Genomic DNA, 229048 nt, shown 5'->3' with positions numbered 1-229048 from the left:
GACGAGATGGAGTCCCTCTTCCGCACCCGTGGCTCCGGTGTCAGCTCGGACGTGGAGAACACCATCGTCCCGCAGCTGCTCGCCGAGATCGACGGTGTGGAGGGCCTGCAGAACGTGGTCGTGATCGGCGCCTCCAACCGTGAGGACATGATCGACCCCGCCATCCTGCGGCCCGGCCGGCTCGACGTGAAGATCAAGATCGAGCGTCCGGACGCCGAGGCGGCCAAGGACATCTTCGGCAAGTACCTCACCGAGCGCCTGCCGCTGCACGCCGAGGACCTGCGGGAGCACGGCGGCGACAAGGGCGCGTGCGTCCAGGCCATGATCCAGACGGCCGTGGAACAGATGTACGCCGAATCCGAGGAGAACCGCTTCCTGGAGGTCACCTACGCAAACGGCGACAAGGAAGTTCTCTATTTCAAGGACTTCAATTCCGGCGCCATGATCGAGAACATCGTCGGCCGCGCCAAGAAGATGGCGATCAAGGACTTCCTCGAGAAGAACCAGAAGGGCCTCAGGGTCTCCCACCTGCTCCAGGCTTGCGTGGACGAGTTCAAGGAGAACGAGGACCTGCCGAACACCACCAACCCGGACGACTGGGCCCGTATCTCCGGAAAGAAGGGCGAGCGGATCGTGTACATCCGTACGCTCATCACCGGAAAGCAGGGTGCGGACACCGGACGCTCCATCGACACGGTGGCGAACACCGGTCAGTACCTGTAAAAGGCAGGGCGGCTGCGGGTGCCCTCAGCGGGTACCCGCAGCCGACTGTTTTTCGGGGCCACGGCTGGAGCACAGCAATGACGCAAATGATCTCCCCACCAGCGCAAAGGCGTTCTAGGCTCTTGCGTACCGCCGAGTCGCGCAGTGCGGGGACGGGCACCGCACACGCAACCGAGCGCCAGCGGTATCTGAGCGGCGCCCACGACCGAGGGCGCCGCCGGGCAAGGAGGGCCGCATGACCGTACGGCGAGTAATGGGCATCGAGACGGAGTACGGCATCTCCGTTCCCGGCCACCCCAACGCCAATGCCATGCTCACCTCGTCCCAGATCGTCAACGCCTACGCGGCGGCGATGCACCGGGCCCGCCGGGCCCGCTGGGACTTCGAGGAGGAGAATCCGCTGCGCGACGCGCGGGGCTTCGACCTCGCCCGCGAAGCCGCCGACGCCAGCCAGCTCACCGACGAGGACATCGGCCTGGCCAACGTGATCCTCACCAACGGTGCACGGCTCTACGTCGACCACGCCCACCCCGAGTACAGCGCCCCCGAGGTCACCAACCCCAGGGACGCCGTCCTGTGGGACAAGGCGGGCGAGCGGATCATGGCCGAGGCCGCGGAGCGGGCCGCCCAGCTGCCCGGTGCCCAGCCGATCCACCTGTACAAGAACAACACCGACAACAAGGGCGCGTCCTACGGCACGCACGAGAACTACCTGATGAAGCGGGAGACCCCCTTCTCGGACATCGTGCGCCACCTGACGCCGTTCTTCGTCTCCCGCCAGGTCTTCGCCGGCGCGGGCCGCGTCGGCATCGGCCAGGACGGGCACGAGCACGGCTTCCAGCTCAGTCAGCGCGCGGACTACTTCGAGGTCGAGGTCGGCCTGGAGACGACGCTGAAGCGCCCGATCATCAACACCCGCGACGAGCCGCACGCGGACGCCGAGAAGTACCGCAGGCTCCACGTGATCATCGGCGACGCGAACCTGTCGGAGATCTCGACGTACCTCAAGCTGGGCACGACCGCCCTGGTGCTGTCGATGATCGAGGACGGTTTCATCGCCGTCGACCTGGCCGTCGACCAGCCCGTCCGCACCCTCCACCAGGTCTCCCACGATCCGTCGCTCCAGCGCCTGGTCACGCTGCGCAGCGGGCGGACCCTGACGGCCGTCCAGCTCCAGATGGAGTACTACGAGCTGGCGCGCAAGTACGTGGAGGAGCGGTTCGGCGCGGACGCCGACGAGCAGACCAAGGACGTCCTGTCCCGCTGGGAGGACACCCTCACCCGCCTGGAGAACGACCCGATGAGCCTGGCCGGCGAGCTGGACTGGGTCGCCAAGCGGGAGCTCATGGAGGGCTACCGGCGCCGCGACAACCTCGACTGGGACGCCGCGCGGCTGCACCTCGTCGACCTCCAGTACGCCGACGTACGCCCCGAGAAGGGCCTGTACAACCGTCTGGTGGCCCGCGGGCGCATGAAGCGGCTGCTGGACGAGGCGGACGTCGAGCGGGCCCGTACGACCCCGCCGGAGGACACGCGCGCCTACTTCCGCGGGCGCTGCCTGGAGCAGTACGCGGACGACGTCGCGGCGGCCTCGTGGGACTCGGTGATCTTCGACCTGCCGGGCCGGGACTCCCTGCAGCGCGTTCCAACCCTGGAACCGCTTCGCGGAACGCGTAATCACGTCAAGGAGCTCCTGGACCGCTGCCGCACGGCGGAAGACCTGGTCAGGGTCCTGTCCGGGGGCTGATCGGCTCCAGGCGGGTACTCGGGCGGAGCCGGCCGGACAGGGTGGAAAACCCGGGGTCCGGGAATCATCGAGGTGGTCCCCGTACGTTGGAGAAACTGCGGGGGCATTGTCGGACCCGGCTTGTAGGGTCTGATCTTGACCGAGCAACTGTGTCGGGCGAACCGAGCGGGGTGAGGGTGATGGCGACCAAGGACACCGGCGGCGGACAGCAGAAGGCGACCCGGTCCACCGAGGAGGTCGAGGAGCAGGCGCCGGAGGCGCAGGCATCGGAGGACCTCAAGGAGCGGCACGAGAAGCTGAACGACGACGTGGACTCCGTCCTCGACGAGATCGACGACGTCCTGGAAGAGAACGCCGAGGATTTCGTGAGGTCGTTCGTTCAGAAGGGTGGCCAGTAAGCCCGCCTTTCCTTCGAAACGAAGGTCTGCGACGCGGGGCCGTGACGGACGAGCCGCGGTGGGGTACTGCGCGCGGCGTGCTGCGAGCACGCCGCGCGCAGTCTTCCCCCCGGCACACCGTGTGATCTGCTGAAAGTCCCCGGCCGCGCAGGTGGATCACTCCCGCAACGGGGGTAGGGTCCGTGGCGTACTGTGCTGCAACTGCAATTTCGGCGTCGGCCTGTTGAGGGGCGGTCCCTGAAGCCGCGAGCCGAGCTGCCGACTACTTGGAAGGAAACGCGTGGAAGCCAACACTCGTAGCACCGGGCGTCTACCAGCTGCCTTCCTGACGCCAGGGTCTTCCTCCTTCATGGACTTCCTGTCCGAGCACCAGCCGGAACTGCTGCCCGGCAACCGGCAACTGCCCCCCGTCCAGGGCGTGATCGAGGCGCCGCACGGCACGACCATCGTCGCCGTCACGTTCCCCGGCGGCGTCGTGCTGGCCGGTGACCGGCGGGCCACCATGGGCAACGTCATCGCGCAGCGGGACATCGAGAAGGTCTTCCCGGCCGACGAGTACTCAGCGGTGGGCATCGCCGGCACGGCGGGCCTGGCCGTGGAGATGGTGAAGCTGTTCCAGCTGGAGCTCGAGCACTTCGAGAAGGTGGAGGGTGCGCAGCTGTCGCTGGAGGGCAAGGCGAACCGGCTGTCGACCATGATCCGGTCCAACCTCGGCATGGCGATGCAGGGCCTGGCCGTGGTCCCGCTCTTCGCGGGCTACGACATCGACCGGGAAAAGGGCCGGATCTTCTCCTACGACGTGACGGGCGGACGCTCCGAGGAGCAGGGGTACGCGGCCACCGGCTCCGGTTCCATCTTCGCCCGCGGCGCCATGAAGAAGCTCTTCCGCGACGACCTGAGCGAGGCCGAGGCCACCACTCTCGTGGTCCAGGCCCTCTACGACGCGGCAGACGACGACTCGGCGACCGGTGGTCCCGATGTCGCCCGCCGGATCTACCCCATCGTCACCGTGATCACCGAGGACGGCTTCCGCCGGCTCACCGAGGACGAGGCGGCCCAGATCGCGCGCTCGGTCCTCGAGCGGCGGCTGGAGCAGCCCGACGGTCCGCGGGCCGCGCTGCTGTAGCCGGCGGCGCTCTGTTGTCAGGTGATCCAGTGACTTCCACAGAAAGGGACGGATAACCGGTGTCGACGCCGTTCTATGTCTCACCCCAGCAGGCCATGGCCGACCGGGCGGAGTACGCCCGCAAGGGCATCGCCCGTGGTCGCAGCCTGGTCGTGCTGCAGTACGCCGACGGCATCGTGTTCGTCGGCGAGAACCCGTCCCGCGCGCTGCACAAGTTCAGCGAGATCTACGACCGGATCGGCTTCGCGGCCGCCGGCAAGTACAACGAGTACGAGAACCTGCGGATCGGCGGCGTGCGCTACGCCGACCTGCGGGGGTACACGTACGACCGCGACGATGTCACCGCTCGGGGCCTGGCCAACGTGTACGCCCAGACGCTGGGCACGATCTTCTCGAGCGCGGCGGAGAAGCCGTACGAGGTGGAGCTGGTCGTCGCCGAGGTCGGGGTGACGCCGGACGGCGACCAGATCTACCGGCTGCCGCACGACGGGTCCATCGTCGACGAGCACGGCTCCGTGGCCGTGGGCGGCAACGCGGAGCAGATCAGCAGCTACCTGGACCAGCGCCACCGGGACGGCATGACGCTGGCCGAGGCGCTCAAGCTGGCCGTGCAGGCACTCTCCCGCGACACGAACGGCAGTGAGCGGGAGATCCCCGCGGAGCGGCTGGAGGTCGCGGTGCTGGACCGTACGCGTCCCCAGAAGCGCAAGTTCAAGCGCATCACCGGGCGTCAGCTGTCCCGGCTGCTGGAGGCGGCCGGTGCGTCGACGGCCGACGAGGCGGAGTCCTCCTCGGACGGCGAGTAGTCCCGCTCCCACCGCCACGCGTCGCAGCGCCCCGACCGGTCACCGGCCGGGGCGCGCGGCGTTGTGCCTGCGGGGGTGGCCGGCCCGTGACGCCCGCGGCGCGAGCGCCTTCTAGCGCGGCGCTGCCGTGGAGCCCCGGACGACCAGCTGCACCGGGATGTCGCCGGCTTCCGGTGTCCGGCCCTCCAGGACCGCCAGCAGCGCCCGCATGCCGCGTTCGCCGAACAGCTCCGCGTCCAGCCGTACCGTCGTCAGCTCGGGGTCGATGGCGGTGGCCAGGGCCAGATCGTCCAGGCCCGTGACGGAGACGTCGTCGGGGACGCGCAGGCCCAGGCGGCGGATCGCCTTGTACGCGCCGGCCGCGAGCTGGTCGTCGTCGCAGACCAGGGCGGTCGGCCGGGGCCCGGGAGCCGAGAGGGCGGCCTCCGAGACCGTGACGGCGCCCGCGATGGAGATGGGGGACCGGACGGTGCGGACCGAGGTCCCCGGCACGGTGCCGAGCCGTGCGGCCAGCTCCCGGGCGCGTACCTCGAAGGTCCACGACGGCACGTCCGCCGCCAGGTGCAGGAAGCGGCGGTGGCCCAGGGCCAGCAGATGCTCGGCGACCTGGCGCATACCGTCGGCGATGTCCAGGTTGACCGTCGCGGCGCCCATGCTGCCCTCCGGGTCGCTGTCCAGCATCACCAGCGGCAGCTGGTCGCCCCGGATCGCGGTGAGCGCGTCGGCGGCCATGGACGAGGCGATGACACCGTCCAGGGCGGCCTGGGCGGAGGCGAAGGGGTCCCGGGCCGGGCCGATGCCCTCGGGGGAGGGGTAGAGCACCACGCCGAAGCCGTGCTCGGCAGCCACCCGGGTGGCGCCGGTGTAGACGCCCGCGAAGAACTCCGTCGTCAGGGCGGGGACGACGAGCAGGACGGTGCGGGTGCGGCCCAGGCGCAGGTTGCGGGCCGCCAGGTTCGGGCGGTAGCCCAGGTCACGGGCGGCGTCGCGGACGCGCTCCGCCGTGGCCTGCGAGACGCGGCCGCGCCACTTGTCGCCGAGCACCAGGGAGACCGCGGCCTGGGAGACGCCGGCGGCCTGGGCGACGTCCCGGCTCGTGGGGCGGGTGCTGCCTCGTGCCACCGTCGGCCTGCTCCTTCGCGACTCGTGCATCGTATGGACTCCCGAACAGCGGCCATGGTACGTATGGGAGGAGACGTTATACGTAAAACCCTGGGCGGCCCGGTGGGCGTCGCGGGTGAGCGAAGGGTGGGACATGGCCACGGGATACCTGGAGATACTCCGGGCGCGGCACGCCGCCCGGCTGCTTGTCGGCACGCTGGTGGGCCGGCTGCCCAACGCGACGGCGGCCCTCGCGATCGTGCTGTTCGTGCGGGCCGAGGGCGGTTCGTACAGTCTCGCGGGCGCCCTCGCGGCCGTGTACGGCGTCGCCAACGCCGTGGGGCAGCCGGTGCTGGGTCGGCTGGTGGATCTGCACGGGCAGCCCCGGGTGCAGCTGCCCGCGGCCCTCGGAGCGGGCCTGGCCATGGCCGTCTTCGCCTTCGTGGGCATCGGCGCGCTGCCGGTCGCCTACGCCGCCGTGGCCGCCGCAGGGCTGTTCACACCGCCCCTGGAGGGCGGTCTGCGGGCCCTGTGGCCCTCCGTGCTGCGCCGGGAGGACCAGGTGCACACGGCGTACGCCATGGACGCGGTGGCCCAGGAGGTGATGTTCACCGTCGGGCCGCTGCTCGTGACGCTGTGCGTGTCGCTCTGGTCGGCCCAGGCCGCGCTGCTCGTGCTGAACGTCATCGGTGTGCTGGGCGCGCTGTCCGTGGTGATCTCGCCGCCCTCGCGCGCGTGGCGGTCGTCGCCGCGTGAGGCGCACTGGCTGGGCGCCCTGCGTTCGGCGGGGATGCTGGCGCTGCTCGGCGCGTTCCTGTTCATCGGGATCGCGCTCGGGTCCATCACCGTCGCGGCGGTGCCGTACGCGGACGAGCACGGCGGCGACGTCGTGTACGGGTGGCTGATGGCCGCCCTCGGGCTCGGTGCGCTCATCGGCGGCTCCGTGTACGGGGCCCGGCAGTGGGCCGGCGAGGCCGCGCGGCGACTGCAGGTGCTGGTGGCCCTTCTGGCGGTGTGTTATCTGCCGCTGATGCTGATGCCCGGCGCGGTCGCCATGGTGGCGCTCACCGTGCTCGCCGGAGTCTTTTTGGCGCCGTCCATCGCCTGCGCGTTCGTCCTGGTCGACCGGCACGCGCCGCGCGGCACGGTCACCGAGGCGTTCTCCTGGCTGGTGACGATGTTCACGGTGGGTCACTCCGTCGGCACGGGTGTCGCGGGCCCGGTGGTCGAGGCCGGCGGCGCCCGGTGGGGATTCGCCGTGCCGTGGGTCGCGGGAACCGTGTCCCTGTTGGTTTTGGTCGCCACGGGACGGGTACTCGCAGCTACCGCCCGGACAGCGGTGGTTGCCGCCAGTTCGGAAAATGATCCGAACCGTGCCGTCGAACCCCGTTTCAGCTCAGGGGATCGGGCGTAATGTTCACTCATGGACCGCCGCATTTTCGGGCTGGAGAACGAGTACGGCGTCACGTGCACGTTCAGGGGACAGCGCCGCCTGTCGCCTGACGAGGTGGCGCGGTACCTCTTCCGCCGTGTCGTGTCATGGGGCCGCAGCAGCAATGTCTTTCTGCGTAACGGCGCCCGCCTCTATCTCGACGTGGGGTCACATCCGGAATACGCCACACCCGAATGTGACAACGTGATCGAACTGGTCACCCACGACAAGGCCGGCGAGCGCATTCTGGAAGGACTCCTGGTAGACGCGGAACGACGCCTGCACGAGGAGGGAATCGCGGGCGACGTCTACCTCTTCAAGAACAACACCGATTCGGCGGGCAACTCCTACGGCTGCCACGAGAACTATCTGGTGGCCCGGCACGGGGAGTTCTCCCGGCTCGCGGACATCCTCATTCCGTTCCTGGTGACGAGGCAGTTGCTGTGCGGTGCCGGCAAGGTGCTGCAGACGCCGCGCGGCGCCGTGTACTGCGTCAGCCAGCGGGCCGAGCACATCTGGGAGGGCGTCTCCTCGGCGACGACCCGCTCCCGGCCGATCATCAACACCCGCGACGAGCCGCACGCGGACGCCGAGCGCTACCGCCGTCTGCACGTCATCGTGGGCGACTCGAACATGTCCGAGACGACCATGCTGCTGAAGGTCGGCGCCACCGACCTGGTGCTCCGCATGATCGAGGCGGGCACGGTGATGCGCGACCTCACCCTGGAGAACCCGATCCGGGCGATCCGCGAGGTCAGCCACGACATCACCGGCCGCCGCAAGGTCCGCCTCGCAAGCGGCCGCGAGGCCTCCGCCCTGGAGGTGCAGCGCGAGTACTACGAGAAGGCCCTGGACTTCTGCGAGCGCCGCGGTATCCGCACCGGCACGGTGGAGCAGGTCCTGGAGCTGTGGGGCCGCACGCTGGACGCGATCGAGTCCGAGGACCTCGACCGCATCGATACCGAGATCGACTGGGTCATGAAGTACAAGCTCATCGAGCGGTACCGGGCCAAGCACAACATGACCATGTCGCACCCGCGGGTCGCCCAGATAGACCTCGCCTACCACGACATCCACCGCCGTCGTGGCCTGTACTACCTGCTCGAGAAGAAGGGTCAAGCAGCCCGGATCTGCAACGACTTGAAGATCTTCGAAGGCAAGTCCGTTCCGCCGCAGACCACTCGTGCCCGGCTGCGCGGCGACTTCATCCGGCGGGCCCAGGAACAGCGCCGGGACTTCACCGTGGACTGGGTCCACCTCAAGCTCAACGACCAGGCCCAGCGCACGGTGTTGTGCAAGGACCCGTTCCGTTCCGTGGACGACCGCGTGGAGAAGCTGATCGCCGGCATGTGAGTCGGCCGGCTGTCCGGGGAGGACCAGGACGCCCGATGCCCGAGGCGGCGACGCCCGCGGGTGTCGGGCGTTCGTATGACGGCGTGTCTCGTGGGAACCCGGGCGCGCGGCGCGCACGTCGTAGAGTGGCTGGCATTGCCCTCGCCACCGACCCCCAGTTGGACTGATGAACTACAACACGAAACGCCGCGTCGCGGCGCTGCTGGCCGTTCCCGCCCTGCTGTTCACCGCCGCCTGCGGCTCGGAGGACGACAAGGGCGGCGAATCGGCGGAAGGCGTCGCTCAGATCCAGGGGAAGTTCGGGGCCAAGCCCGAGATCTCCGCACCCAAGGACGCGGAGCCGTCCGACAAGACCGTGGTCAAGACGGTCTCGGCGGGCAAGGGGCCCGAGATCAAGGCTTCCGATTTCGTCCGGCTGGACTGGACCGTCGAGAAGTGGGGCGGCGGCCAGCCGCTGGGCGGCACCTGGGCCACCGCCTCCCCGGACGCCAAGACGCCCCGGCGGCAGTCCGTCGAGCAGGTCGGCAAGCAGAGCCAGCAGCTGCCCGCCAAGGTCCTGGACGCCGTGAAGGGCAAGAAGGCCGGCAGCAGGATCCTGGTGCAGGGCACCGCGGGCGACCTGATCGGGCAGGGGCTGAACACCGCCTCCGGCATCACCGAGAAGGACGTGCTGGTCTGGGTGCTCGACGCGGTCGGCGACACCAGCGTGGACACCAAGGCCGAGGCCAAGGGCGAGCAGGCGGCCTCCGAGGAGGGCATGCCGGAGGTCGAGGCCCCCTCGCAGAAGGCCGCGACCATCACGATCCCCAAGGGCACCAAGGCACCCAAGAAGCTCGAGGAGCAGGTGCTGATCAAGGGCGACGGCAAGAAGGTCGAGGCCGGTCAGGGGCTCATCGCCCAGTACACCGGGGTCAAGTGGGAGGACGGCAAGAAGTTCGACTCCTCCTGGGACCACGGCGGCGCCACCGCCTTCCAGATCGGCACCGGCTCAGTGGTGGCCGGCTGGGACCAGGGGCTGGTCGGCAAGAACGTCGGCGACCGCGTGCTGCTGGTGATCCCGCCGTCCCTCGGCTACGGCGCCAGCCCCGGCAGCGAGCTGGCCAAGAACACCCTGGTCTTCGTGGTGGATATCCTCGGCACCGTCTGATCGAAGCGTCTGTGAGACTGTCCTGACGCAGGTCACGCAACAAGGAGAGATTGAGTGAGCATCGAGAAGCCCGAGATCGACTTCCCGGGCGGCGAGCCCCCGGCGGACCTCGAGATCAAGGACATCTGGGAAGGCGACGGCCCGGTCGCGCAGGCGGGTCAGACCGTCACCGTCCACTACGTGGGCGTCGCCTTCAGCACGGGCGAGGAGTTCGACGCAAGCTGGAACCGGGGCACCCCGTTCCGCTTCCCCCTGGGCGGCGGCCGGGTCATCAAGGGCTGGGACCTCGGCGTGCAGGGCATGAAGGTCGGTGGCCGCCGCCAGCTGACCATCCCCGCGCACCTCGCCTACGGCAACCAGAGCCCGACCCCGGCGATCAAGCCCGGCGAGACCCTGATCTTCGTGGTCGACCTGCTCGGCGTCTGATCGGCGGTCGACCGACGGCCGCGCGGCGTGTGATCGACGGCGATCCGGAGCGATCGCCGACGGATCACCGACTGATCGAGCCGGAGAAGGACCACTGATCGATCCGGAGAGAACGGTCCGATCATCGGACGGTGTTCGTACGGAATCCGACCGGAGCCGATCACCTGGGGCCCATGCCTGTCCGGGCATGGGCCCTCGGCTTTTGCGGCGCCACCGGTGAGCGGTACGGTCATCGTTCGTAAGCACCATAGGGAGGCGAAGGGCGTCGATGGCCATTGCCAAGGCCGAGCGGCTGATGAACCTGGCGCTGTGTCTGCTCGGGACGCGGCGGCCGCTCAGCAAGCGCGAGCTGCGCGAGTCCATCGAGGCCTATCTCGAAGCCGGGAGCGACGACTCCTTCAACCGGATGTTCGAGCGCGACAAGGACGACCTGCGCGAACTCGGACTCGTGATCGAGACCGTCGAGAGCCTCGACGGCGAGGTCGGCTACCTGGCCCGCCGCGACAGCAACCGCCTTCCGCCGATCACCCTCGACGCTGAGGAAGCCGCCGCGCTGGGGCTCGCCGCCAAGGTCTGGCAGCAGGCCCGGCTCGCCGGCGCGGCCAGCGGCGCCCTGCAGAAGCTGCGCGCGGCCGGGCTGCCCGAGAACGTCGACCCGTACGAGGCGCACGGTGCGCTGGAACCGCGCATCCCCGTGCACGAGGCCGCGTTCGAGCCGCTGATGCTGGCCTGCCGCGACCGCCGCCCCGTTGTCTTCGACTACCGCAAGGCCAACGCCGCCCAGCCCGAGCAGAGGCATGTCGAGCCGTGGGCGCTGGAGTGCTGGCGCGGCCACTGGTACCTGGCGGGCTGGGACCGGGACCGGGGCGCCGAGCGGGTCTTCCGGCTGTCCCGGATCACGGGGAAGGTGCGTTCGCGGAGCGGCAGGTTCATCGCGCCCGTGCCCGACGTCGTCACCGTCCGGGAGACGGTCGCGAGCTGGGCGGGGGAGACCGCTGACCGTTCCGCGCGCATCCGGCTGCGCTCGGGTGCGGGGTACCCCCTGCGCGCGAAGGCCACCTCGGTGCGGGAACTCGGCGACGGCTGGGACGAGTTGGAGATTCCGTACGGGCACGGCCTGGACGCCTGGCTGGTGGAGTTCGGGCCCGACGTGGTCGTCCTGGAGCCGGCAGAACTGCGGGCCGACGTGGTGGACCGGCTGCGTGCCGTGGCCAAGGGCTGAGGGGGACGGAGCAACACTGTGGCAGGCAAACCGGTCAGGCCCGTGAACGCCATCGACCAGACCCGGCGGATGCTCTCCCTGGTCACCTATCTGCGGGAGCGTCCCGGGGCCAGGGTCGCCGACGTGGCACGCGCCTTCGGGATCACCGAGGACGAGCTGGTCTCCGACCTCGACGTGCTGCCGATGTGCGGCACCAGCTTCCGCGGCGGCGACCTGCTCGACATCGACACCGACGGCGAACGCATCTGGTGGCACAACCCCGCCGCCCTCGGGGCGGAGGCGGCCGAGCCGCTGCGGCTCGCCGCCGACGAGGCCACCGCCCTGCTGGTCGCCGCCCGCGCCGTGGCGACGCTGCCCGGACTGCGCGAGGGTGACCGGCAGGCGCTGCTGCGGGCGACCGCGAAGGTGGAGGCCGCGGCCGGCGAGGCGGCGGGCGCCAGTTCCCGGCTGTCGGTGACCTTCGAGTCCGAGGGCGGCGTCTTCGCGGACGTCGACCGGGCCATCGCCGAGCGCCGCCGCCTGTGGATCCGCTACTACTCGCCCGCCCGCGACGAGGTCACCGAGCGCGAGATCGACCCGATCCGCCTGGTCAGCGTCGGCCACACATACGTGGAGGCCTGGTGCCGCCGCTCCGAGGCGCGCCGCACCTTCCGCCTCGACCGGGTCGCCGAGATCAAGATCCTGGACGAGCCGTCCGCGCCGCCGGAGATCGAGCTGCGCGACCTGTCGGAGGGGCTGGTGCAGCCCGCGGCCGAGGACCCCGAGGTCGTGGTGGAGGTCGGCCCGGGCGGACGCTGGGTGGCCGAGTACTACCCGCACGACAGCGCCGATGAGCTCCCCGACGGCGGACTGCGTATCAGCCTGCGGACCCCGGACCCGGCGTCGCTCAGGCGCCTGGCGCTGCGGCTCGGGCGCGACGGCCGGATCGTCTCGCCGCCCGAGCTGGCCGACAGCGCCCGGCAGGCGGCCCGCGAGGCGCTCGCGGCCTACGACGGTGTCGACGCGGTCGAGGCACGCGAACCGTTCGCGGCGCACGGGGGCCGGTTCGGGCAGGGGGGACAGGTCGGGCAGGACGGCAGACAGGAGCGAGGGCTTTGAGTAAGTCGGCGATGTCTGGTGTGGGGGGTGTGACGGTGGCGTCCGCGTTCGCCGGGATGACGAGTGTGTCCCCCGTGGTGTTCCGGGCCGGCTGCCCGGACTGCCGGGGGCGCTTCGAGCTCGCCGCGAGCGCGCTGCGCCTGGCCATCGGCGCCACGAGCCGCACCACGTTCTACTCGTTCACCTGCCCCGAGTGCGGCGCCTCCGTCCGCAAGCCGGCGGGGGAGCGGATCGTCGAGCTGCTGACCGGCGGTGGCGTGCGCACCCTGCGACTGCACTCCACGGTGTAGTCCGTTCCTGGACGCCCTCCGGGAGCGTCTAGGCTCGGCGTCATGTTCTGGCCGATGTTCGCGGTTGCTGTGGGTTTCCTGGGTCTCGCGGTGCTCGGGGTGTTCGCCGTACAAGTCTTCGTGGAGGCGCGGCGCCTCGGCAGGCAGGTCACGGACTCCGCGCGCCGCATCAACCGGGCCGCCGAGGATCTGGAGCGGGCGGCACAGAGCGCGGCCCGTTCCGCGGACGCCCTGTGAGTCGCGCCCCCGGCGTGACGTGTGAGTCCGGCGTGAGAGGCGCTTTGAGCCGCTTCGCCCTGTCACCTTGCGGGTTCCGCCAGGTACGCTGCTGGTCGCGGCCCGAGAACGAGGCCCGGACCGCGGACGGGAGCACGCACAGGGTATGCACGGGGATTGCCTCACGTTTACCCCCGAGCGTTACGATCGCTGCCAGCACGATCGTTCGGACACTTGTCCGACCGGTCGGACAGCACCCCACCCCAGCCGCCTCGGTGAGAAGGTAAAGACTTATGTTCGGAAGGCTCGGAGCCCCCGAGATCATTCTCATCCTCGTCGTCATCATCCTGCTGTTCGGCGCGAAGAAGCTTCCGGACATGGCGCGCTCGCTCGGCAAGTCCGCTCGCATCCTCAAGAGCGAGGCGAAGGCGATGAAGGAGGAGGGCAAGACCTCCACCACCCCGGCCGGCCCGCCCAACGAGGAGCCCCCGGCGCAGCGCACCATCCAGGCCGCCCCCGGCGACGTCACCAGCTCCCGCCCGGTCGCGGAGCCGACGGACACCACCAAGCGCTGACGCAGGGCCGGTGACCTCCGGCCCGCCGCACGAGATGGGAACGTGGGTTGCTGAAGCCTGCCCGCAAGAAGGAGAAGGATCCCGAGGGGCGGATGCCCCTCGCGGAGCACCTTCGTGAGCTCCGCAACCGGCTCGCGAAGGGCCTTCTGGCCATTGTCGTCGTCACCGTGGTGGCCGCCTTCTTCTACAACGACATCATCAACTTCTTCACCAAGCCGATCCTGAGCGAGATCGGTTGCTCGCAGAGCTTCGAGGAACTGGCACGGTCGCAGCCGGACGACAACCCGTGCGCCCGCATCACGATCAACGGTCTGCTCACGCCGTTCACCCTGGCGCTGAAGGTGTCCCTGATGGCCGGTGTCGTGCTGGCCTCGCCGGTCTGGCTGTACCAGCTGTGGGCGTTCGTCGCGCCCGGTCTGCACAAGCACGAGAAGAAGTACGCCTACGCGTTCGTCGGCACGGGCTTCCCGCTCTTCCTCGGCGGTGCCTTCTTCGCTTACAAGGTGCTGCCCACCACGGCGAAGGTGCTCATCGAGTTCACGCCGTTCGGCGTCGACAACCTGCTGCCGCTTGACGACCTGCTCGACCTCGTCACGCGCATGGTGGTCGTCTTCGGCCTCTCCTTCGAGCTGCCCCTGCTCCTGGTCATGCTCAACTTCACCGGAGCCATCTCGGGTAAGCGCATGCTCGGCTGGTGGCGTGGCATGATCATGGGCATCACCGTCTTCGCCGCAGTCGCCACGCCCAGTACCGACCCGCTGACCATGCTGGCCCTCGCCGGACCGATCTGGGTCCTGTACTTCGGTGCCGTGCTCGTCGCGCTGGCCAACGACCGCCGCAGGCGCCGCCGCGAGGCCCTGGGCCCCGCCGACGACGAGGCCTCCGACCTAGACCTCACCCCCGAGGACATCGGGGAGATCGAGGCCGTGAGCGCGAGCCGGGCCCTGCCGGAGCAGGCGAGCAGGGACCGGGTCAACGGTTATGACGACGTGACCTGAAGATCGGGACGCAGCTCGTAGGGTCACTCCGTGACCAGCGAGATCACCCTCTTCGTCAACCCCACCGCGGGCCGCGGCCGGGGCGCCCGGGCGGCGCAGCCGGCCGCTTCGGCGTTGCGAGCGGCCGGCTTCTGCGTGCGCACGGTCGTCGGGGAGCACCCCGAGGACGCCCTCACGCGCGCGCGTGCCGCCGTCGCGGACGGTACGGGCGCGGTGATCGCCGTCGGCGGGGACGGCATGGTCAACCTCGCGCTGCGGGCCGTCGCCGGCACGCCCACTCCGCTCGGCGTGGTCGCCGTCGGCACCGGCAACGACTTCGCCCGCGTCCTCGGGCTGCCCGTGCGCCGGCCGGCCGCCGCCGGCCGCATGATCGCCGACGCCCTCAAGTGCGGCTGGCTGCGCGACATCGACCTCGGGTGGGCCGGGGACCGCTGGTTCGGCACGGTCCTCGCCTCCGGGTTCGACTCCCGCGTCAACGACCGCGGCAACCGCATGCGGTGGCCCGCCGGGCGCCTCAAGTACGACCTGGCGATGCTCGCCGAGCTCGCCGCGTTCCGGCCGTTCCCGTACTTGATCCGGCTGGACGGCGGCGACGTCCGGGAAATCGAGGCCACGCTCGTCGCCGTTGGGAACGGTTCGTCGTACGGAGGCGGCATGCGGATCTGCCCCGGCGCCGATCCGGCGGACGGGCTGTTCGACGTCACGGTGGTCGGGGACTGCGGCCGCGGGACGCTGCTGCGGGTGTTCCCGACGGTGTACCGGGGGACGCACGTCGACCATCCCAAGGTGAGCGTGTTCCGGGCGGCCGAGGTCGAGATCGCCGCCGAGGGGATCACCGGCTACGCCGACGGCGAACCGCTCGGGCCGCTGCCCCTGACCGTGCGCTGCATACCGGCGGCCGTGCGGGTCCTGGGCCCCTGAGCTGCGCGTACCCGAGGTTTCGCGAGGGCGTATCCGGATAATGATCGTCCTGTTGTCAGTGCGGCCCGGTACGCTCGAAAGCACGATGACAGAGGACCTCTCACCGGCCGAGCGGTACGCGGCAGCACGCAGGCGCGCTGTCGAGCAGGCCACCGCCCTCGCCTCCTTCCGCGAGATGTACGACTTCGGCCTCGACCCCTTCCAGATCGAGGCCTGCCAGGCGCTCGAGGCGGGGAAGGGCGTGCTGGTCGCCGCGCCCACCGGCTCCGGCAAGACGATCGTCGGCGAGTTCGCCGTCCATCTCGCCCTCCAGCAGGGCAAGAAGTGCTTCTACACGACACCGATCAAGGCGCTGTCGAACCAGAAGTACGCCGACCTGTGCCGCCGCTACGGCACGGGCAAGGTGGGCCTGCTCACCGGCGACAACAGCGTCAACTCCGACGCCCCGGTGGTCGTGATGACCACCGAGGTGCTGCGGAACATGCTCTACGCGGGCTCGCAGACGCTGCTCGGCCTCGGCTACGTGGTCATGGACGAGGTGCACTACCTCTCCGACCGGTTCCGCGGCGCCGTCTGGGAGGAAGTGATCATCCACCTCCCCGAGTCCGTGACCCTCGTGTCGCTGTCCGCGACCGTATCGAACGCCGAGGAGTTCGGCGACTGGCTCGACACCGTCCGCGGCGACACCGAGGTGATCGTCTCCGAGCACCGGCCCGTGCCGCTGTTCCAGCACGTGCTGGCCGGGCGTCGGATGTACGACCTGTTCGAGGAGGGCGAGGGCCACAAGAAGGCCGTCAACCCCGACCTCACGCGGATGGCGCGCATGGAGGCGAGCCGTCCGTCGTACATGGACCGGCGGCGCGGCAGGTCCCTGCGCGAGGCGGACCGGGAGCGCGAGCGCCGACAGCGGTCCCGGGTGTGGACGCCGAGCCGGCCCGAGGTCATCGAACGGCTCGACGCCGAGGGCCTGCTGCCCGCGATCACGTTCATCTTCAGCCGGGCGGCCTGCGAGGCCGCCGTCCAGCAGTGCCTGTACGCGGGCCTGCGGCTGAACGACGAGGAGGCCCGGGAGAGGGTGCGCACGCTCGTCGAGGAGCGCACGGCCTCCATCCCGTCCGAGGACCTGCACGTCCTCGGCTACTACGAATGGCTGGAGGGCCTGGAGCGCGGTATCGCCGCCCACCACGCGGGCATGCTGCCGACCTTCAAGGAGGTCGTCGAGGAGCTCTTCGTCCGCGGCCTGGTCAAGGCCGTCTTCGCCACCGAGACCCTCGCGCTCGGCATCAACATGCCGGCCCGCTCGGTGGTGTTGGAGAAGCTCGTCAAGTGGAACGGCGAACAGCACGCCGACATCACCCCCGGCGAGTACACGCAGCTGACGGGGCGCGCGGGCCGGCGCGGCATCGACGTCGAGGGCCATGCCGTCGTGCTGTGGCAGCGCGGCATGAACCCCGAGCACCTCGCGGGACTGGCCGGCACACGCACGTACCCGCTGCGGTCCAGCTTCAAGCCGTCGTACAACATGGCGGTCAATCTGGTCGAGCAGTTCGGCCGGCACCGCTCGAGGGAGCTGCTGGAGACGTCGTTCGCCCAGTTCCAGGCCGACAAGTCGGTCGTCGGCATCTCCCGGCAGGTGCAGCGCAACGAGGAGGGACTGGAGGGCTACAAGGCCTCCATGACCTGCCACCTCGGCGACTTCGAGGAGTACGCGCGGCTGCGCCGGGAACTGAAGGACCGCGAGACGGAGCTGGCCCGGCAGGGCGCCGCACAGCGCCGTGCGGAGGCCGCCGTCGCGCTGGAGAAGCTGAAGCCGGGTGACATCATCCACGTCCCGACCGGCAAGTACGCGGGGCTGGCGCTGGTGCTGGACCCCGGTCTGCCGGCCGGCCGGTCCAACGGCCACCGAGGGCTGGAGCACCACGACGGGCCGCGCCCGCTGGTCCTGACCTCCGAGCGGCAGGTCAAGCGGCTGGCCTCCATCGACTTCCCGGTGCCCGTGGAGCCGTTGGAGCGGATGCGGATCCCGAAGTCCTTCAACCCGCGCTCGCCGCAGTCCCGTCGGGACCTCGCGTCGGCGCTGCGCAGCAAGGCCGGGCACATCGAGCCCGAGCGGCACCGCAAGCGCCGGTCCGTCGCCGCGGACGACCGGGAGATCGCGCGACTGCGCAAGGCACTGCGCGCGCACCCCTGCCACGGGTGCGCCGACCGGGAGGACCACGCCCGTTGGGCCGAGCGCTACTACCGGCTGCTGCGCGACACCTCGCAGCTGGAGCGGCGCATCGAGGGCCGTACCAACACGATCGCCCGGACGTTCGACCGTATCGTCGCGCTGCTGACCGAGCTGGACTACCTGCGTGGTGACGAGGTCACCGAGCACGGCAAGCGGCTGGCGCGGCTGTACGGGGAGCTCGACCTGCTCGCCAGCGAGTGCCTGCGTGCGGGCGTCTGGGAAGGACTGGCCCCGGCGGAACTGGCCGCGTGCGTCTCGGCGTTGGTGTACGAGGCGCGGGTCGGGGACGACGCGTTGGCGCCGAAGCTCCCGTCCGGCAAGGCCAAGGCCGCGCTGGGTGAGACGGTGCGGATCTGGGGGCGCCTTGACGCCCTGGAGGAAGAGTTCCGGATCAGCCAGACCGAGGGCGTCGGGCAGCGTGAGCCCGACCTCGGGTTCGCCTGGGCCGCGTACATGTGGGCCTCCGGCAAGGGGCTGGACGAGGTGCTGCGTGAGGCGGAGATGCCCGCGGGTGACTTCGTGCGGTGGTGCAAGCAGGTGATCGACGTCCTGGGGCAGATCCAGGCGGCGGCGCCTCCGGAGGGGTCGAGCGTGCCGAAGGCGGCACGCAAGGCGGTCGACGGGTTGCTGCGCGGGGTCGTCGCCTACTCGTCGGTGGGGTGACGGGCGTCCCTTCGGGGACGCTCGGGAGACGACGCACGCCAACAGCCGTGCGCCGCGGCACTGTCCTTGGCGTCCGGCGTCTCGATCGTGTCGGGGGGTCGGCCCGTCGGGCGGGCCCCCACCACCGCCGGCCGTGTTTCCGGCTGGAGCAGGGGCGCGACGACCCAGCCCGTCGTCCATGAGCCTGACGCCGACGGCAGTCGATCGCGCCGCGGCTCCGCACTGCGGGCGCCAGCCGAAGAGTGAGCTGCACCCGCGGGCGTCCGAGGCGGGCGCCCGCATGGTGGGTGGTCCCCGTGGGCAGGATCCGTGCGGATCCGTCGCAGGGGTACCTCGTTCACCCGTGACGGTGAGTGGTCTTCGTACGCCCGTACGCTATCACGCTCCGTGTGCGAACGGCTCCCGAATGTGCAAATGGGCATGAGCGTACTCCCGCCCCATGCCCCATTTCAGTCACTCGCTGAATATGACATGGCGATGATCTGGTCGGACTAAGCTCGCCCGCAGCGCGCCGAGTTGGGATGAATTCGCGCGCTTGTTCCCGTATGCGCGGAAGATCCGGACAAGCTCCATGACACACCCCCCTCCCAGCGCACCCGACCCCCAGCCGATTCTTTGCAGAAGGCCTACATGGTGAGTGTTCAATCCCCATCCGGTCGCCGTGAACTTCCCTACGCGCGCGTGCTGTTGCTGCCGGCCATAGCAATGGCCGCGGTGACCGGAGCCGCCGTCGCCCTGGTGACGGAGCCGGCCAAAGCCGCCGTCGGCTGGTGCGGTGGCATCGCCACCCTCCTGGTCATCGCGACGGCGGCCCAGGCGGTACGCCGCGGCCGTGCCCTGCGCGACGCACGGGCCGAGCACGCCCGTCACAGCGCGTATCTGGACAGGCGGATCGCCGACCACGAGCAGGACACGCTCCGCTTCGCGCGGGAGATCGTCCCGGCCGCGGTCAGCCTGATGCACCGCACGGGTTCCCACAGCGAGGCGGTCCGCCAGCTCGGCGACCTCGACCCGTCCTACCGCAACCTCTGCGAGCCGCAGATCGAGCTGCTGAAGCTGCTGCTCAGGACCATCGACCACGAAGTGACCCTGCGCGACTCCAACTCGCGCTCCTTCGTCAGTGTCGCCCGCCGCGTCCAGGCGATCGTCCACCAGCAGGCCAAGGAACTCCGGGAGATGGAGGAGGACCACGGCCGCAACCCCGAGGTCTTCGACGACCTGCTGCGCATCGACCACGGCAACGCGCTGATCGGCCGGCTCGCCGACTCCATCTCCGTCCTCGGCGGAGGCCGGCCCGGCCGCCAGTGGCCCGAGCCCGTGGCCCTCTACAGCGTGCTGCGCGGCGCCATGTCGCGGATCCTGGAGTACCGCCGGATCTCGCTGGACAACATCGCCAAGGTCAACATCAAGGGCATTTACGTCGAGCCGGTCATCCACGCCGCCGCCGAACTCCTCGACAACGCCACGCGCTACTCGCCGCCGCAGAGCAAGGTCCACGTCATCGCCAGCGAGGTGCAGACCGGCGTCGCCATCGAGATCGAGGACGCCGGCGTCAGCCTCAACGAGGAGTCCCGCGCCAAGATCGAGGGCATGCTGGAGCGCGCCAAGGCCGGCGCCGCCCTGGACGACCTCGGCGAGCACCCGCGTCTCGGCCTGGCCGTCGTCGGCCGGCTCTGCACGGCGTTCAACATGCAGGTCGCGCTGCGCTCCTCCGCGTACGGCGGAGTGCGCGCCGTGCTCATCGTGCCCAGCGAGATGATGACCGACGAGCCCGGCGTCGGACTCGCCCACGGCATCGGCGCCACCGGCGTCCACAAGCCGGTCGGCGGGGTCGAGGGCCCTAAGCGCACGCCCAAGAAGCGCCGCCCCACCAGCCCGAAGATCCCTGACACCATCCCTCTGCAGGACGACGACGTTCCCGTGGTCACCGAGTGGACCGCGGGCGGACTGCCGCAGCGCCGCAGCAAGATGAAGATCCCGCTCAGCCAGCGGCTCGCCGAGCAGGCCGCCTTCGAGAAGGCCGAACGCGAGGCCGCCGAACGGGCGAAGCAGTCCCGGCCCGCCTGGTCGCCGCCCGAGCCGGAACCCGAGCCCGTCCCGCTGATCGACATCGAGATGATGACCGGCGACCGCGCCCCCGGAAAGGGCCTGGAGGCCTTCTGGGAGGGGCTGAAGGAGGGCCTCGAACCGGGCGTGCACCCCACCGACTTCACCCGCAACCCCACCAAGTACCTGTACCTCATCAACGACGATCCGGCCCCAAGCCAGGCCGAGGACGAGGGGGACCTCAAGTGATCCAGCAGCGAGGCAACTTCGACTGGATTCTCAAGCAACTCGCCGACGGCGTACCGGGCGTCGAGATGATCGTGGTGCTCTCGGCCGACGGCCTGCGCCTGGCCCGCTACGGCGGCGAGCCGGACGCCGCCGACCGCCTCGCCGCGGCCTGCGCCGGCGTGCAGAGCCTCGCGAGCGCCGTCGCCGTGGAACTGCCGTACGGCGAGGGCGAGATGAAGCTGGTCATGGTCGAGTTCGACGGCGGCTACTTCTACCTCATGCAGGCCGGCGCCAACGCCTACCTCGCGGTCCTGTCCGACGTGCGGTGCGAACCCGGCCGGATGAGCGCCATGATGCGCGACCTCATCGTCCGTATCGGCTCCCATCTGACCAGCCCGCCCCGGCGGAACGGGCAGACCGTATGACTCCTCCGCAACGCCAGAGGCGCTACCCCCAGCCGGATCCCGCTCCGCAGCCTCCCCAGGAGGGCGAGCGAAAGAATCCGGAAAGGCTGTACGTGGTCGCCGGCGCGGACGGTGAGCGCGCGGCCATCGACCTGGTGACCTTGATCGTCGCGCGCGTCGAGGACCCCCCGCCCTCCGCCACGCCCGAGCAGGCGGCACTGCTGCGCCTCTGCTCCGCCCCCCTGTCCGTGGCCGAGCTCTCGGCCTATCTGAACCTGCCGTTCAGCGCGGTGACCGTGCTGCTCACCGACATGCTGACGGCGGAACTGGTGAAGGCGCGCGCCCCGATCGTCCGCCAGGCGCTCCCCGACCGTTCCCTTCTCGAAGCGGTGATGCATGGACTTCAAAGGCTCTGACACCCTCCCGGGCCCCCGGACCGAGGACAAGCTGCCGCACACGGCACAGGCAGCGGCGAAGATCGTCATCGTGGGCGGCTTCGGGGTCGGCAAGACGACGATGGTCGGGTCGGTCAGCGAGATCAAACCGCTGACCACCGAGGAGACCATGACCCAGGCCGGTATCGGTGTCGACGACAACTTCGGCTCCGACACCAAGACGGCCACCACCGTGGCGATGGACTTCGGTCGCATCAGCATCACCGACCAGGTCGTGCTGTACCTGTTCGGCACGCCCGGCCAGCAGCGCTTCTGGTTCCTGTGGAACGGCCTGTTCGAGGGCGCGCTAGGCGCCGTGGTGCTCGTCGACACCCGCCGCCTGGAGGTCAGCTTCGAGGTCATGGGGCGGCTGGAGGAACGCGGCGTCCCCTTCGTGGTCGCCGTCAACACCTTCCCGGACGCGCCCCGTTACCCCCTCGACGAACTGCGCACCGCCCTCGATCTGTCCCCCGAGATCCCGATCATGGAGTGCGACGCGCGGCGCCGGGCCTCCAGCCGTGACGTCCTGCTGACGCTGATGCGCTTCCTGAAGTCGCTCGCCATGCGGGGCGTCCTCACCTGATCCCGTGTCCCGAAACCCTTCCGATCTCCCTTTTTCTGCTTCGGAGCGACCACTGTGACGCCTGACTCCCATTCCCCGACCGACACGGACGCCTCCCGGGTCGGTCCGCCGCCCGGCTGCCCCGCGCACGGCGTCGGGCCCGGGGGGCTGCACCGGCTGCACGAGGCGGCGGACCTGCGGGAGCTGTACGAGGACCTGCGGGCCGAGCACGGTCCCGTGGCGCCCGCGCTGCTCCACGACGACGTGCCGATCTGGGTGGTCCTCGGCCACGCCGAGAACCTGCACATGGTGCGCACCCCCCACCAGTTCTGCCGGGACAGCCGTATCTGGACCCCGCTCAGGGACGGCCTGGTCAAGCCCGACCACCCCCTGATGCCGCACATCGCCTGGCAGCCGATCTGCTCCCACGCCGAGGGCGACGAGCACAAGCGGCTGCGCGGCGCGGTCATGGGCGCCATGTCGACCATCGACTTCCGCAACCTGCGCCGCTACATCAACCGCAGCACCCAGGTCATCGTCAACCGGTTTTGCGAGGTGGGCGAGGCCGATCTGGTGGGCCAGTTCGCCGAGCACCTGCCGATGGCCGTGCTGTGCCAGATCTTCGGCATGCCCGACGAGTACAACGACCGCCTCGTCGAGGCCGCCCGCGACGCGCTCAAGGGCACCCAGACCGCGATCGCCAGCCATTCCTACGTCATGGACACCCTCAGCCGGCTCACCGCCCGCCGCCGCGTCGAGCCGGCCGAGGACTTCGCCACCCACCTCATCAGCCACCCGGCGCGGCTGACCGACGACGAGGTCAGGGAGCACCTGCGCCTGGTGCTCTTCGCCGCGTACGAGGCCACCGCCAACCTGCTGTCCAACGTGCTGCGCACGGTGCTGACCGACCCGCGGTTCCGCGCCCAGCTCAGCGGCGGCAACATGACGGTGCCGGAGGCCGTCGAGCAGTCGCTGTGGGACGAGCCGCCGTTCAGTACCGTCCTCGGCTACTTCGCCAAGCAGGACACGGAGCTGGGCGGCCAGCGCATCCGCCAGGGCGACGGCCTGCTGTTCGCCCCGGCCCCGGCCAACGTCGACCCGCGGGTGCGCCCCGACCTGACCGCCAACATGATGGGCAACCGCTCGCACCTCGCCTTCGGCGGCGGCGCCCACGAGTGCCCCGGCCAGGACATCGGCCGCTCCATCGCCGACGTCGGCGTCGACGCGCTGCTCCTGCGGCTGCCGGACGTGGAACTCGCCTGCGACGAGGACGAGTTGCGCTGGACGGAGTCGATCGCCTCACGGCACCTGACGTCGATGCCCGTCCATTTCGCCCCCCAGCCTCCGCAGGACATCACGGAGGATCCGCACCACACGCCGGTGCCGCCCCCGCGCACCGCCTGGCACATCGGCACCGTGCCGTCGACGTCCCTGCCCACGGCGTCCCTGCCCACGGCCCTCCAGCACCAGCCGGGCGCGCCGGAGCCACAGCCGTTCGCCCGGGAGCCACAGCCGTTGGCGCAGCCGCCGTTGACGCCGGGGCCACAGCCGTTCGCGCAGCAGCCGGCGCCCGTGCAGACGCAAGTGCCCGGGCCCGGGACGGACCGCCCGAAGGGCGCCTGGCAGCGCTTCCTGCTCTGGTGGCGCGGCTACTGACCGGCGGCCCACCGGTCGTACGACGCCCAGGCCGCGAGCACCCGGGAGCTGCGGAACCGGTGCGCCACGCCGGTGACCGGGTCGGTGAACGCCAGTGACCGCGCCAGCAGTTGGAGCGGGCGCCGGAAGTCACCGGCCGGCGCCGGAGCGGTCACCTCGGGGTAGAGCGGGTCGCCGAGGATCGGCACGCCGAGAGCGTTCATGTGCACGCGGAGCTGATGCGTCTGCCCGGTGCCGGGGACCAGCCGGTAGCGGGCCGGCCCGGCGTCCGGTCCGGGGCGGTGCTCGATCAGCTCGATCCGGCTGACCGCGTTCGGCTCGCCCTCGACCTCCCGCGCGGTCAGCACCCCGCGCTCCTTGACGATCCGGCTGCGGACGGTCCGGGGCAGGACGAGCCCGGGATCGTAGGGGGCGACCGCCTCGTACTCCTTGCGCACCCGCCGGTCGCGGAACAGCGTCTGGTACGCCCCGCGCTCCTCGGGCCGCACGGTGAACAGCACCAGCCCGGCGGTGAGCCGGTCGAGGCGGTGTGCCGGGCTGAGCTCGGGGATGCCGAGCTCCCGGCGCAGCCGGGCCAGCGCGGTCTCGGCGACATGGCTGCCGCGCGGGGTGGTGGCCAGGAAGTGCGGCTTGTCGGCGACCACGATGTGCTCGTCCCGGTGGACGACCTCCACCGGGAACGGCACGGGCACCTCTTGGGGCAGCTCCCGGTGGAACCAGACGCACATGCCCGGGACGTACGGCGCGTCCGGCGGTACGGCCCGCCCGTCCTGTCCGATGATCAGCCCCGCGACGAACATCCCGTCGACGACTCCGGCCCCCGCGCCCGACAGCCGCTCCACGAGATGGTCGCGCACCGTGGCCCACGATCCCGTGGCGGGTAGCCGCACCCGTACCGGGTCCACCCCGTGGCGCTGGGGGAGAGGGGCAGGCGGTGGCGGGGTACGGCGTCTCATCGCAAGCCAGCGTACGAGCGCGTCACGCGGACGTCACACCTGGTCGGCCGGGGCACCGCGGACCTGGTCGGTCGTGCACCGGCAAAAGGGAGCCGCCGACCGGCGCTCCGCCGGGCTACTCCTGCGGGCCGGGGCGCCTCGCGGCCTCCCGTACCTCCGCCTCGACCTCGTTGCGCCGTCTTCCCTCGGCCTTCGCGTACTCCGCCACCGCGCTCTGGACGTCACGGGCGAGATCCCGCCAGGCGCGCAGCGCGGTCTCGTAGGTGGCGGTGTGGGCCTGTGCCCACCGGGAGTGAGCGGGCGGCCCGTACCGGTCCCGCAGCTCCTCCACCCGGTTGTACGCCTGCTCTGCCGCGCGCTGCATCGCGACCAGTTCCTCGAAGGTGTGTGCCACGCGTTTGGATGCTGGAGGAGGAACCACCGCCGGGCGACTCGCCACGCCGCCGGGCCGGTGTGCGGGCCGCGGTTCACCCGCCCGGAGTCACCGCGGGCCGGCCGCTGACGCCACCACGGCGGACGCCAGGCGCGTGCACCCGCCTGCCGGCCGGGCCACCCGGGGTCAGGACGCCGCGGCCGCCGGGCTCGCGCCCTCCTGCTCCGCCTCGATCCGTGCGTTCCACTCCCGCTTGGAGGCCTGCCAGCCGTCCTCGTTGTGGCCGAGCCGCCAGTAGCCGGAGATCGACAGGTCCTGGCGCGGCACGTGGCGCTCGACGCGCAGCAGGCGGCGCAGCTCCTTCACGAAGTGCGCCTCGCCGTGCACGAAGGCGTGTACGCGGCCCTCCGGGAAGTCCAGGCCCCGTACCGCCTCGACCAGTGCCTCGCCGATGCGGCGGCCCCCGCGGTGCAGCCAGACGACCTCCGCGTCGGAGTCGATCTTCTGCTCCTCCTCGCGGCCGGCGACCTCGACGAAGGCGTGCACCCGGGCGGCGCGCGGCAGGGCCTCCAGGGAGCGGGCGATCGCGGGCAGCGCGCTCTCGTCGCCGACCAGCAGATGCCAGTCCGCGCTCGGGTCGGGCGCGTAGGCGCCGCCGGGACCCATGAACCACACCTTCTCTCCCGGCTGGGCCCGCATCGCCCACGGACCGGCCAGGCCCTCGTCGCCGTGCAGTACGAAGTCCAGCGTCAGCTCACGGTGTTCCACGTCCCACTGGCGCACCGTGTACGTCCGGGTCACCGGCCATCGCTCGCGCGGCAGCTCCTCGCGGGCGCGCAGGGGGTCGAAGGGCTCCGGGAACGGCACACCGTCCGGCGGGAACAGCAGCTTCACGTAGTGGTCCGTGCAGGTGTCCGCCGCGAAGTCGGCGAGGCCCTCGCCGCCCAGCACCACGCGCTGCATGTGCGGGGTCAGCCGCTCGGTACGGACGACCTGCGCGACATGCGGCTTGCGCGGCTGGCGTCCCGGTCGCTCTGCCATGAGGACCTCCCTGTCCCGTGGTTAGGTAAGCCTAAGTTACCATCCCACTCCCAGCAAGCACCCGTCGAACGAGAGGTGTCTGCGGTTCACGCCGTGAGCGTCGCCAGCAGACGCTGCAGTGACCCTCCCAGGCCCCAGCGGGCCGCCAGCTCCTCCAGCGCCACCGGATCGCGCGGCGTGCGCGGCAGCGTCGTGTCGACGTCCGGGAGCGGAACGTCGTCCGCGACCCTGACCACCCTCGGAGCGACCGCGAGATACGGCCGCGCCTCGTCCAGCCGCTTGCGCTGCGACGGCGTCAGCCGCGCCCGCGGGTCGTCGACCGCGGCCAGGATCCCGGCCAGGTCGCCGAACTCCGCGAGCAGCTTGGCCGCCGTCTTCTCACCGATGCCCGGCACGCCCGGCAGGCCGTCGCTCGGGTCGCCCCGCAGGAGCGCCAGATCCGCGTACCCGCTGCCGCCGACCCCATACTTCCCACGCAGCACCGCCTCATCGGTGAGCTGCAGCGTGCCCACGCCCTTCAGCGGATACAGCACCCGCACCCCGCGCGCGTCGTCCACCAACTGGTACAGGTCGCGGTCGCCGGTGACGATGTCCACCGGCCCCGTTGCCCGCGCCGTGTACGTGCCGATCACGTCGTCCGCCTCGTACCCCGCCACGCCCACGCGCGCGATGCCCAGCGCGTCCAGGACGGCCTCGATGACCGGCACCTGCGGCGACAGCGTGTCGGGCACCTCCTCCTCGTCCGGACCCGCCGCGTGCTCCTCGGCGACGCGGTGCGCCTTGTACGAGGGGATCAGCTCCACCCGCCAGTGCGGGCGCCAGTCGGCGTCCATGCACGCCACCAGATGGCCCGGCCGGTGGTCCTTGACCAGGCGGTCGATGAAGTCGAGCAGCCCGCGCACCGCGTTCACCGGCGTGCCGTCCGGGGCCTTGACCGAGTCGGGTACGCCGAAGTAGGCGCGGAAGTACAGGGAGGCGGTGTCGAGGAGCATCAGTCGTCCGGTCACGCGTCGCATCATGCCGTACCGCACCGACAGTCCCCTCCACCGCGCAACGCCTCGCGACCGAGCGGCGGCTGTGAACCGTTCCACGTGCGGGTGCCCCAGGGAAGGTGGGGAGGCGCGGCCCCGGTGCGACGCCGGCCGCGCACGCCACGACGGCACCACCACCGCCGCCGTCCTCGACGCCTCCTTCACCGTGGAACCCGGCCAGATCTTCGTCGTCATGAGCCTGTCCCGCTCCGGCACGTCCACGCTGCTGCTCATGCTCAAGTGGGCGGGTGGCCGAGTCCGCGGAGAAGAGCTCGGCCTGACCCGCGGTGCGCTGTGACGGGCCCCGGCGTCTGCCGGGGCCCGTGCTGTCACCGATCACGGCCACGACAACGATCCGGACAACCACAGAGCGCGACGGACCGGGCCACGGCGCCGCCGCCCCGCGCCGCACCTCTCCGGCCCTCCCGCCCCCGTCACCCGCGCGGGAACACGGCAGACCGTGTGCGCATTGAACAGAGGGAGCGCGGTCGCGCGCTGACCGAGGAGCGACCGCGGCGCCGGCCGGACCGTTGGTCCCGGCGGAGGAATCCGCGCCGGGCAGATCAGGAGAGCTGATCCACTGGCGCGAACTGTGAGGTCGTACCCCACGCCCTGTGTCGTCGATGTGACGGGCGCATGAAACGGTTTGCCGAACATGCGTAGGGTGCAGACAACCCAACAGGACATGCGGAACGACACGCGAGGGAGGGAGCCGGAGCGATGGGCGACCACAAAGAGCAGCCCCTGCGGGTGGGCGCGGCCGTGCGGCGGCGCCGCCGGGCGCTTGACCTCACCCTCGCCGTCGTGGCCGAACGCAGCGGCCTGTCGGTGCCCTTCCTCAGCCAGATCGAGAACGAGCGGGCCCGCCCCAGCCGGAGCTCCCTGGAGAAGGTCGCCGACGCCCTGCGCACCACCGCCGTCGAACTGCTCGCCGCCGCCGACCCGGCCTGCAGCGTGGACGTCGTGCGCGCCGAGGACACCGGGCTGGAGCCGCTCCACGAGCCCCGCGCACGTTCCCTGGTGCGCGGGCACCACCAGATGCACGCCTCGGAGTTCACCGGCGACCATGACGCGGGCCGTGAATTCCAGTACCGCAACGACCAGTTGATGTACGTCGCCGACGGGGTCGTGGAGATCGAGGCCGAGGGCCGCGCCTACCGCCTGGGCCGTGGCGACACGCTGTACCTCACCGGCGGTGTCCGGCACCGCTGGCGGGCGACGGAGTCGGACACCCGCGTGATCGTCGTCGCCGTCGCCGAGCACATCGAGGCCGTCCGCGACAAGGACGGGCCACGCCCATGACCGTCCGGCCCGGGCCCGGCGAGGACCCGGCGGGTGTCCGGCGCCGGCCCGGCAACGCCCCGGTGAGGCTCCCGTGAGGCCCCGATGAGGGTCGTCTCGCTCGTGCCGTCCCTGACGGAGGCCGTCGCCCGCACCGTCCCCGGTGCCCTGGCCGGCGCCACCGACTGGTGCACGCACCCGCCCGGCCTCGACGTGGTCCGCGTCGGCGGCACGAAGAACCCCAGGGTCGACCGCATCGTCTCCCTCGCCCCCGACCTGGTGATCGCCAACGAGGAGGAGAACCGCGCACCCGACCTCGCGGCCCTGCGCGAGGCGGGCGTCGAGGTCCTGGTGACGGAGGTCCGCGACGTCCCCCAGGCCTTCCGGGAGCTGGCGCGCGTGCTGGACGCCTGCGGAGCGGGCGCCCGTCCGCGCTGGCTGGAGCAGGCCGAGCGGACCTGGGCGCACCTGCCGGTCGCCGACGGCCCCCGCACCACCGCCGTCGTACCGATCTGGCGCCGCCCGTGGATGGTCCTGGGCCGCGACACCTTCGCCGGTGACGTCCTCGCGCGGCTGGGCGTCCGCCACCTCTACGCGACGCACCCCGACCGCTACCCGAAGATCGCCCTGGAGGAGCTGCGCGCCGCGGCCCCGGACGTCGTCGTGCTCCCGGACGAGCCGTACCCGTTCACCCCCGACGACGGCCCCGAGGCCTTCCCCGGACTGTCCTGCGCGCTCGTCAGCGGACGGCACCTGACCTGGTACGGTCCGTCGCTGGCCGAGGCGCCGCGGGTGCTGGGCGAGGCCCTGCGAGCAGCGCTCCGCTGAGCAGCCCGCGCACCGTGCCCCCGGCGGCCGCGACCCAGGCGGCGACGAGGAGGCCGTACAGACCCGTCGCCAGCCAGCCGTAGGCGGCCAGTCCGGTGTGCCGGGCCAGCGCCTCGGCGCCGGTGACGCACGTACCGACCGGGAACGTGAACGCCCACCACGTCATCGCGAACCGCATCCCGCGCCGCCGGGCACGCACGGCATGCGCGGTCGCCAGAGAGAGCCACAGCAGCGCGAAACCCGTCACCGGCACGCCGTACAACACGGCGAACAGCGCGAACCCCTGCTCGTGCGGCGGCGGTACGACGCCCGGAGCCACGTCCGCGAAGGCGCCGACCGCGGTGGTGGACTGGCCGAGCGGACCCAGCACCAGGAACAGTGTCGGGGTCAGCGCGAGCGGCAGCGGACCGCCGGTGACCAGCCGGGCGAAGACCACCGGCAGCATCAGCAGGGTCGCCAGCAGGCTCAGCCCGAACAGCGCGAGACAGGTGAGCAGCAGGGCCGCCCGGGGCTGCCCGGCGGGCAGGTGCGGCACGAGCGAAGGCCCGAGCGCGGCCGACACCATCGGCGCGACCAGCGGCAGCAGCCAGACGGGCGTGGCCTGCCCGGGCTCGGCCCGGCGTACGGTCAGCAGGTACGGCACCGCGACGGCGGCCGCGAGTCCCACGGCGGTACCGGCGCCGAAGAGCACGGCGTCGACGGCGACGGCGGCCCGTAGCCCGACCCAGTCCCGGCCGACGGTGAGCGCACCGCCTCCCACGGCCAGCAGGGCCATCGCCAGGCAGCCGTAGAAGGGAGCCGTCGCCGGGTCGAGGAGGTGGGCGCGGGCCTGGTCGCGGTGGCGGGCCCAGTGCACGGCCCGGGCGGCGAGCAGAACCACCAGCAGGACCAGGGACAGCGCCCAGACGGCCGCCAGAGCGGAGCGCAGGCCCGGGACGTGGCGGGCGAGCCCTGCTCCGGGGACGTGCGGGGTGAGTCCGGCTCCGGCGGTCGCGACGACGGCGGTGCCCATGACGGCGGCGTACCAGTGGGGCCCGAGGTGGCGGACCGACCGGGCGCGCGGGGAACGTGCGGTGGCACGGGAAAAGGGCTGGGCTGCGGTGACCATGCCTTCCACGGTCGTGCGGGCGGACGCCCACCACCAGGGAGTTCGCCTCTATGGCGGCATAAGCTGTGTTTATGAGCAGGACGGATGGCCATGAGGAGCGCGCCGAGGTCCGGCCCGCGGGCGCGGGGACGCTCGCGCACCGCGTGCCCGATCTCGGCGCGCTGGAACTGCTGCTGGCGGTGGCGAGGCTGGGCAGCCTCGGCGGGGCGGCGCGGGAACTGGGCATCACGCAGCCCGCCGCGAGCAGCCGGATCCGGTCGATGGAGCGACAGTTGGGCGTGGCGCTGGTGGACCGTTCGCCGCGCGGTTCCCGGCTCACCGACGCCGGGGCGCTGGTGACGGACTGGGCGCGGCGGATCGTCGAGGCGGCGGAGGCGTTCGACGCGGGTGCGCAGGCGCTGCGCGACCGCCGGGACTCCCGGCTGCGGGTGGCGGCGAGCATGACGATCGCCGAGTACCTGCTGCCGGGCTGGCTGCTCGCGCTGCGCGCGCAGCGGCCGGACACCGCGGTGTCGCTGCTCGCGGGCAACTCGGCGGCGGTGGCGGAGCGGCTGCTGTCGGACGAGGCGGACCTGGGGTTCGTGGAGGGGCTGACGGTGCCGCCGGGCCTCGACTCGACGGTCATCGCCCACGACCGCCTCATCGTGGTGACGGCCCCGGCGCATCCCTGGGCCCGCCGCCGACGGCCCCTCGCGGGGGAGGAACTGGCGTCCACCCCGCTGATCCTGCGGGAGAAGGGCTCCGGCACCCGCCAGGTCCTGGACGTGGCGCTCGGCGGCCTGGCCCGCCCCCTGATCGAACTGTCGTCCACGACGGCGGTCAAGGCCGCGGCGGTCAGCGGGGCCGGCCCCGCGGTCCTCAGCGAACTGGCGGTGGGCGAGGAACTGGCCATGCGGCGCCTGGTGCGGGTCCCGGTGGACGGCGTGGTCCTGGCCCGCGACCTGCGAGCGGTCTGGCCCACGGGCCACCGCCCGACGGGCCCGGCCCGCGACCTGCTGTCCTTGACACGGGGATAGGCACTGGCCGGGCGCCGCCCTCCTGCCCGGGGCCCTCGGGACGGGACATCCGCGGCGCCCGGGAAAACCCTCGGCGTCCACCGCCGTCCCACCCGCACCAAGCCGTACAGGCCGAGCTCGCCGAACCGGCCACCCCCTGGCCGGAGGCAGCCGCCGGTGACGCCCTCGCCCACGGCGACCTGCGCGCCGACACCATGCTGCTCACCGCCGAGGACCCGGTCGTCTTCGTCGACTGGCCGCACGCCGCGCGCACCGGGCCCTGGTTCGACCTGCTGGTGATGCTGCCGTGCGTGCGGGCGCAGGGCGGCCCGGACCGGAAAAGGTCCTCACCGGCCACCCCCTGGGCCGGCGGGCCGACCCGGAGGCGGTCACCGCCACCCTGGCCGCCCTCGCCGGCTATTTCCTGCGCCACTGCCTCCGGCCCGCCCCGCCCGGCATCCCCGCCCTCCGCGCGTTCCAGCGCGCCCAGGGCGACGCCGCCCTGGACTGGCTCAGGAGGCGGCTCGGACCAGGGCCCCCATGACCCGTAGGTCCTCGCCCATCTCGGGGTGCCACTGCACTCCCAGCACCCAGGCCGGGGACGGCAGTTCCACGGCCTCCACCGTCCCGTCCTCCGCGTGCGCCGACACGACCAGGCCCGTGCCGAGCCGGTCGACGGCCTGGTGGTGGTACGTCGGCACCAACGTCTCCTCCGGCACGACCTCGGCGTACAACGTGCCCGGCACGGGCTTGACCGGGTGGCGTCCGAAGACACCTGGCCTCTCGGCGTGCCCGTCGACGTGCTGCACGAGCGTGCCGCCGAGCGCGACGTTCAGCAGCTGCATGCCCCGGCAGATGCCCAGCAGCGGCACCCGAGCCTCCAGCGCCGCCGCGATGAGCGCGAGCTCCCAGGCGTCCCGTTCCCGCGCGGGCGGGCCGGTGCGCGGGTCGGGTTCGGCACCGTAGCGGACCGGCTCGACGTCCGGACCGCCCGCGATCACCAGCCCGTCGAGCCGGGCCACCGTGGCGGCGGCGTGCTCGGGGGCGTCCGGCGGGAGCATCGCGGCCAGCCCGCCGGCCCGCTGTACCAGCCGCGGATACCCGGCCGGCAGCAGGGCGGCCTCCAGCTCCCACACGCCCCAGCGCGCCCCGGACTCCAGATACGTGCTGATGCCGATCAGCGGCCTGGCCACCATGTGCCCCGTGCTCCTTCCTTCGTGACGCGAGTCAGTCCCTCGCCAACTCTGCCTCGGCCGCCGCCAGCGCCGCGAACTCCTCCTCCGGCGCCTTCGCCACCAGGTGCTTGCGGCTGTACAGCCCGAAGTAGGCCACGGCCACGATGTACACGCCCAGGGCCATGAACGCCGCCGTCACGTCCACCAGGAACGTCGCCACCAGCGCCGCGCAGGCCAGCACCAGGGCGACCGAGGAGGTCAGCACCCCGCCCGGCGTACGGTACGGCCGCGGCAGCTCCGGCTCGCGGCGGCGCAGCACGATGTGGGAGAGCGACATCAGCGCGTAGCTGATCGTGGCGCCGAAGACGGCGACGTTCAGCATGCGGGCGCCGTCACCCGTGCCGGCGGCCAGGGCGAAGCCGATCGCGCCGGGCACCAGCAGGCCGAGGTAGGGGGCCTTGCGGCTGCTGGTCAGGGACAGGAACTTCGGCAGGTAACCCGCGCGGGAGAGCGCGAACAGCTGGCGTGAGCCCGCGTAGATCAGCGAGAAGAACGACGCCACCAGGCCCGCGAGCCCCGCGTAGTTCACGATCCGGCTGAGCGCGGTCGCCTCGCCGTCCGGCTGGAGCGCCTCCACCAGCGGGTTGCCCGCGTCCTGGATGGCGGCCGAGCCGCGCGCCCCGGCCGCCGCGACGAAGGTGACCACGGCCAGGACCACCAGGATGCCCATCGACCAGCGGATCGCCCGGGGCAGCGTACGCGCCGGGTCCCGGGTCTCCTCGGCGGCCAGCGGCACGCCCTCCACCCCCAGGAAGAACCACATGCCGAACGGGAAGGCCGCCCAGATGCCCAGCAGCCCCATGGGCAGCCAGGAGCTCGCGCCGGCGGCGGAGGTGTCCACCGGGATGTCGTCGAGCGAGGAGAGGTCGAACGAGGGCAGCGCGCCCAGCGCGAACACGATGAGCGCCGCCACCGCGATGCCCGTCACGACGAAGCTGAAGCGCAGTGCCTCGCCGACGCCCCACAGGTGGATGCCGATGAAGATCACGAAGCAGGCCAGGTAGACGGGCCAGCCGGACTCCAGCCCGAACAGGCCGAGCGACTCCACGTAGTCGCCGATGAAGATGGCGATCGCGGCGGGTGCGAGCACGTACTCGATGAGGATCGCGGTCCCGGTCAGGAACCCGCCCCACGGACCGAGCGCCCGGCGGGCGAAGCCATAGCCGCCGCCGGCCGTGGGCAGGATCGAGGACAGCTCGGCGAGGGCGAACACCATGCAGGTGTACATGGCGCCCATCAGCACCATGGCGATCGCCAGACCGCCGAAGCCGCCCTCGGCCAGGCCGAAGTTCCAGCCCGAGTAGTCGCCGGAGACGACGTACGCGACGCCGAGGCCGGTCAGCAGCAGCCAGCCGGCGCTGCCGCGGCGCAGCTTCCGGCGCTCCAGATAGTCGTCCGCCTCGTCGGCGGAGCGGTGGGTTGCGGATTCCGAGGATTCCAGGGACATGGGGCGACTCCCCAGCAGGCGGCGGACACGGAGGTCTTCATCGGGACAGCGCGGTGGTGTCGACCGGCCACCCTGGACCGACCACCGGCTCAATGGATCGAGCCCATACCTTTGTGGGCCGGGCGGTGAGAAAGCAAGACCCGTGCGTTAACCCGTCGTAAACCGTGCGCGCCAAGCCCCTAGGCCAGGAAGCCGCGCAGCAGCGCCGCCGTCCCCGCGCAGTGCTCCCGCATCATCTCCCGCGCCCCGTCGGCGTCCCCGTCGAGCACCGCTTCGACCAGCGCGGTGTGCTGGCGCTGCGAGTGCTCCAGATTGCGGACGAGCAGCGGGATGCAGTCGAGGAGGTCGTTCACCGTCGCCCGCACCGCCGCGTACTGCGCGGTGAGCGTCGGCGACCCGCACAGCTCGGCGAGCGTCAGGTGCAGCATCGTGTCCTGGCGCCGGTAGTCGGTCAGCGGCGCGTCGTGCGTACGGGTCAGCGCCTCGCGCAGCCGCGCCGCCTGCTCGTCCGTCAGGCCGTGCATGGCGCACAGCCCGGCCGCGCCGACCTCCAGCACCTCCCGGAAGCGCAGCACGTCCTCGATGTCGACCTCGGCGACCCGGCGCCGCAGCTCGTCCTGGGCGCCCGCGTCCGGCGTGCGGGGCGGCCGCGGCCGTACGAACGTTCCGCCGTACCGGCCGCGCCGCGACTCGACCAGCCCCTGGTCCTGCAGCACCTTCAGCACCTCGCGCAGCGTCACCCGGCTGATCCCCAGCCGTTCCGCCAGCTCCCGCTCGGCTGGCAGCCGCTCACCCCCCGGCACCAGTCCCAGCCGGACGACCTGCAGGATCTGCTCCAGCGCCTCCTCGAAGCCGTTGCCCGCCCGCACCGGCCGCAGCACCGGCGCGAGCCGGTCCTCCACCGACCCGCCAGCCTCGTCCGGCATGTGGCCGCGCCCCCTTCCCAAGCAATGGTTCTCGGCAATACCTTATGGCTCCCGGCGGTACCGAAGAAGCCGAAGGAGGCTCTGCCGTGGCAGACCGCACACCCCCGCTCAGCGTCGAGGAACTGCACGCCCTCGTCGCGGGCGGTGAGATCGACACCGTCGTCCTGGCCTTCCCGGACATGCAGGGACGGCTCCAGGGCAAGCGGTTCGCCGCGCGCTTCTTCCTCGACGAGGTGCTCCATCACGGCACCGAGGGCTGCAACTACCTGCTCGCCGTCGACGCCGAGATGAACACCGTCGACGGCTACGCGATGTCCTCCTGGGACCGCGGCTACGGCGACTTCGCCATGCACCCGGACCTCACCACCCTGCGCCGTGTGCCCTGGAACGAGGGCACCGCCATGGTCCACGCCGACCTCGCCTGGAACGACGGCTCCCCGGTCGTCGCCGCCCCGCGCCAGATCCTGCGCCGCCAGCTGGAGCGCCTGGCCGACCTCGGCTACACCGCCCAGGTCGGCACCGAGCTGGAGTTCATCGTCTTCAAGGACACCTACGAGCAGGCCTGGGACGCCCACTACCGGGACCTGACCCCGGCCAACCAGTACAACATCGACTACTCGGTCCTCGGCACCGGCCGTATCGAGCCCCTGCTGCGCCGCATCCGCAACGAGATGGCCGGCGCCGGCCTCACCGTCGAGTCCGCCAAGGGCGAGTGCAACCCCGGCCAGCACGAGATCGCCTTCCGCTACGACGAGGCCCTGGTCACCTGCGACCAGCACGCCGTCTACAAGACCGGAGCCAAGGAGATCGCCGCCCAGGAGGGCATGTCGCTCACCTTCATGGCCAAGTACAACGAGCGCGAGGGCAACTCCTGCCACATCCACCTCTCGCTCGCCGACGAGGACGGCGGCAACGCCATGGCCGGCGACGGCCCCGACGGCATGTCCGAGGTCATGCGCCACTTCCTCGCCGGGCAGCTCGCCGCACTGCGCGACTTCTCCCTGCTCTACGCCCCCCACATCAACTCCTACAAGCGGTTCCAGCCGGGCTCCTTCGCCCCTACCGCCGTCGCCTGGGGCCACGACAACCGCACCTGCGCGCTCCGCGTGGTCGGCCACGGCCGCTCCCTGCGCTTCGAGAACCGGCTGCCCGGCGGTGACGTCAACCCGTACCTGGCGGTGGCGGGCATGGTGGCGGCCGGCCTGTACGGCGTGGAGCACAAACTCGAACTGCCCGAGGCCTGCCCCGGCAACGCCTACACCGCCGGCTTCGCCCACGTCCCGACGACCCTGCGCGAGGCCGCCGACCTGTGGGCGGACAGCGCGATCGCCCGGGCGGCCTTCGGCGACGAGGTCGTCGCGCACTACCGCAACATGGCCCGCGTCGAACTGGACGCCTTCGACGCCGCGGTCACCGACTGGGAGCTGCGCCGCTCCTTCGAACGCATGTGAGGCCCTTCTTGTCCCACGAGTACGAGCTCGAAGTACTGAACCCGGCCACCGAAGAGGTCGTCGCCACCGTCCCGGCCGCCACCGCGGCCGACGTGGACACCGCCGTCGCCCGGGCCGCGAAGGCCCAGTCCGGGTGGGCGGCGCTGGCGCCCGGTGAGCGCGCCCGGCTGCTGCGCCGCTTCGCCGTCGCCGTCGACGAACACCTCGAAGAGCTCGCCCGGCTGGAGGTCCGCGAGGCCGGACACACCCTCGGCAACGCCCGCTGGGAGGCCGGCAACGTCCGCGACCTGCTCGACTACGCGGCGGGGGGAGTGGAACGGCTGACCGGCCGTCAGATCCCGGTCCCGGGCGGCCTGAACGTCACGATCCTCGAACCGCTCGGTGTCGTCGGCGTCATCGCTCCCTGGAACTTCCCCATGCCGATCGCCGCCTGGGGCACGGCCCCGGCCCTCGCGGCGGGCAACGCGGTCCTCCTCAAGCCCGCCGAGACCACCCCGCTCACCGCCCTGCGCCTGGCCGAACTCGCGCTGGAAGCCGGCCTTCCGGAGGGCCTGTTCCAGGTGCTGCCCGGCCACGGACCCGTCGCGGGCAACGCCCTCGTCGAACACCCGGGCGTCGCGAAGATCGTCTTCACCGGGTCGACGGTCGTGGGCAAACACGTGCTGGCAAGGGGGTCGGCGCAGCTCAAGCGCGTCACCCTCGAACTCGGCGGCAAGAGCCCCAACATCGTCTTCGCCGACGCCGACCTCGAAGCCGCCGCGGCCGCCGCCCCCATGTCCTTCCTCGACAACTCCGGCCAGGACTGCTGCGCCCGCACCCGCATCCTCGTCCAGCGTTCCGCCTACGACCGCTTCCTCGACCTCCTCGCCCCCGCCATCGAGTCGGTCCGGGTCGGCGACCCGGCCGACGAGCAGACGCAGATGGGTCCGCTGATCTCCAGGGCCCAGCTGGAGCGGGTGCGTTCGTACGTCGACGCGGACGCCGAGGGCATTCGCGGCAAGGCCCCCGAGGGCCCCGGCTTCTGGTTCCCGCCCACGGTCCTCACCGGCGTCGGCCCGCACGCGCGCGTGGCGGTCGAGGAGGTCTTCGGGCCGGTCGCCGTCGTCCTCCCCTTCGAGGACGAGGCCGAGGCCGTGGCCCTCGCCAACGCCACCGACTACGGCCTCTCCGGGTCGATCTGGACCCGCGACGTGGGCCGCGCCCTGCGCGTCTCCCAGGCCGTGCGGGCCGGCAACCTGTCCGTCAACTCCCACTCCAGCGTCCGCTACTGGACCCCCTTCGGCGGCTTCAAGCAGTCCGGCATCGGCCGCGAACTCGGCCCGGACGCCCTCGTCGCCTTCACCGAAACCAAGAACGTCTTCATCAGCACGGAGGGCCCCGCACAGTGACCGAAGCAACCCAGGAAGTCGTCTGCCGGCGCCTCGTCGGCCGTACCGCCGTCGTCACCGGAGCCGGCAGCGGCATCGGTCTGGCCAGCGCCCGCCGCCTCGCCTCCGAAGGCGCCCACGTCGTCTGCGGCGACGTCGACGAGGCACGCGGCAAGGCGGCCGCCGAGGAGACCGGCGGGATCTTCGTCAGGGTCGACGTCACCGACCCCGAGCAGGTCGAGGCCCTCTTCCGGACGGCTTACGACACCTACGGCAGCGTCGACATCGCCTTCAACAACGCCGGTATCTCGCCGCCCGACGACGACTCCATCCTGGAGACGGGCCTGGAGGCCTGGAAGCGCGTCCAGGAGGTCAACCTCACCTCCGTCTACCTGTGCTGCAAGGCCGCCATCCCGTACATGCGGCGCCAGGGCAGGGGCTCGATCATCAACACAGCCTCCTTCGTGGCGCGGATGGGCGCGGCGACCTCGCAGATCTCGTACACCGCCTCCAAGGGCGGCGTCCTCGCGATGTCCCGGGAACTGGGCGTGCAGTTCGCGCGGGACGGCATCCGCGTGAACGCCCTGTGCCCCGGCCCGGTCAACACCCCGCTCCTGCAGGAACTGTTCGCCAAGGACCCGGAGCGCGCCGCGCGCCGCCTGGTGCACATCCCGCTGGGCCGGTTCGCCGAGGCCGAGGAGATCGCCGCCGCCGTCGCGTTCCTGGCCAGCGACGACTCCTCCTTCGTGAACGCCACCGACTTCCTGGTCGACGGCGGGATCGCGGGGGCGTACGTCACGCCCCTGTAAGGGCCGCCCTGTACTCCCGGCATCTCGTCACTGCCGTGCTGGGACGAGCATGACGCCCGTAGCCCGCCCCCGGCCCCTCACCCGGAACGCTGGCGGGACGGCACGGCCCAGCCCGGCCCGGGCGGGGCACCGGCGCGCGCCCGGGCTCCCCGGCCCAGCCGGTGCCCCGCCCCCGGGCGGCGCCGGCCGCGCCGGGGCCGTCGCCCTCACCTCCGCCGGGCCGTCCTCGTGACCGCGATGGGCGGCAGCACCAACCACACCCGCCGGCCTACAGGAACGTGTGGCCCTCGCCGCGGTACGTCGGCACGGTCGCCGTCACCGCGTCCCCCTCGACCAGGTGCAGCGCGTCGAACCGTTCGCACAGCTCACCGGCCTTGGCGTGCCGGAACCACACCTTGTCCCCGACCAGCAGGTCGTCGGCGGGCGGGCCGAGCAGCGGCGTCTGCACCTCGCCCGCCCCCTCCTGGGGGTCGTACCGCAGCCCCTCCGGCAGGTACGGCACCGGCAGCCGGTCCCGCCCCGCCGCCCCCGAGGCCGGATAGCCGCCACCGAGGACGGTCACCACGCCCACCCCCGGCCGCCGTACGACGGGCTGGGCGAAGAGCGCGGCCGGACGCCCCCGGAACGACGTGTAGTTGTCGAACAGCCGCGGCACGTACAGCCCCGACCCGGCCGCGATCTCGGTCACGGCGTCCTCGGCGGCGGTGTGCTGCACGCTCCCGGTGCCCCCGCCGTTGACGAACTTCAGATCCGGTACGACGGCCCGCACCGCACGCACCACCTCGCCGCGCCGCTCGGCCAGTTCACGCTTGGCCGCGGCCTGCACGAGCCGCACGGCCCGGGACCGCAGCGGCCGGCCGGCGATCGCGTCGCCGACCCCGGCGACGTGCCCCTCGTACGCCATGATCCCGGCCACCTCGAACCCGGGCCGCCGGGTCACCGCCCGCGCCAGGTCGGCGACCTGCGCGGGGGAGTGCAGCGGCGAGCGACGGGCCCCGACCCGCACCCGCCCGCCGAGCAGCCTGAGGGACGTGTCCAACTCCAGGCAGACCCGCACGACTTCGCGCCCGCCGTTGCGCGAGGCGTCGATCAGGTCGAGCTGGGCCACGTCGTCGACCATGACGGTGACGGCGGAGGCGAGCTTGGGATCGGCGGCGAGTTCCGCGAACCGGGCCCGGTCGGCGGACGGATAGGCGAGCAGCACGTCGTCGAACCCGGACCGGGCCAGCCACAACGACTCCGCCAGGGTGAAGGACATGATCCCCGCGAACCCGTCCCGGGCCAGGACCCGTTCGAGCAGCGCCCGGCAGCGTACGGACTTGCTGGCGACCCGGACCGGCTTGCCTCCGGCGCGGCGGACGAGGTCGTCGGCGTTGGCGTCGAAGGCCTCCAGGTCCACGATCGCGAGGGGGGCGTCGAGGTGGGCGGTGGCCCGGTCGTAACGGGCCCGGTCGGCGGCGCGCGCAGTCATGAACGCAGCCTGCCAGAACGGATTACCGCAGGGTAGGGGGACGTTCCGGGCAGATGCCCCGGCGGCGTGGACTGGTTCCCGTTCGCCCGGGGACAAGCCGTAGAGTGACGCGCACGCATGGCGGAACGACGCCGGCCGGGAGGCCCGCGCCGGATGCCGGTTCCCTCGTGCGGGTATGTGTGCCCGGGACGGCGTCCGTGCCGGGCACAGGGCAGGAGAACACCGGCCCGCGCACGACGAGACGGCCCGGGCACGAGGAAACGGGGGGTGCATGAGCACGGAAGCGCGGCGTGCCCCCATCCCGCCACGCCCCACCACACCACCACGGACGGCCCCCACGAACACGGACGACCGAGCCGCGGAAGATACGGTTCCGGGCCGGGGCGAGGACCAGGGTCAGGGCCAGGGCGCTGTGTCTGCCCCTGCCTCTGCGCCTGCATCCGGCAGGGACACGTCGTCACCCGCGGCGGCTCAGGAGTGGCCCCCGGCCGGCAGGCGCATGACGCCCACGGCAGACACACCGACTGCCTCGGCACCAGCCCGCACCACGTCGCCGCACGAGCACCCCGCGCCCGCGGACCGGCCTACGACCTCTGCCAACGCCCCCTCGGGCACGCGCTTTTGGGACGACGCGGTCGGCGACCCCCGGGTCCCGCGGCGGTCGGACGTTCCTCAGCCCCGGGACGGCTCCGACAACGGTGCCGCGATCCGTCCTGCCCGTGACACCGCCGACTCGGAGCCGGACAACTCCACGGCCTCGGAGTCCGGCTCGCGCTTCCCGAGCCCCGGAACCCCGGCGCGCGAAGGGACGTCCACCCCGCCTCCGCCGCGAGCCAGCGCCCGCTTCCCCGACGCGCCGCCCACGGCGGGCCGCGAGGCGGGGCGTGCACCCCAGGAACCGGCCCGGCCGTTCCCGGGCGACGCGCCGACGGCACGCCCCGTGCCGGGCGAGACCCGCTGGACGACCGGGACGGGGGCCATACCTCCCCGGCCGGTGCACCGTCCTGCCGTGCGCCCCCCGGACGCCGCCCCTGCCGAGACCCCCGCCGAGACCCCCTCGGAGACCACCGCACGTCTGCGCCCCGTCCCCGCGGACCCCTCGCACGAGTCGGCGCCCCGGCCCGGCACGGCACCCGCCGCATCGTCCGGCCGCCCCGGCGAGGCAGCGCGGACCGTGGGCCGCGACGCGCTGCGGCAGGGCGGCGGTACGTCCGACGGCCCGTCCGGGGAGACCCGCTCGGGCCGGGCATCCGGCGACCTCGGTCGACACACGGGGCCGGTCCCCGGCTCGCACCCCGCCGGCGGATCAGTTCCTGGGGCGGGGCCTGTCCCTGCGTCCGGCCCGGGCCCCATGCCTGCCTCCGCGCCCGGTCCCGGCTCGCCTGCCGGTGGATCAGCTCCCGGCTCGATGCCTGCCCCAGGTTCCGGCGCTTCCTTCCGCCGCCCCACCGGGAGGGGCACCGGGACGGGCCGGTCCACCGGGACGGGCGACTCCACCGGGGCGGGCGACTCCACCGGGGCGGGTCACTCCGCCGGGACGGGCCACCCCACCGGGGCAGGCCGCCCCGCGGCGGTCAGCCATCCCACCGGACCCGGTCACCCCACTGCGCCCAGCAATTCCACGGCCCGGCCGCATCACCCCGGCACTCCCCATCACCCCACCGCCCCCCATCCCACCGGACCCGGTCACCCCACTGCATCCAGCCGGTCCACCGGCCGGAGCGGCCCCGGCCACCCCGCCACCCCCACTGGGCCGACGGTTCCCGGCGCCCGCCACAGCTCGTCGCCCACCCCGTCGGCCCCCGCCCCGGACACCGGCCGCTCCTTTCCCGACCCCGCCTTCTCATGGAGCACCCCGATGGCGCCCGGTGGGACGCCCGGGGCCGGGCGGCCCGTCGTGTCGTTCGGGCAGCCCGAGGGGTACGACGAGCACGCGCGGCCGTTGCCGCTCGGGCGGCGGGGACGGTCCCAGGCCCTCGCCGCCGCCGTCTGTCTCGTGCTCGGGATGGGCCTCATCAGCGGTGCCGTGACGGGGAGTTGGCTCGTCGGCGACTCCGGCGCGGCCGAGTCGGGCAGCGGCTTCTCCGCCGCCGGGAGCCTGTGGCACAACGTCCCCGTCGACCAGCTGTTCCCGCCCACCGTGGCAGGGCAGGGCGCCGGCCCCGGCGGCGCCGACCGCACCTGGACCCGTATCGCCGTCGCCCCGGACAGCGGCTGCGAGGGCGCCTTCGACCCCCTGCTGCGCAAGGCCCTCGCCCCCGTCGGCTGCCAGCGCCTGCTGCGCGCCACCTACACCGACGCCACCCAGAGCTACGTCACCACGGTCGGCCTGCTCTTCACCAAGGCCGACGCCACCGCCATGACCTCCCTCGCGAGCCGTTTCCGCAAGGAACGGCTGGACCGCCGCACCGACCTGATGCCCCTGCCGTACGCCGCGAAGGACACGGCCGCCGCCCGCTTCGGCGCCCGGCAGCGCGCCTCCTGGGTCATCTCCGTCCTCACCGACGCCCCGGTCGTCGTCTACGCCGTCTCCGGGTGGGCCGACGGCCGGACCGTCGACGACCCGCAGGCGGCCGAGGACGCCATGGCCTCCGACGCCACCACAGCCCCCGCCCAGGCAGGCCTCGGCCACGAGGCCCAGGGCCTGGCCGACCGCATCGAGCGCGGCCTGCGCAAAAACGTCCGCTCGGCCACGGAGCAGCCGTCGTGAAAGCCGTACCGCACACCGTCGCGAGGGCCGCCCCGCAGGCCGTGGTCGATGTCGTAGTCAGGGTCCTCCCGCTCACTGCCGTGAAAGCCGTCCCGCGCGCCGTCAGGAACGCCGTCCCCACCCGCCGCTCCGCCGTCCTCAGCGTCCTCCTCGCCGCCGCCGTCGCCCTCCTGCCGTCCACCACCGCCTACGCCGACGGCATACGCGCCAAGCAGTGGGCGCTGGACGCCATGCACACCCAGCAGGCCTGGCGTACGACGAAGGGCGCGGGCGTCACCGTCGCCGTCCTGGACACCGGCGTCGACGCCGGCCACCCCGACCTCGTCGGCAACGTCCTCACCGGCGAGGACCTGGTCGGCTTCGGAGCCGAGCGCGGCGACCGGTCCTGGGCCCGCCACGGCACCGCCATGGCCGGCATCATCGCCGGGCACGGACACGGCCCGGGCGACGCCGACGGAGTCATGGGCGTCGCACCCGAGGCGAAGATCCTGCCCGTCCGCGTGATCCTGGAGGACGGCGACCCGTCCCGCGCCAAGGCCCGCAGCACCCGCGGCAACGCCCTCGCCGAGGGCATCCGCTGGGCCGCCGACCACGGCGCCGACGTCATCAACCTCTCCCTCGGCGACGACTCCGCCTCCGCGCACCCCGAACCCACCGAGGACCAGGCCATCCAGTACGCCCTGAAGAAGGGCGTGGTCGTCGTCGCATCGGCCGGCAACGGCGGCGAGAAGGGCGACCACATCTCCTACCCGGCCGCCTACCCGGGCGTGATCGCCGCGACCGCCGTCGACCGCTACGGCACCCGCGCCTCCTTCTCGACCCGCCGCTGGTACGCCACCGTCAGCGCCCCCGGCGTCGACGTCGTGATCGCCGACCCCGACCGCAAGTACTACGAGGGCTGGGGCACCAGCGCCGCCGCCGCCTTCGTCTCCGGCGCCGTCGCCCTGGTGAAGGCCGCCCACCCGGACCTGACCCCGGCGCAGATCAAGACGCTCCTGGAGGACACCGCCCGCGACGCCCCCACCGGCGGCCGCGACGACTCCCGCGGCTTCGGCTTCATCGACCCGGCCGCCGCCATCCGCGCCGCGAGCCGCCTGAAACCGGAGGGCCTGCGCCCGGCGGCGTACGGCGAGCGGTACTTCGGCCCGGGCCCGGACAGCGCCCGCTCCGACGACGACACCGCCGACTGGGCGGCCCCCCTCGCGGGCAGCGTGGGCGGCGTCCTGCTGGTCGCTGGGATGGTCCTGTGGCGCGGCCGCCGCGAACCCCGTACGCACGACGACTTCCACTAGGGCCTGTCGTGCGGCTCGGGCCGCGGGGGAGCGACCGCGTCTCGTCAGCCCCGCCCCGCTGCCTGCTCCCGACAGCGGTTCCCGGGCGCGGCACCCACGCGCCCGGTCGGCGAGGGAAGTGTCAGCGGGTCGGGTCCCGGCCGTCCGGCGCGGAGGGGTCCTCCCAGGTGTGCCGGTCGAGCGCGCCCGTGCCGATCATGTGCGTCACGAACTCGGCGGCGTTGCGCGCCGCCGCCGGCTGGGCGGTGTCGGTCTTGCCCACGCCCCAGTCGGCGATCGCCTTGACCAGGATCCACTCGACCCTGCCCTTCGCGGCAGCGGCGTAGCCGCCACCGCCCTCCATCTCCGCCGCGAAGCCGTCCGGTTCGCGCTCGAGGTACGCCCGGGCGACCGAGGGATCGTCGCTGAGCACGCTGGACGACAGCATGAGGGCGAAGTGCACGGCGCGCTCGTCGTCCCAGCCGACCCGAGCCGCCCGCAACCGGTCGAGCAGCAGATCGGACGGCGGCACCCGGTCACCGCGCAGGATGGTGACGGTCCCGCCGTCGGGCCCCTGGGCCACCTTCACGTGGTCCATCAGGCGCAGCGGGCAGGACACCACGACGTCGCCCAGCCGGGACTTGTCCGGGCGCAGGCCCCAGCACACACCCACCATCACGAGGAAGTCCGGCCGCAGCCGGTCCAGCACGGCCGAGACCACGAGGGCCGCGCCTCTGGTGCCGCCGGACCCCTGCTCGCACTGGACCAGGTGCAGGTCCACCTCGCTGATGCAGCCCAGCCGGAAGACGGTGTGCCGGCCCATGAAGACCGGCACGGCCCGCGTGTGGTTGACGTCCTCCACGACGCGCAGCACGGCGTCGCGCTCCTCGTCGTTGACCACCAGCATCAGCAGCCGGGTCCGTCGGCTCATGTCCGCTCCCCTCGGTCCGTAGCGTTCCGCCGCCACCCGGCTCGCCTTGACCTGCTGGCGTACGGCCGTGACGGCGACCGGCACGGTCATCAGGGACATCAGACTGGTGAGCCAGCCGATCGTCCTGGCGGGTCCGGTCGCGGGCACCAGATCGGGCGGGTCGTTCAGCAACAGCCGCTGCGACCCCCAGCGCAGGGCCTCCGGATAGGTGGCGGGCCGGCCCGCGCAGCCGTCGGCGGCGCACGCCTCGCGCTCCCAGCCGGCCACCATCCCGGCCGTGACCAGCGTCACCACCAGCACGGCGGCGAGGTACCAGAAGACGAAGGCACCCGAGGGCACCCTGCTCCCGGCCGGGTCCGGCCCCGGCACCGGCGGCCGGATCACGATCACCTCGACCCGCTCGTCCCCGTCCCGCACCGCTCCCGACGGGCGGACCCGGCTGGAGTCCCAGCCGTCGGCGTGCGAGCGCACGGCGTCCGTGGTGATGCCGCGCCGCAGCAGGACCAGGGACTCGGCGAGCTCACCCCGGTCCACCCGCAGGCCCAGCCGCCCCGCCTCGGCTCCGGCCCGCACGGCCACCAGGGCGCCCAGCCGCCCCACGGTCCGCCGCAGCAGCGCGTCCGCCCTGGCGACGTCCTCCTGGTGGAACAGCGGAACGCTCCAGTGGGCGCCGGTGAGGGACTCGGCGACGGACCGGGCGTCCCCCGGCCGGTGAAACTGACGCCACAGCTCAGCCCCGGACACCACCACCATGGCCGCGAGCCCGACGGTGATGTGCACGACCGCCGCCAGGGCCAGCAGGAGCGCCACCGCGTGTCCCGGCGGGAACGGCACCAGACACAGGGCCGCCAGCAGCATGAGGCTGGGCGGCACGAGGAAGAGCAGCGTCTCCCAGCGCCGGTCCAGCAGACGCAGGAGCGCCGGCCCGAGCCCCGCACCCCACGGCCGACGCGGTGCGAGCAGAGGCGGTTCGAGCAGGGCGAACCCATGAAGGTCCTGCCAGACGAGGCGGCCCTCCAGAGCAGCGCAGTACAGCACGAGCGCCAGTGGCCCGCGGGAACGCGCCAGGCCCGAGATGCCCTTCCCGCGCACCAGGGCGGCCACCGCCTTGCCCTGGGGGGAACGGCGCACGAGCCGCGCGGCCGCACGGCACTGGGCTAAGGACGGTCGCCCGTGGTCCGAGGCATCTCCCATCGCGCCTGCTCCCCCCGGCGGCACCGCGGTCGGTCCGAATCGCCCTCATGATAGGACCGCCGTTGCGCGAGCCCCGCTCGGTCTTCCGGGCCCGCAACCGACCCGCCAGCACCCGGCCGATAGGGTCGGTGACCGTGGCGAACAAGAACATTCCCGACTCCGGCTTCTCCGACGACGACGGCTCCGCCGACCCCCGGCTGAGCGCGGCGCTCGCCGCCTGGGCCGAGGACCGCGACGCGGTGGGCCCGGTGCTGGAGGCGCTCCGGGGCGCCCGGCTGCTCGTGCCCGTCGTGGCCGTGCTCGGCGAGGTCGCGGAGGACGAAAACGGTCTGCGCCGCGAGAAGACCAGCGAGATGGCCGTACCGACGTTGAAGGCGGGCCACCGTACCGCCCTGCCCGCCTTCACCTCCATCGGCTCCCTGGCCCGCTGGGACCCTGCGGCCCGGCCCGTCGCCGTACCGCTGGCCCAGGCCCTGCAGGCCGCCGCGCACGAGAAGGCGGACACGATCGTGCTGGACCTGGCCGGACCCGTGCCGTTCGAACTGAACCGGCCCGCGCTGCTCGCCCTGGCCGAGGGCCGTACGTCGACCGACCCGCTCGCCGACCCGGCCGTCGTCGAGGCCGTCCGCGCAGCCGTGGCCGCCGAGCCCGCCGTCCTGCGCGCCCACCTCGGACCGGGACAGGCCGACGGAACCCTCGCTCTCGTCCTCGACCCCGCCGCGCCCCCGGCCGAGACCGCCCGCGCGGTCGCCCGGCGCCTGGCCGACGACGACACCCTCAGGGCCCGCCTGGTGCACGGCCTGGACCTGGCACTGCTGCCGACCGGCAGCACACCACCTGGCGAGCCCCTGTACGTACGCGCGTGATCCGCGGGTACGCGGACCTGGCTAGCCGAAGACCGGCCCCGTGTACTTCTCGCCCGGCCCCTGACCCGGCTCGTCCGGGACCACCGACGCCTCGCGGAACGCCAGCTGCAGCGACTTCAGACCGTCGCGCAGCGGCGCCGCGTGGAACGAGCTGATCTCGGTTGCGGACGCGTCCAGCAGACCGGCCAGCGCGTGCACCAGCTTGCGCGCCTCGTCCAGGTCCTTGTGCGTGTCGCCCTCCTCGGTGAGACCCAGCTTCACCGCGGCCGCGCTCATCAGGTTGACGGCGACCGTCACGATCACCTCGACCGCCGGGACTTCGGCGATGTCACGCGTCATGGCGTCGAAGTCGGGGCCGTCGGGGCTGCCGGGGGTCTCGGGGGTGTCCGGGGAGGAGGTGTCACTCATGCCCCACACGATAGGCCCCGGCGCGTACGCTCCGACCTGCGGGAGTCTCGTCCGCCCGGTTTGGCACCCCACGTGCCGAGGCTGTAGTGTTGGACAACGACCGGTCGGACGCGTATGTCACACGGCAGACGTGCCCGGCCCACAAGTGGAGGCTTTCGAACTCCCACCTGGCCGCCCTCAGGGCGGCGGGTCACCGGTCAGGCGGCACCGCCCAGCGGCGGCGATCCGCCCGAAATCGCGCCCCGCGGTCATCGCGGCGGTGCTCCGGTAGCAGTTCGAGGAGCCCCGCCTGTGATCGTCCGGGGCATTTTTTCTGCGTCGGCGCGGTTAGGTCTAACGAACACAGACGTTACGCGGCTGTCCGCCAGACCGCCGTGTGGTGCTACCGAGGAGGATCCATCAGCGCCGAGCCCCGCATCAACGACCGGATTCGCGTTCCCGAGGTGCGACTTGTCGGTCCCAGTGGCGAGCAGGTGGGCATCGTCCCCCTGGCCAAGGCACTGGAGCTTGCGCAGGAGTACGACCTGGACCTGGTCGAGGTCGCGGCGAACGCCCGTCCGCCCGTGTGCAAGCTCATGGACTACGGGAAGTTCAAGTACGAGTCGGCCATGAAGGCCCGTGAGGCGCGCAAGAACCAGGCGCACACGGTCATCAAGGAGATGAAGCTCCGGCCGAAGATCGACCCGCACGACTATGACACCAAGAAGGGTCACGTCGTCCGGTTCCTCAAGCAGGGCGACAAGGTCAAGATCACGATCATGTTCCGTGGTCGCGAGCAGTCCCGGCCCGAGCTGGGCTACCGGCTGCTGCAGCGTCTCGCGGAGGACGTCCAGGACCTCGGTTTCGTGGAGTCGAACCCGAAGCAGGACGGCCGCAACATGATCATGGTCCTCGGTCCGCACAAGAAGAAGACCGAGGCGATGGCCGAGGCCCGTCAGGCGCAGGAAGCCCGCAAGGCTTCCGCGAAGGCCAACCCCGGTCGCTCGCAGAACCCTGCGGACGCCGAGGCGACGGCCGAGGAGCCTGCCGAGGCGTGACCTCCGGGGACGCCAGTCCCAGGAAGCAATCGAAACAAGAGCGACGCTCCACCCGTGCCCGGTTCTCGCGACCGGGCACCGGAGCGCCACCGACGAGGAGAGAACGGCGCTATGCCGAAGAACAAGTCGCACAGCGGTGCCAGCAAGCGCTTCAAGATCACCGGCTCCGGCAAGGTGCTCCGCGAGCGTTCCGGCAAGCGCCACCTGCTCGAGCACAAGTCGTCCCGTGTGACGCGTCGCCTCACCGGCAACGCCGAGATGGCCCCGGGCGACGCCAAGAAGATCAAGAAGCTTCTCGGCAAGTGACGCTCCGGCGCCTGTGCGCCGTACGTCAGGACCGGGACCCAATCGATACCGGGCCGTGTGAGGACCACCACGGCCCCGCTACAAGGAGTTAACAAGTGGCACGCGTCAAGCGGGCAGTCAACGCCCACAAGAAGCGCCGGGCGATCCTCGAGCAGGCTTCCGGCTACCGCGGTCAGCGTTCGCGCCTGTACCGCAAGGCCAAGGAGCAGGTCACCCACTCGCTGGTCTACAACTACAACGACCGCAAGAAGCGCAAGGGTGACTTCCGCCAGCTGTGGATCCAGCGCATCAACGCCGCTGCCCGCGCCAACGGCATCACGTACAACCGCTTCATCCAGGGTCTGAAGGCCGCCAACGTCGAGGTCGACCGCAAGATCCTGGCCGAGCTGGCCGTCAACGACCCGAACGCGTTCGCCTCGCTCGTCGAGGTCGCGCAGAAGGCCCTCCCGGCGGACGTGAACGCGCCCAAGGCGGCGTGACGCCCGTCGGCCCCGAGCCGATGTGACCGAAGGGACCCGCAGGCCGGCGCGGCCTGCGGGTCCTGCTGTGTCCGTGAACCTCCGAACGTGATGGTGAACCCATGCCCCCCGCCACCCCCGAGCTCATCTCCCCCCGCTCCCCCCGTGTCTCGGCCGCCCGGCGGCTCGCGAAGCGGAACTTCCGGGGCAAGGAGCGGCTGTTCCTCGCGGAGGGGCCGCAGGCCGTGCGGGAGGCCGCCGGACACCGGGCCGGGGGCACGGCCACGCTCGTCGAGCTGTTCGTGACACTGGAGGCCGCGGAGCGGTACGCCGACATCATCGGCGAGGCCCGGGCCGCCGGCGCCCGGGTGCACCTCGCCTCCGAGCAGGTCATCGAGGACATCTCCACCACCGTCACCCCGCAGGGGCTCGTCGGGATCTGCCGCTTCCTGGACACGCCCTTCGAGGAGATCCTCGCGGCCCGCCCCAAGCTGGTCGCCGTGCTCGCGCACGTCCGGGACCCCGGCAACGCCGGCACCGTGCTGCGGTGCGCCGACGCCGCCGGCGCCGAGGCCGTCGTCCTCACCGACGCCTCCGTCGACCTGTACAACCCCAAGGCCGTACGGGCCTCCGTCGGCTCGCTCTTCCACCTCCCGGTCGCCGTCGGCGTCCCCGTGGCACAGGCGGTCGAAGGGCTGCGCGCCGCCGGGGTGCGGGTGCTCGCCGCCGACGGGGCGGGCGACCGCGACCTCGACGACGAGCTCGACAAGGGCACCATGGGCGGACCGACCGCCTGGATCTTCGGAAACGAGGCCTGGGGGCTCCCGGAGGAGACCCGCGCGCTGACGGACGCCGTCGTGCGCGTCCCCATCCACGGCAAGGCCGAGAGCCTGAACCTCGCCACCGCGGCAGCCGTATGTCTCTACGCGTCGGCCCGCGCCCAACGCGCCGACGCAGGGTGCCGTTCCGTCACCGAGAGCTGAAGGCCCTGTCGTCGAATTCCCTCCCGCCCCACGTGGCGGACGACGGGAATTCGACGACAGGGCCTAGTAGGGTGACCAGCTCAGGACACCCACTGAGCCAGTACGAGAGGTGGGGCACGGGGAATGAGCGCCGGCACGAGCAGCGCACCGGGGGCACGGGACGTGCGGCGGCCGCCCGCGCCCCGGGCTCCCGGTGATCTGGCCGACCTCGGCATCGATCCCGACGAGCTGCCCGACGGACTCGTCGTCGCCGACGAACACGGCCGCGTCATCTGCTTCAACGCCGCCGCCGAGCGCATCACCGCCACTCCCGCCGCCGACGCCCTCGGGCAGCGGCTGGAGAAGGCCCTGCCGTTAGAGGACCTGGAGGGCCGGCGCTGGTGGCAGCTGACCGACCCGTACGGCGGGCTCGCCATCCGGGTCCGCCAGCCCGAGCGCAACCTGCTGCTCCCCGGCGGACGTGAGGTGCTGGTCTCCGCGCGGTACGTCCGCACCCGCCCCAGCGGCCCCGTCCGCCGCGTCGTCGTCACCCTCCGCGACACCGAGGCCCGGCGTCGCACCGAACGCAGCCACGCCGAACTGATCGCCACCGTCGCCCACGAGCTGCGCTCCCCGCTGACCTCCGTCAAAGGCTTCACCGCGACCCTGCTCGCCAAGTGGGAGAGGTTCACCGACGACCAGAAACGGCTGATGCTGGAGACCGTCGACGCCGACGCCGACCGGGTCACCCGGCTCATCGCCGAGCTGCTGGACATATCCCGCATCGACTCCGGCAGGCTGGAGGTGCGGCGGCAGCCCGTCGACATCGGCGCCGCCGTCGGACGGCACATCCAGGCGTACGTCGCCGCCGGGCAGCCCGCCGACCGGTTCCTGCTGCGCATCGAGCAGCCCCTGCCCATGCTGTGGGCCGACCCCGACAAGATCGACCAGGTGCTCAGCAACCTGCTGGAAAATGCGGTGCGGCACGGCGAGGGAACCGTCACCATCGACATCACGGCCACGGCGTCCCCGCGCGAAGGCGAGGACACTGGCACGTCGGTCACCGTGAGCGACGAGGGGCCCGGCATCCCGGAGGAGTCCATGAACCGCGTCTTCACCCGCTTCTGGCGGGGCAGCAAGCGCGGCGGCACGGGCCTTGGGCTGTACATCGTCAAGGGCATCGTCGAGGCCCACGGCGGCACCATCACGGTCGGCCGCGCCCCCGGCGGCGGCGCCGAGTTCCGATTTACGTTGCCCGTGGCGGCACCGGCGTATCTCGCCTGAGGCCCCACGGGCGCATTCGCCTACCTCCACCCCGTTAGACTCGGCCTTTGGCACCTTTGTGTCCCAAAAACCGTGACGATCCGTCCACGAGTCGGTGACGGGGACCTCCAGCCAGCCAATCGGAAGCACGGGAAGAGATGTCGGCACCCAATAAGTCGTACGACCCTGTAGAGGTCGAGGCGTTGAAACCGGAAGAGATCGAGCGCATGCGGGACGAGGCGCTCGCCGCCTTCGCCGCCGCGGACTCCCTCGACGCGCTCCACGAGGCCAAGGTCGCCCACACCGGCCCCGCGTCCCCGCTGGCGCTCGCCAACCGCGAGATCGGCGCCCTGCCCCCGCACGCCAAGGCCGAGGCCGGCAAGCGCGTCGGCCAGGCCCGCGGCGCCGTGAACAAGGCGCTCGCTGCCCGCCAGGAGGAACTGGAGGCCGAGCGGGACGCCCGGGTGCTGGTCGAGGAGGCCGTGGACGTCACGCTGCCCTACGACCGGGTGCCCGCCGGCGCCCGGCACCCGCTGACCACGATGATGGAGCGGGTCGCGGACGTCTTCGTGTCCATGGGGTACGAGGTCGCCGAGGGGCCCGAGGTCGAGGCGGAGTGGTTCAACTTCGACGCCCTGAACTTCACGCCCGACCACCCGGCCCGGCAGATGCAGGACACCTTCTTCGTCGACGGCCCGAAGGGCGACGACGGCGAGTCCGGCGTCATCCTGCGGACCCACACCTCCCCGGTGCAGGCCAGGTCCCTGCTCGACCGCGAGCCGCCGGTCTACGTCGTCTGCCCCGGCCGCGTGTACCGCACGGACGAGCTGGACGCCACGCACACCCCGGTCTTCCACCAGATCGAGCTGCTCGCCGTCGACGAGGGCCTGACCATGGCGGACCTCAAGGGCACCCTGGACCACATGGTCCAGTCGCTGTTCGGCGAGGGCATGAAGACCCGGCTGCGGCCGAACTACTTCCCCTTCACCGAGCCGAGCGCCGAGATGGACATGCTCTGCTACGTCTGCAAGGGCGAGTCCGTCGGCAACCCCGACCGGCCGTGCCGCACCTGCTCGTCCGAGGGCTGGATCGAGCTCGGCGGCTGCGGCATGGTCAACCCGCGGGTGCTCACCGCCTGCGGCGTCGACCCCGAGAAGTACAGCGGCTTCGCCTTCGGGTTCGGCATCGAGCGGATGTTGATGTTCCGCCACAACGTCGAAGACATGCGAGACATGGTCGAGGGTGACGTCCGGTTCACCCGGCCGTTCGGGATGGAGATCTGATGCGGGTCCCGCTTTCCTGGCTGCGGGAGTACGTCGACCTGCCGGCGACGGAGACCGGCCGTGACGTACAGGCCAAGCTGGTGTCGGCCGGTCTGGAGGTCGAGACCGTCGAGCAGCTCGGCGCCGACCTGAAGGGCCCGCTCGTCGTGGGTCAGGTGGCCACGATCGAGGAGCTGGAGGGCTTCAAGAAGCCGATCCGCTTCTGCACCGTCGACGTCGGCCAGGCCAACGGCACCGGTGAGCCGCAGGAGATCGTCTGCGGCGCCCGCAACTTCGCCGTCGGCGACAAGGTCGTCGTGGCCCTCCCGGGTGCCGTGCTGCCGGGCGACTTCCAGATCGCCGAGCGCAAGACGTACGGCCGGATGTCGCGCGGCATGATCTGCTCCAGCGACGAGCTGAACATGGGCGACGACGGCAGCCACGGCATCATCGTGCTGCCGCCGGAGACCGAGATCGGCAGGGACGCCGTCGACCTGCTGGAGCTGGTCGACGAGGTCCTCGACATCGCCGTCACGCCCGACCGCGGCTACTGCCTGTCGATGCGCGGCGTCGCCCGCGAGACCGCCATCGCCTACGGTCTGCCGCTGCGCGACCCGGCGCTGCTCGACGTGCCCGCCCCGAACGCGTTCGGCTACCCGGTGCGGATCTCCGACCCCCTCGGCTGCGACCGCTTCACCGCCCGCACGGTGACCGGTCTGAGCCCCGAGGCGCGCTCGCCGATCTGGCTCCAGCGCCGCCTGCAGAAGGTCGGCATGCGCCCGATCTCGCTCGCCGTCGACGTCACCAACTACGTGATGATGGAGCTCGGCCAGCCGCTGCACGCCTACGACCGCAAGCTGGTCCAGGGCGCCATCGGCGTGCGCCGGGCCGAGCCGGGGGAGAAGCTCACCACCCTCGACGGCGTGGTGCGCACCCTCGACACCGAGGACCTGGTCATCACCGACGAGCGCGGCCCGATCGGCCTCGCCGGTGTCATGGGCGGCGCCAACACGGAGATCGCCGACCACGAGGACGTGGAGAACGCGACGACGGACATCGTGATCGAGGCCGCGCACTTCGACGCGGTGTCGATCGCGCGCACGGCCCGCCGCCACAAGCTGTCCTCCGAGGCGTCCCGCCGCTTCGAGCGCGGCGTCGACCCGCAGGCCGCCGCTGCCGCCGCCCAGCGCACGGTGGACCTGCTGGTGCTGCTGGCCGGCGGGACCGCCGAGGCCGGCGTCACCGAGGTCATCGCCCCGTCCGCGCCGCGCACCATCACCATCCCGGCCGACCACCCGGACAAGGTGGCGGGCGTGCGGTACGGCCGCGAGACCGTCGTACGGCGGCTGCAGGAGATCGGCTGCGACGTGTACGGGCAGGACGAGCTGATCGTCACCGTGCCGTCCTGGCGGCCCGACCTCACCGACCCGAACGACCTGGCCGAAGAGGTCATCCGCCTGGAGGGCTACGAGAACCTGCCCTCCACGCTGCCCAAGCCGCCGGCCGGCCGTGGCCTGACCCACCGGCAGCGGCTGCACCGCCGCGTGGGCCGGGCCCTGGCCGGGGCCGGCTACGTGGAGGCGCCGACCTACCCGTTCGTCAGCGAGCAGGTCTTCGACCAGCTCGGCCTGGAGGCCGACGACCCGGCCCGCCGTGTCGTCAGGCTCACCAACCCGCTCAGCGACGAGGAACCGGCCCTGCGGACGTCCCTGCTGCCGGGCCTGCTCGGCGCGCTGCGGCGCAACGACGGGCGGGGCTCGCACGACCTGGCGCTCTTCGAGACCGGCCTGGTCTTCCACCCGCGCGAGGAGCAGCGCGTCGCCGTGCGGCTGCCTGTCGACCGGCGTCCGAGCGACGAGGAGATCGCGGGGCTGAACGCGGCGCTGCCGGAGCAGCCGCGCCACGTCGCCGTCGTCCTCGCCGGTGCCCGCGAGCAGGCCGGCTGGTGGGGCAAGGGCCGCCCCGCCGACTGGGCCGACGCCGTCGAGGCGGCGCGGACCGTCGCCCATGAGGCGGGCGCCGAGCTCATCGTCCGCAAGGGGCAGTACGGACCGTGGCACCCGGGGCGCTGCGCCGAACTGGCGGTCACCGCCGACGGCGCGGAGCGGGTCGTGGGCCACGCCGGGGAGCTGCACCCGCGCGTGGTCAAGGCGCTCGGCCTGCCGGCCCGCACCTGCGCGATGGAGCTGGACCTGGACGTCCTGGAGCAGGTCGGCGACGCCACCCCGCAGTCGCCGCGGATCTCCACGTTCCCGGTCGCCACGCAGGACGTCGCGCTCGTCGTCGACGCGGCCGTCCCGGCGGCCGAGGTCGAGGCGGCGCTGCGGGAGGGTGCCGGGGAACTGCTGGAGGCCATCCGGCTGTTCGACGTCTACGAGAACGCCGAGCAGCTCGGGGAGGGGCGCAAGTCGCTGGCGTACGCGCTGCGGTTCCGCGCCGCCGACCGGACGCTGACGGTGGACGAGGCGTCGGCGGCCCGGGAGGCGGCGGTTGCCCTCGCGGGTGAGCGTACGGGGGCGGTGCTGCGCGGCTGATCGCCGCGGGGGACCGCGCGTCGTCGACTCCGAGCTCTCAGTGGTGCCGTCACCTCACTTGTTCGGGTGAGAAGCTGAGGTGATCCAGCCCTTTCGGGTTATCCGGTCGACAGAATCGGACCGGCCTTTCGAGGCCGGTCCGTCTGCGTTGCAGGGCCTATTGGGGGGCCGACCGCATGATCCGCATCAGGGCCGGGGTGCACCGCGGGACGGGGCGGCTCCGGACGAACTCCCGGGCACCCGCCCGCCGGGCCGCGAGCAGGGCCGAGCGGCAGCCGCTGCGCGGGGTGCTCGCCCTCGGACTGCCCGCCGTCTGGGGGGCCACGGCGGTGACGTTCAAGCTGGTCTGTCCGCTCGCCCAGCACAACGGGCTGGGGGCACGGATCGCCACCAGCGCCGTCTTCGTCGCGGTCGGCACGGGGATCATCGTCCATGTCCGGCGGGCGCTGCTGCGTGAGCTGCGTCAGGCGCGCCGGGTGCCGGATGCCGCCCAGAGCGTCCTGGTACGGCGGCTGCCGCCGCGCGTCGACGGGCTGCACGTCGCCGCGGCCCAGCTCTCCGCCGACCGGGGCGCCGCCGTCGGCGGCGACCTGTACGAGGTCGTCGCCACCGAGCACGGCGTACGGGCCGTGATGGGCGACGTCCGCGGACACGGCCTCGGCGCTCTCGCCACGGCCGCAGCCGTCCTCGGCAGCTTCCGCGAGGCCGCGCACGACGAGACCGACCTCGGCGGCGTCCTGCGCCGACTGGACCGGGCCCTGGCCCGGCACCTGCGCGAACGGTCCCGCGCCGAACACCCCTCCTCGGGCCTGGCGCCCGTCGGCCCGGTCGCCGAGGAGTTCGTCACGCTGCTGCTGGTGGAGATCGACCCGCACGGTGAAGTGCGGGCCCTGAACTGCGGCCACCCGTGGCCGTACCTACTGACCGGGACGCGAGTGGAGCAACTGGCCCGCGCCGACCCGTTCCCGCCCCTCGGCCCCTTTCCGCTGCCGGCCGAACTGCCCGCCCGGGCAGGCGCTGTTCCTCCACACGGACGGCGTGGAGGACCACCGGGACGCTCATGGCCGGTTCTTCCCGCTGCCGGTCGTACTGGCTCAGCACAGTCTTCACGGCCCTGCTGCACCACACACGCGGCGTCCCCGCGGACGACATGGCCCTGCTGGTACTCACCAACGCCCGGCGCGACGCCCCAGCGGCCCGGAGCCGTGACACGGACGGCTCCGCCGCCGGGGCGCCTCCAGCCACAAGGCACCCACAGCCGACCACGCGGCTCCAGCCACTCGGCGACTAGCCAACCGGCCAGGCCCGGCAGGCCGTCCGCCCCGCCACGGAGTGTCGGGCAGGCGGCTGGGCGGACGGCATGGAAGCGGGCCGCCGCATTCTACGAGGGGGAGCCGACGGCCCGGCCGGCCTCTTTCGAGGCATTTCAGTCAACCGGCGGGCAACTCTCCGCGACAGCGCGCACACCCTACGGATTCGAGCACTCCGTTCACACCCCGTGTGAAGGCGGACGCACTACTCTGTCGGCACCGAGCCACCGGGGGGCCTCCCATGCAGCCCAACACACTGCTCGACGCGATCCTGGACGAGGCGGGGATCTCGCACGCGGGCCTGGCCGCGCACGTCAACCAGGCCGGTCGCGGACGCGGGCTCGCACTGCGCTACGAACACACCGCCGTCGCACGGTGGTTGAAGGGGCAGCGGCCCCGCGGCCAGGTGCCCGACCTGATCTGCGAGGTGCTCGCCGCCCGGCTCCAGCGACCGGTGACCCTGGACGACATCGGCCTCGGCGTGCCCGGCGAGCCGGCCGCGCCGCACACCGGCTCGCTGTCCGGGTTCGTCGAGCGGGCCACCGCCCTGTGGCGCTCCGACCAGCAGCAGCGCCCGCACATCCTGGGCGCGCCCGCGCTCACCGGCACGCCCGCGGTGATGCCCGTGTGGGAGTGGGAGAACCCGCCCGAGGACGTGGACGTCTCCCGCGGCGGCCGGCACCGGGTCACGGCCGGAGACATCGAGATGCTGCGCGCCGCCCGCACCCACTACGAGCAGATGTACCGCAAGGCCGGCGGCATCGCGACGCGCGCCCGCATCGTCGGCTTCCTGAACGCCGAGGCGGCCCCGCTGCTGCGCGGCGGCTACACCGACGCCACAGGCCGCCAACTGCACCGCGCCACGGGCGGGTTGGTGGCGATCGCCGGCATCTGCGCCTACGACTCCGACGCGCACGGGCTCGCCCAGCGCTACTTCCACCAGGCGCTGCGGCTCGCCAAGGCCAGCGGGGACCGGGGGCTCGGCGCGTACGTGATCGCCCTGCTGGTCAACCAGTCGCTGTTCATGCGGGAGTACCGGCAGGCCGTCGCCTTCGCGGAGGCCGCGCTGCGCGCCGCCGGCAAGCACATCACCCCGGCGCTCGCCTCCGACCTGTACGCGATGCAGGCGAAGTCGTACGCCCACCTCGGCGACGGTACGAGCGCGCTGTCCTGCATCCGGCGGGCCGAGCAGGCCGCCGAACGCATCCGGCGCGGATACGAGCCCGACGAGACCGGCTATGTCCAGCCGGGCCTGGTCAACGTCCAGGTGGCGGAGGCGCTGCTGAGCCTCGGCGAGATCGCGGCGGCGGGGGAGCACGCGGCGGCGGCCGTCGACAACCCCGCCCACGACCGGGGCCGGGTGCACCGGCTCGCCATGCTCAGCACGATCGAACTGCGGCAGGGCAACGCCGACAAGGCCGTCGCCATCGCCGTGCAGATGGCCGAACAGGCCCGGGGCATGGAGTCCCAGCGGCTGCGCGACAGACTGCGCGCGGTCCGCGAGCACCTGGTGCGCAGCGGCTGCGCGGGCACCTCCGAGGCCGCCGAACTCATCGACGGGGCGCTGCGCGTACCGTTGTGAACCCGTGCGAACCGGCGCACCCCGCGCGGCGAGCGGGTCCCCGTGCGCCTGCTGTCAGACCGTCCCTGCTGCGATATTGCCCCTTACCCAGCGAAAGGTGGCAGAACCGTGCAGTGGACGAAACAGAACGAACAAACTGTGTACTCAAACCGCTGGTTCAGCGTCAATCTCGCGGATGTCGAACTGCCGGACGGCCGGCATCTCGACCACTTCCTCATACGGCTGCGGCCCGTCGCCGTGGCCACGGTGGTGAACGGGGCCAACGAAGTCCTGCTGCTGTGGCGGCACCGCTTCATCACCGACAGCTGGGGGTGGGAACTCGCGGCCGGCGTGGTCGAGGACGGCGAGGACATCGCCGTGGCGGCCGCCCGGGAGCTGGAGGAGGAGACCGGCTGGCGGCCGGGACCCCTGCACCACCTCATGAGCGTGGAGCCGTCCAACGGCCTCACCGACGCCCGGCACCACATCTACTGGGCCGACGAGGGCGAGTACGTCGGGCACCCCGTGGACGACTTCGAGTCGGACCGCCGGGAATGGGTCCCCCTCAAGCTCGTCCCCGACATGGTCGCCCGCGGGGAGGTCCCGGCCGCCAACATGGCGGCCGCGTTACTCCTGCTGCACCACCTCAGGCTCGGGCAGGACGCCTTGCCCTGACCCCCCGCGTCCTGGCCGGCCGGTCACGGCCTTCCCGGCCGGCTAGCGGCCGAACGCCTGCCAGATCGCCACGATGAGCGCGCCCACGGCCGTCACGGCCGCGATCGAGGGCAGCGGCCAGCGGGCGTGTTCCAGTGTGACGATCCGGTCGTTCAGTTCGTCGAGTTCCTTGACCGTCTCCTCGGTGCGATGGGTCAGCAGTGCCAGTCCGCCTTCGACGCGGGCGTAGGCCACGTCGAGGCGGCGTCGTAACTCTGCGAGTTCTCCCTGGAGGACGGGATGCTCGGGATCGGCGGTCACAAGTCCGCTCCTTTCCGTAGTCGTCTCACATCCCTTGCATGCGCATGTTGAGTCAACTCGCCTGGTGGGCGCGTGGGGAGAGTGTGTGAGTGGCATATGCGAGCCCGCCGCGCACACGGTGTGTGAATGGCGCGGGCCCGGCACCCTCGGGGGAGCCGGGCCCGTGAACTGGCCGAAATCTGACCGTGTGTAATCAGCCGTAGGTGTAGAAACCGGAGCCGGTCTTCCGGCCCAGCCGGCCGGCGTCGACCATGCGCTGGAGCAGCGGGGGAGCGGCGTACAGCGGCTCCTTGTACTCCTCGTACATGCTCTGCGCCACCGAGGCGACGGTGTCCAGGCCGATCAGGTCGGACAGCTTCAGCGGGCCCATCGGGTGGGCGCAGCCCATCTCCATGCCGTTGTCGATGTCCTCGCGGCTGGCGATGCCCGTCTCGAACATCCGGATCGCGGAGAGCAGGTACGGGATCAGCAGCGCGTTGACCACGAAGCCGGAGCGGTCCACGGCACGGATGGAGTGCTTGCCCAGCACCTTCTCGGTGAAGAGCTGCGCCCGGCTGATCGTGCCCTCGGAGGTGGTGAGGGCCGGGATCAGCTCGACGAGCTTCTGCACCGGGGCCGGGTTGAAGAAGTGGATGCCGATGACCTGGTCCGGCCGCGAGGTGGCGACCGCCAGCTTCACCAGCGGGATGGAGGAGGTGTTGGAGGCCAGGATGGCGTCCGGCCGGGTCACGACCTGGTCCAGTACCTGGAAGATCTCGGTCTTGACCTGCTCGTTCTCGACGACGGCCTCGATCACCAGGTCGCGGTCGGCGAACTCGCCGAGGTCGGTGGTGAAGCTCAGACGGGCCTGTGTGGCCTCCCGCTCCTCCTCGGTGATCTTGCCGCGCTCGGCCGCCTTGGACAGGGAGTTGAACAGCCGGGTGCGGCCGATCTCCAGGGCTTCGCCGGTGGTCTCGGCGACCTTCACGTCCAGACCGGCCCGGGCGCACACCTCGGCGATCCCCGCGCCCATCTGACCGCAGCCCACCACTCCGACGCGTGCGATGTCTCCCGATGGGGTGTCCGTCACATCGTCCCTTTCGCTGCTGATCCACAGTGGCAGGTCCGCCGTGTTCGGTGCCTGCTCCAAACCTGCACGTTACCTCCGGCCTCGGATGATCGATCGGCCGGGTGGCGCGTGGCAGGCTGGCGCGAGGACGAGCGGGAGCGGGATGATCCGGCACCGGGACGGGGCGATCGGACACCGGGACGGGCCCACGGCACACGGAGGTAAGGGCATGCATCGGAGGCCGCGGCTGTCACGGCGGGCGTTCGCGGTGACCGCGCTGGCGACGCTGGCGGCGGGCGGCGGTGCGGCGGCGACCGCGGCCGTGGCGGGGACCGGTCACCATCCCCGGCGCACGGCCCGGGAGCTGCGCGGCATGTGGATCGCCTCCGTGGCGAACCGCGACTTCCCCTCCCGCGCCGGTTTGAGCGCCGAGGAGCAGCGTGCCGAACTGACCGGTCTGCTCGATCTGGCCGTCCGCAACCGGCTCAACACCGTGATCTTCCAGGTGCGGCCCACGGCGGACGCGCTGTGGCCGTCGCCGTACGAGCCCTGGTCGCAGTACCTCACCGGCACCCAGGGCAGGGCCCCCGGGTGGGATCCGCTCGGCACCGCCGTGCAGGAGGCCCACGCCCGCGGGCTGGAACTGCACGCCTGGTTCAACCCGTACCGGGTGGCGATGCACGCGGACCCGACGAGGCTGGTCGCCTCCCACCCGGCCCGGCAGCACCCGGACTGGGTGGTGACGTACGCCGGGAAGCTCTACTACAACCCGGGACTGCCCGAGGTGCGCGCCTTCGTGCAGGACGCGATGCTCGACGCGGTGGGCAAGTACCCCGTCGACGCCGTGCACTTCGACGACTACTTCTACCCGTACCCCGTGGCGGGCCAGACCTTCGACGACGACGCGGCCTACGCCAGGCACGGCGCCGATTTCCCGGACCGGGCCTCCTGGCGGCGGGACAACATCGACAGGCTGGTGCGCGAGACGGCGGCCCGTCTCCGGCAGGTCCGGCCCGCCGCGCGCTTCGGCATCAGCCCCTTCGGCGTCTGGCGCAACGCCGCCACCGACCCCCTCGGCTCCGACACGCGGGCCGGCGTGCAGACCTACGACGACCTGCACGCGGACACCCGCAAGTGGGTGCGGGAGGGCTGGATCGACTACCTCTGCCCGCAGCTGTACTGGAACGTCGGCTTCGCCGCCGCCGACTACGCCGAACTGCTGTCCTGGTGGTCGCAGGTCGCGCAGGGCAGCCCGACACGGCTGTACGTGGGTGAGGCGCTGTACAAGGCCGGTGACCCGGCGCAGCCCGCAGCCTGGCAGGACCCGGCCGAGCTGTCCCGGCACCTCACCCTCGGCCGGGACCACCCGCAGGTGCGCGGGCACGTCTTCTTCGCCGCCAGGGACGTGGCGGCGGACCGGATCGGGGCGATGGCGCGGGTGGTCGCCGACCACTACCAGCAGCCGGCGAAGCCCCCGCGCTGATCTACCGCATTTCCTGCTGGGGAGTCCGGTGACGGATCTCGGAGTCGGGACCGGGTGAGCACACGCCCTCGTGCCCGTCCTCGAAGCGGACGCGGTACGGCGGGTTGCCCTCCGGGCCCAGCACTTCGACGATCTCGCCGACCTTGTCGTGTTGACCGACCACCCTGCCGTGCTGGACAAGCTGGTCGCCGACGGTTGCACGCATCGTCTGGGGCCTCCTCACCATGTGGGGGAGCAGCGGTCCGTGGCCTTGAGTCTACGGCGGTGGGCGCCGGTTGGCAGGGGGCCGTGCGGCCCGCTCAGCCTCGCGCCCGCTGGGTGACGGCGATGCACACCAGCACCGCTGCGGCCGTCAGCGGAGCGGCCACCGTCAGGTGCTCGCCCAGCAACAGCACCGACCACACCAGTGTGAGCAGGGGCTGGGCCAGCTGCAACTGGCTGGCCTTCGGGATGCCGATCGCCGCCATGCCCCGGTACCAGACGACCAGCCCCAGGAACTGCGAGCCGGCCGCCACCCACAGCAGCCCGGCCACACTGTGCGCGGTCAGCCGCACGGGCTCGTACGACAGCGCGAGCGCGGCGGCGGGCAGCGCGAGCGGCAGGCACAGCACCAACGCCCAGCCGATGACCTGCCAGCCCGGCATCACCCGGGCGAGCCGCCCGCCCTCGGTGTAGCCGGCCGCGCACACCAGCAGCGCCCCGAAGAGGTACAGGTCGGCCGTCGTCAGGGCCCCGCCGCTCTGCTGGACGGTGAAGACCAGCACCGCCGCCGCGCCCGCGAGCGCCGCCGCCCAGAAGGTGCGCGAGGGGCGGGTGCCGACCCGCAGCGCCGACAGCAGGGCCGTGGTCAGCGGCAGCAGGCCCACCACGACGGCCGCGTGCGCGGTGGTGGACGTCTCCAGGGCGAGCGTGGTCAGCATCGGGAAGCCGAGGACCACCCCGGCGGCCACCACCGCCAGGCCCGGCCAGTGCCGGCGGGCCGGCAGCGGGACGCGCAGCGCCAGCAGGCAGCCGCCCGCGACGAGCGCGGCGAGCACACTCCGCGCGGCGACCAGGGACCAGGGCCCGAAGCCCTCCAGCCCCCACGCGGTGGCGGGGAAGGTGAGGGAGAAGGCGACGACGCCGAGGGCGGCCTGCAGGGTGCCGAGGCCGGGGCGCTCCCGGCCGGTGGTGACTGCTATCCGGGGTGCGGCAGTAGCGCTACTCTCTGTTCTCATGCACGAGCGTAGCAGTGTCAGTGACCTGGTGGACCGGCTGCGGAGGGAACTCGACCGCTACTCTCCCGGTGGAAAGCTGCCGTCGAGCCGGGCCCTCGTCGAGCGGTTCCGGGTGAGTCCCGTGACCGTCTCGCGGGCCCTGGCGCAGCTGGCCGCCGAGGGGCTCGTGGTGACCCGGCCCGGCGCCGGCGCGTTCCGCGCGGAGCCCCGGGGGGCTGCCCCGGCGGCGGGGGACACCTCCTGGCAGGAGGTCGCGCTCAGCGCGGACGGCGCCGCCGACCTCGTGCCCCGCTCGGTGGACGCCACCGGAGTGCTGGTCACGCTCGCCGCACCGGCACCCGGGGTGATCGAGTTCAACGGCGGTTACCTGCACCCCTCGTTGCAGCCCGAGCGGGCGATGGCCGCCGCCCTGTCCCGCGCGGGACGCCGCCCCGGCGCCTGGGGGCGGCCGCCCGTGGAGGGGCTGCCGGAGCTGCGGGAGTGGTTCGCGCGGAGCATCGGCGGCCCCGGCGGGGCGGTCACGGCCGCCGAGGTGCTGATCGCCGCGGGCGGCCAGTCCGCGCTGACCACGGCGTTGCGCGCCCTCGCCCCGCCCGGCGCCCCCGTCCTCGTCGAGTCGCCGACCTACCCGGGCATGCTGGCCATCGCCCGCAGCGCCGGGCTGCGCCCGGTGCCCGTCCCCGTGGACGCGGACGGGGTGCGACCGCCGCTGCTCGCCGACGCGTTCCGCGCGACCGGCGCCCGGGTCTTCGTCTGCCAGCCGCTGTTCCAGAACCCGACCGGTGCCGTGCTCGCAGCCGAGCGGCGCGGCGAGGTGCTGCGCATCGCGCGCGAGGCGGGCGCATTCGTCGTCGAGGACGACTTCGTCCGGCGGCTCGCGCACGAGGACGCCGGGCCGCTGCCGCGCCCGCTCGCCGCCGATGACCCCGACGGAGTCGTGGTGTACGTCGGCTCGCTGACCAAGGCGACCTCGCCCAGTTTCCGGGTGAGCGCCCTGGCCGCGCGCGGGCCGGTCCTGGAGCGGCTGCGCGCGATCCAGGTCGTCGACAGCTTCTTCGTGCCCCGGCCGCTGCAGGAGGCCGCCCTCGAGCTCGTCGGCTCGCCCGCCTGGCCGCGCCATCTGCGGGCGATCGCGGCGGAGTTGCGCACCCGCCGGGACGCGATGGTCGCCTCGCTCCGGCTCGACCTGCCCGAGCTCGCCCTGCCGCACGTTCCGTCGGGCGGCTACCACCTGTGGCTGCGGCTGCCCGACGGCACCGGGGGCACCTCCCAGGCCTTCGGCTCTGGGCGAGAGTCCGCTCTGACGGCCGCCGCCCTGCGCGCCGGCGTGGCCATCAGCCCCGGCCGCCCGTACTTCAGTGCCGAACCCCCGGCCGCCCACGTCCGGCTGAGCTTCGCGGCGGTCGCGGGCACCGGGGAGATCACGGAGGGAGTACGGCGGCTGCGGACGGCCTGCGACGAGGTGCTCTCATGCCGGGACGCGACGGACCCGCAGGTCAGGCGGGAAGCATGACCTCGCGGAAAAACCGTTCGACTCCACGGCCCGCCGCCTGGAAACCTCCCGCCATGAACGACACGCCGAGCCTCCCCGAGGACTACGAGATCTCCGCCGACCCCGCCCGCATCGACGCCGGGCGCGTGCACCACTGGCTGTCCACCGACGCGTACTGGGCGCTGGGCCGCAGCCGCGAGAAGCAGGACCGGGCGATCGAGAGCTCGCTCAACTTCGGGGTGTACGAGACCGTGTCGGGGGAGCAGGTGGCGTACGCGCGGGTCATCACCGACCGGGCGACCTTCGCGTGGCTGTGCGATGTGTACGTCGACCCGTCGGTGCGCGGCAAGGGGCTCGGCACGGCGCTGGTGGCCGCCGTACGGGAGCACCTGCGGCCCCACCAACTGCGGCGGGTGCTGCTCGCCACGCACGACGCCCACGGCGTGTACGAGAAGCTCGGCTTCCGGCCGCTGGAACGGCCCGACCAGTGGATGGCCCTGATTTTCGAGTGATGTGTCCGGCTGGTCCTCACCCTGCGGTCGGCTGGCACGCACCCACGGTCACTTGCCGGTAACATCCCTTGACCTGCGAACCCCGGCCCCTGACCATCCACGCATGGCACTTCGGGTCACGTTCGTCGCCGCCGCGCGCAGCTCCCCGCGGCTCGCCGAGCGCTTCGAGGACGACCGGCCGCTGGACCAGGCCGGCTGGGAGGAGGTGCAGCGGGCCGTCGGTGACCTGCTGCCCCTCGCGGCCGCCGAGCTGCGGTACTGCTCGCCGACCCCGCGCAGCCGCACCACCGGCGACGCCCTCGGGTACGCCCCGCTCGTCCAGCTCGCCCTGCGGGACTGCGACATGGGCCGCTGGCGCGGGCTGACGCTGGGCGAGGCGATGGCCCGGGAACCGGAGCTGGTGGACACCTGGCTCTCCGATCCGGGCGCCACCCCGCACGGCGGGGAGTCGCTGCACGCCTTCATCACCCGCGTCGGCGGCTGGCTCGACACCCGGCCCGTCGAGGACGGCTGCCGGATCGTCGCGGTCGCCGAGCCGTCGGTGATCCGTGCCGCCCTGGTGTACGTGCTCAAGGCACCGCCCTCGACGTACTGGAACATCGACGTCCGTCCGCTGTCGACGACGACCGTCACGGGCCGGGCGGGGCACTGGAACCTGCGCTTCGACGCGGCCTCGGCCCAGCCCTCACCCGCCTGGGAACGCGCCTAGGAACGTGCGCGGGGACGCGCCTGGACGCGTGCGTAGGAGGTCGTGAGGACCAGGTCCTTGGCGGGACCGCGCACCCGCCAGACGGTTTCCCAGTGGTCCTCGTCCCGGGCGGTGAACTCCCCGCGGTAGAGGTCCGCCGCGCAGGGATGGCCGGCGACATGCCGGCCCGAGGTCAGGTCCAGGTCGTGGAAGGGACGGCCGTCCGCGAACCGCACGTCCGCCGTGCCGCCCGGGCCGGGCAGGTAGCGCAGGGTCCGCTCGGCGGGGCGGGCCACGCCCTGCCAGACGAACGTGCCGGACTCGTGGTGCAGCAGGCCGCCGTCCTCCAGCGGGCCGAAAACCGTCGTCCCGACGAACTCCCCCCGGTGCCCGCCCGCCAGATCCCGCACCACTCGCTCGACGCGCCAGGTGCCGGCCAGATAGGCCAGTACATCCGGTACTGGCCAGAACTCGCCCATTCCGTCCCGCACTCCGTCCCATCCGTTGTCGCGCGACCCATTGACTCCCCGTGGCCCCCTCCCTATCTTGCCGTTCGAAGTGCTGACCAACGTCTGATATCTCGAACAACTCGCGTTCAACTCCCCAACCGAGCCGCGGAGTATCCATGTCACGCACCACCCGCACCCGCTGGAGATTCGGTCTCACCGCCACCGCGCTCCTGACGGCCGCCGCCCTCGTCCCGGCCCCCGCGCACGCCGAGAACGTCACCGACTACACGATCAGCGTCGACCCGCAGGCCAAGGGCGCCGCGATCGACGACACGATGTACGGCGTCTTCTTCGAGGACATCAACCGGGCCGCCGACGGCGGCCTGTACGCCGAGCTCGTGCAGAACCGGTCCTTCGAGTACTCGACCGCCGACAACGGCTCCTACACCCCGCTGACCTCCTGGACGGTCGGTGGCACGGCCCAGGTCGTCAACGACTCCGGCCGTCTCAACGAGCGCAACCGCAACTACCTCTCCCTGGGCGCCGGTTCCGCCGTGACGAACGCCGGCTACAACACCGGAATCCGGGTCGAGGAGGGCAAGAGGTACGACTTCTCGGTGTGGGCCCGGGCCGAGAGCGGCACCACCCTGACCGTCTCCCTGAAGGACACCGCGGGCAGCCTGGCGACGGCCCGCCAGGTAGCCGTGAAGGGCGGCTGGGCCAAGTACAAGGCCACCTTCACCGCGACCCGCACCAGCAACCGCGGCCGTCTCACCGTCGCCTCCTCCAACGCGGCGGCACTCGACATGATCTCGCTGTTCCCGCGCGACACCTACAAGAACCAGCCCAACGGCCTGCGCAGGGACCTCGCCGAGAAGATCGCCGCCCTGAAGCCGGGCTTCGTGCGCTTCCCCGGCGGCTGCCTGGTCAACACCGGCTCCATGGAGGACTACAGCGAGGCCTCGGGCTGGCAGCGCAAGCGCAGCTACCAGTGGAAGGACACCATCGGCCCGGTCGAGGAGCGCGCCACCAACGCCAACTTCTGGGGCTACAACCAGAGCTACGGTCTCGGCTACTACGAGTACTTCCGCTTCTCCGAGGACATCGGCGCGATGCCGCTGCCCGTCGTCCCGGCCCTGGTGACCGGCTGCGGCCAGAATCGGGCCACCGACAACGAGGCGCTGCTCCAGCGGCACATCCAGGACACCCTCGACCTCATCGAGTTCGCCAACGGCCCGGCGACCTCCAAGTGGGGCAAGGTCCGCGCCGAGATGGGCCACCCCAAGCCGTTCCACCTCACCCACATCGGGGTCGGCAACGAGGAGAACCTGCCCAACGAGTTCTTCGCCCGCTTCCAGAAGTTCCGGGCCGCCATCAAGGCGAAGTACCCGGACATCACCGTCATCTCCAACTCGGGCCCCGACGACTCCGGCACGACCTTCGACACCGCGTGGAAGCTGAACCGCGAGGGCAAGGTCGACATGGTCGACGAGCACTACTACAACAGCCCGCAGTGGTTCCTGCAGAACAACGACCGCTACGACTCCTACGACCGCAGCGGCCCGAAGGTCTTCCTCGGTGAGTACGCCTCCCAGGGCAACGCCTGGAAGAACGGCCTCGCCGAAGCCGCGTTCATGACGGGCCTGGAGCGCAACGCGGACGTCGTCAAGCTCGCCTCGTACGCCCCGCTGCTCGCCAACGAGGACTACGTGCAGTGGCGGCCGGACATGATCTGGTTCAACAACCGCGCGTCCTGGAACTCGGCCAACTACGAGGTCCAGAAGCTGTTCATGACCAACGTCGGCGACCAGGTGGTCCCGTCGAAGGCGAGCACCACCCCGAACGTCAGCGGCCCGATCACGGGTGCCGTCGGCCTGTCGACGTGGGCGACCAGCGCCGCGTACGACGACGTGAAGGTCACCTCGGCGGACGGCTCGACGCTGCTGAGCGACGACTTCTCCGGTGACGCCTCGAAGTGGAAGCACGTCGGCGGCGGCAGCTGGAGCATCCAGGACGGACAGTACGTCCAGACCGACGCCGCCGCCGAGAACACCATGGTCACGGCCGGCGACCCGGCGTGGAAGGACTACGACCTGCATGTGAAGGCCACCAAGAAGTCCGGCAAGGAGGGCTTCCTCGTCGCCTTCGGGGTCAAGGACACCGGCAACTACTACTGGTGGAACCTGGGCGGCTGGAACAACACCCAGTCCGCCGTCGAGCAGGCCTCGGACGGCGGCAAGTCGACGCTGATCTCCAAGGCCGGGTCGATCGAGACGGGCCGTGCCTACGACATCGACATCAAGGTGCGGGGCCGCCAGGTCACCCTCTACCTCGACGGCAAGGAGTGGGGCAGCTTCACCGACGACAAGCCGGCCGAGCCCTTCCGTCAGGTGGTCACGCGCGACGCCAAGACCGGTGAGCTGATCGTCAAGGTCGTCAACGCCCAGTCGGCCGAGGCCCGCACGGCGATCGACCTGGGCGGCGCCAAGGTCGCCTCCACGGCCCGCGTGACCACGCTGGCCGCCGACGAGAACGCGGTGAACACCGAGACGGACACGCCGGTGACCCCGGTGACGTCCACGTTCCGCGGGGTCGCCGCGACGTTCACGTACACCTTCCCGGCGAACTCGGTGACGTTCCTGCGGATCAAGCAGGGCTAGGGGCTGTCGTTCGGATCAGGTCGCCGGGAAGCGACCGGATCTCGTCAGCGCCGGTGAGAGGGGCCTGGCGCGTGCGGCTGTCGAGGCGGAGGAGGGAGCCTACGCGGAGCGTCGGCGACCGATGACAACGCCGCAGACGGGCGCGCCGGGCCCCGCTCACCGGCGTGATCCGAACGGCAGGCCCCGACCGCTGGATCAGGGTGTGGGCCGCTGCCCGAGGGGCAGCGGCCCACAGTCGTGTGTGACGAAGACCGACAGGGGGCCCGGTCCAGGAACCGGGGATGGCCTCGACGGCACGTGCAGGCGACTCCGGTCATCCGGGCAGCCGACTGCGGAAGCGGACAGCCGGGGCGGATGGGGACACGTCCCGTCGTCAGAGCCGTTGCGTGTCCGCGCCGGCGCCGAGGTGGTCGAGTCGCGGCGAAAGCAGCGCATCGGTCGCCCGGCTGCCCCGGCCGGCCAGCTCGGCCCGCACCGACGACACGCTTTCCTCCTACCCCGGTAAGGAACCACGCCATGACCACCCCGCAGGCCTTTCCCTTGGAGCCCGCCCCGATCCAGCCCGCTCGATGCCGTTGATCCTCACGTCGCAGGCGCCACCTTCAGCGCATCCACCAAGTCGAGGTCAGAAACCGCAGACCAGGCCGATGCCGCTGATGGGGCCGCCCGCGAACCGGCGCACTGGCTGCGCCCAGGATTGCATAAAAGTGCAGCGAAACGTATAGTCATGCCGTCTAGGAGGAGGATTGCATGGCGGTACGTGCGGCGGTGGCCGGAGCGAGCGGATACGCGGGCGGGGAACTGCTGCGTCTGCTCCTGGCGCACCCCCAGGTCGAGATCGGCGCCCTGACCGGCAACTCCAACGCGGGCCAGAGGCTCGGCGCGCTGCAGCCGCACCTGCTGCCGCTCGCCGACCGGGTGCTCGAGGAGACCACGCCCGAGATCCTCGCCGGGCACGACGTCGTCTTCCTCGCGCTGCCGCACGGGCAGTCCGCCGCCGTCGCCGAGCAGCTCGGCCCAGACGTGCTCGTGATCGACATGGGCGCCGACTTCCGGCTGAAGGACGCCGCCGACTGGGAGACGTTCTACGGCTCCCCGCACGCCGGCACCTGGCCCTACGGCCTTCCCGAACTGCCGGGTGCCCGCGCCGCGCTGGAGGGGTCCAAGCGCGTCGCGGTGCCCGGTTGCTACCCGACCGCCGTCTCGCTGGCCCTCTTTCCGGCGTACGCGGCGGGCCTGGCCGAGCCCGAGGCCGTGATCGTCGCCGCGTCCGGCACGTCCGGCGCGGGCAAGGCGCCCAAGCCGCACCTGCTGGGCAGCGAGGTCATGGGCTCCATGTCGCCGTACGGCGTCGGCGGCGGGCACCGGCACACGCCCGAGATGATCCAGAACCTCAGCGCGGCGGCCGGCGAGCGGGTCTCCGTCTCCTTCACCCCGACCCTCGCCCCGATGCCGCGCGGCATCCTCGCCACGTGCACCGCCAAGGCGGCCGGCGGCGTCACCGGCGAGTCACTGCGCGCGGCCTACGAGAAGGCCTTCGCCGACGAGCCCTTCGTCCACCTGCTCCCCGAGGGGCAGTGGCCCGCCACCGCGTCCGTCCACGGTTCCAACGCCGTTCAGGTGCAGGTCGCGTACGACGCGGCCGCGGGGCGGATCATCGCCATCAGCGCCATCGACAACCTGACCAAGGGCACCGCGGGCGGCGCCCTCCAGAGCATGAACATCGCCCTGGGTCTCGACGAGACCACGGGACTGACGACGATCGGAGTTGCGCCGTGAGTGTGACGGCAGCGAAGGGATTCACGGCCGCGGGCATCGCCGCCGGGATCAAGGAGAACGGCAACCCCGACCTGGCCCTCGTGGTCAACGACGGCCCCCGCCGCGCCGCCGCGGGCGTCTTCACCTCCAACCGCGTGAAGGCCGCGCCGGTGCTGTGGTCCGAGCAGGTGCTCAAGAGCGGGCAGGTGTCCGCCGTCGTCCTCAACTCCGGCGGCGCCAACGCCTGTACGGGCCCCAAGGGCTTCCAGGACACGCACGCCACCGCGGAGAAGGTCGCCGAGGTGCTGGGCCGGGGCGCCATCGAGGTCGCCGTCTGCTCCACCGGCCTCATCGGCGTCCTGCTGCCGATGGACAAGCTGCTCCCGGGCGTCGAGACCGCCGCCGCCCAGCTCTCCGAGTACGGCGGCGAGAAGGCCGCCATCGCCATCAAGACCACCGACACCGTCCACAAGACGTCCGTCGTGACGAGGGACGGCTGGACGGTCGGCGGCATGGCCAAAGGCGCCGGCATGCTCGCCCCCGGACTGGCCACCATGCTCGTCGTCCTCACCACCGACGCCGACCTCGGCAGCGAGACCCTGGACAAGGCGCTGCGCGCCGCCACCCGGGTCACCTTCGACCGCGTCGACTCCGACGGCTGCATGTCCACCAACGACACCGTGCTGCTGCTCGCCTCCGGCGCCTCCGGCGTCACGCCCGGATACGACGAGTTCGCCGAGGCCGTACGGGCCGTCTGCGACGACCTGGGCCAGCAGCTGATCCGCGACGCCGAGGGCGCCAGCAAGGACATCAGGATCGAGGTCGTCAACGCCGCCACCGAGGACGACGCCGTCGAGGTGGGCCGCTCCATCGCCCGCAACAACCTCCTCAAGTGCGCCATCCACGGCGAGGACCCCAACTGGGGCCGGGTGCTCTCCGCGATCGGCACGACGTCCGCCGCCTTCGAGCCCGACCAGCTCAACGTCGCCATCAACGGCGTCTGGGTCTGCAAGAACGGCTCCGTCGGCGAGGACCGCGACAAGGTGGACATGCGCTACCGCGAAGTGCACATCGTCGCCGACCTCGCGGCCGGCTCCGAGACCGCCACCATCTGGACCAACGACCTCACCGCCGACTACGTCCACGAGAACAGCGCCTACTCGTCATGAGCAGCACGCGAAAGCACACCGCCCTGCCCAAGGCACGCATCCTCATCGAGGCGCTGCCCTGGCTGGTCCGGCACAACGGCAAGACCGTCGTCATCAAGTTCGGCGGCAACGCCATGGTCGACGAGGACCTCAAGGCCGCGTTCGCGCAGGACGTCGTCTTCCTGCACCACGCCGGCCTCAAGCCCGTCGTCGTGCACGGCGGCGGCCCGCAGATCAGCGCCGCCCTCGACAAGCACGGCATCGTCAGCGAGTTCAAGGCCGGCCTGCGCGTCACCACCGAGGACGCCATGGACGTCGTCCGGATGGTGCTCGCCGGGCAGGTGCAGCGAGAGCTGGTCGGGCTGCTCAACCGGCACGGACCGCTCGCCGTCGGCCTCACCGGCGAGGACGCGCACACAATCACCGCCACCAAGCACCAGCCCGAGATCGACGGCGAACTCGTCGACATCGGACGGGTGGGCGAGATCACCGACATCGACACGGGCGCCATCGAGGCACTGCTGGCCGACGGCCGGATCCCGGTCGTCTCGTCGATCGCCCGTAGCCAGGACGACGGGGATTCGGGGCATGTCTACAACGTCAATGCCGATACGGCGGCTGCGGCGCTCGCTGCTGCACTGGGCGCCGAGACCCTCATGGTCCTCACGGACGTCGAGGGCCTCTACGAGGACTGGCCGAACTCCGACGAGGTGATCAGCCGCCTGACCGCGTCCCAGCTGGAGAAACTGCTGCCGGAGCTGTCCTCCGGCATGGTGCCGAAGATGGAGGGCTGCCTGCACGCCGTGCGCAACGGTGTCACCACCGCCCGCGTCATCGACGGCCGGGTCCCGCACTCGATCCTGCTGGAGATCTTCACCGACGAGGGCATCGGCACCATGGTCGTGCCGGACGAGAAGCCGAGCGAACAGGGGGAATCGTGACCGACGCCGTGAGCAACGCCGCGAGCAACCAGGAGCTGACCGCGCGGTGGCGGGGCGCGCTGATGAACAACTACGGCACCCCGCGGCTGGCCCTGGTCCGCGGTGCGGGCGCCACGGTGTGGGACGCCGACGGCCGGGCGTACGCCGACTTCGTCGGCGGCATCGCCGTCAACGCCCTCGGCCACGCCCACCCGGCGGTCGTCGAGGCCGTCAGCACCCAGATCGCCCGCCTCGGGCACGTCTCCAACCTCTTCGTCGCCGAGCCGCCGGTCGCGCTCGCCGAGCGGCTGCTGCAGCTCTTCGGCCGCGACGGCAAGGTCTTCTTCTGCAACTCCGGCGCCGAGGCCAACGAGGGCGCGTTCAAGATCGGCCGCCTCACCGGACGCACCCACATGGTCGCCACCCACGGCGGTTTCCACGGCCGCACCATGGGCGCCCTCGCGCTCACCGGCCAGCCCGGCAAGCAGCAGCCGTTCCTGCCGCTGCCCGGCGACGTCACGCACGTGCCGTACGGCGACGCCCAGGCGCTGGCCGCGGCGGTGACCGAGGAGACGGCCCTGGTCGTCATCGAGCCGATCCAGGGCGAGAACGGGGTCGTGGTGCCCCCGGCCGGCTACCTCAAGGCGGCCCGGGCGATCACCGCCGCCACCGGTGCGCTGCTCGTCCTCGACGAGGTGCAGACCGGCATCGGCCGTACCGGGCACTGGTTCGAGTACCAGGCCCACGAGGGCGTCCTGCCCGACGTCGTCACCCTCGCCAAGGGTCTCGGCGGCGGACTGCCGCTGGGAGCGACCGTGGCGTTCGGGCGGGCCGCCGACCTGCTCCAGCCGGGCCAGCACGGCACGACCTTCGGCGGGAACCCGGTCGCCTGCGCCGCCGGGCTCGCCGTTCTCGACACCATCGCGAACGAGGGGTTGCTGGAGAACGTCAAGCGGCAGAGCGAGAAGGTGCGGGACGGAATCGAGTCACTGGGCCACGGACTGATCGACCATGTCCGGGGCGCGGGCCTCCTCCTGGGTATCGTGCTCACCGAGCCGCTCGCGCCCACGGTGCAGAAGGCGGCTCAGGACGCCGGTTTCCTCGTGAACGCGCCCGCTCCCGATGTCGTACGGCTCATGCCGCCGCTGACCCTCGGCGACGACACGGTGGACGCCTTCCTCGGGGCCCTGCCCGGCATCCTTGACAAGGCCGACCAGGCCGCCAAGGCCGCCGAGGCCGACGGGGAAGGACGATCCGGAGAATGAGACGACGATGAGCCAGGCGCAGGACCACGGGCCGGGCGAGACCGCCGGGCCTGCCGTGCCGCAGACCCGCACCGCACGCCACCGCCGGATCGTGGACATCCTCAACCGGCAGCCGGTGCGCTCGCAGAGCCAGCTGGCGAAACTGCTCGCGGACGACGGGCTGAGCGTCACCCAGGCGACGCTCTCCCGGGATCTGGACGAGCTGAACGCCGTGAAGATCCGCAACACCGACGGCGACCTGATCTACGCGGTGCCGAGCGAGGGGGGCTTCCGGACCCCCCGCGCACCGCTCGGGGAGTCGGCGAAGGAGGAGCGGATGCGGCGGCTCTCGCAGGAGCTGCTGATCTCCGCGGAGGCCTCGGCGAATCTCGTGGTCCTGCGGACGCCTCCGGGGGCGGCGCAGTTCCTGGCGTCGGCGATCGACCAGGCCGAACTGCACGACATCCTGGGGACGATCGCCGGCGACGACACCTTGTTGCTGATCAGCCGGAACCCGACCGGGGGGCAGGCGCTGGCCGACCATCTGCTGCGGCTGGCCCAGAACGGCCACTGAGCGACCGGCGACCGGGCGGCGACGTCAGCCCAGCCGAGAGGCCAGCCCCTGCGTGCACCTGACCTCGTCGCCCGCCGTGATCAGCAGCGCCTCCACGTCCGGCAGGGACTCCAGCCACGCCAGCCCCTCCCGGGAGCCCATCGCGAACGCCGCGGTCGCCCAGCAGTCCGCCCAGGTCACCCGGGGGGCCACGACCGTCACCGCCACCAGGTCCGTCACCGCGGAGCGGCCCGTGCGGGGGTCGATGACGTGGGCGCCGCGTTCCGCCGTGCCGGACGTGGCCACGGCCAGTTCCGTCGTGCCGGCCGCGGAGACGACGGCCGCGAGGCCGCCGGGCCGCAGGGGGTCCGAGACGCCCACGCGCCACGGCCGCCGCGCCCCCGGCGTCCCGAGCAACTGCACGTCGCCGCCGCCGTTGACGCTGACACCGCTCACCCCGGGCGTCGCCGCCAGCCGGCGCGCGGCCCGCTCGACGGCCCAGCCCTTGACGATGCCGGTCGGGTCGAGGCTGCCGCGGTAGCGGGTGCTGAACCAGCCGTCGCTCACCCGCTCCGCCTCGGCCGCCAGCTCCAGCACCTCGGCGACCTCGGGATCGCACTCCTCGACGGTCAGCTCGCCACGGGCCAGCCGGGAGACCTGGCTGCTGTCGCGGTAGGTGCTGAACACCTCGTCGACCCGGTGCAGACCGGCGACCACCTCGTCCAGGGCCGCGCGTACTGCGCCGGGTTCCCCGCCGCGGACGTCGAGCGAGAAGACGGTCCCCATCGTCTCCTCCGCGTGACGCACCGCGGCGGGAGCCTGTGCGGAGTCGGCCACCGTGTCAGCCACCGGCCTGGTCCAGTGCCGACTGGAGGGACTGCTTGTAGCCGTTGCTCGTGTACGTCGCCCCGGACACGGCGTCGATGTCCGCGCTGCCGGTGGCCACGGCCGCCTGGTTGAGCCGCGGCACGGCGGTCTGGCTGATCTGGCTGCTGCGCCCGCCGCTGGGCGCCCGCACCGCCTCGGCCTCGGTGATCTTCCCGCCGCTGACGGTGACGCGGACCTGGACCGGGCCGTACTGGGTCTGCACGGCGCTGCCGGTGAGCGTCCGGGCCTGCGCGCCGCCCGCCCCCGAGCCTTGCTGGGCTCCCGCGCCACCCGGCCCCGAGCTCGGCTGGGCTCCGCCCTGCCCCGCCTTGTCCAGCGCGGACTGCAACGACTGTTTGTACCCGGCGCTGGTGTACGTCGCTCCCGACACGGCGTCGATGTCCGCGCTGTTGGTGGCGACCGCTGCCTGGTTGAGCCGCGGCACGGCGGTGGAGGTGATCTGGTCGCTGCGCCCGCCCTTGGGGGCCTGCACGGCCTCGGCCTGGGTGATCTTCCCGCCGGCGACGGTGATGCGGACCTGGACCGCGCCGTACTGGGTCTGCGCCGCGTCGCCGGTGACCGTCCGGGCCTGGGTGCCGCCCGATCCCTGTGAGGAGGCCGCACGCACCTTGTCCAGCGCCGACTGGAGGGACTGCTTGTAGCCGTTGCTCGTGTACGTCGCCCCGGACACCGCGTCGATCTCCGCGCTCTGCGCGGCGACCGCCGCCTGGTTCAGGCGCGGTACGGCGGTGGAGGTGATCTGGTCGCTGCGCCCGCCCTTGGGGGCCTGCACGGCCTCGGCCTGGGTGATCTTCCCGCCGGTCACGGTCAGCCGCACCTGCACCGGGCCGTACTGGGTCTGCGCGGCGTCGCCGGTGACCGTGCCCGACCCGGCGGCCTGGGCGCCGCCCTGCGGCGACTGTGCCGCGGCCGGCGGGGCCTGGCCGCCCACCGCCTGGGCGGAGCCCGGGTCGGAGGCCGGCTTCAGCGATACCAGCAGCACGATCCCGGAGACCGTGGCGGCGGTGGCGAGCACGGCGCGCCGGACGGGGTGACTCTTCCTCATCGTTTCTCAAGCTCCTGATGTGTCCGTGGGTGACCCGTCGCTCACATCTCGAACGACTCGTGATGGATACGGCGGGCGGGCACACCCGCCCCGCGCAGCGCCTCGTAGACCGACCGGGCGAATCCGGGCGGGCCGCACATGAAGACGTCATGGCTGTCGACGTCCGGGATCTTGCGCTTCAGCGACTCCGCCGAGATGTCCGGGCGTTCCCCGTCCGGGCTGTTCACGGCGTACATCAGCCGGGCGCCACGCTCGTCGGCGATCTTCGCCAGCTCGTTCCACAGGGCCAGGTCCTGGGTGCTGTTGGCCCGGTAGAGCAGGGTGATGTCGCCGGAGGCGCCCGGCAGCGTCTCGAACAACGCCCGCATCGGGGTGATCCCGACACCGCCCGCGACCAGCAGCACCTTGCCGCGGCTGCGGCGCTGGGCGGTCAGCGCGCCGTACGGGCCCTCCGCCCACACCTTGGTGCCGGGGGTGAGCTCGCGCAGCCGGGAGCTGTGGTCGCCGATCGCCTTGACCGTGATCCGCAGTATGTCCGGGCGGGGCGCCGCCGACAGCGAGTACGGGTGCGAGCTGAACCGCATGCCCGGCGCCAGGAACCGCCAGCGGAAGAACTGCCCGGCCTCCGCGCCGATGCGGTGCAGTTTGCGCCCCTTGATCAGCACCGACACGATCCCCGGCGTCTCCTCGATGACCGCCTCGACCCGCATGCGGTGCCGCAGGTTCAGCCGGATCGGGGTGAGGATCCGGTACCAGACGACCAGCGCGGTCACCGCCCCGTACAGCCCGTACCAGAAGGTCTTGGCGGAGGGCTCGACGGCGAACTCGTTGCCGGTGGTGATCTGGTGCCAGAACGTCAGGTAGACGGCCGCGTAGGTGAGCAGGTGCACGTGGTACCAGCCGTCGTACGGCAGCCGGCGGCGGATCCCGCCGATGGAGATGAACCCGATGACGAACAGCAGGCCGGTGCCGATGGCGGCCTTGCCCATGTCCGGCAGCTGGTTGACCGAGTCGACGGTCTGCTGGACGATGCCGCTCAGCGTCTTGCCCGCCTGCAGCGCGTAGCCCCACATGGTGAGGAACACGTGGGCGATGACCAGGCAGAGCGTGTAGCGGCCGGTCATGGCGTGCCAGCGTGCCACCCGGTCGGAGCCCACCCGGCGCTCCAGCGCGGGCACCCGGGCCATCTGCAGGACCACCAGAGCCATCAGATACCCGGCGAGCAGACCGGTGATCCGGCCCGCGGCGAGGATCTTGCTCGTGTCGTCCGCGAGGGACGGCGTGTTGTCCCACCACAGCCACAGCACACCCGCCGCCCCCGCCCATAGGGCGACGACCAGCGGGACGGCCGGGGAGCGGCGCGGACGGATGCGGCGCATCGTCTGGCGGCGGGCGGCACGGCCGCCTGCGAGCGTGGTGGTCACGGTTCCTCCGTGGGGACTTGACCCTTGGCCCACAGATACGTGCCGCAAGCGGGGAGTGTTCAGCCTCTGCGCGGCGGACAAGAACCGCTCACAGGCGTGTGAGCACGGTCGTCCCGCTCAGAACGTCCCCGAAGACGCCGGTGCCCCGGCCGTCGCGACGCCGCCCGAGCGGACGACGAGGGCGACGGGACCGGGGCGCACGGGTCAGACCGCGGACGGCGGCAGCGGCAACGGCAGCCCGGGCAGTCCGTCCAGGCTCGTCGCGATGTGCTCCTTCTTGGTGAAGTACGCGCTGAGCGAGGCGTCGTCCTCGCGTGCGAAGCGCTTGCCGTGCAGCTCGCGGTCGGCCTCGTACGCCATGAGCGGCACCGCGTATCCGCAGCTGTCGCGGATCAGTTCGGCCGTGACCACGATGATCGCGCGCAGGCCGTGACGGCTCGGGTCGATGTCGGGGAAGCGGGCGAGGAGTTCCGCGAACCGCGGGTCGTCCCGGAAGACCGCCTCGCCGCGGCCGTGCACGCGCACGATGTTCGGCGGGCCCTGGAAGGCGCACCACATCAGGGTGATCCGGCCGTTCTCCCGCAGGTGCGCGACGGTCTCGGCGTTGGAGCCGGCGAAGTCGAGGTAGGCCACCGTGCGGTCGTCGAGCACCACGAAGGAGCCCTTGAGGCCCTTGGGGGAGAGGTTGACCGTGCCGTCGGCGGACAGGGGAGCGGTGGCGGTGAAGAAGAGGGGCTGCTCCTCGATGAAGGCCCGGAGCCTGCCGTCTATGCGCTCATGCGTCTTTCCCATGTCCACCGAGTATGGGCGCAAGTCTTTCGGCTGTCTAAGGAATTGGCGGTCCGGCTGCCGCGCGCGCGGGTGCGCGTGCGGCGACCGGACCCGTCCGTGGCCGCCCCGGCCGGCGCTCGCACGGGGCGGCCACGGTGCCTGTCACGTCACTTCGTGAGCGTGCAGGCGCCCAGGGAGTCCAGGCCCTGGGGCTTGGCGGCGGTGCGGCCGATGGCGGTGGCGATGCGGTTGACGGTCGCGACGCGCTTGTCCTTGAGGGGGCCGAGGATGGCGTTCTGGACGAAGTTGGGCCCGCCCTGGCCGACCGTGTTGACGAGCCGCGTGTTGGCCTCGCGGATCTGGGTGTCGAGCAGTGCCAGATTGCGGTCGACCTCGGCCTTGGCGGACGCCGGGACCGCCGGGAGCTTGGAGCGCACGTCGGGGCAGGAGATGGTGCCCGGTCCGGCCGCGCTGCCGGCGTTGCCGGTGTTTCCGCTGTTGCCCGCGTTGCCCGCGTTGCGCGCGTTGCCCGCGTTGCCCGCGTTGCCCGCGTTCCCCGCGTTCCCGGTGTTCCCGCCGGCCTGCGGGGCCGCGGCCGCGTTGCCGTTCGCGTTGAGGGCGCACGTCGCCAGACGGTCCAGGCCCTGAGGCTTGGCGGCGGTGCGGCCGATGGCGGTGGCGATGCGGTTGATGGTGGCCACGCGCTTGTCCTTGAGGGGACCGAGGATGGCGTTCTGGACGAAGTTGGGTCCGCCCTGGCCGACCGTGTTGACGAGCCGCGTGTTGGCCTCGCGGATCTGGGTGTCGAGCAGTGCCAGATTGCGGTCGACCTCGGCCTTGGCGGACGCGGGGACCGCGGGCAGGCTCGGCGCGACCGCCGGGCAGCTGATGGTGCCGGGCGACGCCTTGGTCCTCGCGGCCTGGGTGGTGCTCTTGGACGTCTCCCCCGCGAGGGCGGAGCCGGCGATCACCGCGCCGGACAGCGCCACCGCGGCAGCGCCGCCGATGAGACCGACACGACGCTTGTTGTACTTCGGAAGAGCCCTGGACATGCGGATGCCTCACTTGGGTCAGGAGTGGGTTCACGAACGTGGCGCCGGCGTTCGTTCGGTGGGGAGTACGGGAAAGCGGTTTCGGTTGTTCAACGCTCCCCGGAATTCGTTCGGCGCGGCCCCGGTCACGCGCTGAATTGACGAATCATGCGGTCTCCTGCATACTCATGCATGTCAGCGAATGCACTGTGAGGAGAAACCCGTGACCGAGCGCGTCGTACTCGCCTACTCAGGCGGTCTGGACACCTCCGTCGCCATCGGCTGGATCGCCGAGGAGACGGGCGCCGAGGTCATCGCCGTTGCGGTCGACGTCGGCCAGGGCGGCGAGGACCTGGACGTCATCCGCAAGCGCGCGCTCGCCTGCGGTGCCGTCGAGGCCGAGGTCGCGGACGCCAAGGACGAGTTCGCCGAGGAGTACTGCCTCCCGGCGATCAAGACCAACGCCCTCTACATGGACCGCTACCCGCTGGTCTCCGCCCTGTCCCGGCCGACGATCGTCAAGCACCTCGTCGCCGCCGCCAAGAAGCACGGCGCCGACACCGTCGCCCACGGCTGCACCGGCAAGGGCAACGACCAGGTCCGTTTCGAGGCCGGCATCGTCGCCCTCGCCCCCGACCTCAAGTGCATCGCCCCGGTCCGCGACTACGCCATGACCCGCGACAAGGCCATCGCCTTCTGCGAGGAGAAGGGCCTGCCGATCGCGACCACCAAGAAGTCGCCGTACTCCATCGACCAGAACGTCTTCGGCCGCGCCGTCGAGACCGGCTTCCTCGAGGACATCTGGAACGCCCCGATCGAGGACATCTACGAGTACACCCAGAACCCGGCCACCCCGCGCGAGGCCGACGAGGTCGTCATCACCTTCAAGGAGGGCGTCCCGGTCGCCGTCGACGGCAAGCCCGTCACCGTGCTGCAGGCCATCCAGCAGCTCAACGAGCGCGCCGGCGCCCAGGGCATCGGCCGGATCGACATGGTCGAGGACCGGCTCGTGGGCATCAAGTCCCGCGAGGTGTACGAGGCTCCGGGCGCCATCGCCCTGATCACCGCCCACCAGGAGCTGGAGAACGTCACCGTCGAGCGCGAACTGGCCCGCTACAAGCGGCAGGTCGAGCAGCGCTGGAGCGAGCTGGTCTACGACGGCCTGTGGTTCTCCCCGCTCAAGCGCGCCCTGGACGGCTTCGTCAACGAGGCCAACCAGCACGTCTCCGGCGACATCCGGATGACCCTGCACGGCGGCCGCGCGGTCGTCACCGGCCGGCGCTCCGAGGAGTCGCTGTACGACTTCAACCTCGCCACCTACGACACGGGCGACACCTTCGACCAGTCCGCGGCCAAGGGCTTCATCGACATCTACAGCCTGTCGTCGAAGATCGCCGCCAAGCGCGACCTCGCGTAAGCGCCGCACGGCACCTCACCCGCACTAGCCTGACAACCGCCTCCTCACTTGCGCCTGAGTGGGGAGGCGGCGGCACATCCGTATCTCTCTAGGAGCGACCCAAGTGAGCAGCAACAGCGGTGACGTACGGCTCTGGGGCGGCCGTTTCGCCGACGGCCCCGCCGAGGCCCTGGCCAAGCTGTCCGCGTCCGTCCACTTCGACTGGCGGCTCGCGCCGTACGACATCGCCGGGTCGCGCGCCCACGCGCGCGTGCTGCACCAGGCCGGTCTGCTCACCGACGACGAGCTCCAGCGCATGCTGGCCGGGCTGGACCAGCTGGAGGCGGACGTGGCCGACGGATCCTTCGTGGGCACCGTCGCCGACGAGGATGTCCATACCGCCCTGGAGCGCGGCCTGCTCGAGCGCCTCGGCCCCGACCTGGGCGGCAAGCTGCGCGCGGGACGGTCGAGGAACGACCAGGTCGCGACCCTGTTCCGCATGTACCTGCGCGACCACGCCCGGATCATCGGCGGGCTGATCGCCGAGCTCCAGGACGCCCTGATCGGCCTGGCCGAGGCGCACCCCGACGTCGCCATGCCCGGCCGCACCCACCTCCAGCACGCCCAGCCGGTGCTCTTCGCCCACCACGTCCTCGCCCATGCCCAGGCCCTGTCCCGGGACGCGGAGCGGCTGCGCCAGTGGGACGAGCGCACGGCCGTGTCGCCGTACGGTTCCGGCGCCCTGGCGGGCTCCTCGCTCGGCCTGGACCCGGAGGCGGTGGCCAAGGACCTCGGCTTCGAGCACGGCAGCTCCGGCAACTCCATCGACGGCACGGCCTCCCGCGACTTCGTCGCCGAGTTCGCCTTCGTCACCGCGATGATCGGCGTCAACCTGTCCCGGATCGCCGAGGAGGTCATCATCTGGAACACGAAGGAGTTCTCCTTCGTGACCCTGCACGACGCCTTCTCCACCGGCTCGTCGATCATGCCGCAGAAGAAGAACCCGGACATCGCCGAGCTGGCCCGCGGCAAGTCCGGCCGCCTGATCGGCAACCTGACCGGCCTGATGGCCACCCTCAAGGCCCTCCCGCTCGCCTACAACCGTGACCTCCAGGAGGACAAGGAGCCCGTCTTCGACTCCATCGACCAGCTGGAGGTCCTGCTCCCCGCGTTCACCGGCATGATGGCCACGCTCACCGTCCATCGCGAGCGCATGGAGGAGCTGGCCCCGGCCGGTTTCTCCCTCGCCACCGACATCGCCGAGTGGCTGGTCAAGCAGGGCGTGCCGTTCCGGGTCGCGCACGAGGTCGCCGGCGAGTGCGTCAAGGTCGCCGAGGCCGAGGGCAAGGAGCTGGACGAGCTGACCGACGAGCAGTTCGCGAAGATCTCCGCCCATCTGACCCCCGAGGTGCGGTCGGTCCTCAACGTGCCGGGAGCTCTCGCCTCCCGGAGCGGCCGTGGCGGTACGGCGCCCAGTGCCGTGGCCGTGCAGCTCGCCGAGGTGAAGGCGGACGTGGCGGTCCAGCACGCGTGGGCCACGGCCAAGCAGGCGTAGGGCGGCCGTCCCTCAGGAGGCGGAAGGGCCCGGACACCGCTGTCCGGGCCCTTCGTGTGGCCGCCACCCCATGAAGGGCCGGCTCCAGATAACAGATGGGATTCGGCCACTGGCCGAATCCTTGACTTGTTTCTACTCGGAGGTAACTATTCCGGTGCCGGTCGGCAATGCCGAACGCCGGTCGGACTCCGGTGTGACTGAAAGGGACCTCATGGGTGGAAGACGCACACAGCACATAGCCCGCCTCCTCGCCGTCGGCGCCGCCGCCGTGCTGTGCGCCGTCGGCCTCACGGCCCCCGCGGGCGCCGCCGACACCCCGCCTCCCGGTGCCAACGACTGGTCGTGCAAGCCGGACCCGGCCCATCCGCAGCCCGTGGTCCTGGTCAACGGCACCTTCAAGACCTCGTACGAGAACTGGCTGACCCTCTCACCCGCGCTCGTGGACGCCGGTTACTGCGTCTTCTCCTTCGAATACGGCGACCTGGAGACCGCTCCGGTAGCGGAGTCGGCGGCCGAGCTGCGTGACTTCGTGAACGCCGTGCTCGGGGCGACCGGCGCCAAGAAGGTCGACATCGTGGGCCACAGCCAGGGCGGCATGATGCCGCGCTACTACGTCAAGTTCCTGCGCGGCGCCACCAAGGTCGACGACCTCGTCGGCATCGTGCCCTCCAACCACGGCACCACCAACCCGCTCGCCCTGGCGGCCGGCGCCACCGTCTGCCCGTCCTGCGTCGACCAGACCGCCGGTTCGGAGTTCCTGCAGAAGCTCAACTCCGACCCCGAGGCCCCGGTCGGCCCCGACTACACGGCGATCGCCACCCGCTACGACGAGGTCGTGGTGCCATACACCAGCTCCTTCCTCGAGGGGCCCGACTCCTACGTGACCAACGTGCTGCTCCAGGACCGCTGTCCGCTCGACACCACCGAGCACGACCAGGCGCCCAAGTCCCCGCTGGTCCAGCAGTGGGTGCTCGACGCCCTCGACCGGAACGGGCCGGCCGACCCCGCCTTCGTCCCCCGTTGCGTCAGCGCGGGCTGAGGCGCAGGGGGCTGCGTACATTGGTGCCGAGTCCGCCTCCGCCGATCGCGCAGGGAGCCCCCATGCCGTTCCGTCGCCTCGCCGCCACGACCACGCCGACCGCGCACGTCGGACTCGGCCTGGCCGCGGTGGGCCGCCCCGGCTACATCAACCTGGGCCGGGAGGAGGACCTCCCGGCCGACCGCAGCGTCGACGCCCTGCGCGCCCGCACCCATGACCTCCTCGACGCCGCCTACGCGCAGGGCGTCCGCTACGTCGACGTGGCGCGTTCCTACGGCCGCTCGGAGGAGTTCCTCGCCGACTGGCTCGCCGCCCGGGCCGACGTCGACGACGTCGTCGTCGGCAGCAAGTGGGGCTACACCTACACCGCCGACTGGTCCACCGACGCCGAGCGGCACGAGGTCAAGGACCACAGCCTGGCCACCTACGAGCGGCAGCGCGCCGAGACGGACGCCCTGCTCGGCGACCGGCTCGACCTCTACCAGATCCACTCGGTCACCCCGGACAGCCCGGCCCTCACCGACAAGGAACTCCACGCCCGGCTGGCCGAGGCCGCAGACCAGGGCCTCACGGTCGGCTTCTCCACCAGCGGACCGGCCCAGACCGACGCCATCCGCGCCGCCCTGGAGGTCACGGTCGGCGGCGAGCCCCTCTTCCGTACCGTCCAGTCCACGTACAACGTGCTGGAGACCTCCGCCGCGCCCGCGCTGGCCGAGGCGCACGACGCCGGGCTCACCGTGATCGTCAAGGAGGGCATGGCCAACGGCCGCCTGGCCGCACCGCACGCGCCGCAGGTGCTGCGGGAGGTCGCCGAGGAGACCGGCCTGGGCTGTGACGCGGTGGCCCTCGCCGTGATCCTGCGGCAGCCCTGGGCCGGCGTCGTCCTGTCCGGCGCCGCGACCGTCACCCAGCTCGCCTCCAACCTGCACGCCGCGGTCGTCGACCTCGACGACGACCAGCTGGCCCGTCTCGCCTCCCTGGCCGAGGAGCCGGGCGTCTACTGGGAGCGGCGCGGGCAGCTGCCCTGGCACTGACCCCCGCGCGCCGTCGTACGCCTGCGACGATGAGTCATGCATGCCCAGCATGAGACATTCACGTCTCATTTGGGTTATCGTTGTCTCATGGCTGTCGATCCTGACCACGTGCTGCGCACCGCCGCGGCCCTGCTGACCCGCAAATCCACCGCGACCATGGACGAGGTCGCCAAGGCGGCCGGAATCAGCCGGGCCACCCTCCACCGTCACTTCGCCGGACGCGACGCGCTCGTCCGGGCGCTGGAGTCGCTCGGCATCGCGGAGTGCGAGGCCGCCCTGGACGCGGCCCGGCTCGACGAGGGGCCCGCGAGCGATGCCGTGCACCGGCTCGTCCGTGAGATAGAGCCCGCCGCCGGACTGCTCGCCTTCCTCTACTCCGAGAACCAGTTGTTCGAGGGCGGGGAACAGAACGCGGGCTGGGCCCGGATCGACGAGCGGATCGCCGCGCTGTTCCGGCGCGGCCAGGCGAGCGGCGAGTTCCGCATCGACCTCACCCCGGCCTGGCTCACCGAGGCGCTGTACGGGCTGCTGGCCTCCGGCGCCTGGGCCGTGTCGGAGGGCCGGGTGGCCGCCAAGGACTTCACCCACATGATCGTCGAGCTGCTGCTCGGCGGTGCCCTGCGAAGGAAGGGATCATGACCAGCATCCTGCAGCCGGCCGGCACGACCGAGGCGGTGAAGCGCCCGGGCCGCTGGCTGGCGCTGTCCGTCCTCGTGCTCGCCGTGCTGCTGGTGGCCGTCGACGCGACCGTCCTCGGTCTCGCGACCCCCTACATCAGCGAGGACCTCAGGCCCTCAGGCACCCAGCTGCTGTGGATCGGCGACGTCTACTCGTTCGTCATCGCCGGTCTGCTCGTCTCGATGGGCAGCCTCGGCGACCGGATCGGCCGCAAGCGGGTCCTGCTCGTGGGCGCCACGGCATTCGGCGCGATGTCCGTGCTGAACGCCTACGCCACCTCGGCCGAGCTGATGATCGTGGCCCGGGCCCTGCTCGGCGTCGCCGGCGCCACCCTGATGCCCGCCACCCTCGCCCTGATCCGCAATCTCTTCCACGACCCGCGTGAACGCAGCCTCGCCATCGGCATCTGGGGCGCCACCGCCTCGGCGGGCACGGCCGTGGGCCCGATCGCCGGCGGGTTCCTGCTCGAACACTTCTGGTGGGGCTCGGTCTTCCTGATCAACCTGCCCGTGATGGCCGTCCTGGTCGCCGTCGGCGCCAGGCTGCTGCCCGAGTCCCGCAACCCGAACCCCGGTCCGTGGGACCTGACCAGCGTCGTCCTGTCGCTGGCCGGCATGGTCGGTGTCGTGTACGCCGTCAAGGAAGCCGCCGCGCACGGCTTCGCCTGGGCCACGCTCGGCGCGGGCCTGCTGGGCGCCGCGGCCCTCCACGGGTTCGTACGCCGCCAGCGCACGCTCCCGGCGCCGCTGCTGGACGTACGGCTGTTCCGCAACCGGGGCTTCAGCGGGGCGGTGCTGGCCGATCTGCTGACCGTCCTCGGGCTGTCCGGGCTGGTGTTCTTCCTCTCCCAGTACCTGCAACTCGTCCAGGGGCGGCGCCCGTTGGAGGCGGGGCTGGCCGAACTGCCCGCCGCCGTGGGCGCGGTGGCGGCCGGTCTCGTCGCGGGCCGGGCCGCGCGTCGGTTCTCGGTGCGGGCCGTGGTCTCCGGCGGACTCGCGGCCGTCGGCCTCGCGCTCGCCGCGCTGACCGTGCTCGACGGGTCCACGGGCTATCCGCTGCTGGGCGCCTCGCTGCTGGTCGTCGGCGTCGGCGCCGGGTTCTCGTTCACCGTGACCGCCGACGTGATCCTCTCCGGTGTGCCCAAGGACCAGGCGGGCGCCGCGTCCGCCGTGTCCGAGACGGCGTACGAACTCGGCGCGGCCCTCGGCATCGCCCTGCTGGGCTCCATCGTGACCGGTGTCTACCGCGGCTTCCCCGGCCCGGCGGGCACACCGCCCGCGGCATACGAGTCGCTGGGCGGGGCCGTCGAGGTGGCCGCCCATCTGCCGGCCCCCACCTCCGAGGCGCTGCTGGCCGCGGCCCGGCAGTCCTTCGTCGACGGACTGAGCCTGGCGGCGGGCGTGGGCGCGGCCGTCCTGCTGGCCACGGCGGTCGCGGCGTGGTTCCTGCTGCGCGGGCAGCGGCTCGACGGCGGAGCCGAGCACGCCTGACCCGCTCGCCGACGGCTTCGTTTCCGTTCTCGCAGGCGCCACCGACCATGACACGTCGTACGAACCGCCGGAAAGGGGGCGACGTTCGTGCTGTGGTTCCCCGAGCCCGGCGAGCTCCATGCGAACGGCGGGCCGCCCGAGAAGTGGCCCGCCGTACAGGAGACATCGGGGTCGCGCGGCCTTCCAAGGGCTTTGGAGCAGGCGGCCTGCCACCGCCCCGGGTCGGGCGGCCTCCGGGCCTCGGAGCCAGGGGCGTTGTCACCCCCGGGTTCGGACAGCCTTCCGCCGTCGAACGCCTACGCCGCCTTCTTCGCCTTGGTGGCGTACATGTCCACGTACTCCTGCCCGGACAGCCGCATGACCTCCGCCATCACCGAGTCGGTCACCGCCCGCAGCACGTAGCGGTCGCGGTCCATGCCCTCGTACCGGGAGAACTCCATGGCCTCGCCGAAGCGGACCGTGACGCGGCCCGGCCGCGGCATGCCCCGGCCGCCCGGCTGGAGCTTGTCGGTGCCGACCATCGCGAACGGCACCACGGGCGCGCCGGTCATCAGCGTGAGCCGGGCGATGCCGGTGCGGCCGCGGTACAGGCGGCCGTCGGGGGAGCGGGTGCCCTCGGGGTAGATGCCGAAGACCTTGCCCTCCTCCAGCACCCGGCGGCCCGTCATCAGCGCCGCCACACCGCCGTTCGCGCCGTCCCGGTCGACCGGGATCATGCCGACGCCGGTGAAGAACCACGCCATCAGCCGGCCCTTGATGCCCTTGCCGGTGACGTACTCGTCCTTGCCGATGAAGAACACCTGCCGCTTGGTGACCAGCGGAAGCACGATCGAGTCGATGAACGTCAGGTGGTTGCCGGCCATGATCACCGGACCGTCGGCCGGGATGTGCTCCGCGCCCTCCACCTGGGGGCGGAACATCAGGCGCATGATCGGGCCGAGCACTGCCTTGATGAACGCGAAGCGGGACAACGGGCCCTCCGGAGTCAAGATGCCGTCGATGGATGCCGTATTGAGTCTGTGCAGGTGAGGACATTACTCGCGGCCCGGGGGGTCCCGCACATCGGGCAGATCGGATTCACCGAGACCTTACGCACCGTTGACGCACGTTTACCTGCGGTGGCGCGCCGTGGACGGCACGTAACGCGACCGCCACGATGTGACCGACATCGCCCGGGGCGCACCGGACGGGTCCCCCGCGGGGCCGGACCGAATCGGACCGGAACCGACGGACCGTCACCTCTCCCCACGCACAGGCCCTCCGACATCCAGCGTCACCCACGTGTTCCACCGGGGGTCTCCCATCCGTCATGTACGCGCCCCTACGATCGGCCCGCACCGGCGGCACGAGGCCGGGGCACAGGAACACGAGGTCGACGGCAGGGAGGCCACTGATGGGAACGCAGAAGTCGAACGAGCAGGCCCGGGAGAACGCGCTCGGCACCGGACGGCGGGCGCTCCTGGGCGCGGCCGTGCTCGGAGGCGGCGCCGTCCTCGGCCTGTCCGGCACGGCGAGAGCCGACGTCCGTCAGCAGGGCCGTGGCATGAAGAGCCTGCCCGTCCCCACGATCATCGGCCACCGGGGCGCCAGCGGCTACCGCCCCGAGCACACCTTCGGCGCCTACGACCTCGCCCTCGACATGGGAGCCGACATCGTCGAGGCCGGCGACCTCGTCCCCACCAGGGACGGTCACCTCGTCTGCCGCCACGAGCCGGAGATCGGCGGCACCACGGACGTCGCCGAGCACCCGGAGTTCGCCGACCGCAAAAAGACCAAGCTCCTCGACGGCGTCTCCACCACCGGCTGGTTCACCGAGGACTTCACGCTCGCCGAGCTGAAGACCCTGCGGGCGATCGAGCGCATCCCGGCCAACCGCCCCCACAACACCCTCTACAACGGCCGCTGGGAGATTCCGACCTTCGAAGAGGTCCTGAAGTGGCAGGACGAGCAGACCCGCAGGCGGGGCAGGCAGGTCTGGATCTACCCGGAGCTCAAGCACCCCACCTACTTCCGCAAGCAGGGCCTCGAACTGGAGCAGCGCGTCGCCAAGCTGCTGCGCAAGCACCGCAAGGACCGGTGGAACTCGCCGGTCATCCTCCAGTCCTTCGAGCCGACGAGCATCCAGCGCTTGAACAAGCTGGTCGACAACCCGCTCGTGGTGCTGCTCTCCGGCGCGAACGACCGCCCCTGGGACTTCGTGGAGACCGGTGACCCGCGCAAGGTCGCCGACCTGATCAAGCCGGCCGGCCTGCGCGAGATCGCCTCCTACGCCCAGGGCATCGGCCCGACCCTCGACCTGATCATCCCCAAGGACGCGTCCGGCAAGCTCACCGAGCCGACGACCCTCGTCGCGGACGCCCATCGGGTGGGTCTCGTCCTGCACCCCTGGACCCTGCGCAACGAAAACCCCTTCCTGCCCGCCAACTTCCGCAAGGGCACCGACGCCGACGCCTACGGCGATGTCTTCGGCGCCTACCGGACGTACTTCGCCACCGGCATCGACGGCGTCTTCACCGACCACCCCGACACCGGCCTGCTGGCCCGCCAGGACTTCGTCAACCGCTGAGTCCTCCTTCCCCGATTGGGGTGAGTTCCGGCCGCCCGGGCAACCCGTCGCCCGGGCGGCCGCGTCGCTCCGTACATGACGCACGACCTGGTCACCGCTCTGCGCCCGCTGCTCACCGCCGAGGCGTCCGCCGAGGCGCATGCCTCGGGGGCCGAGCCGGGCGATCTGGAGCAGGCGGTCTGGCTCCGCCTCCTGGAGCGCCTCGAAGCGCAGGACCCACCACGCGATCCGCAGGGCTGGCTGCGCCGGGCGGTCCGCTCCGAGGCGCGTCGCACCCGCCGGACGACCCGCCGCGAACGGCCGTACGCCGTCGAGCCCGCCGACGACGCCGACCGCGATCCCGAACGGCTCGCCCTGGCCGCCGCCCGGCGCCGCGCCCTGCGCGACGCGGTCCGCCGGCTCCCCGGCCGCTGTCCCCGTCTGATGGAGGCCCTGCTCTCCCCCCAGGACCTGACATACCGGGAAATCGCGGGGGAGTTGGGTATCTCACAGGGCAGTCTGGGCCCGGAACGCTCCAAATGCCTGGGATGCCTGCGGCGTTTGCTCACACCGGAGGTTGCGGCCCGCTGAGGACGGGGATAGGAGTGAGGGACGACAGGTGATCAGGTGAGCGGGAGGCGTGCGCACATGGGCATGAGCGTGACCATCTCTGCTGCGGCCGAGCAGGACGCGGAGCAGATCTTCAGGTTGCAGTACCTGTGCTTCCAGAGCGAGGCCGCGCTGTACGGCAACTACCGCATCGACCCGCTCGTCCAGACCCTGGACTCGGTGCGCAAGGAGGTCGCGGAGGACTGCGTGTTCGTGGCGCGGCTGGGCGACGAGGTCGTCGGCTCGGTGCACGGCTCGGTGACCGAGGACGGCGCCGCCGCCATCGGCAAACTCTGCGTCCACCCCCGACTCCAGGGCCACGGCATCGGGGCCCGCCTCCTGCGCGCCGCCGAGTCGGCCCTGGCCGAGCAGCACGGCGCCAAGAAGTTCCGTCTCCACACCGGCCACCGCAGCGAGGGCCACCTGCGCCTGTACCGCAGGGTGGGTTACGAGGCGGTGGGGACGTCCCAGGGCGCGGACGGCATCACGATGATCGTCCTGGAGAAGCAGGCGGGGACGTACGCGAAAACGGCCTGAGTCCTTCAGGGGCGCGGCGCCGCACCCTGGGGGGGCTGCGCCGCGTGACGAGACCTGCCGCAGGCGACCGGTGGCCGCCTGATCACCTCAGGCGGCCTCCCCGCGCCGCGACTTCCGCAGCCAGAAGATCGCCGACAAGGGCAACACCACCGGGATGAAGACGTACCCCATCCCGTAGTCCGACCACACGGTGGCGTCAGGGAACGCCGACGGCTCGACCAACGTCCAGGTCCCGACCGTCAGCACGCCCGCGAGCTCGGCGACACAGCACACCAGCGCAGCCTTACGGGCCGTCTCCCCACCCCGCACCAGCGTGTAGGTGATGAACCCGTACACCAGCCCCGCCGCCGCCGACAACGAGTAAGCGAGCGGAGCCCGGTCGAACTCCGTGGCGATCTGGTACGCCGACCGCGACACCGCCCCCACGACCATCACGCCGTACAGCCACACCAGCAACATCCCCGGCCCGCTGGTCAGCCGCGTCCGCGTCGCCATCTCAGCCTCCCCAGATGTCATGGAGCCGCACCTCCAGCACGGCCAGCACGACACCGCCGGCGGCCACCGTCACCGAACCCCACCGGGTCCGCTCCGCCAGCGACATGAAGCCCGTCGCCGGAACGCACGCGAACGCGCCCAGCAGATACGCCACGAAGATCGTCGTGCCCTGCTCCGGCTTCTCGCCCTGCGCCAGCCGCACGATCCCCACCACCAGCTGGACCAGCGTCAGCAGGGTCACCACGGCCATCCCGATGAAGTGCCAGTCCTTCGTCGGCTGGTCGCGGTACGCGGCCCAGCCGCACCAGGCGGCGAGCAGCAGCGCGGCGACGCCGGTCGCCAGCGTCAGGGCATCAAGCATGGCAGTGACCTTAATACGGCCGAAAAGACCCGGGGCCGCCGACCCCGGCCGGGCCGGCTGCCGCGGCCCCGTAGGGTCGAAGGCATGAAGATCCACGCTCAAGCCCTGCTGTTCGACAACGACGGAACCCTCGTCTCGTCCCTCGCGTCCGTCGACCGCTGCTGGACGCGGTGGGCCGGTGAGTACGGGATCACGGCCGAGGAGTTCGCGCGGGTGGAGCTGCACGGGCGGCCGGCCGCGGAGATAGCCGCCGACCTGCTGCCCGCGGCCGTCGTGCCGCAGGCCGTCGCGCGGATCGAGGACCTGGAGGTGGAGGACGTGCCCAACGGTGGCGTGCACCTGCTGCCCGGGACCCGCGCCTTCCTCGACGCGCTGCCCGCCGAGTGCTGGGCCGTCGTCACGTCCGCCACCCGGCGCCTGGCCGAGGCCCGCCTCGACGCCGTGGGCATCCTGCCCAAGACCCTCGTCGCCGCTGACGACATCACCCGCGGCAAGCCCGACCCCGAGCCCTATCTGCTCGCCGCCCGTCTCCTCGGCGTCGACCCGGCCCACTGCGTCGTCTTCGAGGACGCCCCCGCGGGCCTCGCCGCGGGCCGGGCCGCCGGCATGACCACCGTGGCGTTGACCACAACCCACCGGGCCCACGAGCTCCACGCCGACCTGGTGGTGGACGACCTGTCGGCCTTGTCCGCACTGGTCACCGACCGGGGAATCGAGATCTCCGTACGCGCCTGACGGCCGTCCGCTCCCTGTCCACCGCTGTCCAGTATGCGGACAGCGGTGCCCGGTCAGGACCGTACGCATGTTTTACTGATCGCATGACCACGACGAGCGACCGCATCCCTGCGACCGAGGCGACCCCGACGCCCGGTGCTCGTTGCATGGGTCGCGCGCACTGTATGTGCCGAATGTGTGCTTTCTAGAGGGCCCCTGCACCACCTGAGCCTCGCGCCCCGAAGCGAGAGCCCGCTCATGTCCGCGCGTACGCACGGCGTACCCGACTGAGTCACGCCCCGCGCACACCGCCTTCTCCCCGGTTCCACCGCGTTCGCGAGAGCCGTGCTGCGCCCAGGCTGCTTCGACCCTGAACGCCTCGTGCCGGCGCCCACACCCGCGCCGCGCACTCGACAGTGACGGAAACCCACGTGATCACCACCTCGGGCCTGACCAAGGTCTACCGCTCACGCGGACGCGAGGTCACCGCCCTGGACGGCGTCGACCTGCACGTCCGCGAAGGCGAGGTGTACGGCGTCATCGGCCAGTCCGGCGCCGGCAAGTCCTCGCTCATCCGCTGCGTCAACCTGCTGGAACGCCCCACCGCGGGCACCGTGACGGTCGACGGGCAGGACCTCACCGCCCTGGCCGGTCGCGGACCGCGCGCCGGCAGGGAACTGCGGCGGGTGCGCAGCCGTATCGGCATGGTCTTCCAGCACTTCAACCTGCTGGCCTCCCGGACCGTGCAGGACAACGTCGAACTGCCGCTGGAGATCCTCGGCAAGTCCGGGAAGGACCGCTCCCGCAAGGCGCTGGAACTGCTCGACCTGGTAGGCCTCGCCGACAAGGCAAAGGCCTACCCGGCCCAGCTCTCCGGCGGCCAGAAGCAGCGCGTCGGCATCGCCCGCGCCCTCGCCGGCGACCCCAAGGTGCTGCTGTCCGACGAGGCCACCAGCGCCCTCGACCCGGAGACCACCCGCTCGATCCTGACGCTGCTGCGCGATCTGAACCGGCAGCTCGGTCTGACCGTCCTGCTCATCACGCACGAGATGGACGTGGTGAAGTCGATCTGCGACTCGGCCGCCCTCATGGACAGGGGCCGCGTCGTCGAGTCCGGCACGGTGAGCGAACTCCTGGCCACCCCGGGCTCCGAACTGGCCTCCGCGCTGTTCCCGCTCGGCGGTGCGGCCTCCGCCGACGACCGCACCGTCCTCGACGTCACCTTCCAGGGCGAGAGCGCGACCCAGCCGGTCATCTCCCAGCTCGCCCGCACCTACAACATCGACATATCGATCCTCGGTGCCGCCATCGACACCGTCGGCGGCCTCCAGGTCGGCCGCATGCGCCTCGAACTGCCCGGCCGCTACGAGGACAACGTCGTACCGATCGGCTTCCTGCGCGAACAGGGGCTGCACATCGATGTCCTGGGCGCCTCCGGCGACGCGCCCGCGCTGGTCAAGGAGGGCGCCAAGTGACCTGGTCCGAGATGCAGCCGCTGCTGGCACAGGCCTGTACCGAGACGCTGGTCATGGTCGGCTGGTCCACCCTGATCGCCGTCCTCGGCGGCCTTCCCCTCGGCATCCTGCTCGTCCTCACCGACAAGGGCGGCCTGCTGCAGAGCACCGTGCTGAACAAGGCCATCGGGCAGGTCGTGAACGTCGGCCGCTCGATGCCGTTCATCATCCTCATGGTCGCGCTGATGAGCTTCACCCGCTGGGTGACGGGCACGACCATCGGCAGTGAGGCCGCGATCGTGCCGCTCGCCATCGGCGGCATCCCCTTCTTCGCGCGCCTGGTCGAGACGGCCGTCCGCGAAGTGGACCACGGGCTCGTCGAGGCCGTGCAGGCCATGGGCGGCAACACCTGGACCATCGTCCGCAAGGTCCTCGTGCCCGAGGCGCTCCCGTCGCTCATCGCCAGCACGACCACCACGGTCATCGCCCTGATCGGTTACTCGGCCATGGCCGGCACGGTCGGCGGCGGCGGACTCGGCGACCTCGCCGTCCGCTACGGCTACCAGCGCTTCGAGACCGGCCTGATGTGGATCACCGTCGCGATCCTCGCCGTCGTCATCTCGCTGATCCAGTTCGCCGGCGACCACGCCGCGCGCACCCTGCACCGCCGCGGCGGCCGCTCCGGCCCCGGCCCGAAGCTCCGGCTGCTCAGGGCCAAGGAGCCCGCGGCGGCCGACGTCAGCAAGGTCGCCTGAGACCCGCGCCGGCGTAACCCCTTACCCCCTGACTCCCCGTTCCACCCAAGACGGGGTCGCACCACCCATAAGGAAAGGCACTTTTCGTGCGTAACACCGCCAAGTTCACCACCGCCGTCCTCGCCACCGGAGCCCTCACCTTCGGGCTCACCGCCTGCGGCTCGGGCAAGGACTCCGCCTCCGCCGACACCTCCGGCCCGCTGGTCGTCGCCGCCAGCCCCGTCCCGCACGCCGAGATCCTGACCTACGTCAAGGACAACCTGGCGAAGAAGGCGGGGCTCGACCTGGAGGTCAAGGAGTTCACCGACTACGTCACGCCGAACACGGCGACGGAGGACGGCTCGGCGGGCGCCAACTACTTCCAGAACCAGCCGTACCTCGACGACTTCAACAAGAAGAACGGCACCCACATCGTGCCCGTCGTCACGGTCCACCTGGAGCCTCTCGGCCTGTACTCCCACAAGGTCAAGAAGGCCGACGACCTCAAGAGCGGTGCGACCGTCGCCATCCCCAACGACACCGTCAACGAGGCCCGGGCGCTGAAGCTGCTCGCCGCCAACGGTCTGATCACGCTCAAGGACGGCGTCGGCAACGAGGCGACTCCCTCGGACATCACCAAGAACCCCAAGAACCTCAAGTTCAAGGAGCTGGAGGCGGCCCAGACCTCGCGCTCCCTGGACGACGTGGACGCCGCCGTCATCAACGGCAACTACGCCATCGAGTCCGACCTGAAGCCCGCCGAGGACGCCCTCGTCCTGGAGTCCGCGAAGAACAACCCGTACGGCAACTTCCTCGCGGTCAAGAAGGGCAACGAGGGCGACCCGCGCGTCAAGAAGCTCGCCGAGCTCCTCACCTCGCCCGAGGTCAGGAAGTTCATCGAGGACAAGTACGCCGGCTCCGTGATCGCCTCCTTCTGAGGCGCCCGCCGAGCCGCAGGCACCCACGGGGTGCCCTCCCGAGCGGGAGGGCACCCCGTGGTGCGGTTCGGTGCTTTCATGCTGCATGCTGGGCAGTTCAGCAGGCCCTGAAGGTTTTCCGAAGGTTACGGAGTGGCGCATGACAGGCACCTTCCCCGACGTCTCCCTCAGCACGGAGCGGTTGGTTCTGCGCCCCTTCGAGGAGCCGGACGTCGAGGCGTTCGCCGAGATGATGAACGACGAACTCGTCACCGCCTGGACCTCCGTGCCGCAGCCCTACACCGAGGCCGACGCCCGACACTGGATCACCGACCTCGCCCCCGCCGAACGCACCGAGGGCCGCGGCATCGTCTTCGCCGTCACCGAGTTCCTCACCCAGCGCCTCGTCGGCGTCGTACACCTGAAGAACACCGACTGGCGGGTGCGCTCCAGCGAGATGGCCTACGTCATCGCGCCCTGGGCCCGTGGCGAGGGCTACGCCTCCGAAGCCGCTCTCGCCGCCGCGCAGTGGCTCTTCCACGACCAGAAGTTCGAACGGCTGGAACTGCGCACCGCCGCCGACAACACCGCCTCCCAGCAGGTGGCCCAGAAGATCGGCTGCATCAGCGAGGGCGTGCTGCGGGGCGCCTGGATAGCACGGAGCAGAGCGGACAACGGCGAGTGGACCGACGTCCGCACCGACCTCATCGTCTGGAGCCTGCTGCCCGAGGACCTGGAGGGCGTCGGCGACCAGCTGACCGGCGGCTTCACCTCGTTCGACGACTGGAACTGATCCCACGGCCCGGGCTCCGGCGCACCCGCCGGCGCGTTCACCGGGTACCCTCACGGAGCCCGCCCGCGGGCCGTTCGCACCACCACCGCCCGGCCTCACCCGCCGGCACCACCCGGAGCGACCGCGCACGGACGACCTGCTCCGGACAACGAGCTCCCACGGCACGCTCCGGACCACCAGCTCGCAACGACCTGAACCGGACAACCTGCACGACCTGCCCCGAACGACCTGCACCACCTGCGAGAACCACCAGGAGACTGACGACGATGGCCGACCGGGTCACGGTGATCGGCTGGGACGGCTCGCCGCTGACCGCCGCGGCACGCGCCGCCCTGGGCGCCGCCACGCTGGTGGCCGGTGCCGCCCACCACCTCGCGCTTGCCGAGGTGCCCCCGACCGCCGAGCGCATCCGTCTCGGCAGCGTCGCCCTCGCCGCCCGCCGCATCGCCGCCCACCGCGGCACCGCCGTCGTGCTCGCCGACGGCGACCCCGGCTTCTTCGGCGTCGTACGCACCCTGCGCGCGCCCGAGTTCGGCCTGGAGGTCGAGGTCGTCCCCGCCGTCTCCTCCGTCGCCGCCGCCTTCGCCCGCGCCGGGATGCCGTGGGACGACGCCCACGTGGTCGTCGCACACCCCCGCACCCTGCGACGCGCGGTGAACGTCTGCCGAGCCCACACCAAAGTCGCGGTCCTGACCTCACCCGGCGCCGGACCCGCCGAACTCGGCCTGCTCCTGGAGGGAATCCACCGCACCTTCGTCATCTGCGAGGAACTGGGCACCGCACGCGAGCAGGTCACCGTCGTCACCTCGGACAAGGCCGCCGACCACACCTGGCGCGATCCCAACGTCGTCATCGTCATCGGCGGCCCGGCCGCCGCGGGCGAGTCGGGCGGCTGGATCGCCGGACGCGACCCGTCCACCGGACCGCGCGGCTGGTCGCGGCCTGCCGCGGCGTACGGCGGCGACCTCGGCGAGAGCGAGACCGACCTGCTCCGCACCTCCCAACTCGCCCGGCTGGGACCGCGCCTCGGCGACCTCGTGTGGGACATCGGCTGCGGCAGCGGCGCCTTCGCCGTCGAGGCCGCGCGCGCCGGCGCCGCCGTCATCGCCGTCGACAGCGACCTCAACGCCTGCGCCCGCACGGACGCCACCGCCCGCCGCTGGGGCGTCCAGCTCCAGATCGTCCACGGCACCGCCCCGCACGTCCTGGAGAGACTCCCCGAACCGGACGTCGTCCGCGTCGCCGGCGGGGGAGCGGCCGTGGTCTCCGCGGTCGCCGACCGCCGCCCGCAGCGCATCGTCACCCACGCCGCCACCCGCGACGCCGCCGAACTCATCGGCCGCGACCTGACCGAACACGGCTACCGCGTCGAGTGCGCCCTCCTGCAGTCCGTCGAACTCGACACCAGGGCCTGGACGGAGAAGGAACGGAGCGTCGCGTTCCTGCTCAGCGGGGTTCTGCCGGACCGCGCGCCCTGACCCTCATACCGTCCCCGTGATCGGGTTGTCGTACCGCGCGCGGTAGGCTGGCCGATCGCTGCACCGCACTCGGACGCCCGGCGGTTCGTCGGTCAATGTCCGGAAAACCCACCCCATTTGGGATGGGTGTGGTACGGCAGAACCGGAGGACGCGCAACGTGGCGCAGTCCACAGCGGAACCGTCGCCGATCATGCTGTCGCGACGGCGGTACGGCCGCGACAATGCCAGTGAATGGTTTTGTCGCCTTTTCCGGGCGCGCCGTTCGTGCCGCTGAGGACGCACGCTCGTTCTTCACTGTGGGGCGGTCAGTGCGCCGTTCCGGGTGAGCTGGTCGTAGAAGCACTAACCGATGGGCGAGGGGTACGCATGACCGACACCGGCCAGGTCCCGGGCGAGGGGCTGCCGGAGAACGCAGGCATGGTGGAGCAGCCGGGCGCCCCCGCGCACGGCTCGTACGCCTACCTCTCCGAAACCACCGCCGAGGACGAAGACCTGCTACTGCCGGGCGCCCAGGGCGCCTGGGGCAACGAGGTCCCGCCGCCCGCGCCGGAGCCGGTCGTCGAGACCGTGCACCAGCCGGACGCGCACGAACTCTCCGGCCGCGACAGCGGCTCGGTCGACCTCGGCGGCGTGCGTCTGCCCGACCCCCCGCCGATCCCGCCCATCACCCCGCGCCGGCCGCTGCACCTCGGCCCGCCCATCCCCGACACCTCCGCCAGCCCGGTCCGCTCCCTCGCCGACCGCGGCCCGGCGGCCGTGCCGGTACGGCAGCCCGGCCCGCCCACGACGGGTGGCCCCGAGTACCTCGACGCCCCCCCTGCGCAGGAGACGCCCGCGCAGGTGCCCGCGCAGTCGGCGGTGCCCTGGGGCGCGCAGGCCGTGGCTCAGGCCCCGGTGAGCGCCGGGGAGGCGCCTGGGGAAACGGTTGTCCCGGCGCCCGCGCCCGCGCACGAGTCGGCGCAGGAGCCGGTGGGCGCCGCGCAGGCGGTGATCGCCCGGGTCGCGACGGAGGCGGGCACGGCGACCGTCGGCGCGCCGACGGACCAGGGCGCGGCTGCGGAGCAGCCGGCGGAGGCCGGGCGGGCAGTGCGGGCTCCGCAGGGTGCGCAGGAAACGGAGGCCGTGGGCGAGCAGGGTGGTGCGGCGCTGTCCGACCAGGCCGCGCCTGCTGAGGGCGCCGTGGCGGGCGCGGGGCAGGAGCCGTCGTCCGAGGCCCCCGCCGGTGAGGTCGCCCAAAGCCTTGCCCAGGATCCGGGCGAGGGAGGAGAAACGGGCGTACCCGTGGTTTCCGCCGAGAGCGACGGCCGGACCGCCGCCGCCCCGGTCGGCGAGGCCGCGCAGGGGCAGGCGGTCTCGGACACCGGACCGGTTGACGAGACGGTCCAGTCCCAGCAAGTCGCCGCCGCTCCGGAGCAGGCCCAGGTGCCCGACGCCACGTCGGCGGCCGACGCTCCGGTGGCTGCCTCTCCTGAAACCCCGGTGGCCGAGTCCACCGTCGCCGAGCCGGCGACCGCACCCGAGGCCGTCGCCGACCAGTCCGCCCCGGAGCCGAACGGGGCTGAGGCCGTCGTGCCCGCGGGAGAGACCGGCCCTGACGCCGTCGTGCCCGCTCCTGCGGGGACCGCTTCTGAGAGTGTGGCGCAGGCGCCTGAGGCGACCGCCTCCGAATCGGGCCCCGAGGCCGGCGGTCCGGAGACAGCCGCGCCCGTTGCCGAGGCGGCCGTCCCCGGGGCCGTCGCGCCCGCTGTCGACGGGGCTGCCCCGGAGGCGGCTCCCCAGGCTCCGGAGGCCGTCGGCCCGGAGACGGCTCAGGCCGCGGGCACGGTCGCGTCCGAGGCCGCGCAGGCCGCCGAGACCGTCGGCCCCGAGTCTGCTCACGCCGCCGGAACCGTCGGCCTTGAGACGGCTCAGGCCCACGAGACGGCTCAGGCCCACGAGACCGCTCAGGCCCACGAGACCGCTCAAGCCCCCGAGACGTTCGCCGCCCCGGCCCAGCCCACCGACACCGCCGTGCCCGCCCCCGCAGCCGAGCCGGTCGCGTCCGCCCCCACGGCGGAGTCGATGGCGCCCGCCCCCGCATCCCTCCAGCCGGCGGCGCCGGCCCCGGGAGAGACCATCGAGACAGCGCCCCTCCCGGAGTCCGCGCCCGCGGCCGCCCCACAGGCGCCGCAGTCGGCACACGGCTCCCCGGCCCCCGCCGAGGACGTCTCCGCCGCAGCCCCTGAACCGCCGCACCCGCAGGCGGGCACCGACCCGGCCCCGCAGGTCGCTCAGGTCGACAGCGCACCGGCCACCCAGCACCCGCAGGCGGACACCGTGCCCGTCGCAGGCCCGGCGCAGGGACACCCCGAGCAGCAGCCCCTCCCGCAGGCCCAGCCGCACGACCCGCAGCCGGTGCAGGGCCCGCAGCAGGCCCAGGCCGTCCAGCCCGCCGCCGAAGTGCCCGCAGCGCCCGAGGCGCAGGTGTCCCTCCCGGAACAGCCGGGCCCGGTGGACGCCGCTCCCCAGGGCGTGGACGCGCCCGCCCCCGCAACCGGCGAGGCGGCGACGCCCCCCGCTCCCGCCCCGGCCGCCGCCCAGCCTGCCGGAGCACAGGCCGTGGAGCCTCCCGCCCCCGACGCGGCGCCCACGGCCGCCCCCGAGGCGCAGGACGAGCCCGGCCCCGGCGACGCTTCCGTCCAGCCCGGCGGCGTCCCTCAGGAGACCGGCCCCGGTGAGCCCGTCGGCCAGTTCCCGCCGGCCGAGGGCTCCGAACCGAGCGCGCACCCGGCGCCGGACCCCGCCGCCACTGTCCCCGCACCCCGCGCGGCCGAGGCGGCACGGGCCGGAGCGCACACCGCGCCGGATCCCGAACTGGTGCAGAACGCGGACGACCTGGACACCCGGGCCGCGGACCAGGAAGACCAGGAAGACCACAACCACCGGAACGACCGGCGAGACCAGCAGGTCGAGCAGGTCCAGGAAGAAGAGAGCACGGCCGCAGTGGCAGAAGAACGACAGCCCACGGGCCCGGCCGCGCCCCCGTACGACGACGCCGAGCGCGAGGCCGTCCTGAAGGTCATGCGCGAACGCCGCGACATCCGCAACGGCTTCCGCAGCGACCCCATCCCGCACGAGGTGCTGCTCCGCGTCCTGGAGGCCGCCCACACCGCGCCCTCCGTCGGCCACTCTCAGCCCTGGGACTTCGTCGTCATCCGCTCGGCGGACACCCGCCGCAGCATGCACGAACTGGCCATGCGCCAGCGCGAGGCCTACGCGAAGTCTCTCCCCAAGGGCCGGGCGAAGCAGTTCAAGGAACTGAAGATCGAGGCCATCCTCGACACCCCGGTGAACATCGTCGTCACCGCCGACCCGACCCGCGGCGGCCGCCACACCCTGGGCCGTCACACGCAGCCGCAGATGGCGCCGTACTCCGCCGCGCTGGCCGTGGAGAACCTCTGGCTCGCCGCCCGCGCCGAGGGCCTCGGCGTCGGCTGGGTCAGCTTCTTCGACGAGCGCGAGATGGTCCGCGCCCTCGGCCTGCCCGAGCACCTGGAGGTCATCGCCTACCTGTGCGTCGGGTACGTCGACGAGTTCCCGGACGAGCCGGAGCTGATGCAGGCAGGCTGGTCCAAGCGCCGCCCGCTGTCGTGGGTCGTGCACGAGGAGACGTACGGCCGCCGCGCCCTGCCCGGGGAGGACCCCCACGACCTGCTCGCCGAAACCGTCGCACAGATCCGCCCGCTGGACGCCAAGGCGCTCGGCGAGGCCTGGGAGCGGCAGAAGCGCATGACCAAGCCGGCGGGTGCACTCGGCATGCTGGAGATCATCTCCGCGCAGCTGTCGGGCCTGTCCCGCCAGTGCCCGCCGCCGATCCCGGAGCCCGCCGCCGTCGCGATCTTCGCCGGTGACCACGGCGTGCACGCCCAGGGCGTTACCCCCTGGCCGCAGGAGGTCACCGCCCAGATGGTGGCGAACTTCCTCGGCGGGGGAGCGGTCTGCAACGCCTTCGCCACCCAGGTCGGCGCGGAGGTGTGCGTCGTGGACGTCGGTGTCGCCGCCGACCTGCCGGCGACGCCCGGGCTGCTGCCCCGCAAGGTCCGCGCGGGCACGTCCGACATGACCACCGGCCCCGCGATGACCCGCGAGGAGGCCAAGAAGGCCATCGAGGTGGGCATTGAGACGGCCCGCGACCTGGTGGCGGCCGGCAACAAGGCGCTGCTGACGGGCGAGATGGGCATCGCCAACACGACGGCGTCCGCCGCGCTCATCTCCGTCTTCACGGGCGCCGACCCGGCCGAGGTCACGGGCCGGGGCACCGGCATCAACGACGAGACCCTCGCCCGCAAGACCGAGGTCGTCCGCCGCGCGCTGGAACTGCACCAGCCGGACCCGGCCGACCCGATCGGCGTCCTCGCCGCGATCGGCGGCTTCGAGCACGCCGCCATCGTCGGTCTGCTCCTCGGCGGCGCCTCCCTGCGTACCCCGGTGATCCTGGACGGCGTCAGCGCCGGCGCCGCGGCCCTCGTGGCCCGCGCGATCGCCCCCGAGGTGCTGGCCGCATGCATCGCGGGCCACCGCAGCGCCGAGCCCGGCCATGTCGCCGCGCTCAACAAGCTCGGCCTGCGCCCGCTCGTCGACCTCGACCTGCGCCTGGGCGAGGGCACGGGCGCGCTGCTCGCCCTGCCGCTGGTGCAGAGCACGGCACGGGCGATGCACGAGGTCGCGACGTTCGACTCGGCGGGAGTCACCGAGAAGTAGCGTCCGGCCGGGGTGGGGTCCACGAGCGGTCCGTCGCCGGCACCCCACCCCCGCCGTACGCTGAACCCACGTCTAAAATCCGCACGTCAGGGCTGCTCCAGAGCCGTAGCGCCCATCGCACGCCGCCTGCCCGAGGAGCCGCACCCTCATGGCCGAACACCCCGCCTACCCCGTAGGCCTCCGCCTCACCGGCCGTCGCGTGGTCGTCCTCGGCGGCGGCCAGGTCGCCCAACGCCGCCTCCCGGCCCTCATCGCCGCGGGCGCGGACATCCTCCTCGTCTCCCCGGAGGCGACCCCGTCCGTCGAGGCGATGGCGGACGCCGGCGAGATCACCTGGGAGCGGCGCCGGTACGCGGAGGGCGACCTCGCGGACGCCTGGTACGCCCTGATCGCCACCAGCGACCCCGAGGCCAACCGCGCGGCCTCCGCCGAGGCCGAACGCCATCGCGTCTGGTGCGTCCGCTCCGACGACGCCGACGCCGCGACCGCCTGGACCCCGGCCACCGGCACCAGCGAGGGCGTCACGGTCGCCGTCCTGACCACGGACGCGCGCGGCCGCGACCCCCGCCACACCGCCGCCGTCCGTGACGCGGTCGTCGAGGGCCTGCGCGACGGCACCCTCGTGGCCCCGCACCACCGCACCCGTACCCCGGGAGTCGCCCTCGTCGGCGGCGGCCCCGGCGACCCGGACCTGATCACCGTGCGCGGCCGCCGCCTCCTCGCCGAGGCCGACGTCGTCATCGCCGACCGCCTCGGCCCGCGCGACCTGCTCGCCGAACTCCCGCCGCACGTCGAGGTGATCGACGCGGCGAAGATCCCGTACGGCCGTTTCATGGCGCAGGAGGCCATCAACAACGCGCTGATCGAGCACGCCAAGCAGGGCAAGTCGGTCGTCCGGCTGAAGGGCGGCGATCCATACGTCTTCGGCCGGGGCATGGAGGAGCTCCAGGCGCTGGCCGAGGCGGGCATCCCCTGCACGGTCGTGCCCGGCATCTCCAGCTCCATCTCGGTGCCGGGCGCGGCCGGCATCCCGGTCACCCACCGGGGCGTCGCCCACGAGTTCACCGTGGTCAGCGGGCACGTGGCCCCCGACGACGAGCGCTCCCTGGTCGACTGGCCGTCGCTGGCCAAGCTGACCGGCACGCTGGTGATCCTCATGGGCGTCGACAAGATCGGCAAGATCGCCGAGACGCTCGTCGCGCACGGCAAGTCCCCGGACACCCCGGTCGCCCTGGTGCAGGAGGGCACGACGGCCGCCCAGCGCCGCGTCGACGCCACCCTCGCCACGGTCGCCGAGACGGTCCGTACCCACGAGGTCAGGCCTCCGGCAGTCATCGTCATCGGCGAGGTCGTCGGCGTCGGCCCGCGAGGCCTGGAGTAACCCCGGGTAACACGACCGATCCCAGCCGTTGGCACCGCACTCAGGACGAGGCAGTATCACCCTGTGGCCGATCTCATCACCGTCGAGGACCCCGACGACCCGCGCCTGCGCGACTACACGGGCCTGACCGACGTCGAACTGCGCCGCAAGCGCGAACCGGCCGAGGGCCTTTTCATCGCCGAGGGCGAGAAGGTCATCAGACGGGCCAAGGAAGCGGGCTACGAGATGCGCTCCATGCTGCTCTCGGCCAAGTGGGTCGACGTCATGCGCGACGTCATCGACGAGCTCCCGGCCCCGGTGTACGCGGTCAGCCCAGAGCTCGCCGAGCAGGTCACCGGCTACCACGTGCACCGCGGCGCTCTCGCCTCCATGCAGCGCAAGCCCCTGCCCACGGCCGCCGAACTCCTGCGCACCGCCCGCCGGGTCGTGATCATGGAGTCGGTCAACGACCACACCAACATCGGCGCGATCTTCCGCTCGGCCGCCGCCCTCGGCATGGACGCGGTCCTGCTCTCCCCGGACTGCGCGGACCCCCTGTACCGCCGCAGCGTGAAGGTTTCGATGGGCGCGGTCTTCTCCGTCCCCTACGCCCGTCTGGACACCTGGCCCAAGGGGCTGGATTCGGTCCGCGAGGCGGGCTTCACGCTCCTCGCCCTCACCCCGGACGAGAAGGCCAGGCCGCTCGACGAGGCCGCCCCGCACCGGATGGACCGCGTGGCCCTCATGCTCGGCGCCGAGGGCGACGGCCTGTCCACCCAGGCGCTGGTCGCCGCCGACGAGTGGGTGCGCATCCCGATGTCCCACGGCGTCGACTCCCTCAACGTGGGCGCGGCGGCGGCCGTGGCCTTCTACGCGGTGGCCACCGGCCGTCCCCGCGACTAGGAGGCGGCTGTGGAGCAGCGCCACGCGATCGTCGCCGTACTGCTGCGCGGCCACCGAGTCCTCGCGATCCGGCGCGGCCCCGCGGTCGCCCGCCCCGGCTACTGGCAACCGCTCAGCGGCAAGGTCGAACCGGGCGAGACACAGGAGCAGGCGCTGGTCCGCGAAGTCCGCGAGGAGGTCGGCCTGACCGTCGAGCCCCTGGCGAAGGTCTGGGAGTCGGAGACCGACGACGGCCGTTTTCGCCTGCACTGGTGGACCGCCCGCGCCGACTGCGGAGAGGTGGTCCCCGACCCCGCCGAGGTCGCCGACACCCGCTGGGTCACCCCGCGGGAGTTCCTCGCCCTGAACCCCGTCTTCGACGGCGACCGCGAGTTCTTCGAACGGATCCTGCCGGAGCTGTGACCCGCCGCCCGGCCCGGGCGCGCATCCTGGGGGCCGGCCTAGTCGTCCTGCTCCAGCACCGACTCGTACCGCTGGGACATGAGCCCGTCCTCGTCCAGCGGCTTGAAGTCCTGCCGCACCTGCTCCTGCGGCACCCGTTCGCCGTCACCGCCGAGTCCCCGCGACGGGCCCTGGCAGCCCTGTACGAGGGCGATGCCGAGCGCCACCAGCAGCGTCACCACGACGAACACGAACAGCCGCTGGCGCAGCAGCCGCGGATTGGCCGGTCGCGGCCGCCGTCCGGTCCCCGTGTTCCTGGCCGCCGGGCGTCCGGTGCCGCGAGAGACGGGGCGGTTCCCGGTGCCGGAGCGCGTGGTGGTGCGGGAGGCGGGTGTGGGGCGCGCGGCACCCGGCCGCGACGGCGTACCTCCCGTACGCGCGCCGCTGCCCCGGGAGGCGACGCTGTCCCGCGCGGCGCCGCCACCTCGCGAGCTGCTGTTGCCGCGCGACGGGGTCACGCCCCGTGCCCCGCCCCGGGAAGGAACTCCACCGCGTGCCGGAGCGGCACCGCGCGGCGGGGGAGTCACCTGACCACCCTGCGCGCCGGCCCCCTGCTGTCCGTGCGGGCGGCGCTGGGCGCGCTCGGGGTAGCTGTCGGCGAGCCGCCCGGTGGGCCGGTCGGCCTCGCCGGCCCGCGGCGAGGGCGGACGCACGTCGGCGAGGCCCTGCGCCTCCCGAGCGGCGATCTCCTTGAGCCGCAGCGACAGTTGGAGCGTGCTGGGCCGCTCCTCCGGGTCCTTGGCCAGACAGGCCTGGATGAGCGGTGCCAGGGCGTCCGGCACGCCGTGCAGGTGCGGCTCCTCGTGCACCACGCGGTACAGCATCACCTCGGAACTGCCGTGCCCGAAGGGCGAGTCGCCCATCGACGCGTACGCGAGCGTGGCACCGAGCGAGAAGACGTCGGTGGCCGGTGTGACGGCCGCCCCGCGCACCTGCTCCGGCGCGAGGAAGCCGGGGGAGCCGACCGCCGTGCCGACGTGCGTGAGCGTCGAGGCGCCGGTCGCCCAGGCGATGCCGAAGTCGATGATCCGCGGCCCCTTCGGGGACAGCAGGATGTTGGACGGCTTCAGGTCCCGGTGCACGACCCCGGCCTCGTGCACGGCGACCAGCCCCTCCGACAGGGCGGCCCCGATGGAGGCGACCTCGGCCGCACCGAGCGGCCCCTCCTCGGCTACCTTGTCGTGCAGCGAGGGCCCGGGCACGTACTGCGTGGCGAACCACGGCCGGTCCGCCTCGAGGTCGGCCGCCACCAGCCGCGCCGTGCACCCGCCGCGGATCCGCCGGGCCGCCGAGACCTCACGCGCGAACCGCGAGCGGAACTCCTGATCCTCCGCCAGGTCAGGGCGGATGACCTTCAGTGCGACTCGCTGCCCCTTCTTGTCGGAACCCAGGTAGACAACGCCCATTCCGCCCGCGCCGAGCCGTCTGTGTAGCTTGAACGAGCCGACGACGCGCGGGTCCTCGCGCCTCAGGCGCATCATCGCCATGTCCATCCCCGCTGCCCGGTCCGTGTGACGTGGCACAGCTTACGTTTCCACGGCCGCCCGCGCGCAGAGGCCGCGCCCTCTCGCACCGATCGATTGTCAGGGGCGGGCGGGGCACGTGAAGGATGGTCAGGGGGTATGCCGGCAGGGCTGGTTCGCACCGTTCGTGATCCCAACCACCCGCAGTGGAAGGAGGATTGGCCCCGTGAAGGGCGATGACGTCGAGTCGGTCGGGGACGCCGGAGACCGCAGGCGCGGGTACGAGGGGGCGGCGAGCGGGGCAGGGCACCGCGTGGAGACGACGGTACGCCGGGGCGTGGTCGAAGTGAGCGAAGTCACCCGATGGGGGTTCCCCCACGCCTTTTACGCAGTGGGGGAGGATCTGTCGTGCGGGCGGCCCGCTTCATGGCGAATCGGGTGCCGACGCTGCTGGAACAGCCGGTTCCGTGTGAGGACAGCCCGGAGGAAACAGGACAGACGGGGCGCCCCCTCCGGGAAGACCCTGAAACCTAGGACCCCGTCTCCACCCAGGGGAGTACTCCGCAGGTCATGGCTCATCCTCCGGGAGGCCCGGCAAGCGGTACGAGGGCATGACGACCGCCGCGCGCCGGACGCCTAGATTTGAGGTCAAGCGGCGGGTGCAGCACTCGTCCCCCGAGGTCAGACACCCGCCGCTGTCAACCACAACAGAGACGGTCAGGAGAGGGACCATGGCCTACACGGCACCGCGGACACTGCTCCGCACGCAGGGGCGTACGACGCTCCGTCCGCGCCGTCAGGGTCGCCGCCACCCCCTGGTGGCGACGCTCATGGCCCTTCCCCTGGCGGCCCTGCTTCTCGTCGTCTTCGACGGCTGGGAGACGGTGGCCACACAGGCGTCGTCCGTGGGCGTGATGCTGGGGCGCTGAGCGGCGACCCCAGGCCCGGAAGAGCGGTCCGGGCGGGGACATCCACCCATGAAACCCCGTGGGGACGGGGGTGCGGCGGACGGCACAGATGCCGGCGCAGCTGGGGAGCTGCGCCGGCATTGCTTTTGCCTTGAGACAGGAGATGCCCGGAGGCGGCACGACGCCGGCTCGCGCAACCGTCGTGGGCGGCCAGGCGCCCACCTCGCCCAACCAGAGAAAGCGGAGCTCGGCGGTCCACCGCGCGCGCTCCGCGCACGTGGTGTCCGGCGGCCCGCCCCACGCGACCCGCAAACGCGGCACCCGGCAGCCCACCCCACGCCACCCGAAAACGGAGGCCAGCGGCGCACCCGGCGGGACCCCACGTACCCTCGCCACCACACCCCCACCGCAGGGAGCCCCGTGACCGCAGCACCTCCCCTCCTCCCCGACCTGACCGCCCAGGTCACAGCCACGGCGCACACCCGCGCCTCAGCCTGCCCCTGCGGGATCACCGCCACCCTCGCCGACCGCCCCGACGGCACCGTCGTCCGCCACGCGGACACCGTCGCCAAGGCCCACGCCCCGGACACCCACCCCACGGACCTGACCCGCCGCCTGACCGTCGCCGTCGGCCTCCCGGACGTGCTCCTGCCCCCACTCGTCCCGACGCCGGCCGCACTGCACGGGCGGCTCGTGACCTTCTGGCCGTACGGCACCCCGGTCGACCCGGACGACCCCGACGCGGCACCCTGGGAGGCCGCCGGCACACTCCTCGCGCGGCTGCACCGCGCTCCCGCCCCCGCGGACCTGCCCCGTATGCGCGGCCCCGCCAAGGCGGCCCGGGCCGTCGCCCGCCTCCGGGACGCCGTCCCCCACCCCGCCGCCACGCCCGTCCTGGACGCCTGGGCGGCGCTGCCCGCCTGGGCCAGGGCCGAGGCCCCGATGCCCGACACCTCCACCCTGTGCCACGGCGACCTCCATCTCGGCCAGCTCGTACGCCACCCCGCCCCGGCCGGCCCCTGGCTGCTCATCGACGTCGACGACCTGGGCACCGGCGTCCCGGCCTGGGACCTGGCCCGCCCGGCGGCCTGGTACGCCTGCGGACTGCTCCCGCCCGACGAGTGGGCCCGCTTCCTCACCGCCTACCGGCTCGCCGGCGGCCCGGCCGTCCCCGCGGACGGCGACCCCTGGCCCGCCCTGGACGTCCCCGCCCGGGCCCTCACCGTGCAGAGCGCCGCCCGGGCGATCGCCAAGGCCGTCGCGGCGGGACGCGCCCTGGACGAGGTGGAGGAGTCGCTCGTGGACGCCTGTGCGCGCATGGCGTCCGTACCGCCGCAGTTGGCGCAGAGGGACGCGAAGTAGGGTGCAACCGACCGCGGCCGGACAGAGTCTGTCCTGGCGGTACCCGAAGCAGGACCGACCGGCGAGGAGTTGAGCCCATGCAGTGTCCGAAGTGCCACGCACCGATGCACACCTACAACCGCAACGGCGTCCAGATCGAGCAGTGCGCCAACTGCCGCGGGATCTTCCTGGACTACGGCGAGCTGGAGGCGCTGACCCGTCTGGAGGCCCAGTGGTCCCAGCCTGCGCCGCCGCCCCCGCCCGCCGCGCAGGCGTACCCGCCGGCCCCGCCAGCCCCCGCGTGGGGCGCCCCGCACGGCGGTCACGGTCACCACGGCCACCGCCGCAACAAGAGCTTCGGCCACATGCTCTTCTCGTCCTGACACGGCCGAGCCCCCGGCCGTACGGGACGGCCGGGGGCTGGTGGTGCGGTGTGGACGATACTGGGATTGAACCAGTGACCTCTTCCGTGTCAGGGAAGCGCTCTCCCGCTGAGCTAATCGTCCTCGGGACCGCGGTCCGAAGATCGCGGGTGCTGCGTGCGCGATACTGGGATTGAACCAGTGACCTCTTCCGTGTCAGGGAAGCGCTCTCCCGCTGAGCTAATCGCGCGGGGGATCCGAAGATCCAGTGGACGATACTGGGATTGAACCAGTGACCTCTTCCGTGTCAGGGAAGCGCTCTCCCGCTGAGCTAATCGTCCTTGGAGGTGGAGACGGGATTTGAACCCGTGTAGACGGCTTTGCAGGCCGTTGCCTCGCCTCTCGGCCACTCCACCAGGAGTGTAGGGGACCGGGACGATCCCCTGTTCCTTCGAGCGGACGACGAGGCTCGAACTCGCGACCTCAACCTTGGCAAGGTTGCGCTCTACCAACTGAGCTACGTCCGCTTGTCGTTTCGATCCGCTCTCGCGGCTCGGCGACGTGTTGAACTCTAGCGGATTCCGGGGCCAGTACAAAAACGCGTTTGTGCAGCGTGCTGCGCTGCGCCTGCTCAGAGACCCGCCGAGGGTCCCCGGAGGGACAGGGCCAGGTCACCCGGAGGACACCCGCCATAGACTCGACAGCGTGCTCGACCTCCCTCCTCTCGCCCGCTTCGGCGACCGCTTCGCCACCGGCCTCCTCGATGTCACCGACGATCCCGCGGCCCTGGACTCCCGTGGCTTCTGGGCCGTGTGCGCGGACTTCGAGGGCCGTCTGACCTGTGCCCGGTTCCGGGAGGTACGGGAGCAGGCCGTACCCGCTCCGGTGCCGGGTGCGTGGCGGGGTCCGGCCGCCGGTGACTGGACGTCCTCGCTCGACCACGCCTCGTACACGGCCGCCGTACGGCGCATACGCGAGCACATCGCGGCCGGCGAGGTCTACCAGGCGAACCTCTGCCGCGTGCTGTCCGCACCCGTCGAGCCCGGCGCGGACGTGGACGCGCTCATCGCGCTGCTGGCGCGAGGCAACCCGGCGCCGTACGCAGGAACGATCCGCCTGCCCGGGCACGGCGTGGAGATCGCCACCGCCTCCCCCGAACTGTTCCTGCGCAGGAACGGGCGGACCGTCGAGTCCGGACCGATCAAGGGCACCGGGCGCACCGAGGCGGACCTGCTGGAGAAGGACTACGCCGAGAACGTGATGATCGTGGACCTGGTCCGCAACGACATCGGGCGGGTCTGCGCCACCGGCAGCGTGACCGTCCCCGACCTGTGCGTCGTCGAGAAGCACCCCGGGCTCGTCCACCTCGTCTCGACGGTACGCGGTGAGCTGCGGGCCGGTGCCGGATGGCCCGAACTGCTCGCCGCCGCCTTCCCGCCCGGCTCGGTCACCGGCGCGCCGAAGTCGAGCGCCCTGCGGATCATCGACGCGCTGGAGACGGCGCCCCGGGGCCCGTACTGCGGCGGCATCGGCTGGGTCGACGCCGACCGGGGCGTCGGAGAGCTGGCCGTCGGGATCCGCACCTTCTGGATCGACCGGGAGGACGGCGTGCTGCGGTTCGGCACCGGCGCCGGCATCACCTGGGGGTCCGACCCCGAGGGAGAGTGGCGCGAGACCGAGCTGAAGGCGTCCCGGCTGCTCGCGGTAGCGTCGGGAGCGTACGAGGTGAGTGAAGGGACCCTGACGTGAAGATCTGGCTCGACGGCGGGCTGCAGGACATCGAGTCCGCCCGCGTCTCCGTCTTCGACCACGGACTGACCGTGGGCGACGGCATCTTCGAGACGGTGAAGGCGGTCGACGGCCGCCCCTTCGCCCTCACCCGGCACCTGGACCGGATGACCCGCTCGGCGCGCGGCCTCGGCCTGCCCGACCCCGACCTCGACGAGGTGCGCCGCGCCTGCGCCGCCGTCCTCGACACCAACCCGATGCCGCTCGGCCGGCTGCGCATCACCTACACCGGCGGCCACGGCCCGCTCGGTTCCGACCGCGGCGAGCACGGCCCGACCCTGGTGGTCGCCCTCGGCGAGACCACCCGCCGCCCCGACTCCACCGCCGTGATCACCGTCCCCTGGGCCCGCAACGAGCGAGGGGCGCTCACCGGACTGAAGACGACCTCGTACGCCGAGAACGTCGTCGCCCTCTCCCGCGCCCACCAACAGGGCGCCTCGGAGGCCCTGTTCGGCAACACCGTCGGCCAGCTCTGCGAGGGCACCGGGTCGAACGTCTTCGTCGTCCTGGACGGCGAGATCCACACCCCGCCGCTGTCCTCCGGCTGCCTGGCGGGCGTCACGCGCGCGCTGACGGTCGAGTGGACCGGCGCGAAGGAGACCGACCTGCCGCTGGACGTCCTGGAGCGGGCCGACGAGGTCTTCCTCACCTCCACCCTGCGGGACGTCCAGGCCGTGCACCGCGTCGACGGGCGCGAACTGCCGGGCGCACCGGGGCCGGTGACCGCCAAGGCCATGCGGATCTTCGACGAGCGGTCCGGGGACGACCTCGATCCGTAGCGGATCCGCAGCGGCGGAGAACATGGGGCTGACGCGGGCCGCGGCAGCGGGTAGAACACCCCTGATGACCACGACCCTGCGGCCCGCCGAGCCGCTTCAGAACAACGCCGACGGCACGCGTTCGCGCCGCTACCGGGTGTGCGTGAACAGCCGTCCCGTGGGCGCGGTGCACCTCGCCACCCATCCCGTCTTCGGCACCGCCGTCGCCCGGGTCCTGGACCTGCGTATCGAGGAGCCGGACCGCCGGCGCGGCCGGGGCACGGTGGCCGCGCTCGCCGCCGAGGAGGTGGCGCGCGGCTGGGGCTGCCGGCGTATCGAGGCGTCGGTCCCCGCCACCGCCGAGACGGCGTTCCGGCTGGCCACGGCACTCGGCTACGTCGTCCGCAACCGCGCCATGGCCAAGCCGCTCGGCGACACCCCGCCGGTGCTGCCCGAGGGCAGCCGCGCGCGGCCCATGACGGAGGACGAGTTCGGGCCCTGGCTGGCCAAGGGCAAGGAGGACTACGCCCGGGCCTGGATCGAGCGCGGCGTTCCGGAGGCCGAGGCCCGGGCCAAGTCAGAGAAGGACCACGCAACCCTGCTGCCGGACGGCCACGGCACGCCGGGCATGCTGCTCAGCGTCCTCGAACACGAGGGGACGCCGGTGGGCACCCTGTGGCTGGCGGTGCGTGACGAGGACGCCTTCGTGTTCGACGTCGAGACCGACGCCGCCCACCGCGGCAGGGGGCACGGACGCACGCTGATGCTGCTGGCCGAGGCCCAGGCGATCGCCGCGGGGCAGCGAACCATCGGTCTCAACGTCTTCGCGGGCAACACCCCGGCCGAGCGGCTCTACGAGTCACTCGGCTACGAGACGACGCAGTACGCCCTCTACAAGCAGTTGCTGTGAGCCCGGGGCAGGAGACGGGGGCGGTCAGCCCCGCTGCTCGGCCAGCAGCCGGTCGGCGATCTCCTCGACGCGCTCGCGCAGCCCCTCCTGGCTCTTTCCGCCGTCCAGGCGCTCGCCGCCGATGACGTACGTCGGGGTGCCGGTCACACCGATGGCCTTGCCCTCGGCCTGGTCGGCGTCCACGATCAGGATGTGCCGGCCGTCGATCAGCGCGGTGTCGAACTCCTCGGCGTCCAGGCCGAGTTCACGCGCGACCTCGACCAGGAAGGGTTCTCCCGCACGGTCCAGCTCCTCGACCCGCTCGAGCACGGCCTCGACGTACGGCCATCCCCGGCCCTGCGCCCACGCCTCCTCGGCGGCCTGCGCGGCGGCGAAGGCGTGCCGGTGCTTCTCCAGCGGGAAGTGCCGCAGCCGTAGCTCCAGGCGGTCGCCGTAGCGGGCCCGCAGGGCACGCAGGTCGTCCAGGGCGCTGCGGCAGTCCGGGCACTGCAGCTCGCACCAGACGTCGAGGACGGGGGCGGTGGGACGGTCGGGGGAGGAGTCGCTCATGCTCCCAGTCTCCCAGCCCGGTTCCCGGCGACCCAACCGGACCTCGCAGGTCACGGCGGCCGGGGGGCGTACGCCCGCACCTGCACCTGCGGAGGAGTCGACCCGGAGATGTCCCTGATGTCCGGCCGGAGCATGGTCGAGCCGGGTCCGCGAGGTGCAGGATGGAAGGACGAAGTGCCCGCCACCCGACCGAGCCCTGCCTGGAGGACCGGATGATCGCCGAGACAGTCTGCTCCGCCGTGTCCGCGGCCGGCCTGGGCATCGCGGCGGTGACGGCGTACCGCAAACGCTTCCTCGCGGCGGCCCGTATCGCCGCCTACGCGCTCGTCCCCCTCGGCCTGGTGCTGACCGGCGTCGTCGACTGGCTGGCCGACACCGCCTTCAGCCCGACGGCCTGGGCGGGATTCGGCGTCCTCGGCCTGTCCTGGGTGCTGTTCACGACGACCCGTGTCGCGGAGCGCCGCCGGGGCGGCACCCGCAAGGAGCGCAAGGCGGCCCGGGCGGCCGGGCCCGAGGCGGTGGCACCGGCGGCCTCGGCACCCTCGCTGGGTCCGGGCTCCCGCCCGGCCGCCAAGCCGGCGGCCGCGCCCCGGGGCGACGAGGACTTCAGCGACATCGAGGCCATTCTGAAGAAGCACGGCATATGACCTGCGTACGACGCACTGAAACGACACAGTGGGTGCGGGCTCGTGCGCAAACGATCACGACGTGAACCGGACCGCACGGAAACCGGCGCACTCTCGTTCGTCGCCACTGTGCTGATCGCGTGGTGTGTGTCCCATGCGCCATCATCGCCCGCGAGATGCTGGACACGACACAGAGCAACGCCGCGCCGCCGCGGGACGAACCGCGCGGCTGCCTCTTCGCCCTATCCCAGCCACCGCTGATGATCTTCCTTGCGGTGATCGGATGTCTGCTGCTCACGGCCGCGCTGCACGACCTGCTGTTCCTGTGAGCCGTACCCGCGGTCCCCGGCGCCACCCGCCGGGGCCGCGCCGACACCGTGTCCGTGCGGCCACCGTCCGCCCCGGGGGCGTACGTCAGCCCGCCGCCTCCTTGCGTCGCGCCCGGTAGGCGGCCACATGCAGGCGGTTGCCGCAGGTGCGGCTGTCGCAGTACCGCCGTGAGCGGTTGCGGGAGAGGTCGACGAAGGCGCGCCGGCAGTCGGGGGCCTCGCAGCGCCGCAGCCTCTCCTGCTCACCGGCGACCACGAAGAACGCCAGCGCCATCCCGCAGTCGGCGGCCAGGTGGTCGGCGACGGAGGCGCCGGGGGCGAAGTAGTGCACATGCCAGTCGTAGCCGTCGTGGTCCGTGAGCCGGGGCGTGGTGCCCGCTGCGGCGACCAGCTCGTTGATCACTTTGGCGGCGGTGCGGGCGTCGGGGGCCGCGAAGACGTCGGCGAACCGGGCACGTACCTTGCGCACCGCCGACAGGTCGAACTCCGACAGCACCCCGACATCGCTCATTTTGTGGTTTCGTACGAAGTCGTCGAGAGCCGCGACGTCCGGCAGTGCGTCCGGCGCCGTGTCGTCCTCCGGCGCGGTGTTCACCAGATCCACCACGGTGTCGAGGGCGCACCGGGTGTCGTGGGTGATCAGCACGTTTCGCTCCCTGGCCTGGGGGTCGGGCGGGCGCCCGCCGATGCTGGCCGATGGTAATGGCTCCGACAAGCGTCCGAGCGGCTTCGGCCCGCACACGGCTTCGAATACAACGCCGCAACGGGCACCGCGGTTCCCCGCCGGGCGTCGATCGGCGAAAGAACCGGCGCCTCCCCGCAGTGCGAGGAGGCGCCGGTGCTTACCGTATGCGGTTGTCCGGGCCCGAGCCGTCTCCCCGAGTCGACGGCGCCGGGCGGCTTTGTGAGGGCCTCGCCCTAGCTTTCCGCCAGGATGTGCGAGAGCTCCTGGTCGAGATCGAAGTGCCGGTGTTCCGTGCCGGGCGGCACGGCGGCGTCGGTCCGCTTCAGGAAGGACTCCAGGGCCCGTGCGGGGGCCTCGAGCAGGGCCTCGCCCTCCGGGGAGCTCAGGGCGATGCAGACGACGCCCTGACCATGACTGCGCGACGGCCAGACGCGGACGTCGCCGGTGCCCGTGGGGCGGTGAAGTCCCTCGGCGAGGAGGTCGCGGGCGAACACCCACTCGACGGTCTCCTCGGCTCCGGTGTGGAAGGTGGCGTGCACGGCGTAGGGGTCGGCCGTGTCGTACCGCAGGCCTGCGGGAACAGGCAGGGAGGACTCGCTCGACACAACGAGGCGCAGGTGCAGCTCGCAGCTGACCGTGGTGTTCATAAGCGCCAGGGCCTTTCGCTCAGTGTGCGCTCGGGGATTCGCACGTCGGCGAAATCGACATGCCACCTACGGTGCCGTTGTAAACCCCTCTGAGTGTTTTGCGTGCCTTTACGTAACTCTTCCGGCCGAGAGATCCCACGCGTCGTGCCGCCATTCCGGTGACTGGTTTCGCTCCGGTAGTGTTTGGCCGTATGAATACGGGGAGTAACAGGCCGGGCGAGGTGGCCGTGGCGTCGGACGAGACGAAGGTGGACGGGGTGCACAGCGAGCAGCGGGGGCTCGGCTCGCGGGCGCCGGAATTCATCAAAGCGCGCCGCATGCTGCACCTCAGCTGGCAGGTCGGCGTCTTCGTCATCGGTCTCGCGGTCGTGGTGGCCGGCATCATCATGCTGCCGCTGCCAGGGCCGGGCTGGGTCGTGATCTTCGGCGGCATGGCGATCTGGGCGACGGAGTTCGTATGGGCCCAGTTGGTGCTGCGCTGGACCAAGCGCAAGGTCACCGAGGCGGCGGAGCGGGCCCTGGACCCGAAGGTCCGGCGCCGCAACATCATCCTGACCTCGGTCGGCCTGGTGATCGTGGGCGTTCTCGTCGGGATCTACCTGTGGAAATTCGGGATCGTCATGCCCTGGAAGATCAAGGACCAGTGACCCGTCACGGGGGTGCCGGTGCGCGGCCCGCGCTGGTCACAGGCACCCCCTGACATGGGGTAATGTTCTTCCTGCGCCCGGGCGATTAGCTCAGTGGGAGAGCGCTTCGTTCACACCGAAGAGGTCACTGGTTCGAACCCAGTATCGCCCACCCGGAACCGGCGGCCCACCTGCGACAGTGCAGGTGGGCCGCCGGTGTTCTGTGCGCACGGCGTCGTGCGCCCCCCGTGAGGGTGCCCGGTGGGTCGGTGTGGCTGAGGGGCCGAGCGACCGTGCCGGGCCGGGGGCTTGGGAGGTGCGCCCTTCCGCTCGGGTGGCGCTTGCCGCGCCGGAGTGCTAGCCGCGCGCCCGCAGTCCTCCCGCGCCCCGACCCCTGGCCGGGCGCCGGACGGCCGAGGCGGGTGGCGACTCGGCCGGATCACCGGTGACCAAGCCGGCCCCGGGCGGCCGGCAGTGCGGGACGGGTCCGGTGCCGGCGCCCGACAGTCCCGGCGCCTACTGGCCTTGCGACCCCCTCGGGCGGTCGGCCGTACGACGCCCCGCTGGGGGAGCGGTGCGCTGACGCACCTTCTCCCCGCCCCCAACGCCATCCCGGCCGCCACCGACCTCCCGCCGCCTCACCCACCCCCGACAACTTTGAGCCGCCCACGCCTCACCCCGAGCAAGCCACCCCCGGACAGCGGCTCCCTCACCTGCTGCTTCAGGCCGGCTGCCGTCCAGCGCCGCCCCTTCCAGCCACCCACTCCGCCGGCGCGCCCCGCAAGAAATCCTGTCCGAATCATTGACGCACCCTCAGCCCCTCCGTAACTTGTGCCAGCAAGCGCTTACTTGAAACGATTCATGAGCGGCAACGATGCTGCGGGGAGGGGCCCGACTATGGCAACCGGCAATGTGGAGAGGCGCACGATCCTGAAGGCGGCGGGAGCCTCGGCGGCCACCCTCGGGCTGGCCGCGACGACCGGCTGCGGTGGGGACGGGGGCTCCGGCGACGGCACGGTGACGATCCGTTACTCGTGGTGGGGTGCCGACGAGCGCGCGAAGAGGATCAACGAATCCATCAAGCTCTTCGAGAAGAAGTATCCGAAGATCAAGGTGAAGACGGACTTCCAGGACTACGTCGCATTCTGGGAGAAGTTCCAGACGCAGGCCGCGGGCGGAAATCCGCCGGACGTATTCCAGAACGCCATCGCATTTCTTCGGAAGTACGACAAGAGAGGGATCCTTCTCGACCTCAAGTCCCAGATAGACGCGGGAAACCTGAGCCTGGACAACTTCCGGGAGGGTGTCGCCTCGGTCGGTGAGGTCGACGGAAAGCAGCTGGGCATCCCCGTCGGCTCCAACACCATGGCGTTGGTCATCGACAAGAAGGTCTTCCAGCAGGCGGGCGTCGAGGCGCAGCCCGGCTGGACCTGGGACGAGTACTTCAAGGCCCTCAAGACCATCTATGACAAGACGAAGGTCCCCGGCGACACGGGCTACTTCAGCATCATGTACCTGTACGACCTGTACCTCCGTCAGAACGGCAAGGCGTTCTTCACCAAGGACGGACTCGGTTTCGACCGGGCCGATCTGACGGAGTGGTGGCAGGACGGCTACAACCGCGTCAAGGCCGGCATCATCACCGACCCGAAGACCGTTCAGCAGGACCGGCCCAAGTCCTCGGTCACCGCGAAGCACGGCGCCTCTGAGTTCACCTGGGACAACTTCACCGTCCGCTACACGGCGGAGGGCGACAGCGACTACGGCCTCGCGCCGATCCCCACCACGGACGGCAGGAACACCGGCCAGTACCTCGCCTCCCTGATGCTGAGCGCCTCGGCGCGCACCAAGCACCCCAAGGAAGTCGCCCAGTTCATCAACTTCATGGTCCACGACCCCGAGGTCGGCAAGATCATGGGCTACGACCGGGGCATCCTCGCCAGCACCGAGCAGTACGAGGCCTTCAAGCCGACCGGCGAGGTCGAGAAGGAGATCGCCCAGTACGAGGAGAAGACCGCCAAGGCGGGCGTCCTGGGCACCATCACGCCGCACCCGTCCGGCGCCGACACCGTCGAGGCCGCCTTCCTGCGCATCGCCGGCGACATGAGCCTGGGCAAGATGAAGGTCGCCGACGCGGTGAAGCAGTTCTTCGACGAGTCCGAGGCCGCTTTCCAAGCCTGATGGGAACCACTGTGACGCTCGTCAAGGAGTCTCCGCTCGACACCCGCAAGGCCGGCTCCCCCGCCCCCGCCGCCGTCAGGCGGCGGGACCGCCGGGAGAACCTGGTCGGCTACCTCTTCATGTCCCCGTGGATCGCGGGCTTCCTGCTCCTGACCGCGGGGCCGATGGTGGCCTCCCTGTACTTCGCGTTCACCGACTACAACCTCTTCAGTACGCCGAACTGGATCGGCTTCGACAACTTCACCCGGATGTTCGACGATCCGCGGTGGCAGAAGTCCGTCGAGGTGACGGCGAAGTACGTCGTCATCGGCACCCCGCTGAAGCTGCTGCTGGCCCTCGGTGTCGCCCTGCTGCTCGCACAGAGCCGGCGCGGACAGGCCTTCTACCGGGCCGCGTTCTACGCCCCCTCGCTCATCGGCGCGAGCGTCTCCGTCGCCTTCGTCTGGCGCTCGATCTTCTCCGACGACGCCATCGTCGACCGGACGATGTCGCTCTTCGGCGTCCACACCGGCGGCTGGGTCGGTGACCCCGACTGGATCCTGTACTGCCTGGTCGCGCTGACCGTCTGGCAGTTCGGCGCGCCCATGGTCATCTTCCTGGCCGGGCTCAAGCAGGTGCCCAGGGAGCTGTACGAGGCGGCCGAGATGGACGGCGCCGGACCCTTCCGCAGGTTCTGGAGCATCACGCTCCCCATGATCTCCCCGGTGCTGTTCTTCAACGTCCTGCTGGAGACCATCCACTCGTTCCAGATCTTCGGCTCGGCGTACGTGGTCTCCAACACCTACTGCGGCCCCGCCGACGCCACGCTCGTCTACACCTGCTACCTGTACCAGCAGGGCTTCAAGAACGCGCAGATGGGCTTCGCCTCCGCGATGGCCTGGATGCTGCTGCTCGCCGTCGCCCTGGTCACGGCCGTCCTCTTCTGGTCGCAGAAGAAGTGGGTGCACTACGAGGAGGGCGCCCGATGAGTGTCACCACCCCCACCGCCAACAAGCCGCTGGGCGTCGGCCGCAAGCGGACCGGCTCGCTCGCCTGGCACCTGGGCTCCCTGCTGGTCCTCGCGGTCGTCCTGTATCCCGTCGTCTGGGTCATCGGCGCCTCGTTCAAGCCCAGCAAGGACATCATCAACAGTTTGGACCTCTTCCCGGCCAAGCCCATCCTCGACAACTTCAAGGGCCTGGCCGACGGGATCGCCGACATCTCGATCTGGACGTTCTTCCAGAACTCCCTGGTCTACTCGCTCGGTTCGGTCGCCGGCATCCTGATCTCCTGCTCGCTGACGGCGTACGCCTTCGCGAAGGTCAGTTTCGCCGGGCGGAATTTGATGTTCACCCTGATGATCGGCACCCTGCTGCTGCCGTACCACGTGCTGCTGATCCCGCAGTACGTGATGTTCCAGAAGATGGAGCTGATCAACACCTACGTGCCGCTGCTGCTCGGCAAGTACCTGGCGACGGAGGCGTTCTTCGTCTTCCTCATGGTGCAGTTCATGCGGAACCTGCCGAGGGAGCTGGACGAGGCCGCGCGGATCGACGGCTGCGGGCACTTCCGGATCTACTGGTCGATCGTGCTGCCGCTGTGCCGGCCCGCGCTCATCACCAGCGCCATCTTCACCTTCATCAATGCCTGGAACGACTTCATGGGCCCGCTGATCTACCTCAACGAGCCCGGCAAGTACACCGTCTCGCTCGGCATGATGATGTTCCGCGACTCCGACGGCGTCGCCGCCAACTACGGCGGACTCATCGCCATGTCGCTGATCGCGCTGCTGCCGGTGCTGCTGTTCTTCCTCGCGTTCCAGCGATACCTGATCGACGGCATGGCGACGTCCGGACTGAAGGGCTGAGGCGGTCCACCATGGCCGAAGCACGCGTGAAGGCCCGTGCCTCCCGGCGCGAGTCCGCCCTGGCCGAGCGGTTCGGCCTGTTCGCGGAGTGTCTGCTCACCGGCGTCTGGATCGCGGTGGCCTCGCTGGGCGTGGTCACCTACCCCGCCGCGTTCGCCGCCGGGGCCCGGCACCTGCGGCGCCGCACCGCCCATGAGGGCGGCGGCTGGCGGGAGTTCGTCGCGGACTTCCGTACGGCCGTGCGCGGCGGCTGGCTCGCCGGGCTCGCCGGGTGGGCCGCGTTGGCCGCGGTCTGGGTGGACGTCCAGGCGGCGCGCGCCGGCCTTCCCGGCGGGCCGTTGGCCGGGGCCGTCGGCCTGTTCGCGCTGATCGGGCTCGCCGTGGCCGGGCTGCGTGCGGCGGCTGCCTGGACGCCGGGCGACCGGTGGCGCACCCTGCTCGCCGCGGCGGGGCGCCGCACCGTGCTCGACCCCGTCGGCTCCTTCCTGCTCGTCGGCGGGCTGGCCGTGGTCGCCCTGTCCGCCTGGTTCGCCGCGCCGCTGGCGGCCCCGGTGCTCGGGGCCGTCGCGGCGGCCGCCGTCGCCGTTGAGGAGCGGTACCGGCACCGCTGACACCCACGAGGCACGCCAGATCGGCGCCTCGGCGCCACCCCTGTGTCTGTCATGCCCTTGACCGCCCCCTTGCACCCCGCACGGAAAGGAAAGGTGGATCTCCCATGTCTCCCATCCCCCGCAGGTCCCTCCTCAAGGCGGCCGCCGTCGCCACAGCCGCCGCCCAGTTCAGCTGGGCGCTGGGGGCGCAGGACGCCGAAGCAGCCCCCAGATCCGAGCCCGCCGACGCCGACCCGGTGACCCTGAACTGGCTGGAGGACGGCGGCCTGGGCGCCGCACCGGGCGCCACCGTCGGCGTCCCCTGGCCCAAGGGCGTCTACCAGGAGGCCCAGACCTTCGCGCTCACGGACGCGGACGGCAAGGCCGTACCCGTGCAGTCCTGGCCGCTCGCCTACTGGCCGGACGGCTCCCTGAAGTGGACCGCGCACGCCGTCAGCTCCGGCAACGGCAAGCTCACCCTCACCGCCGGCACCCCCGCCGCGCCCGAGAAGAAGGTCACCGTCGACAAGCGCGGCGGCACGATCGACATCTCGACCGGGGTCATCACCGCGAAGATCGGCAAGTCCGGCGCCACCCTCATCAAGTCGGTCACCCGGGGCTCGACGGAGATCGCCAGGAACGGCCGGCTCGTCCTCATCCGTCAGCCCGAGTTCCAGGACGGCGACCAGGGCACGGTCAGGACCGAGCGCTTCGACGGCGCGATCTCCGAGGTGAAGGTCGAGCAGGAGGGCCCGGTCCGGGCCGTGGTCCGCATCGACGGCAAGCACCGCAAGGGCGACCGGAGCTGGCTGCCGTTCTCCATCCGCCTCTACTTCTTCGCGGGCGCCGACTCCTTCCGCATGGTGCACACCATCACCTACGACGGCACCCAGGAGCCGGGCAAGGCATCCGGTGACTTCGTCCGCGGCATCGGCGTCCGCTTCACCGTGCCGATGCGGGACGAGTCCTACGACCGCCACATCCGCATCGGGGGCGAGGGCACCGGCCTGCTGCGCGAGGCCGTCAAGGGCATCACCGGCCTGCGCCGCGACCCGGGCGCGGCCGTGCAGCAGGCGCAGTACGAGGGCAGGAAGCTGCCGGACCCCTCCACCTGGGACCAGCGGGTCACCACCCGGCTCCAGTACATCCCCGAGTGGGGCGACTACACCCTCTCGCAGCTGTCCGCCGACGGCTTCACCCTGCGCAAGCGCACCAAGAAGGGATACGGCTGGATCGGCGCAGGCGGTGGCCGACGGGCCTCCGGATTCGGTTACGTCGGTGGCGTCAGCGGCGGCCTCTCCTTCGGCCTGCGCGACTTCTGGGAGAAGTTCCCCGCCCAGCTCGACATCCGGGGCGCCCACACCGACGAGGCCGAGGTCACCCTCTGGCTCTGGTCGCCCGAGGCGCAGCCCATGGACCTGCGCTTCTACCACGACGGCATGGGCCAGGACACCTTCCCCGAGCAGCTCGAAGGCCTCAACATCACCTACGAGGACTACGAGCCGAAGTTCGGCACGCCGTACGGCATCGCCCGCACCTCCGAGCTGATGTTCTGGGCCAACGCGTCCACCCCGAGCGCCCAGACGCTCGCCGAGCAGGTCGAGGCCGTCCGCGTGCTGCCGCAGCTCGCCGCCCCGCCCAAGCAGCTCATCAAGGCCAAGGTCTTCGGACCGGGCCTGTTCTCCGAGCCGGACCGCTCCACCCCCGCCAAGGCCAAGATCGAGGACCACCTAGACTTCCTCTTCACCTACTACAAGGACCAGGTGGAGATGCGCCGGTGGTACGGCTTCTGGGACTACGGCGACATCATGCATACCTACGACACCGTCCGGCACCAGTGGCGCTACGACGTCGGCGGCTACGCCTGGGACAACTCCGAGCTGTCGCCGGACCTGTGGCTCTGGTACGCGTACCTGCGCTCCGGCCGCGCCGACATCTTCCGCTTCGCCGAGGCCATGACCCGGCACACCGGCGAGGTCGACGTCTACCACCTCGGCGCATGGGCGGGCCTCGGTACCCGGCACGGTGTGCAGCACTGGGCCGACAGCGCCAAACAGCAGCGCATCGCCAACACCACGTACCGGCGCTACTACTACTTCCTCACCGCCGACGAACGCGTGGGCGACCTCATGCGGGCCAACGTCGACTCCGACGAGACCTTCCTCGCCCTCGACCCGCTCCGCAAGATCCGTACCGAGCCGTACACGCCCGACCGGCACGCCCTGTCGATCGGCTTCGGCACGGACTGGAGCGGCCTGGTCTCGGCGTGGCTGACCGAGTGGGAGCGCAAGGGCCCCAAGTGGGAGAAGGCACGCGCGCGCGTGCTGTCCACCATGGAGACCATCGCCGCCCAGCCCAACGGCTTCGTGCAGGGCAGCGGCCTGTACGACCTGGACACCGGCAAGTTCGCCGTCGCCGACAAGCCCAAGGTCGAGGTCTCGCACCTGTCGGCCGTCTTCGGCCTCAACGAACTGTGCGCCGAGCTCATCGACCTCGTCGACATGCCGAAGTTCAAGGAGGCGTACCTCGACTACTGCCGCTACTTCAACGCCACCAGGGCCGAACAAGCGGCCCGCTACGGCAGCAACTTCGGCTCCCTGATCCTCTTCCAGGGCCACTCGCGCCTCGACGCGTACGCCGCCGTCCAGACGGGCGACGAGAAGCTCGCCAAGCGTGCGTGGGACAAGTTCTACAACTCCGACGGCTACAAGGAGTCGGCGCCCTGGAAGACCGAGAAACTGAGCGGCCCGCTCACGCTGGTGCCGGGCAGCGAGGCGCCCTGGGTGTCCACGAACGACACCTCGCTGTACGGACTCGCCGCCATCGAGAACCTGGCACTGCTGGGTGACAGGATGCCCTAGCCGCACGTGAGCGGCGGGCACGGGCCGGGCACACTGCGCCCATGGACTGGAACCACTACCGATTCCGCAGTCTGTGGGTGCTGCCCGCGCCCGTGCCGGCCGTGTACGAGGCGCTGGAACGGGTCGAGGACTACCCTCGCTGGTGGCCGCAGGTCCGGGAGGTCGCCCGGCTCGGCGAGACCAGCGGGGTGATCCGGTTCCGCTCTCTGCTCCCGTTCGACCTGACCTCGACGCTGCGGGAGCGGCGGCGTGATCCCGGGGCGGGGGTCCTGGAAGTCACGCTGTCCGGAGACATGGAGGGCTGGGCGCGCTGGACACTCGCCGCCCAGGGGTCCGGCACCCTCGCGCGCTACGAGCAGGAGGTCGACGTCCGCAAGCCGCTGCTGCGGTGGCTCGCCGTGCCCGGGCGGCCTGTCCTGCGGGCCAACCACACGCTGATGATGCGAGCCGGTGCACGCGGCCTGGCCGCCCACCTGCAAGCCGTTTGAAGGAACCGTCCCGGGACCTGTATTGTTCAGTGCGTTCCCGGGCGATTAGCTCAGCGGGAGAGCGCTTCGTTCACACCGAAGAGGTCACTGGTTCGATCCCAGTATCGCCCACCATGTCGATGGCGGCTCGTGCCTGCACACTGCGCAGGCGGAGTCGCCATCGTCGTGTTCTGCGCCGCTTCGCCGCGCGACGGGGCTCCGCCACCCGCACCTCCTCCGGTCCGTCTTGCCGGACCGGCTTCGTCCTGTACGTACAGGTGTGGTCAGGCCGCCGCCGGCAGGTCCGGGCGCAGGGGCCAGGCTGGGTCGACCTCCTCCTCCGTGCCGCTGCGGGCGAACCACGCCTGCAGGCCCCGGGCCTGTGCCGCGTGCCACACCGCCTGGAGGGTGTGCAGCTCACCGGGGGAGAGACGCTCCAGCCGGGACGCGAACCGGCGGCCCACCGCCCGGGTGACCTCCAGCGCGGCCACGGCGTCGGCGGCCGCGTCGTGCGCGCCCTCCAGGGCGACGCCGTAGTGCGCGCACAGGTCCGTCAGGGTGCGACGGCCCTTGCGGTAGCGGTCCAGGTGCTTGTCCAGGACCCGCGGGTCGAGGACCCACAGCGGTGCCGCCTCGAACCAGCGGCCCAGCGACGAGGCCCGGTGCCGCCGCAACTCGCGGTCCAGCAGCGTCAGATCGAACGGCGCGTTCATCACCACGACCGGACGGCCGTGGTGGGCCTGCTCGGCCAGCGCCTCCGCTATCTCGTACATCACCGGCGCCGGCCAGCGGCCGTTGCGCTGGAGGTGATCCTCCGTCAGCCCGTGCACCTCCGTCGCCGCGGCGGGCACCGGCACCCCCGGGTTCACCAGCCAGCGGCTGACCCGCGGCCGGATGCCCGGGGCGTCCTGGACGACGACGGCGGCCGACACGATCCGGTCGGTCTCGACGTCCACGCCCGTCGTCTCCGTGTCGAAAGCGGCCAGCGGCCCTTCGTACCAGCACGTCATACCCAACAACCCCTCGTTCACCTTCGGCAGTTGACGCACCGTCCGCTGCCCGATTCGGTGATACCCGGGCTGTTTGCGCCGTACGCCGGGAGGACACAACAGGAGTACGGGTCTGTCCAGTTCACAGGCCCGCAACGGGGTTTCACCAGTTCTGGAAGGCTGTTGGTCATGGCCATTGCGCAGCCCGAACGGGGCGGGCTGCTGCCCGAGCGCACGGCCCCCACGCGCGGCACCCTCGCCACCACCGCATGCATGGAGACGTTGCAGGTCGGCTATCTGCACGCCGTCGCGGCGGCGGCGGGATGCTCGCTGTCCCAGCCCTTTCCGGACAACGGCATCGACTGGCACGTCAGCCACAGCGCGCCCGGGCACACGGTCGACGACGAGGTCACCATCAAGGTGCAGCTCAAGGCGACCTACCAGGTCCCGCCGAACCCGCCGGGCCGCTCCTTCTCCTTCACGCTCGACAACGAGCACCTGGCGAAGCTCGCCCGCACCCCGGTCTCGGTGCACAAGATCCTCGTCGTGATGCTCGTGCCGCGCTCGCGGGACGACTGGCTGCGCGCGAGCCACGACCGGCTCGACCTCAGGCACTGCTGCTACTGGACCAACCTCGCCGGACACCCGGTCACCGGCCGGCGCCGCACCACCGTGCGGATCCCGACCTCACGCATCTTCGACGACCGGGCGCTGTGCGAGATCATGACGCGGGTCGGGACGGGAGGAAAACCGTGACGCACCGCCCGACCGAGGAGCGCCTGCGGCCCGTACGCCCACACCCCGTGGACGCCGCCTGGAGCGGCCGGCCGCCCGAGCCCGGCGACGTCGACCCGGCCGTCCTCGCTGCCCTGCTCCACCGGCACGGCTGGCAGCGGCGCGGCGGCGCCGCCGGGCGCTACGGCCGCTGGACCCCGCCCGGGCCGGGCGGGAGCGCCATGAGCCTGCTCGTGCCCGAGAGCCGGGCCTTCCCCGACAGCGACGACCTGCTCGGCGACGCCCTGCTCGCGCTGTCCCGCAGCCCGATGCCCTCCGCGCGCGAGATCCTGCTCTCCCTCGCCGTGCCCAGCGACGAGATCCGCTGGTGGCGGGACGTACCGGCCGGACCCGGCGGCGCCGCGACGTGGGCCGTGGAGGAGCAGCTGCGCATCGCCGCCCGCCGGATGCTGCTCGCCGGCGCGCTCGCCACACACGCGCGTGCCGGCTACCACGGGGCCCGGCACCGTCGCACCGCCGCCGCGTCCCTGGAGCACGTCCTGGTGGGCCCCGCCGAGGACGGCCGGCTCAGCGCCTTCGTGCCCGTGGCCACCGACCGCCCCCTGGCCGTCCGCCTCCACCAGGCCCTGTACGCCGCCCGTGAGGCCATCGACTACCAGCGCGCCACCGGCGGCATGCACGCCTTCGACGGGGCCGTCGAGGCGGGCGTCAGCCACGAGCTCACCGAGGCGATCGTCGCCCTGGTCCGGGGCACCGAGGGCGCCCGGATCGCCGTCGAGTGGGACCCGGCGGCAGGAGTCCCCGAGGGGTGCGCGGGATCCGCCGAGCCCGTCGAGTTCTCCCCGGGCGACCTGCCCGTACTGCGGCAGGCAGGGGCCCGCTACCGGCGCGGGGAACCCTCGGTACCGGTGCGGATCACCGGCGCGGTCGTACGGCTGCGCAGGTCGGGGCCGCGCGGCGAGGGCACCGTACGGCTGCGGGTGCTCGCCGGGGCGGAGGTCCCGCACGTGAAGATCACCCTGGACGAGGAGGCGTACCGGGTCGCCGGGCACGCGCACCTGGTCGGGCTGCCGGTGCGGGTGCACGGGCAACTGGAGAGCCGCGGCGGCTTCCGCCGGCTCACCGGGGCCCACGGGGTCGCTCCCGTGCAGGTCGACGACGCCGAGCGGGACCGGCTGATGAAGTCGCTGCAGGAGAACTCCGAGATGGCGGCCTTCTTCGAGGAGGCCTGCGCAGCGGAGTGCGGGGACTGATTTCGCGGAGGGTGTCTCCGGCTCGGTAGGATCCGTATGCCATTGCAGTGCGATGGGGTATGGCTCACGCCCTTCAGTCAGGAGAGACCGGTGTCAGACGTCCGTGTGATCATCCAACGCGATTCCGAGCGGGAAGAACGCGTGGTGACGACGGGCACTACGGCCGCCGAGCTCTTCGCCGGCGAGCGCTCGATCATCGCCGCGCGCGTGGGCGGTGAGCTCAAGGACCTCGCCTACGAGGTGACCGACGGCGACGAGGTGGAGGGCGTCGAGATCTCCTCCGAGGACGGTCTCAACATCCTGCGCCACTCCACGGCGCACGTCATGGCGCAGGCCGTGCAGGAGCTCTTCCCCGAGGCCAAGCTGGGCATCGGCCCGCCGGTCAAGGACGGCTTCTACTACGACTTCGACGTCGACAAGCCGTTCACGCCCGAGGATCTCAAGGCCATCGAGAAGAAGATGCAGGAGATCCAGAAGCGGGGGCAGAAGTTCGCCCGCCGTGTGGTCACCGACGAGGCCGCCCGCGAGGAGCTCGCGAACGAGCCGTACAAGCTGGAGCTGATCGGCCTCAAGGGCTCCGCCTCCAGCGAGGACGGCGCGGACGTCGAGGTCGGCGGCGGCGAGCTGACGATCTACGACAACCTCGACGCCAAGACCGGCGAGCTGTGCTGGAAGGACCTCTGCCGTGGTCCGCACCTGCCCTCGACCCGGCTGATCCCGGCGTTCAAGCTGATGCGCAACGCGGGCGCCTACTGGCGCGGCAGCGAGAAGAACCCCATGCTGCAGCGCATCTACGGCACCGCCTGGCCGTCGAAGGACGAGCTGAAGCAGTACCTGGACTTCCTCGCCGAGGCCGAGAAGCGCGACCACCGCAAGCTCGGCAGCGAGCTCGACCTGTTCTCCATCCCGGAGCAGATCGGCTCCGGCCTCGCCGTCTTCCACCCCAAGGGCGGCATCATCCGCCGGGTCATGGAGGACTACTCGCGCAGGCGGCACGAGGAGGCGGGCTACGAGTTCGTCTACACCCCGCACGCCACGAAGGGGAAGCTCTTCGAGACCTCGGGCCACCTGGACTGGTACGCCGACGGCATGTACCCGCCCATGCAGCTCGACGAGGGCGTGGACTACTACCTCAAGCCCATGAACTGCCCGATGCACAACCTGATCTTCGACGCGCGCGGCCGCTCGTACCGTGAACTGCCGCTGCGCCTCTTCGAGTTCGGGACCGTGTACCGGTACGAGAAGTCGGGCGTCGTGCACGGCCTGACCCGGGCCCGCGGCTTCACCCAGGACGACGCGCACATCTACTGCACGCGCGAGCAGATGTCCGAGGAGCTCGACAAGCTGCTCACCTTCGTGCTGGAGCTGCTGCGCGACTACGGCCTGACCGACTTCTACCTGGAGTTGTCCACCAAGGACCCGGAGAAGTTCGTCGGCTCCGACGAGGCCTGGGAGGAGGCCACCGAGACCCTGCGCCAGGTCGCCGAGAAGCAGGGCCTGCCCCTCGTCCCGGACCCGGGCGGCGCCGCCTTCTACGGCCCGAAGATCTCCGTCCAGGCCAAGGACGCCATCGGCCGCACCTGGCAGATGTCGACCATCCAGCTCGACTTCAACCTGCCCGAGCGCTTCGACCTGGAGTACACGGCGGCCGACGGCTCCAAGCAGCGCCCAGTCATGATCCACCGCGCGCTGTTCGGCTCCATCGAGCGGTTCTTCGCCGTGCTGCTGGAGCACTACGCGGGCGCCTTCCCGGCGTGGCTCGCGCCGGTCCAGGCGCTCGGCATCCCGATCGGCGACGCGCACGTCGAGTACCTGGAGAAGTTCGCCGCCGCCGCGAAGAAGAAGGGCCTGCGGGTCGAGGTCGACTCCTCCTCCGACCGTATGCAGAAGAAGATCCGCAACGCCCAGAAGCAGAAGGTGCCCTTCATGGTCATCGCGGGCGACGAGGACATGTCCCACGGGTCGGTGTCCTTCCGCTACCGCGATGGCTCGCAGGAGAACGGCATCCCGTTCGACGAGGCCATCGCGAAGATCGTGAAGGTCGTCGAGGAGCGCGCCCAGGTCTGATCGCACACGATCACACGCCGCTCGCACGCCGCGAGCTGATCGGACCGCGCAAAGCCCCCGGGGGATCCCGGGGGCTTTGCCGTCCCCCCAGGTCGACGCCATATGCTGCCTTGCATGACGAGTGAGCCGGAGCAGCAGCTGGGAGTGGGGACGCAGGACGCGTTCCAGCGTCTGTGGACGCCCCACCGGATGGCCTACATCCAGGGGGAGAACAAGCCGACCGGCCCCGGGGCCGACGACGGGTGCCCCTTCTGCTCGATCCCGGCCAAGTCCGACGAGGACGGACTCGTCGTCCGGCGCGGTGAACAGGTCTACGCGGTGCTCAACCTGTACCCGTACAACGGCGGGCACCTGATGACCGTGCCCTACCGCCACGTCGCCGACTACACGGACCTCACGGCGGGGGAGACCGCCGAACTCGCCGAACTCACCAAGCAGGCGATGACGGCCCTGCGCACCGCCTCCGGCGCGCACGGCTTCAACATCGGCATGAACCAGGGCACGGTCGCGGGCGCGGGCATCGCCGCCCACCTGCACCAGCACATCGTCCCGCGCTGGGGCGGCGACACGAACTTCATGCCGGTGGTCGGCCACACGAAGGTGCTGCCCCAGCTGCTGGCCGACACCCGGAAGATGCTGGCCGAGGCCTGGCCAGCGACGTAGCCCGCGGGCGGTCGTGCCGCCGGGGCGGCACGGGTGGGCGCCGGCGGTACCCCGCTGTCCCGGGCTGCGCGACGGCCTCCCGGCCCGCGACGCGGGTACCTGGGAGAACCGGCCTACGCGTCGTACACGTCGGCCTTCCTGGGCGACGCCTCCTGCACCGCCCCGCTGAGCACCGACGACCGCGAACCGAACTTCTCCACGTCCACCCCGTTCTCCCGCAGCACCTTGAGCGCGGCCGTGTGCACCACCCGCAGCACCGGCGTGGCGGCGCGCAACGCGTCGTCCGCCATGAAGCGGTGGCGCCAGGGCTGGTCGGCCCAGGCGTGCCGCAGGCCGAACGGCTCCGGGAGCGTCAGGCTGCCGCCGAGCCAGTTCAGCAGCGGCGGGTACCAGGTCAGGGGGGCGCGCGCGGCGAGCCGTACCACCTCGTCGGTCTCGATCAGCGGCAGCTTCACCTTGCGGGTCTCCCAGAAGCGGAACGCCTTCTGCACCTCCTTCTCCTTGGCCGCCGGCTTCTCGTTGAACAGGGGGTGGACCGGCCCCAGGGCGTGGCCGGTGACCTCGATGCGCAGGGTCTCGTGCAGCACCGTCACGGTGATCAGCATGGTGATCACCAGATGGCCGTCCCAGAGCGTCCACTGCACACCCAGGTAGTGCCGGTCCCCGCTGCCGAACTGCTGCTTGTTGCAGATGTCCTGTATGGCGTGCGTCTTGACCGTGTACGCGTCCACGTCGGTGCCGCTCGGGCGGGACACCTCCGTCGCCCCCTCGCCGATCGGCGTGACGATCCAGTGCGTGATCGACGGCTTGGGGAAGCCACCGGTGTTGATGGGCGTGCGTTCCAGCATCGCGAGCCCGCCCTGGATCGCGACGATGACGTCCCAGCTGCGGAACGGGTGGAAGTCCTTGCCCGGATCGGCGGAGACCAGCTCCTCGGCCAGCTGCCAGCTGCCCCACCGCGTGCCCATGCCCAGTATTCCCTTGGGACCCGCGTAGAAGACCGAGTTGGACCGCTGCTCGGCGCCGAGCCTGGCCAGCTCCTTGCGCACCTGCTCGGCCGCGTCGCCGGGGCTGCCCGGCACCGCCTCGGGGATCTTGGCGCCCACCCCGCCGCCCGACAACAGGCCGGACCAGCGCTCCCGCAGGTCCCGGGCGGTACGTTCGCAGATCTGCTTGGCCCAGAACCAGCCGACCACCGGCATCACGACCGACGCACGCGCGTACCACGCCCAGAAGCCCGTGAACGGCATGCGGATCAGGAAGATCACCGCCAGCGCGCCCACGGCGACCAGCAGGGTGGTGGCCAGGGCGCCGGCGCGTTTGTCCTCGCGCTTGCTCATGTTGCTGCGCAGCGTGAACACCATGAGCCACACCAGGAAGCCCGGCAGGAAGAGCAGCCCGCAGAGCACCGTCACCGCCGTGAGCCAGTTGTCGCGTTCGCGGCGGATGCGGTGGGCCGCCAGGCAGTGCTCCACGACGACCTGGGGCTCGATGCCGAAGGACTGGATGACCGGTTTGCGTCCGGCGCCCAGCATGCGGTCGATCACCGCGCGGGAGAAGGCCTCACCGAACCGCGGGCGGAAGATCTTCGCCCACGGGCGTGGCGGTGTGACCTTGGACTGGTGCCACTCGTTGTCGGCGTCCAGGATCTTGGTCACTTCGTCGTCGCGGTAGGCGGCCGCGGCCAGCGCGTAGGTCGCGGCCGTCTGCCCCGCCGAACCCGACAGGGGCACCTGGGCCCCTGGACTGAAATCGAATCCGTCCGTCACTGCCGCCCCCATTGCCGCCGCATCTGCTTCTGCGGCCTTCCCGACTTCCGTGCTCCGCACACCTGTTGATCTGGTCTTCAGCGTATCCGCAGGGGCCGACATGCGTCGGCGGACGGCCAAGACCGTCCGCCGACACGGAAGAGGGCGTTCCGCACAGCTGAGTTCGGTGCGGCGTCAGGTCAACTAGGAAGCGCCCTTGGCGTCTTCACGGACCCGCTCGGCGATCTGCGGCGGCATCGGCTCGTGCCGCGCGTACCGGCGGCTGAAGCGCGCCGTGCCGTGGGAGAGCGACCGCAGGTCGACGGCGTACCGGCCGATCTCGATCTCGGGCACCTCGGCCCGGACCAGGGTGCGCCCGCCGGGGGTCTGCTCGGTGCCCAGCACCCGGCCGCGCCGCCCCGACAGGTCGCTCATCACGGCGCCCACGTAGTCGTCGCCGACCAGGACGCTCACCTCGGCCACGGGCTCCAGGAGATGGATCTTCGCGTCGGCCGCGGCCTCCCGCAGCGCGAGCGCCCCGGCCGTCTGGAACGCGGCGTCGGAGGAGTCCACCGAGTGCGCCTTGCCGTCCAGCAGGGTCACCCGTACGTCGACGAGCGGATGGCCGGCGGCGACTCCCTTCGCGGCCTGGGCCCGTACGCCCTTCTCGACCGACGGGATGAACTGCCGCGGCACGGCGCCGCCGACCACCTTGTCCACGAACTCGATGCCCGAACCGCCCGGCAGCGGCTCCACCTCGATCTCGCAGATGGCGAACTGCCCGTGCCCGCCGGACTGCTTGACGTGCCGGCCGCGTCCCGCCGCCCTGGTCGCGAACGTCTCGCGCAGGGAGACCTGGTGCGGCACGACGTCGACCTGGACCCCGTACCGGCTGCGCAGCCGCTCCAGCGCCACGTCCGCGTGCGCCTCGCCCAGGCACCACAGGACGACCTGGTGGGTGTCCTGGTTCTGTTCGAGCCGCATCGTCGGGTCCTCGGCGACCAGCCGGGCCAGCCCTTGGGACAGCTTGTCCTCGTCCGGCTTGCTGTGCGCCTGGATGGCGAGCGGCAGCAGTGGGTCGGGCATCTCCCACGGCTCCATGAGCAGCGGGTCGTCCTTGGCGGAGAGGGTGTCCCCGGTCTCCGCGCGGCTCAGCTTCGCCACGCACGCCAGGTCGCCCGCGATGACGTGGCTGACCGGGCGCTGCTGTTTGCCGAACGGCGTGGACAGGGCGCCGATCCGCTCGTCCACGTCGTGGTCCTCGTGCCCGCGATCGGACAGCCCGTGCCCGGAGACGTGCACCGTCTGGTCGGCGCGCAGCGTCCCGGAGAACACGCGGACGAGCGAGAGCCGTCCGACGTACGGGTCGGAGGAGGTCTTCACGACCTCCGCGACCAGTGGCGCGTCGCGGTCGCAGACCGCCTTCAGCTCACGGGGTTCGCCGTCGGGCGTGGTCACCCGGATCGGCTCGCGCTCCAGCGGCGTCGGGAAGCCACGGGTGACCAGCTCCAGCAGCTCGACTGTGCCGAGGCCGTGGCGGGCGCCCTCGGCCGCGGGGGCGGCGGCCAGGACGGGGAAGAACACCCCGCGCGCCACGGCCCGTTCCAGGTCCTCGATGAGCGTCTTGACGTCGACCTGCTCACCGCCGAGGTAGCGGTCCATGAGGGTCTCGTCCTCGCTCTCCGAGATGATCCCCTCGATCAGCCGGTTGCGGGCCTCCTCGATCAGCGGCAGCTGGTCCTCGCCGGGCTCGGACTCCTTGCGCTCGCCGGTCGAGTAGTCGAACAGCTTCTGCGACAGCAGTCCGATCAGGCCGGTCACGGGCGCGTGCCCGTCGGGTGCCTGCGGGCCGTGCAGCGGCAGGTAGAGCGGCAGCACGGCGTCGGGGTCGTCCCTGCCGAACGCCTCCGCGCAGATCCGGGTCATCTCCTCGAAGTCGGCCCGGGCGGCCTCCAGATGCGTGATCACGATCGCCCGCGGCATGCCGACGGCGGCGCACTCGTCCCACACCATGCGGGTCGAGCCGTCCACACCGTCGGAGGCCGAGACGACGAAGAGGGCCGCGTCCGCCGCTCGCAGACCGGCCCTGAGTTCACCGACGAAGTCGGCGTATCCGGGGGTGTCCAGAAGGTTGATCTTGATGCCGTCCCACTCGACGGGCACCAGGGAGAGCTGCACCGAGCGTTGCTGCCGGTGCTCCATCTCGTCGTAGTCGGACACGGTGCCGCCGTCCTCCACGCGGCCCGCACGGTTGATCGCTCCTGCCGTGAGGGCGAGAGCCTCCACCAGAGTCGTCTTGCCCGATCCGGAGTGGCCGACCAGCACCACATTCCGTACGGACTGGGGATGGTCGGCCGCCTGTGCCCTGCCGGCGGCTCCGGGGTGGGTCTGTGCCTTGTCGCCCATGGTCCTGCCTCCCGTGCACGGTGAGGTCACTGTGGGCGCGGACACGCGGGGGCCGCGTGCTGGGCGGCTCCGGCGACGCCCGCGGTTGATTCGAGCTTTCCACTCCCGTCACGGTGCGTCCATACGACGGACGTGATCGTGGCTGTCCGGCCTGGTGGGGGGCGCTTTCGGTCGCCGAGGGGGCGCTGCCGTTTCGCCGAGGGGCGCTCGGGCCGGGCCTGCGGGCCGGTGGGCTGCCTGCGGGGCCGAGCTGCCCGCAGCCCTCCCACGGCGACCGCTCGGGCGTCCTGCCCCGCGCGGAACACCACGGGAACGCCGCCCGGAGCCGCCGCCGGGAAGGCCGCCTGGAGCCGCCGCCGGGAAGGCCGCCCGGAGCCGCCGCCGGGAAGGCCGCCCGGAGCCGCCACCGGGAACGCCGCCCGGAGCCGCTGCCGCGGGACGCTCCGACAGCCCGGCCCTCGGTGCGGGCGCCCGGCCGTCGCACACGCGCGCGCGTGGCTACGATGGGCCAGCCGGTGGCCAGCAGGGGCCACGCGGCGACACCGACCCTCGGGAAGGCCATGCTGAACAAGTACGCGCGTGCATTCTTCACGCGTGTCCTCACACCGTTCGCCGCGTTTCTCATCCGGCGGGGCGTCAGCCCCGACACGGTCACACTCATCGGCACCGCCGGTGTCGTCGCGGGCGCGCTGGTCTTCTACCCCCGGGGTGAGTTCTTCTGGGGCACGGTCGTGATCACGCTGTTCGTGTTCTCCGACCTCGTCGACGGCAACATGGCCCGCCAGCTCGGCCGCTCCAGCCGCTGGGGCGCCTTCTTGGACTCCACCCTCGACCGGGTCGCCGACGGCGCGATCTTCGGCGGCTTCGCCCTGTGGTACGCGGGCGGCGGAAACGACACCATCCTGTGCGCCGTGTCGATCTTCTGCCTGGCCAGCGGCCAGGTGGTGTCGTACACCAAGGCGCGCGGCGAGTCGATCGGCCTGCCGGTCGCCGTCAACGGGCTCGTCGAGCGGGCCGAGCGGCTGGTGGTCTCGCTGGTCGCGGCCGGACTCGCGGGCTTCGAGAAGTTCGGCGTCCCGGGCATCCACGTGCTGCTGCCGATCGCCCTGTGGATCGTCGCCGTCGGCAGCCTGGTCACGCTCGTCCAGCGGGTCGTCACCGTCCGCCGGGAGTCCGCCGAGGCGGAGGCCGCGGAGGCCGCGGAGGCACCGGAGTCCACGGAGGCACCGGAGGCCGCGGACTCCGCGGACTCCGCGGACTCCGCGCAGGACAATGGACCCAAGCAGGAAAACGCCTCCCACGGGAGCGAGGCAGCCAAGTGAGCGCCCAGGAGCGCCTGATCGACGGGCTGTACGGCCTGGGCTGGGGCACCGTCAAGAAGCTGCCCGAGCCGGTCGCCGTACGGCTGGGCCGGACCATCGCCGACCTCGCCTGGAAACAGCGCGGCAAGGGCGTGCGGCGGCTGGAGAGCAACTACGCGCGCGTGGTGCCCGACGCGAGCCCGGAGCGGCTCGCTGAGCTCTCGCGCGCGGGCATGCGGTCGTACCTCCGCTACTGGATGGAGTCCTTCCGGCTCCCCGCCTGGAGCGCCGAGCGCATCGGGGCGGGCTTCGAGGCGAAGGACATCCACTACCTGACCGAAGGCATGGCCGCGGGCAAGGGCGTCATCCTCGCCCTGCCGCACCTGGCCAACTGGGACCTCGCCGGCGCCTGGGCCACCACCAAACTGGGCATCCCGTTCACCACGGTCGCCGAGCGCCTGAAGCCGGAGACTCTCTACGACCGGTTCGTCGCCTACCGCGAGGGCCTCGGCATGGAGGTCCTGCCGCACAGCGGGGGCGCCGCCTTCGGCGTCCTGGCCCGGCGGCTGCGCGCCGGCGGCCTGGTCTGCCTGGTCGCCGACCGTGACCTGTCCGCCTCCGGCGTCGAGGTCGAGTTCTTCGGCGAGACCGCCCGGATGCCCGCCGGCCCCGCCCTGCTCGCCCAGCAGACGGGCGCCCTGCTGCTCCCCGTCACCCTCTGGTACGACGAGACGCCCGTCATGCGGGGCCAAGTCCACCCACCGGTCGACGTACCCCAGTCGGGTACGCGCGCCGAGAAGACGTCTGTCATGACACAGGCGCTGGCCGATGTCTTCGCCTCGGGGATCGCCGACCATCCGCAGGACTGGCACATGTTGCAGCGCCTGTGGCTGAAGGACCTGGATCCCGCGACGTCTGCCGAGAAGGGGACCGCGTGAGAATCGGCATCGTCTGCCCGTACTCCTGGGACGTACCGGGCGGCGTCCAGTTCCACATCCGTGACCTCGCCGAGTACTTCATCCGGCTCGGCCACGAGGTGTCGGTCCTGGCCCCCGCCGACGACGACACCCCGCTGCCGCCGTACGTCGTCTCGGCCGGCCGCGCCGTGCCCGTGCCGTACAACGGCTCCGTGGCGCGCCTGAACTTCGGCTTCCTGAGCGCCGCCAGGGTGCGCCGCTGGCTGCACGACGGCGCCTTCGACGTGATCCACATCCACGAGCCGGCCTCGCCCTCGCTGGGCCTGCTGACCTGCTGGGCCGCGCAGGGGCCGATCGTCGCGACCTTCCACACCTCCAACCCGCGCTCCCGGGCCATGATCGCCGCGTACGCGATCCTGCAGGCCGCCCTGGAGAAGATCAGCGCGCGGATCGCCGTGAGCGAGTACGCCCGCCGCACCCTCGTCGAGCACCTGGGCGGGGACGCGGTGGTGATCCCGAACGGCGTCGACGTCGACTTCTTCGCCAAGGCCGAGCCCAAGCCCGAGTGGCAGGGCGACACGATCGGCTTCATCGGGCGCATCGACGAGCCCCGCAAGGGCCTGCCCGTCCTGATGAGGGCCCTGCCGAAGATCCTCGCCGCGCGCCCGCAGACCCGGCTGCTGGTCGCCGGGCGCGGAGACGAGGAGGAGGCCGTGGAGCCGCTGCCGCGGGAACTGCGCTCGCGTGTGGAGTTCCTCGGCATGGTCAGCGACGAGGACAAGGCCCGCTTCCTGCGCAGCGTCGACCTGTACGTCGCGCCCAACACCGGCGGTGAGAGCTTCGGCATCATCCTGGTCGAGGCGATGTCCGCCGGCGCCCCCGTCCTCGCCTCCGACCTGGACGCCTTCGCGCAGGTCCTCGACCAGGGAGCGGCGGGCGAGCTGTTCCCCAACGAGGACGCGGACGCGCTGGCCCAGGCGGCCGTGAAGCTGCTGGAGAACCCGGAACGGCGGGCCGAGCTGCGCGAGCGGGGCAGCGCCCACGTCCGGCGCTTCGACTGGTCGACCGTCGGGGCCGACATCATGTCCGTCTACGAGACCGTGACGGCCGGCGCCGCGGCGGTGGCCGCGGACGAGCGGACCACGGGGCTGTGGTCGCGGTTCGGGCTGGCGCGGGACTGACCACTGAGCGCGGGGGCGCGCGCCGGTCCCGTTAGTCTTGCCGCCCGTGACCGCAACCCTCATCTGGATCCTCGTCGCCCTCGTGGCGATCGGCCTGTACCTGAGCTGGACGGCGGGGCGGCTGGACCGGCTGCACGCCCGGATCGACGCCGCGCGCGCCGCGCTCGACGCCCAACTGCTGCGCCGCGCCTCGGTGGCCCAGGAACTGGCCACCTCCGGGGTGCTCGACCCGGCCGCCTCGATCGTGCTGTACGAGGCCGCCCACGCCGCCCGGCAGGCCGAGGAGGAGCAGCGGGAGGTCGCCGAGAGCGAACTGAGCCAGGCCCTGCGCGCCGTGTTCGGGGAGCCCGCGCAGGTGGAGGCGGTACGGGAGGCGCCCGGGGGAGAGGAGACGGCCCGGGAGCTGGCCGAGGCGGTCCGCAGGGTGCCCATGGCCCGGCGCTTCCACAACGACGCCGTACGCGCCGCCCGGGCGCTGCGCCGGCACCGCAAGGTGCGCTGGTTCCGGCTGGCCGGCCACGCGCCGTTCCCGATGGCCTTCGAGATGGACGACGAGCCGCCCGCCGCGCTGCTGGAGCGAGCCGCATAGCAGGTGTTTTTCGGCCGTCGGCCGAAAAAGGATCCACCGGCTCGCCATTGGCCCTTGCTGTGGCCTGGTCCACTCACGTTTCCTCGGTGCTGCAGGAAACCCTCTTTCACTTCAGTGAGGTCAACCCGTGTCCATCACCGAGAACCAGGCTCCCGAGACCGGCACCGCGCGCGTGAAGCGCGGCATGGCCGAGCAGCTCAAGGGCGGCGTGATCATGGACGTCGTCACCCCGGAGCAGGCGAAGATCGCCGAGGACGCGGGCGCCGTCGCCGTCATGGCCCTCGAGCGGGTCCCGGCCGACATCCGCAAGGACGGCGGTGTGGCCCGCATGTCCGACCCGGACATGATCGAGGGCATCATCAACGCCGTCTCCATCCCGGTCATGGCCAAGTCCCGCATCGGCCACTTCGTCGAGGCCCAGGTCCTCCAGGCCCTCGGCGTCGACTACATCGACGAGTCCGAGGTCCTCACCCCGGCCGACGAGGTCAACCACTCCGACAAGTGGGCCTTCACGACCCCCTTCGTGTGTGGCGCGACCAACCTGGGCGAGGCGCTGCGCCGCATCGCCGAGGGCGCCGCGATGATCCGCTCCAAGGGCGAGGCCGGCACCGGCAACGTCGTCGAGGCCGTGCGCCACCTGCGCCAGATCAAGAACGAGATCGCCAAGCTGCGCGGCTTCGACAACCACGAGCTGTACGCCGCCGCCAAGGAGCTGCGCGCCCCGTACGAGCTGGTCAAGGAGGTCGCCGAGCTGGGCAAGCTCCCGGTGGTCCTCTTCTCCGCCGGCGGTGTGGCCACCCCGGCCGACGCGGCCCTGATGCGCCAGCTCGGCGCCGAGGGCGTCTTCGTCGGCTCCGGCATCTTCAAGTCCGGCGACCCGGCCAAGCGCGCCGCCGCCATCGTGAAGGCCACCACCTTCTACGACGACCCGAAGATCATCGCGGACGCGTCCCGCAACCTGGGCGAGGCCATGGTCGGCATCAACTGCGACACCCTCCCCGAGTCCGAGCGCTACGCCACCCGCGGCTGGTAACCGACCCCACGGCAGTCATCACATGAACACTCCTGTCATCGGCGTCCTGGCCCTCCAGGGCGACGTACGGGAGCACCTCATCGCCCTGGCCGCGGCCGACGCCGTGGCCAGGCCGGTGCGGCGCCCCGAAGAACTCGCCGAGGTCGACGGCCTGGTCCTGCCCGGCGGGGAGTCCACCACCATCTCCAAGCTGGCCGTCCTCTTCGGCCTCATGGAGCCCCTCCGCGCGCGCGTGCGGGACGGCATGCCCGTCTACGGCACCTGCGCCGGCATGATCATGCTCGCCGACAAGATCCTCGACCCGCGCTCGGGCCAGGAGACCATCGGCGGCATCGACATGATCGTGCGCCGCAACGCCTTCGGGCGGCAGAACGAGTCCTTCGAGGCCGCCCTCGCCGTCAAGGGCATCGCGGGCGACCCCGTGGAGGGCGTCTTCATCCGCGCCCCCTGGGTGGAGTCCGTCGGCGCCGGGGCCGAGGTGCTCGCCGAGCACGACGGTCACATCGTCGCGGTCCGTCAGGGCAACGCGCTGGCCACGTCGTTCCACCCGGAACTGACCGGCGACCACCGCGTGCACGCCCTGTTCGTCGACATGGTGCGGGCCGACCGGGCGGCGGAGTCCTTGTAGGATCGCAGGCGTTCGTAGAGAGTTGGGTAACGCGAAGGAGACAGGCAGATGTCCGGCCACTCTAAATGGGCCACGACGAAGCACAAGAAGGCCGTCATCGATGCCAAGCGCGGCAAGCTCTTCGCGAAGCTGATCAAGAACATCGAGGTGGCGGCCCGGATGGGCGGCGCCGACCCCGAGGGCAACCCGACGCTCTACGACGCCATCCAGAAGGCGAAGAAGTCGTCGGTCCCCAACAAGAACATCGACTCCGCCGTCAAGCGCGGCGCGGGCCTGGAGGCCGGCGGCGCCGACTACGAGACGATCATGTACGAGGGCTACGGCCCGAACGGCGTGGCCGTGCTCATCGAGTGCCTCACCGACAACCGCAACCGCGCCGCCTCCGAGGTCCGCGTCGCCATGACCCGCAACGGCGGCTCCATGGCCGACCCGGGCTCGGTGTCGTACCTGTTCAACCGCAAAGGCGTCGTGATCGTCCCCAAGGGCGACCTCACCGAGGACGACGTCCTCGCGGCCGTCCTGGACGCGGGCGCCGAGGAGGTCAACGACCTCGGCGAGACCTTCGAGGTCATCAGCGAGCCGACCGACCTCGTCGCGGTCCGCACCGCCCTGCAGGACGCGGGCATCGACTACGAGTCCGCCGACGCCAACTTCGTCCCGACCATGCAGGTCGAACTGGACGAGGAGGGCGCCAAGAAGATCTTCAAGCTGATCGACGCGCTGGAGGACAGCGACGACGTGCAGAACGTCTTCGCCAACTTCGACGTCAGCGACGAGATCATGGAGAAGGTCGGCGCGTAGCGCCGCCGCGGGCTCCACAGCCTCAACGGGCCGACGGGACACACCCCGTCGGCCCGTCGCGTTGTCGGTGGCACCCGATAGCCTGCACAAACAGGCGATCGAAAGGGAGGGGCGCGTGCGCGTACTGGGGGTCGACCCGGGGCTGACCCGGTGCGGTGTCGGCGTGGTCGAGGGCGTCGCCGGCCGGCCGCTCACCATGATCGGCGTCGGCGTCGTCCGCACACCGGCCGACGCGGACCTCGGGCACCGCCTCGTCGCGATCGAGCAGGGCATCGAGCAGTGGCTGGACGAGCACCGCCCGGAGTTCGTCGCCGTGGAGCGGGTCTTCAGCCAGCACAACGTCCGTACGGTGATGGGCACGGCGCAGGCCAGTGCCGTCGCCCTGCTGTGCGCCACCCGCCGCGGCATCCCCGTCGCCCTGCACACCCCCAGCGAGGTCAAGGCCGCCGTCACCGGCTCCGGCCGCGCCGACAAAGCCCAGGTGGGCGCCATGGTCACCCGCCTGCTGCGACTGAGCGCGCCCCCGAAGCCCGCCGACGCCGCCGACGCCCTCGCGCTCGCCATCTGCCATATCTGGCGGGCCCCCGCCCAGAACCGACTCCAGCAGGCCGTCGCCCTGCACGCATCGAAAGGCCGTACGGCATGATCGCCTTCGTCAGCGGCACGGTCGCCGCACTCGCACCCGACGCAGCGGTGATCGAAGTCGGCGGCGTCGGCATGGCCGTCCAGTGCACGCCGAACACGCTGTCCACGCTCCGCGCCGGCCAGCCGGCCAAGCTCCACACCTCGCTCGTCGTACGCGAGGACTCGCTGACCCTGTACGGCTTCGCGGACGACGACGAACGCCAGGTGTTCGAACTGCTCCAGACCGCCAGCGGGGTGGGACCGAGACTGGCCCAGGCGATGCTCGCCGTACACGCGCCGGACGCCCTGCGGCGGGCCGTCGCGACCGGCGACGAGAAGGCGCTCACCGCCGTCCCCGGCATCGGCAGGAAGGGCGCCCAGAAACTGCTCCTGGAGCTGAAGGACCGCCTCGGCGAGCCGGTCGGCGCACCCGCCGTCGGTACGGCCGTCAGCACCGGATGGCGCGACCAGCTGCACGCCGCCCTGATCGGTCTCGGCTACGCCACGCGCGAGGCCGACGAGGCCGTGGCCGCGGTCGCCCCGCAGGCCGAGGCCGCCGAGGGCACGCCCCAGGTGGGGCAGCTGCTGAAGGCGGCCCTGCAGACGCTGAACCGAGCCCGCTGACCCACGACTTCCGAGGCACACACATGAACTGGGACGACACGACCGACACCTCCGCCGCGGAGCGGCTGGTGGACTCCGTCGCCGGCCGTGAGGACCAGGCCGTCGAGGCCGCCCTGCGGCCCAAGGACCTCGGCGAGTTCATCGGCCAGGAGAAGGTCCGCGAGCAGCTCGACCTCGTGCTGCGCGCCGCACGCGCGCGGGGCGCCACCGCCGACCACGTGCTCCTGTCCGGCGCCCCCGGCCTCGGCAAGACCACCCTGTCGATGATCATCGCGGCCGAGATGGGCGCCCCGATCCGCATCACCTCCGGCCCCGCCATCCAGCACGCCGGCGACCTCGCGGCGATCCTGTCCTCCCTCCAGGAGGGCGAGGTCCTCTTCCTCGACGAGATCCACCGCATGTCCCGGCCCGCCGAGGAGATGCTGTACATGGCGATGGAGGACTTCCGCGTCGACGTCATCGTCGGCAAGGGCCCCGGTGCCACCGCCATCCCGCTGGAACTGCCGCCCTTCACCCTGGTCGGCGCCACCACCCGCGCCGGTCTGCTGCCGCCCCCGCTGCGCGACCGCTTCGGCTTCACCGCGCACATGGAGTTCTACGAGCCGGCCGAGCTGGAGCGGGTCGTCCACCGCTCGGCGAGCCTCCTCGACGTCGAGATCGAGCCGGACGGCGCCGCCGAGATCGCCGGCCGCTCCCGCGGCACGCCCCGCATCGCCAACCGTCTGCTGCGCCGGGTACGCGACTACGCCCAGGTCAAGGCCGACGGCGTGATCACCAAGGAGATCGCCGCGGCGGCCCTGGCGGTGTACGAGGTCGACGCCCGCGGCCTGGACCGCCTCGACCGGGCCGTCCTGGAGGCCCTGCTCAAGCTGTTCGGCGGCGGCCCGGTCGGCCTGTCCACGCTCGCGGTCGCGGTGGGGGAGGAGCGCGAGACCGTAGAGGAGGTCGCCGAACCCTTCCTCGTCCGGGAGGGACTGCTCGCCCGCACCCCGCGCGGCCGGGTCGCCACACCCGCCGCATGGGCGCATCTCGGCCTCACACCGCCCCGCTCACAGGCCGCCGGAAACGGACAACAGGACCTGTTCGGGGCGTGAGGGGTGCGTGACCGCGCCACGACGGCGAGCTCACTGGCCGGAGCAGGAACCCCGGTGCCATGCTGAGCGTTGTTCCATGCGCGCGGACTCGCTTAGACTCCGCCGATGCCGCCTTTGTCGGCGGCACACAAAACCCCCAACCATCAGGCCGCTCACCATCGCGGTCGTGTGAAGGAAGTACCGACCCGTGAGTCTCGTGACCCTCCTCCCGTTCATCGTGCTCATCGGGGCCATGTTCCTGATGACCCGGTCGGCCAAGAAGAAGCAGCAGCAGGCCATCGAGATGCGGAACCAGATGCAGCCCGGTTCCGGCGTCCGCACCATCGGGGGCATGTACGCCACGGTCAAGGAGGTCAGCGAGGACACGGTCCTCCTCGACGCCGGTCCGGGCGTCGAGCTCCTCTTCGCCAAGAACTCGATCGGCGCGGTCCTGACCGACGACGAGTACAACCGCATCGTCCACGGCATCGAGCACGACCTGAAGTCCGACGCCGACGTCGTCCCGGACGACGCCTCCTCCCTCACCGAGACCGACGAGCCCGCCGCCGACGCTGCCGCCGCCTCCGACGACAAGTCCGTCGACCTCGGCAAGAAGGACGTGGCCGACGAGCCGGCCGACGACAGCCCGGCCGACGAGGCGAAGACGGACGCACAGTCGAAGAAGACCGACGGCGACTCCCAAGCGAAGTAGTGCTGTCCCGGGGCGCGCAGGTACGGCCTGCGCGCCCCGGGACGTGCCCTGCTCGCACGGAATCCCGACACCATGTCATGGCCGCCCGACCGAAGACCCGGCGCGAGGCGGCCCGAGAGGGAGTACGAGAAGGTGGCAGCACCTAAAAAGGGCCGGAACGCGAGCGCCCAGAGCAAGCCGGGGCGCTCGCTGGCCCTGATCCTGATCGCCATCGCGGCGCTCACCGGCGGGATGTTCGCCTCCGGGCACACCACGCCACGTCTCGGCATCGACCTCGCCGGTGGCACCAGCATCACGCTGGAGGCGAGGAACGAACCCGGCCAGCCCAACGCGATCAACAAGACCAACATGGACACAGCGGTCGCGATCATGGAGCGCCGCGTCAACGGTCTGGGCGTCCAGGAAGCCGAGGTGCAGACGCAGGGCGACCGGAACATCATCGTCAACATCCCCAAGGGCACCAACTCCCAGCAGGCCCGGGACCAGGTCGGCACCACCGCCAAGCTGTACTTCCGTCCGGTCATCGCCACGGAGATCTCCGGCGGAGCCGGCGCGGCCACTCCGACGCCGAGCGCCTCCGGCAGCCCGTCGGACAAGGCCACCGACAAGGACAAGGCCACCGACACGGCGTCCCCCTCCGCCAGCGGCTCCGCCGACCCTTCGGCGAGCGCCACCACCCAGGGCCGCGCCGTCACCGACGCCCTGAAGGCGGACGCCACGCCGTCCGCGAGCGCCTCGGCCGACGCGAAGGCGAGCCCCTCCCCGTCCGCGACCGGCGGCACCACCGGTGACGCGGACAGCAAGCTCCAGGCGGAGTACGCCGCGCTCGACTGCACCAAGGAGAAGGTCCGGGCCACGGCCGGCGACGGCGCCAAGCCCACCGACTCGACCGTGGCCTGCGGCCAGAACTCCCAGGGGCAGTGGCAGAAGTACATCCTCGGCCCCGCCGCGGTCGACGGCACGGACGTGAAGAAGGCCCAGGCGGTCATCAACACCCAGACCGGCGCCGGCTGGACCGTCCAGATGGACTTCACGAAGAAGGGCGCCGACAAGTTCGCGGACATCACCGGCAAGCTGGCGCAGAACCAGTCCCCGCAGAACCAGTTCGCCATCGTCCTGGACGGCGAGGTCGTCTCCGACCCGTACGTCAGCCAGGCCCTGACCGGCGGCAACGCGGAGATCTCCGGCAACTTCAACCAGGAGTCGGCCCAGAGCCTCGCCAACATGCTGTCGTACGGTGCGCTGCCGCTGTCGTTCCGTGAGGCGAGCATCACCACGGTGAGCCCCGCCCTCGGCGGCGAGCAGCTGGAGGCCGGTCTGATCGCCGGCGCCATCGGACTCGCGCTGGTCGTCCTCTACCTGCTGGTCTACTACCGCGGCCTGGCGTTCGTCGCGATCCTCTCGCTGCTGGTCTCCGCCGCCCTCACGTACACGATCATGTCGCTGCTCGGCCCGGCCATCGGCTTCGCGCTGAACCTGCCCGCCGTCTGCGGCGCCATCGTGGCGATCGGCATCACGGCGGACTCGTTCATCGTGTACTTCGAACGCATCCGGGACGAGATCCGTGAGGGCCGCACGCTGCGCCCCGCCGTCGAGCGGGCCTGGCCGCGTGCCCGCCGCACCATCCTGGTCTCCGACTTCGTGTCGTTCCTCGCCGCCGCCGTGCTGTTCGTCGTCAGCGTCGGCAAGGTTCAGGGCTTCGCGTTCACGCTCGGCCTGACCACCCTGCTCGACGTGGTCGTCGTCTTCCTCTTCACCAAGCCGCTGATGACGCTCCTTGCGCGCAGGGCGTTCTTCGCGAACGGCCACCGCTGGTCCGGCCTCGACCCGAAGAGCCTGGGTGCGCAGCCGCCACTGCGCCGCACCCGCCGTCCCTCCGCCCCCGCCCCCGTCGAACCGAAGGAGGCGTGAGAGATGTCGAAGCTCGGCAACCTCGGCGCCCGACTCCACCGTGGCGAGATCGGCTACGACTTCGTCAAGAACCGCAAGATCTGGTACGGCATCTCGATCCTGATCACGATCACCGCCATCGTCGGCCTGGCGGTGCGCGGCCTCAACATGGGCATCGAGTTCCAGGGCGGAGCCGTCTTCAACACACCGAAGACCAGCGTGTCCGTCTCCCAGGCCGAGGAGTACGCGGAAGATGCCGCCGGCCACGACGCGATCGTCCAGCAGCTCGGCAACGGCACCCTGCGCATCCAGGTCGCCGGTATCGACACCGACCGCGCCGACCAGATCAAGCAGCTCCTCGCCGAGGACCTGAAGGTCGACGCGGAGCGGATCAACGCCGAACTGGTCGGCCCGAGCTGGGGTGACCAGATCGCCAACAAGGCATGGCAGGGCCTCGGCATCTTCCTGGTCCTCGTCGTGATCTACCTGGCGATCGCGTTCGAGTGGCGCATGGCGGTCGCCGCGTTCGTCGCCCTGATCCACGACATCACCATCACGGTCGGCATCTACTCCCTCGTCGGCTTCGAGGTCACGCCCGGCACGGTGATCGGTCTGCTGACCATCCTCGGTTACTCGCTCTACGACACGGTCGTCGTCTTCGACAGCCTCAAGGAGCAGACGAAGGACATCACCAAGCAGACCCGCTGGACCTACAGCGACGTCGCCAACCGCTCGATCAACAGCACCCTGGTCCGTTCCGTCAACACCACCGTCGTCGCACTGCTGCCGGTGGCGGGTCTGCTGTTCATCGGCGGCGGTGTCCTCGGCGCCGGCATGCTGAACGACATCTCGCTGTCGCTGTTCGTCGGCCTCGCGGCGGGCGCCTACTCCTCGATCTTCATCGCCACGCCGCTCGTCGCCGACCTCAAGGAGCGCGAGCCGCAGATGAAGGCGCTGAGGAAGCGCGTGCTGGCGAAGCGGGCGCAGGCCGGCACCCACGGAGAGCCCCAGGACACCCGGGTCGCCGACGAGCCGCGGGACGACGAGCCGGAGGACGCCGCACCCGCGGTCGTCGGCCCGCGCAACCAGCCCGCGTCCCGCAGCCGGGGCCGTGGCCGGCCCTCCGGGAAGCGCCGATGACCGGCCTCACCGACGTCAGCGCGCTGCTGCTCAGCCGCATCCGTGACGTGGCGGACTACCCGGAGCCGGGCGTGATGTTCAAGGACATCACCCCGCTCCTGGCCGACCCGTCGGCGTTCACCGCGCTCACCGACGCCCTCGCCGGGATCGCCGAGCGCACCGGCGCCACCAAGGTCGTCGGCCTGGAAGCCCGCGGCTTCATCCTCGGCGCCCCGGTCGCGGTCCGCGCCGGCCTCGGCTTCATCCCCGTACGCAAGGCGGGCAAGCTCCCCGGAGCCACCCTCAGCCAGGCGTACGACCTGGAGTACGGATCGGCCGAGATCGAGGTGCACGCCGAGGACCTGGCCGGCGGTGACCGTGTCCTCATCGTCGACGACGTCCTGGCGACCGGCGGCACCGCCGAGGCCTCGATCCAGCTCATCCGCCGGGCCGGCGCCGAGGTCGCGGGCCTGGCCGTCCTGATGGAGCTCGGTTTCCTCGGCGGCCGTACCCGCCTGGAACCGGCCCTCGGCGACGCTCCGCTTCAGGCGCTGCTCACGGTGTAGAAACCCGTGCGCGGCCTGGGGTACACCGGCACGACACCGCGGAGGCGGGCCCGGAGAGATCCGGTGCCCGCCTCTCCCGTTTCTCCGGTAGACGGCTCTCACATCGGTCCGAAGGCGATCCTGGGGCTCAGGATCGCTACCATGGGTTGTCCGGAGCCTGACCGGGGGACCCGGATCGCGCACGAGGAGTCCTCTTGCCAGACGAGGCCCAGCACCTGACCGCCGCCAAGCCCGAGTCCGCCTCGGCCGCCGCGGCGAAGCCCGCGCCGAACGCGCCGCACGCGAAGAACGACGTGCGCGGGCCGGTGCAGCACGCCCAGTCGGCGCCCGTCGACAAGCCGGCCGAGCAGCCTCGTCCCAAGCCGGCGCCGCCCGAGCGCTCCGCGAACCCGCCCGTGGTCCGCCCGCCCGCCGGCCAGCCCGCCCGCACCGGCTCCTCCAACCGCGTCCGCGCCCGCCTCGCCCGTCTCGGCGTCCAGCGAGCGAATCCGTACAACCCGGTCCTGGAGCCGCTGCTGCGGATAGTGCGCAGCAACGACCCGAAGATCGAGAACTCGACGCTGCGCCAGATCGAACGCGCCTACCAGGTCGCCGAGCGCTGGCACCGCGGCCAGAAGCGCAAGAGCGGCGACCCGTACATCACGCACCCCCTCGCCGTCACCACCATCCTCGCCGAGCTCGGCATGGACCCGGCCACGCTGATGGCGGGCCTGCTGCACGACACGGTCGAGGACACCGAGTACGGCCTGGAGGACCTGCGCCGCGACTTCGGTGACGTCGTCGCCCTGCTCGTCGACGGCGTCACCAAGCTGGACAAGGTCAAGTTCGGCGAGGCCGCGCAGGCCGAGACGGTGCGCAAGATGGTCGTCGCCATGGCCAAGGACCCCCGCGTCCTGGTCATCAAGCTCGCCGACCGCCTGCACAACATGCGCACCATGCGCTACCTCAAGCGCGAGAAGCAGGAGAAGAAGGCGCGCGAGACCCTGGAGATCTACGCGCCGCTCGCCCACCGCCTGGGCATGAACACCATCAAGTGGGAGCTGGAGGACCTCGCCTTCGCGATCCTCTACCCCAAGATGTACGACGAGATCGTCCGCCTGGTCGCCGAGCGCGCCCCCAAGCGGGACGAGTACCTCGCCATAGTGACCGACGAGGTCCAGCAGGACCTGCGGGCGGCCCGCATCAAGGCGACCGTCACCGGCCGCCCCAAGCACTACTACAGCGTCTACCAGAAGATGATCGTCCGCGGCCGTGACTTCGCGGAGATCTACGACCTGGTGGGCATCCGCGTCCTCGTGGACACCGTCCGCGACTGCTACGCGGCCCTCGGCACGGTGCACGCGCGGTGGAACCCGGTCCCCGGCCGGTTCAAGGACTACATCGCGATGCCCAAGTTCAACATGTACCAGTCGCTGCACACGACGGTCATCGGCCCGGGCGGCAAACCGGTCGAGCTGCAGATCCGCACATTCGACATGCACCGCCGCGCCGAGTACGGCATCGCCGCGCACTGGAAGTACAAGCAGGAGGCCGTCGCCGGTGCCTCCAAGATCCGCACCGACGCCCCGAAGACATCGGCCAAGGACAAGGACGCCATCAACGACATGGCGTGGCTGCGGCAGCTGCTGGACTGGCAGAAGGAGACCGAGGACCCCAGCGAGTTCCTGGAGTCGCTGCGCTTCGACCTGTCCCGCAACGAGGTCTTCGTCTTCACCCCCAAGGGCGACGTCATAGCGCTCCCGGCCGGTGCCACCCCGGTCGACTTCGCGTATGCCGTGCACACCGAGGTCGGGCACCGCACGATAGGAGCGCGGGTCAACGGCCGCCTCGTGCCGCTCGAATCGACGCTGGACAACGGCGACCTGGTCGAGGTCTTCACCTCCAAGGCGCCCGGCGCGGGCCCGTCCCGCGACTGGCTGGGCTTCGTGAAGTCGCCGCGCGCCCGCAACAAGATCCGTGCCTGGTTCTCCAAGGAGCGTCGCGACGAGGCGATTGAGCAGGGCAAGGACGCCATCGTCCGGGCGATGCGCAAGCAGAACCTGCCGATCCAGCGCATCCTGACGGGCGACTCCCTGGTCACGCTCGCGCACGAGATGCGCTACGCGGACATCTCCGCGCTCTACGCGGCGATCGGCGAGGGCCATGTCTCCGCGCAGAACATCGTGCAGAAGCTCGTCCAGGCGCTCGGCGGCGAGGAGGCCGCCACCGAGGAGATCGACGAGACGGTCCCGCCGTCCCGCGGCCGCAGCCGCAAGCGCCGCTCCAGCGCCGATCCCGGCGTCGTCGTCAAGGGCGTCGACGACGTGTGGGTCAAACTGGCCCGTTGCTGTACGCCCGTGCCCGGCGACCCGATCATCGGCTTCGTCACACGCGGTAGCGGCGTATCGGTTCACCGCAGTGACTGTGTGAACGTGGAGTCATTGTCCCGCGAGCCCGAGCGCATTCTCGAGGTCGAGTGGGCGCCGACCCAGTCCTCGGTGTTCCTGGTCGCCATCCAGGTGGAGGCCCTGGACCGCTCCCGGCTGCTGTCGGACGTCACCCGCGTGCTGTCCGACCAGCACGTCAACATCCTCTCCGCCGCCGTGCAGACCTCCCGCGACCGTGTCGCCACGTCCCGCTTCACCTTCGAGATGGGCGACCCGAAACACCTCGGGCACGTCCTGAAGGCCGTGCGGGGCGTGGAAGGGGTGTACGACGTGTACCGGGTGACGTCGGCGCGCAGGCCGTCGTAGGAGAGCTGCCGGAACGACGAAGCGGCCCGGCGGTGGGACACACCGCCGGGCCGCCTGCGTGCACGACAGGGTCAGCCGCCGAACTCCTGCAGCCCCTTCAGAGCCTGGTCCAGCAGTGCCTGGCGGCCCTGGAGCTCCTTCTCGAGCTTGTCGGCCTTGGCGTTGTTGCCCTGGGCACGCGCCTGCTCGATCTGGGACGTCAGCTTGTCCACGGCTGCCTGCAGCTGACCGGTCAGACCCTCGGCACGCGCGCGGGCCTCCGGGTTGGTCCGGCGCCACTCGGCCTCCTCGGCCTCCTGGATCGCCCGCTCCACCGCGTGCATCCGGCCCTCGACCTTCGGGCGCGCGTCGCGCGGCACGTGGCCGATGGCCTCCCAGCGCTCGTTGATCGAACGGAACGTGGCACGGGCCGCCTTCAGGTCCGTGACCGGCAGGAGCTTCTCGGCCTCCTCGGCCAGCTCCTCCTTGAGCTTGAGGTTCTCCGCCTGCTCCGCGTCCCGCTCGGCGAACACCGAGCTGCGGGCGGCGAAGAAGACGTCCTGGGCGCCACGGAAGCGGTTCCACAGGTCGTCCTCGTGCTCGCGCTGGGCGCGGCCGGCGGCCTTCCACTCGGCCATCAGCTCGCGGTAACGCGCGGCCGTCGGACCCCAGTCCGTCGAGCCGGACAGCGCCTCCGCCTCGGCGACCAGCCGCTCCTTGGTCTTGCGCGCCTCCTCGCGCTGCGCGTCCAGCTGCGCGAAGTGCTGCTTGCGGCGCTTGGAGAACGCCGACCGCGCGTGCGAGAAGCGGTGCCACAGCTCGTCGTCGGACTTGCGGTCCAGGCGCGGCAGCCCCTTCCAGGTGTCCACCAGCGCCCGCAGCCGCTCACCGGCCGCCCGCCACTGGTCGGACTGCGCCAGCTCCTCCGCCTCGGCGACCAGCGCCTCCTTGGCCTTGCGCGCCTCGTCCGACTGCCTCGCCCGCTGCGCCTTGCGCTCCTCGCGGCGCGCCTCCACCAACGCGACGAGCTTGTCCAGCCGGACCCTCAGGGCGTCCAGGTCGCCCACCGCGTGATGCGCGTCGACCTGCTCCCGCAGGTGCTCGATGGCGGCCAGGGCGTCCTTGGCCGACAGGTCGGTGGTCTTCACTCGCTTCTCGAGGAGGCCGATCTCGACAACCAGGCCCTCGTACTTGCGCTCGAAGTAGGCCAGCGCCTCATCGGGGGAGCCGGCCTGCCAGGAACCGACGACCTTCTCGCCGTCGGCCGTACGCACGTACACGGTCCCCGTCTCGTCGACGCGGCCCCACGGGTCGCTGCTCACAGCGCCTCCTCCACATGATGCCTGCGAGGGGCCTCAGCTCCCCCGGGCATCGTCCACAGTTTCGTCACGGCCAACATAGGCGACCGGCGGGCGGCCTGTCCGCATCCCGCGCGACCGAAATTTCGCAGATGGGGCTCAGGATTTCGTGACGGTCGCCTTGTCGATCACGACCGTCGCGTTGGGCGCCCCGTCACCCGCTCCGGTGCTCTCGCCGGCCGCGGCGATCTTCTTCAGCACCTTCATGCCCGCCTCCGAGACGGTACCGAACGGTGTGTAGCTGGGCGGCAACTGGCTGTCCTGGTAGACGAGGAAGAACTGGCTGCCGCCACTGTTCTTCTGCCCGGTGTTCGCCATCGCGACGGTGCCCGCCGGGTAGATGTTGTCCTTCAGGCTTTTGTCCTTCAGGTTCTCGTCCGGGATCGTGTAGCCGGGGCCGCCCGTCCCGGTGCCGGTCGGGTCACCGCACTGCAGCACGTAGATGCCGTTGGTGGTGAGCCGGTGGCACTTGGAGTGGTCGAAATAGCCCTTACCGGCGAGGAAGGCGAAGGAGTTGACGGTGTGCGGCGCAGCCGACGCCTTCATCGCGATGTCTATCTCGCCGCAGGTCGTCGCGAGCTTCATCGTGTACGTGGCCGACTTGTCGATCGTCATCGCCGGCTCCTTCTTCCAGGTCTCCGACTTGACCTTGCCCGCGGCGGGCTTCTCGCACGGGTCCGGCGCCTTGCTGGGCGAGGCGCTCGGGGTGACCTCCGCGCTCGCGTTGGTCTTGTCGTCGTCCTTCTTGAGTACCCCGGTCGTGTAGATCGCGAGGCTGCCCACGATGACCACGCCGAGGACGGATGCGATCACCGAGTTGCGGATGCGCGCCTTGCGCCGCGCCTCGGTGCGTCGCTGCTGCTGCCGCAAGAACTTCTCCCGGGCGAGCTGACGCCGCCGCTGCTCCTGGCTGACCACCGGGTTCTCTCCTCATGCGTCTCGTGTGCCGACCGGTACGCGTGCGTCCGGTGAACCGACCGCGTGCGTGTGCCCCGTACCGTATATGGGTTCGCTGAGGAAACGGCAGCGCCGGTAGTCTCTGACCAGGGCGCGGCCCCGCCGCAAGCCACCCGTAATCGACACAACGAAGGACGATCGTGCTCATTGCCGGGTTCCCCGCCGGGGCCTGGGGGACGAACTGTTATCTCGTCGCCCCCGCCGCCGGTGAGGAGTGCGTGATCATCGACCCGGGCCACGAGGCGGCCCCCGGAGTCGAGGAAGCACTGAAGAAGCATCGGCTCAAGCCCGTCGCCGTCGTCCTCACCCACGGCCATCTCGACCATGTGGCCTCGGTCGTCCCGGTGTGCGGCGCGCACGACGTACCGGCCTGGATCCACCCGGATGACCGATACATGATGAGCGACCCGGAGAAGGCGCTCGGCCGTTCCATCGGCATGCCGCTGCTGGGCGAGCTGACCGTCGGGGAGCCGGACGACGTCAAGGAGCTGACCGACGGCGCGAAGCTGGAGCTGGCGGGCCTGGAGCTCACCGTCGCGCACGCGCCGGGCCATACCAAGGGGTCGGTGACCTTCGGCATGCCCGAGGCGGCGGACATCCCGCCGATCCTGTTCTCGGGCGACCTGCTGTTCGCCGGCTCCATCGGACGCACCGACCTGCCCGGCGGTGACATGGCCGAGATGCTCGACTCGCTGGCCCGCGTGTGCCTGCCGCTCGACGACTCGACCGTGGTGCTGTCCGGCCACGGCCCCCAGACGACCATCGGCCAGGAGCGCGCCACCAACCCGTATCTGCGGCAGGTGGCCGCCGGCCTGGGAGCCCAGGAAGCTCCCCGACGAGGAATGTGACGAGACCTTCCGTGAGCACCTTCAAGGCCCCCAAGGGCACGTACGACCTGATCCCGCCGGACAGCGCCAAGTACCTCGCCGTCCGCGAGGCCATCGCCGCCCCGCTGCGCAACTCCGGCTACGGCTACATCGAGACGCCCGGCTTCGAGAGCGTGGAGCTGTTCGCGCGCGGTGTCGGCGAGTCGACGGACATCGTGACCAAGGAGATGTACGCCTTCGAGACCAAGGGCGGCGACAAGCTGGCCCTGCGCCCCGAAGGCACCGCCTCCGTGCTGCGCGCGGCGCTGGAGGCCAACCTGCACAAGGCGGGCAACCTCCCCGTCAAGCTCTGGTACTCGGGCTCGTACTACCGCTACGAGCGTCCCCAGAAGGGCCGCTACCGCCACTTCTCCCAGGTCGGCGCGGAGGCCATCGGCGCCGAGGACCCGGCGCTGGACGCCGAGCTGATCATCCTGGCCGACCAGGCGTACCGCTCGCTGGGCCTGCGGAACTTTCGGATCCTCCTCAACAGCCTGGGCGACAAGGAGTGCCGCCCGGTGTACCGGGCCGCCCTGCAGGACTTCCTGCGCGGCCTGGACCTCGACGAGGACACCCTGCGCCGTGCGCAGATCAACCCGCTGCGCGTCCTGGACGACAAGCGCGCGGACGTGCAGAAGCAGCTGACGGAGGCGCCGCTGCTGCGCGACTACCTCTGCGACGCGTGCAAGGCGTACCACGAGGAGGTCCGCGAGCTGATCACCGCGGCGGGCGTCTCCTTCGAGGACGACCCGAAGCTGGTGCGCGGCCTGGACTACTACACCCGCACCACCTTCGAGTTCGTCCACGACGGCCTCGGCTCCCAGTCCGCCGTGGGCGGCGGCGGCCGCTACGACGGCCTGTCGGAGATGATCGGCGGCCCCGCGCTGCCGTCCGTCGGCTGGGCCCTGGGCGTCGACCGCACGGTGCTGGCCCTGGAGGCCGAGGGCGTCGAGCTCGAACTCCCCGCCACCACCAGCGTGTTCGCTGTCCCGCTCGGCGAGGAGGCCCGCCGCTTCCTCTTCGGCAAGGTCACCGAGCTGCGCAAGGTGGGCATCGCGGCGGACTTCTCCTACGGCGGCAAGGGCCTCAAGGGCGCCATGAAGAACGCCAACCGCAGCGGAGCCCGCTACACGATCGTCGCCGGCGAACGCGACCTCGCCGAGGGCGTCGTCCAGCTCAAGGACATGGAGTCCGGCGAGCAGACGGCGGTCGGCGTCAACGAGATCGTGGCGGAGCTGGAGGCCCGGCTCGGTTAGCCGTACGTCGAGGAAGGGGGCCGGTGCGCGACGAGCGCCGGCCCCCTTCCTCGCTCCCCGGGCAGCAAATGCGCCATCTTGCCCGGCAGACCTCCGGCAGACCTGCACGCACGCCTTCAGCGGCTGCCCTTCAGTGACTGCCCTGCGGACATTCCGCCGCGCGTGCCCCCAGGCTCGGCGGGACGCCGCCCCGGTGCGCCCGCCCCCGCGGGTTCGTTCGTGCGTTCTGTCCTGCAACGGACGTCGGCCGGAACCCAACCCTCAGGGGCGACCGCGCGTACTTCCTTATGTCCACTGAACGGTGGAGACGTGTGCGAGTGCGGCACAATGGCCCTGCCCGAAGATGTTCCAGCTCTCAAGTGACGGAATCGGCGTGATGAGCAAGACGACAGTCAACGACGTCTCCACGGAGTCCGGCCCCGTGCCGGAGCGCACCACCGCCGCTCCGCGCGCCGAGGGCGGCAGTCGAGCCTTCGCGCTGCTCCTGGTGATCACCGGCGCGGCCGGACTGCTCGCCGCGTGGGTCATCACGATCGACAAGTTCAAGCTGCTCGAGGCCAAGGTCGAGGGCAAGACCTTCACGCCCGGCTGCAGCCTGAACCCCGTCGTCTCCTGCGGCAGCGTCATGGAGAGCAAGCAGGCCGCCGTCTTCGGGTTCCCCAACCCGATGCTCGGCCTCGTCGCCTACGGCATCGTCGTGTGCGTCGGCCTGAGCCTGCTCGCCCGGGCACGCTTCCCGCGCTGGTACTGGCTCACCTTCAACGCCGGCTGCCTGTTCGGCGTGAGCTTCTGCGCCTGGCTGATGTTCCAGTCGCTGTACCGGATCAACGCCCTGTGCCTGTGGTGCTGCCTGGCCTGGGTCGCCACGATCGTCATGTTCTGGTACGTGACCTCGTTCAACGTCCGCAAGGGCTTCCTGCCCGCGCCCGGCTGGCTGAAGAGCTTCTTCGGCGAGTTCACCTGGGTCCTGCCGGTCCTGCACATCGGCATCATCGGCATGCTCATCCTGACCCGCTGGTGGGACTTCTGGACCAGCTGACAGCCGGTCGGACTGTCAGTGCGGTGATTTAGGGTTTCAGCGTGGAGCCCGACCTGTTCACCGCCGCAGCAGAAGAACGCCAGGAGAAGGAGCCGTCCAGCAGCCCCCTGGCCGTACGGATGCGCCCGCGCACCCTCGACGAGGTCGTGGGCCAGCAGCACCTGCTGAAGCCGGGCTCGCCCCTGCGCCGCCTGGTCGGCGAGGTTGCCTCGGGCCCCGCCGGCCCCTCCTCGGTGATCCTCTGGGGCCCGCCCGGCACCGGCAAGACGACCCTGGCGTACGTCGTCTCCAAGGCCACCAACAAGCGCTTCGTCGAACTGTCGGCGATCACCGCGGGCGTCAAGGAGGTCCGCGCGGTCATCGACGGCGCCCGCCGCGCCTCCGGCGGGTACGGCAAGGAGACCGTCCTCTTCCTGGACGAGATCCACCGCTTCAGCAAGGCCCAGCAGGACTCCCTGCTCCCGGCCGTGGAGAACCGCTGGGTGACCCTGATCGCGGCGACCACCGAGAACCCGTACTTCTCGGTCATCTCGCCCCTGCTCTCCCGCTCGCTCCTGCTCACCCTGGAGCCCCTCACCGACGACGACATCCGCGGGCTGCTCAAGCGGGCGCTCACCGACGAACGCGGCCTGAACGGCGCCGTCACCCTTCCCGAGGACACCGAGGACCACCTGCTGCGCATCGCCGGCGGCGACGCCCGTCGCGCCCTCACGGCCCTGGAGGCCGCGGCCGGGGCCGCCCTCGACAAGGGCGAGACGGAGATCGCCTTGACGACCCTGGAGGAGACGGTCGACCGGGCCGCCGTCAAGTACGACCGCGACGGCGACCAGCACTACGACGTGGCCAGCGCCCTGATCAAGTCCATCCGCGGCTCCGACGTCGACGCCGCCCTGCACTACCTGGCCCGCATGATCGAGGCCGGCGAGGACCCCCGCTTCATCGCGCGCCGGCTGATGATCTCCGCCAGCGAGGACATCGGCCTCGCCGATCCCAACGCCCTGCCCATCGCGGTCGCCGCCGCCCAGGCCGTCGCCATGATCGGCTTCCCCGAGGCCGCCCTCACCCTCAGCCACGCCACCATCGCCCTCTCCCTCGCCCCCAAGTCCAACTCCGCGACGACCGCGATCGGCGCCGCCCTGGACGACGTACGCAAGGGACTGGCGGGCCCGGTGCCGCCGCACCTGCGGGACAGCCACTACAAGGGAGCGACCAAGCTCGGGCACGGACAGGGATACGTGTATCCGCACGACGTGCCCGAGGGCATCGCCGCCCAGCAGTACGCCCCGGACGCGCTCAAGGACCGCGAGTACTACACGCCGACCCGGCACGGCGCCGAGGCGCGATACGCGGACGCCGTCGAGTGGACCAGGAAACACCTCGGTCGAAAGCGGTCCTGAGCGCCCTGTAGACTGACCCGAAGTGCTGAGTCCCGTGTCCGGCACCCCGACAGGGGGTCGGCACCCCAGAGCGGGACACCCAGCCGGAGACCCGGCCCCCGGGCAGGGATCTCCAGGAGCGTCGCGCACCGGCGAACGGTGTCGCGGGCAGCCCACCACCACCCGGACCCCCGGGAGAGGTCGGTGGGCCACTCGCGTGCTGCACGTATGTGCCCAGACCAGGGAGCGGCTGCCCACCAGGCCCCAGTGGCCCGGCGGGATTTCCCCGGCTGCGGATGCGACCTCCTCTAACCCTGGGGAGCCGGATCATTCCAGGAAAGAGACAGAGACAGTGGCGAACCAGTCCCGCCCCAAGGTCAAGAAGTCGCGTGCCCTCGGCATCGCGCTGACCCCGAAGGCCGTCAAGTACTTCGAGGCCCGTCCCTACCCGCCGGGTGAGCACGGCCGCGGCCGCAAGCAGAACTCGGACTACAAGGTCCGTCTGCTGGAGAAGCAGCGTCTGCGCGCTCAGTACGACCTCTCCGAGCGCCAGCTGGTCCGCGCCTACGAGCGCGCGTCCAAGGTGCAGGGCAAGACCGGTGAGGCCCTGATCGTGGAGCTGGAGAGGCGCCTGGACGCGCTGGTCCTGCGCTCGGGCATCGCCCGCACGATCTACCAGGCCCGCCAGATGGTCACCCACGGCCACATCCAGGTCAACGGCAAGAAGGTCGACAAGCCCTCCTTCCGTGTCCGCCCGGACGACGTCGTGCAGGTCCGCGACCGCAGCAAGGACAAGACGCTCTTCACGATCGCCCGTGAAGGCGGCTTCGCCCCCGACGGCGAGACCCCGCGCTACCTCCAGGTGAACCTCAAGGCCCTGGCGTTCCGCCTGGACCGCGAGCCGAACCGCAAGGAGATCCCGGTGGTCTGCGACGAGCAGCTCGTCGTCGAGTACTACGCCCGCTGATCCCAGCCGGGCAGCAGTACCCCGACCCGCCGTCTCCCCGCCCTTCCGGGCGGGCGAGGCGGCGGGTTTGTGCATGCCGGACTACTTCCGCGCCCGGGTGGTAATCCGGTACGGAGCCCCACGCCCGGCGCGATAGGCTCGGTCACACGACTTTCTCGATGTTCAGGCAGCTATTCAGGCACGTTTCAGGGAGCGGGTGCACACAGTGTCCGGTGGAGAGGTGGCCGGAATCCTGGTGGCCGTGTTCTGGGCGATCCTGGTCTCCTTCCTCGCCGTCGCGCTGGCGAGGCTGGCCCAGACGCTCAGGGCGACCACCAAGCTCGTGGCGGACGTGACCGATCAGGCCGTCCCGCTGCTGGCCGACGCCTCCGCGGCGGTGCGCTCCGCGCAGACCCAGATCGACCGGGTGGACGCGATCGCCTCCGACGTCCAGGAGGTCACGTCGAACGCCTCCGCCCTGTCCACCACCGTCGCCTCCACCTTCGGCGGCCCCCTGGTCAAGGTCGCGGCCTTCGGCTACGGCGTGCGCCGGGCCATCGCAGGCCGCAAGGAGGACGACGTGCCCGCCAAGGCGTCGAGGCGCACGGTCATCGTGGGGCGCACCGTACCGGCCGCGCGACGCACGAAGCGCAACCTCCGCGGGAAGAGGGACTGACCCAGACATGTTCCGCCGTACGTTCTGGTTCACCACCGGCGTCGCCGCCGGAGTGTGGGCCACCACCAAGGTCAACCGGAAGCTGAAGCAGCTGACGCCCGAGAGCCTCGCCCACGCCGCGGCGAACAAGGCCATCGAGGCCGGTCACCGGCTGAAGGACCGCGCGGTGGGCTTCGCGCTCGACGTCCGCGACAACATGGCCCAGCGGGAAGCCGAGTTGGGAGACGCGCTCGGGCTCAACGCCCCGGTCGCCGACCACGAACTGCCCGCACCCCGGCGGTACGCCGCCATCGAGAACCGCAACGACCCGAAGTACGTCGAGGGCTCGACGTACCAGACGTACTCGTACAACCGGAATGAGGACCACTGATGGAGTCGGCTGAGATCCGCCGTCGCTGGCTGAGCTTCTTCGAGGAGCGCGGGCACACCGTCGTCCCTTCGGCGTCGCTCATCGCGGACGACCCGACTCTGCTCCTCGTCCCCGCCGGCATGGTGCCGTTCAAGCCCTACTTCCTGGGGGAGGTCAAACCGCCCTTCGCCCGGGCCACCAGCGTGCAGAAGTGCGTGCGCACGCCGGACATCGAAGAGGTCGGGAAGACCACCCGGCACGGCACGTTCTTCCAGATGTGCGGCAACTTCTCCTTCGGCGACTACTTCAAGGAAGGCGCCATCAAGCTCGCCTGGGAGCTGCTCACCACGCCCCAGGACAAGGGCGGTTACGGCCTCGACCCCGAGCGCCTGTGGATCACCGTCTACAAGGACGACGACGAGGCCGAGCGCATCTGGCACGAGGTCGTCGGCGTGCCGAAGGAGCGCATCCAGCGCCTGGGCATGAAGGACAACTACTGGTCCATGGGCGTGCCCGGCCCGTGCGGCCCCTGCTCCGAGATCAACTACGACCGCGGCCCCGAGTTCGGCGCCGAGGGCGGCCCCGCCGTCAACGACGAGCGGTACGTGGAGATCTGGAACCTCGTCTTCATGCAGTACGAGCGCGGCGAGGGCACCGGCAAGGACAACTTCGAGATCCTCGGCGAACTGCCGAGCAAGAACATCGACACCGGCCTCGGTCTCGAGCGGCTCGCCATGATTCTGCAGGGCGTGCAGAACATGTACGAGATCGACACCTCGATGGCCGTCATCGACAAGGCCACCGAGCTGACCGGCGTCCGCTACGGCGACGCCCACGCCTCGGACGTCTCCCTGCGCGTGGTCACCGACCACATGCGCACCGCCACCATGCTCATCGGCGACGGTGTCACGCCCGGCAACGAGGGCCGCGGCTACGTGCTGCGCCGCATCATGCGCCGCGCCATCCGCAACATGCGCCTGCTCGGCGCCACCGGCCCGGTCGTCAAGGACCTGATCGACGTCGTGATCGGCATGATGGGCCAGCAGTACCCGGAGCTCATCACCGACCGCGAGCGCATCGAGAAAGTCGCCCTCGCCGAGGAGAACGCCTTCCTCAAGACGCTGAAGGCCGGCACCAACATCCTCGACACGGCCGTGTCCGAGACCAAGGCCGCCGGCTCCACCGTCCTGCCCGGCGACAAGGCCTTCCTGCTCCACGACACCTGGGGTTTCCCGATCGACCTCACCCTGGAGATGGCCGCCGAGCAGGGGCTGTCCGTGGACGAGGAGGGCTTCCGCCGGCTGATGAAGGAGCAGCGGGAGCGCGCCAAGGCCGACGCCCAGGCCAAGAAGACCGGACACGCCGACATGGGCGCCTACCGGGAGATCGCCGACAAGGCCGGCGCGACCGACTTCATCGGCTACACGGACACCGAGGGCGAGTCCACGATCGTCGGTATCCTCGTCGACGGTCTGTCCTCGCCGGCCGCCACCGAGGGCGACGAGGTGGAGGTCGTCCTCGACCGCACCCCGTTCTACGCCGAGGGCGGCGGCCAGATCGGCGACACCGGCCGGATCAAGACCGACGCCGGCGCCGTCATCGAGATCCGCGACTGCCAGAAGCCGGTCCCGGGTGTGTACGTCCACAAGGGCGTCGTCCAGGTCGGCGAGGTCACCGTCGGCGCCAAGGCCCACGCCTCCATCGACGCCCGCCGCCGCAAGGCCATCGCCCGCGCCCACTCGGCCACCCACCTCACCCACCAGGCCCTGCGCGACGCCCTCGGCCCGACGGCCGCCCAGGCCGGCTCCGAGAACCAGCCCGGCCGGTTCCGCTTCGACTTCGGCTCGCCGTCCGCCGTGCCGCAGACGGTCATGCTCGACGTCGAGCAGAAGATCAACGAGGTGCTCGCCCGCGACCTGGACGTCCGTGCCGACGTGATGGGCATCGACGAGGCCAGGAAGCAGGGCGCCATCGCCGAGTTCGGCGAGAAGTACGGCGAGCGGGTGCGTGTCGTGACCATCGGCGACTTCTCCAAGGAGCTGTGCGGCGGCACGCACGTGCACAACACCGCCCAGCTGGGTTTGGTGAAGCTGCTCGGCGAGTCGTCCATCGGCTCCGGCGTGCGCCGTATCGAGGCCCTGGTCGGCGTGGACGCCTACAGCTTCCTCGCCCGCGAGCACACGGTGGTCAACCAGCTCACCGAGCTGCTCAAGGGCCGCCCGGAGGAACTGCCGGAGAAGGTCTCCGCCATGCTCGGCAAGCTGAAGGACGCCGAGAAGGAGATCGAGAAGTTCCGCGCCGAGAAGGTGCTCCAGGCCGCCGCCGGACTCGCCGAGTCCGCCAAGGACGTCCGCGGGGTCGCTGTCGTGACCGGTCAGGTCCCGGACGGCACCACCGCCGACGACCTGCGCAGGCTCGTCCTCGACGTGCGCGGCCGCATCCAGGGCGGACGGCCCGCCGTGGTCGCCCTGTTCACGGTGAACAACGGCAAGCCGCTCACGGTCATCGCCACCAACGACGCCGCCCGCGACCGCGGCCTCAAGGCCGGCGACCTGGTCCGCACGGCCGCCAAGACCCTCGGCGGCGGCGGTGGCGGCAAGCCGGACGTCGCCCAGGGCGGAGGCCAGAACCCGGCCGCCGTCGGTGAGGCCGTCGACGCCGTCGAGCGCCTCGTCGCCGAGACGGCCAAGTAAGAAACGGCCGAGAACATGCGCAGAGGACGTCGACTCGCGATCGACGTCGGGGACGCCCGCATCGGGGTCGCCTCGTGCGACCCCGACGGGATCCTCGCCACGCCGGTGGAGACGGTCCCCGGCCGGGACATCCCCGCAGCCCGACGGCGGCTCGGACAACTTATCGAGGAGTACGAGCCGATCGAGGTCGTCATCGGTCTCCCTCGCTCCCTGAAGGGGGGTGAGGGCCCGGCCGCCGTCAAGGTCCGCGGATTCGCCCAGGAACTGGCGCGCATGATCGCGCCCGTTCCGGTGAGACTCGTCGATGAACGCATGACGACGGTGACGGCCAGTCAGGGACTGCGCGCCGCAGGCGTGAAGTCCAAGAAGGGCCGGTCCGTCGTCGACCAGGCGGCCGCCGTGGTGATCCTGCAACAGGCGCTTGAATCCGAACGGGTGTCAGGCAAAGCACCCGGCGAAGGCGTCGAAGTGGTCATCTGATCGCGATACGGTAACGTTCCGCGCGATGCGCCGGTGTTCGAACAGCCGACGCACAGAGAGAGGCGGGACGGAAGCCGAGCCGGAAGCCGCGCGACCGCCGCCTCGCGGCTCTAGGGGATCGATGACTGAGTATGGCCGGGGCCAAGGCTCCGAACCGTGGCATCCGGAGGACCCGTTGTACGGGGACGGCGGATGGGGAGGACAGCAGGCCCCCGTGGGTCAGCAGTCCCCCTACGGCGGCCAGCCGCAGCACTATCCAGAGCAGCCGCAGCAGCCGCAGTACGGCGACTGGGGCACCGGTGAGCAGGCCGGATACGGTCAGGCGCAGCAGCAGTACGGGTACGACCAGCAGTACCCCGCCCAGGGCCACCCGCAGGACCAGGGGCACGGGCACCAGCAGCAGTACGACAACGGCGGCTGGGCCACGGGCACGCACCAGCACGTCCAGTACCCCGCCGACCCGGCGGACCCGTACGGCCAGCAGGTCGCGTACGACGCCGGTCACCAGCCCGATTACTACGGCACGCCGGACGCCTACCCGCCGCCCGAGCCGCCCGGCCGGCGGCGCGCCGAACCGGAGCCGGAGACCGACTGGGACCCCGGCCCCGACCAGGGCGAACACGCCTTCTTCGCGGGCGACGACGAGGACGACGGCGACGAGCCCGGCAACCGCCGCGGGCGCGGCGACCGGCGCGGCCGAGGCGGCGGCAAGGGCAACGGCAACAGCAAGGGCAAGAAGGGACGCAACGGCGTCGCCTGCCTGGTGGTCGTGCTGGTCTTGGGTGGCGGTCTGGCCGGGGTGAGCTACTTCGGGTACCAGTTCTACCAGGATCGTTTCGCCGCGGCTCCGGACTTCACCGGAGACGGCAACGGCCAAGAGGTGACCGTCGAGATCCCCGGAGGAGCGGACGGTTACGCGATCGGCCGGGCGCTGAAGGCGGCGGGCGTCGTCAAGAGCGTCGACGCCTTCGTCGCGGCTCAGGGCAGCAACCCGCAGGGCAAGAACATCCAGGACGGCGTCTACACGCTGCAGAAGGAGATGTCGGCCGCGAGTGCGGTCGAACTGATGCTCAGCCCGGAGAGCCGCGACAACCTGATCATCGCCGAGGGCAGGCGCAACGCCGACATCTACCGCCTCATCGACAAGCGGCTGGAGCTCAAGGACGGCACCACCGCCGAGGTCGCCAAGAAGGACTGGAAGAACCTCGGCCTGCCCGACTGGGCGATGAACCACAAGAACGTCAAGGACCCGCTGGAAGGATTCCTCTACCCCTCCAGTTACGGCGTCGCCAAGGGGCAGAAGCCCGCGGACGTCCTGAAGAAGATGGTGGCGCGGGCCACCGAGACCTACACCAAGCTGGGCGTCGAGAAGAAGGCCGAGAGCCTCGGACTCGACAACCCGTGGCAGCTGGTGACCATCGCCAGCCTGGTCCAGGCCGAGGGCACCAGCCACAGCGACTTCCGGAAGATGGCCGAGGTCATCTACAACCGCATGAAGCCCGACAACCCGCAGACCTACGGCAAGCTGGAGTTCGACTCCACGTACAACTACATCAAGAACCAGAGCAAGATCGACCTGACGCTGCAGGAACTGCGGACGTACGACAACCCGTACAACACGTACTTCTACAAGGGCCTGCCGCCCGGGCCGATCGACAACCCCGGCGAGGACGCGATCAAGGGCGCCCTCAACCCGACGGACGACGGCTGGTACTACTTCATCTCGCTCGACGGGAAGACCAGCGAGTTCACCAAGACGAACGCCGAGCACCAGAAGCTGGTCGAGGAGTTCAACGCCTCGAGGAACAACTGAGGAACCCCTGATGGCCGCACCGCGCCGAGCCGCCGTTCTCGGCTCCCCGATCGCCCACTCGCTCTCCCCGGTGCTGCACCGCGCCGCGTACGCCGAGCTGGGCCTCGGGGACTGGACGTACGACCGCTTCGAGGTGGACGAGAACGCGCTGCCGGGTTTCTTCGAGACGCTCGGCCCGGAGTGGGCGGGGCTCTCGCTGACCATGCCGCTGAAGCGGGCCGTGATCCCCCTGCTCGACGAGATCAGCGAGACCGCGGCCTCCGTCGACGCGGTCAACACCGTCGTTCTCACCCAGGACGGCCGCAGGACCGGCGACAACACCGACATCCCAGGCATGGTCGCGGCCCTGCGCGAGCACGGCATCGAGGAGGTGGACACCGCGGCGATCCTCGGTGCGGGCGCCACCGCCTCCTCCGCGCTGGCCGCGCTCTCCCGGATCTGCACGGGCGAGATCGTGGTGTACGTACGCAGCGAGGCCCGGGCCGCGGAGATGCGGGAGTGGGCCGAGCGGCTGGACGTGACCGTGCGCATCGCGGACTGGGCGGACGCCGAGCAGGCCCTGCGCGCCCCGCTGGTCGTCGCCACCACGCCGACCGGCGTCACCGACGCCCTCGCCCAGGCCGTCCCGGAGCGGCCGGCGGCCCTCTTCGACGTGCTGTACGACCCCTGGCCGACCGTCCTCGCGGCCCGCTGGTCGGCGTACGGCGGTGCGGTCGTCAGCGGCCTCGACCTGCTGGTGCACCAGGCCGTGCTCCAGGTCGAGCAGATGACGGGCCGGTCCCCGGCGCCGCTGGACGCCATGCGGAAAGCGGGCGAGCGCGCCCTCGCGGACCGCTAGCATCCCTGTTCGGTTCTGCAGGGGGCGGAACGGGAGGGGAAAGAGTTCATGTCCGCAGGTGTGTCCACGGCGTCCGGCAAGGCCGAGATGGTCGAGGCCGTGCTGAGGTTCATGCCCGACTGGGTGCAGATCACGGTGCTCGCCCTGGTCGTGCTCGCCGTCCTCGTCTCCTGGGGACTCAAGCTCAAGCGCAGGATCGCCTACCGGCGCGCCGTCCGCGCCGGCAGGCCCGTCCACGCGGCGGCCCAGTGCGGACAGGGGCGCGGCGCCGACCACCTCGGCGCCTACGCGCCGCAGCAGGGCAGCGGGGCGGACCATCTCGGGGCGTATGCGCCGCAGGCGCAGCAGGGCAGTGGTGCCGACCATCTGGGCGCGCCGCAGGGGAGTGGTGCAGGCCACCTGGGGGCCTACGCGCAGCAGCCGCAGCGGCAGCCGAGCGGGGCCGACTTCCTCGGGGCGTACGCTCCTCAGCAGCGCCAGGGCCCGGCCTGATCACCCCGCCCGGCACGCCCGTCCGATGGATGGACCGGCGGACGGATCGAGGGCCCGGGCGTGCGAGGATCGGAGGTGGCGGACCGGGGCCGCGCACCCGGTCGGGCCGTCGCCGTACGCGAGGACGTGCGTACGCAGGGCAATACCAGGGCGCGAGCACTGAGGAGCACCGTTGAGCAGGTTGCGCTGGCTGACCGCGGGGGAGTCCCACGGTCCCGCACTTGTCGCGACGCTGGAGGGTCTTCCCGCCGGCGTGCCGATCACCACGGACATGGTGGCGGACCATCTGGCGAGGCGGCGGCTGGGCTATGGGCGCGGTGCCCGCATGAAGTTCGAGCGGGACGAGGTCACCTTCCTCGGCGGTGTCCGGCACGGCCTCACCATCGGCTCGCCGGTCGCGATCATGGTGGGCAACACCGAGTGGCCCAAGTGGGAACAGGTCATGGCGGCCGATCCGGTGGACCCGGAGATCCTGGCCGGGCTGGCCCGCAACGCGCCGCTGACCCGGCCCCGGCCCGGTCACGCCGACCTCGCCGGCATGCAGAAGTACGGCTTCGACGAGGCCCGGCCGATCCTGGAGCGGGCCTCCGCCCGCGAGACGGCGGCCAGGGTGGCGCTGGGCGCGGTGGCCCGGTCGTACCTGAAGGAGACCACCGGCATCGAGATCGTCTCCCACGTCGTGGAACTGGCGGCGGCCAAGGCGCCGTACGGCGTGTACCCGACTCCGGCGGACGTCGAAAAACTGGACGCGGATCCCGTGCGGTGCCTGGACGCGGACGCCTCGAAGGCGATGGTCGCCGAGATCGACCAGGCCCACAAGGACGGCGACACCCTCGGCGGTGTGGTCGAGGTGCTGGCGTACGACGTGCCGGTGGGCCTCGGCTCGCACGTGCACTGGGACCGGCGGCTCGACGCGCGGCTGGCCGCCGCGCTCATGGGCATCCAGGCGATCAAGGGTGTCGAGGTCGGCGACGGCTTCGATCTCGCGCGGGTGCCCGGCTCCAAGGCGCACGACGAGATCGTCACCACGCCCGAGGGCATCAAGCGGGCCACCGGCCGCTCCGGCGGCACCGAGGGCGGCCTGACCACCGGTGAGCTGCTGCGGGTGCGGGCCGCGATGAAGCCGATCGCGACCGTGCCGCGGGCACTGCGAACCGTGGACGTCACCACGGGCGAGCCCGCCCAGGCGCACCACCAGCGCTCGGACGTGTGCGCGGTGCCGGCCGCCGGCATCGTCGCCGAGGCGATGGTGGCGCTGGTCCTCGCCGACGCGGTGGCGGAGAAGTTCGGCGGCGACAGCGTGGCCGAGACCCGCCGCAACGTGCGGTCCTACCTCGACAACCTGGCGATCAGGTGAGCGCGGTGCCTGTCGTCGTACTGGTCGGCCCCATGGGGGTCGGCAAGTCCACCGTCGGGCGGCTGCTGGCCGAGCGGCTCGGCGTCGGCTACCGGGACACCGACGACGACATCGTCGCCTCGCAGGGCCGCGCCATCGCCGACATCTTCGTCGAAGACGGCGAACCGGCCTTCCGCGCGCTGGAGAAGCAGGCGGTGCGCACCGCCCTCGCCGAGCACGACGGTGTCCTCGCCCTCGGCGGCGGCGCCGTCCTCGACCCGGACACCCGCGCGCTGCTGTCCGGGCAGCGCGTCGTGTACCTGTCGATGGACGTCGAGGAGGCGGTCAAGCGCACGGGGCTGAACGCGGCCCGGCCCCTGCTGGCGGTCAACCCGCGCAAGCAGTGGCGCGAACTGATGGAGGCGCGCCGGCACCTGTACGAGGAGGTCGCCACGGCCGTCGTCCCCACCGACGGCCGCACCCCCGAAGAGGTCACCCGAGCCGCCCTGGACGCACTGGAGTTGAAGGAAGCATGAGCGAGGCAGTCACCCGGATCCAGGTCGGCGGCACCGCGGGCACCGAGCCGTACGAGGTACTGGTGGGCCGTCAACTCCTCGGCGAACTCGGCGGGCTGGTCGGTGCGAAGGCCAAGCGGGTCGCGGTCGTCCACCCCGAGGCGCTGGCCGAGACCGGCGACGCGCTGCGCGCCGACCTGGCCGAGCAGGGCTACGAGGCGATCGCCATCCAGGTGCCGAACGCCGAGGAGGCAAAGACCGCCGAGGTCGCCGCCTACTGCTGGAAGGCGCTCGGCCAGTCCGGCTTCACCCGCACCGACGTGATCGTCGGCGTCGGCGGCGGCGCGACGACCGACCTGGCCGGTTTCGTGGCCGCGACCTGGCTGCGCGGAGTGCGCTGGATCGCCGTCCCCACCACCGTCCTGGCCATGGTGGACGCGGCGGTCGGCGGCAAGACCGGCATCAACACCGCCGAGGGCAAGAACCTCGTCGGCGCCTTCCACCCGCCCGCCGGTGTGCTGTGCGACCTGGCGGCACTGGACTCCCTGCCGGTCAACGACTACGTCTCCGGCCTGGCCGAGGTCATCAAGGCCGGTTTCATCGCCGACCCGGTGATCCTCGACCTCATCGAGTCCGACCCCGAGGCGGCGCGCACCCCGGCCGGACCGCACACCGCGGAGCTCATCGAGCGCTCGATCAGGGTCAAGGCCGATGTCGTCTCCTCCGACCTGAAGGAATCGGGGCTGCGGGAGATCCTCAACTACGGCCACACGCTCGGCCACGCCATCGAGAAGAACGAGCGCTACAAGTGGCGGCACGGCGCCGCGGTCTCGGTCGGCATGCACTTCGCCGCCGAACTGGGCCGTCTGGCGGGCCGGTTGGACGACGCCACCGCCGACCGCCACCGTACGATCCTGGAATCCGTGGGCCTGCCCCTGCACTACCGCTACGACCAGTGGCCCAAGCTGCTGGAGACCATGAGGGTCGACAAGAAGTCCCGCGGCGACCTGCTGCGCTTCATCGTCCTCGACGGTCTCGCCAAGCCCACCGTCCTGGAGGGTCCCGACCCGGCCGTCCTCCTCGCCGCGTACGGCGAAGTGGGGCAGTAGGTCCCGCGGAACGTCTTCTGCCCGATTCTCCTTGCGCCACCGGGCACTTCGGGCCGCCCCCGGCCGTTCACCAAACGACAGCCGGGGGCGGTACCGTTCGGTAGCGAGCGGGGCAGGCCCCCGCTGCCAGCGCAGTCGCCTGTACGAGACGGAGTGGCACCGGATGCAGCACGCAGTGGGTTCTCCGCTGCCGCAGCCCCACCAGCCGGGGCACGGACCGGCCGCCGGCTGGTCGCCGGCCGCACAGCACCCGGGCCAGCACCACCCGGGCCCCCACCAGGGTTCCGCCCCCGTGCCCCCGCCGCCTCCCGGTTACCCCGCCTCGCCGCCGCACCCGACCGTCCCGCAGTCCACGCAGGTCCCCCCGGCCCCGGACACCACCGGCCACGTACCGCTGCCGCCGGGCGGCCCCGTCTGCGGACCCGGCACACCGCCCGCCGCCGTCGCCGCGCCGGACCCGGACACCACGACCCTCGCCGTGCTGCTCATCGGCCCCGCGGGCGCGGGCAAGACGAGTGTCGCCAAGTACTGGGCGGACCACCGCCGGGTTCCCACCGCCCACATCAGCCTCGACGACGTGCGCGAATGGGTCCGCTCGGGCTTCGCCGACCCGCAGTCCGGCTGGAACGACAACTCAGAGGCGCAGTACCGCCTCGCCCGCCGCACCTGTGGCTTCGCCGCGCGCAACTTCCTCGCCAACGGCATCTCGTGCATCCTCGACGACGCCGTCTTCCCCGACCGCCCCGTCGTCGGCCTCGGTGGCTGGAAACGACACGTGGGACCCGGCCTCCTCCCGGTCGTCCTCCTCCCCGGCCTGGACATCGTCCTGGAGCGCAACGCCGAGCGCACGGGCAACCGCCGCCTCACCGACGAGGAGGTCGCCCGCATCCACGGACGCATGGCCGGCTGGTACGGCTCCGGCCTGCCGATCATCGACAACTCCCAGCTCGACGTCCCGGAGACGGCACGCGTACTGGACGACGTCCTGGCGAGGGCGATCACCAGCCCGCCGAAGTGGTAGGTGCCGGGAACCGCGAGAAGGGATGCCGGCCCCGGCCGCGTAGCACGCGCGGTCGCACGCCGCACCCCGGCGCGCTCACACGCGCGAACCCGTGTGAGCCGCCCGGGGCGGGTACGGACCCGCGCACGGGGACCTCACGGGTTCTCCGCCGCCGGACCCGACGCGGCCGACCGCTCAGCCGACCCGGCGCACCTTTGCCGTGGCTGCGGGCGGAGGGACCAGACCCGCGGCGGGCTCGCGGCAGCGGATGATCGCGCCTGGGGTTTGGATCCAGGACTCCTACGTCCCCACGCAACTGCGCACGCACAGCGCCTGCGACCCCCCGCAACGCCCGCACGCCCCCGCGCCACCGCCAGCGCACCCCACTCGGCCGCTCTCGACCGGCGACATCCGGCCACCGCTCGTAGGCTCGGCTCATGTCAGAGGTGTACGCGGCCCGCCGGACGCGGCTACGGGATTGCTGCAACGCGGGCGGCAGCGCGGCGGCGCTCGTCTCCCGCCCCGCCAATGTGCGCTACCTCGCGGGCCCCGCCCCGAGCGGCGCCGTCCTGCTGCTGGGCAGGACCGAGGACCAGGACCTGCTGGTCTGCGGCGAGTCTCCGGACGACCGCCCCACGCAGCCACGGCCCGACGACGCCCTGCGTGTGCACACCCTGCCCGGGAACGACGGTGACCCGGCCGTCGCCGCCGCGGGCCTCGCCGCCGAGGGCGGCGACTCCCTCGCCGTGGAGGAGCACCACCTCACCGTGGCCCGGCACCGCGCCATCGCCTCGGTCGCCCCCCGGCTGCGCCTGACCAACCTCGGCTGCGCGGTGGAGCAGCTCAGGGTGGTCAAGGACGAGGAGGAGATCTCCTGCCTGCGCATCGGCGCCGAGATCGCCGACCAGGCCCTCGGCGAGCTGCTGGAGTCCATCCTCGTCGGCCGCACCGAGCGCCACCTCGCCCTGGAGCTGGAGCGCCGCCTGGTCGACCACGGCGCCGACGGCCCGGCCTTCCCGACCTCCGTCGCCACCGGACCCAACGCCGGCCGGCGAGCCCACCGCCCCACCGACCGCCGCGTCGAGGAGGGCGACTTCCTCTCCGTCTGCCTCGGCGCCACCTACCGCGGCTACCGCTGCGAGATCGGCCGCACCTTCGTCATCGGCACCACCCCCGCCGACTGGCAGATCGAGCTCTACGACCTGGTCTTCTCCGCCCAGCGCGCCGGCCGGGAGGCCCTCTCGCCCGGCGCCGCCTGCCGTGACGTGGACCGCGCCGCACGCCAGGTACTGGACTCCGCCGGGTACACCGAGGGCCTGCCGCGGCTCACCGGACACGGGGTCGGGCTCGAAATCGACGAGGACCCTCAGTTGAGCCCTGCGGCCATGGGTAAACTGGACGCTTGCGTGCCGGTCACCGTCGAACCGGGGGTCCACCTCCCGGGCCGGGGCGGTGTCCGGATCGATGACACGCTCGTCGTACGCCCCGAGGCGGACGGCGGACCCGAGCTACTCACCATCACGACCAAGGAGCTGCTCGCGCTCTAGCCCCGCGCTGTGCGCTCGCCCCGGGGTCGTCCACGTCAGTCCAGGAGATTCCGCAACCGTGGCTTCCACGAACGACCTCAAGAACGGCATGGTGCTCAAGCTCGAAGGCGGCCAGCTCTGGTCCGTCGTCGAGTTCCAGCACGTCAAGCCCGGCAAGGGCCCGGCCTTCGTGCGCACCAAGCTCAAGAACGTGCTCTCCGGCAAGGTGGTCGACAAGACCTTCAACGCCGGCGTCAAGGTCGAAACGGCCACCGTCGACAAGCGGGACATGCAGTTCTCCTACATGGACGGCGAGTACTTCGTCTTCATGGACATGGAGACCTACGACCAGCTGCACATCGACCGCAAGACGGTCGCCGACGCCGCCAACTTCCTCGTCGAGGGCTTCACGGCCACCGTCGCCCAGCACGAGGGCGAGGTGCTCTTCGTCGAGCTCCCGGCCGCCGTCGAGCTGACCATCGCCGAGACCGAGCCCGGCGTCCAGGGCGACCGCTCCACCGGCGGCACCAAGCCCGCCACGCTGGAGACCGGCCACCAGATCCAGGTCCCGCTCTTCATCACCACCGGTGAGAAGATCAAGGTCGACACCCGCACCAGCGACTACCTCGGCCGGGTGAACAGCTAACCGTGGCTGCCCGCAACACGGCCCGCAAACGCGCCTTCCAGATCCTCTTCGAGGGCGATCAGCGCGGCGCCGACGTCCTGACGGTCCTCGCGGACTGGATCCGGCTCTCCCGGACCGACACCCGGCAGCCGCCGGTGAGCGAGTACACGATGCAGCTGGTCGAGGGCTACGCGACGTACGCGCAGCGCATCGACGAGCTGATCGCGCAGTACTCCGTCGGCTGGACGCTCGACCGGATGCCGGTCGTGGACCGCAACATCCTGCGTCTCGGCGCCTACGAGCTGATCTGGGTCGACGAGACCCCGGACGCCGTCGTCCTCGACGAGATGGTGCAGCTGGCGAAGGAGTTCTCCACGGACGAGTCGCCCTCGTTCGTCAACGGCCTGCTCGGCCGTCTGAAGGACCTGAAGCCCTCACTGCGCCGCGACGAGGCCTGAGAGACACCACAACATGCCGGAGGGCCCGCAGCCGACTGCTGCGGGCCCTCCGGCATGCTCCGTACTCCCGTACCGCTGCGGCCCGCGAGGCCCGCACAACGCCGTCGGGGTGGCCGGAACCATGCGGTCCCCGGCCACCCCGACGGTACGTTTCTGCTCAGCCCTCGCCGGGCCTGTGCAGCGGTCAGCTCTCCTCGTGGGAGGCCACCGCGCGCCGCGCGTCCGCGTCCAGCACGCCCCAGCTGATCAGCTGCTCCGTGAGGACCGAGGGGGACTGGTCGTAGATGACGGCGAGTGTGCGCAGGTCGTCCTGGCGGATCGAGAGCACCTTGCCGTTGTAGTCACCGCGCTGCGACTGGATCGTGGCCGCGTAGCGCTGCAGCGGGCCCGCCTTCTCGGCCGGCACGGTGGCCAGCCGCTCCAGGTCCAGGACCAGCTTCGGCGGCGGCTCGGCCGCGCCACCCGGGGTCGTGCCCGGAAGCAGCTCCTGCACGGGAACGCCGTAGAAGTCCGCCAGCTCGGCGAGGCGCTGCACGGTCACGGCGCGGTCGCCGCGCTCGTACGAACCGACCACGACCGCCTTCCAGCGTCCCTGGGACTTCTCCTCGACACCGTGGAGGGAAAGGCCCTGCTGGGTGCGGATCGCCCGGAGCTTGGCCCCGAGCTGTTTGGCGTATTCGCTGGACATATGGCTCCCCGGCACTGTGTCGACGCGGCTGGCTTGGTTTCCAGACCGCGGCTGGTAACTCACTGTGAGGTTACGCAGCGTTACTCTCGTGCGTCAAGCCGAATGGTCCACACCGACGCTTCCGTGCTAGTGGCCACCCATTGCGCCATGTGGGTGACAGTGGGGCGGCAGGGGGGTGAGCGGGGGTGTCGTTCCGGCCTGCTACCGTGGATGACGCAATCCCGACGTCCTTTAAGGTCCGTCCCGTGAGGCGGAGAAGGAGGTCCGTTTCGTATGGACACGCAAGCGTCCGATGCACGGCCCGTTCTCGAAGGCCCTGACATCGCGCGGGTGCTGACCCGCATCGCCCACGAGATCGTCGAGCGCGCCAAGGGCGCCGACGACGTGGTGCTCCTCGGCATTCCGACCAGGGGCGTCTTCCTCGCCCGGCGGATCGCCGCCAAGCTCGAGCAGATCACCGAGCGCCAGGTACCGGTCGGCTCGCTCGACATCACCATGTACCGCGACGACCTGCGCATGCAGCCGCCGCGCGCGCTCGCCCGTACCGAGATCCCCGGTGACGGCATCGACGGCCGTCTGGTCGTCCTCGTCGACGACGTGCTCTTCTCCGGCCGCACCATCCGTGCCGCCCTCGACGCCCTGAACGACATCGGGCGTCCGCGCGCGGTGCAACTGGCGGTCCTCGTCGACCGCGGCCACCGCGAACTGCCCATCCGTGCCGACTACGTCGGCAAGAACCTCCCCACGTCGCTGCGGGAGACGGTCAAGGTCCAGCTCGCCGAGGAGGACGGTCGCGACACCGTGCTGCTCGGTGCCAAGCAGGCCGCCCAGTAGCACCCCCAGGCGTACGCCGCTGTCGTACGCCGGATCGGTGCGCCCGGGCGCGCGCCCATCTGCCCGGATTCTCCTGAATGAACTGCCCTACGGAGCCTGCACGATGCAGCGTCATCTCATCTCGGCCGCCGACCTCACCCGCGACGACGCCGTCCTGATCCTCGACACCGCCGAGGAGATGGCCCGGGTCGCCGACCGGCCGATCAAGAAGCTGCCGACCCTGCGCGGCCGCACCGTCGTCAACCTCTTCTTCGAGGACTCCACCCGCACCCGGATCTCCTTCGAGGCGGCCGAGAAGCGGCTGTCAGCGGACGTCATCAACTTCTCCGCCAAGGGATCCAGCGTGTCCAAGGGCGAGTCCCTGAAGGACACCGCCCAGACCCTGGAGGCCATGGGCGTCGACGCCGTCGTCATCCGGCACGGCGCCTCCGGCGCCCCCTACCGTCTGGCCACCTCCGGCTGGATCGACGCCCACGTCATCAACGCGGGCGACGGCACCCACCAGCACCCCACCCAGGCCCTCCTGGACGCCTTCACCATGCGCCGCCGGCTCGTCGGCCGGGACGCCGGGATCGGCCAGGACCTCGCCGGCAAGCGCATCACCATCGTCGGCGACGTCCTGCACAGCCGGGTCGCCCGCTCCAACGTCGACCTGCTGCACACCCTCGGCGCCGAGGTCACCCTCGTCGCCCCGCCGACCCTGCTGCCGGTCGGCATCGAGACCTGGCCCTGCGAGGTCTCCTACGACCTGGACAGCACGCTGCCCAAGTCGGACGCGGTGATGATGCTGCGCGTCCAGCGCGAGCGCATGAACGCCGCCTTCTTCCCGACCGAGCGCGAGTACTCGCGGCGCTACGGCCTGGACGGCGACCGCATGGCGCGGATGCCCGAGCACGCGATCGTCATGCACCCGGGCCCGATGGTCCGCGGTATGGAGATCACCGCCGAGGTCGCCGACTCCCACCGCTGCACCGTCGTCGAGCAGGTCGCCAACGGCGTCTCCATCCGGATGGCCGTGCTGTACCTGCTGCTCGGCGGCAACGAACCCGCAGTCACCGCCCCCCGTACCGAGGAGAAGTGAAGTACATGAGCAAGACCCTGATCCGTGGGGCGAAGGTGCTCGGCGGCGCGCCGCAGGACGTGCTGATCGACGGCCAGACCATCGCCGAGGTGGGCACCGGCCTGTCGGCCGAGGGTGCCGAGGTCGTCGAGGCCGACGGCAAGGTGCTGCTGCCGGGCCTGGTCGACCTGCACACCCACCTGCGCGAGCCGGGCCGTGAGGACTCCGAGACCGTTCTCACGGGTACGCGGGCGGCGGCTTCCGGCGGCTACACCTCCGTGTTCGCCATGGCCAACACCTTCCCGGTCGCCGACACCGCCGGCGTCGTCGAGCAGGTCTGGCGGCTCGGCAAGGAGCACGGCTACTGCGACGTGCGGCCCATCGGCGCCGTCACCGTGGGCCTGGAGGGCCGGAAGCTCGCCGAGCTGGGCGCCATGCACGAGTCGGCCGCCGACGTCACCGTCTTCTCCGACGACGGCAAGTGCGTCCACGACGCTGTGATCATGCGCCGCGCCCTGGAGTACGTGAAGGCCTTCGACGGCGTCGTCGCCCAGCACGCGCAGGAGCCGCGACTGACCGAGGGCGCCCAGATGAACGAGGGCGTCGTCTCCGCCGAGCTGGGCCTCGGCGGCTGGCCGGCGGTGGCCGAGGAATCGATCATCGCCCGGGACGTCCTGCTCGCCGACCACGTCGGGTCCCGCGTCCACATCTGCCACCTGTCGACCGCCGGGTCCGTGGAGATCGTCCGCTGGGCAAAGTCCCGCGGCATCCAGGTCACCGCCGAGGTCACCCCGCACCACCTGCTCCTCACCGACGAGCTGGTGCGGACGTACAACCCGGTCTACAAGGTCAACCCGCCGCTGCGCACCGAGCGTGACGTCATGGCGCTGCGCGAGGCGCTCGCCGACGGCACCATCGACATCGTCGCCACCGACCACGCCCCGCACCCGCACGAGGACAAGGACTGCGAGTGGGCCGCCGCGGCCATGGGCATGGTGGGGCTGGAGACCGCGTTGTCAGTGGTCCAGGAGACCATGGTCGACACGGGCCTGCTGGACTGGGCCGGCGTCGCCGACCGCATGTCCTTCAAGCCCGCGCTGATCGGACAGGCCCAGGGACACGGCCGTCCCGTCTCGGCAGGTGAGCCCGCCAACCTCACCCTCGTCGACACGGCATACCGTGGCCCTGTGGACCCCGCGGGCTTCGCCTCGCGCAGCCGCAACACCCCGTACGAGGGCCGCGAGCTGCCGGGCCGTGTCACGCACACGTGGCTCCGGGGCAAGGCCACGCTCGTCGACGGGAAGCTCACGTGACACCTGCACTCCTGATCGCCGCCGAAGAGAAGTCGGCACCGGTCACCGACTGGGCCGCCCGCCTCGGCTGGGTCGTCGGTCTCGCCCTCTTCGTCGCGCTCGTCTACTGGCTGATGCGCGAGGGCTGGAAGTGGCGCGGCACGCTCCAGGGCGACCTGCCGGACCTGCCCGCCGCACCGGACGACCCGGGCCCGGCCAGACTGACCCTGAGCGGCCGCTACCACGGCTCCACCACGGCCGGACAGTGGCTGGACCGCATCGTGGCGCACGGCCTCGGCACCCGCAGCCGGGTCGAGCTCACGCTGACGGACGCGGGACTGGACGTCGTACGCCCCGGTGCGACCGACTTCTTCATCCCCGCGGCCGCGCTGCGCGAGGCCCGCCTCGACAAGGGCATCGCCGGCAAGGTGCTCACCGAGGGCGGTCTGCTCGTCGTGACCTGGGCGCACGGCGACAAGCTGATCGACTCCGGCTTCCGCTCCGACCGCGCGGCCGAGCACACCGAGTGGGTCGACACCCTGAATCAGATGATCACCACGACGGAAGGCGCCGAACGATGACGACCTCCACCAGGGGAGTGGCCAAGACTCCCGCCGTTCTCGTCCTGGAGGACGGCCGGATCTTCCGCGGCCGTGCCTACGGGGCCGTGGGGGAGACCTTCGGCGAGGCGGTGTTCTCCACCGGCATGACCGGCTACCAGGAGACCCTGACCGACCCGTCGTACCACCGGCAGGTCGTGGTCATGACCGCCCCGCACGTCGGCAACACCGGCGTCAACGACGAGGACCCCGAGTCGAAGCGCATCTGGGTCGCCGGATACGTCGTGCGCGACCCCGCGCGCGTGCCGTCCAACTGGCGGGCCAGGCGCACGCTGGACGAGGAGCTCGCGGCCCAGGGCGTGGTCGGCATCTCCGGCATCGACACCCGCGCCCTCACCCGCCACCTGCGCGAGCGCGGTGCCATGCGCGTCGGCATCTTCAGCGGTGACACGATCCAGGACGACGCCGCGCTGCTGGCCCGCGTCCAGGAAGCCCCGCAGATGAAGGGCGCGAACCTCTCCGCCGAGGTCGCCACCACCGAGCCGTACGTCGTCCCCGCGATCGGCGAGAAGAAGTTCACCGTCGCCGCCGTCGACCTGGGCATCAAGGGCATGACCCCGCACCGCATGGCCGAGCGCGGCATCGAGGTGCACGTGCTGCCCGCCACCGCGACCGTCGAGGACGTGTACGCCGTGAACCCCGACGGCGTGTTCTTCTCCAACGGCCCCGGCGACCCCGCCACCGCCGACCACGCCGTCTCCGTCATGCAGGGCGTCCTGGAGCGCGGCACCCCGCTGTTCGGCATCTGCTTCGGAAACCAGATCCTGGGCCGCGCCCTCGGCTTCGGCACCTACAAGCTGAAGTACGGCCACCGCGGCATCAACCAGCCGGTGCAGGACCGTACGACCGGCAAGGTCGAGGTCACCGCGCACAACCACGGCTTCGCCGTCGACGCCCCGCTCGACAAGGTCTCCGACACCCCCTACGGCCGCGCCGAGGTCTCCCACGTCTGCCTGAACGACAACGTGGTGGAGGGTCTCCAGCTCCTCGACAAGCCGGCCTTCAGCGTCCAGTACCACCCCGAAGCGGCAGCCGGCCCGCACGATGCCGCCTACCTGTTCGACCGCTTCGTGAAGCTCATGGAGGGCCAGCGTGCCTAAGCGCACCGATATCCAGTCCGTCCTGGTCATCGGCTCCGGCCCGATCGTCATCGGCCAGGCCGCCGAGTTCGACTACTCCGGCACCCAGGCGTGCCGCGTCCTCAAGGCCGAGGGCCTGCGCGTCGTCCTCGTCAACTCCAACCCGGCGACGATCATGACCGACCCGGAGATCGCCGACGCCACCTACGTCGAGCCGATCACCCCCGCGTTCGTCGAGAAGATCATCGCCAAGGAGCGGCCGGACGCGCTGCTGCCCACCCTGGGCGGCCAGACGGCCCTCAACACCGCGATCTCGCTGCACGAGAACGGGGTGCTGGAGAAGTACGGCGTCGAGCTGATCGGCGCCAACGTCGAGGCCATTCACAAGGGCGAGGACCGCGACCAGTTCAAGGACGTCGTGGAGGAGGTCCGCAAGAAGATCGGGCACGGCGAGTCCGCCCGCTCGGTCATCTGCCACTCCATGGACGAGGTCCTCGCCGGCGTCGAGGAGCTCGGCGGCTACCCGGTCGTCGTCCGTCCGTCCTTCACCATGGGCGGCGCCGGCTCAGGCTTCGCCCACGACGAGGAGGAGCTGCGCCGCATCGCCGGCACCGGCCTCACGCTCTCGCCGACCACCGAGGTGCTCCTGGAGGAGTCCATCCTCGGCTGGAAGGAGTACGAGCTGGAGTTGATGCGCGACAAGCACGACAACGTCGTGGTCGTCTGCTCCATCGAGAACTTCGACCCCATGGGCGTGCACACCGGCGACTCGATCACGGTCGCGCCCGCGATGACGCTGACCGACCGCGAGTACCAGATCCTGCGGGACATCGGCATCGCCGTCATCCGCGAGGTCGGCGTCGACACCGGCGGCTGCAACATCCAGTTCGCCGTGAACCCGGTGGACGGCCGCGTGATCGTCATCGAGATGAACCCGCGTGTGTCGCGTTCGTCGGCCCTGGCCTCCAAGGCGACCGGCTTCCCGATCGCCAAGATCGCCGCGAAGCTGGCCGTCGGGTACACCCTCGACGAGATCCCCAACGACATCACGCAGGAGACCCCGGCCTCCTTCGAGCCGACCCTCGACTACGTGGTCGTCAAGGCGCCGCGCTTCGCCTTCGAGAAGTTCCCGAGCGCCGACTCCACCCTCACCACCACCATGAAGTCGGTCGGCGAGGCCATGGCCATCGGCCGTAACTTCACCGAGGCGTTCCAGAAGGCGCTGCGCTCGCTGGAGAAGAAGGGCAGCCAGTTCACGTTCGTCGGCGAGCCCGGCGACAAGGACGAGCTGCTGCGCGCGGCCGTCCGGCCCACCGACGGCCGGATCAACACCGTCATGCAGGCCATCCGCGCGGGCGCCACACCGGAGGAGGTCTTCGAGTACACGAAGATCGATCCGTGGTTCGTCGACCAGCTCTTCCTCATCAAGGAGATCGCCGACGAGCTGGCGGACGCCGCCGAACTCACGCCCGACCTGCTCGCCGAGGCCAAGCGGCACGGCTTCTCCGACCAGCAGATCGCCGAGATCCGCGGCCTGCGCGAGGACGTCGTCCGCGAGGTCCGGCACGCCCTGGGCGTCCGCCCGGTCTACAAGACGGTCGACACCTGCGCCGCCGAGTTCGCCGCGAAGACGCCGTACTTCTACTCCTCGTACGACGAGGAGAGCGAGGTCGCGCCCCGCGAGAAGCCGGCCGTCATCATCCTGGGCTCGGGCCCGAACCGCATCGGCCAGGGCATCGAGTTCGACTACTCCTGCGTCCACGCCTCCTTCGCGCTGAGCGACGCGGGCTACGAGACGGTCATGGTCAACTGCAACCCGGAGACCGTCTCCACGGACTACGACACCTCCGACCGCCTGTACTTCGAGCCGCTGACGCTCGAGGACGTGCTGGAGATCGTCCACGCCGAGCAGCAGGCCGGTCCGGTCGCGGGCGTCGTCGTCCAGCTCGGCGGGCAGACCCCGCTCGGCCTGTCCCAGGCGCTGAAGGACAACGGCGTGCCGATCGTCGGCACCTCCCCGGAGGCCATCCACGCCGCCGAGGACCGCGGCGCCTTCGGCCGGGTCCTGAAGGAGGCCGGCCTCCCCGCGCCCAAGCACGGCACCGCCACCACCTTCGCCGAGGCCAAGGCCATCGCCGACGAGATCGGCTACCCGGTCCTCGTCCGGCCGTCGTACGTGCTCGGCGGGCGCGGCATGGAGATCGTGTACGACGAGGCCCGCCTGGAGTCGTACATCGCCGAGTCCACCGAGATCAGCCCGTCCCGGCCGGTCCTCGTGGACCGCTTCCTGGACGACGCGATCGAGATCGACGTCGACGCGCTGTACGACGGCGAGGAGCTGTACCTCGGCGGCGTCATGGAGCACATCGAGGAGGCCGGCATCCACTCCGGTGACTCGGCGTGCGCCCTGCCCCCGATCACGCTGGGCGGCTTCGACATCAAGCGGCTGCGGGCCTCCACGGAGGCCATCGCGCGCGGTGTCGGGGTGCGCGGCCTGATCAACATCCAGTTCGCGCTGGCCGGCGACATCCTGTACGTCCTGGAGGCCAACCCGCGCGCCTCCCGCACGGTCCCCTTCACCTCCAAGGCGACCGCCGTGCCGCTGGCGAAGGCCGCCGCCCGGATCTCGCTGGGCGCGACCATCGCCGAGCTGCGCGCCGAGGGCCTGCTCCCGGCGAACGGCGACGGCGGCGAGCTCCCGCTCGACGCGCCGATCTCCGTCAAGGAGGCCGTCATGCCGTGGTCGCGCTTCCGCGACATCCACGGCCGCGGCGTCGACACGGTCCTCGGTCCGGAGATGCGCTCCACGGGCGAGGTCATGGGCATCGACTCCGTCTTCGGCACGGCGTACGCCAAGTCGCAGGCGGGCGCCTACGGGCCGCTGCCCACCAAGGGCCGCGCCTTCATCTCGGTCGCCAACCGCGACAAGCGCTCGATGATCTTCCCGGCCCGCGAGCTGGTCGCGCACGGCTTCGAGCTGCTCGCCACGTCCGGCACCGCCGAGGTCCTCAAGCGCAACGGCATCAACGCCACGGTGGTGCGCAAGCAGTCCGAGGGCACCGGCCCGAACGGCGAGCGGACCATCGTCCAGCTCATCCACGACGGCGAGGTCGACCTCATCGTCAACACTCCGTACGGCACCGGCGGCCGCCTCGACGGCTACGACATCCGTACGGCGGCCGTGGCGCGGTCCGTGCCGTGCCTGACGACGGTCCAGGCGCTCGCCGCGGCGGTCCAGGGCATCGACGCCCTGCACCGCGGCGACGTGGGCGTCCGCTCGCTCCAGGAACACGCGGAATTCCTGACCGCGGCCCGCGACTAGCAGCCACGAGGGGGACACCGGAAACGGTGTCCCCCTCTTCGTGAGGACATCGTGTACAAGATCTTTTTCAGTCTCCTCTTCAAGCGGATGGACCCGGAGCAGGCCCACCACCTCGCCTTCCGCTGGATCCGCCGGGCCGCCCGCATTCCCGTGCTGCGCACCTTCGTGGCCGCCGTGCTCGCCCCCCGCTACAGGGAACTGCGCACGGAGGCCTTCGGGCTGCGGATGCACGGCCCCTTCGGGCTCGCCGCGGGCTTCGACAAGAACGCCGTCGGCATCGACGGCATGGCCATGCTCGGCTTCGATCACGTCGAGATCGGCACGGTCACCGGGGAACCGCAGCCCGGCAACCCCAGAAAGCGCCTGTTCCGCCTGGTCGAGGACCGGGCGCTGATCAACCGCATGGGCTTCAACAACGACGGCTCGCTGCGCGTCGCCGCCCGTCTGGCCTCCCGTACGCCCGTCTTCAAGACGGTCGTCGGCGTCAACATCGGCAAGACCAAGGTCGTCCCGGCGGACGAGGCCGTCGCCGACTACGTGAAGTCGGCCGAGCGGCTGGCACCGTACGCCGACTACCTGGTGGTCAACGTCTCCTCCCCGAACACCCCGGGCCTGCGGAACCTGCAGGCCACCGAGGCGCTGCGGCCCCTGCTGAGCGCCGTGCGGGAGGCCGCCGACCGGACGGTCCCCGCCCGCCGCGTTCCGCTCCTGGTCAAGATCGCGCCGGACCTCGCCGACGAGGACATCGACGCGGTCGCCGACCTGGCCGTCGAGCTCGGCCTGGACGGGATCATCGCCACCAACACCACCATCGCGCGCGAGGGACTCGGCCTGACGTCGGACCCGTCGCTGGTGAAGGAGACCGGCGGCCTGTCCGGCGCCCCGCTCAAGGCGCGCTCCCTGGAGGTGCTGCGCCGCCTGTACGCGCGCGTGGGCGACCGGATCACCCTGGTGGGCGTCGGGGGCATCGAGAACGCCGAGGACGCCTGGCAGCGCATCCTGGCCGGTGCCACGCTGGTGCAGGGCTACAGCGCCTTCATCTACGAGGGGCCCTTCTGGGGGCGCGCCATCCACAAGGGGCTCGCCGCGCGCCTGCGCACCAGCCCGTACGCCACGCTCGCCGACGCGGTGGGCGCCGACGTGAGGAAGACGGCATGAGTGGTCTCGAACCCTTCGGCGCCCGTCTGCGGCGGGCCATGGACGAGCGCGGCCCGCTCTGCGTCGGCATCGATCCGCACGCCTCCCTGCTCGCCGAGTGGGGCCTGAACGACGACGTGGCGGGCCTGGAGCGGTTCAGCCGCACGGTCGTCGAGGCGGTCGCCGACCGGGTCGCCGTGCTCAAGCCGCAGAGCGCGTTCTTCGAGCGCTTCGGCTCCCGCGGCGTCGCCGTGCTGGAGAAGTCCGTGGCCGAGGCGCGGGCGGCGGGCGCCCTGGTCGTCATGGACGCCAAGCGCGGCGACATCGGCTCGACCATGGCCGCGTACGCCGAGGCCTTCCTGCACAAGGACGCGCCGCTGTTCTCGGACGCCCTGACCGTCTCGCCGTACCTCGGCTTCGGCTCGCTCGGCCCTGCCGTCTCGCTGGCGCGCGAGAGCGGCGCCGGGCTGTTCGTGCTGGCGCTGACCTCCAACCCGGAGGGCGGCGAGGTCCAGCACGCCGTCCGCGCCGACGGCCGCAGCGTCGGAGCGACGATGCTGGCGCACCTGGCCGCCGAGAACGCGGGGGAGGAGCCGCTGGGCTCCTTCGGCGCGGTGGTCGGCGCCACGCTCGGCGACCTGTCGTCCTACGACCTGGACATGGGCGGTCCGCTCCTCGCGCCCGGGATCGGCGCCCAGGGGGCGACGCCGGCCGATCTTCCCCGGGTCTTCGGGGCGGTGGTGCGCAACGTGGTGCCGAACGTCAGCCGGGGAGTGTTGCGCCACGGTCCCGACGTGGTGGCGCTGCGTGACGCCGCGGAACGCTTCGCGGAGGAGATCCGGACCGCCGTGACCTCCGCCTGAGGGTTTCCCGGGTCCTCCCGCGAGTGACCCGGGACTCACTTGAGCCTGGATACATCCTCAAATCCGGGGCATTATGTCCTCAATGTCCGTCCTGGCGGAGGCTGACCAGGACTTTTCCGCTGTTCTCGCTGACTCTGGCGGACTTGCCCGCTAGTCTCCGACGAGAGTGAACGGGCAAGCGTGTTGCTCGTGGCTCCCCAGGTGTGGGGCGACTAGGTTCCTCACCGGTCCGTATCCGACAGTTCGACATCCGAGGTGACGTAGGCGTGGCTCTTCCGCCCCTTACCCCTGAACAGCGCGCAGCCGCGCTCGAAAAGGCCGCCGCGGCTCGCCGGGAGCGGGCCGAGGTCAAGAATCGACTCAAGCACTCCGGCGCCTCCCTCCACGAGGTCATCAAGCAGGGCCAGGAGAACGACGTCATCGGCAAGATGAAGGTCTCCGCCCTTCTTGAGTCCCTGCCGGGCGTGGGCAAGGTCCGCGCCAAGCAGATCATGGAGCGACTCGGCATCTCCGAGAGCCGTCGCGTGCGCGGCCTCGGCTCCAACCAGATCGCTTCTCTGGAGCGCGAGTTCGGCAGCACCGGCTCCTGAACCGGGTCGCCCGGGAAGGGAGTCCCGGTCACTCCGGGATTGCTGGAATAATCGCTGCATGAGTGAACGTCCGCGGCTGACCGTGCTCTCCGGCCCCTCCGGGGTCGGCAAGAGCACGGTCGTCGCCCATATGCGCAAGGAACATCCCGAGGTCTGGCTCTCGGTGTCGGCGACGACCCGCAAGCCCCGCCCCGGCGAGCAGCACGGAGTCCACTACTTCTTCGTCACCGACGAGGAGATGGACAAGCTGATCGCCAACGGCGAGCTGCTGGAGTGGGCCGAGTTCGCCGGCAACCGCTACGGCACGCCGCGTGCGGCCGTGCAGGAGCGCCTGGAGGCCGGTGAGCCGGTCCTCCTGGAGATCGACCTGCAGGGCGCCCGTCTGGTCCGGGAGTCGATGCCCGAGGCTCAGCTGGTGTTCCTGGCTCCTCCCTCCTGGGAGGAGCTGGTGCGCAGACTCACCGGCCGGGGCACCGAGCCGCCCGAGGTCATCGAGCGCCGTCTCGACGCCGCGAAGATCGAGCTGGCGGCCGAGCCGGAGTTCGACGTCACCCTGGTCAACACCTCCGTCGAGGACGTGGCGCGCGAGCTGCTAGCCTTGATGGACGTCGTGTGATCGAGGCTGGTCGTCCTCACGGGCTGATCACCCCGGCTCACCCCGACTGATTCTTTCCCATCCATCGGAAGGTAGAGCGTGTCCTCTTCCATCTCCGCGCCCGAGGGCATCATCAACCCGCCGATCGACGAGCTCCTCGAGGCCACCGACTCGAAGTACAGCCTCGTGATCTACGCGGCCAAGCGGGCCCGCCAGATCAACGCGTACTACTCGCAGCTCGGCGAGGGCCTCCTCGAGTACGTCGGTCCGCTCGTCGACACCCACGTCCACGAGAAGCCGCTCTCGATCGCCCTCCGCGAGATCAACGCGGGGCTGCTGACGTCCGAGGCCATCGAGGGCCCGGGGCAGTAAGTATTACTTTCAGCCTGCAGCTGACTTTTCCACAGGCCCGGCAGCGCGACTGCCGGGCCTGTGGTGTCTGATGGGGGTTGGTTGCACGTTTCCGAGGTTCCGGGGAGAGACGGTGGACAAGCCGAAGGTCGTTCTGGGGGTCAGCGGCGGCATCGCCGCGTACAAGGCCTGTGAGCTGCTGCGGCGGCTGACGGAGTCGGGGCACGACGTCCGTGTCGTCCCCACCGCCTCCGCGCTGCACTTCGTCGGTGCCGCCACCTGGTCCGCGCTCTCCGGCAACCCGGTCGCGACGGAGGTGTGGGACGACGTCCACGAAGTCCCGCACGTCCGCATCGGCCAGCACGCCGACCTGGTGGTCGTCGCCCCGGCCACGGCCGACATGCTGGCGAAGGCGGCCCACGGCCTGGCCGACGACCTCCTCACCAACACGCTCCTCACCGCCCGCTGCCCGGTCGTCTTCGCGCCCGCCATGCACACCGAGATGTGGGAGCACCCGGCCACCCGGGAGAACGTGGCGACGCTGCGCCGCCGCGGCGCCGTCGTCATCGAACCGGCCGTCGGCCGCCTCACCGGCGTCGACACCGGCAAGGGCCGGCTGCCCGACCCGGCCGAGATCTTCGAGATCTGCCGCCGTGTCCTGGCCCGGGGCGCCACCGAGCCCGACCTCAGGGGCCGGCACGTCGTCGTCAGCGCGGGAGGCACCCGTGAGCCGCTCGACCCGGTCCGCTTCCTCGGCAACCGCTCCTCCGGCAAGCAGGGCTACGCCCTCGCCCGCACCGCCGCCGCCCGCGGCGCCCGCGTCACCCTGATCGCGGCCAACACCGCCCTGCCGGACCCGGCCGGTGTCGACGTCGTCCCCGTCGGGACGGCCGTGCAGCTGCGCGAGGCGGTGCTGAAGGCGGCCGCCGACGCCGACGCGGTCGTCATGGCCGCCGCCGTCGCCGACTTCCGCCCCGCCACGTACGCGGCCGGGAAGATCAAGAAGAAGGACGACCAGGACCCCGAGCCGATCGCCCTCGTACGAAATCCGGACATCCTCGCGGAGATCTCCGCCGGCCGCGCCCGCCCCGGGCAGGTGATCGTCGGCTTCGCCGCCGAGACCGACGACGTGCTCGCCAACGGCCGCGCCAAGCTGAAGCGCAAGGGCTGCGATCTGCTGGTGGTGAACGAGGTGGGGGAGCGCAAGACGTTCGGGTCCGAGGAGAACGAAGCCGTGGTGCTCGGTGCCGACGGCAGTGAGACGCCCGTCGCGCACGGCCCGAAGGAAGCCCTGGCCGAAACCGTGTGGGACCTGGTGGCCGAGCGCCTGCGATGAGGGTTTCATGCGCCGCGAGCGCCCACGAAACCTCGTTCATCTGGGCGTGGCGCCTCTGGCCAATGCCGCTCGGAATTGGGCAGAATGCCCGTGCCGCAGGTCACAGCACTCCCGAGAGGCGAGACAGGGGACCCGTGGCCGAAGCGTGACCGATAAACTGTTCCACGGACGGCGCCGGGTGCAGCCCCCGCCGTCCGCCAATGATCAGCCAGCAGCCGCTGCAACCCCAGGGAGCGTTGTGTCCCGTCGCCTGTTCACCTCGGAGTCCGTGACCGAGGGCCACCCCGACAAGATCGCTGACCAGATCAGCGACACCATTCTCGACGCGCTCCTGCGCGAGGACCCGACCTCCCGGGTCGCCGTCGAGACCTTGATCACCACCGGCCTGGTGCATGTGGCCGGCGAGGTCACGACCAAGACCTACGCGGACATCGCCACCCTGGTCCGCAACAAGATCCTCGAGATCGGCTACGACTCCTCCAAGAAGGGCTTCGACGGCGCCTCCTGCGGCGTCTCCGTGTCGATCGGCGCGCAGTCGCCGGACATCGCCCAGGGCGTCGACGCGGCCTACGAGGCGCGGGTCGAGGGCGACGACGACGAGCTGGACCGGCAGGGCGCCGGCGACCAGGGCCTGATGTTCGGCTACGCGACGGACGAGACGCCGACGCTGATGCCGCTGCCGATCTTCCTCGCCCACCGCCTGTCGAAGCGGCTGTCGGACGTGCGCAAGAACGGCACGATCCCCTACCTGCGCCCCGACGGCAAGACCCAGGTCACCATCGAGTACGACGGCGACAAGGCCGTCCGACTCGACACGGTCGTGGTCTCCTCCCAGCACGCCTCCGACATCGACCTCGACTCCCTCCTCGCTCCCGACATCAAGGAGTTCGTCGTGGAGCCGGAGCTGAAGGCTCTGCTGGACGAGGGCATCAAGCTGGACACCGAGAACTACCGGCTGCTGGTCAACCCCACCGGCCGTTTCGAGATCGGCGGCCCGATGGGCGACGCCGGCCTGACCGGCCGCAAGATCATCATCGACACCTACGGCGGCATGGCCCGCCACGGCGGCGGCGCCTTCTCCGGCAAGGACCCGTCCAAGGTCGACCGCTCCGCCGCCTACGCCATGCGCTGGGTCGCCAAGAACGTGGTCGCCGCGGGCATGGCCTCCCGCTGCGAGGTCCAGGTGGCCTACGCCATCGGCAAGGCCGAGCCGGTCGGCCTCTTCATCGAGACCTTCGGCACCCACAAGATCGAGCCCGAGAAGATCGAGAAGGCCATCGACGAGGTCTTCGACCTCCGCCCGGCCGCCATCATCCGCGACCTCGACCTGCTCCGCCCCATCTACGCCCAGACCGCGGCGTACGGCCACTTCGGCCGCGAGCTGCCCGACTTCACGTGGGAGCGCACGGACCGCGTGGACGCGCTGCGGAAGGCCGCGGGGCTGTAACACGCACGGCTTTGTGTGCGAGGCCCGGTGCCCAGGGTGGTGCCGGGCCTCGGCGCGTCCGCCGCGCCCCGGTGAACAGCCGGCGAGCCGCACGATCGGCTCCGTACGCTGCTCATCTCCCGGTGCGCAGGTCGCGGGTACTTCGGTGCAGTGCGCTTCGTGCATGCGGTGATGCTGAGCGACATGCCCCGCTGCCGCCTGGAACGCGGGAGGAGTGACGCCGGGCGCTCGGTTCCAAGGGGACGGGTACTCCGGGGCTCGCAGGAGCCGCCGCGGGTTCCGATCCCGTCGTCGGCCGGGCTGGGGCCGAGTGGTCCGAGGCAGAGTGCGGACCGTCGCCGCCGGGGATCTCGCGCGCCGTCGGTTGTCAGCGGCGTTTGGTAAGAATGCAAGCGTGAGCAGCGAGAACGGACAGGCCGGCGGCGGCGCGGAGGGTGCGCCGCCCGAGCAGCTCGCGCTCATTCGGGAGAGTGTGCGCAAGGCCAAGGCCACGGCGCCCAAGGCCAAACCGCGGACGTGGCGGGGAGCCGCGCTCGCCAAGGAGCTGCCCATCGCGCGCGTGGTCGTCGACAAGGGCGTGCTCCACCTCGACCGGTACTTCGACTACGCCGTGCCCGAGGAGCTGGACGCCCAGGCGCAGCCCGGGGTGCGGGTGCGGGTGCGGTTCGGGGCGGGCGCCCACAACGTACGGGAGGGGCGCCGCGAGGGCGGCGGCCTGAGAGACGGGTTCATCGTCGAGAGGCTGGCCGAGACCGACTACAAGGGACCGCTGGCCGCCCTCGCGCAGGTGCTGTCGCCCGAGCCGGTGCTCGACCCCGAACTGCTGGCGCTCGCCCGGGCCGTGGCCGACCGGTACGCCGGGAGCCTCGCGGACGTGCTGCAGCTGGCGATTCCCCCGCGCCACGCGGGTGCCGAGGCCCGGACCCTGCCGCCGGCGGCAGCCCCGCCCCCCGCACCGGATCCGGGTTCCTGGCGCCGCTATGAGAGGGGGCCGCAGTTCCTGGAGGCGCTGGCGTCTGGACACGCTCCGCGCGCCGTGTGGACCGCGCTGCCCGGTCCGCAGTGGGCGGAGGAGATCGCGCGGGCCGTGCAGGCGACGCTGGCTTCGGGGCGTGGCGCTCTGGTCGTCGTACCGACGGGACGCTTCGCCGCGCGGGTCGACGCGGCGCTGAGGGAACTGCTGGGCCCGGATCAGCACGCCCTGCTGACGGCGGACGCGGGCCAGGAGCGGCGTTACCTCGAGTGGCTGTCCGTGCGGCGCGGTTCGGTCCGGGCCGTCGTGGGGACGCGGGCCGCCATGTTCGCGCCGGTGCGGGACCTGGGGCTGGTGGTGATCTGGGACGACGGCGACGCCAGCCACAGCGATGACAACGCACCGTTCCCGCATGTGCGCGAGGTGTTGGAGCTGCGCGCTGCACGGGGAAAGTGCGCCTTCCTGCTGGGCAGTTGGAGCTGCACCGTCGAGGCTGCCCAGCTCGTCAGCAGCGGCTGGGCGACAGCCATCACGGCGGCCCGCGAACAGGTCCGCCGCACCGCCCCGCGCGTGCGCACCGTCGGAGACGACGACGTCGCGCGGGACGCCGCCGCACGGGCGGCCCGGCTGCCCTCGTTGGCCTGGCAGATCGCCCGGGAGGGGCTGCGCCACGGGCCCGTCCTCGTACAGGTCCCACGGCGTGGCTACGTGCCGCGGCTCGCCTGCGAGCGGTGCCGGGAGCCCGCCCGGTGCCGGCACTGCGCCGGACCGCTGGAGGCACGTGACAGTGCCGCCGCGCTGGTCTGCGGCTGGTGCGGACGGGACGAGCCCGCGTGGCACTGCGGCATGTGCGGCGGGTTCCGGCTGCGCGCTCAGGTCGTGGGGGCGCGGCGCACCGCCGAGGAGCTGGGACGGGCGTTCCCGGCCGTGCCGGTGCGGACGTCGGGGCGTGAGCATGTGCTCGACACGGTCCCCGGGTCGCCCGCGCTCGTGGTGAGCACGCCCGGCGCCGAGCCCGTGGCGGAAGGGGGCTATGCGGCGGCCCTGCTGCTGGACGGCTGGGCGATGCTGGGGCGGCCGGACCTGCGGGCGGCGGAGGACGCCCTGCGGCGGTGGATCTTCGCCTCGGCGCTCGTACGGTCGCAGGAGGCAGGCGGCACCGTCGTGATCGTCGCCGAGGCGACGCTGCGGCCCGTGCAGGCGCTGGTGCGGTGGGATCCGGTGGGGCACGCGGTACGGGAACTCTCCGAGCGGGCGGAGCTCGGATTTCCTCCGGTGTCGCGGATGGCAGCGGTCTCCGGTACGCCGGAGGCCCTCGCGGAGTTCCTCGCCGCTGTTGAACTTCCGCATGACGCGGAGGTGTTGGGGCCGGTTCCCGAGCTGGGGACCGGAACCGGGACCGGGTCGAGGGCGGCTCCGGCTCGTCGCTCCGGGGGGCCGTCGACCGGTGGGTACACGGAGCGGGCGCTGATTCGTGTGCCGCCGGGGAGTGGGGCCGCGATGGCGGCGGCACTGAAGACGGCTCAGGCGGCTCGGATGGCGCGGGGGAACGGGGAGCCAGTGCGGGTTCGGATCGATCCGCTGGATATCGGGTGAGGTGCGCAGCGGCCGGGTGAGCCCGGCCGAGCGGGAGCCGCTGCGGGGCTCCGGAGGGCTACGGCTGAGCCGGGTCGGGCGGCGCCGGATGAGGGGGGTGACGAGCAGATGCCCTCCCGGGCGGGTCCGGGAGGGCGGGGCTCGGGTGGCGCGGACGGTGCGTCAGCCGTTGCGGGGGCTGGGGAAGGCCGTCGGTCTCGCTTCGTCGCGCAGGGCGGGGCTGCCCGCCGTCGGCTGGGTCGGCATGGAGCGGGCCGCGGGGACCGTCGGCACCGTGGGGAGGCCGGCGCTCACGTTGACCGTGCGGCTGCCCGACGGTTCCGGCGTGCGCTCGGGCTCGGCGGCGGCCGCCTGCGCGGCGGCCCTGCGGGCGCCGTAACGGCGGTGGACCGCCTGTTTGGTGACTCCGAGTGCGGAGCCCACCGCGTCCCACGAGAAACCGAGTGAGCGGTCGAAGTCCACGGCCGCCGTCACCAGGGTCTCGACACTGTCCCGCAGTTCCTGCGCCAGACGGACCGTCGGGGCGGGGGCGCGTCCGTAGACGACGAAGCCCGTGGAGGGGCCGGAGCGTCGCGGGCGGTAGACGTTGCCCAACTGGGCGGTGAGCGTGCGCAACGCGTCCACCTGCCGGCGGACCCGCTCGATGTCCCGCACCAGCAAGTGCAGGCTGGCCCGAGCCTGGGCGTCGTGGGTTGCGTGGTCGGCCATGAACAAGCCTCTCGAACCGGCGTTGAAAGGAATGGGCCGCGATCGCGGCCCGGTGTGGTCAACTCTTTCTTGACCAACGCGGATTCGCTCCGCGGGTCACGGGGTGGGGGCGTGTGGGCATATGCGTGCGCCTGTTGGGGGCGCTCGGCTCGCCGTCGGCTTCGCCGGATGCGTCTCCCGCCCGCCACCGCCCGCAGCAGTCGGCCGAGAGCTTGAGGACTTCCGCGGGGCCAGAGAGGCTGAGGTCTCTCATGCAGGCGAGAGGCTGAGGACTTCCGCGGGGCTGAGAGCTAAGGACTTCCGCGGGGCCGAGAGCTTGAGGTCCTCGCGCAGGCGAGAGGCTGAGGACTCTCGTGCGGCCTGGAGGTCGAGGACTCCAGTGCGGCCGAGAGGCTGAGGTCTCCTGTGGGTGGTGCCCGCCGTTGGCGGCCCTCCCGCCGCGGTCGCCCATAGACTTGTGCGTTGCCCGCAGTCCACCCCCGCCCGAGAGGCCCGAACCACCCCATGAAGCTGGTCTTCGCCGGTACACCCGAGGTCGCCGTTCCCGCACTGGACGCTCTTCTCGCCTCCGGGCGGCACGAGGTGGCCGCCGTCGTCACGCGGCCCGACGCGCCAGCCGGGCGGGGGCGCAGGCTGGTCGCGTCTCCGGTGGCCGAGCGGGCCGAGGAGGCCGGGATCGAGGTGCTGAAGCCGGTCAAGCCGCGCGACCCCGAGTTCCTGGAGCGCCTCAAGGAGATCGCCCCGGACTGCTGCCCCGTCGTCGCCTACGGCGCCCTGCTGCCTCGCGTCGCCCTCGACATCCCCGCCCACGGCTGGGTCAATCTGCACTTCTCGCTGCTGCCCGCCTGGCGCGGGGCCGCGCCCGTGCAGCACGCCATCATGGCGGGGGACGAGATCACGGGTGCTTCGACGTTCCTCATCGAGGAAGGGCTCGACTCCGGGCCCGTGTACGGGACCGTGACCGAGGAGATCCGGCCCACCGACACCAGCGGCGACCTGCTGACCCGGCTCGCGTTCGCGGGCGCCGGGCTGCTCGCCGCGACCATGGACGGGATCGAGGAGGGCACCCTGAAGGCCGTACCACAGCCGGCCGAGGGCGTCACTCTCGCCCCGAAGGTCACCGTCGAGGACGCCCATCTGGACTGGCGCGCGCCCGCGCTGCGCGTCGACCGGGTGGTGCGGGGCTGCACCCCGGCGCCCGGCGCCTGGACCACCTTCCGGGGCGAGCGGCTGAAGCTCGTTCAGGTCAGGCCCGTGCCCGACCGGACCGATCTCGCCCCCGGACAGCTGGCCGCCGGCAAGAACAACGTGTACGTCGGCACCGGCTCGTACGCGATCGAGCTGGTGTGGGTGCAGGCGCAGGGCAAGAAGCCGATGAAGGCGGCGGACTGGGCGCGCGGGGTGCGGATCGGCGAGGGCGAGCGGCTGGGTGCCTGACGCCGCGCCCTCGCGCCCGCCCCCCACGACGTAGGCTGGACTGCGCACTTCATCTCTGACCCGGAGCACCTTTTTCGTGAGTGACCAGCCCCGTCGGCCCCGCAAGCCCTACCGCCGGCCCCAGAAGGACCCCGTCCGCATCCTCGCCTTCGAGGCGCTGCGGGCCGTGGACGAGCGGGACGCGTACGCCAACCTCGTCCTGCCGCCGCTGCTGCGCAAGGCCCGGGACAAGGGCGACTTCGACGCCCGGGACGCGGCGCTCGCGACCGAGCTGGTGTACGGAACGCTGCGGCGGCAGGGGACGTACGACGCGATCATCGCCGCCTGTGTCGACCGGCCGCTGCGCGAGGTCGACCCGCCGGTGCTGGACGTGCTCGGCCTCGGGGCGCACCAACTGCTCGGCACCCGGATCCCGAGCCACGCCGCCGTCTCCGCCACCGTCGAGCTCGCGCGCGTGGTGCTCGGCGACGGGCGGGCGAAGTTCGTCAACGCCGTCCTGCGGAAGGTCGCCCAGGACGACCTCGACGGCTGGATCGCCAGAGTCGCGCCGCCCTACGACGAGGATCCCGAGGACCACCTCTCCGTCGTGCACTCGCACCCCCGCTGGGTCGTCTCCGCGCTGTGGGACTCCCTCGGCGGCGGTCGCGCCGGGATCGAGGACCTGCTGCGCGCCGACAACGAGCGGCCCGAGGTGACCCTGATCGCCCGGCCTGGGCGGGCCACGACCGACGAACTGCTCCGTGAGGACGCCGCGGTGCCGGGGCGCTGGTCGCCGTACGCGGTGCGGCTGACCGAGGGCGGCGAGCCGGGGGCCGTCGCTGCCGTACGGGACGGGCGCGCGGGTGTGCAGGACGAGGGCAGCCAGCTCGTCGCGCTCGCCCTCGCCAACGCCCCCGTGGAGGGCTCCGACCGGCGCTGGCTGGACGGGTGTGCCGGTCCCGGGGGCAAGGCCGCGCTGCTCGGCGCCCTCGCGGCCCAGCGGGGCGCCGTGCTCGTCGCCTCCGAGAAGCAGCCCCACCGCGCCGGGCTCGTGGCCAGGGCGCTGGAGGGGAACCCCGGGCCGTACCAGGTCATCGCCGCCGACGGGACGCGCCCGGCCTGGCGGCCCGGCAGTTTCGACCGGGTGCTGGTCGACGTGCCGTGCACCGGGCTCGGGGCCCTGCGCCGGCGGCCCGAGGCGCGGTGGCGGCGCCGCCCCGAGGACCTCGACTCCTTCGCCCCGCTGCAGCGCGGGCTGCTGCGCACCGCCCTGGAGTCGGTGCGGGTCGGCGGGGTCGTCGGCTACGCGACCTGCTCGCCGCACCTGGCCGAGACCCGGGCCGTGGTCGCCGACGTGCTCAAGCAGCACCCGGACGCCGACCTCCTCGACGCCCGGCCGCTGCTGCCCGGCGTACCGGACCTGGGCGAGGGGCCCGACGTCCAGCTGTGGCCGCATCTGCACGGCACGGACGCCATGTACCTCGCGCTCATCCGCCGGACCGGCTGACACCGGCGCCCGGCCGGCTCGGGGCCGTCGTCCCACCGTCCTCCCGCGCCAGCCGGTGCGGCCACCACACGTTCGGGCCGGGCGGGGTGCCGAGGGCGGCGAAGGTGCCGGCCAGGACCAGGCCGGCCGAGGTGATGACCGCGCCGGTCGCGACCAGGCCCGTGAGCACTCGCGGGCGGTGCCCCGACGCGCGGGCCTCCTCGGGGACGCGGGCGGTCAGGAAGATGGTGTAGTCGATGCCGGTTCGTCATCGTCTTCCTGCAGCCGACGGCCGCACGGCTCGCCGAGTGGCCTGCCGCCGCGGAGGCCGACCGCCTGCCGGACGGAGACCCGCCTGGCGGCCCGCGGCCACGGCCACGGAGTCGCCCCGCCGCAGGGTGGCGCTCCCCACCAGGGGCGCGGGAAACCGCGCGACCAGTCACGGACGGGCCGCGGCCACCGGACAACCCGGCCTCCCGGGACCGATGCCCACAACCCCCGGAGGGCATGGCACGCTTAGGGCATGGCCGCGCAGATCAACCCCAGCATCCTGTCCGCCGACTTCGCCCGCCTCGCGGACGAGGCGAAGGCGGTCGAGGGAGCCGACTGGCTCCACGTCGACGTCATGGACAACCATTTCGTCCCCAACCTCACGCTCGGCGTGCCGGTCGTGGAGTCGCTCGCCCGTGCGACGGACACTCCGCTGGACTGCCATCTGATGATCGAGGCCCCCGATCGGTGGGCTCCGCAGTACGTGGAAGCGGGGGCCGGCTCCGTCACCTTCCATGTCGAGGCGGCCGCCGCTCCGGTCCGGCTCGCCCGGGAGATCCGGGCCAAGGGCGCCCGCGCCTCCATGGCGCTCAAGCCCGCGACGCCCGTCGAGCCGTACGAGGACCTGCTCCCCGAGCTCGACATGCTGTTGATCATGACGGTCGAGCCGGGCTTCGGGGGACAGGCCTTCCTCGACATCATGCTCCCGAAGATCCGTCGCACCCGTGAGTTGATCAGCAAGCACGGTCTGGAGCTCTGGCTCCAGGTCGACGGCGGAGTCTCGGCCTCCACCATCGAGCGGTGCGCCGACGCCGGAGCCGATGTCTTCGTGGCCGGATCGGCGGTCTACGGGGCATCCGACCCGGCCGAGGCGGTACGTGCACTACGCACCCAGGCCGAGGCGGCGACCGCCAAGGCATCGTGGGCGTGCGACCACTGAGCGTCAGGAACGTGAACGGGCTCCCATCAGGGCTGATCAACCGCCGCAGATCTGCAAGGATGAACGGCGAATCCAGAGCGTGAACAGCAGTGAGGAGATCGCCGTGTCGGGTATGTCGGCGGGCCGGTCAGCCATGCGGATGGGACCCGCTGAGCTGGTGCAGGCGGCGGCCATGGCCCGCCGCTTCTACCTCGAGGGCAAGTCCAAGATCCAGATCGCGGAGGAGTTCGGCGTCAGCCGCTTCAAGGTGGCCCGGGTCCTGGAGACCGCCCTCGAACGGGACCTCGTACGCATCGAGATCCGCGTCCCGGCCGAGCTGGACGCCGAGCGCTCCGACGCGCTCCGCGCCCGCTACGGCCTCAGGCACGCCGTCGTGGTGGAGTCCCCGGCCGAGGCCGAGGAGACGCCCGACCCCGAGAACCTGGGAGAAGTGGCCGCCGACCTGCTCGGCGAACTGGTCAACGAGGGCGATGTGCTGGGACTGGCCTGGGGCCGTTCCACCATCCACATGGCGGCGGCACTGGACCGCCTGCCGCCGTGCACGGTGGTGCAGCTGACGGGCGTGTACGACGCCGGGACCGCCGAGCGCGGCTCGGTGGAAGCCGTCCGGCGCGCCGCGCAGGTGTCGGGCGGGGACGCGCACCCCATCTACGCGCCGATGCTGCTGCCGGACGCGGCCACCGCGGCGGCGCTGCGCCACCAGACGGGCATCGCGCGGGCCTTCGAGTACTTCGACAAGGTCACCGTCGCCTGCGTGTCCATCGGCTCCTGGGAGCCGGGCATCTCCACGGTGCACGACATGCTCTCCGACGAGGAGCGCGCCCACTACGCCTCCCTCGGTGTCGCCGCCGAGATGTCCGCGCACCTCTTCGACGCCGAGGGCCGCCGGGTCGGCCGGGACCTGGGCGAGCGGTGCATCACCGTCAAGGCCGACCAGCTGCGCCGCATCCCGGAGGTCGTCGCCATCGCGGGCGGGCAGCGCAAGGGTCCCGCGATCGACGCGGTGCTGCGGTCCGGGCTCGTCACCAGCCTGGTGACGGACACCTCGGCGGCGGACTACCTGATGACGGCCGGACCGACGCCGGAACCGGCGCTGCACCGCGCCGACCCGGACGGAGTCTGACGGGTGGTCAGTCAGGCGCACGCGGCGGCGGACGACCCGGCGGGCCGGATCGTGGTCACCGTGGACCTCGGCGGGGTCACGGACAGGGCGGGCCTGATGGACCGCTGCGCCCGTGACCTCGACCTGCCCGAGTGGTTCGGACGCAACTGGGACGCCCTCGCCGACTGTCTGGCCGACCCCTCCCTCTGGCCCGAGGGGGCTCTGGAGCGGGGGCTGCTGGTCGTCGTCCGGGGCTGGCGGGCGTACGCCGAGACGCGGCCCGACGAGTGGCAGGTCGCGGAGGAGGTGTTCGCCGAGGCCACGGACCGCGGCCCGGGACTCTTCGTGACCCTCGGCCCTGGAGGATCCTCCGAACAGGCCCCTGACCAGCCTGGATGATCTGCTGGGGGTCGTCCGCGCATCCGGCATGGGAGAATGAAGTACGTGCTCTTTCCCCCTGGCTGACCTGTCCGGGGGCCACCTCTGATCGACTGGGATGTGCAGCACGTGCGTTTCCTCAACGACATCCAGCCCGCGTACGACCTGACGTACGACGACGTCTTCATGGTCCCGAGCCGCTCCGCGGTCGGCTCGCGTCAGGGCGTGGACCTCAGCTCCCCGGACGGCACGGGCACCACCATCCCGCTCGTCGTCGCGAACATGACCGCCATCGCCGGGCGGCGCATGGCCGAGACCGTGGCCCGTCGCGGCGGCCTGGTGGTCATACCGCAGGACATCCCGATCGACGTCGTCACCGACGTCGTCTCCTGGGTCAAGAGCCGCCACCTGGTCCTCGACACCCCGATCATCCTGGCCCCCCACCAGACCGTCGCCGACGCGCTCGCCCTGCTGCCCAAGCGCGCGCACAACGCCGGTGTCGTCGTCGACGAGGACCACAAGCCGGTCGGTGTGGTCACCGACTCGGACCTGTCCGGCGTGGACCGCTTCACGCAGCTCGCCGAGGTCATGTCCCGGGACCTGCTGCTGATCGACGCGGACATGGACCCGCGGGAGGCCTTCCACACCCTCGACCACGCCAACCGGCGCTACGCCCCCGCCGTGACCGGGGACGGCCGGCTCGCCGGCATCCTCACCCGCAAGGGAGCCCTGCGCGCCACGCTGTACACGCCGGCCACCGACGCGCGGGGCCGGCTGCGCATCGCCGCCGCCGTCGGCATCAACGGCGACGTCGCCGGCAAGGCGCAGCAGCTGCTGGACGCGGGCGTCGACACGCTCGTCATCGACACCGCGCACGGCCACCAGGAGTCGATGGTCAGCGCCCTGAAGCTGGTGCGCGACCTCGACCCGCGCGTGCCGATCGTCGCGGGCAACGTCGTCGCCGCGGCCGGTGTGCGGGATCTGATCGAGGCGGGCGCGGACATCGTCAAGGTCGGTGTCGGACCCGGCGCCATGTGCACCACGCGCATGATGACCGGCGTCGGCCGGCCGCAGTTCTCCGCGGTCCTGGAGTGCGCCGCCGAGGCGAAGAAGTACGGCAAGCACGTCTGGGCCGACGGCGGTGTTCGCCACCCGCGTGACGTGGCGATGGCGCTCGCGGCCGGTGCGTCCAACGTGATGATCGGCTCCTGGTTCGCGGGCACGTACGAGTCGCCGGGCGACCTCCACCACGACGCCCAGGGCCGACCCTACAAGGAGTCCTTCGGCATGGCGTCCGCGCGTGCCGTGCGCAACCGCACCTCCGAGGAGTCGGCGTACGACCGGGCCCGCAAGGCGCTGTTCGAGGAGGGCATCTCGACCTCCCGCATGTTCCTCGACCCGGCCCGCCCGGGCGTCGAGGACCTGATCGACTCGATCATCGCGGGCGTCCGTTCTTCCTGCACGTACGCCGGTGCGGCCTCCCTGGAGGAGTTCGCGGAGAAGGCCATCGTCGGCATCCAGAGCGCCGCCGGCTACGCGGAGGGCAAGCCGCTGCACGCCAGCTGGAGCTGACGCCCACAGCCTCGCCACGGCCCTCGGTGGACGACGACCGGGGGCCGTCGGCGTACCCGGCATGCGCGCGGCGGTGCTCCGCGGCCCCGATGACAACGGGGTATGGCATGAACAGGCTGACGGTGCTGCTCAGGGCCCTGTGCAACGGTCGAAAGCCCTCGCGCAACGAACATACGTTCCGGACCCGGGAACGCAATGATCTTGCACCAGTGCGCAAGGTTGCTGCATTACGTCCGTGAAGCACCGCCCCGTAGGGTGCTGCGCTGTACGTGGCGTGGCGGGGACCCCGCTCGGTGGGTCCCGGCTTCCGCCGGGTCGCCGCCGGTCCCCCGCCGCCCCTGACCGGCAGCGACAAAGGAGCCGCGCGTGCTCGACCAAGGCGCACCCCCGCAGAGAAGCACTCAGACAGGCCAGGCAGCCGTCGGCCTCGGCGCGCGACTGATGCGCCGCAAGCCCGTGGAACACCTGGTCGCGGAGGGCGGGCAGGGCGAGGGAGGGTCCCTGCGGCGCTCTCTCGGACTGTGGCAGCTGACCATGATCAGCATCGGTGCCACGCTCGGCACCGGCATCTTCGTGGTGCTCGGCGACGCCGTGCCGGAGGCCGGCCCCGCGGTCACCCTGGCCTTCGTGATCGCCGGTCTCACCGCCCTGTTCTCGGCCCTGTCGTACGCCGAGCTGGCGGGCAGCATCCCGGTCGCCGGCTCCTCCTACTCGTATGCGTACGCAACGATGGGCGAGCTGGTCGCCTGGGTGTGCGGCTGGTGCCTGGTGCTGGAGTACGGCGTGTCGGTGGCCGCCGTCGCGGTCGGCTGGGGCGAGTACCTCAACGAGCTGCTGAACGGCACGATCGGCGTCACCATCCCGGCCCTGCTGTCCTCGGCGCCCGGCGAGGGCGGCATCGTCAACCTCCCCGCCCTGATCGTCGTGCTGCTGGCGATGGTGTTCCTGCTCGGGGGTGTCCGGGAGTCCGCCCGGGCCAACACGATCATGGTCGCCGTGAAGATCGCCGCGCTGGTGCTGTTCTGCGCGGTCGGCTTCATGGGCTTCAAGTCCGGCAACTACGCCAACTTCATGCCGCTCGGCATGGCCGGGGTCAGCGCCGCCGGTGCCACGCTGTTCTTCTCGTACATCGGCTTCGACGCCGCCTCCACCGCGGGTGAGGAGGCCAAGGACCCGAAGAAGGACCTGCCGCGGGCGATCATGCTGTCGCTGATCATCGTGACCGCGCTGTACGTGCTCGTCGCGGGTGTCGCCGTCGGCGCCTGGCACTGGACGAAGTTCGAGGGCTCTGACGCCTCCCTCGCCGCGATCATGAACGACGTCAGCGGCCAGACGTTCTGGGGCACGCTCCTCGCGCTCGGCGCGGTCATCTCCATCGCGAGCGTCGTGCTCACCGTGCTCTACGGCCAGACCCGCATCCTCTTCGCGATGTCCCGCGACGGACTGGTGCCCAAGGCGCTCGGCAAGGTCGACGAGAAGACCGGCGCCCCCCGCCTCAACACGGTGATCGTCTCCCTGTTCTGCGGCGTCCTCGCCGCGCTGATCCCGCTGGGCAAGCTCGTCGACGCCACCAGCATCGGAACCCTGTTCGCCTTCGCCCTGGTCAACATCGCGGTCATCGTGCTGCGCTACCGCCGGCCGGAGCTGGAGCGCACGTTCAAGGTGCCGTTCGGCCCGGTGCTGCCGATCCTGGGCTTCCTGTTCTGCGCGTACAACATGTTCAGCCTCGACACCGTGACCTGGGTGGTCTTCGGGTTCTGGATGGCAGCCGGTCTCGTGTTCTACTTCGTGTACGGCTATCGCCGTTCCCGACTCGCACCATCCGAGAAGTGACCGACCCACTGTGCTGAACGATCTCGACGAACGCATCGTGCACGCCCTCGCCGAGGACGCCCGCCGCTCCTACGCGGACATCGGGCAGCTCGTCGGCCTGTCCGCGCCCGCCGTCAAGCGGCGCGTGGACCGGCTGCGGGCCACCGGGGCCATCACCGGCTTCACCGTCCGCGTCGACCCGGCGGCCCTCGGCTGGGAGACCGAGGGGTTCGTCGAGATCTACTGCCGCCGCAACACCTCGCCGGAGACCATCCAGCGGGGACTGGAGCGCTACCAGGAGGTCGTGGCCGCGTCCACCGTCACCGGGGACGCGGACGCGGTCGCCCAGGTCTTCGCCTCCGACATGCGGCACTTCGAACGGGTCCTGGAGCGGATCGCCGGGGAGCCGTTCGTCGAGCGGACCAAGTCCGTGCTCGTCCTGTCGCCGCTGCTGCGGCGCTTCTCGTCGGGGTCCCCCACATAATTCCCGGCGCTCCCGCCCCGGCCGGTCTAGCATCGATGCCATGACCTGGCGACATTGATCCCGCAGCCGTGCCTCCTCGCGAGGGCCGCCTCGGACGCCGTACCCCCGGTGTCCGATTCGTCCCTGCGGGAAGGCCTCATGACTCTCTCACCCCCGCGTGTGCCGGCCGTCGGCGTCCGACGGCTCGCGGCCACGCTGTACGGCTACGCGTTCCTCCACGATCTGATCCCGCTCTACCCGGTGTACGCGCTGCTGTTCGCCGGCACCGGTCTGTCGGTCTGGCAGATCTCCTCCCTCTTCGCCCTGTGGTCACTGACCAGTCTGCTGGTGGAGGTCCCCTCCGGAGCCTGGGCCGACGCCGTCTCCCGGCGGCTGCTGCTGTGGCTCGGCCCGCTGCTCACCGCCGCCGCGTTCGCCCTGTGGGTGCTGGCCCCGTCGTACGAGGCGTTCGCCCTCGGCTTCGTGCTGTGGGGCGCCGGCGAGGCGCTCGGCTCCGGCGCGCTGGAGGCGCTGGTCTACGACGAACTCGACCGGCTCGGCGCCGCCGACCGGTACGCCCGCGTCATGGGGCGGGCCCGGGCGGCGGGCCTGCTGGCCGTGCTCGCCGCGATGGGACTCGCGGGGCCGGTGCTCGCCCTCGGCGGCTACCCGGCCGTGGGGGCGGTGAGCGTGCTGGCCTGCCTGCTGGCCGCCGCGACGGCGACCCGGTTCCCCGAGCATCGCGGTGCCACGGCCGGGAGCGCGGGCTGGGCGGCGACCTTGCGGGCGGGACTCGTCCGCGTCCGCGCGGACCGGTCGGTGCGCGCAGCGGTGCTGCTCGTCCCGGCCGTGAGCGCCGTATGGGGCGCACTCGACGAGTACACGCCCCTCCTGGCGCAGGGGACCGGCGTATCCGACGAGCAGGTGCCCTACCTGCTCCTGCTGATCTGGGCCGGCGCCACGGTCGGCGGGCTGCTCGCCGGTGCCGGCGAACGCCTCGGCACGACCGGACTCGCCGGTCTGCTCGCGGGCTCCGCGCTGGCCCTGGCCACCGGCGCGGCGGCGGCCACCCCGGCCGGCCTGCTGCTCGTGGCGCTCGCCTTCGGCGGCTTCCAGCTGGCGACCGTGCTGGCCGACGCCCGCCTCCAGCACCGCGTCGACGAGTCCGGCCGGGCGACCGTGACCTCGATCGCGGGCCTGGGCACCAGCCTGACCACGCTCGTCGTGTACGGCTCGTACGCGGCGGTCGGCTCGACCACCACGCACGGCACCGCGTTCGCCTGGTGCGCGGCGCCGTACTTGGTGACGGCGCTGCTGCTGGCGGCCGGAGCGCGGGCCGCCAGGGCACGACCGTGAAGTCGCCGGTGCCGCGCTCGACCTTCTCGAACGGGGCCGAGCTCACGCACGTCGGCAGGTTCCTCGTGACGACCGGCGTGCCGGTGGAGGCCCGCTGTAGCCGAGCCGGTCGCGGTGACCGAGGTCGTGCACGGTGACCCCGACCCGCCTGCCCTTCGCGCCCGGCAGGTCGGAGGAGGTGATGACCCCGGAGACGACGGCCACCTCGCCGCCGGTGATCAGGCAGTCGACCCGGGCCTCGGCCCGGGCGCCCTCCCGTCGAGGTAGTGGCTCCGCTCGAAGGTGCCGGTGGCCTTCACCGGGTCCTTGGTGTCCTTCGCCGCGAGGTGCGCGTCGAAGGAGAAGGCGATGTCGTCCCCGGCCGAGCGGTACAGCTTCGCGGTGCCGGTGAGCGCGGCGGCTCGCAGGGACGGTCGGGGGCGGCCGTGCCCCTGCGGGGTCGCTCGTGCGGGGCGGTGGTTGTGGCCCGGTGGGGTCGCTCGTGCGGGGCGGTGGTCGTGACCTCGCGGAGCGGCTCGTCCGCGGCAGTGGCCGTGCCACCCTCCTGGGACCGCTCGTCGCAGGCGGTGGCCGGGGCCGTCACGCCGGCGGTCAGCAGCAGGGCGGCACCAGCACGACGGTCTTCGCACGGCGGTTGATGGCGGTCCTTTCCGCAGGTGGCACAGGTGACCGGGACGGTCACCACTGTCCCGCCGGCGCGCCCGCGACACATCGCTCCGGGGACGGGACCACGCCTCCGCCGCGCGGCGAGGCACACCGCTCGCGGCCTGCGGCCGGGGGAGGGCCGGAGGTACGGCCGGGGCGTGCAACGAATCGCCGTGGAGGCCCCGGCGGACGCAATGATCCGCTCACGGGCGCGCAACGGCTCCTCCTTGTCCGGCCGAGCCGGCCGACCGTACCGTCTATCTGGCCCCCGAAACCCCCGCGTACCGGTGAAGGAACACGCATGCGCACCGCCCTGCTCCAGAGCTCCGGCCGACCCGGCTCGATCGCCGAGAACCTCAAGGTCCTCGACGAGGCCGCGGGCCGTGCCGCCGCCGCGGGCGCCGGGCTGCTGGTCGCGCCGGAGATGTTCCTGACCGGCTACGCGATCGGCGACGACATCGCCCGGCTCGCCGAGCCCGCCGACGGCGACTCGGCCGACGCGATCGCCGAGACCGCCACGCGGTACGGGGTCGCGATCGCCTACGGCTACCCGGAACGCGACGGCGAGACGGTGTACAACTCCGCCCAGCTGATCTCCGCCGACGGCACGCGCCTGGCGAACTACCGCAAGACCCACCTCTTCGGCTGCTTCGAGCGCGACCACTTCACACCGGGCGAGCAGCCGGTCGTCCAGGCCGAGCTGAACGGCCTGCGCGTCGGTCTCATGATCTGCTACGACGTCGAGTTCCCGGAGAACGTCCGCGCCCACGCCCTGGCCGGCACCGACCTGCTGCTGGTCCCGACCGCGCAGATGCACCCGTTCCAGTTCGTCGCCGAGTCCCTCGTGCCGGTGCGGGCCTTCGAGAACCAGATGTACGTCGCGTACGTCAACCGGGTCGGCCCCGAAGGCGAGTTCGAGTTCGTCGGACTGTCCACGCTCGCCGGGCCCGACGGCGTCGCCCGCACCCGGGCCGGCCGCGCCGAGGAGCTGGTCCTCGCCGACGCCGACCCCGTCTTCCTCGCCGCCTCCCGTGAGGCCAACCCTTACCTGAAGGACCGGCGCCCCGGCCTGTACGGGTCCCTCGTCTGAATCTCCCCGCCTCCACCTCAGCATTTCGCGCAAGGAGTCCGTACCCCATGACGTCCACGGTGCCCAACGCCGTCGAGCATGCCGACGAGCAGCAGCCGCCGATCACCATGTTCGGCCCGGACTTCCCGTACGCGTACGACGACTTCCTCGCCCACCCGGCGGGTCTCGGGCAGGTGCCCGCGACCGAGCACGGCACCGAGGTCGCCGTCATCGGCGGTGGTCTGTCCGGCATCGTCGCCGCGTACGAACTGATGAAGATGGGCCTCAAGCCCGTCGTGTACGAGGCCGACCGGATCGGCGGCCGGCTGCGCACCGTCGGCTTCGAGGGCTGCGACCCGTCCCTGACCGCCGAGATGGGCGCGATGCGCTTCCCGCCGTCATCAACGGCGCTCCAGCACTACATCGACCTGGTCGGTCTGGAGACCAGGCCGTTCCCCAACCCGCTGGCCGAGGCGACGCCTTCGACGGTCGTCGACCTCAAGGGCGAGACCCACTACGCCGAGACGATCGACGACCTGCCGCAGGTCTACCGGGACGTGGCGAACGCCTGGAACAAGTGCCTCGAAGAGGGCGCCGACTTCTCCGACATGAACCGCGCCATGCGCGAACGGGACGTGCCCCGCATCCGCGAGATCTGGGCGAAGCTCGTCGAGAAGCTCGACAACCAGACCTTCTACGGCTTCCTCTGCGACTCCGAGGCGTTCAAGTCCTTCCGGCACCGCGAGATCTTCGGCCAGGTCGGCTTCGGCACCGGCGGCTGGGACACCGACTTCCCGAACTCCATCCTGGAGATCCTGCGGGTCGTCTACACCGAGGCCGACGACCACCACCGCGGCATCGTCGGCGGCTCCCAGCAGCTGCCGCTGCGCCTGTGGGAGCGCGAGCCGGAGAAGATCGTCCACTGGCCGTACGGGACCTCCCTGAAGTCCCTGCACGTGGACGGCGAACCCCGCCCGGCCGTGACCCGGCTGCACCGCACCGCGGGCAACCACATCACGGTGACGGACGCGAACGGCGACATCCGCACCTACCGGGCGGCGATCTTCACCGCCCAGTCCTGGATGCTGCTCTCCAAGATCGCCTGCGACGACTCGCTCTTCCCGATCGACCACTGGACGGCCATCGAGCGGACCCACTACATGGAGAGCTCCAAGCTCTTCGTGCCGGTCGACCGCCCCTTCTGGCTCGACAAGGACGAGGAGACCGGCCGGGACGTCATGTCGATGACGCTCACCGACCGCATGACCCGCGGCACCTACCTGCTGGACGACGGCCCCGACCGGCCCGCCGTCATCTGCCTGTCCTACACCTGGTGCGACGACAGCCTGAAATGGCTGCCGCTGTCCGCGAACGAGCGGATGGAGGTCATGCTGAAGTCGCTCGGCGAGATCTACCCGAAGGTCGACATCAGGAAGCACATCATCGGCAGCCCGGTGACCGTCTCCTGGGAGAACGAGCCCTACTTCATGGGCGCGTTCAAGGCCAACCTGCCCGGCCACTACCGCTACCAGCGGCGCCTGTTCACGCACTTCATGCAGGACCGGCTGCCCGAGGACAAGCGGGGCATCTTCCTCGCCGGCGACGACATCTCCTGGACGGCCGGCTGGGCCGAGGGCGCCGTCCAGACCGCGCTGAACGCGGTCTGGGGCGTCATGCACCACTTCGGCGGGCAGACCGACCCGGCGAACCCGGGCCCGGGCGACGTCTACGACGAGATCGCGCCGGTCGAGCTCCCGGAGGACTGACCGGGGCCCGACCGGCCAGGGTCAGACCCCGGCCGCCCGCGCCTTCTCGTACACCTGCGCGGCGACGTCCTTGAGCTCCTGGGCGTCCCGCACGGTGCCCTGAAGGTCGAGCAGGATCTCCTCCAGGCCGATCTCGGCGTGCGCGACCAGGTCCTCGACGATCTGGTCGACGCTGCCCTGGAACGGCTGACGGTCGGGGCCGTCGTACGTCGTGGCGGTGTACTGCGGGTTCACCCGCAGGACCGTCTGGATCGGTTCGGTCCGGCCCCGCTCGGCCGCCAGGTCCCGCAGCTGACGCCACTGCGCGGCGATCGCGTCGGCGCCCATGCCCACCGGCATCCAGCCGTCGGCGTGGTCGACCAGCCGGCGCTGCGCCTTCGGGCTGCTCGCGGCGAGCAGGATCGGGATCGGCCGGGCGGGCTTCGGTCCGACCACGGCCGAGCCGATCTTCGTCAGCCGGCCCTCGTACGACACCGGGTCCGGGCCCCACACCGCGCGGCACACCTCGATCAGCTCGTCCAGCACCTGGCCGCGCTCCTCGAACGGCCGTACCGACGCCGCCGCGTACTCATCGAGGGACCAGCCCGTGCCGAACCCGGCCACCACCCGGCCGCCGCTCGCCGCGTCCAGCGAGGCGAGGGCCTTGGCGAGCTGGAACGGCACGTGCAGCGGGGCCACCAGCACACTGGTGCCCAGCCGGGCCCGCCCGGTGGCCGCGGCGGCCAGCGTCAGCGTGATCAGGGGATCGGCCACACCCCGGTAGGCGTCCGGCCAGGGCAGGCCCTCGATGCCGTACAGGCCCTGGGTGGCGGGCTCGGGGAACAGCGCCCGCTCGTACACCCACAGGCTCGCGTAGCCCATCTCCTCGGCGGCGCGCGCCACGTCGGGCACGTCCCGGCCGAGGTCGTACTGGCGGTTCTGCGGAAGGCTGAGTCCGAGCCGTGTCGCCATGCCCTGTGCTCCTTTGCATGAGGTGCGGTCCTGTCGAACGTACAACGTTCACCGAGGAGTTCGGCGGGGCGGCGGCCGACACGGCGCGGAACGGCCCGGGGTCTGGCCGGATCAGTCCGGCAGTGGCGTGAGCAGCATGCGTCCCGCGAGACCCACCGCCGCGTCCAGGCGCTCGGTGAACTCCTCGGCCACGTCGGGCAGTCGGCGCAGCGCCCACAGTGCGCGGGCCGCCGTCCAGGAGGCGTCACGGGCCCGCTCCAGACTCCACGCGCCCAGCAGATGCGTCAGCGGGTCACCGATCTGGAGGAGGTCGGGGCCCGGCATCAGCTCTTCGCGGATGCGCTCCTCCAGCGAGACGAGGAGATCGCCCACGCGGTCGAACTCGTCCTCCAGCTCGGCGGGTTCGCAGTCGAGCGTACGGCAGGTGTCCACGACGGCGAGCGCGAGATCGTGGCCGATGTGCGCGTTGATGCCCGCCAGGGCGAACTGCAACGGCCGTACGCCGGGGTGGCGGCGGAACTGGAACAACGGCCGCCAGCACGCGGGCGGTCGCCGCTCGCCGGCCGTCGCCTCGACGGCGGCCAGGTAGCGCTCGGCGAACCGCACGTCCAGCGTGATCGCGGCCCGCGCGTCCGCGAACCCACCGGTGTCGACGCACCGGTCCACCGCCTCCGTGACGGTGAGGTAGACGCGGTTGAACACCGCCACCCCGTCCTGGGCGGGCAGGGCCGCGTCGAGGGCGCGCATACGGCAGACGACGGTGTCGACGGACGGGCCGAAGTGGTCGACCAAGGTGCTGATTTGTTCGCATTGCGCCATGAAGGCAGAGTCGCAGCTTTAGGCTGGCGGGAGTGCCGGCGGGCCGCGCGCTTCCCCAGAACGGGGGAACGCCGCCCGCCGCGGGGCAGAGCGAGCCGTGGGGAGCGGCCGCGTCAGAGGGGGGAGCAGCAGCGTGGCAGGCCCACGTGCCCAGCGGCTGGCCGCCCGCCGGGCCGCGAGCAGGCGCGCCGCCCGGCGGGGCGCCATGGTCGCGGTGGCCTCGGTGGTGGTCGCGGTGGGCGCCGCGACCGGCGTCATGTCGGCGTTCGAGGACCGGCGCGGCGTGGACGAGGCCGGGCGGCCCCGGGTGACCGCGTCGCCGCGCCTGGCGCCGCTGCCCGCCGTGCCGACACCGTCCCCGTCGGTCACCGGGTCCGCCTCTGCCGCGCCCACCGCGCGCAAGACGGCGACCCCGGCGCCCACGCCGACGAGGACGCGGCAGGAGCGGCGGCAGCGCACGGCCGGGACCACGACGACCCGGCTCTACCGGCACCCCGACTCCAACGTGCTGGCCTGGGTCCGCGCCAACCCCGACGACCCGCGCCGGGCGGTCATAGAGTCCCGGATCGCCGACCAGCCGGCCGCGGTGTGGTTCGCCGACTTCACGCCCGACACCATCACGGGCCGGGTCCGTGCGGTCACCTCGGGCGCCGCGGCGCAGGGCCGGGTTCCCGTCCTCGTGCCGTACGCGATCCCGGACCGCGACTGCGGCGGGCACTCCCAGGGCGGTGCGCCCGACCTGGACGCGTACGACGCCTGGATCGACCGGTTCGCGGCCGGGCTGGGCTCCGGCGAGGTCATCGTGATCCTGGAGCCCGACTCGATCGCCCAGTCCGAGTGCCTCTCCACGGGGCGGCGCGCCGACCGCTTCGCCTCGCTGGCCCGCGCCGGGCGCGTTTTGAAGGCGGCCGATCCGCGCGCCCGGGTCTACTTCGATGCGGGGCACTCGGACTGGAACCCGCCCGCGAAGCAGGCGGCGTGGCTCAGACAGGCCGGTGCCGCCTCGGCCGACTCCTCCGACGGGATCTTCAGCAACGTCTCCAACTTCCACACCACGGACGACGAGATCGCCTACGACCGGCGGGTCCTCGACGCCCTCGGCGGGCCGTCGACGCTGGGCGCCGTCATCGACACCAGCCGCAACGGCAACGGCGCCCCGCCCGACGGCGCCTGGTGCGACCCGGCGGGCCGCGAGCTGGGCCGGACACCGACCCTGGTCACCGGCGAGCCCCGGATCGACGGCTATCTGTGGGTGAAGCTGCCGGGCGAGTCGGACGGCTGCAAGGGGGCGCCGGGCACGTTCACGCCGTCGTACGCCTACGACCTGGCGCGCTGAGCCGCTGCGGCTCGCCCTGCAGGGTGCTCACGTCTTGGCGTGCTGAGCCGCCTCGTCGTAGGTGCTGGTGCCCTCGTCCAGCAGCGGCTGCTGCGTCTTGAGGTGGGCCGGCGCGAAGGCGCGCAGCGCGTGGTAGCCGGTGATGACGACCAGGGTGCCCAGCGCGATGCCGCTCAGCGAGAAGGTGTCGGTGAACTTCATCGTGACGTTGCCGACGCCGATGATGATGCCCGCCGCGGCCGGGACGAGGTTCAGCGGATTGCGCAGGTCCACCTTGGCGTTGATCCAGATCTGGGCGCCGAGCAGACCGATCATGCCGTACAGGATGACGGTGATGCCGCCGAGCACACCGCCCGGGATCGCGGCCACGACCGCGCCGAACTTGGGGCACAGGCCGAACAGCAGGGCGAACCCGGCGGCGGCCCAGTAGGCGGCCGTCGAGTACACGCGGGTCGCTGCCATCACGCCGATGTTCTCGGAGTACGTGGTATTGGGCGGGCCGCCGACCGCCGTGGACAGCATCGAGCCGATGCCGTCGGCCGAGATCGCCGTCCCCAGCTTGTCGTCCACAGGGTCGCCGGTCATCTCGCCGACCGCCTTGACGTGCCCCGCGTTCTCGGCGACCAGGGCGATGACGACGGGCAGCGCGACCAGGACCGCCGACCACTGGAAGGACGGGGCGTGCAGGTCGGGCAGGCCGATCCAGTCCGCCTTGCCGACGGCGGAAAGGTCGAGCCGCCAGTGGTCGGTGAGCTTTCCGCTCGCGTCCACCGAGTGGATCCTCCCGAAGATCCGGTCGAAGGCCCAGGAGACGCCGTAGCCGAAGACCAGCCCCAGGAAGATCGCGATACGGGACCAGAAACCCCGCAGGCACACCACCGCCAGCCCGGTGAAGAGCATCACCAGCAGGGCCGTCCACTGGTCCTGGGGCCAGTACGTGGCGGCCGTCACGGGCGCCAGGTTGAAGCCGATCAGCATGACGACCGCGCCGGTCACGATCGGCGGCATCACGGCGTGGATGATCCGCGCGCCGAAGCGCTGCACCGCGAGGCCGACCAGGAACAGCGCGACACCGACGACGAAGACGGCACCGGTCACCGTGGCACTGCTGCCGCCCTGGGCGCGGATCACGGCGGCGACGCCCACGAACGACAAGGAGCAGCCCAGGTAGCTGGGCACCCGGCCGCGGGTCGCGAGCAGGAAGACGACGGTCGCGACACCCGACATCATGATCGCCAGGTTCGGGTCCAGGCCCATGAGGACCGGAGCGACGAACGACGCTCCGAACATGGCCACCACGTGCTGGGCGCCGAGCCCGACCGTGCGGGGCCAGGAGAGCCGTTCGTCGGGGCGGACCACCGCGCCGGGCGCCGGGGTGCGTCCGTCGCCGTGCAGTGTCCAGCGGACGCCGAGATCCATGAGGGTGTCGCTTTCGTCGTACGTGGGGCTACGTCCGGACCATTGTCAGGGCTGCCGGGACGTGCTTCGCACGCGGATCGGCTCGGCGGACGGGCCGGTGACGGACACCGCGTGCTCCGGCGGGACTCGGCGGTGCCTCCGGGGAGCCTTGGGGTGTCTCGGGGGTGCCGCCCTCCGCAGCCGTGGTGTCGTGCCGCCCTCCGCAGCGGGGTGTTCAGGGCCGCGGGTCGGGAACCGCCGCGTCCGGCCGGCTGATCTTCGGCCGGTCGCGGTCGCCGGGGCGCAGCACGCCCGCGAACGCCGCGAGGCCGCCCGCCAGGACCGTCACCAGACAGAACGACACCACCAGGCTGGTGGCCTGGGCCAGCGTGCCGATCGCGCTCGGCGCGATCAGGCCGGAGGTGTACGTGATGGTCGCGACACCCGCGATGGCCAGGCTGGGATTGGGGCCGCTGCGGCCCGCCGCCGCGAAGCACAGCGGGACGACGACCGCGATGCCCAGGCCCATCAGCGCGAAGCCGGCCATCGCCACGGCCGGACGGTCCGCGACGACGATCAGCAGCCCGCCCAGGACGGCGAGGACACCGCTCGTGCGGACCGTGCGCACCGCGCCGTACCGGTCCACGACCTTGTCCCCGGCGATCCGGGCCACGGCCATGGTGAGGGTGAAGCCCGTCGTGCAGGCCGCCGCGAGTCCGGCGGAGGCCTCCATCTGGTCGCGCAGGTAGACCGCGGACCAGTCCAGGCTCGCGCCCTCCGCGAACACCGCGCAGAACCCGATCGCACCGATGAGCAGCGCCGAGCGCGGTGGCAGCGCGAACCGCGGCGGCGGCTCCTCGTCCTCGGCGGGCTGCAGGTCGAGCACCCACTGGCAGGACAGCACGCCGACGACGGTGAGGGCGCCGGCGGCCAGCGCGTGGTGCAGCCGGGCGTCCGAGCCGAGGTGCGCGGCGAGCGTGCCGGCCGCGGAGCCGATCAGGGCGCCCGCGCTCCACATGCCGTGCAGCCCGGACATGATCGACCGGCCGAGACGGTTCTCCACCTCCACGCCCAGCGCGTTCATGGCCACGTCCGCCATGCCCGCCGTGGCGCCGTAGGTGAACAGGGCGAGGCAGAGCGTGAGCAGGTTCGGTGCCAGCGACGGCAGGATCAGCGACAGCGTCCACAGGGCGATCAGTCCGCGCAGCGCGGTGCGGGCGCCGAGGCGGTGGCTGATGTAGCCGGCGAGCGGCATCGCGACGGACGCGCCGAGCGCGGGGAAGGCCAGCGCGAGGCCCAGTTGCCCGGCGCTCACCCCGGCGTGGTCCTGGATCCACGGCACGCGCGTGGCGAAGGAGCCGGTGACGGCGCCGTGCACGGCGAAGACGGCCGCCACGGCGTACCGGGCGCGCCGCACATCGCGCTGCTCGTAGATCACTGCACTCATTCTCTGTCCCCTCCCCGGAGGTCTGCTCCCCACTGCCGGCCGTAAACTATCAGGGACCCTGCCTGATAGATAGGGTGCATGCGGCGCCCGCGCGGCCCCGCCGATCTGGAAGGATCCCGGCATGCCCGCATCCCCGAGCACCGCCCGGGCCATCAACGACCGGCTCGCCCTGCGTCTGCTCCAGCAGGAAGGCCCGTTGACGGCGGGGCAGTTGAAGCAGCTGACCGGCCTGTCCCGCCCCACCGTCGCCGACCTCGTGGAACGCCTCACCGCCTCCGGTCTGATCGCGGTGGTCGGAGAGGCGGGGGAGCAGCGGCGCGGCCCCAACGCCAGGCTGTACGGCATCGTCGCCGACCGCGCCCACCTGGCCGCGCTGGACGTGCGCACCGAGGGCGTCGCCGTGGTCGTCTCCGACCTCGTCGGCCGGGTGCTCGCCGAGGCCTCGGTGCCCATCGACGGTGCCACCGGCACGGGGTCCGCCGTCGAACAGGCGGTCAGGCTGGTCGAGCGTGTGGTGAAGGAGGCGGGGGCCGATCGGCTGCACACCGTCGGCATCGGCGCGCCCGGCCTGATCGACCCGGCCACCGGCGAACTCCGCGTCTCCACCGGGTTGCCGCAGTGGCACCGCCGCCTGGTGGCCGCCCTCCAGGAGCGGCTCCCCGAGGCCCGCGTCAGCGTCGAGAACGAGACGAACCTCGCCGCCCTGGCCGAACAGCGCGACGGGGCCGCCCGGGACCGGGACACCTTCGTCCTGCTGTGGCTGGGCCACGGCACGGGAGCGGCCGTGGTCCTCGACGGCACACTGCGCCGCGGGGCTTCCGGTGGCACGGGGGAGATCGGCTTCCTGCCGGTGCCGGGCACGGCGGCGCTGCCGTCGGCGACGGACTGCGCGGGGGGCTTCCATTCCCTGGCAGGCGCGGCGGCGGTCGCGGAACTCGCGGGAGAGTACGGGCTGGCGGCGGAACCGGCGGACCCGCCTGCCGTGGGCCTGGTACGGGCAGCCGTGACGGCGGCCGGTGCCGGAGCGGGGGAGCGAGAGCCGTCCGCCCGCTTCCTCGACGCCCTGGCCGACCGCGTCGCCGTCGGCGTGGCCTCCGTGGTCGCCATCCTGGACCCCGGGTGTGTGGTGCTCGGCGGCGAGATCGGACACGCGGGCGGAACCGTGCTCGCCGACCGCGTCCAGGCCCGCATCGCCCGGATGTCACCCCTGTCCACCGAGGTACGGCCGGGCCTCCTGGGTGGCGGCGCGGTCCTGCGGGGCGCGCTGCTGACGGCCCGGGACCGCGCACAGGACGAGCTCTTCGCGCCTCCGGAACGGTGACCGCGCAGCGCTGCTTCGGCCGGGGGTGCCGGTGCCGTCGGGGCGAACGCCACCGCGGTGGCCGTGGGCCGCGGCGGTGGGGCCGGTAGCGCCCGTCGCGCTCCCGGTGGCGGGGCACGCGCTTTTGGTGGCGGGGCGCGCTCTCGGCCGTGCCGCCGTGGGGGCTCTCGCCCGAAGGTGGCTCCAACTGCCTTGCTCGCAAGGCTGCTTGCGGCGGCTGCCAGGCAGCCACCAGCGCGGTCAGCCGACTGCCGCTCCGTCACCGCGGGGAGGCCGACGGCGACGTCCAGCAGGGGCCTGCACCCTCAGCAGGGCTGCGCCCCCGGCAGCACCTACCCCGAGCAGCACCTACCCCGAGCAGCACCTGCACCCCGAGCAGCAGCCGGGGCACGCCTGGCTGGCTGGCTTGCACGCAGCCAACGACTACCCGGGCGCCTGCGTACCGGCCGACGGCACCGGCCCGGCCCGTAGCCGCTCGCACCCGCTCACCCGCGCGGCCCGCCGTCGAACCGCGCCGCCAGGTACTCCTCGAACGTGCCCTTGCCGGTTGCCCGCTCCGGCGTGAGGTGCCCGCCGTCGCGGAACCCCCGGTACGCCGCACCCCACAGCGGCACGCTCGCCACGACGCGGCGGCGCCCGGTCGCCCGCAGATACGCACGGGCCAGCGACTCCAGCGTCCGTACCTCCGGCCCGCCCATGTCCTCGACCCGCCCCGCGGGCCCGCCCGTGGCCAGCTCGGCCAGCCGGTCCGCGACCTCCGCCACCTCGACCGGCTGGTCCCGCACCCCGGCCGGCAGCAGCAGGACCGGCAGCTTCGACAGCGTCCGGAAGAGCGTGACCGGCAGATCGTGGAACTGTGTGGTCCGCAGGACGGTCCAGCCCAGCCCCGACTCCTCGATGAGCCTCTCCACGGCGAGCTTCGTCCGGTAGTAGCCGAGCGGCACCCGGTCGACGCCGACGATCGAGATGTAGACCAGGTGACCCACCCCGGCCCGGCGCGCCGCCTCGATCAGGTGTCCGGCCGCCCGCTCGTCGCCGCCGCGCGGTGTGCTCGCGCAGTGCACGATCGTCTCCACGCCCCGCACGGCCGCGTCGAGCGCGGCGCCGCCCTCGCGCAGGTCCACGGCGTACGGCCGGGTGTGCCGGCTGAGGACCCGCACGTCGTGCCCGTCCGCGCGCAGCCGCTCGGTGACCAGCCGGCCGAGCGTTCCCGTACCGCCCGTCACAAGCATCGTGGTCATCGTCTTCAGTCCCTCCGGGCGACGGGCCCTCCCGGTTGGAGTGCCCTTCGTAGAGGAGACCGTGCGCGCCCATGAAATGTGACAGTGCCTGAAACGTGACAGCGCCTCATCCAGCCGGGGGGCCTCCGCGCGCAGCCGGAAGGGCGTGGTGGAGCCGGTGGGACGCCCGCGTGGACCGGCCCGCGTGGACAGGCCCGCGTGGAAGGGCCCGACGGCGGGCAAGGGCCGTCGTCACCGCCGCCGGGCCGGTCTGCGGGGCCGGGTCGACCCTAAGAGGACTAGACCATACCGTCAATAGGTATGGACCAATCATGCCCACCTCAAGGTCCGACTCTCGTCCGGGAGTTGGGACGCCGCGAACGCCGCGCAAGTCCAGTGACACGCTCTGTGAGGCACCCCACACCCATCGCCCGTATGGACGTCGATCAGGCGTGGCACACTGGCCGTGTACCAGTAGCAGCGCACTCCGGGGTCGGTGAAAGTCCGAACCGGCGGTTACAGTCCGCGACCCGGTCGCCTCCAGCGGCCGGTTGACCAGGTGAAATTCCTGGACCGACGGTTAAAGTCCGGATGGGAGGCAGTGCGCGGCGGGCGAGCACACGTGCGCGCCGCCGTACCGGTTCGCCTGTCCGGGCGAGCCCCGTCCGGCGTCGCCCCGGTGCCGTTGCCCGTACCTTCTGTCGTCTCGACAGCCCCGGAGTCCGTGCCCGAAGAGGCAGGAGGACCCGGGAAGTGTTCACCGGAATCGTCGAAGAGCTGGGTGAGGTCACCGGCGTCGAGAAGCTCGCCGACGCCTCCCGCTTCCGGCTGCGCGGCCCCGTCGTCACCCAGGGCGCGAAGCACGGCGACTCCATCGCCGTCAACGGCGTCTGTCTCACCGTCGTCGACCACGAGGGCGACGAGTTCACCGCCGACGTGATGGCCGAGACCCTGAGCCGCTCCAGCCTGGGCGCCCTCACCGTCGGCTCCCGCGTCAACCTCGAACGCCCGATGGCCGTGGGCGAGCGTCTCGGCGGGCACATCGTGCAGGGCCACGTCGACGGCACCGGCGAGATCCTGGACCGCACACCGTCGGAGCACTGGGAGATCGTGAAGATCTCGCTCCCCGCCGGCCTGTCCCGGTACGTCGTCGAGAAGGGCTCCATCACCGTCGACGGCATCAGCCTCACCGTCGTCGAGGCCGGCCCCGACCACTTCACCGTCAGCCTCATCCCCACCACGCTCGCCCTGACCACGCTCGGCCACAAGCAGCCCGGCGACCCGGTCAACCTCGAAGTGGACGTCATCGCCAAGTACGTCGAGCGGATGCTCGGCGACCGGGCCGTCACCGAGGGAGCCGGGCAGTGAACTGGCTCAACTCCGAGGCGTTCACGCTGTTCGGCCAGCACATCAAGTGGTCGGACATGATCGGCAACGTCATCGGTCTGGTCGCCCTCGCCCTCGGCTGGCGGCGCTCGATCTGGACCTGGCCCGCCCAGTTCGTCTCCGGCCTCATCCTCTTCGCGGCCTTCGCCACCGCCCACCTCTCCGGCAGCGCAGGCAAGCAGGTCGTCGTCATGCTGGTCGCCGGCTACGGCTTCTGGCAGTGGCAGCGCGGCCGGCAGCAGGCGCAGGACGGCTCCATCGCCGTCCGGTTCGCCACCTGGCGCGAACGAGCACTGCTGACCGCCGGCGCCGCCCTCGGCACCCTCGCGGTCGGTGGCCTGTTCACCGCCGTCCCCTCCCTGTCCTGGGACCCCTGGCCGGACGCCTACATCTTCGTCGGCACCGTCGTCGCGATGTACGCCCAGGCCCGCGGCATGGTCGAGTTCTGGTTCGCCTGGCTGCTCGTCGACCTGGTCGGCGTCCCCCTGACCTTCGCCAACGGCTTCGCCTTCTCCGGCTTGGTCTACGTCATCTACGGCGCGCTCGTCCTGTGGGGCCTGCGCGACTGGTGGCTGCGCTCCCGCGAGGCCGCGCGGCCCGTCATGGAAGGAGCGCCCGCATGACCGCGGCACCCGTCCTCTACAGCACCGACGGTTTCGAGGACCTCACGCTCGACCCGGTCGAGCAGGCCATCGCCGACATCGCGGCCGGCCGGCCGGTCGTGGTGGTCGACGACGAGGACCGGGAGAACGAGGGCGACCTCGTCATCGCCGCCGAGAAGGCGACCCCCGAGATCGTCGCCTTCATGATGAGCGAGTGCCGCGGCCTGATCTGCGCCCCGATGGAGGGCGACGAACTGGACCGGCTCCGGCTCCCGCAGATGGTCGACGACAACACCGAGTCGATGAAGACCGCGTTCACCGTCTCCGTCGACGCGTCCGCCGCCCACGGTGTGACCACCGGCATCTCGGCCTCCGACCGCGCCACCACGCTCCAGTTGCTGGCGAGCGGCACCGCCGAACCGTCCGACCTGGTGCGCCCCGGCCACATCTTCCCGCTGCGCGCCAGGTCCGGCGGGGTCCTGACCCGCAACGGCCACACCGAGGCCGCCGTCGACCTCGCCCGGCTCGCGGGCCTGCGCCCGGCCGGCGCGATCGTCGAGATCGCCGGCGAGGACGGCCAGATGCTGCGCCTGCCCGAGCTGATCCCGTTCGCCCGCAAGCACGGCCTGACGATCATCTCCATCGAGGACCTGATCGCCTACCGCCGCAGCTCCGAGCCCACCGTCCGCCGCGAGGCCGAGGTCCACCTGCCCACCGCCCACGGCACCTTCACGGCGTACGGCTACCGCTCCACCGTCGACGGCGTCGAGCACGTCGCCCTCGTGCACGGCGAGATCGGCGACGGCGAGGACGTCCTCGTCCGCGTCCACTCCGAATGCCTCACCGGCGACGTCTTCGGCTCCGCCCGCTGCGACTGCGGCCCCCAGCTGGACGCCTCCCTGGCCCGCATCCAGACCGAGGGCCGGGGAGTGGTGGTCTACCTGCGCGGACACGAGGGCCGCGGCATCGGCCTGATGTCCAAACTGCGGGCGTACGAGCTCCAGGAGCGCGGCCGCGACACCCTCGACGCCAACCTGGAACTCGGCCTGCCCGCCGACGCCCGGGACTACGGGGCCGGAGCGCAGATGCTCCGCGACCTCGGCGTGCGCAGCGTGCGCCTGCTGACCAACAACCCCGACAAGAGCGACGCCCTCGTCCGCCACGGCATCGAGGTGAACGGACGCGAGCCGATGCCCGTGACGGCGGGCGAGCACAACCTCCGCTACCTGCGCACCAAGCGGGACCGGATGGGCCACGACCTGCCCTGGCTGGACACGCCGACCGTGCCGGCCTGCGGCAACCAGTAAGAGAGCACTGAGGAGACACGTGAGCGGCAAGGGTGCACCGGAACTGACCGTTCGCAACGTCGGAGACCTGCGGGTCGCCGTCGTCGCGGCGCAGTGGCACGAGAAGGTGATGGACGGTCTGGTGGACGGCGCCCTGCGCGCCCTGCACGACCTGGGAATCGACGAGCCGACCCTGCTCCGGGTCCCCGGCAGCTGGGAGCTCCCCGTCGTCGCCAAGGTCCTCGCGGGCCGCGGCTACGACGCGATCGTGGCTCTCGGCGTCGTCATCCGCGGCGGAACCCCCCACTTCGACTACGTGTGCCAGGGCGTCACCCAGGGCCTCACCCAGGTCTCGGTCGACACCGGCGTCCCGGTCGGGTTCGGCGTGCTGACCTGCGACACCGAGGAGCAGGCCCTGGACCGGGCCGGTCTGCCCGGCTCCAACGAGGACAAGGGGCACGAGGCGGTGACGGCGGCGGTCGCGACCGCGGCCACGCTCCGCTCAGTATCCGAACCGTGGCGATAGGTGGGTGGGCACACCGCGTAGAGTGGGCGCCACCATGTCCAAGAAGACGTTCGAGGAGCTGTTCACCGAGCTCCAGCACAAGGCCGCCCAGGGCGATCCCGCCACCTCCCGCACCGCGGAGCTGGTGGAAAAGGGCGTCCACGCCATCGGCAAGAAGGTCGTCGAGGAGGCCGCCGAGGTCTGGATGGCCGCCGAGTACGAGGGCAAGGAGGCGGCCGCCGAGGAGATCTCGCAGCTGCTGTACCACGTCCAGGTGATGATGGTCGCCCGCGGGATCTCCCTCGACGACGTCTACGCCCACCTGTAAGCCACACCCGTTCCTGTCAGAAGCCACGCACCACCACGCGAAGGAAGCCGACCTCATGCTGCGCATCGCCGTCCCCAACAAGGGTTCACTCTCCGGCCCTGCGGCGGAGATGCTGCATGAGGCCGGCTACCAGCAGCGCCGCGAGTCCAAGGAACTGCGGATCGTCGACCCCGAGAACGAGGTCGAGTTCTTCTACCTCCGCCCCCGCGACATCGCGCTCTACGTCGCCTCCGGGCAGCTGGACATCGGCATCACCGGCCGCGACCTGCTCATCGACTCCGGCGCCAACGCCGAGGAGATCCTGCCGCTCGGCTTCGCCCGCTCCACCTTCCGCTACGCCACCAAGCCCGGCGTGGTGAGCAGCCTGGAGGACCTCAACGGCGTCACGATCGCCACGTCCTACGAGGGCATCGTCGCCAAGCACCTCGCCGACCACGGCATCGACGCCTCCGTCGTCCACCTCGACGGCGCCGTGGAGACCGCCATCCAGCTCGGCGTCGCCCAGGTCATCGCGGACGTCGTCGAGACCGGCACCTCACTGCGCAACGCCGGCCTGGAGGTCGTCGGCGAGCCGATCATGAAGTCCGAGGCCGTCGTCATCCGCCAGACCGGCGCGGACGGCGAGGAGCCCAAGGTGCAGCAGTTCCTGCGCCGCCTCCAGGGCGTCCTCGTGGCCCGCACGTACGTGATGATGGACTACGACTGCCGCGTCGAGCAGCTTGAGAAGGCCGTCGCCCTCACGCCGGGCCTGGAGTCCCCGACCGTCTCCCCGCTGCACAACGAGGGCTGGGTCGCCGTCCGCGCGATGGTCCCGGCCAAGGAGGCACAGCGGATCATGGACGACCTGTACGACATCGGCGCCCGGGCCATCCTGACCACGGCCATCCACGCCTGCCGTCTCTGACGCGCGGAAGCCGCACTCTCTGATTCCGGGAAGTCGTCCCAGATGTCCGAACTGCCCACTCTGCCCGTCACCTTTCGGCCGGGCCGTACCCGTGCGGTCCTGCTCACCGCCGCCGTCGCGATCTTCGTGGTCATCACCGTGGTCGCGATGCTGCTGAAGCAGCTCGGACCGGGCGAGCGCCTCAGCTTCGTCGTCACGGCCGCCCTGCTGGCCGGGGTGCTGGTGCTGCTGGCCCGGCCGAAAGTGGTCGCCGACGAGTCCGGCGTCACCGTGGTCAACCTCACGCACAAGCGTCACCTGGAGTGGGCCGAGATCCTCCAGGTGACCCTCCGGCCGGGCGACCCCTGGGTGTTCCTCAACCTCAGCGACGGCACCAGCCTGCCCGCCCTCGGCATCCAGCCGGGCATCGCCCAGCAGCGGGCCATCGCCGACGCACGCGCCCTGCGAGCCCTCGTCGAGGCCCGTTCCACCGCGCACCCCGAGACGCCTCAGGGCTGACCTCGGAACGCCTCGCGGCCTCCACCCTGCCGCAGCGGCCCGTGTCTTGATTAATCTGTTGGCGGAGGCGCAACCGTTGCGCCTCCGCCCCTGCTGCCCCGCCCGGTGCACAGGGGTTCCTGCTACCCGAGGAGTGACCCCCTCCGGCGATGGACGGATCGTCCTGCAGTACCTGCGCCGCCCCCTGCCGACATAGCGCGGACCGCACCCACGAGGTTCGCGCCCGTGCGGAGGCGGCGGCATCATGACCCTCCCCCTGCTGCTCCTGGCAGCCGCTTTCCTGCTGATCCTCGCCAACGGATTCTTCGTGGCGGCCGAGTTCGGCCTGGTGACGGTCGAGCGTCCGGACGCGGAGAAGGCCGCAGCCGAGGGCGACCGGCGTGCCCGCCGGGTCGTGGAGTCGCTCAAGGAGCTGTCCTTCCAGCTCTCCGGCACCCAGCTCGGCATCACCATCACCTCCCTCGTCGTCGGCATGCTCGCCGAACCGGCGCTCGCGGAGCTGCTGTACGGCCCGTTCACCTCGATCGGCGTCCCCGAGGGAGCCGTCCCCGGTGTCACGGTCGTCGTCGGCATGCTGCTGGCCTCGGCCGTACAGATGGTGATCGGCGAGCTCGTCCCCAAGAACTGGGCGGTGTCCAGGCCCCTGCAGGTCGCCCGCTTCGTGGCCGGCCCGCAGCACGTCTTCGCGCGCCTGTTCCGCCCGGTGATCGCAGGCCTGAACGCGGTCGCCAACCGGCTGGTCCGCGCCCTGGGCATCGAACCCACCGAGGAGCTGGCCTCCGCCCGCACCCCCGAGGAGCTCGTCTCCCTGGCACGGCACTCCGCCCGGGCCGGCGCCCTGGAGCAGGACACGGCCGACCTCTTCGTACGGACCATCTCCCTGGGCGAGCTCACCGCGCAGCACGTCATGACACCCCGAGTGAAGGTCAGCGCGCTGCAGTCGTCGGCCACCGCCGAGGACGTGGTCAACCTGACCCGCGCCACCGGCCTGTCCCGCTTCCCCGTCTACCGGGAGAAGATCGACGAGATCGTCGGCATGGTCCACCTCAAGGACGCCCTGGCCGTCCCCGTCCAGGACCGGCTGCGCACCCCCGTCGGCCGCATCGCCCGCCCGGCGCTGCTGGTCCCCGAGACCCTGCCCGTCCGGCCGCTGCTGGCCCGCCTGCGCAGCGAGCAGCCCATCGCGGTCGTCGTCGACGAGTACGGCGGCACGGCCGGCGTCGTGACCCTGGAGGACATCGTCGAGGAGATCGTCGGCGAGGTCCGCGACGAGCACGACGGACACGACCTCCCCGAGCTCGCCGCCGCCCCGCCGGAGGACGGCAGGCCCGCCTGGGACGCCGATGGCAGCTGCCGCGTCGACACCCTCCGGCGCATCGGCCTGGACGTGCCCGAGGGGCCGTACGAGACCGTCGCCGGACTGGTCGCCGACCTGCTCGGCCGCATCCCGGCCGTCGGCGACAAGGCGGAACTGCCCGGCTGGCGGCTGTCGGTGCGCCAGGTCGGCCACTACCGCGCGGAACGCGTGCGGCTGGTCAGGACCGCCCCGGTGGTTCCGGCCGTGGAGGCGGCCCGATGAGCGTCCTGCAACTCCTCTTCGCCGCGCTCCTCGTCCTCGCCAACGGGTTCTTCGTGGGCGCCGAGTTCGCGCTGGTCTCCGTACGCCGCAGCCAGATCGAACCGCTCGGCACCGCCCGCGCCCGGCAGGTCCTGTACGGCCTGGAACGGCTGCCGCAGATGATGGCCGCGGCCCAGTTCGGCATCACCGTGTGCTCACTGACGCTCGGCGCGGTCGCCGAGCCGACGGTGGCGCACCTCCTGGAACCGGTCTTCGAGTGGATCCGTCTGCCGCGCGGCATGATCCACCCGCTCACCTACGTCATCGCCCTCGCCGCCGTGGTCTTCTTCCACCTCGTCATCGGCGAGATGGTCCCGAAGAACCTGGCGATGGCGGCGCCGGAGAAGGCCGCGCTGTGGCTGAGCCCGGGTCTGGTCTACTTCGCGCGCCTGTGCAAGCCGATCACCGTCGCCCTCGGCGCCTGCGCGCAGGGCGTCCTTCGGCTGTTCCGCGTCGAGCCGAAGGACGAGGTCGAGGCCGTCTTCACCAGCGAGCAGCTCAACCGGCTGGTGGAGGACTCCGGTCAGGCCGGCCTGCTCGACCCCGAGGAGGCCGAGCGCCTGGAGGACGCCCTGGAACTGGGCTCCCGCCCGGTGACGGACGTGCTTCTGAAGCGCGAGTCCCTGGTGACGGTCCCTCCGTCGGTCACTCCGGGGCAGATCGTGGACCTCACCGCCCGCACGGGCTACTCCCGCTTCCCGGTCGCCGCCGACAACGGCGCCTTCATGGGCTACCTGCACGTGAAGGACGTCCTCGACGTGGAGGACTCGGAGCGCGCGGTGCCGCAGCAGCTGTGGCGGCCCATGACCACGCTCAGGTCCGAGCTGCCACTCGACGACGCGCTGACCGTGATGCGCCGTGCCGCGACCCATCTGGCCCAGGTGGCCGACGGGTCGGGGAAGGTGCTCGGCCTGGTCGCACTGGAGGACGTGCTGGAGCTGCTGGTGGGCGAGGTACGGGACCCGGCGCACCGGGAGGTGCCGGAGGTCAGGGTGACGGAGCCCAGGGCGAGCGGCGAACCGGAGCAGGCGCTGGCGTAGCAGCGGGCGGGTGCGGCGGCACGCCGTACCCGCCGGGCTGCGCGCCCGCCCCGCCCCGGCGGCGACGCCGTCTCCTCACAACCCGGGCGGAGCCTGCGGGCCCCGCCCCGACAGCACCTCTCCGTACGCCTGCATCAGATCCGGCAGCCGCAACGTAGCCAGGTCCTCCCGCGTGAGCGTGCCGGGATACGTGGACAACCGCAGATCCCGGTACGCGCAGCTCTTCTCGTACAGCGTCCGCAGGAACCGCCCGTTGCCCAGCTCGTCGATCCACCCCTGGTCGACGACGTGCCCGGCGATGGACCGCAGCTCGTCGAGCGCCTCCTCGTCCCACAGGTCACCGTTGTCGGCGGCGAGCACCTTGCCGATCTCGGTCAGCTCCAGAGGGCGGTACGACGGGAAGTCGACGCGGGTCGTGAAGCGGGAGGACAGCCCCGGGTTGGCGGCCAGCAGCCGGTCCATGCCCTCCGGGTAGCCGGCGAGGATCACCACGAGATGGTCGCGGTTGTCCTCCGCCCGCTTGAGCAGCACCTGCAAAGCCTCGTCGCCGTACGCGTCGCCCTTGCCGTAACCGGAGTTGGAGAGCGAGTACGCCTCGTCGACGAACAGTACGCCCCCGAGCGCCGAGTCGATCAGTTCGTTGGCCTTCACGGCCGTCTGCCCGAGGTACTCGCCGACCAGGTCGGCCCGTTGTGCCTCCACGAGGTGGTCGCCGCCGAGCAGGCCGAGGGCGTAGAAGACGCGGCCCAGGATGCGGGCCACGGTCGTCTTGCCGGTGCCCGAGGGGCCGGAGAAGACGAAGTGGCGTTTCGGCGGCTGGACCGGCAGCCCCTGGCCGGCCCGCAGCCGGGCCATGTTCAGCTGTGCCGACAGCGCCTTGACCTGGCGCTTCACCGGCTCCAGGCCCACCATGCGCTCCAGTTCGGCAAGCGCCTCCTCCAGTAACGCCGGGTCGGTGGGCCCGGTGGGCAGGGACGGGACGGGGACGGCCTTCTCACGGAACGCCGGGCCGGTCATCGACGGCAGGGGAGCCGACGGCGGCGTCTCGGGGTCGGACAGGCGCAGGTCGCGCCCTTCCGTTCCGTACAGCGGGTCGAGAGCGTCGGGGCCGTCCACGGCGTCCTGCCCGGTGCCGGTGAGCGTGATCGCCGCGAGGTCGGCCGAGTCGTCGTACCCGTCGCCCTCGGCGATCGCGGTGAGCCGGGCGGAGGTGTCCATGAACGCCGGGTCGACGCGGTGGACGGCCCGGTACAGGGGGAGTGCGGCGGCGCTGCGGCCCGTTCCCTCATGGGCCCGGGCCAGCCAGTAGCGCAGTTCCTTGCGCTGCGGCTGCTCGCTGCGGCAGCGCATCAGGGCGGCCGACAGCAGCGGCTCGGCCTGTCCGTACATCTCCAGCCGGACCCGGGCCATGCCGCCGAACAGGCCCGCCTCGATGCCGAGCATGGGGTCGTCGAGCAGCGGATCGGTGTGGCGGACGAGCTGCTCCCAGTCCTTGACCAGGTAGGCGCGGCAGGCGTGCAGGAAGCGGACCTGCGGGTCGGTGTCCACGGGCGGCAGCCCGGCGAGCGCCCGGTCCAGCTCCGGGACGTGGCGGCCGTCCAGCCAGTGGGAGGCGTGCGCGAGCAGCAGGTCGCGGGGGCTCTCCAGCACCGGCTGGACCCACCAGCCCAGCCAGTACCAGGAGTTGAGGGTGCGGCGGTGGCGGGTGCGCTGTTCGCCGAAGCGCTCCCGGTGCCGGAACATCCGCAGCAGCGCGGCGGAGGTGTCCACGCGCAGCGCGTGCAGCCCGAGCCAGGCGTCGGCCATTCCGGGATCCATGCGCACGGCGGCCCGGAACTCTTCCTCCGCCTGCGGGTAGGCGCCCATGGTGTAGGCGTCCACGCCTCGCAGCCAGGCGAGGTCGGCCGGGGCCTGTGGGCCCTGCGTGCCGAAGTCCATCACGTCCCCCACAAACCGTGCCCCCGTCGGTATGCCAACGAGCCGTCCCCCGTTGGCTGCCTTGGTCGAACCGCTGTGCCGCGGACCGGAGTTGCAGGTGCGCGCGCAGCCGTCCGTAGGTCGCACCGAGGGCATCGTACCTGCGGCGGCGCCGCGTCCGTAGGGTGCCTTCGCAGGCTGTTCGGCGAGGTGGGAGCAGCAGGGGCGCACAGCTGGCGGTGACCGTGGGTGAGCGCTTCGCGCCGCGCGGCGCCCGGAAACCCGCGGGAGGGCAGAACGAAGCCCCCGATCACGGGGGAACAACCGGGGGCTTCGCGTCAGTCGGCGGCTCCGAATGGCCGCACATTGAGAACGTAAGTCCTGTACGGCCCCTCGGTCAAGCCGAGTTGGAGCACTCCGGGAAGTTGAATGGCAAGCCTTTTCACAGCTTCAGCACATTGCCCCTGGACGGTCACCGTGCGTGAGGGTCGGCTGCCGTCCGACGAGCCCCACTGGGCCCGGGAGTTGTCTCGTATCCCTCCGCTCGCTGGAATACCAGAAGGTCGGCAAACGGTCGCGAAGGATCGTCGGCGAAATGCCGGTCCTCCGCTTCCACCCAGCCGTCCCAGAACTGCCTCTGCTCTTCGCCGTCCCGCTCCCGCCCCCGCGCCCAGGCCTCCTCGCGGGGCACCTCCATCCACAGCAGCAGGGACAGGTGCGGGCGCAGCACCCGGCGTCCCGCACCGACGCCCTCGACGAGCACCACCGGGGCGGGCGGCAGCGCGCGCGGCGGTCCGAAACGGCGGTTCCGCCAGTCGTAGGGGGAGTAGTGCGCGGTCTCGCCGCGTTCCAGCGGTTCGACGACCTGGCTCAGCACCCGGTCCGTCCAGTTGAACAGTTTCTCGTGGCTGGCGATGTCGTCGAGGTGCAGGACGGGCGCGCCGCCCAGCGCCGCGGCCAACTGACCGGCGAACGTGGACTTGCCCGACCCGGCGTGACCGTCGACACCGATCAGGCGGACGGGGCCGCAGGACGGGGGAAGGCGGCGGATCCGGGAGGCGAGGGCGTGAATGGCTGGTCCTGGAGCGAGCTGGGGGACGGGGGCGTGTCGCGAGCACTCTAACGGCGGTGCCCGCGCGCGTGCTCGCGCGGCGGCGTACGCGCGTGGCCGCACGGCGCGGCAGGCGATGTCACTGGTCGAGGCCAATGTTCTTGCCCGCCGCGCGGCCCGAAGTGCTGGCCAGTCCCGACCGGCTGTGCTCATATGTGCCGCACACCGTGTACCTCATGTGTGCCGCACCCCGTGCGACCGACCGTGCCCGGACCTGCCCCGACTCCGACAATCAGGGGGTCTCGTGCCCATGAGCAGAGCCGAACAGCCGTCCCGCAGAACCGTCCTGGCCGCCGCGGTGGCCGCCGCCGTCGCGCAGAGCGCGGCTCCGGCCGCCGCCGTCAGCGGGAGGCCCGCAGTGGACCACACCCGGGCTGCGGCCCGCCCCGTCGACAACCGCGCGTGGATCTCGTACGGCGATTGGCGCGGCGGTACGGCGCAGGGCACCCGTGCCGTCGCGGGCGCCCGGCCCGGGATCGTGATCGACGCCCCCGCGGGCACCACCGAGTACCGCGACCCGCACACCGGCACCACCTCCACCTGGGAGTACGCGACGTGGACCTCCCCGGTGCACCGGCTCGCCGTCCCCTCGACCGAGCTGATCGCCTCCTGGAACGCGCACACGCCCGGCGGCACCTGGCTCCAGGTCGAGCTCCAGGGCACCTACTCCGACGGCACGTCCACACCCTGGTACCTCATGGGCCGCTGGGCCGCCGGAGACCAGGACGTCCGGCGGACCTCGGTCGACGACCAGGGCGACGGCAGGAGCACCGTCTGGACGGACACCCTCGCCGTCGACGACCCGGCTGCGGGGCTGCGCATCAGCGCCTGCAGGCTGCGTCTGACCCTTCACCGCAGACCCGGCACGAAACGCACGCCCACGGTGTGGCGGCTCGGCGCGATGGGCTCCGACGTCCCCGACCGCTTCACCGTGCCGGCCTCCACGCCCGGCCTCGCCGAGGAGCTGATCGTCCCCCGCTACTCGCAGGAGATCCACAAGGGCCGGTACCCCGAGTACGACAACGGCGGCGAGGCCTGGTGCAGCCCCACCTCCTCGCAGATGATCATCGAGTACTGGGGCGGCCGGCTCACCCCGGAGCAGCTCGCCTGGGTGGATCCGACGTACACCGACCCGCAGGTGTGCCACGCGGCCCGGTACACGTACGACTACCAGTACGCCGGCTGCGGCAACTGGCCGTTCAACGCGGCCTACGCCGCCACGTTCAAGGACCTCCAGGGCGTGGTCACCCGGCTGGGCTCCCTCACCGACCTGGAGACGCTGATCGCCGCGGGCATCCCGGCCATCACGTCCCAGTCGTTCCTGAAGGAGGAGCTGACCGGGGCCGGGTACGGCACCGCCGGGCACCTGATGACCGTGATCGGGTTCACGGCCGAGGGCGACGTCATCGCCAACGATCCGGCCTCGCCCGACAACGAGGCCGTGCGGCGGGTCTACCGGCGGCGCGAGTTCGAGAACGTCTGGCTGAGGACCAAGCGGTACAACGCCTCCGGCAAGGTCGTCTCCGGCACCGGCGGCGTCTGCTACCTCTACTTCCCGGCGCGCCTGACCGCGCGCCGGCGCAGGGCGCTCGCGGCGGTGGGCGTGCGCTGAGCGGCCGAGCGGGGACGGGCCCCCGGCAGCCGGGGCCCGTCCCGTGTGACCAACCTCTCGGCCGCGAGCGCCGCTCCGGGTGGCAAGGTGGACAGGGTCAGGGGGGACCCACCGCACGCACGAGACCAGCGAGAAGTCCGAGAGAACATGACCGCGAACTCAGTCACCGCCCCCCGTGTCCGTACCGGCGGCCCCCGGGACGACGGCCCGAAGATCTTCGAGCACGCCATGGGATGGACCCTCGTCGTGGTCGTCGCCATGTTCGTCACCCAGCTCGGACTGATGTGACCTGTCCCACGGATTGACCTGACATACTGCGGGTGTCCCACCCCCCGCTGCACATCAGGGTCGAAATTGAATATTAGTCAACAGCCGGCCGCCCGCCCCAGAGCGCGCGGCACAGAGCGCTCGGTGGCGCGCCGTGCCGAACTCATCGCCATCGGGCGGAGGTTGTTCGCCGACACGTCCTACGACGCGCTGTCCATGGACGACATCGCCCGCCAGGCGCAGGTCGCCAAGGGGCTCATCTACTACTACTTCCAGTCCAAACGCGGCTACTACATGGCCATCATCCAGGACTCGGTCGCCGACCTGCTCACCCTCGCCGCGAGCGGAGTCGAACTGCCGCCGGTGGAACGGGTGCACCGCACCATCGACAGCTACCTGGTCTACGCCGAGCACAACCAGGCCGCCTACCGGACGATCGTCAGCGGCGGGGTCGGCTTCGACACCGAGGTGCACGCCATCCGGGACGGGGTGCGCGAGGCGATCGTCGCGACCATCGCCGAAGGGGCGTACGGACGCCACGACATGGCGCCGCTCGCGCGGATGGGCCTGCTGGCCTGGGTGTGCAGCGTCGAGGGCGCGACCCTGGAATGGATCGACCGTCCCGAACTGCCCCGCGAGACCATGCGTGAGCTGCTGGTCAAGACGCTCGGCGGCGCCCTGCGCGCCATCGAGGAGCTGGACCCCGCCTACCCGGCCCCGGATCCGGCCCGCCGCGGCGGCTGACGAAGGGGCGGTGACCTCCGGCGCATGACGAAGGGGCGGAGGTCCCTCTTCCGGAACCTCCGCCCCGCGTTCGTCCCTCCGTCAGTTGATCGCCTTGATCAGCTCACCGCTCGCGGTGTCGCCGCTGAGCTCCCAGAAGAACGTGCCGCCCAGCCCCTGCTGGTTCTTGTACGCCATCTTGGTCGCGATGGTCGCCGGAGTGTCGTAACTCCACCAGTTGTTCCCGCACTTGGCATACGCGGTGCCGCCCACCGTGCCGGTCGCCGGGCACTTGGTCTTCAGCACCTTGTAGTCCTCGATGCCCTGCTCGTACGTGCCCGCCGCCGGGCCGGTCGCGCTGCCGCCGGGCGCGGACTGGGTCACACCGGTCCAGCCGCGGCCGTAGAAGCCGATGCCCAGCAGCAGTTTCGAGGCGGGGATGCCGAGGCCCTTGAGCTTGGCGATGGTCGCCGAGGTGTGGGTGTTCGCCTTGGGGATGCCGGAGTACGAGGTCAGTGGCGAGTGCGGGGCCGTGGGGCCGGTGGCGTCCCAGGCGCCGAAGTAGTCGTACGTCATCGGGTTGTACCAGTTGACGTACGGCGCGGCGCCCGCGTAGTCCGCCGCGTCGATCTTGCCGCCCGCCGTGGCGTCGGCGGTGATCGCCGCCGTGACCAGGTTGGCGGAGCCGAACCTGGCCCGCAGCGCCTGCATCAGGTTCTTGAAGGCTGCCCGCCCGCTGGTGTCGCACGTGGCGCCGCAGGCGTTCGGGTACTCCCAGTCGATGTCGATGCCGTCGAAGACGTCGGCCCACTTGGAGTTCTCGACCAGGTCGTAGCAGGACTGGGCGAAGGCGGCCGGGTTCTTGGCGGCCTCGCCGAAGCCGCCCGACCAGGTCCAGCCGCCGAACGACCACAGGACCTTGAGGTTCGGGTGTTTCTTCTTCAGCTTGCGCAGCTGGTTGAAGTTGCCGCGCAGCGGCTGGTCCCAGGTGTCGGCGACGCCGTCGACGGACTCGGCGGCGGTGTAGGCCCGGTCGGTGGCCGCGTAGCCGTCGCCCATCGCGCACTTGCCGCCGGTGACGTTGCCGAAGGCGTAGTTGATGTGGGTCAGCTTGGCGGCCGAGCCGGAGGTCTCGATGTTCTTGACGTGGTACTTGCGGTCGTAGGTGCCCCATTCGGTGAAGTAGCCGATGACCTTCGAGCCCGCGGCCTCCTGAGCCGAGGTCGCGGCGGTGGCGGTCGACGTGCCGGCGCCGGCGAGCAGGCCGGCGCCGAGGGCGGCGCAACACGCGGCGGACACGAGCGCCCGCAAGCGGCGGGCGCGGGAACGGTGGGGGGTGGGCATCCGGTGTCTCCTCGTGGGGAGAGGGGAACGCGTGCCGATTGGCATGAACGCGGTGAGTTGGTCGGTCCGAAACAGTAGGAGGACTAGACCAGTTGGTCAATGGTGCGGACCAATTTCCCCGCCCTCGTGGCGCGTGCGGATTTCTTGAAGTAAGCGGTCGTTAACTGGTGACGCGGTGCCTCCGATCGGGCATACTCACAGCGCAGAGCCGCTGGTCAGCAGCTTCCGCGACCCGGAAGTGCGAGCATCGGCCCGGCACCAGAACGACCGGCGGAGCCGCCCCGACCCAAGGCGCACGTCCGCCGATGTGCCCGACAAGGGAGGAGAGCGTCGCCATGCCCGACCGCGCCCCGCAGCCGGTGGAACGACAACTGCCCACGGACGAGGCCCGGGACCTGATCTCGCTCGTCCGCGACATCGCGCAGCGCGAGATCGCACCCAAGGCGGCCGAGGAGGAGGACGCGGGACGCTTCCCGCGCGAGGTCTTCACCCTGCTCTCCGAGTCCGGCCTGCTCGGCCTGCCCTACGACTCCGAGTACGGCGGCGGCGACCAGCCGTACGAGGTCTACCTCCAGGTCCTCGAGGAGCTCGCCGCGGCCCGCCTCACCGTCGGCCTCGGCGTCAGCGTGCACACGCTGGCCTCCTACGCGCTCGCCGCCTACGGAGCCAAGGAGCAGCAGGTCGAGCACCTGCCCGCGATGCTCGGCGGCGGCATGCTCGGCGCCTACTGCCTCTCCGAGCCGCACTCCGGCTCGGACGCGGCCGCCCTGCGCACCAAGGCGGTCCGGGACGGCGACGACTGGGTGATCACCGGGACCAAGGCCTGGATCACGCACGGCGGGATCGCCGACTTCTACACCGTCATGGCGCGCACCGGCGAGGAGGGCCCGCGCGGGATCACCGCGTTCCTGGTGCCCGGCGACGCGCCGGGCGTGAGCGCCGCGCCGCCCGAGAAGAAGATGGGCATGAAAGGCTCGCCCACCGCGCAGGTCCACTTCGACGGCGTCCGGGTCCGGGACGACCGCCGCATCGGCGAGGAGGGGCAGGGCTTCGCGATCGCCCTGTCCTCGCTCGACGGCGGGCGGCTCGGCATCGCGGCCTGCGCGATCGGCCTCGCGCAGGCGGCCCTCGACGAGGCGCTGCGCTACGCCACCGAGCGCCGGCAGTTCGGGCGGCCGATCGCCGACTTCCAGGGGCTGCGGTTCATGCTCGCGGACATGGCGACGCAGATCGAGGCCGGGCGGGCGCTGTACCTCGCGGCGGCGCGGCTGCGGGACGCGGGCCGGCCGTTCGCCAAGCAGGCGGCCATGGCCAAGCTGCACTGCACCGACACGGCGATGCGGGTCACCACCGACGCCGTCCAGATCCTCGGCGGCTACGGCTACACCGCGGACTTCCCGGTCGAACGCTACATGCGGGAGGCCAAAGTCCTGCAGATCGTGGAGGGCACGAACCAGATTCAGCGGATGGTCATCGCCCGCCACCTCGCGGGTCCGGAGACACGCTGAGCGCGTCCCGGGACGCGCCGAACTGACCGAGTCCGCGCCAGGGGGCGGCGAGCCGTACCCACTCCGGGTCGTGCCGCCCGGGCAGGGTCTGG

The 229048-nt window shown here is 71.7% G+C and carries 208 protein-coding genes, 7 tRNA genes, 5 pseudogenes and 1 riboswitch (1 of these 221 running past the window's edge); of the genes and pseudogenes, 169 read left to right on the top strand and 51 right to left on the bottom strand.

What is annotated here, in order from left to right; genetic code table 11:
- The 6 genes from arc to prcA all read left to right on the top strand — a co-directional run.
- A protein-coding gene (gene arc / locus ACFPZJ_RS28495) for a proteasome ATPase (RefSeq protein WP_381027314.1) crosses the window boundary here: on the top strand, positions 1 to 723 show its 3' portion. 1044 nt of this gene lie to the left of the window's left edge; only the last 723 of its 1767 coding nucleotides appear in the window; its start codon lies beyond the left edge, outside the window; the stop codon is at positions 721 to 723.
- A 235-nt stretch (positions 724 to 958) separates the two neighbouring features.
- The gene (gene dop, locus ACFPZJ_RS28490; RefSeq protein ID WP_381027311.1) at positions 959 to 2470 is read left to right on the top strand and encodes a depupylase/deamidase Dop; all 1512 of its coding nucleotides are present in this window, start codon (positions 959 to 961) and stop codon (positions 2468 to 2470) included.
- Positions 2471 to 2649: 179 nt separating this feature from the next.
- Positions 2650 to 2868, top strand: coding sequence for a ubiquitin-like protein Pup (locus tag ACFPZJ_RS28485; protein ID WP_381027309.1), 219 nt, complete (start codon positions 2650 to 2652; stop codon positions 2866 to 2868).
- Positions 2869 to 3019: 151 nt separating this feature from the next.
- The gene (locus ACFPZJ_RS28480) at positions 3020 to 3109 is read left to right on the top strand and encodes an endonuclease domain-containing protein (protein ID WP_381027307.1); all 90 of its coding nucleotides are present in this window, start codon (positions 3020 to 3022) and stop codon (positions 3107 to 3109) included.
- A gap of 39 nt (positions 3110 to 3148) precedes the next feature.
- Positions 3149 to 3994: a proteasome subunit beta gene (gene prcB / locus ACFPZJ_RS28475; RefSeq protein ID WP_381027304.1), complete on the top strand. Its 846-nt coding sequence runs from the start codon at positions 3149 to 3151 to the stop codon at positions 3992 to 3994.
- 59 nt (positions 3995 to 4053) lie between these two features.
- On the top strand, positions 4054 to 4800 hold the full coding sequence (prcA, locus tag ACFPZJ_RS28470) for a proteasome subunit alpha (protein WP_381027302.1): 747 nt from the start codon (positions 4054 to 4056) through the stop codon (positions 4798 to 4800).
- A gap of 111 nt (positions 4801 to 4911) precedes the next feature.
- Here prcA and ACFPZJ_RS28465 read toward each other — a convergent pair whose 3' ends face one another.
- The gene (locus ACFPZJ_RS28465; RefSeq protein ID WP_381027299.1) at positions 4912 to 5922 is read right to left on the bottom strand and encodes a LacI family DNA-binding transcriptional regulator; all 1011 of its coding nucleotides are present in this window, start codon (positions 5920 to 5922) and stop codon (positions 4912 to 4914) included.
- Between the two features lie 133 nt (positions 5923 to 6055).
- Here ACFPZJ_RS28465 and ACFPZJ_RS28460 point away from each other — a divergent pair, with 133 nt between their 5' ends.
- The 17 genes from ACFPZJ_RS28460 (at position 6056) to ACFPZJ_RS28380 (ending at position 23802) form a co-directional block, all read left to right on the top strand.
- Entirely contained in the window at positions 6056 to 7315 is a 1260-nt protein-coding gene (locus ACFPZJ_RS28460; RefSeq protein WP_381027296.1) for an MFS transporter, read from the top strand.
- A 9-nt stretch (positions 7316 to 7324) separates the two neighbouring features.
- On the top strand, positions 7325 to 8686 hold the full coding sequence (gene pafA / locus ACFPZJ_RS28455; RefSeq protein ID WP_086169183.1) for a Pup--protein ligase: 1362 nt from the start codon (positions 7325 to 7327) through the stop codon (positions 8684 to 8686).
- A gap of 166 nt (positions 8687 to 8852) precedes the next feature.
- Positions 8853 to 9833: an FKBP-type peptidyl-prolyl cis-trans isomerase gene (locus ACFPZJ_RS28450; protein WP_381027293.1), complete on the top strand. Its 981-nt coding sequence runs from the start codon at positions 8853 to 8855 to the stop codon at positions 9831 to 9833.
- Between the two features lie 54 nt (positions 9834 to 9887).
- Positions 9888 to 10259: an FKBP-type peptidyl-prolyl cis-trans isomerase gene (locus tag ACFPZJ_RS28445; RefSeq protein WP_381027290.1), complete on the top strand. Its 372-nt coding sequence runs from the start codon at positions 9888 to 9890 to the stop codon at positions 10257 to 10259.
- Positions 10260 to 10527: 268 nt separating this feature from the next.
- On the top strand, positions 10528 to 11481 hold the full coding sequence (locus tag ACFPZJ_RS28440; protein WP_381027287.1) for a helix-turn-helix transcriptional regulator: 954 nt from the start codon (positions 10528 to 10530) through the stop codon (positions 11479 to 11481).
- Between the two features lie 18 nt (positions 11482 to 11499).
- Complete coding sequence (locus ACFPZJ_RS28435; RefSeq protein ID WP_381027284.1) at positions 11500 to 12579, top strand: helix-turn-helix transcriptional regulator; 1080 nt, start codon at positions 11500 to 11502, stop codon at positions 12577 to 12579.
- Positions 12576 to 12869 carry a hypothetical protein gene (locus tag ACFPZJ_RS28430; protein ID WP_381027281.1) on the top strand — a complete coding sequence of 98 codons (294 nt, stop codon included), beginning with the start codon at positions 12576 to 12578 and terminating at the stop codon, positions 12867 to 12869. Before ACFPZJ_RS28435 ends, ACFPZJ_RS28430 begins: the two co-directional genes overlap by 4 nt.
- A gap of 42 nt (positions 12870 to 12911) precedes the next feature.
- Positions 12912 to 13106, top strand: a complete 195-nt coding sequence (locus tag ACFPZJ_RS28425) for a hypothetical protein (protein WP_381027278.1) — start codon at positions 12912 to 12914, stop codon at positions 13104 to 13106.
- A gap of 272 nt (positions 13107 to 13378) precedes the next feature.
- Positions 13379 to 13660: a Sec-independent protein translocase subunit TatA gene (tatA, locus tag ACFPZJ_RS28420; protein WP_381027275.1), complete on the top strand. Its 282-nt coding sequence runs from the start codon at positions 13379 to 13381 to the stop codon at positions 13658 to 13660.
- A gap of 47 nt (positions 13661 to 13707) precedes the next feature.
- The gene (gene tatC / locus ACFPZJ_RS28415) at positions 13708 to 14658 is read left to right on the top strand and encodes a twin-arginine translocase subunit TatC (protein ID WP_381027273.1); all 951 of its coding nucleotides are present in this window, start codon (positions 13708 to 13710) and stop codon (positions 14656 to 14658) included.
- Between the two features lie 30 nt (positions 14659 to 14688).
- Positions 14689 to 15579 carry a diacylglycerol kinase gene (locus ACFPZJ_RS28410; RefSeq protein WP_381027270.1) on the top strand — a complete coding sequence of 297 codons (891 nt, stop codon included), beginning with the start codon at positions 14689 to 14691 and terminating at the stop codon, positions 15577 to 15579.
- Positions 15580 to 15619: 40 nt separating this feature from the next.
- Positions 15620 to 18472 (top strand): DEAD/DEAH box helicase, encoded by a 2853-nt coding sequence (locus ACFPZJ_RS28405; RefSeq protein ID WP_381027267.1) that lies wholly within the window; start codon positions 15620 to 15622, stop codon positions 18470 to 18472.
- Positions 18473 to 19102: 630 nt separating this feature from the next.
- On the top strand, positions 19103 to 20767 hold the full coding sequence (locus ACFPZJ_RS28400; RefSeq protein ID WP_381027264.1) for a sensor histidine kinase: 1665 nt from the start codon (positions 19103 to 19105) through the stop codon (positions 20765 to 20767).
- The gene (locus ACFPZJ_RS28395) at positions 20764 to 21171 is read left to right on the top strand and encodes a roadblock/LC7 domain-containing protein (protein WP_381027261.1); all 408 of its coding nucleotides are present in this window, start codon (positions 20764 to 20766) and stop codon (positions 21169 to 21171) included. Before ACFPZJ_RS28400 ends, ACFPZJ_RS28395 begins: the two co-directional genes overlap by 4 nt.
- On the top strand, positions 21168 to 21566 hold the full coding sequence (locus ACFPZJ_RS28390; RefSeq protein ID WP_381027258.1) for a DUF742 domain-containing protein: 399 nt from the start codon (positions 21168 to 21170) through the stop codon (positions 21564 to 21566). Before ACFPZJ_RS28395 ends, ACFPZJ_RS28390 begins: the two co-directional genes overlap by 4 nt.
- Positions 21547 to 22167: a GTP-binding protein gene (locus ACFPZJ_RS28385; protein WP_381027256.1), complete on the top strand. Its 621-nt coding sequence runs from the start codon at positions 21547 to 21549 to the stop codon at positions 22165 to 22167. Before ACFPZJ_RS28390 ends, ACFPZJ_RS28385 begins: the two co-directional genes overlap by 20 nt.
- Positions 22168 to 22221: 54 nt before the next feature.
- Entirely contained in the window at positions 22222 to 23802 is a 1581-nt protein-coding gene (locus ACFPZJ_RS28380) for a cytochrome P450 (protein WP_381027254.1), read from the top strand.
- Here the strand turns inward: ACFPZJ_RS28380 and ACFPZJ_RS28375 are convergent.
- From ACFPZJ_RS28375 to ACFPZJ_RS28360, 4 genes are all read right to left on the bottom strand, one after another.
- On the bottom strand, positions 23796 to 24758 hold the full coding sequence (locus ACFPZJ_RS28375) for a pseudouridine synthase (protein WP_381027251.1): 963 nt from the start codon (positions 24756 to 24758) through the stop codon (positions 23796 to 23798). The two genes, ACFPZJ_RS28380 and ACFPZJ_RS28375, sit on opposite strands and share 7 nt — an antisense overlap.
- Positions 24759 to 24873: 115 nt before the next feature.
- Positions 24874 to 25152: a hypothetical protein gene (locus ACFPZJ_RS28370; RefSeq protein ID WP_381027249.1), complete on the bottom strand. Its 279-nt coding sequence runs from the start codon at positions 25150 to 25152 to the stop codon at positions 24874 to 24876.
- A gap of 165 nt (positions 25153 to 25317) precedes the next feature.
- Positions 25318 to 26172: a siderophore-interacting protein gene (locus ACFPZJ_RS28365; RefSeq protein WP_381027246.1), complete on the bottom strand. Its 855-nt coding sequence runs from the start codon at positions 26170 to 26172 to the stop codon at positions 25318 to 25320.
- Between the two features lie 86 nt (positions 26173 to 26258).
- Positions 26259 to 27188 (bottom strand): 5'-3' exonuclease, encoded by a 930-nt coding sequence (locus ACFPZJ_RS28360; RefSeq protein WP_381027698.1) that lies wholly within the window; start codon positions 27186 to 27188, stop codon positions 26259 to 26261.
- 61 nt (positions 27189 to 27249) lie between these two features.
- Here ACFPZJ_RS28360 and ACFPZJ_RS28355 point away from each other — a divergent pair, with 61 nt between their 5' ends.
- The 3 genes from ACFPZJ_RS28355 to ACFPZJ_RS28345 all read left to right on the top strand — a co-directional run bounded on the left by ACFPZJ_RS28355 (position 27250) and on the right by ACFPZJ_RS28345 (position 29312).
- Positions 27250 to 27501: a hypothetical protein gene (locus ACFPZJ_RS28355; protein WP_381027243.1), complete on the top strand. Its 252-nt coding sequence runs from the start codon at positions 27250 to 27252 to the stop codon at positions 27499 to 27501.
- A 422-nt stretch (positions 27502 to 27923) separates the two neighbouring features.
- Entirely contained in the window at positions 27924 to 28505 is a 582-nt protein-coding gene (locus ACFPZJ_RS28350; protein ID WP_381027241.1) for a helix-turn-helix domain-containing protein, read from the top strand.
- A gap of 84 nt (positions 28506 to 28589) precedes the next feature.
- Positions 28590 to 29312 carry a helical backbone metal receptor gene (locus ACFPZJ_RS28345; protein WP_381027239.1) on the top strand — a complete coding sequence of 241 codons (723 nt, stop codon included), beginning with the start codon at positions 28590 to 28592 and terminating at the stop codon, positions 29310 to 29312.
- Here the strand turns inward: ACFPZJ_RS28345 and ACFPZJ_RS28340 are convergent.
- Positions 29224 to 30420 carry a TDT family transporter gene (locus ACFPZJ_RS28340; protein WP_381027236.1) on the bottom strand — a complete coding sequence of 399 codons (1197 nt, stop codon included), beginning with the start codon at positions 30418 to 30420 and terminating at the stop codon, positions 29224 to 29226. The genes ACFPZJ_RS28345 and ACFPZJ_RS28340 overlap by 89 nt on opposite strands.
- Before the next feature lie 71 nt (positions 30421 to 30491).
- Here ACFPZJ_RS28340 and ACFPZJ_RS28335 point away from each other — a divergent pair, with 71 nt between their 5' ends.
- Complete coding sequence (locus tag ACFPZJ_RS28335) at positions 30492 to 31436, top strand: LysR family transcriptional regulator (protein ID WP_381027234.1); 945 nt, start codon at positions 30492 to 30494, stop codon at positions 31434 to 31436.
- Between the two features lie 116 nt (positions 31437 to 31552).
- Positions 31553 to 31959 (top strand): annotated as a pseudogene (locus ACFPZJ_RS28330) (aminoglycoside phosphotransferase family protein); the annotation flags it as partial.
- Here ACFPZJ_RS28330 and ACFPZJ_RS28325 read toward each other — a convergent pair.
- The 3 genes from ACFPZJ_RS28325 to ACFPZJ_RS28315 form a co-directional block, all read right to left on the bottom strand.
- Positions 31928 to 32611, bottom strand: coding sequence for a gamma-glutamyl-gamma-aminobutyrate hydrolase family protein (locus ACFPZJ_RS28325; protein WP_381027231.1), 684 nt, complete (start codon positions 32609 to 32611; stop codon positions 31928 to 31930). The pseudogene ACFPZJ_RS28330 and the gene ACFPZJ_RS28325 overlap by 32 nt on opposite strands.
- A 31-nt stretch (positions 32612 to 32642) precedes the next feature.
- Positions 32643 to 34097 carry an ethanolamine permease gene (eat, locus tag ACFPZJ_RS28320; RefSeq protein ID WP_381027229.1) on the bottom strand — a complete coding sequence of 485 codons (1455 nt, stop codon included), beginning with the start codon at positions 34095 to 34097 and terminating at the stop codon, positions 32643 to 32645.
- Positions 34098 to 34276: 179 nt separating this feature from the next.
- Entirely contained in the window at positions 34277 to 35023 is a 747-nt protein-coding gene (locus ACFPZJ_RS28315) for a FadR/GntR family transcriptional regulator (RefSeq protein ID WP_381027227.1), read from the bottom strand.
- 86 nt (positions 35024 to 35109) lie between these two features.
- On the opposite strand from ACFPZJ_RS28315, the gene ACFPZJ_RS28310 reads away from it, so the two are divergent.
- From ACFPZJ_RS28310 to ACFPZJ_RS28300, 3 genes are read left to right on the top strand one after another with little or no spacing between them, the layout of a single operon-like run.
- Complete coding sequence (locus ACFPZJ_RS28310; protein WP_381027224.1) at positions 35110 to 36474, top strand: glutamine synthetase family protein; 1365 nt, start codon at positions 35110 to 35112, stop codon at positions 36472 to 36474.
- 8 nt (positions 36475 to 36482) lie between these two features.
- Positions 36483 to 37862 (top strand): aldehyde dehydrogenase family protein, encoded by a 1380-nt coding sequence (locus ACFPZJ_RS28305; RefSeq protein WP_381027221.1) that lies wholly within the window; start codon positions 36483 to 36485, stop codon positions 37860 to 37862.
- Complete coding sequence (locus ACFPZJ_RS28300) at positions 37859 to 38650, top strand: 3-oxoacyl-ACP reductase (RefSeq protein ID WP_381027219.1); 792 nt, start codon at positions 37859 to 37861, stop codon at positions 38648 to 38650. The genes ACFPZJ_RS28305 and ACFPZJ_RS28300 overlap by 4 nt, the downstream gene beginning before the upstream one ends.
- A 268-nt stretch (positions 38651 to 38918) precedes the next feature.
- Here the strand turns inward: ACFPZJ_RS28300 and ACFPZJ_RS28295 are convergent, their stop codons facing one another.
- On the bottom strand, positions 38919 to 40121 hold the full coding sequence (locus tag ACFPZJ_RS28295; protein WP_381027216.1) for an amino acid deaminase/aldolase: 1203 nt from the start codon (positions 40119 to 40121) through the stop codon (positions 38919 to 38921).
- Positions 40122 to 42018: 1897 nt separating this feature from the next.
- Here ACFPZJ_RS28295 and ACFPZJ_RS28290 point away from each other — a divergent pair.
- On the top strand, positions 42019 to 42831 hold the full coding sequence (locus ACFPZJ_RS28290; protein ID WP_381027696.1) for a hypothetical protein: 813 nt from the start codon (positions 42019 to 42021) through the stop codon (positions 42829 to 42831).
- Between the two features lie 80 nt (positions 42832 to 42911).
- Positions 42912 to 44123 (top strand): type VII secretion-associated serine protease mycosin, encoded by a 1212-nt coding sequence (gene mycP, locus ACFPZJ_RS28285; RefSeq protein WP_381027694.1) that lies wholly within the window; start codon positions 42912 to 42914, stop codon positions 44121 to 44123.
- A 121-nt stretch (positions 44124 to 44244) separates the two neighbouring features.
- Here the strand turns inward: mycP and ACFPZJ_RS28280 are convergent, their stop codons facing one another.
- On the bottom strand, positions 44245 to 46227 hold the full coding sequence (locus ACFPZJ_RS28280) for a phosphorylase family protein (RefSeq protein WP_381027214.1): 1983 nt from the start codon (positions 46225 to 46227) through the stop codon (positions 44245 to 44247).
- Positions 46228 to 46361: 134 nt separating this feature from the next.
- On the opposite strand from ACFPZJ_RS28280, the gene ACFPZJ_RS28275 reads away from it, so the two are divergent.
- A complete protein-coding gene (locus ACFPZJ_RS28275; protein ID WP_381027211.1) occupies positions 46362 to 47093 on the top strand; it encodes an SseB family protein in 732 nt (243 codons plus the stop codon).
- Positions 47094 to 47114: 21 nt separating this feature from the next.
- Here the strand turns inward: ACFPZJ_RS28275 and ACFPZJ_RS28270 are convergent, their stop codons facing one another.
- On the bottom strand, positions 47115 to 47501 hold the full coding sequence (locus tag ACFPZJ_RS28270) for a DUF1844 domain-containing protein (protein ID WP_381027209.1): 387 nt from the start codon (positions 47499 to 47501) through the stop codon (positions 47115 to 47117).
- A gap of 374 nt (positions 47502 to 47875) precedes the next feature.
- Between ACFPZJ_RS28270 and infC the strand changes: the two genes are divergently transcribed.
- The 10 genes and pseudogenes from infC (at position 47876) to ACFPZJ_RS28220 (ending at position 58869) form a co-directional block, all read left to right on the top strand.
- Positions 47876 to 48538: a translation initiation factor IF-3 gene (gene infC / locus ACFPZJ_RS28265; RefSeq protein ID WP_381027206.1), complete on the top strand. Its 663-nt coding sequence runs from the start codon at positions 47876 to 47878 to the stop codon at positions 48536 to 48538.
- A gap of 111 nt (positions 48539 to 48649) precedes the next feature.
- Positions 48650 to 48844 carry a 50S ribosomal protein L35 gene (rpmI, locus tag ACFPZJ_RS28260; RefSeq protein ID WP_030577024.1) on the top strand — a complete coding sequence of 65 codons (195 nt, stop codon included), beginning with the start codon at positions 48650 to 48652 and terminating at the stop codon, positions 48842 to 48844.
- A gap of 95 nt (positions 48845 to 48939) precedes the next feature.
- Positions 48940 to 49323 carry a 50S ribosomal protein L20 gene (gene rplT, locus ACFPZJ_RS28255; RefSeq protein WP_365675417.1) on the top strand — a complete coding sequence of 128 codons (384 nt, stop codon included), beginning with the start codon at positions 48940 to 48942 and terminating at the stop codon, positions 49321 to 49323.
- A gap of 101 nt (positions 49324 to 49424) precedes the next feature.
- A complete protein-coding gene (locus tag ACFPZJ_RS28250; protein ID WP_381027204.1) occupies positions 49425 to 50285 on the top strand; it encodes a TrmH family RNA methyltransferase in 861 nt (286 codons plus the stop codon).
- Between the two features lie 123 nt (positions 50286 to 50408).
- Positions 50409 to 51548: a sensor histidine kinase gene (locus ACFPZJ_RS28245; protein WP_381027201.1), complete on the top strand. Its 1140-nt coding sequence runs from the start codon at positions 50409 to 50411 to the stop codon at positions 51546 to 51548.
- A 137-nt stretch (positions 51549 to 51685) separates the two neighbouring features.
- Positions 51686 to 52810, top strand: a complete 1125-nt coding sequence (pheS, locus tag ACFPZJ_RS28240) for a phenylalanine--tRNA ligase subunit alpha (protein ID WP_381027198.1) — start codon at positions 51686 to 51688, stop codon at positions 52808 to 52810.
- A complete protein-coding gene (pheT, locus tag ACFPZJ_RS28235) occupies positions 52810 to 55323 on the top strand; it encodes a phenylalanine--tRNA ligase subunit beta (protein ID WP_381027196.1) in 2514 nt (837 codons plus the stop codon). The genes pheS and pheT overlap by 1 nt, the downstream gene beginning before the upstream one ends.
- Positions 55324 to 55499: 176 nt before the next feature.
- Positions 55500 to 56614: pseudogene (locus tag ACFPZJ_RS28230) on the top strand (PP2C family protein-serine/threonine phosphatase).
- Between the two features lie 260 nt (positions 56615 to 56874).
- Positions 56875 to 58215 carry a transcriptional regulator gene (locus tag ACFPZJ_RS28225; RefSeq protein WP_381027193.1) on the top strand — a complete coding sequence of 447 codons (1341 nt, stop codon included), beginning with the start codon at positions 56875 to 56877 and terminating at the stop codon, positions 58213 to 58215.
- A gap of 108 nt (positions 58216 to 58323) precedes the next feature.
- Positions 58324 to 58869 carry an NUDIX hydrolase gene (locus tag ACFPZJ_RS28220; protein WP_381027190.1) on the top strand — a complete coding sequence of 182 codons (546 nt, stop codon included), beginning with the start codon at positions 58324 to 58326 and terminating at the stop codon, positions 58867 to 58869.
- Positions 58870 to 58911: 42 nt separating this feature from the next.
- On the opposite strand, the gene ACFPZJ_RS28215 is transcribed toward ACFPZJ_RS28220, so the two are convergent.
- Both ACFPZJ_RS28215 and ACFPZJ_RS28210 read right to left on the bottom strand, forming a co-directional pair.
- Positions 58912 to 59169, bottom strand: a complete 258-nt coding sequence (locus ACFPZJ_RS28215) for a hypothetical protein (protein WP_381027187.1) — start codon at positions 59167 to 59169, stop codon at positions 58912 to 58914.
- A gap of 193 nt (positions 59170 to 59362) precedes the next feature.
- Positions 59363 to 60238 carry a 3-hydroxybutyryl-CoA dehydrogenase gene (locus ACFPZJ_RS28210; protein WP_381027691.1) on the bottom strand — a complete coding sequence of 292 codons (876 nt, stop codon included), beginning with the start codon at positions 60236 to 60238 and terminating at the stop codon, positions 59363 to 59365.
- Between the two features lie 208 nt (positions 60239 to 60446).
- Between ACFPZJ_RS28210 and ACFPZJ_RS28205 the strand changes: the two genes are divergently transcribed.
- Positions 60447 to 61700: a glycoside hydrolase family 10-like protein gene (locus tag ACFPZJ_RS28205; RefSeq protein WP_381027185.1), complete on the top strand. Its 1254-nt coding sequence runs from the start codon at positions 60447 to 60449 to the stop codon at positions 61698 to 61700.
- A 1-nt stretch (position 61701) separates the two neighbouring features.
- Here the strand turns inward: ACFPZJ_RS28205 and ACFPZJ_RS28200 are convergent, their stop codons facing one another.
- Positions 61702 to 61905: a DUF1918 domain-containing protein gene (locus tag ACFPZJ_RS28200; protein WP_381027182.1), complete on the bottom strand. Its 204-nt coding sequence runs from the start codon at positions 61903 to 61905 to the stop codon at positions 61702 to 61704.
- 94 nt (positions 61906 to 61999) lie between these two features.
- Complete coding sequence (locus ACFPZJ_RS28195) at positions 62000 to 62917, bottom strand: DMT family transporter (protein ID WP_381027180.1); 918 nt, start codon at positions 62915 to 62917, stop codon at positions 62000 to 62002.
- Here ACFPZJ_RS28195 and ACFPZJ_RS28190 point away from each other — a divergent pair.
- The 3 genes from ACFPZJ_RS28190 (at position 62916) to ACFPZJ_RS28180 (ending at position 65630) form a co-directional block, all read left to right on the top strand.
- Positions 62916 to 64430: an aminotransferase-like domain-containing protein gene (locus ACFPZJ_RS28190; RefSeq protein ID WP_381027178.1), complete on the top strand. Its 1515-nt coding sequence runs from the start codon at positions 62916 to 62918 to the stop codon at positions 64428 to 64430. The two genes, ACFPZJ_RS28195 and ACFPZJ_RS28190, sit on opposite strands and share 2 nt — an antisense overlap.
- Before the next feature lie 53 nt (positions 64431 to 64483).
- A complete protein-coding gene (locus ACFPZJ_RS28185) occupies positions 64484 to 64921 on the top strand; it encodes a GNAT family N-acetyltransferase (RefSeq protein ID WP_381027175.1) in 438 nt (145 codons plus the stop codon).
- Positions 64922 to 65024: 103 nt separating this feature from the next.
- Positions 65025 to 65630, top strand: a complete 606-nt coding sequence (locus tag ACFPZJ_RS28180) for a histidine phosphatase family protein (RefSeq protein WP_381027172.1) — start codon at positions 65025 to 65027, stop codon at positions 65628 to 65630.
- Here the strand turns inward: ACFPZJ_RS28180 and ACFPZJ_RS28175 are convergent.
- A complete protein-coding gene (locus tag ACFPZJ_RS28175; RefSeq protein ID WP_381027170.1) occupies positions 65627 to 66088 on the bottom strand; it encodes a DUF6314 family protein in 462 nt (153 codons plus the stop codon). The genes ACFPZJ_RS28180 and ACFPZJ_RS28175 overlap by 4 nt on opposite strands.
- Positions 66089 to 66234: 146 nt before the next feature.
- Between ACFPZJ_RS28175 and ACFPZJ_RS28170 the strand changes: the two genes are divergently transcribed.
- The 6 genes from ACFPZJ_RS28170 to ACFPZJ_RS28145 all read left to right on the top strand — a co-directional run bounded on the left by ACFPZJ_RS28170 (position 66235) and on the right by ACFPZJ_RS28145 (position 74362).
- On the top strand, positions 66235 to 68718 hold the full coding sequence (locus ACFPZJ_RS28170; RefSeq protein ID WP_381027168.1) for an alpha-L-arabinofuranosidase C-terminal domain-containing protein: 2484 nt from the start codon (positions 66235 to 66237) through the stop codon (positions 68716 to 68718).
- Positions 68719 to 69468: 750 nt separating this feature from the next.
- A complete protein-coding gene (argC, locus tag ACFPZJ_RS28165; RefSeq protein WP_381027165.1) occupies positions 69469 to 70497 on the top strand; it encodes an N-acetyl-gamma-glutamyl-phosphate reductase in 1029 nt (342 codons plus the stop codon).
- Complete coding sequence (gene argJ, locus ACFPZJ_RS28160) at positions 70494 to 71645, top strand: bifunctional glutamate N-acetyltransferase/amino-acid acetyltransferase ArgJ (RefSeq protein ID WP_381027163.1); 1152 nt, start codon at positions 70494 to 70496, stop codon at positions 71643 to 71645. The genes argC and argJ overlap by 4 nt, the downstream gene beginning before the upstream one ends.
- Positions 71642 to 72565, top strand: coding sequence for an acetylglutamate kinase (argB, locus tag ACFPZJ_RS28155; protein ID WP_381027160.1), 924 nt, complete (start codon positions 71642 to 71644; stop codon positions 72563 to 72565). Before argJ ends, argB begins: the two co-directional genes overlap by 4 nt.
- Positions 72566 to 72573: 8 nt before the next feature.
- Positions 72574 to 73809, top strand: coding sequence for an acetylornithine transaminase (locus ACFPZJ_RS28150; protein WP_381027688.1), 1236 nt, complete (start codon positions 72574 to 72576; stop codon positions 73807 to 73809).
- A 7-nt stretch (positions 73810 to 73816) separates the two neighbouring features.
- Positions 73817 to 74362 carry an arginine repressor gene (locus tag ACFPZJ_RS28145; protein WP_381027157.1) on the top strand — a complete coding sequence of 182 codons (546 nt, stop codon included), beginning with the start codon at positions 73817 to 73819 and terminating at the stop codon, positions 74360 to 74362.
- 24 nt (positions 74363 to 74386) lie between these two features.
- Here ACFPZJ_RS28145 and ACFPZJ_RS28140 read toward each other — a convergent pair whose 3' ends face one another.
- The 5 genes from ACFPZJ_RS28140 to ACFPZJ_RS28120 form a co-directional block, all read right to left on the bottom strand.
- Positions 74387 to 75127: an FAD:protein FMN transferase gene (locus tag ACFPZJ_RS28140; RefSeq protein WP_381027686.1), complete on the bottom strand. Its 741-nt coding sequence runs from the start codon at positions 75125 to 75127 to the stop codon at positions 74387 to 74389.
- Between the two features lie 55 nt (positions 75128 to 75182).
- Entirely contained in the window at positions 75183 to 76274 is a 1092-nt protein-coding gene (locus ACFPZJ_RS28135; RefSeq protein WP_381027154.1) for an FMN-binding protein, read from the bottom strand.
- 41 nt (positions 76275 to 76315) lie between these two features.
- Positions 76316 to 77698 (bottom strand): ferredoxin reductase family protein, encoded by a 1383-nt coding sequence (locus ACFPZJ_RS28130; protein WP_381027151.1) that lies wholly within the window; start codon positions 77696 to 77698, stop codon positions 76316 to 76318.
- Between the two features lie 204 nt (positions 77699 to 77902).
- A complete protein-coding gene (locus ACFPZJ_RS28125; RefSeq protein ID WP_381027149.1) occupies positions 77903 to 78490 on the bottom strand; it encodes a pyridoxamine 5'-phosphate oxidase family protein in 588 nt (195 codons plus the stop codon).
- 146 nt (positions 78491 to 78636) lie between these two features.
- Positions 78637 to 79521 (bottom strand): hypothetical protein, encoded by an 885-nt coding sequence (locus tag ACFPZJ_RS28120; protein ID WP_381027147.1) that lies wholly within the window; start codon positions 79519 to 79521, stop codon positions 78637 to 78639.
- A 202-nt stretch (positions 79522 to 79723) separates the two neighbouring features.
- Here ACFPZJ_RS28120 and ACFPZJ_RS28115 point away from each other — a divergent pair, with 202 nt between their 5' ends.
- The 6 genes from ACFPZJ_RS28115 to ACFPZJ_RS28090 all read left to right on the top strand — a co-directional run bounded on the left by ACFPZJ_RS28115 (position 79724) and on the right by ACFPZJ_RS28090 (position 86692).
- Positions 79724 to 80917: an argininosuccinate synthase gene (locus ACFPZJ_RS28115; protein ID WP_381027145.1), complete on the top strand. Its 1194-nt coding sequence runs from the start codon at positions 79724 to 79726 to the stop codon at positions 80915 to 80917.
- Positions 80918 to 81020: 103 nt separating this feature from the next.
- A complete protein-coding gene (gene argH / locus ACFPZJ_RS28110) occupies positions 81021 to 82451 on the top strand; it encodes an argininosuccinate lyase (RefSeq protein WP_381027144.1) in 1431 nt (476 codons plus the stop codon).
- Between the two features lie 211 nt (positions 82452 to 82662).
- Positions 82663 to 83490 carry an alpha/beta fold hydrolase gene (locus ACFPZJ_RS28105; protein ID WP_381027142.1) on the top strand — a complete coding sequence of 276 codons (828 nt, stop codon included), beginning with the start codon at positions 82663 to 82665 and terminating at the stop codon, positions 83488 to 83490.
- Positions 83491 to 83552: 62 nt separating this feature from the next.
- Positions 83553 to 84524 carry an aldo/keto reductase gene (locus ACFPZJ_RS28100; protein WP_381027139.1) on the top strand — a complete coding sequence of 324 codons (972 nt, stop codon included), beginning with the start codon at positions 83553 to 83555 and terminating at the stop codon, positions 84522 to 84524.
- A gap of 87 nt (positions 84525 to 84611) precedes the next feature.
- A complete protein-coding gene (locus ACFPZJ_RS28095; protein WP_381027136.1) occupies positions 84612 to 85163 on the top strand; it encodes a TetR/AcrR family transcriptional regulator in 552 nt (183 codons plus the stop codon).
- A complete protein-coding gene (locus ACFPZJ_RS28090) occupies positions 85160 to 86692 on the top strand; it encodes an MFS transporter (protein ID WP_381027133.1) in 1533 nt (510 codons plus the stop codon). The genes ACFPZJ_RS28095 and ACFPZJ_RS28090 overlap by 4 nt, the downstream gene beginning before the upstream one ends.
- A 296-nt stretch (positions 86693 to 86988) precedes the next feature.
- Here ACFPZJ_RS28090 and ACFPZJ_RS28085 read toward each other — a convergent pair whose 3' ends face one another.
- On the bottom strand, positions 86989 to 87663 hold the full coding sequence (locus ACFPZJ_RS28085) for a lysophospholipid acyltransferase family protein (protein ID WP_381027130.1): 675 nt from the start codon (positions 87661 to 87663) through the stop codon (positions 86989 to 86991).
- A gap of 422 nt (positions 87664 to 88085) precedes the next feature.
- Here ACFPZJ_RS28085 and ACFPZJ_RS28080 point away from each other — a divergent pair, with 422 nt between their 5' ends.
- The 3 genes from ACFPZJ_RS28080 (at position 88086) to ACFPZJ_RS28070 (ending at position 90383) form a co-directional block, all read left to right on the top strand.
- Positions 88086 to 89258 (top strand): glycerophosphodiester phosphodiesterase, encoded by a 1173-nt coding sequence (locus ACFPZJ_RS28080; protein WP_381027127.1) that lies wholly within the window; start codon positions 88086 to 88088, stop codon positions 89256 to 89258.
- Between the two features lie 75 nt (positions 89259 to 89333).
- The gene (locus tag ACFPZJ_RS28075; RefSeq protein WP_381027124.1) at positions 89334 to 89828 is read left to right on the top strand and encodes an RNA polymerase sigma factor; all 495 of its coding nucleotides are present in this window, start codon (positions 89334 to 89336) and stop codon (positions 89826 to 89828) included.
- A 57-nt stretch (positions 89829 to 89885) separates the two neighbouring features.
- On the top strand, positions 89886 to 90383 hold the full coding sequence (locus ACFPZJ_RS28070) for a GNAT family N-acetyltransferase (protein ID WP_381027683.1): 498 nt from the start codon (positions 89886 to 89888) through the stop codon (positions 90381 to 90383).
- Between the two features lie 87 nt (positions 90384 to 90470).
- On the opposite strand, the gene ACFPZJ_RS28065 is transcribed toward ACFPZJ_RS28070, so the two are convergent.
- Entirely contained in the window at positions 90471 to 90899 is a 429-nt protein-coding gene (locus ACFPZJ_RS28065) for a hypothetical protein (protein WP_381027121.1), read from the bottom strand.
- On the bottom strand, positions 90880 to 91239 hold the full coding sequence (locus ACFPZJ_RS28060) for a hypothetical protein (RefSeq protein WP_381027118.1): 360 nt from the start codon (positions 91237 to 91239) through the stop codon (positions 90880 to 90882). Before ACFPZJ_RS28060 ends, ACFPZJ_RS28065 begins: the two co-directional genes overlap by 20 nt.
- 84 nt (positions 91240 to 91323) lie before the next feature.
- Here ACFPZJ_RS28060 and ACFPZJ_RS28055 point away from each other — a divergent pair, with 84 nt between their 5' ends.
- From ACFPZJ_RS28055 to ACFPZJ_RS28010, 10 genes are all read left to right on the top strand, one after another.
- On the top strand, positions 91324 to 91974 hold the full coding sequence (locus ACFPZJ_RS28055; RefSeq protein ID WP_381027116.1) for an HAD-IA family hydrolase: 651 nt from the start codon (positions 91324 to 91326) through the stop codon (positions 91972 to 91974).
- Positions 91975 to 92384: 410 nt separating this feature from the next.
- Positions 92385 to 93428: a methionine ABC transporter ATP-binding protein gene (locus tag ACFPZJ_RS28050; protein ID WP_381027113.1), complete on the top strand. Its 1044-nt coding sequence runs from the start codon at positions 92385 to 92387 to the stop codon at positions 93426 to 93428.
- Complete coding sequence (locus ACFPZJ_RS28045) at positions 93425 to 94162, top strand: methionine ABC transporter permease (protein ID WP_381027111.1); 738 nt, start codon at positions 93425 to 93427, stop codon at positions 94160 to 94162. Before ACFPZJ_RS28050 ends, ACFPZJ_RS28045 begins: the two co-directional genes overlap by 4 nt.
- Positions 94163 to 94248: 86 nt before the next feature.
- Complete coding sequence (locus ACFPZJ_RS28040) at positions 94249 to 95079, top strand: MetQ/NlpA family ABC transporter substrate-binding protein (protein ID WP_381027108.1); 831 nt, start codon at positions 94249 to 94251, stop codon at positions 95077 to 95079.
- A 139-nt stretch (positions 95080 to 95218) separates the two neighbouring features.
- Positions 95219 to 95851: a GNAT family N-acetyltransferase gene (locus ACFPZJ_RS28035; protein WP_381027106.1), complete on the top strand. Its 633-nt coding sequence runs from the start codon at positions 95219 to 95221 to the stop codon at positions 95849 to 95851.
- Positions 95852 to 96117: 266 nt separating this feature from the next.
- The gene (cbiE, locus tag ACFPZJ_RS28030) at positions 96118 to 97329 is read left to right on the top strand and encodes a precorrin-6y C5,15-methyltransferase (decarboxylating) subunit CbiE (protein ID WP_381027103.1); all 1212 of its coding nucleotides are present in this window, start codon (positions 96118 to 96120) and stop codon (positions 97327 to 97329) included.
- A 367-nt stretch (positions 97330 to 97696) separates the two neighbouring features.
- Positions 97697 to 102070 (top strand): nicotinate-nucleotide--dimethylbenzimidazole phosphoribosyltransferase, encoded by a 4374-nt coding sequence (gene cobT / locus ACFPZJ_RS28025; RefSeq protein ID WP_381027100.1) that lies wholly within the window; start codon positions 97697 to 97699, stop codon positions 102068 to 102070.
- A gap of 148 nt (positions 102071 to 102218) precedes the next feature.
- Complete coding sequence (cobA, locus tag ACFPZJ_RS28020) at positions 102219 to 103451, top strand: uroporphyrinogen-III C-methyltransferase (RefSeq protein ID WP_381027097.1); 1233 nt, start codon at positions 102219 to 102221, stop codon at positions 103449 to 103451.
- A gap of 63 nt (positions 103452 to 103514) precedes the next feature.
- Complete coding sequence (locus ACFPZJ_RS28015) at positions 103515 to 104333, top strand: TrmH family RNA methyltransferase (RefSeq protein ID WP_381027094.1); 819 nt, start codon at positions 103515 to 103517, stop codon at positions 104331 to 104333.
- A gap of 9 nt (positions 104334 to 104342) precedes the next feature.
- Entirely contained in the window at positions 104343 to 104735 is a 393-nt protein-coding gene (locus ACFPZJ_RS28010; protein WP_381027091.1) for an NUDIX domain-containing protein, read from the top strand.
- A 38-nt stretch (positions 104736 to 104773) separates the two neighbouring features.
- Here ACFPZJ_RS28010 and ACFPZJ_RS28005 read toward each other — a convergent pair whose 3' ends face one another.
- Complete coding sequence (locus ACFPZJ_RS28005; RefSeq protein WP_381027680.1) at positions 104774 to 106267, bottom strand: serine/threonine-protein kinase; 1494 nt, start codon at positions 106265 to 106267, stop codon at positions 104774 to 104776.
- 196 nt (positions 106268 to 106463) lie between these two features.
- On the opposite strand from ACFPZJ_RS28005, the pseudogene ACFPZJ_RS28000 reads away from it, so the two are divergent.
- From ACFPZJ_RS28000 to ACFPZJ_RS27985, 4 genes and pseudogenes are all read left to right on the top strand, one after another.
- Positions 106464 to 106771, top strand: a pseudogene (locus ACFPZJ_RS28000) (hypothetical protein).
- 197 nt (positions 106772 to 106968) lie between these two features.
- Positions 106969 to 107166 (top strand): hypothetical protein, encoded by a 198-nt coding sequence (locus ACFPZJ_RS27995; RefSeq protein ID WP_381027089.1) that lies wholly within the window; start codon positions 106969 to 106971, stop codon positions 107164 to 107166.
- A 399-nt stretch (positions 107167 to 107565) separates the two neighbouring features.
- On the top strand, positions 107566 to 108507 hold the full coding sequence (locus tag ACFPZJ_RS27990) for a phosphotransferase enzyme family protein (protein WP_381027086.1): 942 nt from the start codon (positions 107566 to 107568) through the stop codon (positions 108505 to 108507).
- Between the two features lie 77 nt (positions 108508 to 108584).
- Positions 108585 to 108869 carry a TFIIB-type zinc ribbon-containing protein gene (locus ACFPZJ_RS27985; RefSeq protein ID WP_381027084.1) on the top strand — a complete coding sequence of 95 codons (285 nt, stop codon included), beginning with the start codon at positions 108585 to 108587 and terminating at the stop codon, positions 108867 to 108869.
- A 51-nt stretch (positions 108870 to 108920) separates the two neighbouring features.
- On the opposite strand, the gene ACFPZJ_RS27980 is transcribed toward ACFPZJ_RS27985, so the two are convergent.
- From ACFPZJ_RS27980 to ACFPZJ_RS27960, 5 genes are all read right to left on the bottom strand, one after another.
- Positions 108921 to 108992: transfer RNA gene (locus tag ACFPZJ_RS27980), tRNA-Val, on the bottom strand.
- Positions 108993 to 109026: 34 nt separating this feature from the next.
- Positions 109027 to 109098, bottom strand: a tRNA-Val gene (locus ACFPZJ_RS27975).
- 19 nt (positions 109099 to 109117) lie between these two features.
- Positions 109118 to 109189, bottom strand: a tRNA-Val gene (locus ACFPZJ_RS27970).
- Position 109190: 1 nt separating this feature from the next.
- Positions 109191 to 109264: transfer RNA gene (locus tag ACFPZJ_RS27965), tRNA-Cys, on the bottom strand.
- 38 nt (positions 109265 to 109302) lie between these two features.
- Positions 109303 to 109375, bottom strand: a tRNA-Gly gene (locus tag ACFPZJ_RS27960).
- Between the two features lie 178 nt (positions 109376 to 109553).
- On the opposite strand from ACFPZJ_RS27960, the gene ACFPZJ_RS27955 reads away from it, so the two are divergent.
- The 3 genes from ACFPZJ_RS27955 to ACFPZJ_RS27945 all read left to right on the top strand — a co-directional run bounded on the left by ACFPZJ_RS27955 (position 109554) and on the right by ACFPZJ_RS27945 (position 112304).
- On the top strand, positions 109554 to 110597 hold the full coding sequence (locus tag ACFPZJ_RS27955) for a chorismate-binding protein (RefSeq protein ID WP_381027081.1): 1044 nt from the start codon (positions 109554 to 109556) through the stop codon (positions 110595 to 110597).
- A complete protein-coding gene (locus ACFPZJ_RS27950; RefSeq protein WP_381027078.1) occupies positions 110594 to 111415 on the top strand; it encodes an aminotransferase class IV in 822 nt (273 codons plus the stop codon). Before ACFPZJ_RS27955 ends, ACFPZJ_RS27950 begins: the two co-directional genes overlap by 4 nt.
- Before the next feature lie 64 nt (positions 111416 to 111479).
- Complete coding sequence (locus tag ACFPZJ_RS27945; protein ID WP_381027075.1) at positions 111480 to 112304, top strand: GNAT family N-acetyltransferase; 825 nt, start codon at positions 111480 to 111482, stop codon at positions 112302 to 112304.
- Between the two features lie 24 nt (positions 112305 to 112328).
- On the opposite strand, the gene ACFPZJ_RS27940 is transcribed toward ACFPZJ_RS27945, so the two are convergent.
- On the bottom strand, positions 112329 to 112853 hold the full coding sequence (locus tag ACFPZJ_RS27940) for a DsbA family protein (protein ID WP_381027072.1): 525 nt from the start codon (positions 112851 to 112853) through the stop codon (positions 112329 to 112331).
- Positions 112854 to 113014: 161 nt separating this feature from the next.
- Between ACFPZJ_RS27940 and ACFPZJ_RS27935 the strand changes: the two genes are divergently transcribed.
- Positions 113015 to 113500: a hypothetical protein gene (locus ACFPZJ_RS27935; RefSeq protein ID WP_381027069.1), complete on the top strand. Its 486-nt coding sequence runs from the start codon at positions 113015 to 113017 to the stop codon at positions 113498 to 113500.
- Between the two features lie 155 nt (positions 113501 to 113655).
- On the top strand, positions 113656 to 113808 hold the full coding sequence (locus tag ACFPZJ_RS27930; protein WP_381027067.1) for a hypothetical protein: 153 nt from the start codon (positions 113656 to 113658) through the stop codon (positions 113806 to 113808).
- 85 nt (positions 113809 to 113893) lie between these two features.
- On the opposite strand, the gene ACFPZJ_RS27925 is transcribed toward ACFPZJ_RS27930, so the two are convergent.
- Positions 113894 to 114454, bottom strand: a complete 561-nt coding sequence (locus ACFPZJ_RS27925; protein ID WP_381027064.1) for a CGNR zinc finger domain-containing protein — start codon at positions 114452 to 114454, stop codon at positions 113894 to 113896.
- 272 nt (positions 114455 to 114726) lie between these two features.
- Positions 114727 to 115140, bottom strand: coding sequence for an SsgA family sporulation/cell division regulator (locus tag ACFPZJ_RS27920; RefSeq protein ID WP_004002642.1), 414 nt, complete (start codon positions 115138 to 115140; stop codon positions 114727 to 114729).
- A 191-nt stretch (positions 115141 to 115331) separates the two neighbouring features.
- Between ACFPZJ_RS27920 and ACFPZJ_RS27915 the strand changes: the two genes are divergently transcribed.
- The 9 genes from ACFPZJ_RS27915 to ACFPZJ_RS27875 all read left to right on the top strand — a co-directional run bounded on the left by ACFPZJ_RS27915 (position 115332) and on the right by ACFPZJ_RS27875 (position 123846).
- On the top strand, positions 115332 to 115787 hold the full coding sequence (locus ACFPZJ_RS27915; RefSeq protein ID WP_381027062.1) for a TIGR02611 family protein: 456 nt from the start codon (positions 115332 to 115334) through the stop codon (positions 115785 to 115787).
- 79 nt (positions 115788 to 115866) lie between these two features.
- Positions 115867 to 115938: transfer RNA gene (locus tag ACFPZJ_RS27910), tRNA-Val, on the top strand.
- A 725-nt stretch (positions 115939 to 116663) separates the two neighbouring features.
- Entirely contained in the window at positions 116664 to 117947 is a 1284-nt protein-coding gene (locus tag ACFPZJ_RS27905) for an ABC transporter substrate-binding protein (protein WP_381027059.1), read from the top strand.
- Positions 117947 to 118915: a carbohydrate ABC transporter permease gene (locus tag ACFPZJ_RS27900; protein ID WP_381027057.1), complete on the top strand. Its 969-nt coding sequence runs from the start codon at positions 117947 to 117949 to the stop codon at positions 118913 to 118915. The genes ACFPZJ_RS27905 and ACFPZJ_RS27900 overlap by 1 nt, the downstream gene beginning before the upstream one ends.
- Positions 118912 to 119793 carry a carbohydrate ABC transporter permease gene (locus tag ACFPZJ_RS27895; RefSeq protein ID WP_381027054.1) on the top strand — a complete coding sequence of 294 codons (882 nt, stop codon included), beginning with the start codon at positions 118912 to 118914 and terminating at the stop codon, positions 119791 to 119793. The genes ACFPZJ_RS27900 and ACFPZJ_RS27895 overlap by 4 nt, the downstream gene beginning before the upstream one ends.
- A gap of 11 nt (positions 119794 to 119804) precedes the next feature.
- A complete protein-coding gene (locus ACFPZJ_RS27890) occupies positions 119805 to 120404 on the top strand; it encodes a hypothetical protein (protein WP_381027051.1) in 600 nt (199 codons plus the stop codon).
- Between the two features lie 104 nt (positions 120405 to 120508).
- On the top strand, positions 120509 to 123244 hold the full coding sequence (locus ACFPZJ_RS27885; RefSeq protein ID WP_381027048.1) for an exo-rhamnogalacturonan lyase family protein: 2736 nt from the start codon (positions 120509 to 120511) through the stop codon (positions 123242 to 123244).
- Between the two features lie 41 nt (positions 123245 to 123285).
- Positions 123286 to 123732, top strand: coding sequence for an SRPBCC family protein (locus ACFPZJ_RS27880; protein WP_381027045.1), 447 nt, complete (start codon positions 123286 to 123288; stop codon positions 123730 to 123732).
- 39 nt (positions 123733 to 123771) lie between these two features.
- A tRNA-Val gene (locus ACFPZJ_RS27875) sits at positions 123772 to 123846 on the top strand.
- A gap of 149 nt (positions 123847 to 123995) precedes the next feature.
- On the opposite strand, the gene ACFPZJ_RS27870 is transcribed toward ACFPZJ_RS27875, so the two are convergent.
- Positions 123996 to 124721: a 3'-5' exonuclease gene (locus ACFPZJ_RS27870; RefSeq protein ID WP_381027042.1), complete on the bottom strand. Its 726-nt coding sequence runs from the start codon at positions 124719 to 124721 to the stop codon at positions 123996 to 123998.
- 168 nt (positions 124722 to 124889) lie between these two features.
- Between ACFPZJ_RS27870 and ACFPZJ_RS27865 the strand changes: the two genes are divergently transcribed.
- From ACFPZJ_RS27865 to ACFPZJ_RS27850, 4 genes are all read left to right on the top strand, one after another.
- On the top strand, positions 124890 to 125456 hold the full coding sequence (locus tag ACFPZJ_RS27865; RefSeq protein ID WP_381027040.1) for a DUF4365 domain-containing protein: 567 nt from the start codon (positions 124890 to 124892) through the stop codon (positions 125454 to 125456).
- Entirely contained in the window at positions 125453 to 126688 is a 1236-nt protein-coding gene (locus tag ACFPZJ_RS27860) for a hypothetical protein (RefSeq protein ID WP_381027037.1), read from the top strand. The genes ACFPZJ_RS27865 and ACFPZJ_RS27860 overlap by 4 nt, the downstream gene beginning before the upstream one ends.
- A 90-nt stretch (positions 126689 to 126778) precedes the next feature.
- Positions 126779 to 128755, top strand: coding sequence for a threonine--tRNA ligase (gene thrS / locus ACFPZJ_RS27855; RefSeq protein ID WP_381027034.1), 1977 nt, complete (start codon positions 126779 to 126781; stop codon positions 128753 to 128755).
- A 102-nt stretch (positions 128756 to 128857) separates the two neighbouring features.
- A complete protein-coding gene (locus tag ACFPZJ_RS27850) occupies positions 128858 to 129418 on the top strand; it encodes an HIT family protein (RefSeq protein WP_381027031.1) in 561 nt (186 codons plus the stop codon).
- Between the two features lie 113 nt (positions 129419 to 129531).
- On the opposite strand, the gene ACFPZJ_RS27845 is transcribed toward ACFPZJ_RS27850, so the two are convergent.
- Together ACFPZJ_RS27845 and ACFPZJ_RS27840 are read right to left on the bottom strand one after the other, a co-directional pair.
- Positions 129532 to 131199, bottom strand: a complete 1668-nt coding sequence (locus ACFPZJ_RS27845) for a hypothetical protein (RefSeq protein ID WP_381027029.1) — start codon at positions 131197 to 131199, stop codon at positions 129532 to 129534.
- Between the two features lie 171 nt (positions 131200 to 131370).
- Positions 131371 to 133572 carry an elongation factor G-like protein EF-G2 gene (locus ACFPZJ_RS27840; protein WP_381027026.1) on the bottom strand — a complete coding sequence of 734 codons (2202 nt, stop codon included), beginning with the start codon at positions 133570 to 133572 and terminating at the stop codon, positions 131371 to 131373.
- A gap of 503 nt (positions 133573 to 134075) precedes the next feature.
- Between ACFPZJ_RS27840 and pgsA the strand changes: the two genes are divergently transcribed.
- The 15 genes from pgsA to relA all read left to right on the top strand — a co-directional run bounded on the left by pgsA (position 134076) and on the right by relA (position 149362).
- Complete coding sequence (gene pgsA / locus ACFPZJ_RS27835; protein ID WP_381027677.1) at positions 134076 to 134894, top strand: phosphatidylinositol phosphate synthase; 819 nt, start codon at positions 134076 to 134078, stop codon at positions 134892 to 134894.
- Positions 134891 to 135811 (top strand): phosphatidylinositol mannoside acyltransferase, encoded by a 921-nt coding sequence (locus ACFPZJ_RS27830; protein WP_381027023.1) that lies wholly within the window; start codon positions 134891 to 134893, stop codon positions 135809 to 135811. Before pgsA ends, ACFPZJ_RS27830 begins: the two co-directional genes overlap by 4 nt.
- Positions 135808 to 136971 (top strand): glycosyltransferase family 4 protein, encoded by a 1164-nt coding sequence (locus ACFPZJ_RS27825; protein WP_381027020.1) that lies wholly within the window; start codon positions 135808 to 135810, stop codon positions 136969 to 136971. The genes ACFPZJ_RS27830 and ACFPZJ_RS27825 overlap by 4 nt, the downstream gene beginning before the upstream one ends.
- Before the next feature lie 46 nt (positions 136972 to 137017).
- Positions 137018 to 137560 carry a LemA family protein gene (locus ACFPZJ_RS27820; protein WP_381027017.1) on the top strand — a complete coding sequence of 181 codons (543 nt, stop codon included), beginning with the start codon at positions 137018 to 137020 and terminating at the stop codon, positions 137558 to 137560.
- 127 nt (positions 137561 to 137687) lie between these two features.
- Positions 137688 to 138593 (top strand): pyridoxal 5'-phosphate synthase lyase subunit PdxS, encoded by a 906-nt coding sequence (gene pdxS / locus ACFPZJ_RS27815; protein WP_381027014.1) that lies wholly within the window; start codon positions 137688 to 137690, stop codon positions 138591 to 138593.
- A gap of 22 nt (positions 138594 to 138615) precedes the next feature.
- The gene (gene pdxT / locus ACFPZJ_RS27810; protein WP_381027011.1) at positions 138616 to 139221 is read left to right on the top strand and encodes a pyridoxal 5'-phosphate synthase glutaminase subunit PdxT; all 606 of its coding nucleotides are present in this window, start codon (positions 138616 to 138618) and stop codon (positions 139219 to 139221) included.
- A gap of 48 nt (positions 139222 to 139269) precedes the next feature.
- Positions 139270 to 140022: a YebC/PmpR family DNA-binding transcriptional regulator gene (locus tag ACFPZJ_RS27805; protein ID WP_381027008.1), complete on the top strand. Its 753-nt coding sequence runs from the start codon at positions 139270 to 139272 to the stop codon at positions 140020 to 140022.
- A 115-nt stretch (positions 140023 to 140137) separates the two neighbouring features.
- Positions 140138 to 140668, top strand: a complete 531-nt coding sequence (gene ruvC / locus ACFPZJ_RS27800; protein WP_381027006.1) for a crossover junction endodeoxyribonuclease RuvC — start codon at positions 140138 to 140140, stop codon at positions 140666 to 140668.
- Positions 140665 to 141270, top strand: coding sequence for a Holliday junction branch migration protein RuvA (ruvA, locus tag ACFPZJ_RS27795; protein ID WP_381027004.1), 606 nt, complete (start codon positions 140665 to 140667; stop codon positions 141268 to 141270). The genes ruvC and ruvA overlap by 4 nt, the downstream gene beginning before the upstream one ends.
- 23 nt (positions 141271 to 141293) lie before the next feature.
- The gene (gene ruvB, locus ACFPZJ_RS27790) at positions 141294 to 142364 is read left to right on the top strand and encodes a Holliday junction branch migration DNA helicase RuvB (protein ID WP_381027001.1); all 1071 of its coding nucleotides are present in this window, start codon (positions 141294 to 141296) and stop codon (positions 142362 to 142364) included.
- Between the two features lie 187 nt (positions 142365 to 142551).
- On the top strand, positions 142552 to 143055 hold the full coding sequence (yajC, locus tag ACFPZJ_RS27785) for a preprotein translocase subunit YajC (RefSeq protein WP_381026998.1): 504 nt from the start codon (positions 142552 to 142554) through the stop codon (positions 143053 to 143055).
- 132 nt (positions 143056 to 143187) lie between these two features.
- On the top strand, positions 143188 to 144966 hold the full coding sequence (gene secD, locus ACFPZJ_RS27780) for a protein translocase subunit SecD (protein ID WP_381026995.1): 1779 nt from the start codon (positions 143188 to 143190) through the stop codon (positions 144964 to 144966).
- A gap of 3 nt (positions 144967 to 144969) precedes the next feature.
- On the top strand, positions 144970 to 146085 hold the full coding sequence (secF, locus tag ACFPZJ_RS27775) for a protein translocase subunit SecF (protein WP_381026992.1): 1116 nt from the start codon (positions 144970 to 144972) through the stop codon (positions 146083 to 146085).
- Complete coding sequence (locus tag ACFPZJ_RS27770; protein WP_381026989.1) at positions 146082 to 146630, top strand: adenine phosphoribosyltransferase; 549 nt, start codon at positions 146082 to 146084, stop codon at positions 146628 to 146630. The genes secF and ACFPZJ_RS27770 overlap by 4 nt, the downstream gene beginning before the upstream one ends.
- Before the next feature lie 194 nt (positions 146631 to 146824).
- Positions 146825 to 149362, top strand: a complete 2538-nt coding sequence (gene relA, locus ACFPZJ_RS27765; RefSeq protein ID WP_381026986.1) for a GTP pyrophosphokinase — start codon at positions 146825 to 146827, stop codon at positions 149360 to 149362.
- A 71-nt stretch (positions 149363 to 149433) separates the two neighbouring features.
- Here the strand turns inward: relA and ACFPZJ_RS27760 are convergent, their stop codons facing one another.
- Together ACFPZJ_RS27760 and ACFPZJ_RS27755 are read right to left on the bottom strand one after the other, a co-directional pair.
- Positions 149434 to 150663, bottom strand: coding sequence for a DUF349 domain-containing protein (locus ACFPZJ_RS27760; protein WP_381026983.1), 1230 nt, complete (start codon positions 150661 to 150663; stop codon positions 149434 to 149436).
- A gap of 135 nt (positions 150664 to 150798) precedes the next feature.
- Positions 150799 to 151617, bottom strand: a complete 819-nt coding sequence (locus ACFPZJ_RS27755; protein WP_381026980.1) for a peptidylprolyl isomerase — start codon at positions 151615 to 151617, stop codon at positions 150799 to 150801.
- A 179-nt stretch (positions 151618 to 151796) separates the two neighbouring features.
- Here ACFPZJ_RS27755 and ACFPZJ_RS27750 point away from each other — a divergent pair, with 179 nt between their 5' ends.
- The 19 genes from ACFPZJ_RS27750 to nusB all read left to right on the top strand — a co-directional run bounded on the left by ACFPZJ_RS27750 (position 151797) and on the right by nusB (position 171049).
- Complete coding sequence (locus tag ACFPZJ_RS27750; protein WP_381026979.1) at positions 151797 to 152504, top strand: MBL fold metallo-hydrolase; 708 nt, start codon at positions 151797 to 151799, stop codon at positions 152502 to 152504.
- 11 nt (positions 152505 to 152515) lie between these two features.
- A complete protein-coding gene (gene hisS, locus ACFPZJ_RS27745) occupies positions 152516 to 153778 on the top strand; it encodes a histidine--tRNA ligase (protein ID WP_381026976.1) in 1263 nt (420 codons plus the stop codon).
- 376 nt (positions 153779 to 154154) lie between these two features.
- Positions 154155 to 154817: a vitamin K epoxide reductase family protein gene (locus ACFPZJ_RS27740; RefSeq protein WP_381026973.1), complete on the top strand. Its 663-nt coding sequence runs from the start codon at positions 154155 to 154157 to the stop codon at positions 154815 to 154817.
- Positions 154818 to 154858: 41 nt separating this feature from the next.
- On the top strand, positions 154859 to 156214 hold the full coding sequence (locus ACFPZJ_RS27735; protein WP_381026970.1) for a replication-associated recombination protein A: 1356 nt from the start codon (positions 154859 to 154861) through the stop codon (positions 156212 to 156214).
- Between the two features lie 331 nt (positions 156215 to 156545).
- Positions 156546 to 157160 (top strand): 30S ribosomal protein S4, encoded by a 615-nt coding sequence (gene rpsD, locus ACFPZJ_RS27730; RefSeq protein ID WP_381026968.1) that lies wholly within the window; start codon positions 156546 to 156548, stop codon positions 157158 to 157160.
- 196 nt (positions 157161 to 157356) lie between these two features.
- Complete coding sequence (locus ACFPZJ_RS27725) at positions 157357 to 157815, top strand: DUF948 domain-containing protein (RefSeq protein WP_381026965.1); 459 nt, start codon at positions 157357 to 157359, stop codon at positions 157813 to 157815.
- 7 nt (positions 157816 to 157822) lie between these two features.
- On the top strand, positions 157823 to 158185 hold the full coding sequence (locus ACFPZJ_RS27720; protein WP_381026962.1) for a hypothetical protein: 363 nt from the start codon (positions 157823 to 157825) through the stop codon (positions 158183 to 158185).
- Positions 158185 to 160857: an alanine--tRNA ligase gene (alaS, locus tag ACFPZJ_RS27715; protein WP_381026959.1), complete on the top strand. Its 2673-nt coding sequence runs from the start codon at positions 158185 to 158187 to the stop codon at positions 160855 to 160857. Before ACFPZJ_RS27720 ends, alaS begins: the two co-directional genes overlap by 1 nt.
- A gap of 15 nt (positions 160858 to 160872) precedes the next feature.
- A complete protein-coding gene (gene ruvX / locus ACFPZJ_RS27710; RefSeq protein ID WP_381026956.1) occupies positions 160873 to 161337 on the top strand; it encodes a Holliday junction resolvase RuvX in 465 nt (154 codons plus the stop codon).
- Positions 161338 to 161458: 121 nt separating this feature from the next.
- Entirely contained in the window at positions 161459 to 163150 is a 1692-nt protein-coding gene (mltG, locus tag ACFPZJ_RS27705; protein ID WP_381026953.1) for an endolytic transglycosylase MltG, read from the top strand.
- A 10-nt stretch (positions 163151 to 163160) separates the two neighbouring features.
- Entirely contained in the window at positions 163161 to 163988 is an 828-nt protein-coding gene (locus ACFPZJ_RS27700; RefSeq protein WP_381026950.1) for a shikimate dehydrogenase, read from the top strand.
- A 48-nt stretch (positions 163989 to 164036) separates the two neighbouring features.
- Complete coding sequence (locus ACFPZJ_RS27695) at positions 164037 to 164480, top strand: hypothetical protein (protein WP_381026947.1); 444 nt, start codon at positions 164037 to 164039, stop codon at positions 164478 to 164480.
- A gap of 172 nt (positions 164481 to 164652) precedes the next feature.
- Positions 164653 to 165837 (top strand): chorismate synthase, encoded by a 1185-nt coding sequence (gene aroC, locus ACFPZJ_RS27690; protein ID WP_381026944.1) that lies wholly within the window; start codon positions 164653 to 164655, stop codon positions 165835 to 165837.
- A gap of 32 nt (positions 165838 to 165869) precedes the next feature.
- Complete coding sequence (locus ACFPZJ_RS27685; protein WP_381027675.1) at positions 165870 to 166352, top strand: shikimate kinase; 483 nt, start codon at positions 165870 to 165872, stop codon at positions 166350 to 166352.
- Entirely contained in the window at positions 166349 to 167440 is a 1092-nt protein-coding gene (gene aroB, locus ACFPZJ_RS27680; protein WP_381026941.1) for a 3-dehydroquinate synthase, read from the top strand. Before ACFPZJ_RS27685 ends, aroB begins: the two co-directional genes overlap by 4 nt.
- A 163-nt stretch (positions 167441 to 167603) precedes the next feature.
- Positions 167604 to 168461 (top strand): Pro-rich N-terminal domain-containing protein, encoded by an 858-nt coding sequence (locus tag ACFPZJ_RS27675; protein ID WP_381026938.1) that lies wholly within the window; start codon positions 167604 to 167606, stop codon positions 168459 to 168461.
- A 416-nt stretch (positions 168462 to 168877) separates the two neighbouring features.
- Positions 168878 to 169987 (top strand): aminopeptidase P family protein, encoded by a 1110-nt coding sequence (locus ACFPZJ_RS27670; RefSeq protein WP_381026935.1) that lies wholly within the window; start codon positions 168878 to 168880, stop codon positions 169985 to 169987.
- Positions 169988 to 170045: 58 nt separating this feature from the next.
- On the top strand, positions 170046 to 170612 hold the full coding sequence (gene efp / locus ACFPZJ_RS27665; RefSeq protein WP_381026932.1) for an elongation factor P: 567 nt from the start codon (positions 170046 to 170048) through the stop codon (positions 170610 to 170612).
- Positions 170613 to 170614: 2 nt separating this feature from the next.
- Complete coding sequence (nusB, locus tag ACFPZJ_RS27660) at positions 170615 to 171049, top strand: transcription antitermination factor NusB (protein ID WP_381026929.1); 435 nt, start codon at positions 170615 to 170617, stop codon at positions 171047 to 171049.
- A 184-nt stretch (positions 171050 to 171233) separates the two neighbouring features.
- Here the strand turns inward: nusB and bldD are convergent, their stop codons facing one another.
- Entirely contained in the window at positions 171234 to 171737 is a 504-nt protein-coding gene (bldD, locus tag ACFPZJ_RS27655; RefSeq protein ID WP_004990661.1) for a transcriptional regulator BldD, read from the bottom strand.
- A gap of 273 nt (positions 171738 to 172010) precedes the next feature.
- Between bldD and pyrR the strand changes: the two genes are divergently transcribed.
- From pyrR to ACFPZJ_RS27585, 14 genes are all read left to right on the top strand, one after another.
- On the top strand, positions 172011 to 172571 hold the full coding sequence (pyrR, locus tag ACFPZJ_RS27650) for a bifunctional pyr operon transcriptional regulator/uracil phosphoribosyltransferase PyrR (protein WP_381026926.1): 561 nt from the start codon (positions 172011 to 172013) through the stop codon (positions 172569 to 172571).
- A gap of 103 nt (positions 172572 to 172674) precedes the next feature.
- Positions 172675 to 173652: an aspartate carbamoyltransferase catalytic subunit gene (locus ACFPZJ_RS27645; protein WP_381026923.1), complete on the top strand. Its 978-nt coding sequence runs from the start codon at positions 172675 to 172677 to the stop codon at positions 173650 to 173652.
- Positions 173653 to 173657: 5 nt separating this feature from the next.
- On the top strand, positions 173658 to 174944 hold the full coding sequence (locus tag ACFPZJ_RS27640; protein WP_381026920.1) for a dihydroorotase: 1287 nt from the start codon (positions 173658 to 173660) through the stop codon (positions 174942 to 174944).
- Positions 174941 to 175504, top strand: coding sequence for a PH-like domain-containing protein (locus ACFPZJ_RS27635; RefSeq protein WP_381026917.1), 564 nt, complete (start codon positions 174941 to 174943; stop codon positions 175502 to 175504). The genes ACFPZJ_RS27640 and ACFPZJ_RS27635 overlap by 4 nt, the downstream gene beginning before the upstream one ends.
- Complete coding sequence (carA, locus tag ACFPZJ_RS27630) at positions 175501 to 176643, top strand: glutamine-hydrolyzing carbamoyl-phosphate synthase small subunit (RefSeq protein ID WP_381026914.1); 1143 nt, start codon at positions 175501 to 175503, stop codon at positions 176641 to 176643. The genes ACFPZJ_RS27635 and carA overlap by 4 nt, the downstream gene beginning before the upstream one ends.
- Entirely contained in the window at positions 176636 to 179944 is a 3309-nt protein-coding gene (gene carB, locus ACFPZJ_RS27625; RefSeq protein ID WP_381026911.1) for a carbamoyl-phosphate synthase large subunit, read from the top strand. Before carA ends, carB begins: the two co-directional genes overlap by 8 nt.
- Before the next feature lie 51 nt (positions 179945 to 179995).
- Complete coding sequence (locus ACFPZJ_RS27620; RefSeq protein WP_381026909.1) at positions 179996 to 181102, top strand: quinone-dependent dihydroorotate dehydrogenase; 1107 nt, start codon at positions 179996 to 179998, stop codon at positions 181100 to 181102.
- Positions 181099 to 181944: an orotidine-5'-phosphate decarboxylase gene (gene pyrF, locus ACFPZJ_RS27615; RefSeq protein ID WP_381026906.1), complete on the top strand. Its 846-nt coding sequence runs from the start codon at positions 181099 to 181101 to the stop codon at positions 181942 to 181944. The genes ACFPZJ_RS27620 and pyrF overlap by 4 nt, the downstream gene beginning before the upstream one ends.
- 266 nt (positions 181945 to 182210) lie before the next feature.
- Positions 182211 to 182534, top strand: coding sequence for an integration host factor (locus tag ACFPZJ_RS27610; protein ID WP_003977346.1), 324 nt, complete (start codon positions 182211 to 182213; stop codon positions 182532 to 182534).
- A 58-nt stretch (positions 182535 to 182592) separates the two neighbouring features.
- A complete protein-coding gene (gene gmk / locus ACFPZJ_RS27605; protein WP_365674017.1) occupies positions 182593 to 183150 on the top strand; it encodes a guanylate kinase in 558 nt (185 codons plus the stop codon).
- Positions 183151 to 183228: 78 nt separating this feature from the next.
- Positions 183229 to 183501 (top strand): DNA-directed RNA polymerase subunit omega, encoded by a 273-nt coding sequence (gene rpoZ / locus ACFPZJ_RS27600; RefSeq protein WP_030577387.1) that lies wholly within the window; start codon positions 183229 to 183231, stop codon positions 183499 to 183501.
- A 112-nt stretch (positions 183502 to 183613) separates the two neighbouring features.
- Positions 183614 to 184816: a bifunctional phosphopantothenoylcysteine decarboxylase/phosphopantothenate--cysteine ligase CoaBC gene (gene coaBC, locus ACFPZJ_RS27595; RefSeq protein ID WP_381026904.1), complete on the top strand. Its 1203-nt coding sequence runs from the start codon at positions 183614 to 183616 to the stop codon at positions 184814 to 184816.
- Positions 184817 to 185054: 238 nt separating this feature from the next.
- Entirely contained in the window at positions 185055 to 186263 is a 1209-nt protein-coding gene (gene metK / locus ACFPZJ_RS27590) for a methionine adenosyltransferase (protein WP_381026902.1), read from the top strand.
- A gap of 394 nt (positions 186264 to 186657) precedes the next feature.
- Positions 186658 to 188832, top strand: a complete 2175-nt coding sequence (locus tag ACFPZJ_RS27585) for a primosomal protein N' (protein ID WP_381026900.1) — start codon at positions 186658 to 186660, stop codon at positions 188830 to 188832.
- A 162-nt stretch (positions 188833 to 188994) separates the two neighbouring features.
- On the opposite strand, the gene ACFPZJ_RS27580 is transcribed toward ACFPZJ_RS27585, so the two are convergent.
- Positions 188995 to 189540, bottom strand: a complete 546-nt coding sequence (locus tag ACFPZJ_RS27580; RefSeq protein ID WP_381026897.1) for a hypothetical protein — start codon at positions 189538 to 189540, stop codon at positions 188995 to 188997.
- Between the two features lie 504 nt (positions 189541 to 190044).
- Between ACFPZJ_RS27580 and fmt the strand changes: the two genes are divergently transcribed.
- Both fmt and ACFPZJ_RS27570 read left to right on the top strand, forming a co-directional pair.
- A complete protein-coding gene (gene fmt / locus ACFPZJ_RS27575; RefSeq protein ID WP_381027673.1) occupies positions 190045 to 190977 on the top strand; it encodes a methionyl-tRNA formyltransferase in 933 nt (310 codons plus the stop codon).
- A 76-nt stretch (positions 190978 to 191053) separates the two neighbouring features.
- Positions 191054 to 192463: an RsmB/NOP family class I SAM-dependent RNA methyltransferase gene (locus tag ACFPZJ_RS27570; protein ID WP_381026894.1), complete on the top strand. Its 1410-nt coding sequence runs from the start codon at positions 191054 to 191056 to the stop codon at positions 192461 to 192463.
- On the opposite strand, the pseudogene ACFPZJ_RS27565 reads toward ACFPZJ_RS27570, so the two are convergent.
- Positions 192444 to 192704: pseudogene (locus ACFPZJ_RS27565) on the bottom strand (MMPL family transporter); the annotation flags it as partial. The gene ACFPZJ_RS27570 and the pseudogene ACFPZJ_RS27565 sit on opposite strands and share 20 nt — an antisense overlap.
- 261 nt (positions 192705 to 192965) lie before the next feature.
- Between ACFPZJ_RS27565 and rpe the strand changes: the two are divergent.
- From rpe to ACFPZJ_RS27530, 7 genes are all read left to right on the top strand, one after another.
- Positions 192966 to 193652 (top strand): ribulose-phosphate 3-epimerase, encoded by a 687-nt coding sequence (rpe, locus tag ACFPZJ_RS27560; RefSeq protein ID WP_381026891.1) that lies wholly within the window; start codon positions 192966 to 192968, stop codon positions 193650 to 193652.
- A gap of 79 nt (positions 193653 to 193731) precedes the next feature.
- Positions 193732 to 194775, top strand: a complete 1044-nt coding sequence (locus ACFPZJ_RS27555; RefSeq protein ID WP_381026888.1) for a sugar-binding transcriptional regulator — start codon at positions 193732 to 193734, stop codon at positions 194773 to 194775.
- A 3-nt stretch (positions 194776 to 194778) separates the two neighbouring features.
- The gene (locus tag ACFPZJ_RS27550; RefSeq protein ID WP_381026885.1) at positions 194779 to 195153 is read left to right on the top strand and encodes a barstar family protein; all 375 of its coding nucleotides are present in this window, start codon (positions 194779 to 194781) and stop codon (positions 195151 to 195153) included.
- A gap of 108 nt (positions 195154 to 195261) precedes the next feature.
- Positions 195262 to 196704, top strand: coding sequence for a GuaB1 family IMP dehydrogenase-related protein (locus ACFPZJ_RS27545; protein WP_381027671.1), 1443 nt, complete (start codon positions 195262 to 195264; stop codon positions 196702 to 196704).
- A gap of 366 nt (positions 196705 to 197070) precedes the next feature.
- Entirely contained in the window at positions 197071 to 198537 is a 1467-nt protein-coding gene (locus ACFPZJ_RS27540; RefSeq protein ID WP_381026882.1) for an amino acid permease, read from the top strand.
- A 10-nt stretch (positions 198538 to 198547) separates the two neighbouring features.
- Positions 198548 to 199000 carry an Lrp/AsnC family transcriptional regulator gene (locus ACFPZJ_RS27535; protein ID WP_093551890.1) on the top strand — a complete coding sequence of 151 codons (453 nt, stop codon included), beginning with the start codon at positions 198548 to 198550 and terminating at the stop codon, positions 198998 to 199000.
- 138 nt (positions 199001 to 199138) lie between these two features.
- Positions 199139 to 200335 carry an MFS transporter gene (locus ACFPZJ_RS27530; protein WP_381026879.1) on the top strand — a complete coding sequence of 399 codons (1197 nt, stop codon included), beginning with the start codon at positions 199139 to 199141 and terminating at the stop codon, positions 200333 to 200335.
- Here ACFPZJ_RS27530 and ACFPZJ_RS27525 read toward each other — a convergent pair.
- Positions 200307 to 200736 (bottom strand): annotated as a pseudogene (locus ACFPZJ_RS27525) (Repetin); the annotation flags it as partial. The gene ACFPZJ_RS27530 and the pseudogene ACFPZJ_RS27525 sit on opposite strands and share 29 nt — an antisense overlap.
- Positions 200737 to 201281: 545 nt before the next feature.
- Between ACFPZJ_RS27525 and ACFPZJ_RS27520 the strand changes: the two are divergent.
- Both ACFPZJ_RS27520 and ACFPZJ_RS27515 read left to right on the top strand, forming a co-directional pair.
- Entirely contained in the window at positions 201282 to 202070 is a 789-nt protein-coding gene (locus tag ACFPZJ_RS27520; protein ID WP_381026876.1) for a carbon-nitrogen hydrolase family protein, read from the top strand.
- Positions 202071 to 202117: 47 nt separating this feature from the next.
- Positions 202118 to 203815, top strand: coding sequence for a flavin monoamine oxidase family protein (locus ACFPZJ_RS27515; RefSeq protein WP_381026874.1), 1698 nt, complete (start codon positions 202118 to 202120; stop codon positions 203813 to 203815).
- A gap of 21 nt (positions 203816 to 203836) precedes the next feature.
- Here the strand turns inward: ACFPZJ_RS27515 and ACFPZJ_RS27510 are convergent, their stop codons facing one another.
- Positions 203837 to 204766, bottom strand: a complete 930-nt coding sequence (locus ACFPZJ_RS27510) for an LLM class F420-dependent oxidoreductase (RefSeq protein ID WP_381026871.1) — start codon at positions 204764 to 204766, stop codon at positions 203837 to 203839.
- A gap of 111 nt (positions 204767 to 204877) precedes the next feature.
- Complete coding sequence (locus tag ACFPZJ_RS27505; RefSeq protein ID WP_381026868.1) at positions 204878 to 205585, bottom strand: DUF5995 family protein; 708 nt, start codon at positions 205583 to 205585, stop codon at positions 204878 to 204880.
- Positions 205586 to 205790: 205 nt separating this feature from the next.
- Here ACFPZJ_RS27505 and ACFPZJ_RS27500 point away from each other — a divergent pair, with 205 nt between their 5' ends.
- Positions 205791 to 206921 (top strand): glycoside hydrolase family 6 protein, encoded by a 1131-nt coding sequence (locus ACFPZJ_RS27500; protein ID WP_381027668.1) that lies wholly within the window; start codon positions 205791 to 205793, stop codon positions 206919 to 206921.
- A gap of 27 nt (positions 206922 to 206948) precedes the next feature.
- Here the strand turns inward: ACFPZJ_RS27500 and ACFPZJ_RS27495 are convergent, their stop codons facing one another.
- Together ACFPZJ_RS27495 and ACFPZJ_RS27490 are read right to left on the bottom strand one after the other, a co-directional pair.
- Positions 206949 to 208340: a uracil-xanthine permease family protein gene (locus ACFPZJ_RS27495; protein ID WP_381026865.1), complete on the bottom strand. Its 1392-nt coding sequence runs from the start codon at positions 208338 to 208340 to the stop codon at positions 206949 to 206951.
- 214 nt (positions 208341 to 208554) lie between these two features.
- Entirely contained in the window at positions 208555 to 209766 is a 1212-nt protein-coding gene (locus tag ACFPZJ_RS27490) for an MFS transporter (protein ID WP_381026862.1), read from the bottom strand.
- A gap of 121 nt (positions 209767 to 209887) precedes the next feature.
- On the opposite strand from ACFPZJ_RS27490, the gene ACFPZJ_RS27485 reads away from it, so the two are divergent.
- Positions 209888 to 211087, top strand: a complete 1200-nt coding sequence (locus ACFPZJ_RS27485; protein WP_381026859.1) for an ROK family transcriptional regulator — start codon at positions 209888 to 209890, stop codon at positions 211085 to 211087.
- A gap of 485 nt (positions 211088 to 211572) precedes the next feature.
- On the opposite strand, the gene ACFPZJ_RS27480 is transcribed toward ACFPZJ_RS27485, so the two are convergent.
- The gene (locus ACFPZJ_RS27480; protein ID WP_381026857.1) at positions 211573 to 212328 is read right to left on the bottom strand and encodes an SDR family oxidoreductase; all 756 of its coding nucleotides are present in this window, start codon (positions 212326 to 212328) and stop codon (positions 211573 to 211575) included.
- A gap of 457 nt (positions 212329 to 212785) precedes the next feature.
- Positions 212786 to 212916, top strand: a riboswitch (FMN riboswitch).
- Positions 212917 to 213060: 144 nt separating this feature from the next.
- On the opposite strand from ACFPZJ_RS27480, the gene ACFPZJ_RS27475 reads away from it, so the two are divergent.
- From ACFPZJ_RS27475 to ACFPZJ_RS27435, 9 genes are all read left to right on the top strand, one after another.
- Positions 213061 to 213675 carry a riboflavin synthase gene (locus ACFPZJ_RS27475; protein WP_381026855.1) on the top strand — a complete coding sequence of 205 codons (615 nt, stop codon included), beginning with the start codon at positions 213061 to 213063 and terminating at the stop codon, positions 213673 to 213675.
- On the top strand, positions 213672 to 214316 hold the full coding sequence (locus ACFPZJ_RS27470) for a nicotinamide mononucleotide transporter family protein (protein ID WP_381026853.1): 645 nt from the start codon (positions 213672 to 213674) through the stop codon (positions 214314 to 214316). The genes ACFPZJ_RS27475 and ACFPZJ_RS27470 overlap by 4 nt, the downstream gene beginning before the upstream one ends.
- Complete coding sequence (locus ACFPZJ_RS27465) at positions 214313 to 215602, top strand: bifunctional 3,4-dihydroxy-2-butanone-4-phosphate synthase/GTP cyclohydrolase II (RefSeq protein WP_381026851.1); 1290 nt, start codon at positions 214313 to 214315, stop codon at positions 215600 to 215602. Before ACFPZJ_RS27470 ends, ACFPZJ_RS27465 begins: the two co-directional genes overlap by 4 nt.
- A gap of 19 nt (positions 215603 to 215621) precedes the next feature.
- Positions 215622 to 216107 (top strand): 6,7-dimethyl-8-ribityllumazine synthase, encoded by a 486-nt coding sequence (gene ribH / locus ACFPZJ_RS27460; RefSeq protein WP_381026848.1) that lies wholly within the window; start codon positions 215622 to 215624, stop codon positions 216105 to 216107.
- Positions 216108 to 216141: 34 nt separating this feature from the next.
- Positions 216142 to 216414: a phosphoribosyl-ATP diphosphatase gene (locus ACFPZJ_RS27455; protein WP_003988914.1), complete on the top strand. Its 273-nt coding sequence runs from the start codon at positions 216142 to 216144 to the stop codon at positions 216412 to 216414.
- Positions 216415 to 216469: 55 nt separating this feature from the next.
- A complete protein-coding gene (gene hisG, locus ACFPZJ_RS27450; protein WP_381026846.1) occupies positions 216470 to 217318 on the top strand; it encodes an ATP phosphoribosyltransferase in 849 nt (282 codons plus the stop codon).
- A 42-nt stretch (positions 217319 to 217360) separates the two neighbouring features.
- Complete coding sequence (locus tag ACFPZJ_RS27445; RefSeq protein WP_381026844.1) at positions 217361 to 217816, top strand: PH domain-containing protein; 456 nt, start codon at positions 217361 to 217363, stop codon at positions 217814 to 217816.
- Between the two features lie 244 nt (positions 217817 to 218060).
- Positions 218061 to 219395 carry a hemolysin family protein gene (locus tag ACFPZJ_RS27440; protein WP_381026841.1) on the top strand — a complete coding sequence of 445 codons (1335 nt, stop codon included), beginning with the start codon at positions 218061 to 218063 and terminating at the stop codon, positions 219393 to 219395.
- Complete coding sequence (locus tag ACFPZJ_RS27435) at positions 219392 to 220474, top strand: hemolysin family protein (RefSeq protein ID WP_381026838.1); 1083 nt, start codon at positions 219392 to 219394, stop codon at positions 220472 to 220474. The genes ACFPZJ_RS27440 and ACFPZJ_RS27435 overlap by 4 nt, the downstream gene beginning before the upstream one ends.
- Before the next feature lie 75 nt (positions 220475 to 220549).
- Here ACFPZJ_RS27435 and ACFPZJ_RS27430 read toward each other — a convergent pair whose 3' ends face one another.
- Complete coding sequence (locus ACFPZJ_RS27430) at positions 220550 to 222412, bottom strand: AAA family ATPase (RefSeq protein ID WP_381026835.1); 1863 nt, start codon at positions 222410 to 222412, stop codon at positions 220550 to 220552.
- A gap of 451 nt (positions 222413 to 222863) precedes the next feature.
- Complete coding sequence (locus ACFPZJ_RS27425; protein WP_381026833.1) at positions 222864 to 223352, bottom strand: uridine kinase family protein; 489 nt, start codon at positions 223350 to 223352, stop codon at positions 222864 to 222866.
- Positions 223353 to 223752: 400 nt separating this feature from the next.
- On the opposite strand from ACFPZJ_RS27425, the gene ACFPZJ_RS27420 reads away from it, so the two are divergent.
- The 3 genes from ACFPZJ_RS27420 to ACFPZJ_RS27410 all read left to right on the top strand — a co-directional run bounded on the left by ACFPZJ_RS27420 (position 223753) and on the right by ACFPZJ_RS27410 (position 226125).
- The gene (locus ACFPZJ_RS27420; protein ID WP_381026830.1) at positions 223753 to 225114 is read left to right on the top strand and encodes a peptidase C39 family protein; all 1362 of its coding nucleotides are present in this window, start codon (positions 223753 to 223755) and stop codon (positions 225112 to 225114) included.
- A gap of 147 nt (positions 225115 to 225261) precedes the next feature.
- Positions 225262 to 225402, top strand: coding sequence for an SCO1431 family membrane protein (locus ACFPZJ_RS27415; protein WP_381026828.1), 141 nt, complete (start codon positions 225262 to 225264; stop codon positions 225400 to 225402).
- Between the two features lie 66 nt (positions 225403 to 225468).
- A complete protein-coding gene (locus tag ACFPZJ_RS27410) occupies positions 225469 to 226125 on the top strand; it encodes a TetR/AcrR family transcriptional regulator (protein WP_381026826.1) in 657 nt (218 codons plus the stop codon).
- 81 nt (positions 226126 to 226206) lie between these two features.
- On the opposite strand, the gene ACFPZJ_RS27405 is transcribed toward ACFPZJ_RS27410, so the two are convergent.
- Positions 226207 to 227448, bottom strand: coding sequence for a glycoside hydrolase family 18 protein (locus ACFPZJ_RS27405; RefSeq protein ID WP_381026824.1), 1242 nt, complete (start codon positions 227446 to 227448; stop codon positions 226207 to 226209).
- Between the two features lie 335 nt (positions 227449 to 227783).
- Here ACFPZJ_RS27405 and ACFPZJ_RS27400 point away from each other — a divergent pair, with 335 nt between their 5' ends.
- Positions 227784 to 228956, top strand: coding sequence for an acyl-CoA dehydrogenase (locus ACFPZJ_RS27400; protein WP_381026821.1), 1173 nt, complete (start codon positions 227784 to 227786; stop codon positions 228954 to 228956).
- Positions 228957 to 229048 lie beyond the last annotated feature (92 nt).

This window comes from Streptomyces bullii, from assembly GCF_042657145.1.
In the GTDB taxonomy this organism is placed as follows: domain Bacteria; phylum Actinomycetota; class Actinomycetes; order Streptomycetales; family Streptomycetaceae; genus Streptomyces; species Streptomyces bullii.
The sequence above is the reverse complement of the archived record's forward strand: the minus strand, read 5'-3'. Positions and strand labels throughout refer to the sequence as shown.

Coding starts and splice junctions, on each gene's coding strand:
- dop (WP_381027311.1), top strand. CDS start 959: ATGACCGTACGGCGAGTAATGGGCATCGAGACGGAGTACGGCATCTCC.
- ACFPZJ_RS28485 (WP_381027309.1), top strand. CDS start 2,650: ATGGCGACCAAGGACACCGGCGGCGGACAGCAGAAGGCGACCCGGTCC.
- ACFPZJ_RS28460 (WP_381027296.1), top strand. CDS start 6,056: ATGGCCACGGGATACCTGGAGATACTCCGGGCGCGGCACGCCGCCCGG.
- pafA (WP_086169183.1), top strand. CDS start 7,325: ATGGACCGCCGCATTTTCGGGCTGGAGAACGAGTACGGCGTCACGTGC.
- ACFPZJ_RS28450 (WP_381027293.1), top strand. CDS start 8,853: ATGAACTACAACACGAAACGCCGCGTCGCGGCGCTGCTGGCCGTTCCC.
- ACFPZJ_RS28440 (WP_381027287.1), top strand. CDS start 10,528: ATGGCCATTGCCAAGGCCGAGCGGCTGATGAACCTGGCGCTGTGTCTG.
- ACFPZJ_RS28425 (WP_381027278.1), top strand. CDS start 12,912: ATGTTCTGGCCGATGTTCGCGGTTGCTGTGGGTTTCCTGGGTCTCGCG.
- tatA (WP_381027275.1), top strand. CDS start 13,379: ATGTTCGGAAGGCTCGGAGCCCCCGAGATCATTCTCATCCTCGTCGTC.
- ACFPZJ_RS28405 (WP_381027267.1), top strand. CDS start 15,620: ATGATCGTCCTGTTGTCAGTGCGGCCCGGTACGCTCGAAAGCACGATG.
- ACFPZJ_RS28400 (WP_381027264.1), top strand. CDS start 19,103: ATGGTGAGTGTTCAATCCCCATCCGGTCGCCGTGAACTTCCCTACGCG.
- ACFPZJ_RS28390 (WP_381027258.1), top strand. CDS start 21,168: ATGACTCCTCCGCAACGCCAGAGGCGCTACCCCCAGCCGGATCCCGCT.
- ACFPZJ_RS28385 (WP_381027256.1), top strand. CDS start 21,547: ATGGACTTCAAAGGCTCTGACACCCTCCCGGGCCCCCGGACCGAGGAC.
- ACFPZJ_RS28375 (WP_381027251.1), bottom strand. CDS start 24,758: ATGAGACGCCGTACCCCGCCACCGCCTGCCCCTCTCCCCCAGCGCCAC.
- ACFPZJ_RS28365 (WP_381027246.1), bottom strand. CDS start 26,172: ATGGCAGAGCGACCGGGACGCCAGCCGCGCAAGCCGCATGTCGCGCAG.
- ACFPZJ_RS28360 (WP_381027698.1), bottom strand. CDS start 27,188: ATGCGACGCGTGACCGGACGACTGATGCTCCTCGACACCGCCTCCCTG.
- ACFPZJ_RS28350 (WP_381027241.1), top strand. CDS start 27,924: ATGGGCGACCACAAAGAGCAGCCCCTGCGGGTGGGCGCGGCCGTGCGG.
- ACFPZJ_RS28345 (WP_381027239.1), top strand. CDS start 28,590: ATGAGGGTCGTCTCGCTCGTGCCGTCCCTGACGGAGGCCGTCGCCCGC.
- ACFPZJ_RS28340 (WP_381027236.1), bottom strand. CDS start 30,420: ATGGTCACCGCAGCCCAGCCCTTTTCCCGTGCCACCGCACGTTCCCCG.
- ACFPZJ_RS28335 (WP_381027234.1), top strand. CDS start 30,492: ATGAGCAGGACGGATGGCCATGAGGAGCGCGCCGAGGTCCGGCCCGCG.
- ACFPZJ_RS28325 (WP_381027231.1), bottom strand. CDS start 32,611: ATGGTGGCCAGGCCGCTGATCGGCATCAGCACGTATCTGGAGTCCGGG.
- eat (WP_381027229.1), bottom strand. CDS start 34,097: ATGTCCCTGGAATCCTCGGAATCCGCAACCCACCGCTCCGCCGACGAG.
- ACFPZJ_RS28315 (WP_381027227.1), bottom strand. CDS start 35,023: ATGCCGGACGAGGCTGGCGGGTCGGTGGAGGACCGGCTCGCGCCGGTG.
- ACFPZJ_RS28295 (WP_381027216.1), bottom strand. CDS start 40,121: ATGACTGCGCGCGCCGCCGACCGGGCCCGTTACGACCGGGCCACCGCC.
- ACFPZJ_RS28280 (WP_381027214.1), bottom strand. CDS start 46,227: ATGGGAGATGCCTCGGACCACGGGCGACCGTCCTTAGCCCAGTGCCGT.
- ACFPZJ_RS28270 (WP_381027209.1), bottom strand. CDS start 47,501: ATGAGTGACACCTCCTCCCCGGACACCCCCGAGACCCCCGGCAGCCCC.
- rpmI (WP_030577024.1), top strand. CDS start 48,650: ATGCCGAAGAACAAGTCGCACAGCGGTGCCAGCAAGCGCTTCAAGATC.
- ACFPZJ_RS28250 (WP_381027204.1), top strand. CDS start 49,425: ATGCCCCCCGCCACCCCCGAGCTCATCTCCCCCCGCTCCCCCCGTGTC.
- ACFPZJ_RS28245 (WP_381027201.1), top strand. CDS start 50,409: ATGAGCGCCGGCACGAGCAGCGCACCGGGGGCACGGGACGTGCGGCGG.
- pheS (WP_381027198.1), top strand. CDS start 51,686: ATGTCGGCACCCAATAAGTCGTACGACCCTGTAGAGGTCGAGGCGTTG.
- pheT (WP_381027196.1), top strand. CDS start 52,810: ATGCGGGTCCCGCTTTCCTGGCTGCGGGAGTACGTCGACCTGCCGGCG.
- ACFPZJ_RS28225 (WP_381027193.1), top strand. CDS start 56,875: ATGCAGCCCAACACACTGCTCGACGCGATCCTGGACGAGGCGGGGATC.
- ACFPZJ_RS28205 (WP_381027185.1), top strand. CDS start 60,447: ATGCATCGGAGGCCGCGGCTGTCACGGCGGGCGTTCGCGGTGACCGCG.
- ACFPZJ_RS28200 (WP_381027182.1), bottom strand. CDS start 61,905: ATGCGTGCAACCGTCGGCGACCAGCTTGTCCAGCACGGCAGGGTGGTC.
- ACFPZJ_RS28190 (WP_381027178.1), top strand. CDS start 62,916: ATGCACGAGCGTAGCAGTGTCAGTGACCTGGTGGACCGGCTGCGGAGG.
- ACFPZJ_RS28195 (WP_381027180.1), bottom strand. CDS start 62,917: ATGAGAACAGAGAGTAGCGCTACTGCCGCACCCCGGATAGCAGTCACC.
- ACFPZJ_RS28185 (WP_381027175.1), top strand. CDS start 64,484: ATGAACGACACGCCGAGCCTCCCCGAGGACTACGAGATCTCCGCCGAC.
- ACFPZJ_RS28180 (WP_381027172.1), top strand. CDS start 65,025: ATGGCACTTCGGGTCACGTTCGTCGCCGCCGCGCGCAGCTCCCCGCGG.
- ACFPZJ_RS28175 (WP_381027170.1), bottom strand. CDS start 66,088: ATGGGCGAGTTCTGGCCAGTACCGGATGTACTGGCCTATCTGGCCGGC.
- ACFPZJ_RS28170 (WP_381027168.1), top strand. CDS start 66,235: ATGTCACGCACCACCCGCACCCGCTGGAGATTCGGTCTCACCGCCACC.
- argC (WP_381027165.1), top strand. CDS start 69,469: ATGGCGGTACGTGCGGCGGTGGCCGGAGCGAGCGGATACGCGGGCGGG.
- argB (WP_381027160.1), top strand. CDS start 71,642: ATGAGCAGCACGCGAAAGCACACCGCCCTGCCCAAGGCACGCATCCTC.
- ACFPZJ_RS28145 (WP_381027157.1), top strand. CDS start 73,817: ATGAGCCAGGCGCAGGACCACGGGCCGGGCGAGACCGCCGGGCCTGCC.
- ACFPZJ_RS28140 (WP_381027686.1), bottom strand. CDS start 75,127: ATGGGGACCGTCTTCTCGCTCGACGTCCGCGGCGGGGAACCCGGCGCA.
- ACFPZJ_RS28135 (WP_381027154.1), bottom strand. CDS start 76,274: ATGAGGAAGAGTCACCCCGTCCGGCGCGCCGTGCTCGCCACCGCCGCC.
- ACFPZJ_RS28125 (WP_381027149.1), bottom strand. CDS start 78,490: ATGGGAAAGACGCATGAGCGCATAGACGGCAGGCTCCGGGCCTTCATC.
- ACFPZJ_RS28120 (WP_381027147.1), bottom strand. CDS start 79,521: ATGTCCAGGGCTCTTCCGAAGTACAACAAGCGTCGTGTCGGTCTCATC.
- ACFPZJ_RS28105 (WP_381027142.1), top strand. CDS start 82,663: ATGGGTGGAAGACGCACACAGCACATAGCCCGCCTCCTCGCCGTCGGC.
- ACFPZJ_RS28100 (WP_381027139.1), top strand. CDS start 83,553: ATGCCGTTCCGTCGCCTCGCCGCCACGACCACGCCGACCGCGCACGTC.
- ACFPZJ_RS28095 (WP_381027136.1), top strand. CDS start 84,612: ATGGCTGTCGATCCTGACCACGTGCTGCGCACCGCCGCGGCCCTGCTG.
- ACFPZJ_RS28090 (WP_381027133.1), top strand. CDS start 85,160: ATGACCAGCATCCTGCAGCCGGCCGGCACGACCGAGGCGGTGAAGCGC.
- ACFPZJ_RS28080 (WP_381027127.1), top strand. CDS start 88,086: ATGGGAACGCAGAAGTCGAACGAGCAGGCCCGGGAGAACGCGCTCGGC.
- ACFPZJ_RS28075 (WP_381027124.1), top strand. CDS start 89,334: ATGACGCACGACCTGGTCACCGCTCTGCGCCCGCTGCTCACCGCCGAG.
- ACFPZJ_RS28070 (WP_381027683.1), top strand. CDS start 89,886: ATGGGCATGAGCGTGACCATCTCTGCTGCGGCCGAGCAGGACGCGGAG.
- ACFPZJ_RS28065 (WP_381027121.1), bottom strand. CDS start 90,899: ATGACATCTGGGGAGGCTGAGATGGCGACGCGGACGCGGCTGACCAGC.
- ACFPZJ_RS28060 (WP_381027118.1), bottom strand. CDS start 91,239: ATGCTTGATGCCCTGACGCTGGCGACCGGCGTCGCCGCGCTGCTGCTC.
- ACFPZJ_RS28055 (WP_381027116.1), top strand. CDS start 91,324: ATGAAGATCCACGCTCAAGCCCTGCTGTTCGACAACGACGGAACCCTC.
- ACFPZJ_RS28035 (WP_381027106.1), top strand. CDS start 95,219: ATGACAGGCACCTTCCCCGACGTCTCCCTCAGCACGGAGCGGTTGGTT.
- cbiE (WP_381027103.1), top strand. CDS start 96,118: ATGGCCGACCGGGTCACGGTGATCGGCTGGGACGGCTCGCCGCTGACC.
- cobT (WP_381027100.1), top strand. CDS start 97,697: ATGACCGACACCGGCCAGGTCCCGGGCGAGGGGCTGCCGGAGAACGCA.
- cobA (WP_381027097.1), top strand. CDS start 102,219: ATGGCCGAACACCCCGCCTACCCCGTAGGCCTCCGCCTCACCGGCCGT.
- ACFPZJ_RS28005 (WP_381027680.1), bottom strand. CDS start 106,267: ATGGACATGGCGATGATGCGCCTGAGGCGCGAGGACCCGCGCGTCGTC.
- ACFPZJ_RS27995 (WP_381027089.1), top strand. CDS start 106,969: ATGGCCTACACGGCACCGCGGACACTGCTCCGCACGCAGGGGCGTACG.
- ACFPZJ_RS27985 (WP_381027084.1), top strand. CDS start 108,585: ATGCAGTGTCCGAAGTGCCACGCACCGATGCACACCTACAACCGCAAC.
- ACFPZJ_RS27945 (WP_381027075.1), top strand. CDS start 111,480: ATGACCACGACCCTGCGGCCCGCCGAGCCGCTTCAGAACAACGCCGAC.
- ACFPZJ_RS27940 (WP_381027072.1), bottom strand. CDS start 112,853: ATGAGCGACTCCTCCCCCGACCGTCCCACCGCCCCCGTCCTCGACGTC.
- ACFPZJ_RS27935 (WP_381027069.1), top strand. CDS start 113,015: ATGGAAGGACGAAGTGCCCGCCACCCGACCGAGCCCTGCCTGGAGGAC.
- ACFPZJ_RS27930 (WP_381027067.1), top strand. CDS start 113,656: ATGCTGGACACGACACAGAGCAACGCCGCGCCGCCGCGGGACGAACCG.
- ACFPZJ_RS27920 (WP_004002642.1), bottom strand. CDS start 115,140: ATGAACACCACGGTCAGCTGCGAGCTGCACCTGCGCCTCGTTGTGTCG.
- ACFPZJ_RS27915 (WP_381027062.1), top strand. CDS start 115,332: ATGAATACGGGGAGTAACAGGCCGGGCGAGGTGGCCGTGGCGTCGGAC.
- ACFPZJ_RS27905 (WP_381027059.1), top strand. CDS start 116,664: ATGGCAACCGGCAATGTGGAGAGGCGCACGATCCTGAAGGCGGCGGGA.
- ACFPZJ_RS27900 (WP_381027057.1), top strand. CDS start 117,947: ATGGGAACCACTGTGACGCTCGTCAAGGAGTCTCCGCTCGACACCCGC.
- ACFPZJ_RS27895 (WP_381027054.1), top strand. CDS start 118,912: ATGAGTGTCACCACCCCCACCGCCAACAAGCCGCTGGGCGTCGGCCGC.
- ACFPZJ_RS27890 (WP_381027051.1), top strand. CDS start 119,805: ATGGCCGAAGCACGCGTGAAGGCCCGTGCCTCCCGGCGCGAGTCCGCC.
- ACFPZJ_RS27885 (WP_381027048.1), top strand. CDS start 120,509: ATGTCTCCCATCCCCCGCAGGTCCCTCCTCAAGGCGGCCGCCGTCGCC.
- ACFPZJ_RS27880 (WP_381027045.1), top strand. CDS start 123,286: ATGGACTGGAACCACTACCGATTCCGCAGTCTGTGGGTGCTGCCCGCG.
- ACFPZJ_RS27870 (WP_381027042.1), bottom strand. CDS start 124,721: ATGACGTGCTGGTACGAAGGGCCGCTGGCCGCTTTCGACACGGAGACG.
- ACFPZJ_RS27865 (WP_381027040.1), top strand. CDS start 124,890: ATGGCCATTGCGCAGCCCGAACGGGGCGGGCTGCTGCCCGAGCGCACG.
- ACFPZJ_RS27850 (WP_381027031.1), top strand. CDS start 128,858: ATGCTGCCTTGCATGACGAGTGAGCCGGAGCAGCAGCTGGGAGTGGGG.
- ACFPZJ_RS27845 (WP_381027029.1), bottom strand. CDS start 131,199: ATGGGGGCGGCAGTGACGGACGGATTCGATTTCAGTCCAGGGGCCCAG.
- ACFPZJ_RS27840 (WP_381027026.1), bottom strand. CDS start 133,572: ATGGGCGACAAGGCACAGACCCACCCCGGAGCCGCCGGCAGGGCACAG.
- pgsA (WP_381027677.1), top strand. CDS start 134,076: ATGGGCCAGCCGGTGGCCAGCAGGGGCCACGCGGCGACACCGACCCTC.
- pdxT (WP_381027011.1), top strand. CDS start 138,616: ATGAACACTCCTGTCATCGGCGTCCTGGCCCTCCAGGGCGACGTACGG.
- ACFPZJ_RS27805 (WP_381027008.1), top strand. CDS start 139,270: ATGTCCGGCCACTCTAAATGGGCCACGACGAAGCACAAGAAGGCCGTC.
- ruvA (WP_381027004.1), top strand. CDS start 140,665: ATGATCGCCTTCGTCAGCGGCACGGTCGCCGCACTCGCACCCGACGCA.
- ruvB (WP_381027001.1), top strand. CDS start 141,294: ATGAACTGGGACGACACGACCGACACCTCCGCCGCGGAGCGGCTGGTG.
- secF (WP_381026992.1), top strand. CDS start 144,970: ATGTCGAAGCTCGGCAACCTCGGCGCCCGACTCCACCGTGGCGAGATC.
- ACFPZJ_RS27770 (WP_381026989.1), top strand. CDS start 146,082: ATGACCGGCCTCACCGACGTCAGCGCGCTGCTGCTCAGCCGCATCCGT.
- ACFPZJ_RS27740 (WP_381026973.1), top strand. CDS start 154,155: ATGAGCAAGACGACAGTCAACGACGTCTCCACGGAGTCCGGCCCCGTG.
- ACFPZJ_RS27720 (WP_381026962.1), top strand. CDS start 157,823: ATGTTCCGCCGTACGTTCTGGTTCACCACCGGCGTCGCCGCCGGAGTG.
- alaS (WP_381026959.1), top strand. CDS start 158,185: ATGGAGTCGGCTGAGATCCGCCGTCGCTGGCTGAGCTTCTTCGAGGAG.
- ruvX (WP_381026956.1), top strand. CDS start 160,873: ATGCGCAGAGGACGTCGACTCGCGATCGACGTCGGGGACGCCCGCATC.
- mltG (WP_381026953.1), top strand. CDS start 161,459: ATGACTGAGTATGGCCGGGGCCAAGGCTCCGAACCGTGGCATCCGGAG.
- ACFPZJ_RS27700 (WP_381026950.1), top strand. CDS start 163,161: ATGGCCGCACCGCGCCGAGCCGCCGTTCTCGGCTCCCCGATCGCCCAC.
- ACFPZJ_RS27695 (WP_381026947.1), top strand. CDS start 164,037: ATGTCCGCAGGTGTGTCCACGGCGTCCGGCAAGGCCGAGATGGTCGAG.
- ACFPZJ_RS27685 (WP_381027675.1), top strand. CDS start 165,870: ATGGGGGTCGGCAAGTCCACCGTCGGGCGGCTGCTGGCCGAGCGGCTC.
- aroB (WP_381026941.1), top strand. CDS start 166,349: ATGAGCGAGGCAGTCACCCGGATCCAGGTCGGCGGCACCGCGGGCACC.
- ACFPZJ_RS27675 (WP_381026938.1), top strand. CDS start 167,604: ATGCAGCACGCAGTGGGTTCTCCGCTGCCGCAGCCCCACCAGCCGGGG.
- ACFPZJ_RS27670 (WP_381026935.1), top strand. CDS start 168,878: ATGTCAGAGGTGTACGCGGCCCGCCGGACGCGGCTACGGGATTGCTGC.
- bldD (WP_004990661.1), bottom strand. CDS start 171,737: ATGTCCAGCGAATACGCCAAACAGCTCGGGGCCAAGCTCCGGGCGATC.
- pyrR (WP_381026926.1), top strand. CDS start 172,011: ATGGACACGCAAGCGTCCGATGCACGGCCCGTTCTCGAAGGCCCTGAC.
- ACFPZJ_RS27645 (WP_381026923.1), top strand. CDS start 172,675: ATGCAGCGTCATCTCATCTCGGCCGCCGACCTCACCCGCGACGACGCC.
- ACFPZJ_RS27640 (WP_381026920.1), top strand. CDS start 173,658: ATGAGCAAGACCCTGATCCGTGGGGCGAAGGTGCTCGGCGGCGCGCCG.
- carA (WP_381026914.1), top strand. CDS start 175,501: ATGACGACCTCCACCAGGGGAGTGGCCAAGACTCCCGCCGTTCTCGTC.
- pyrF (WP_381026906.1), top strand. CDS start 181,099: ATGAGTGGTCTCGAACCCTTCGGCGCCCGTCTGCGGCGGGCCATGGAC.
- gmk (WP_365674017.1), top strand. CDS start 182,593: ATGAGTGAACGTCCGCGGCTGACCGTGCTCTCCGGCCCCTCCGGGGTC.
- ACFPZJ_RS27580 (WP_381026897.1), bottom strand. CDS start 189,540: ATGGCCGACCACGCAACCCACGACGCCCAGGCTCGGGCCAGCCTGCAC.
- fmt (WP_381027673.1), top strand. CDS start 190,045: ATGAAGCTGGTCTTCGCCGGTACACCCGAGGTCGCCGTTCCCGCACTG.
- rpe (WP_381026891.1), top strand. CDS start 192,966: ATGGCCGCGCAGATCAACCCCAGCATCCTGTCCGCCGACTTCGCCCGC.
- ACFPZJ_RS27530 (WP_381026879.1), top strand. CDS start 199,139: ATGACTCTCTCACCCCCGCGTGTGCCGGCCGTCGGCGTCCGACGGCTC.
- ACFPZJ_RS27520 (WP_381026876.1), top strand. CDS start 201,282: ATGCGCACCGCCCTGCTCCAGAGCTCCGGCCGACCCGGCTCGATCGCC.
- ACFPZJ_RS27515 (WP_381026874.1), top strand. CDS start 202,118: ATGACGTCCACGGTGCCCAACGCCGTCGAGCATGCCGACGAGCAGCAG.
- ACFPZJ_RS27510 (WP_381026871.1), bottom strand. CDS start 204,766: ATGGCGACACGGCTCGGACTCAGCCTTCCGCAGAACCGCCAGTACGAC.
- ACFPZJ_RS27505 (WP_381026868.1), bottom strand. CDS start 205,585: ATGGCGCAATGCGAACAAATCAGCACCTTGGTCGACCACTTCGGCCCG.
- ACFPZJ_RS27500 (WP_381027668.1), top strand. CDS start 205,791: ATGGTCGCGGTGGCCTCGGTGGTGGTCGCGGTGGGCGCCGCGACCGGC.
- ACFPZJ_RS27495 (WP_381026865.1), bottom strand. CDS start 208,340: ATGGATCTCGGCGTCCGCTGGACACTGCACGGCGACGGACGCACCCCG.
- ACFPZJ_RS27490 (WP_381026862.1), bottom strand. CDS start 209,766: ATGAGTGCAGTGATCTACGAGCAGCGCGATGTGCGGCGCGCCCGGTAC.
- ACFPZJ_RS27485 (WP_381026859.1), top strand. CDS start 209,888: ATGCCCGCATCCCCGAGCACCGCCCGGGCCATCAACGACCGGCTCGCC.
- ACFPZJ_RS27480 (WP_381026857.1), bottom strand. CDS start 212,328: ATGACCACGATGCTTGTGACGGGCGGTACGGGAACGCTCGGCCGGCTG.
- ACFPZJ_RS27465 (WP_381026851.1), top strand. CDS start 214,313: ATGACCGCGGCACCCGTCCTCTACAGCACCGACGGTTTCGAGGACCTC.
- ACFPZJ_RS27455 (WP_003988914.1), top strand. CDS start 216,142: ATGTCCAAGAAGACGTTCGAGGAGCTGTTCACCGAGCTCCAGCACAAG.
- hisG (WP_381026846.1), top strand. CDS start 216,470: ATGCTGCGCATCGCCGTCCCCAACAAGGGTTCACTCTCCGGCCCTGCG.
- ACFPZJ_RS27445 (WP_381026844.1), top strand. CDS start 217,361: ATGTCCGAACTGCCCACTCTGCCCGTCACCTTTCGGCCGGGCCGTACC.
- ACFPZJ_RS27440 (WP_381026841.1), top strand. CDS start 218,061: ATGACCCTCCCCCTGCTGCTCCTGGCAGCCGCTTTCCTGCTGATCCTC.
- ACFPZJ_RS27435 (WP_381026838.1), top strand. CDS start 219,392: ATGAGCGTCCTGCAACTCCTCTTCGCCGCGCTCCTCGTCCTCGCCAAC.
- ACFPZJ_RS27430 (WP_381026835.1), bottom strand. CDS start 222,412: ATGGACTTCGGCACGCAGGGCCCACAGGCCCCGGCCGACCTCGCCTGG.
- ACFPZJ_RS27420 (WP_381026830.1), top strand. CDS start 223,753: ATGAGCAGAGCCGAACAGCCGTCCCGCAGAACCGTCCTGGCCGCCGCG.
- ACFPZJ_RS27415 (WP_381026828.1), top strand. CDS start 225,262: ATGACCGCGAACTCAGTCACCGCCCCCCGTGTCCGTACCGGCGGCCCC.
- ACFPZJ_RS27405 (WP_381026824.1), bottom strand. CDS start 227,448: ATGCCCACCCCCCACCGTTCCCGCGCCCGCCGCTTGCGGGCGCTCGTG.
- ACFPZJ_RS27400 (WP_381026821.1), top strand. CDS start 227,784: ATGCCCGACCGCGCCCCGCAGCCGGTGGAACGACAACTGCCCACGGAC.